Origin of the sequence: Herbaspirillum rhizosphaerae (assembly GCF_001189965.1) — a bacterium.
GTDB lineage: Bacteria > Pseudomonadota > Gammaproteobacteria > Burkholderiales > Burkholderiaceae_D > Herbaspirillum > Herbaspirillum rhizosphaerae.
The window spans coordinates 55,332-232,919 of record NZ_LFLU01000008.1 but is presented as its reverse complement, the minus strand read 5'-3'; the positions used below and the strand labels follow the sequence as shown (position 1 = coordinate 232,919).

Sequence of the window (177,588 nt, the reverse complement as noted above, 5' to 3'; positions counted from 1 at the left end):
GCGCTCGCTGATGCGTTGCGCGACCGGGATGAAGGGGTAATCGGCACGGGCATTCTCCGGTTTCCGCTCCGGGCTCAGGTGCAGCGAGCCCAGCGGCAGCATCCCGCCATGCGCAGCCAGTTGGGTGAGTATTTCGACATAGTGTCCCAGCAGGCGACGGATCACCGGCGCATCGAGGACGTCGTTGGAATAATTGAACGCCACCACCGGCACGGGAGCGTCGACCACATTGAGCACCAGGTCGAAACGCGAAGTCTCGATCGCGCCCTGCAGCCGCGACACCCGCAAGCCGGGCAAGGCCATGTCTTCGTCGCTGACCACGGAAAAATTGAACATGGCCTGGAACAAGGGGCTGTGGCTAAGGCTGCGTTCCGGCTGCAATGCATCCACCAGGCGGGCAAACGGCAGATCCTGATGCGCGTGCGCCTCCAGCACCCGCTCGCGCACATGCGCAAGCAACTGGCCGAACGTGACCATCCCCTCAAGCTCGCTGCGGATGACCAGCGTATTGACAAAAAAGCCGATCAGCGGCGCAGTCTCAAGCCGCTCGCGTCCGGCGGCAGGCACGCCGATACGGATGTCTTGCTGGCCGCTGTAGCGCGCCAGCAAGATGTCGTAAGCGGCCAGCAACAGCATGAACAGGCTGGCGTCGTGCTGCTGTGCGAGCGCGCGCAACTGCGCCAGCAATTCGGGCGCGAGCAAGCGTTCTTCGCGGCCGCCCTCGCCGGTGCGCATGCCGGTGCGCATTCGCGAGAGCGGCAATTCCAGCACCGCCTGGGTGCTGCCCAGACGTTCCCGCCAAAACCGCAATTGCTTGTCCATCGCTTCGGCGTCGACCCAGTCGCGTTGCCACAAGGTGTAGTCGCCGTACTGGATCGGCAACGACGACAGCGATGCCGCGGCGCCGCTGCGGGCGGCGCGGTAAGCCTCGCTGAACTCCTTGTTCAGCACGTCCATCGACCAGCCGTCCGAGATGATGTGATGCATGGAAAAATGCAGCACGTGCTCCTGCGCCGCGCATCGGATCAGCGTCACGCGCAACAGGGGCCCCTCAATCAGATCGAAAGGTTTTCGCGCCAGCTCCAGCAGCAAGTCTTCGATGCGCCCGCCGGCCGCCGGTTGTGCAAGCTCGCTCCAGCCGTAGCCGTAGCCGGTCTGGCCGACCGTCTGCCAGATCGCGTCATCCTCTTCCAGGAAGGTGTTTCTCAGGCTTTCATGACGCGCGACCATCTGTTCCAGCGCCAGGCGCACGTCGGCGACATCCAGTTCGCCCTCGATACGCACCGCGCCGGAAATATTGTAGGCCGCGCTGCCCGGATCCAGCCGCCACAAGAACCACAGCCGTTCCTGCGCATGCGACAGCGGCAAGCGCGTACCGCGCGCCGGAAACGGCACAATCGGCAGTCGTGAGGCATCGATGCCCTTGGCCCTGATTCTCGCGCGAAATGCCTTGCGTTTGTCCGCCGACAACGCGACGTAGGCACGCGATACCGCCAGCAGCTCATCGGGCGATTGCGTCAATACCTCACTCATTGTGTGACTCTCCTGATTCTCAAGATGTGCTGTTGCTGCCAATGTCAGGACGGATGGCCGGGCCCCGACCGTGCAGGATTTTTCACCGGCAAGAATCCGTCTATTGACGATCGGATTCGTTGAACGCGTCCTGCGCAAAATTGGGAATGATGACGGGACCGTGATGGATGTCCGACACCTGCGGAGCCGGCGCCATGCGGCTCAGGAATGGACATTTGTCGAGCGCGGGCGTGTTTTCGTCGGGCAGGAAATACTGCTTCCATTCCAGGTTGCCCGGGTCGCCGTAAAAGCCCAGATCGGGATGCGCCGGAATGTCGTCCCATTTCAGCAGGCGGCGACGCACTTCATTGCGGGCCTGGACACCGATCACGCGATTGGTGACCTTGTCGACGAACACGCTGCGCGGCTGGAACAGCAGCACCATGCCCGGCCCCAGGTTGCGGCTGTGGCGCGCCCGGAACGACGGGCAGGCGCAGACCACGAACATTTCCAGGGCAGCGAACGTGAATTCCCAGGCCGGGTCGGACGGATCCGGATGGTAGTCGGCAGAAGGATCGTTGTCCTGATCGTGCAGATATTGCAGGATGTTCCAGAAGCGCTGGTGATATTGCGCATGCGTGAGCGGCTCAGGATCCGGTTCAAAGAAGATCGCGATATTGTTTTTCTGGTACTCCGGCTGTACCGACAACTCGGCGAACTTGGCCATGGTTTGCGGCAGCAGCGCGATGTCGTCGCCGGCGACGTAGGAGTAAAACATCTCGCCACGCTTCTCCGCCTGGGTTCCGAAAAAGCAGGGATAAGCCGGATTGATCACCTGGGTGCGCAGCGTCTGGTAAGAGCTGACCAGCCAGTCGGGGAAATCCACATTGCCGATATCGCCGCCGAGAATGATGCGCCGGCGCCAGTCCAGGACCTCGTCTGCGCTCTCCGAGACATCGATGTTTTTGCTTCCGTTCAACGGCATGCTGGGCTCCGTTCTGTCCTTGATGTCGCCATGGGCGATGACTGATCGCGAAATCAGTGCGAATGATTGATGCCGGCAGCAACAGCCGGCGCCGGGTCAGGCCGTGCCGGTGGCCAGGGCCTGCTGCTCCGGCTGCCTGATGGCGGTTTCCGACAGCAGGTCGGCGATCCATTCGTTGGGGATGATCGGCTGGTGATACGTGCACTCTTCCGACACCACGGTCGATCCGTGCAAACGGCCATCGGGAATCAGCACCATGTCGCCGACGGTCATCGACAGTTGCATGCCGAGGTTGCCCCAGAAGATCATGTCGCCGCTTTCGATCACGACCAGTCGATGGTCGTTGTGCACATGCGTGGTGGAACACATCTCGCGCGGCTCGACAAAGGTTTCCCTGTCGATTTCGGGACACTCGGCCTGGATGCGCCGGTCAATCACGTGCGCCCAGTCGCAATAGCGTTCGATCGACGACAGCCAGCGCAATTGCTCGCCGAGGTCCCAGCGGCCGCGTTCGGCCAGGCGAATGCCGGCGGTCAGCCCCTGGGCCACGCGGTCCGTGCCGGCGGCACCGTAACGCTGCGTCAGCGCTGCGTGGGCCCGTCCGAAACGCTCGACCAGGCCGATCGCTGAATGCCTGGAATCGGCAGCCTTGATCCCGCCCAGGCGCGACAGATGCGGACACGCCTTGAGCAGCGCCGCGACGAAGGCGATCGATTCCGCTTCGGCAGCGAAGGCCGCGCCCAGCAGTGCGAAGGCCCGGTCGGGACGCGAGCCCAGCGCATACAGCAGATTGACCTTGGCCAGGCTGGTCGGCAGATAGAATTGCCAATACGAATGCGACCTGCGGGATACGCCGCAATGGCGCGCGACTTCGTTGAGCAAACCTTCATGCGGCGACTTGCCGTTGAAGACCGGCCAGTCTTCTTGCGGCACAGCGGAAAAATATGCCGACGAGGCGGCGCGTGCGAGCGCCGCATGTCTGGACGTGCCCAGGCTCCAGCGCTGCACCAGGATGAATTTGAGGCCTTGCTCCAGATAGTTGTTGCGGATCAGCATGGCGAACAAATCGTCCCAGTGCTCCCGCTCGACATCCAGCAATGCCTGCAGGCGCATGCTGCTCTCCACCGTTCCCTCCCCGGCGCCGTCGTCGCCGGCCAGGTAGTTGAATGCGTAGTTCTCCAGGAACGGTCGTATCCGTTGCGCCAGCACCTGATTGGCGTCGCTGTAAAACGCGGTGAAGCGCGCCATCTCTTGCGCATCGCCGCTGCGCGGCATGCGCGCAATGCCCAGTTCGTTGATGCTGAGCAGGAGGCGGTTGCTTGCCAGCGACGGCAGGCGGCTGACGGTTTCCGCAGAGACCGGTTTCTGGAACTTGAGGAAATCGAGATCTTCCGGCCGCAACGGGCGGCGGTAAAAATCTTCGTCCAGCTCCAGCTCGTCCACCACTGCGCTGCGGAAAGCATCGTGCGAAGCGAATTCCCGGATCAGGCCGAGCATTTCTTCGCGCTGCGGCTTGTGCGGCGCAAAATCAAATAAAGGCGCAAATAATGGCGCGGATAAAGGTGCTGCTGCAAATTGTTCCACAGGCAATCTCCTGGAAAATAGGGATGAATTACACGAGGGCGCAACGGTTTGCGATGCTCGCATCAGACAGCGCGGCAACGAGGCGATCCACTACCTCTTGCCGATGAGAGTTCATGAAGAAATGATCGCCGTCGAGGATCTCCGTGCGGCACACGCCGCTGACTTCGGACGACCAGGAACGCAGCAATTCCGGATCGCACAAGTGGGGCTTGTCGCGGCGTCCGGCCAGCACCAGCAACTGCGACGCCAGCGGCGCCCGTTCTCGCCGCCGATAGGTGCCGCACAGATGAAAATCGGCGCGTATCATCGGCAACACGAGCGCCATGAATTCTTCGTTCGCCAGCAAGTCGTCGAGTGTGCTGTTGAGGCTCTGCAACTCAGACAGCAAGTCGTCGCGCGAGCAACTGAGCCAGCCATCGTTCCATTGCCGATGCGACGGCGCTTCGCAGGCAGACGCGCACAACAGGATCGGCGTCTGCTGCAACCGCGCGCGGATGGCGTGCGCCAGTTCCACGGCGATCAGTGCTCCCATGCTGTGCCCGAAGATGGCAAACGGACGATCGAGATGCGGCATGACATCCGCCATCAACAAATCGATCAAAGGCGGCCATTGGTGGATCGGCGCCATCTGCTGACGTATTCCGCGTGCCGGCAGATGCAAGGGGATCGGATTGATCCAGGCCGGAAATTTCGCACGCCATTCACGAAACACCGCAGCGCCGGCGCCGGCGTAAGGCAGGCAGAAGAGATTCACGGCAGCTTCGCTCATGACGATAAATTGCCGCTCCCTGCCGCACGTCCTTGTTCCTCCATGGCCTTGCGCAAGCTGAGCGGCCGCATATCGACCCAGTGCGTGTCGATATAAGCCAGGCACTCTTCCTTGTTGCCTTCCTTCCCTGCTTCGCGCCATCCGCCAGGCAAACCGGCCTTGTACGACGGCCAGATCGAGTACTGCTCCTCGTGATTGATGACTACCTTGAATCTTGCGTTTGCATCGTCCCAGCTCATCGCATCTCCTTTTGTAACGACTACATGAATCCATGTTTGACGCGCCCATCACCACCTGCGCGGCAGCACTGAGCCGAATCAATCCTGACGCCGTAACACCAGGAAGAATCCAGCGTGATGTCTGCATGAAATGCTGTGCAGGTTTGTCTCGCCACGCAAATAAGAATCACTCTCATTACATGACGATTCAAGTGCGCACAAATTTAGTGAGATCGACGTTTTTTTATAAAATATTTTTTGTCCGCCGCACGCATCTGGCGCGGGCACGTGCAATCGTGTTGAGCCGGGTTGAGTCCGATGCCCTTACAACATGATCTCCCGACAACAATTCAAGGCGTCGCGAATCATGAAATTGACGAGCGTCGTGGAGACGCCCAATTTTTCCGCCACTTCCTTTTGCGTGCAGCCATCGAGCCGGTGCATTTCAAACGCGCTGAGAGTGCGCGCGGGCAGCGTCGCCAGCGCGGCAGCGACGCGTGCCAGGGTTTCTCGTGAAATGACGGTGGCTTCCGGTCCGGAAGCGCCGGAAGAGACTTGCATCCCCTCGTCTTCTTCGGCAAAGAAAACCGACTCCATCGACAGGCGGCGCTGCCGGTCGATGGCAAGGTTGCGAACCACCTGAAACAAAAAAGCAACCGGCTCCCGGATCTCATTCGCGGCGGACACTTCGACAATCTTGAAGTACGCATCCTGGATCACATCCTCGGCGCGCTCGCGGCTGCCCAGGATGCGTGCGGCCGCGTCCCGCAACTGGCTCCGGCAAGCGATAAATTCGGCACATAAATCCGTACCTGCACGGTCTGACGACACGGCTTATCTCCTCACAAACAATAATGAAAATAACAATTATTCTCATTACTAGGAGAGGGATAGTTGCCCAATATCATGCAAAATGCAACAAAAGTTACGTACTTTTCTTAGAATAATTTTGAATAATCTGTTTGCTGCAAATAATGGAATTACGACGGCAGCCTTTCTTTCCGTATTTGCAGTGAATCGTGCCGGGTATCTTTTGAATTTAATCAAACTTCCGAGTATGTTTTTTGCGCTGATAAACATGACCGTCCTCTGTCCCTTCCGCATGAGGACGAAAAAAAACCTCCGGGAGAGAGGTTTATATTTGCTCACGTTGACGGACAATCGCTGCTTGCGATGAATTGCCATTTTGTCGGTTTTACCAGATGAGCGCTGCGCAACAGCGAGCCTCGAGCGCCAGGACCATGAATGCGAAATAGTAAAATCCCTTGTGCTCATCTCAGCGTTACCCTTCATGAATTGTTCCACTATCCAAATGCCATCTCTCATTAATCAAAACCCCGCCGCACTAGATCACCTGGTCATCAACACCCACTACGAAATCGACGCCGCCCAAACACTATTGGAAAGCCTGGGCTTCACCATCACCCCGCGCGGCTACCACACCCTCGGATCGGTCAATCATCTGGTGGTGCTGGCCGGCGGTTATCTTGAGCTGATCGGCCAGCCGCGCGACAGCGACAAAGTGCGCCAGGAAATCCTCGACAGCCCGGTAGGCATCGACGGTCTGGTCTATGCCGTGGAGGATGTGCAAGCCTGTCACGACGATTGGATTGCCATGGGGCTGAAGGCGCAGCCGGTGCAGCATTTTTCACGGCCTGTCGATGTCGATGGCGCCGCGGTTGATGCGCGGTTTTCCACGGTCCGCCTGCTGCCCGGGCAATTTGCGGCAGGTCGCGTGTATGCCTGCCGCCATCTCACGCCTGAGCTGGTCTGGCGACCGGAATGGATGGTGCATCCGAATGGCGTCACCGGCATTGCCGGCATGGTGGTGGTGGACAAGGATCCTGTACAGGCTGCAGCGGACTATGGCCGCATGGGCCGTTGGGGGACGGATTTCGCGTTGGAGTTTGCGGATGCTGGCAGTTTGCCGGAACGGTTCGGTGAACTCGCTGCGCACGCGCCGCAACGCGATGCATTTTTTGCGGCGATTCGTTTTCGTGGCGGCGATCGTAGTTTTATTTCGACCCGGGCTCGCACGCTTGGTTTTCCGGTGCTGGAAGATAGCGACAGACTTGCATTGGCGTTGCCTGCATCTGGCGTCTTGCTTGAGTTTGCAGACTGGACGTTCGGCTAGACTACGAGCCTTCCTTCGCCGTTTTGGCTGCGGATAGAATTTCTTTATATGACATTCCTGCCTCTCTGGCCTTACGCTTTTGTGCATATTGATCGGACATCTCCTTCCAGTAATGGAGTTGTTCGAAATACGTCTTTCTGAAACAAGTCGGTTCAACCGCGTCGACTGACTGAATCGGACGAACCGGCGTTACACGTTTGTCACTCACTTTGTCATCTCCGTTTCATTGCCGGCAAATCACGTCGGTGCATTGGCCTTGCCCAATTTTAATGCTCGGAGACATAGTACTCCTCACTGCCAATCAATGCGTGAAGGCGTGTGAGCTTACAAAGATGAAACGTTGCCGATGAAACCGATGAAAGATAACTTCGTTCATGGAAACAGCTTCAATACATGAATTGAATTGTGTGCAATGGGGCGCAAGGTGGAGCCGGAAGTCACGATCTGGTCTTCGGGAGAACGCCACGCATCTTGAATACGCGGACGAAAATTGACTTGCTCCATAAGATTAATTACCTTCGCAATCCTTGCCCTGAATGTAGGGTAGAGCTCCTGCAAGCGAGCATTATTTCTTGCATTGCGTTCTTCTTCGTTCATCGAATTTCTCCAGTAGACATCTCAATTCAAGAACTGAATGCTGCGACACAGGTTTTCAAATCCGAAATAAGTGATGCGGTGTTTCCAACCTCGGACGTTCCACTCGTAAATTCCATTGCTCCCGATCTGACAAAAGTTGGCGCACTTCTGTACTGTTCCAATGCATTCTTCAAATTGCTTAAATCTGGCGACACAAGCTTAATGTCGGCTTGAAGATCCCTAAGTTTTTCTCGTATCGAATCTATCAACTCGTTTGTCGCGGCTGCAACCTCAGCACCTTTGACTTCACTATCAGAAACAACTGAGATTTTTCGCCACATGCAACGCATTGCCGTATAAGCACTTCGATAGTTCGCAGCTTGAACTTCCAAGCTATATCTTGAAGAAACTACCGATCCGCCTGCCGCAATGACACCTCCCGTTGCGGCTGTCTCTACTGATTTTGCGACTCCTCCAATAACGCCAAGAAGGCCGCCGAGGAAAGTTGTGTCGTCGATGGAATATGAAGATTGTTTTAACTCGACGAACGCTTGGTTATAAAAATCAGAATAGATTTTTACGTTTTTCTTCGCCTCCAAAAGGTCTTTGGCGGGTATCAATCCCCCTTGCAATCCATCCGGTTCTCTACGAACTTTGGTCACATGTAGCGTTTGTGGATCGATCACATCTACCGTCGGAGTCGGCTCGCGCACTGGAAGCGGCCTTAAATTCTGGCATCCGGACAATATGAAAATGATGAAAATACCTGATATCGCAAATTTATTTCTTCTCATATATTCCCCAATCTAATTTGTTTTACGTACAAATATGAGCCAAGGAAGTGTCGATGCAAGAGCTGGTATCGGGATAGCCGTCGCGCTATCTGGATGGCTCTTCGGACGAAGATTCCAGTGCTATTGGAGTATTCATGAAATATCTTGGTCAAACATCATTCAAATGGATGAGGAGAAGCCGAATCCTCCCATTATTTTTAACGACAATAAAACATCCTCCCACGCATCTTTGAATGTTGAGGCAGGAGTGCCCTGAACATGCGCCGTGCATAAAAAAAGCCCGCTAAAAGCGGGCTTTTTACTCTCAATCCGACAATTTCCAGCTTATCGTTTAACCTTGGCAAGCTTGGCTTTCGTCCTGCTCTTCCCCTTCCCTCCGCCCTTTTCTTCCTCAAACAAGGCGAAATACTCCGACGCCATCTTCCGGATCGCGCGGCCGATGTTGGCATAGTCGTATTCGTTGAGATTGGCCAGCGAGACGCGGCCGGACGGATGGGTTGCGCCGAAGCCTTTGCCGGGCAGCAGGATGACGCCGGTTTCTTCGGCCAGGCGGAACAAGGCCTCGTTGGGTTTCATCCGCTTGAGCAGCCATTTGGAAAACTCTTCGCCGTGCATCTGCGCGGCCAGCAACTCCATGTCGAGCAAATGGTAGTAGCGCACCGAGTTGGCGTCGTAGGGCATGGGCAGGCCGAGTTCGCGGTACAGGGCTTCCTTGCGGCGCAGGACGATGCGCTTCATTTCGGCCTTGTAGTTGCCGGCCTCGTCCATCAGGGAAAACAGCGAGAACAGGCTCATTTGCGCCTGCACCGGCGTCGACAGGCCGGCCGTGTGATTGAGCGCGACGGTGCGGCTGTCGGCGACCAGGCGGTCGATGAACTTGATCGTGCGCGGCGCGGTGGTGATGGAGCTGTAGCGCTCGTCGAGCTGGAGCGCGGTTTTCTCCGGCAGTTTGGCGATCAGTTCGTCGATCACGTTTTGCTTGTGCGTCGCGACCACGCCCATGCGCCAGCCGGTGGCGCCGAAGTATTTGGAGAAGGAATACACCAGGATGGTGTTGTACGGGCAGATCGCAAACAGCGAGGTGAAGTTGTCGGCGAAGGTGGCGTAGACGTCGTCGGTGAGGATGATCAGGTCCGGGCGCTTCTTGACGATCTCGGCGATGTAGGCCAGCGTCTTGTCGTCGATCTTGACCGAAGGCGGATTGCTCGGATTGACCAGGAAGAAGGCCTTGACCTTGGGGTCGAGCAGCTTGTCGAGTTCTTTCTTGGTGTATTGCCAGTTATTGGATTGCGGCGCATCGATGACGAGCTCGACCAGATTGAATTCCGCCAGGTGCGGGATCTCGATGTAAGGCGTGAAGATCGGCATGCCGAGGGCGATGGTGTCGCCTTCCTTGATGACGTGATTGGCCTTGAGGCTGCCGAACAGGTAGGTCATCGCCGCGGTGCCGCCCTCCACCGCATACATGTCGAAATGGCCGACGAAGGGATGCGTGCCGATCATCTCCTTGTGCAGGTAATTGCCGACGATGCGTTCGGTCATGCGCAACATGCGGTCCGGCACCGGATAGTTGCAGCCGAGGATGGCTTCGCACATTTCGTAGATGAAGTCGCCCGCCGACATGCCGAGCTGGTCGCGCACATAGGACACGGCGGCCTCGATGAACCGGATGCCGGGCACGCCGGCATTGCTCTTGGCGAACAGTTCAAAGCGCGCTTCGATACCGTCGCGCTTCGGAAAGCCGCCGACGCCGTCCATGTAGATGTAGGAACGCTCTGCTTCGGTCATGGCGAACAGGCCGAACTGGAAGAAACCGTGGCGCGGCGTGGTGGCGAGGAAATTGGGATTGCCGCGGCCGGCATTGAGCATGAGTTTGTTGCTTTGGAGCGCGGTCTGTATCAACGCGTCTTTGAGCTCGAATGGGCTCAACAGGGAAAGTTTTTCTGGGTCGCTAAAATCCATGGTGCTGCTCCTTTTTCTTAAAACAATGCCCTGTGCCAGCGGCGAAAAATAGGTGTGAAACTGCAATGCAAAAACGATGATCCGTCCCGGCTACACCAGCGCCACGATCAGCGGCCCCAGCAAGGTCAGGAAGACATTGGCCAGCGCATAGGTGATGGCGAAGGGAACCGTGGGGATGGCGTTCTCGGCCTTGTCCAGCACTTCGCCGAACGCCGGATTGGCGCTGCGCGAGCCGCTGAGCGCGCCGGCAAACACTGCCGTGTTGTCGTAGCGCAGGATGTAGCGGCCGATCAGCATGGTCAGGATCAGCGGCAGCACCGTGACGACCACGCCGACGCCGAACAACGTCAGCCCCTGTTCCTTGACGGTCTGCACCGCCTGCAATCCGGACGACAAGCCAACCACCACGACAAAGCCGGCCAGGCCGAGATCCTTCAGGATCTGCACCGCGCCGCTGGGCATCGCGCCGAAGGTCTGGCGCTTGGCCCGCAGCCAGCCGAACAGCAAGCCGGACAACAGCGCCCCGCCGCCGCTGCCGAGCGTCAGGGGAATCGAGCCGATGCGCGCCGTCAGCAAACCGACCAACAGGCCAACCACCAGACCGGCGCCGAGGTAGACGAAGTCGGTTTTTGCGCTGGGCACGATGACGTAACCGATCAGCGAAGACACGCGTTTGACGTCTTGCTCGGAACCGAACACCGAGACCACGTCGCCGACCTGGACGATGGTTTTTTCCTGCAGCGGCAACACCTTGCCCATGCGCATGAGCTGCACGACGTAAATACCGTGGCGCACCTGCAGCGAGGTATTGCTGCGGATGTCGCCGACCGTGCGGTTGTGATACTCCTTGTTGGAGAGCACGATGTCGCGGCGTTCCATGGTCAGCTCCATGCCTTCGACGCCATACAGCTCCTTGCTGAAAATCGGCTCCACGTTGATCATCGCCTGCCTGCGGCCTACCGCAAGCACGATGTCGCCGGCTTGCAGCGCCAGCTCCGGTGCGACTTCGATGATCTTGCCGTCGCGCTTGAGGCGCTCGATGGTGATGCCGTGGGCGGCGTGCTCCTTTTCCAGTTGCCCGATGCTGAGGTCGGTGTGGTCGCCGATCTGGTAGATCCGCCCGACCAGGTCCGGCGCGGCGGCTTGCTGGCCGGGCGCGAGGACTTGCACGCCCTCCTGCATGGCGGCTTCGGCGCGCACCGCGTCTTCCTTGATGCTGCGGCCCATCAGTTTGGGCAGCAAGTTGACGCACACCAGGATCGCGCCGAACGAGCCGAATACATAAGTCACGGCATAACCGACGGCAACGTTGCCTTGCAGCCGTTTGACTTCATCGGCGGCCAAGCCAAGTTTGGTGATGGCGTCGCCGGCGGTGCCGATGATGGCCGATTGCGTCAGTCCGCCGGCTGCGACGCCAGCGGCCAGTCCTTTGTCCAGGCCGAACAGTTTGGCCATGATGACCACGGTGGCGAGGCCGGTGATGGCGAGCACGGCGGCGAGGATGATTTCGCGTATCGATTGCTTGCCGAGCGAGTTGAAGAATTGCGGGCCGCTCTCGTAGCCGACAGCGTAAATGAAGAGCGCAAACAGCACCGACTTCACGCCGGGATCGACGCTAACGCCGACCTGGCTGACCAGCACGGCAACCAGCAAGGAACCGGCCACGCCGCCGAGCTGGAATTTGCCGAACTGGATCTTGCCGATGTAGTAGCCGACTGCCAGCGACAAGAACAATGCGATCTCGGGAGATCGGGCGAACAACTGGTGTAGCCATTCCATGATTACCACCTTTCAGTACTAAAAAATCCTGGGCCGGCCTTAATGCCGGATCATCAACCCTGCCAGACCGACAATCAGCGGTCCCATCAGCGGCAGCACGACATTGGAAATTGCATAGGTAATGGTGTAGCCGAGCAAGGGCGTGGAATTGCCCGCGGCGTTCTGGATCGCGCTCAATGCCGGCGTGCTGCATTGCTGCCCTGCGATCGCGCCGAGCAGGACCGGCGCACTCAGTCTGAAAACGAAACGGCCGATCGTCAGCGACACCAGCGCAGGGCCAAGCGCCACGGCAACGCCGATCAGCGGCAGGGTAAGGCCGTAATGAGCGATCAGCGTCAGCGCTTGCGGACCTGCCTGCAAGCCGACGCAGGCGATGAAGGTTGTCAGGCCGATGTCCTTGAGCAGGATCAGGGCGTCGTTGTTGATGGTCGGAAGATCCGGCCGTTTTGCCGCGTACCATCCGAGCACCAGCCCGGTCAGCAAGGCGCCCCCGCCCGTCCCCGCAGAAAACGGAATGCCGCCGATGCGCACGCTCAATCCGCCGATGAAGATGCCCAGCGATATCCCCAGCGCCAGCACGCCGATGTTGCTGCGGCGGTTCTCAGGAAGCGCTTTGCCGATCAGCGGGACGACCTTAGCAAATGCCGCCGTATGCGTCGGTGCAATGGCGTACAGACGGACGATGTCATTGAGCTGCAACTGGACGTCAGGCAGAACCGGCAATTGCTGATCGCCGCGCCGGATCGCGCCGACGTACAGATTGGGCGGCAAGCCGGAGATCAGTTCGTGCAGCAAGCGGCCGCGCCAGTCCTTGTTGCGGATCACGACATCCTGCGTGTGAAGGCCGGTGTTCAGCCCGGCGGCGCCGGCGAGTTCTTCGCCGAGCAAGGCGTCGGCCTCGACGTCCACCAGGTGCTTGCGGTGGCCGACGACCAGTACTTCGTCATCGGATGCGAGCTGCAATTCCGGCGTGACGGCGATGTCCTGTCCCTGCCGTCGCAGGCGCACGATACCGGCCTGATTTCGAGCTGCACCGAGCCGGGCGTTGATCTCCGCGACGCTTAGTCCGCCGGCTGCGCCGATGCGGTAGATCCGCCCGACCAGATGCGGCACGGCGACGATTGCGCTCTCCCCTTCGTCATTGCCGCCGCCCATTTCGGCCCAGAGTTTTTTCGCTTCGGCGCGCATGTCGATGCGCAGCAGCAGCGGAAAAATCTGGCTTGTAGCAATGACAATGGTGATGAGGCCGAAGATGTAGGTGATGGAATACGCGGTGACGACGTTGGCCTGCAACTGCGCGACTTGCGTCGCCGGCAGCGCCAGTTTTGAGATCGCATCGGTCGCCGTGCCGACCACCGCCGACTCGGTTGCCGCGCCTGCCATCAATCCCGCGGCCGTACCCTGATCGAGCTGCAGCACGTAGGTCGCGGCCAGCACCATGCCAAGCACCACCAGGACTTCGGCCAGGCAGAACACGCCGAGACGCATGCCCTTTGCGTTGAGGTTGGCGAAGAATTGCGGACCGCCGGCGAAGCCCAGCGCGAAGATGAACAGTGCGAAGAAAACGGTCTTGACATGGGCGTCGAGCACTACGCCCAACTGCCCGATCGCCAGCGCAGCGACGAGCGTGCCGCATACGCCGCCCAGTTGAATCGGACCGAATCTGATTTGCCCCAGGCCATAACCGATGGCCAGTGCAGCGAATAGCGCAATTTCAGGAATTGCCGTCAACAGAGCGGCAACAGCATTGAGCATAGACGACCCATAACAAGATTTTAATCACGCGATGCCGGCTCGTTGAGATACCGGTGTCGATGCTTCTACGATGATGTATGTTTTTGCTAGGGCAGAAATTCGTTATTGCCGGATGAGGTCCCCGCCTCCACCGATAAAAATTGCCGCATGGCTATGTGAAGTCGCTAGGATGCGCGATAAAAAGATCGTCGTCAATGCGCTGGATCAACGTTTAATACCTCATACGCAGCATCACGGAATTCGAGATTTTTATCACTCGTTTTACGAGACGTGTTTGCGAATCACTTGCGCCAGTTTGTCGAAGGCCGGACCGATGGCTTCATCCGGCACGCTGGCGTAACCCAGCAGCAAACCGCTGCGCGCCGTCTTCGGCGACATGTAGTAAGTCGATAGCGGACGCACGATGATGCCCTCCCTGCGCGCGTCTTCACATACCAGCTTGTCATTGCATTCGGGCGGCAGCGACACGGTGAGATGCAGGCCGGCCTCGCCGCCGGTGATATGCATCTGCTCGCCGAAATTGCGATGAATGGCCTGCTGCAACAAGCGTAGACGTTCCGCATAAAGCACGCGCATCTTGCGGATGTGCGATGAGAAATGTCCCTCCGCCATGAAGTCCGCCAGGGTCGCCTGCAGAAACACTTGTCCTGAGCGGTAAAGCTCCGCCATGCCGGTGCCGAAGGCTGAAGCCAGCGCTTCCGGCACCACCAGAAAACCGACTCGCAAGCCGGGAAACATGATCTTGCTGAAGGTGCCCATGTAGAGCACGCGATTGTGCGTATCCATGCCCTGCAGCGACGCCAGCGGACGGCCGCCGTAGCGGAACTCGCTGTCGTAATCGTCTTCGATGATCCAGACTTTGTGGGCGGCGGCGTACTCAAGCAGCATGCGGCGACGCGACAGGCTCATGACCATGCCGAGCGGATATTGATGCGACGGCGTGGTGCAGATGAAGCGCGGCGGACGGCGCAGATTGGCCAGGCGCATGCGCATGCCTTCCTGGTCGACGGGAATCGGCACCGATTGGATGCCGAGCGAATTCAATACGCTGCGCGTGCCCCAGTAACACGGGTCTTCGATCCAGGCGGAGTCGCCGTGTTCGCCGAGCAGCTTGACGACGGTGTCGAGCGATTGATGGATGCCGGTGGTGATCAGGACCTGGCTGGCGTTGCAGTTGACCGAGCGCGAGATGCGCAGGTATTCGGCGATGGCTTCGCGCAGCGGGCCGTAGCCGGCGCCCGGGCCGTAAGTCAGCATCTCTGCCTGCGAGCGACGCCAGTGCTTGTTTTGCAGGCGGCTCCAAACCTTGCTGGGAAACTGCGTGACGTCCGGAATGCCGGGCATGAAAGCGCCCCACTGCTTGTCGCTGACGCCGGCCTGGCGCGTAAGCATGGCGCCGCGCGCCGACAGTTCCGACTTGCCGGATGGGTCGGTGAGCGGCGCGTTGCGTTCGACCGTCTCGGGAATCTGGTCCGGCGCGGTGTCGGCGACGAAGGTGCCGGCGCCGGCGCGGCTTTCCAGATAACCCTCGGCCAGCAATTGTTCGTAGGCGTAGGTGACTGTGTTACGCGACATGCCGAGTTCGCCTGCGAGGTCGCGCGAGGATGGCAGTTGCAGGCCGGCCGGCAAAGTCTGGGCGAGGATGGCTTCGCGGATCAGTTGATAAATCTGACGATTGATTGGTGCACGCGGGATGCGAGCACTTCCCTGGCCTGAAGCGGCGCGATTGACGCGTAGCAGCAAATAATCCGACAAGGAGACGATGCGCAAAGTGGCTCCATCAAATATTTAGAATTGGCTCTATATTACAGGTCCATTGCAGATTTAGTATTGCTTCAACTCAGTTTCTTTCAGTTTTTCCAAAGCGGATACCGGAGCAAGCAATGACATCCAATGCACTCAAGAGCGTCGCCCCCGTCACACCAGTCACATCGGCGCAAGCCCTCTCCAATAAAGAACTGCAAGCTCGCAAGAATGCCGCCACGCCGCGCGGCGTCGGCGTGATGTGCGATTTCTACGCCGACCGCGCCCTCAATGCCGAGCTGTGGGATGTCGAAGGACGCCGCTACATCGACTTCGCCGCCGGCATCGCCGTATTGAACACCGGTCATCGCCATCCCAAACTGATGGAAGCGATCAGCGCCCAGATGGAGCGTTTCACCCATACCGCCTACCAGATCGTTCCATATGCGAGCTATGTCGAGCTGGCCGAACGCATCAACGCCGTCACGCCGGGCGAACACGCCAAGAAGACCGCTCTCTTCAGCACCGGCGCCGAGGCGGTGGAAAACGCCGTCAAGATTGCGCGCGCCGCCACCGGCCGCTCTGCCGTCATCGCCTTCTCGGGCGCCTTCCATGGCCGCACGATGATGGGCATGGCGCTGACCGGCAAGGTCGCGCCTTACAAGCTCGGCTTCGGCCCCTTCCCCGGCGAGGTGTATCACGCGCCCTTCCCGACTGCGCTGCACGGCGTCTCCAGCGACGACGCGCTGGCGGCCGTCAACGGCTTGTTCAAGAGCGATGTCGATCCCAAGCGTGTGGCCGCCATCATTATCGAACCGGTGCAAGGCGAAGGCGGCTTCTACGCAGCGCCGGCGGAATTCATGCGCGGTTTGCGCAAGATCTGCGACGAGCACGGCATCCTGCTGATCGCCGATGAAGTGCAGACCGGTTTTGCGCGTACCGGTAAATTATTTGCAATGGAACATTACGACGTCCTGCCCGACCTGATGACGATGGCCAAGAGCCTCGCGGGCGGCATGCCGCTGGCAGCGGTGTGCGGCCGCGCCGAGGTGATGGATGCGCCGGCCCCCGGCGGCCTGGGCGGCACCTATGCCGGCAATCCGCTGGCGGTTGCCTCGGCGCTGGCAGTGCTGGATGTGATCGCGGAAGAAAATCTTGTCGTGCGCGGCGCGCGTCTCGGTTCGGCACTGAAGGATTTCCTGATCGGACTGGGAGCAAACACTCCGACCATCGGCGAAGTGCGCGGACTCGGCGCGATGGTGGCGGTGGAATTCGTCCAGCCCGGCACCGACAAGCCGGATGCCGATTTCGCCAAGCGCGTGCAGACCCATGCCTTGAAAAACGGTTTGCTGCTGCTGACCTGCGGCAGCTACGGCAACGTGATTCGCTTCTTGTTTCCGCTGACGATTCCGGATACCGTCATGGACGAAGCGCTGGTCATTCTGGCGCAGGCAATCGCCGACGCAAACACCGCCAAGGCCTGAGCCTGGATACCTCCGCGTTCATTTCAAGACATCCAGAAAGAGCAAGCATGAGAACAAATGCGATGGAGACAGCGCCGGAGCAAGTCAAACCGGCCGACACGCTGGTGCAGTTCTGCGGCGTGAAAAAGACTTACGACGGTGAAAACCTGATCGTCAAGAACCTCGACCTGGAGATTCGCCGCGGCGAGTTCCTGACCTTGCTGGGGCCGTCCGGCTCGGGCAAGACCACCTGCCTGATGATGCTGGCCGGCTTCGAGTATCCGACCAGCGGCGAGATCCGCCTGGACGGGCAACTGCTCAACCGCGTGCCGCCGCACAAGCGCAACATCGGCATGGTGTTCCAGAACTACGCGCTGTTCCCGCACATGACGATTGCGCAGAACGTCGCCTATCCGCTCTCTGTGCGCAAGATGGACAGCATCACGCGCGCCGCCAAGGTCAAGCAGGCGCTGGACATGGTGCAGATGGGCAAGTTCGGCGACCGCTATCCGACGCAGTTGTCGGGCGGCCAGCAGCAGCGCGTGGCCCTGGCGCGCACGCTGGTGTTCGATCCGCAACTGGTGCTGATGGATGAGCCGCTGGGCGCGCTCGACAAGCAATTGCGCGAACACATGCAACTGGAGCTGAAGGCGCTGCACAAGCGACTCGGCGTGACCTTCGTCTACGTCACCCACGACCAGAGCGAAGCGCTGACCATGTCGGACCGCGTCGCCGTGTTCGACCAGGGCGTGATCCAGCAACTGGCGCCGGTGGAAGACCTGTACGAATTTCCGGAGAACCAGTTCGTCGCCAGCTTCATCGGCGACAACAACCGTTTCAATGCGAGCGTCGAAATGGTCGACGGCGAACGCTGCACGATCCGCTTGCCGGATGGGGCAACGCTGACCGGCCTGAACGTGCATCGCGCCGCGGTCGGCCAAAGCGTGGTCGCCTGCGTGCGTCCGGAGCGCATCCGTTTGCAGCCCTTGTCTGCGCCCGACAGCGGCAATCTGATCAAGGCCAGCGTCGCCGGCCTGATCTATTTCGGCGACCACGTGCGCGTGCGCTGCGTCGTCAGCGGCCAGGACGATTGCTTCGTCAAGCTGTCGCTGAGCGACCCGGCGCTGGCCGATCTCGCCGAAGGCAGCCATGTCGGGCTGCTCATTGCGCCGGAACGCCTGCGCGTGTTTGCCTGACTTTTTCGTCGCTTCTTCATTTTTGCTTTCATCACCAAGAACCACAACCAAAGAGGAACACATGAAACGCCACACTCTCGCTCTGCTCTCCCCGCTCGCTTTAGGTTTGCTGTTCTCGGCCGGCATCAGCCAGGCGGCTGAACTGACCGTGGTCAATTTCGGCGGCGCCAATGCCAACGCGCAAAAGGTCGCCTATGTGGAACCGTTCCAGAAGAGCACCGGCACCAAGGTCGTCACCGCCGAATTCAACGGCGAACTGGCCAAGGTCAAGGCCATGGTCGAAGCCAAGAAAGTCACCTGGGACGTGGTGGAAATCGACGGCGGCGATCTGGCGCGCGCCTGTGAAGACGGCCTGATCGAAAAGCTCGATCTGGTCAAGACCATCAAGAAAGACGATTACATCCCTGAATCGCTCAACAGCGAATGCGGCATGGGCGCCTTCGTCTGGTCGACCGTGCTGGCCTACAACGGCGACAAGCTCAAGACCGCGCCGCAAGGCTGGGCGGACTTTTGGGATGTGAAGAAATTCCCCGGCAAACGCGCCATGAAGAAAGGCGCCCAGTACACGCTGGAGTTCGCACTGATGGCCGACGGCGTGCCGACCAAAGATGTCTACAAGGTGCTCAGCGCCAAGGGCGGCGTCGATCGCGCCTTCAAGAAACTCGATCAGCTCAAGCCGAATATCCAGTGGTGGGAAGCAGGCGCGTTGCCGGCGCAGTTCCTGGTGTCCGGCGACGTCGTGATGTCGACGGCTTTCAACGGCCGCATCGACGCCGCGCAGCGTGAAGGCAAGAACCTCAAGGTGGTCTGGGCCGGCAGCGTCTATACGCTGGATTACTGGGTGATTCCGAAGGGTTCGCCGAACAAGGCGCTGGGCGAGAAGTTCATCACCTTTGCAACCAATGCCGAGAACCAGAAGGTCTATGCCAACAATATCGCTTACGGCCCGGTCAACAAGAACACGCTGAAGCTGCTGGATGCGAAGACGCTGTCGAACCTGCCAACATCGACGGCCAACGCCAAGGATGCGATCCAGCTGAGCCAGCAGTTCTGGACCGACCACGGCGAAGAACTGGAACAGCGCTTTGCAGCCTGGGTTGCCAAGTAAGATCCGGGACGCGAAGTGAATCAACCCGCCGGTTAGTCACCTAGCAAGGACGTTCCGGACGGCAGTTGCAGCGCAGTTTGCTTCGATTGCCGCCTGGACGTCCGACCATCCATTGTCAGGCAGCATTCAGAATCAAGAGTCACGATGAATACTCTCGCCACCAGCCCGAGCGCGGCCATGCCCATCACTTCAGAAGCCGGAAGCCCGGCGCAAGCCGATCCGCAGCAACAACAGCAGCAGCTCAAACGCGATTTGCGCCTTGCGGGAACGCGCAAGCGCCTCGGCGCGCTGATCCTGATTGCGCCGCTGGCGCTCTTTCTGATGATGACCTTTGTCGCGCCTATCGTGATGTTGCTGGTGCGCGCGGTCGAGAATCCCGAGATCGCTTCGACGCTACCGCGCACCGTCGCCGCACTGGCAAAATGGGATCGCAAGAGTCCGCCGCCCGATCAGGCCTATGCCGCCATGGCTGCCGATCTGCTCAAGGCAAAACAAGACAGCACCGCCGGCCCCCTGGCGCGGCGTATCAATACTGAACTTTCCGGCGCGCGTTCGCTGGTCATGGGCACCGCCCGCGCCCTGCCTTTGCATGACGCCGACGGCAAGGAATTACAGCCGTCGCAACCCGCACAGGCCGCGCAGATCAAGGAAGCCATGATCGCGCTGAACCCGCAATGGGCCGAGCTCGATAGCTGGCAAGTGATCGCCCGTAACGGTTCGATCTATTCTCCTTATTACCTGCTGGCATCGCTGGACCTAAAGCAAAACGCCGTCGGCGATATCATCCAGGCCGATCCGGAAGCCTCCATCTATCGCTCCATCTTCGGCCGCACCTTGTGGATGAGCGCGATGGTGACCCTGTTCACGCTGCTGCTGGCCTATCCGCTGGCCTACTGGCTGTCAACCATGCCGGAGCGGCGCGCCAATCTGCTGATGATCCTGGTGCTGATCCCGTTCTGGACCTCGATCCTGGTGCGCGTGGCGGCCTGGATCGTGCTGCTGCAATCGGAAGGCCTGGTCAACTCGGCGCTGATGCTCAGCGGCCTGACGCAGGCGCCGCTGGAGCTGGTGTTCAACCGCGTCGGCGTGTACATCTCGATGACGCACATCCTGCTGCCGTTCATGATCCTGCCGCTCTACAGCGTCATGAAATCGGTGCCGCCGACCTATCTCAAGGCGGCCATCTCGCTGGGCAGCCATCCGTTCGCGGCGTTCTGGCGCGTGTATGTGCCGCAGACCTATCCGGGCATCGGCGCGGGCGTGTTGCTGGTGTTCATCATGGCGGGCGGCTACTACATCACGCCGGCCTTGCTGGGCGGCCCCAACGAGCAGATGGTGAGCTACTTCATCGCCTATTTCATCAACACCACGATCAACTGGGGCATGGCCTGCGCGCTGGGCGGGCTGCTGCTGACGGGAACGCTGATCCTGTATGGCGTGTATCGCCGTTTTGCCAAAATCGATGTCGGCATTGCCTAGCCCATCTTGTCACATCGTCATGCAACTTAACGCGTTCAACAACATCACACCGGTTATCGGATAACGCCATGATCAAAATGCCATCCTTGTCGTTCGCATCATTCCTGCCGGATTTTCCGCCATACATGTCGCTGCCGGAGCGTGCGTGGTTCTTCGTCTCGCGCAGCCTGAACGTGTTGATCTTGCTGTTCCTGATCCTGCCGATACTGGTAATGATTCCGCTGTCGTTCAGCGACAGCAGTTTCCTCATGTATCCGATCAAGGGCTTTTCGCTGCGCTGGTACCAGAACCTGTTCGAGTCCGACGAGTGGATGCGCGCCGCCCGCAACAGCTTCATCGTCGCGCCCGCCGCCACCGTGATCGCGACCGTGCTCGGCACGCTGGCTGCAGTCGGTCTCAACAAGGCCGACTTCCGCGGCAAGGGTGTGCTGATGGCGATCCTGATTTCTCCGATGATCGTGCCGGTGGTGGTGGTCGGCGTCGGCGTGTATCTGTTCTTTGCACAGATCGGTCTGGCTGACAGCTATCTCGGTCTGATCCTGGCGCATGCGGCGCTGGGCGCGCCGTTTGTCGTCACCACCGTGCTGGCGACGCTGCAAGGGTTCAATCACAATCTGGTGCGCGCCAGCCTAAGCTTGGGCGCCAGTCCGGTGCACACCTTCTTTCGCATTACCTTGCCGGTGATTGCGCCGGGCCTGATCTCGGGCGCGCTGTTCGCTTTCACCACTTCATTCGACGAAGTCGTGCTGACGCTGTTCGTCGCCGGCCCCAATCAGGCCACGCTGCCGCGCCAGATGTTCGCCGGCATCAAGGACAACATCAGCCCCACCATCGCTGCGCTGGCGACCATCCTGATCATTTTTTCCACCTGCCTGTTGCTGGTGCTGGAATGGCTGCGTGGCCGCAACAAGGCTGCGGCCAAATTTTAAGGAAAGACTTTATGTTGCTATCTGATCACCTCAAAGACCCTACCCTGCTGCGCCAGCAAGCTTATATCAACGGCGCCTGGTGCAATGCCGACGACGGCAGCGCGCACGACGTGCACAACCCCGCCACCGGTGACAAGATCGGCACCATCCCCAACATGGGCGCCGCCGAAACCCGCCGCGCGATTGAAGCGGCGCAGGCGGCCTGGGCCGGCTGGCGCAAGAAGACCGCCAAGGAGCGCAGCGTCATCCTGCGCAAGTGGAACGATCTCATGCTCGCCAACACCGACGACCTGGCGCTGATCATGACCACCGAGCAAGGCAAGCCGCTGGCGGAAGCCAAGGGCGAAATCGCCTACGCCGCGTCCTTCATCGAATGGTTCGGCGAAGAGGCCAAGCGCACCTACGGCGACACCATTCCTTCGCCATCTCCGACCAGCCGCATCGTCGTCACCAAGGAGCCGATCGGCGTCTGTGCGGCGATCACGCCGTGGAATTTCCCGGCGGCGATGATCACGCGCAAGGCCGGTCCTGCGCTGGCTGCAGGCTGCCCGATGGTGCTCAAGCCTGCTGAAGCGACGCCCTTCTCGGCGCTGGCATTGGCGGTGCTGGCGGAACGTGCAGGCGTGCCGGCCGGCGTGTTCAGCGTGGTTACCGGTTCGGCCAAACTGATCGGCGGCGAGATGACCAGCAATCCGCTGGTGCGCAAGCTGAGCTTCACCGGCTCCACCGCGATCGGCAAGCTGCTGATGGAACAATGCGCCGCCACCGTCAAGAAGCTGTCGCTGGAACTGGGCGGCAATGCACCCTTCATCGTGTTCGACGACGCCGATCTGGATGCCGCCGTCGAAGGCGCGATCGCGTCCAAGTTTCGCAACGCCGGCCAGACCTGCGTGTGCGCCAACCGCATCTATGTGCAGGACGGCGTGTACGACGCCTTCGCCGAAAAACTGGTGGCGGCCGTCGGCAAGCTGAAGGTCGGCAACGGCGTCGAAAACGGTGTCACGCAAGGCCCGTTGATCGATGAGAAAGCCGTCAAGAAGGTCGAACAGCACATCGCCGATGCCCAGGCCAAGGGCGGCCGCGTGCTGACCGGCGGCAAGCGTCACGCGCTCGGCCACAGCTTCTTCGAGCCGACCGTGATCGCCGACGTGACCTCGCAGATGATCATCGCCAAGGAAGAAACCTTCGGCCCGATGGCGCCGTTGTTCCGTTTCACCACCGACGAAGACGCCATTGCGATGGCCAACGACACCGAGTTCGGACTGGCAGCTTACTTCTATTCGCGCGACATCGGCCGCATCTGGCGCGTCGCCGAAGGTCTGGAGAGCGGCATGGTCGGCATCAACACCGGCCTGATTTCCAACGAAGTCGCGCCGTTCGGCGGCGTCAAGCAATCCGGTCTGGGACGCGAAGGATCGCATTACGGCATCGACGACTATCTGGTCATCAAGTATCTCTGCATGGGCGGCATTTAAGCCGCTTGCGCCCGGCGCGGATGAGGTGCATGCATTTCGGGTATGCTTTCGGGCGTACCCGATTTTTTTGTTCTTCGCCTACACTCCGACTCCGTCATGCGCAAGGAAGCCCCCGACATCACGCTGTGGCACGCGCCCAATTTGCAGGCGGAGCTGCTGCGCGCCCGCTTCGTCGACTTCTCCTATGACGTCCATACGCACGATACCGCCTGTTTCGCCCTGCTGACGCGCGGCGCGATCCGTATCCGCATGCGCGGCGCAGAATTCGTCGCACGCGCCGGCGATCTCTACGCCATCGACGCCGATCAGCCGCACGCCGGCTGGCCGGTCGACAGCGACGGCTGGCAGCAGCGCACCTTGTATGTCGATCTGAACTACCTGCGTTCGCTGGTGCGCGATGAAGATGTGGTGCGCGGCATCTCCGTCGCCGGCCCGCTGATTCGCGACCAGGCCCTGGCGGCGCTGTTCTATGAAATGCACAACTGCTCGCAATTACAGACTGCCGATGCAGCCTCCGCCTTGTACTGCGAAGAGGTCTATCTGAAATTCGCGGCGCGTTTGTTCGACCATCACGTGCGTGACGCCGATGCTCCATCCGTGGTCGGCAAGGAAAGCCATGCAATCCGTCTGGCGCAGGAATATCTGGACCAGCACCTGGGCCGGCAAGTCCACCTGCAAGACATCGCCGAGGTGGCCGGCTTGCCCGCGTTCCAGTTGTTCCGCGCCTTTGAACGCGCCACCGGCATGACGCCGCATGCCTATCAGCGCCAGGCGCGCGTACGTGTCGCCAGGAGTCTTATCCGGCTGAATCATTCGCTGGCGGACGTCAGCGCAGCGACGGGATTCTCGGATCAGGCGCACCTGACGCGCTGGTTCCGCCGCATCATGGGCGTCACGCCCGGCGCCTACCGTAGCGCCATGGTCGCCCGATAAGACTGCCGCTATTTCAGCAAACCAATATTGGCAACGATGCGGCTGATCGGCTTTTTCTCGCCGATCAGGGCCACGCCGAGATAGCCTAGATCGCTGGTCGCCATGTTGGCGACCGCATCGCAGAAAGCCTGATAGTTGGTCGTCTCCTGCCCCTGCACGGGGAAATCCACCACATCGCAGCCGCTCTCCACGCCCTTGGCGCGGATCCCCGCAAGTTCGTCGCGACTCGCTGCCAGCACGGCGATGCCGATCGGAATCAGGCCCGGATGGGCGCAACCGTCGGCATCGACGAGCGCAGGCCCGACCAGTTCAGGATGGCGCTGGCCGATGGTCAGCGCGATGACGGCGGCGGCGTTGGCGGCTTTGCCGACCGGCAGCGCCGCATCGACGATGATGACACAGCGTTGCGGGATGGTTTGGGGAGAATCGATGGCGGTGTCGGTCACGTGCAGGTCCTTTTTTGATGAAGAAGAACCCGCATGTTCTGGCATGGCCGGCAGGAAGTCTTGAACGCTATTGCACGGGGCGAATGAAGGCCTTGCGTTCCGCCTCGACGCGATCGCGGCAGGCGCATCCCGTCAGGTGATCGTTAACCAGCCCCATGGCCTGCATGAAGGCGTAGATGGTGGTCGGCCCGACATAGCTCCAGCCGCGCTTCTTGAGGGCTTTGGAGAGGTTGATGGAAGCCGCCGAGGTCGGGTTGGCGGTCCAGTAGTCCAGCGTCACGACCTTGGGACGTTCCTTGGCCGGCGGTTCGAATTGCCAGAACCAGGCGGCCAGCGAACCGGCTTCTTCGATCAGCTCCAATGCGCGTTGAGCATTGTTGATGGTGGAAACGATCTTGGCGCGGTTGCGCACGATGCCGGCATCAGCCATCAGGCGTGCAATATCGTCGTCGCCGTAACGCGCCACGCGATGAAAGTCGAAGCCGTCGAAGGCTGCCCGGAAGTTCTCGCGTTTGCGCAGGATGGTGATCCACGCCATGCCGGACTGGAATCCTTCCAGGCAGATCTTCTCGAACAGGCGGATATCGTCGGCCACCGGCTTGCCCCATTCGTTGCCATGATACTCAGACATGGCGGCATGCCAGGCGCAGTAGACCGTGCCGTCATCGGCAGTCATCAGGCCGGGAACGTTGTCGCTATGTTGTTTTGTCATGATGGCAATAAAGATGGCATGGGCCGCAACCCGATATGATGCGTCAAAGCAAGCCGGTGCGCTTGCCGGATCTTGCTTTCGTATTCCGGCAAATAAATTTTTAAATAAATTGCATCCGGCTGGAATAAGCATCCGGGCCGTTCGTCTTACTGTGCATGAACGATATCACTACCTTTACCGGTTGATTACCCATGAGCAAAGATTTCAGCGACGACGATTTGCGCGAACTGCTGCCCCGGCTGCGGCGCTTTGCACTGTCGTTGACGCGCCACGAAAACAGCGCCGACGACCTGGTGCAGTCCTGCCTGGAGCGGGCGTTGTCACGCGCCGACCGCCGCCGCGACGACGGCGACCTGCGCGCCTGGCTGTTCCAGATCATGTATCGCCAGTTCATCGATGGCGAGCGCCGCGCCAAACGCTATGCCGGCTTGCTGTCGCTGTTCGTCCGCGCCGAAGAAGAGCTGGCGCCCTCGGCCGAAGATGTCGCCATGTCGCGCTCGGCCCTACAGGATTTCAGCAAACTGCCGGCCGAGCAACGCGCCTTGCTGCTGCTGATCTCGGTCGAAGGACTCAGTTATCAGGAAGTCGCCGACACCATGGACATCCCCATCGGCACCGTGATGTCGCGCCTGTCGCGTGCCCGCAAGGCATTGCGCGCGCTCAATGACGGCCAGGCCAATCCTTCTTTGCGGATCCTCAAATGAATACTTTCTCTCCCTCCGAACAGGACCTGCACGCCTACGTCGACGGTCAGCTGGACGAAGCGATGCGCCGCCAGGTCGATGCTTATCTGGCGAGCCATCCCCAGGCTGCGCGCGAAGTCGAGCAACTGCGCCTGGACAATCAGCGCCTGCGCGCCTCGCTGGAGAACCTGCCTGCGGCGCCGATCCCGCCGCGCCTGGATCCCTTCCGCATCCGCCGCGAACTGCGCGCCCGCTCGCAGCGCCGCATGGCGATTGCCGCCTCACTGGTGTTGACGCTGAGCCTCGGTACGCTGGGCGGCTGGCAATTGCGCGACATGGCTATGCGCAAGACCTATCTGCCGATGGCCGATGCGACGCAGGCTTACCGGATGTTTGCGACCAGCGACATGGCGCAGAAGGTCGACATGAAGACCAGCGAGCCGGAGCAGTTGCAAGGCTGGCTCAACCGGCATTTCGTCCAGGCGGCGCCGATGCCGGACTTCAGCGCCTACGGTTTCAAGCCGGTCGGCGGCCGCCTGATGGCCAGCGACAAAGGCGCGGCGGCGATGGTGCTGTACCAGAACGACGCCGGACAAGCCATCGTCTACTACGTCCGGCCGCCGGGCGAGTTGTTCAACTTCGGCGCCGGCAATCGCCAGGACGGCAATCTGCTGACGCAATACTGGCGGCAGGGACGCTACTTCTACGCGGTCGTCAGCCCGTCCGACACGCCGTCGACGCTGCCGGTGCAAAGGGCCGTCGAGCCCAACCGACCGCAGTCATGACGTGATGCGGATGTAATTCAGCCTTTCCTCCCGCTGTAAAAAATAACCGCTGATCGGAGCGGATGGAGTCGTGCGCCCTGCGCATTTGTACCTGCATGAATTCGCCGATCGCTGCATTTCCCTTTTTTCATTCACTGACTCATTGATTCACACACACAAGGAATTATCGCCATGCTCAACAAACGCTCATTCATGAAGTCCGCCGTGCAATCCACAATTGCGGGCGTCGCCGCCCTGCTCCTGAGCCACGCCGCTTTCGCCGAAGATGCCGCGAAGACCGCGCCGGTCAAGAACGTCGTGCTGGTGCACGGCGCCTATGCCGACGGTTCATGCTGGTCGGAAGTAATCGAACGCCTGCAAAAAGCCGGCCTGCACGTGACGGCCGTACAGAATCCTTTGTCCTCTCTGGCCGACGACGTTGAAGCGACGCGCCGCATCCTGGCGCTGCAAGACGGCCCGACCATCCTGGTCGGCCACTCGTGGGCAGGCACCGTCATCAGCGAAGCCGGCACCGATCCCAAGGTGGCAGGTCTGGTCTATGTCGCTGCGCGCGCACCGGATGCCGGTGAAGACTACGGCGCGCTGGCAGGAAAATTCCCGACGCCGCCGGCCAGCGCCGGCCTGGTCAAGTCGGGCGGCTTTGCTCAGTTGAGCGAAGAAGCTTTCCTGCGCGACTTCGCGGGCGACATCAATCCGGTCAAGGCCAAGGTCATGTATGCCGAACAAGGCCGCATCTCCGACACGCTGTTCGCCTCGCGCACCACGCAAGCCGCATGGCGCAGCAAGCCGACCTGGTATGCCGTTTCCACCAATGACCGCACCACGTCGCCGCAACTGGAGCGCTTCCTCGCGCAACGCATGAAGGCCAAGACCATCGAAATCGCCTCCAGCCATCTGTCGATGCTGTCGCATCCGGATGAAATCGCCAATCTGATTCTGGACGCTGCGGGACAAACGCATTGATGCCTTGATGACAGGCTGATGACATCGTGAGTTGATCGGGGGATGTCGCGCTTCTGATTGCTCATGATGTTTTCCGGCAGCGAAATATTGATCTTTTTATATCGCATTCATCGACCGGATCACATAGTCTGGAAAATACATTTTCCAGGCCTGAGATCTGTGACAGTATCCTTCCTCAGGCTGACCGGCCTGAATAACAAACGGGGTATAAAAATGCGAAAAATATTGGCGTTGCTGCTCGTACTTGCTTCACTCCATTCTTTCCCGGCGCTGGCAGCCGGCTTCTCTTTCCTATCTGGATTCAAGACACAGACGATCGCCACCAACGGCGCACGCATCCATGTCAGAGTCGGCGGCACAGGCCCGGCGGTTGTGATGCTGCACGGCTATGGCGAAACCGGCGACATGTGGGCGCCGCTGGCGGCCAAACTCGCCGCCACGCACACGGTCATCGTGCCTGATCTGCGCGGCATGGGCTTGTCGGATCACCCTGCAACCGGTTACGACAAAAAGAACCAGGCGCGCGACATCGCCGGCGTGCTCGATGCGCTCAAGATCGGCAAGGTCGACGTGGTGGCGCATGACATCGGCAATATGGTCGCCTACGCCTTCACTGCGGAGCAACCTGAGCGCGTGACCAAACTGGTGCTGATGGATGCGCCGCTGCCGGGTGTCGGCCCATGGGAAGAAATCCTCAAGAATCCCCTGCTCTGGCATTTCCGTTTCGGCGGTCCGGACATGGAACGGCTGGTGAAGGGCCGCGAGCGTATTTACCTCGATCGTTTCTGGAATGAGTTCTCCGCCGATCCCAAGCATTTCGACGAAGCCTCACGCCGCCACTATGCCAAGTTCTATGCACTGCCTGGCGCCATGCATTCCGGCTTTGAGCAGTTCCACGCCTTTGACCAGGATGCTGTAGACAACAAGGCCTACGTCGCCAAGGGACTGCTGCCGATGCCGGTCCTGGCCGTGGGCGGCGAAAAATCCTTCGGCACCACCATGGCAGCCGTTGCACGTTTTGCCGCCACCGATGTACGCGGCGCGGTGATCCCCAACGCCGGCCACTGGCTGATGGAAGAACAGCCGCAGGCGACCGTGGCGGTGATTGCAGACTTCCTGCAATAAACCGGATCTGCGCCTGTCAGACAAAACGGCTTGCAGCGTTGCAAGCCGTTTTTCTTTTGCCTGGCCGGAAAGGCGATGCAGGCGCCCATCGTATAATCCCAGCCGCATTTCGCATTTCTTCATTCATCGTCCGTCGCGTTCAGGAGAAAAATCGTGCGCCTGTCGTCCTTCCCGTTTTTCGCTGCCTCCGCTCTTGCGGTCCTGATTGCGACATCTGCGACAGCTGCTTGCGCCGATGATCTCAAGGTCTTCGCCGCCGGCGCCATTGCTCCCGTGGTGCGCAGCGTCGCCGCCGATTTCGAACAGCGCAGCGGCATCCGCGTCACGGTGGAGAACGCCACCGGTGGCGCAATGGAAAAACGCATCCGCTCCGGCGCAGCCTTCGACGTGGCGGTCGTGCCGGATGCCGTGTTGAACAGTCTCGGCAAGGATGCTTATCTGGATGCAGCCAGCGCCCGCGGGATCGCGCGCGTCGGCATCGCGGTCGCCGTCAGGCAAGGCGCACCGGCGCCGGCGATTGCCACCGTGGCGCAGTTCAGGAAGACATTGCTGGATGCGCCGTCGGTTGCAGTCATCGATCCCAGGGCCGGCGGATCCAGCGGCATCTATCTGGAACAACTGTTTGAAAAGCTGGGCATCGCGGCGCAGATGCATGCCAAGGAAGTGCTGGTGCCCGGCGGCCTGGTGGCGGAGAAGCTGGTCGACGGCTCAGCCGCACTGGCGCTGCATCAGCAAAGCGAGATCCTGCAGGTAAAAGGCGCGCACCTGGTCGGACCGCTGCCGGCCGCCATCCAGAACTACACCGTGTATGCGGGCGCCGTTTCGTCCCATGCTTCGTCATCCGCGACGGCGCGCGCCTTCCTGACGATGTTCGCCGATACCCGCGCGCGCCGGGCCATGCAGGAACACGGCTTGTCGCCGGAAGCTGATTGAGCGCGACTTTCGTGGTGAGAAGGCCGCGCAAGCCTGACGGCACTATTTTCGAAAAATAACATCGAAAACCTGTTCGCCGGCGCAAACAAATAAAAACATTAACGCGCGGGCAACATCCCTTTATTCATCCCCAATCGAGGAGACCCGCGATGCTCAGCAAAAACACCATTTGCCTCTGGTACGACGGCGCTGCACTGGATGCAGCGACGTTCTACGCCGCAACCTTTCCCGACAGCGCCGTCGGCGCCGTCCATCGCGCGCCGGGCGACTATCCCGCGGGCAAGGAAGGCAACATCCTGACGGTCGAGTTCACCGTGATGGGTATTCCCTGCCTTGGCCTCAACGGCGGCCCTGCCTTCCGCCACAACGAAGCGTTCTCGTTCCAGGTCGCGACCGACAGCCAGGAAGAAACCGACCGCCTGTGGAACGCCATCGTCGACAACGGCGGCCAGGAAAGCGCCTGCGGCTGGTGCAAGGACAAATGGGGGCTGTCCTGGCAGATCTCGCCGCGCGTGCTGATCGCCGGCGTCACCGATCCCGATCAGGCGGCCGCCAAACGCGTCTTCCAGGCCATGATGGGGATGAAGAAGATCGACATCGCCGCCATCGAGGCCGCCCGGCGCGGCTGATTCAGCAGTTGGCTTCGTGGCCAACTTCGCGGCTCGTCGGCGCGCCGGTCACACGCCGATCACACGCCGATCACACGCCGATCACACGCCGATCACACGCCGGTCACACGCCGGTCACACGCCGGTCACATGGCATCAAGCGCGGCCAATGCCGCAGCATCCAGCTGCAGCGCTCCGGCGGCGACGTTCTCGCGTAAATGCGCCACTGACGACGTGCCGGGAATCACCAGAATGTTAGGTGCGCGCTGGAGCAACCACGCCAGCGCCACCTGCATCGGCGTTGCCTGCAGGGATGCGGCGACTTGCGTCAGGGTTTCAGATTGCAGCGGCGAAAATCCGCCCAGCGGGAAAAACGGCACGTAAGCGATGCCCTGCGCCGCCAGCGTATCGATCAGGGCATCGTCGCCGCGCGCAGCCAGGTTGTACATGTTCTGCACGCAAACGATGTCGGTGATCTGCTGCGCTTCGGCGATCTGTTTTGCATCGACATTACTGAGGCCGATATGGCGGATCAGGCCCTCCTCTTTCATCCGCACCAGTGTGCCGAGCGCCTCGGCGAGCGAAGAACCGTCCGGGCCTTCCAGGCCGGGCGCACGCAGGTTGACTACGTCGAGCGCCTCCAATTGCAGGTTGCGCAAGTTGTCGTGCACGGCAGCGCGCAATTGCTCTGCCGACGCCGCCGGTATCCACGACTGATCGTCGCCGCGCACGAAGCCGATCTTGGTGACAATGGTCAGCCCGTCGCGGTAGGGATGCAGCGCTTCGCGGATGATCTGGTTGGTGACGTGCGGACCGTAGAAATCCGAGGTATCGATATGGTTGATGCCCAGCTCGATGGCTTCGCGCAAGACGGCCACCGCAGCGGCACGATCTTTCGGCGGCCCCCACACGTGCGGGCCGGCCAGCTGCATGGCGCCGTAGCCGAGGCGGTTGAAGCGGATGTCGCAGTGCGCGGGTGAAAACTGGTGGCGGGAAGGTAAATAGGCGTTCATGACAGGCTCCTGATAGTGACGAAATGGACGAGGAATTCGCTGCGCGCCAGGGGTGGCGCATGGCCGGGGTAGCGGCATGAGCACATGGTAATCAAGATGATGCCGTGTGATAATCCGGGCAATGGCGTACGGCTTGTACGAAATTCCGCACAATAAAGGCGACCAACGCAATGACGACCGACATTCATTCCATGGCAGATTTGTCGACCTTCGCCCTGGTCGTCCAGCATCATGGCTTCCGCCAGGCCGGACGCGCCAGCGGACAGTCCGCCTCGGCCTTGAGCGAGGCCGTGCGCCGGCTGGAAAACAAGCTCGGCATCCGGCTGCTGTTGCGCACCACGCGCAGCGTGACGCCGACCGAGGCCGGCGCGTTGCTGCTCAGCCGTTTGCGGCCGGCGTTGGACGAAGTCGCCAACGCGCTCGACGTGCTCAACGACCTGCGCGACCGCCCACGCGGCACCTTGCGACTGAACGTGCCGGTCAGCGCGGCGCGCTTCTTCCTGCAGCCGATGGTCAACGCCTTTATCGGCGCCTATCCGGAAATCGTGCTGGACCTGGTCGTCGACAACAATTTTGTCGATGTAGTGGCGAGCGGCTGCGACGCCGGCATCCGCTACGGCGAACGATTGGAACAGGACATGATTGCGGTGCCCATCGGGCCGCGCACGCAGCGCTTTGCCGTGGCCGCCGCGCCCGCTTACCTGGCGCGACGCGGTGTGCCGGAACATCCGCGCGACCTGTTGCAACATGCCTGCCTGCGCGGGAAATTTCTCAGCGGCGCGATCTATCCGTGGGAATTCGAGCGCGATGGACAGACGCTCACCGTCGAACCCGACGGCCCCCTGATCGTCACCCCGACCGTCGCCGACCTGACGGTGAGCGCGGCAGTGGCGGGACACGGCTTGATTTATCTTTTTGAAGAATGGCTGGAGCCGTACATGAGCTCCGGCCAGTTGCAGCCGGTGCTGCAGGACTGGTGGCCGAGTTTTCCCGGACCGTTTTTATATTATTCGGGACGCCGCCACCTGCCTGCGCCGTTGCGGGCCTTCATTGATTTCATCCAGCAGGACGATCAGTGATCCGTCGCTGCCGCCCAGCGCAGCTCGCTGAGGTAGTCGTGGGTATCGGTCGCCATCCATGAGGATCTGAATTCCACCGGTTCTCCGCGCAGGTCGTAGCCGGTGCGAATGGACAGCAAGACCGGATGACCGACAGGTAAACCGAAATCCTTCGCCACCTTCTTTGGCAGCAGACAGGCCCGCAGGCGGTCTTCCACGCGGCTCACCGAGATGCCGCACTGCTGCTCCAGGAATGAATACACCAGATGAAACGGCGCACCGTCTGCGCCCCATTCCTTGGTCCCTACCCGCGCAAAAGGAAAACTGATGGTCTCCAGCACCAGCGGCGCGCCGTCAAGAACGCGACGGCGGCGCAGGCGATAGACCAGTTCGTCGGGCGCGAGCTTGAGGGCCGCGCGTTCGTCGGCGTCGGCAGCGGCGCGCTCTTTCAGCAGCAAGGTGTCTTCCGGCAGGCGTCGCATGCCGTCGGAGCGGTCCGTCAGGCGGTAAAAACTGGTGAAGGCGCGCTCATTGGTGGCGCGCGTCACGAAGGTGCCGCGTCCCCGGTGGCGCGTGACCAGCCCTTGCCCGCTCAGTACGTCGAATGCCTTACGCACGGTACCGACGCTGACCTTCATGTCCTGTGCGAGCGCTTCTTCGCCGGGCAATACCTGGCCGGGCAGCCATTCGCCGGCAATGATGCGTTCATGGATATAGCGTGCAAGCCGGACAAACGCCGGGCTGAGATCGATAGGAGTCATTTCTCTATTCTATATAGAATAGAGAAGTAACACTATAGAATTTGATTCCAAGCTGCTCCTCCCCTCGCTATAGTCCTCCATGTCGATGTCCGGCGGCTGCCGCCCGCTACTTCAGATGCAGCTTTCTTGCGCCGCGCCGCAGATCGACATTTCTTTCATTCATTCGTTGAGATATCGCCATGACCAAGCACATCCATCGCATCGCTTCCGTCGAGGCTTTGCACGTAGGCCAATTCCTGTATGCCCGCATCCGTACCGAGGCGGGACTGACCGGCTACGGCGAAGCGGGTTCATGGGGGCACATCGAAGCCGCCAAGGCCGCGCTGGAAAAGTTCGGCAAGTACCTGGTCGGCCAGGATGCCAACCAGATCGAACTCCACTGGAACGTGATGCAGCGCTTCTCCCACTTCCGCGGCACCGCAGTCAATGCGGCCGTGTCGGCCATCGACATCGCGCTGTGGGATTTGCTGGGCAAGCGTCTGCAGGTGCCGGTCTGGCAATTGCTGGGCGGCAGCTATCGCAACAAACTGCGCGTCTATGGCCATGTGTATGCCGAGACATTGGAAGAGGTCTTGTCGGAATGCCGCCGCCTGCGCGAAGAAGGCTTCACTGCAGTCGGCCATATCAATCCTTTCCTGGATGAACCGGAAGGCCACGAATATTTCCGCTCGCATGCCGGCAAGGTGCGCGACGCCAAGGAGCGCGTCATGGCGTTCCGTGAAGCGGTAGGCCCCGATGTCGACTTGCTGATCGAAATGCACCGCCGCCTGAGTCCGGCCGAAGCGATCGCCATCGGCCAGGTGCTGGAGCCGCTGACGCCGATGTGGCTGGAAGACCCTCTGCGGCCTGAGTTCTACACACAGATGACGACGGTCGGCAACGCCATCCGGGTGCCGATCGCCACCGGCGAACGTTTCTGTACTCCGGCGGAGTTCCAGCAACAGCTGGCCGGCGGCGGCGTGCGTTATGCGCGCGCCTCGGTGTGCGTCTGCGGCGGCATTACCGGCGCCAAGAAGATTGCCGCCCTGGCCGAAGCGCAAAACGTCGATCTCGCTCCGCACAATCCGCTGTCGCCGATCAGCCTTGCCGCCTGCATGCAGGTCGCCGCCGCCGTGCCCAACTTCGCCATCCAGGAATATCCGACCGGATTTGAAAACCTGGTCCTGAAGTCCGGCCAGAAGTTGCTGGGTTCCGATCTCGTCAAAAGCCATCCGGTGCCGCAAGCCGGCTTCATCACCGTGCCGGATGCTCCCGGCATCGGCGTCGAACTGGTGGACGACGTGGAACTCAAGCGCGCCCCGCTGTATCGCCCCGTATCGATGCGCCGCACCATCGACGGCGCACCGCTCGATCAATAACCGGGAAACGCCATGCCCCATCTCATCGTCGACTATTCGCCGGGATTGTTTGCGCCGGACAGCGTGGCGCAGACGCTGCTGGAACTCAACGCTGCCGTCATCGGCAGCGGCAGCATCCAGAAAGAAAGCGATCTCAAGTCGCGCATGATTCCGCTGGAGGCGACACGGGTCGGCACGGAGGCCGGCGCGCGCGGGTTCGTCTATGCCCAGCTGCGCGTCTTGCCCGGACGCACGCCGGCCATGCGCGCCGAATTGTCGCAGCGGATCGCCGGCGTCATTCGCGCCCGCTGCGCCAGGCCGGTCGGCATGAGCGTGCAGCTCAGCGTGGAAGTGATCGAGATGGAACGCGAATCGTATGTAAAAGAAGTCCTGTAAGCCATTGCCTGAAAGCGGCAAGTCGACCGGAAGCGCAGCCCGTGAGCTGCGATCCGCCGGCACGAGACCGCTGGCGCATCTATTGCAAAGTAAGAACCGAGGAGACTGCAACATGCAAAACACCATCACCGGCGAGCTGAACAACGGGCTCGACATCGGGCGGAACAGGTGGCTGGTTATTCTGCCGACCGTGTTCATCGTCTACATGCTGTCGTATTTCGACCGCGTCAATATCGCCATGGCGCTGCCGCACATGACCAAGGAGCTGGGCCTGACGTCGACCCAGGGCGGCTGGATCGGCGGCGCCTTCGCCTGGGGCTATGCGCTGACGCAATTGCTGGCCGGCTACCTGGCAATGAAATTCGGCGCGCGCCGCCTGGTCGCTGTCTGCCTGGTGCTGTTCGGCGCTGCCGCCATGCTGACCGGGCTGGCCACGACATTCTGGCAAGTGCTGAGCGTGCGGATCCTGCTCGGCCTGGCGGAAGGTCCTGTGTATGCCGGCACCTCGATCCTGCTGGCGCAGTGGTTCATGAAGGCCGAGCGCGGCCGGGCATTCGGCATCTGGAATCTGGGCGCGCCGCTGGGAGGTTTTCTGGCGGGGCCGATCTCGGGCGCCATCATCGCCCACTACGACTGGCGCGTCATGCTGATCGCAGAGGGATTGCCCGCCTGGATCTTTTGCCTGATCTGGTTCAAGTCGATTCCCAAAAGCCTCGATACGGCAAGCTGGCTGCCGTCGAACGATCGCGATGCCATCAAGCAGACGCTGGCCGAAGAGCAGGCTGCGCACAAGGAACCGGAAGCGGATTCCTGGTGGACGATTTTCAACGAACCTGCCGTGTGGCTCATGACCCTGGGCTTCGGTCTCAACACCATTCTGCTGTACGGCATTACTTTGTGGTTGCCGACGGTGATGAAGTCGTATGGCCAACTGAGCGAAACCGCGATCGGCTTCTTCGCCGGCGCACCCTTCGTCATGTCCATGCTGGGGATCTACTACATCAGCCGCCGCTCCGACAAGCACGGCCAGGAGCGTCGTTGGCACGCGGCGATACCGACCATGATCACGGGCTTGCTGATGGCGGTGGCGGCGTTTATCCCGGCGCCCCTGTTCTATGTACAGATCGCGCTCTTCATCCTGATCGGGTTCACCCTGAAGATGCTCATGCCGCTGATCTTTTCGCGGTTGACTGAAATTCTGCCTCTGCGCAAGGCGATGCCCGCGGTGGCTTTCGTCAGCGGCGTGGGCAATCTGATCGGACAGTTCCTCGGCCCTCTCCTGGTCGGCTACGTCAGATCGATTTCGCCGGACTACAAGATGTCCTTGCTGATGCTGGGGGGCGCGGCTTTCCTGGGCGGCGTCGCGATTGCGGTATCGAAGACTACTCGCGAACGAAACTGACACTTTGCGTGCAGCGTCATAGTTCTCAATGAAATCAAGGAGATAGTTGAACTCCCCTCAGCTTGTCCACAGGTCTGTGCACAGAATGTGGGGATAACTATCGACGCCAGCGAGGCGTCGTCAGGAAGTCTGACAAACGCCGCAAATGCGTTAATGCCGTTCAGTTAAGCCTGTTTTCCTGAAGCAGTCGTCCCAGCGAACGCTGGGATCCAGTGTCGTGAAAACGGTCAATACGCCGCTGGGTCCTGACTTTCGTCAGGACGACAGTCATGCCGTGCGGATGCCTGCCATGGCGGCCGGCCCGACAATCCAGCTTCACACCGTAAGCGCAATCGCCTTTGTTTTCCTCGCCGGCGCAATCATCCGCGAGCGCTGAAGCAGTTCGCGGAAATGCGTCACCAGCGGGCGCAACGCCACTTTATGCCACGCCACCCACAGCGACGCGCGGTAGTTAAGCCACGGGATTTCATGCAGCACCACGCCCTCGGGTCCTTGCTGGTGCAAGCTCTTCTGCACCATCGTCACACCCAGGCCGGCAGCCACCAGCCCCAGTGCTGCCAGCGGTTCGCTGACTTCCAGCGTGATGCTCGGCGCGAATCCTGCCTGCGCGCAAGCGGCGATGAAGTTGTCGTGCGTGCGGACGCTTTCCTTGTGGATGACGCCGATCCACTTTTGCGCCGCCAGGTCTTGCGGCGTGAATTTCTTTGCGCGCGCCAGCGGATGGCCGACCGGCAGCGCCAGCAGCATCGGGTCGCTCAACACCTGATAGGACACCAGTTCCGGGTCGTCGGGAGGCACCGGCTCGCAGATGAGCCCGACATCCAGGCTGCGTTGGCGCAAGCCTTCGAGCTGGGCGGTGTTGGAGTAATTGTAGAGCGCGATATGGATCGACGGCCGTTCGGTCAGCAGTTCGCGCAGCGCACTGTTGAGCACTCCCGAGTGCATGGCGTTTTCCAGATAGCCGATGCACAGGCCGCCGTCGTCGCCGCTGCCGAGACGGCGCGCCATCGATTCCAGGCGTTTGGCATGCGCCAGAAACGCCTGCGTCTCCCCCAGAAAAGTCCGTCCGTCCGCCGTCAGTCTGATGCGCTGCTGGCTACGCTCGAACAGCGTGAGACCGAGCCGCTCTTCAAGTTGGGCGATCTGCCGGCTGAGCGGGGATTGCGAGATATGCAGGCGCTCGGCCGCGCGCCCGACGTGTTCTTCCTCTGCCACCGTGGCGAAATAATGTAATTGCCGAATATCCAACATATCAGACCTCCAAGGACTCAACCAGGTCATATTATGTCTTGGACAGACTCAATTAGCCACCCTAAAATCGCTCCACCTTAACCAATTTCAGGAGTTGATCATGAGCATCAAGGACAAACTTGCAGGCAGCGTTCTCGGCTTCGGCACGGCGCCGCTGGGCAACATGTTCCGTAACATCCCCGAGGCGGAAGCCGCCGCCACCGTTCGCGCAGCCTGGGAGCACGGCATCCGCTATTACGATACCGCCCCCTTCTACGGCGCCGGCCTGGCGGAAATCCGCCTGGGGCAAGCCCTGGCCGGGCACAAGCGCGACGACTACGTCATCAGCACCAAAGTCGGCCGCATCGTGCTCGATGAAATCGTGAGCGGCCCTCAGGAATTCGGCGAAAAGGGAACGGTCTTTGAGCACGGCCGCAAGAACAAGGTCATCAACGATTACTCGGCCGACGCCACCCTGCGCTCCATCGACGACAGCCTCAAGCGCATGGGCACCGACCGCCTGGACATCGTCTGGGTGCACGACATAGCGCAGGATTTCTATGGCGACGAATGGCTGGCGCGTTTCGAAGAAGCGCGCACTGGCGCATTCCGGGTGCTCACCCGCCTGCGCGACGAAGGCGTGATCAAGGCCTGGGGATTGGGTGTGAACCGGGTGGAACCGATTGAACTGACGATGGAATTGCAGGAAGCCCAGCCGGACGGTTTCCTGCTTGCCGGCCGTTACACGCTGCTGGACCACGAGCGCGCCCTGCAGCGCGTGATGCCGGACGCTGCCCGGCTGGGCATGGAAATCGTTGTCGGCGGCCCATACAGCTCCGGCATCCTGGCCGGCGGCGCCAACTTCGAATACCAGCCGGCCTCAGCTGACATCATCGCCAAGGTGGCCCGCATCAAGGCCGCGGCAGAGCGTCACGGCGTGAGTATCAAAGCGGCGGCGCTGCAATTCTCGCTGGCCAATCCCGCAGTCGCCGCGGTGATCCCCGGCGCCAGCAAACCTGAGCGCCTGGCAGAAGATCAACTGGCCTTGTCTGCGATTATTCCGCAGCAATTCTGGCATGAGCTGCGCGAACAAGGCCTGGTTGCGCCGAATGCTCCGCTGCCGGGAGATCGCCGCTAAGCGCTGCGTGGGGTGAGTGTCAGCCGGACCGGTTTATTGCAACAATATATCGGTCCGGTTCTGTTCGGTGAATGACTGTTCGCCGGCATTTGTACCTCGGTACGGGGATAGTTGAGGAAGAAATGCGCTGTGATTGACAGATATACTTATATGCCCTTATTATTGTCGCAAATCGATCGTTAAGCTGGACTTATGCCCAAAGACCTTTCACCCGGAATCTGCAACAGCACGGCCATTCGCAAAGCTGCCCGACATTTGGGGCGGTTTTATGATGGATGCATGGCGCCAACTGATTTGCGGATCACGCAGTACGCAATTTTGAATCTGATCGCTACCCGCGGCATGCTATCCATTGCCGAGCTGGCTGAGGCCCTGGTCACTGACAGAGCAACAATGGGGCATAACTTGCGCCCCCTTGAGCGAGACGGACTAATCACCATCGCGGTGGGCGCGAGCGATCGCAGAGAACGGGAAATCACCTTGACCGATGCGGGAAAGGCCAAAGAGGCTCAGGGTAGAGTAGCCTGGGAGCGCGCCCAGCAGCAGTTCGAAACAATTTTCGGCAAAGAGGATGCCTTGGCAATGCGCCGCATCATGTATCGCGTTACTACCTTGGATCTGGAAATCTCACCGTAGCAAAAATCAGGCAGCAAAACGGAAAGCATTGTGCAGCACGCCCTCGCCTCTCAATGCGTTACATATAGGGGCATATAAGGATAATTATGTTTAAGCGATTTCTTGCGACACGTTTGATTGCGACGATAGTTATAGCAGCGGCATCAAGCGCCATGGCTTACGCCCAGGAAAAAGGAGCCGGCGACGGCGAGGCTGTTCGCGCCCTGTTCTTGAAACAGGTGGATGCCGAGAACGCGCACGACCTCGGCAGACTTGACAGTATTTTGGCCGACAGCCTTGACGATCAATCGTCCCCGGTTTCCTTCGTTGCCCGCGCCTATCAGTTCTGGGGAAAAAAAGAGGTCATGAAACACTTTGAGGAGATTTTCAAGGGAACATGGCATCTGGAGCCCGATATGGCGCGTAGCCGGATAGTCACGGTGAGCACGGACACGGTGCAGATCTACGTGCCGACCAAAGTGACTTTCGGAGCACCGGGCAAAGACGCCGTTACCGCGACCTTCCTGATCAATCAATTTGCTGTGCACACATCCCAAGGTTGGCGCTTCACCGCCATTCTTCCCGTCCCCGCTCAATAAGGAAACAAAAAATGAAAATGCAATTTAAAGCGACACTGTATGTTGCAGTTGCTTGCGCAACCTTGCTGGTCTCGCATGCCGGCATCGCGGCAACCACCTTTACCGAGACCGACCGACAGCAGATAAAAGAAGTTTTTGAGCGGCAGGCCCAAGCTGCGACGGCGCACGACCTTGCGGCATTTGACGCAGTCTTTGCGGCCCCGAGCGAAGTCGGAGACCCTGTCGTGTTCGTGGCTCGGCCATACCAGTTCTGGGGAAAGTCGGAGCTCATTGATCATTTTCGGGAAACATTCAAAGGCGTGTGGAAGTTTGAGCCGGATCTGACCAAGATGCGGGTGATCCCCTTGACGCCGGACGTGGCGCAGCTCTACGCACCCACGCAGATTACGCTCGGCCATTCTGCTGCCGACGCCCGCACGGCATCGTATCTCGTCTATGAAGTTGTGGTTCGCACCCCTGCCGGTTGGCGTATCGGCGCCATCGTCCCGATCGCGGCACAGTAATCCTCACGTCAAGGAGAAATCCAATGCAAGCAGCGGTCTATTATGAGAATGGGACACCGGATGTGTTTCGCTATGAAACGGTCGATGAACCGACATGTGCACCCAATGAGGTACTGATCGAAATCAAGGCCATCTCGGTAGAGGGCGGCGATCTGATCAACCGGGAAATTCGCCCCCTGGCGCGTGTTCCCCACATTGTGGGCTACCAGTGCGCAGGGATAGTCCTGGAGGTTGGCGCGAACGTGCATGATCGTCAACCGGGCGACCGGGTTGTAGCAGTTCTTTCATGGGGGTCGCATGCGCAGCGTGTGGCGGCTCCGGCGGCCGATACCTGGCTGATTCCAGAGTCATTGGACATGGCTGTCGCCGCGGCCGTACCCGTTGCGTGGGGAACGGCGTACGAATGCCTGTTTGAAGCGGGCAGTCTGGTCAGCGGGGAATCGGTGCTGATCCACGCGGGCGCCGGTGCGCTGGGGCTGGCCGCAATACAACTGGCTCACCGCGCCGGCGCTACCGTGTACGCCACCGCGTCGGACGACACACGCTTGTCGCGCCTGACGTCTTACGGCATGACGGCTGGAATAAACTACGTCGACAGCGATTTTGTCAAAGAGATTGCGACGCTGACCGATGGTCGCGGTGTGGATCTCATTGTCGACAGCATTGCAGGGAGCACTCTGACGCGTGGTGTTCAGGCGCTTGCGTATAAGGGGCGGCTCGTTACTGTCGGCGTGTCGGGCCGTGATCAGGACCGGCTCGATCCGGTGAGCTTATGGAGGGGAAACCAGAGCTTGCATGGCGTCTTCTTTCCAACACTTCTGGACACTGAGCACCATCGTGTCCACGGCAATGTGCAGACGCTGCTGGAACGCGTTGCGGCTGGAGAGTTGCAAGTCGTCATCGACAAGACCTTTCCATTGCAGGAAGCGCGCGCCGCACACACCTACGTAAGTTCAAGGCAGGCATTTGGCCGGGTTGTCATGCTTCCTTGAGCGAAGGCAGCGCGGCGGTATCGTTGGATAAAAGGCCATGCCGCCTGCTCGCACCGATCAATCAGCAACTGGAAATGTCCCCATGTTCAAATGGCTAGCAGGATTTGTACTTACAACGTTACTGGCAAGCGGCGCATTCGCCGGGTCGCCGAATACCGATATCGTTGCAGATGGTCTTGGTTTTCCGGAGGGGACGATCGTCGTTAATGGGGCGCTCTATTTCGTGGACTATCAGGCTTCCACCGTGAATAAACTTAATGGCAGCAGCTACGCGACGGTCGCAAAATTGCCGGGATGCGGAGCCAATGGGCTTGTCGCTGCAAATGGAAGCTTGTTGGTGGCTTGTTACGATAGCGGCGCGATTGAAAAAATCTCGCTGAATGGGGCGCGCCTGGGGACGATCAAGCATTCACGTTCGGGAGAGCGATTCTCTCACCCGAATGATCTGGTTACGAACGACCGTGGCGATGTGTATTTCACGGCCTCGGGTGATCGTCCCGGTGAAGGACAGGTATTTCTTTTGCCGCACGCCAGCGATGTGCCGCAAAAAGTCGCAGATGGCATCGACAATGCAAATGGTATTGCGGTATCCCCGGACGGCAAGATTTTGTACATGGGAGAAAGCGGCGCCGACAGGATCCTCCGCTATCGGATCAACGATGACGGGACGTTGGACAGGCCGAAGATATTTGCTCAGCTCGACTCTCTTGCCCCACCCTCTTCTACTGGCCGCCATACGCCGGACGGTATTCGTGTGGGGCCTCACGGACTGATCTATGTGGCGTTATTTAACGGCGATGGATGTTGGGTCTTAAATGCAAAAGGGGAACATATCAAAACAATAGAGGTGCCTGGCGCGCACCATTCGAACCTGGCAATCTCGGTTGCTGAACAGGTCCTTTATGTGACTTCGATTTCCAGCTCGTCTGGCCGAATCTATCGCATGCCGCTTCCTGCAGAAATACACGAGAACAAAAATTAAGGGAATCCATGGCGGCTACTGTCGAATCGGGATCCCAACATATCATCGGAAGAACGAGTAAGCCGAACCATCAAGAGGCCTGGAAAACACCTTTTAGTCTGCTCGCATCTAAGAGCTTGCGTCGCCTGACGCCCTGTCCTGAAGCCTGCTTGTCTCGCTCGGTGCATAGCCGAACTGCGCCTTGAAGGCTCGGCTGAAGGCCGCATCCGACGCGTAACCGACGCGTTCCGCTGCCTGGGTGACACGCAACCCGCCGCTGGCAAGCATGTCCGCAGCCAACGTCAATTTCAGTCGTTTGACATAGTGCAACGGCGCCTCGCCGACCCGTGCCGTGAAGCGCTCTGCAAAAATCGAGCGCGACATCGCGGCGATACCGGCCAATCCCTCGACCGTCCACGGCTGATACGGCGCCGCATGGATGGCATTGAGCGCGCGGCCGATACGTTCGTCGCCCAGTGCGCCTACCCAACTGCGCGGATGCGTCTGACTGGCGGCCCAGGTACGCAGCGTACGTATCACAAGCAAATCGATCAACCGTGAGATCATCAGCGATGAACCTGGCTCGACCTCATGCGATTCCTTGACCAGGAAATGGGTGAGCGCGCGTAACCAATCCGGCGTCTTGCCATCTTCACTGGGAATATGCACCACCAGAGGGAGCGCCGCCATAACGGCTGCCAGCGATCCGCCTTCGAAATGGAACAGGCCGCCGACAAGAGAAGTCGGCGCGCCATCGCCGCCGTAATCGAGCACCGACTTATCGCGATCAAAATGTTCGTTGATGAGGCTGCCGATTTCTGCCGGCGGCGTGGCAGGATCGTCGCAAATCTGGTGGACGATGCCATGCGGCAGCAGCAACATATCGCCCTGATGTACGGCAATCGGCTCGGCACCCTGCGTCTTGATCCACATCGTACCGGTTTCGACGAAATAGAAATGCGCCGCCCGCTTAGGAAAAGCAATGGACCACGGCCCTCTCAGCCGCGCCGAATACACCAGTTCACCACGCAAACGGATCAGGGTCAGCACTTGGGACAAGACATCAGCCCGGGTAGCCGCCATGTCATAGTCCGCCATTCTTCCGGACGATCGATCATGAAGTCCGGGCTCTCGGATATGGGCTGTCATGTCATTGACTCCTATCATTCTCCCTGTGGTTTCCGATCTTATAGACCTTCTCCAGGAGTATGACATGAAAGTAGCAAACGTTTTGATATTGACTTCCGTGGCCTTGGCCAGCGTTCATGCAATGGCTGCAGAAAATCCGGCTATTGCCCTCGTCCACGGCGCATTTGAAGACGCCCATATCTGGGACGGCGTCAGCGCCAGGCTGCAGGCTGACGGCTATCGCGTGATCAACGTCAATCTGCCGGGCCGTCCGAGTGCGCCGATGGCGACCAATCTTGTCAGCGGCGACGTGTATCGCGACACGGTACTCAAGGCCATCAATGGCGAATCCAAGCCGGTAGTGCTGGTGGGTCACAGTTTTGGCGGCATCGCGATATCGGCGGTAGCAGAAGCGGCCCCGGCCAAGGTCAGGACAGCCGTGTATCTGGCGGCCTATCTGCCGCAGGACGGCGAATCGATGCTGTCACTGGCGAAGCAAGACCGGGATAGCAAAGCCGGTCCGGCACTGAAGATTGACGAAGCCAAAGGCATGGTCTCGGTCAACTACGCGGCCCGCGCCGATCTGTTTGCCAACGGTGCGCCGGAAGGTTTGCGCAAGGTGTTGCCGGACCTGATCATCGATGAGCCGCTGGCGCCTATCGTCACACCGTTGAAGCTGACCGCGCAACGCTTCGGCAAGGTCGACAAGGTCTACATCCACACCGCACAGGATCAGGTCGTCAGCCCTTACCTGCAGCAAAAAATGGTCGCCGCCACGCCGGTTCGCCTGGAGTTCACGCTCAACACCGGCCATACGCCGTTCCTGACCGACGTGCCAGGCCTGGTTTCAGCGATCGAAAAATCTGCTGAATAAGCATTCATCCGTATTGAAGGCGCGCCTGAGGCCGCCCCCCATTCTTACTTTTTAAGGAACAATCATGAGCCGTTTATTTAACCAACCAGTATCCGAATCCAGCGGACACGCCGCACAACTTTACGCCGGCATCAAGGCCGCCGTAGGTCTCGTACCCAACGCTTACGTCAATATTGGCAGCAATAGCCCGATAGCATTGGAAACGCTGCTTAATATTGACGGGGCGTTAAAAAAGGGAACGCTCGGCGCGAAAGAGGGAGAGGTCGTGAAACTCGTCGTCAGCCAGGCCGCAGCATGCGATTATTGCCTGGCAGCGCACACCTTGATCGGCAAAAAAACCGGGCTGAGCAAAGAAGACGTTCTGGCCATCCGCGAAGGAGAACCATCGAGCGATGTGCGCCTGGATACGCTGGCAAATTTCACCCGGGAAGTGATTTCGACAAAAGGAACACTGCCAGCCGCAGCATTGGAAAACATCAGAGATGCCGGCTTTAGCGATGCGCAAATTGTAGAAATCGCCCTTGCCGTTGCCAGCATCACGTTCACCAATCTGTTCAATCGGATCAACGATACCGTGGTCGATTTTCCTCCGGCGGATTAAACCTGCCAGAGCGTCCGCGTCAGCACACTTCGGTGTGCTGACGATCTCAGTGTTAATCGCCCTCATTGGGTACAGCATTTTTACAATAACTGAGCCTGCAGGCCCAACTCACCGGCCAGATCCGGCGCCTCCCGCCAGTTCAGTTTCGGGTCCAAATCGCGCAGTCATGAAGTTGATGAAACTGACCAGCTTTGCCGTCAGCTTGCGTTCCGGCAAATACACCAGATGTACGGGATTCGACGGCGAAGGCAAGTCGGGAAACAGTCTGATCAAGCTTCCTGCGGCGATATCCTGGGCGACCATCATCTCCGGCTGGAAAATGACGCCGAGGCCAGCGAGTGCGGCTTCACGCAGAGCGTTGCCGCTACCGCTGATATCGAGGCGGCCAGGTACGCGTACGATCTGTTGCGAATCATCCGCGAGGGTGAAGCGCCAGTCGCGTTTCAGTCCGCTGACGAACCCGATCGCAATGCACTGGTGTTTTTCCAGATCCTTGGGCGTTGCCGGCGTCCCATGTCGCGCAAGGTACGCCGGCGATGCGCAGGCAACGAGCGACGAGCGGGCCAAGGGGCGTGCGATCAGATTTGAATCGGGCAGATCGCCAATGCGGATTGCCGCTTCAAAGCCTTCGTCGGCAAGATCGACGAACCGGTCGTTCAGCGCCAGCTCCACTTCCACCTCGGTATTGGCATCAAGATACTCGCCGATTGCCGGCACCAGCTTCATGGTGCCGTACATCACCGGCACACTCACGCGCAGGCGACCTCGCGGCCGTTCACGTATATCGCGCGCCTCGCCTTCCGCCGCCTGAACCTGCGCCAGAATGTTGACGCACTGTTCGTAGTAATTGCGGCCCGTGTCAGTCAGGCTTTGCTGGCGCGTCGTGCGGTTAAGCAGACGCGCACCCAGCCGGTCTTCAAGCGCCCGGATGTGGTTGCCGACCATGGTTGCGGTCATCCCGCTGCCTGCCGCCGCGGCAACAAAACTTCCACGTTCGACGACCCTGGTGAAGATCGACATGCTGACAAAACGATCCATTCGCAAGCTTTGGTTATGAATGTAATAAAAGAATCATAGTTTATTAAAAAAACCGATGCAATCAGAATACTTCCTGCGCCGTCCGGTGCAATAGATAGGGAGTTAATTGATATGAATCTGCAAAACAAGAAAATCGTCATCCTGGGTGGAACATCCGGCATCGGCTTTGCGACTGCCCGGGCAGCGCGCATGCAGGGAGCGGAAGTCGTCGTGTCGTCTTCAAAAAGAGAAAAGGTCGACACGGCTGTCGCTGCACTGGGCGCGAGTGCAATTGGCGTGGTGGCGGACGTGAACAGCGCCGAATCCATGGCGCGTTTATTCAAGGACGTCGGTGATTTCGACCATCTGGTTTATACGGCCGGCGAGAGCCTGTTGTTCGGCAATCTGGATGGGCTTGAAATGAGCGCAGTACGCGATGCATTCGACGTGCGGGTGTTCGGCGCAATTGCGGCGGTCAAGGCGGCCCTGCCCCACATACGGCAAGGCGGTTCCATCGTGCTGACCAGCGGCATCGCCAGTTCCCGGGCGCCCAAAGGCTTGACGATCGGCGCCAGCATTTGCAGTGCGATGGAAGGCTTGACGCGCGCACTCGCGGTCGAACTGGCGCCGCTGCGCGTGAATATTGTCAGCCCGGGTTTTGTTCGTACGCCGCTGTGGTCAAACATGCCGGAGCAGGATCGGGAAGCGATGTACCAGCATGCCGGTTCGGCCTTGCTGGTCGGGCGTGTCGGCGAGGCCGACGAAATTGCCCAGGCCTACCTGTATTTGATGAATAACACGTTTGTTACCGGGCAGACCGTCGTGATCGACGGCGGCGGCGTTCTCGTCTGAACGCCGCCAAAAGGCTCTCCGGTCGGAGAGCCTTTTTATTGCCAACCCAATCTGTCCGATCGGATTTTTCTGCAAAAAAAAGGACCGGTCATGGCAAACCGATCCTTCAGGGCCGACTATACAAATTAGAAATCAAGCGCCGATATCTTGCGCAAAGCTTCTGCAATATTGTTCTTCGCAGCGCCTTCAGTTGCCAGGCGCAGTCGTTCAATGCCGGCAAAGGCATCGCTGGTCGTTGCCGTATGTTCAGACTTGACCGATTCCTGCCAGATGACGGCGCCGGTGTCGGCTCGCTTCAGGGTCCAGCCGGCTTCCATTTTCACTGTAAAGGAAAAACCAAACGAGGGCTGATCGATATTGAAAATGGTGACCGTCAGGACGGTGTCGCCGCCGCTGCCTTTGATCACGCTGGAGAAGACTTTCGAGCTGGTGATGGCGTTGCTGATCGCATCGGCGAAAGCGGCATCGGAGATTTGCGACTTGCCGGTCGCGCTGGTTTCCTTGCCGCCGCCGACTGTCAGCGAGACGGACTGCGCATGCTTGTTGGTTGTCTTGATGGCTGCAGGCGTCATGCCCACCGCTGTCGACGGCGAGGCGCATCCGCCCAGCATGGAAGAAGTAAGCACCACCGCGGCGACGCCGAACAGGCTGCTGGAAAAAATGGATTTCATTGAAACTTTCATTGGGTTCTCCGTAAATTTATTTAGCTTCTTTGTAAATATTGGTCATCACCTCTTCCACCATTTCCGGCGGCGACTTTCTGGTCAGCGAGGTGTGGAAAGAATTGCCGGTGGCAACAGGGAAATTGTTCGGCTGCCGGACATTGATGGTCAGTTCCAGCATGTACATGGTGATGTCCCAGAACCATTTGTCGATGTAGGTCACCACACCGTCGGCCTGATACGGCGGCGCCAGCTCCGGCCCGGTTGTCACCGAATATCCCTTTTTGACCAGGAAATCCTTGATCAGCTGATCGACATTTTTTTCATCCTTTGGCGACTTCACGACGTAGAAGGTTTTCATGGCCGTCAGGTCGGTGCCGGGCGTGAGGCTGGCGGTGGCGCGATTGACGGCACATCCTGTCAACGCTGACAAGGTCGTCAGCAGGACTGAAATGAATATGATTTTTTTAAGCATGAATAAAGCATCCGTTTTTGATTTGACGGAGCCGTTGACTACCGGCCCCATTTTTTAATCACCGCTTTTGTTCTTTCTGTTCCCTTTATTATTTATCCCCTGTTTGCGACCTCCCCCGGCTTGTGTTTTCCTGCGCCCCTCGCGGGCCCTGCTCGCGCGCTATGCGGGCGAGTTCGTCCCTATGCGGGTAGTCCCCGCTCGTGGAAAGGATATCGCCTGCCATGAAGACAATGGCTCTGCGTACCGTTCCGCTGCTGAAATCTTTGGACGGGAAATAGCGAATGCATTCCCGGAACGACGCTCCTTCGACCCACACCGCATCGTTGGTCTGCGCGCATTGCTCACGTGTAGAGTTGGAACCGGACGCTGCTCCCGTACTGGAAAAATGATCGTCGAGCCCGTAGTTCCTGACCGTCGATGCGCAACCGGAAAGAAGTCCTGCGGCAACCGCACGGACATACCCCACCCTTGTTATTTTTTTCATCGCTTGTAGTCGATTGCTTTTCTTGCAATCATTTTTTTACTTATACGGAAACAGCATCACCCCTTGCTGCCATTTTTATTGGATGTTTGCACAGGGAGCTGACAATCGACTGACGAATCTTTACCTATTTTTTCGCGGCATCCAACCTACCGAGAATGCACTTTTCCAACGATCAAAATCACGCCATCTCTTCCTCGATCCACGCAATCGCCGACGCATGCTGCGGCTGCCAGCCCAGTTCCTTGCGGGCCCGGATCCCGCGAATGCGGCTGTTGGAGCCGAGCGAATAGCGCGCCCGCCCGAGTCCCCAGACAGCGATGGCATCTTCTTCGCTAAGTCCCTCTATTTTCGCTATGCCGAGGCGCTTGCCGATCGCGGCGGCGATGTCGGCCAGCGAGGCCTCGCCGTTTTCTACGAAATAGAAAGATCCTGCCGGTGCTTTTTCCAGCGCCAGCTGGTACAGCGCGCACACGTCGTCGATATGCACCGTCGCCCAGCGGTTGAGGCCGGGGCCGACGATCTGCACGATGCCGCAGGCGCGCGCATGATCGACCAGCGCGGGAATCTGCACGCTGTCCGGATGCAGGCCCTTGCCGGTGCCATAGATCAGGGTGTTGCAGAGGATGACGGTCCTGATGTCCATCGTGCCGGCGGCATCGATAATGCGGCGGTCGAGTTCATAACGGGCTTGCTTTCCCTCGGCCACGATCAGCGGCGTGTCTTCGTCGAAGATCTTGTCGCTCAAGGACTTGCCGGCCACGGCGTCGCCGACGGTGCTGGATCCGCTGGTATGCAGCAAGGGCTTGCCGCTGCCCGCCAATCCTTCCAGCAATGCTTCGATTGCCGGACGATGGTCGCTGCTGGCGCAGTTGATGACGGCGTCGGCGTTGCCCGCCTCCTGCATCAACAGCTGTTTGTTGTCGAGGTCGCCGAGGACCGGTTCGATGCCCAGTGCGCGCAGACGTTCGGCTTTTGCCGCGTCGCGCACCAGGCCGCGGATATGGTGACCCGATTTCATCAGATGCAAGGCAATCGAGCCGCCGATGTAGCCGCTGGCGCCGGTGATGAAGATGTTCATGAGGCGTTCCTTAATTCTTAATTGTCGGCAAAGCTGTCGGTGGCGCCGATCAGCTTGTCCAGGATGCCGGGCTCGTTATAGGCATGACCTGCGGCCTCGACCAGATGGAACTGCGCGTTCGGCCAGGCCTTGTGCAACTCCCAGGCCGATCCGGCCGGTGTGGCGAGATCGTAGCGGCCTTGCACGATGACGCCGGGGATATCTTTCAGACGTCCGACATTGGCGAGCAGTTGGCCTTCTTCCATGAAACCCTTGTGCACGAAGTAGTGGTTCTCGATGCGCGCAAAGGCCAATGCAAAATGCGCGTCGCCGAACTGGTCGATCATGCCCTGGTTCGGCAGCAAAGTGATGGTCCCCGCCTCCCATTGGCTCCAGGCGCGCGCGGCTTCCAGCTTGGCGGCTTCGTCGCTGCCGGTCAGGCGCTTGTGATAGGCCGTCATGAGATCGCCGCGCTCCGCTTCCGGGATCGGCGCCAGAAATGCTTCCCAGCGGTCCGGACTCAGCCACGATGCGCCTTCCTGGTAGTACCAGTCGAGCTCGCGCTGGCGCAGCAGGAAGATGCCGCGCAAGATGATTTCCGTGACTCGCCCGGGATGGGTTTCAGCATAGGCAATGGCCAGCGTGCTGCCCCACGAGCCGCCGAAGACCTGCCATTTGTCGATGCCGAGCATGACGCGCAGGCGTTCGATGTCGGCCACCAGATCCCAGGTGGTGTTGGCGTCGAGGTTGGCATGCGGTTGCGAGCGCCCGCAACCGCGCTGATCGAACAGCACGATGCGGTATTTCTCCGGATTGAACAATTGCCGGTGCGACGGACCGCAACCGCCGCCGGGGCCGCCATGCAGGAACACCACCGGCTTGCCCTGGGGATTGCCGCAGACTTCCCAATACACCTGATGACCGTCGCCGACGTCCAGCATGCCGCTGTCGTAGGGATTGATCGGCGGGTAGAGCTTGCGCAATGCTTGAGGTGCAGCGGTCGAACTTGTCATTGGTGTGTTTCCTTAAGTTTCGGTCTTGCAGCAGGTTCTTGCAGGAGGATTTCATGCGTCGGCAAAATAGCCGGCCAGCTTCGCCAGATCGACGTTGCCGCCACTGACCACGACGCCCACGCGCTTACCCTTGAGTTGCTCCTTCATCTTGCGCACGGCGGCGTAGCTCAGGCAGCCGGTCGGTTCGACGATCATCTTCATGCGTTCGGCGTAGAAGCGCATGCAGGCGATCAGCTCGTCGTCGCTGACGGTGAGGATGTCTGCAACGTCGCGCCTGATGATTTCAAAGGTGTAATTGCCGACATGCTGGGTCTGGGCGCCGTCGGCGATGGTGCGCGGCGTGTCGATGTGGATGATCTTGCCGGCGCGCAGCGATTGCTGGGCGTCGTTGCCGGCTTCCGGCTCGACGCCGTAGGTTTTGCAGTCCGGCGCCAGCGCCCTGGCCGACAGCAGCGAACCGGACAACAGGCCGCCGCCGCCGAGGCAAACGAACAAGGCATCGAGCGGGCCGGTTTCTTCCAGCAATTCCTTGACGGCGGTGCCCTGCCCGCTGATCACATCCGGGTGGTCGTAGGGCGGGATCATGGTGAGGCCGTGCTTTTCCGCCAGGTTGGCGCAGATCTCTTCGCGATTTTCGGTGTAACGGTTAAAGCGCACCACCATGCCGCCATAGCCCTTGGTGGCGGCGACTTTGGCTTCCGGCGCGTCTTCCGGCATGACGATGGTGGCGGGCATGCCGAGCACCCGGGCCGCCAGCGCGATAGCCTGGGCATGGTTGCCCGACGAAAAAGTGACGACGCCGTCGGCATGCTGTTCGGGCGTGAAGCGCGCCAGCGCATTCATGGCGCCGCGGAACTTGAAGGCGCCCATGCGCTGGTAATTTTCACATTTGAAGAAAATCTCCGCGCCGATTTCGTCATTGGCGGTGCGCGAAGTCAGCACCGGCGTCTTGTGGGCGTGCCCTTCGATGCGTTTGGCTGCTGCGACGACGTCGCTGTAGTCGGGAAGCGTGAGCATGGATTCTCCGTTGTTGTGTCGTTGCCGGGGTGCTGCCGAATTGCTAGCGGACGGCGGCTGCCTAGTGATAGTTGCACTACAGATAGTAGATTATTTTCACCATGCAGGTGCGGCAGCGCTTCAGGCCGGCGACGATTCCTTCAGGAAATCCCCGATACAAACGCCTCGCCTCGCCGCGTATTATTTCTTCATGGCACCGACCGGCGCCGATGCGGCATGCAGCACAGCGCCGCAGCAATGAAGCGCCGGCGCCGTTCCCCAAACCGACTGCATGCAAAGGATAGCAATCCATGAAAACCAACTTATGTGAGCGTGTATCCGCGGCCCGCACTTTCGGCGGCATGCAGCACCGGCGTCCGCCCAAGCAGCGCGTCCCGCCGCTGCAACTGGTGACTGCCACGGTGTCCGACGACCGCTTCGAAGCCATCGTCAAATCTTCCGACGATGCCATCATCAGCAAGACCCTGACCGGCATCATCACCAGCTGGAACCCCGGCGCCGAGGCGATCTTCGGCTATACCGAAAGCGAAATGATCGGCCGGCCGATGCTGCGCCTGTTCCCCATCGAACGCCAGGATGAGGAGTACTACATCCTCGAAAAAATCCTCGCCGGCGAACATGTCTCCCATTTTGAAACCGTCCGCATCCACAAGAGCGGCAAGCCGGTCCATGTATCGGTCTCGATCTCGCCGGTGCGCGACAAGGACGGCAATGTCGTCGGCGCTTCCAAGATCGCCCGCGACATCACCGCCCAGGTTGAACTGGAAAGCGCCGCCGAGCAATTCCGCGCACTAGTCAGTTCCTCCGACGACGCCATCATCACCAAAGACATCAACGGCGTTATCTGCAGCTGGAACGGCGCCGCCCAGACCATCTTCGGCTACACCCAAGAAGAAATGATCGGCGAATCCATGCTGCGCCTGTTCCCGGTGGAACGCATTCAGGAAGAAACTTTCATTCTCGGCAAGATCCTTGCCGGCGAAAAGGTCGACCATTTCGAAACCGTGCGCATCCGCAAGGACGGCAAGCAGATTCATGTGTCGGTGACGATTTCGCCGATCCGCGATCGTTACGGCAATGTCGTCGGCGCGTCGAAGATCGCGCGCGACATCACCCCGCTGCGCCAGCATCAGGAAAAGCTGGAGCACATCGCCCATTACGACGGCCTCACCGACCTGCCCAACCGCCTGCTGCTGACCGATCGCCTGCGCCAGGCCATGGCGCTGTGCAAGCGCGGCAACCAGCAGTTGGCGGTGCTGTACCTGGATCTGGATGGCTTCAAGCAAATCAACGACACCCACGGCCACGATGTCGGCGACGCGTTGCTGGTCGCCCTGTCGCGCCGCATGGCCGGCAGCCTGCGCGAAGCCGACACGCTGGCGCGCATAGGCGGCGACGAGTTCGTGGCGGTCCTGATGGATATCAACAATGCCGAGAAACTCAAGCGCATCGTCGGCCGCATCCTGTGCGCTTGCGCCGAACCGGTGATGATCGACGGCAAGCGCCTGGAAGTCACCGCCAGCATCGGCGTGACCACCTATCCGCATGACGACGCCGACGAAGACCAGTTGATGCGCCATGCCGACCTGGCCATGTACGAAGCCAAGCAGTCGGGCAAGAATCGTTTTCATATCTTCGACGCCTTCCGCGAAGCCGAAGGCAAGAGCCGCCATGTCTACGTGCGCCGCCTGAGCGAAGCGCTGGAGCGCAACGAGCTGCTGCTGCACTACCAGCCGAAGATCAACATGAAGACCAACGAAGTGGTCGGTGTGGAAGCGCTGATCCGCTGGCAGCATCCGGACCGCGGACTGTTGTCGCCCTCCGCTTTCCTGCCGCTGATCGACGGCCACTCGATCAACGAAGAACTGGGCGTGTGGGTCATCGGCCGTGCGCTGGCGCAGATGGCAACCTGGCGCGGCCAGGGCATCCGCATGCCGGTCAGCGTCAACCTGGCGCCGAACCAGTTGCAGGATGAATTGTTCCCGACCATCCTCGGCAACCTGCTGTCCCGCTATCCCGAACTCGACCCCGCCGATCTTGAGCTGGAAGTGCTGGAAACCAGCGCCATGCAGGATATCGAAGCCGTCTCGCGCGTCATGCAGGCCTGCCGCAACCTGGGCGTGCAGTTTTCCATCGACGATTTCGGCACCGGCTATTCGTCGCTGACTTACCTCAAGCGCCTGCCGGCCAAGACGCTCAAGATCGACCAGAGCTTTGTGCGCGACATGCTCAGCGACCATGAAGACCTGGCCATCGTCTGCGGCGTGATCGGCCTGGCGACGGCGTTCCAGCGCAAGGTCATCGCCGAAGGCGTGGAAAGCGAAGCCCACGGCAAGAAACTCATGGAACTGGGCTGCGAGCTGGCCCAGGGCTACGGCATTTCCCGCCCGATGCCCGGCCCCAAGCTGCGCCAGTGGCTGGCGGCATGGAACCTCAACCCGGCCTGGATCTGATTCAAGCGATCACTTTTATCGGTCACGAGTGCGGACGCTTCGCCGGATTCATGCATTCCGGCGGCGTCCGCATGTTTGCGTTCCCGACAACATTCGTTGTAGGACAAACACTCATTCCCCGGTAAGAAAGCCTGCGCCGCAAGAGCCGGCCAGCACTTTTCCGCGATTCCTTCGTAAGATAGCAAGCGAAGCATTTCGCCGGAATGTTCTGCGCACTGCTGTTGCCATGTTTGCTCTCCCAGTCATCCTGAGAATTCACTCTCCACAATCTAATAATATGATTCATCCCAGTGAATGCAGAGGTTGCCCATGAATCTCGATCCCGCATCGGCCCAGTATGGTTTTCTTAAAGGTACGGGAACGCTTGGCCAGCTGATTTTCGACCATGACTGGTCGGATTCTCCGCTCGGGCCGATCAGCCAATGGCCGCAAAGCCTCAAGACCGCCGTCAGCCTGATGCTCAATTCGCGTCAGCCGATGTGGCTGGGCTGGGGCGATCAGGTCACCTTCCTCTACAACGACGCTTATATCGATGTGTTGAGCCAGGCCAAGCATCCCTGGGCGCTGGGACGGCCGGCTGCCGTAGTCTGGGCCGAGATTTGGGATATTTGCGGTCCTATCGCCGACAAGGTGTTCCAGCACGGCGAAGCCACCTTCGTCGACGATGTGCGCCTGTTCATGAGCCGTGCAAGCGGGCCGGAAGAGAATTACTTTTCTTTCTCTTATTCGCCGATCCGCGATGAGTCAGGCGAAGTCGGCGGCTTGTTCTGCCCGAACGCCGAAATGACCGCCAAACACCTCAATGCACGCCGCCTGCGCACCTTGTCCGAACTGGCTTCCGGCGCCCTGATGGAACGCACGGCCGGCGCTGCGGCGGCCACGGCGGCGACCATTCTGGCGAAGAATCCGGACGATATTCCCTTTGCCCTGCTCTACCTGAGCGACTGCAGCCAGCGCCAGGCGCTGCTGGAACAAAGCGTGCACCTGTTGCCGCTGAGCGGGATTGCTCCCGAGTGCATCTCCCTTCATACCGACGAGACTGACGACGGGCAACTCTGGCCGGTCGCGCGCGTGCTGTCGCAAGCAACGCAGGAACTGGTCGACGTGCGTCATATCGATACGCTGCCGCTCGGCCTGGCCGACCAGCATATTCGCCAGGCCATCATGTTGCCGCTGGCTTCGCCCGGCCAAGATCGGCCGATCGGCGTCCTGATCTGCGGCATCAACCCGACCAGGCCGCTGGACGACGATTACCAGACCTTCTTTAACCTCCTGGCAGGCCAGCTGACGGCAGCAATCCAGCAGGCGCGCGCCGCCGAAGCCGAAACCCGGCGCGCCAACCTGCTGGCCGAGCTGGATCAGGCCAAGACCGCGTTCTTCAGCAACGTCAGCCATGAGTTCCGCACTCCGCTGACCCTGATGATGGGACCGCTGGACGACATGCTGAGCGATCAGGAACATGAACTGGCGCCGGCCCAGCGCGAGCGCGCCCGCATGCTGCGGCGGAATACCCAGCGCCTGCAAAAGCTGGTCAACGCCCTGCTCGATTTTTCGCGGATCCAGGCCGGGCGCACCCAGGCATCCTATACGCGGGTGGATCTGGCGGCCTTCACCTCGGACCTGGCAAGCACCTTCCGCTCCACCATCGAAGGCGCCGGACTGATCTTCGAAGTCGATTGCCCGCCCTTGCAGGAAGAGACGTATATCGACGCCACCATGTGGGAAAAAATCGTCCTCAACCTGCTGTCGAACGCCTTCAAGTTCACCTTTGAGGGCAAGATCAGCCTCCAACTGAGCGGCCATGGCGACCATGTGATGCTGACCGTGAGCGACACCGGGGTGGGGATTGCCGCCGATCAGTTGCCGCTGGTGTTCAAACGTTTCCACCGCGTCGAAGGAAGCCATGCTCGCACGCATGAAGGTTCCGGCATCGGCCTCGCGCTGGTGCGCGACCTGGTCAATTTGCAGGGCGGCGCCATCAGCGTGAACAGCCAGCTGCAACGCGGTTCTTCATTCGTGCTGACCATCCCGGCCGGGCGCACGCATCTGCCGGCCGATCGCGTCAGCGACAGCGGCGAAGCCGTCAGTTCCGCCCATAGCCCATTGGCGGATGCCTATGCCGCGGAAGCCGACCGCTGGATTGCCGCCAACCGCAGCGAGGACGAAGAGCAAAAGGCGCTGCTGCCGCCCCCCAATGCCGGACGCGATCCGGCGCTGTGTTCGGGCGCCCGCATTCTGGTCGCGGACGACAACGCCGACATGCGCGACTATCTGAGCAACCTGCTGCAACCGCACTGGGAAGTGGAAAGCGTCGCCAACGGCGCCGATGCGCTGGCCGCCGCACGCGCCTATCCGCACGACCTGATCCTGTCCGACGTGATGATGCCGCAGCTGGACGGCTTCGGCCTGCTGGCGCAACTGCGCGCCGACGAGGCCACGCGCGATATTCCTTTCATCCTGCTGTCGGCCCGCGCCGGCGAAGAAGCCCGGCTGGAAGGCCTGGCGGCCGGCGCCGACGACTATCTGGTCAAACCGTTTTCCAGCCGCGAGCTGATCGCCCGCATCGAATCGATGCTGCTGCGTTCGCAGATCCGCGCCATGGAGAAGCGCCACGGCGACCGCATGAGCACCATCTTCGCGCAGGCGCCGGTAGCCATCGCCATCACCCGCGGCCCCAACCACATATTCGAGCTGGCCAATGCCCCCTACCTGGAGCTGATCGGCAATCGCCCCATCATCGGCAAGAGCGTGCGCGAGTCCCTGCCGGAGCTGGAGGGCCAGAGCGTGCTCGACCTGCTCGACGACGTCTACCGCCACGCCGAGCCGTATATCGGCCGCTCGCTCGCCGTCAGCCTGCGGCGCAGCAGCACCGGCATGCCCGAAGAACGTTTCTTCGATTTCGTCTACCAGCCGATGCTCAAGCCCGACGGCAGCATCGAAGGCATCGCCGTGGTGGCGTTCGAAGTCACCGAACTGACCCGGGCGCGCCAGGCGGCGGAAGTCGCCAATCGCACCAAGGACGAATTCCTGGCCATGCTGGGCCATGAATTGAGAAATCCGCTCACGCCGATCCTGACTGCCGTGCACCTGATGCGCTTGCGCGGCGGCGGCGGCGTGGAAAGAGAATGCAGCGTCATCGAACGCCAGGCCCGCCATCTGGTGCGGCTGGTCGACGATTTATTGGATGTATCGCGCGTAGCGCAAGGAAAGATCAACTTGCAAAAGAAAAAAATAGAAATTGCCGACGTCATCGCCAAGGCAATCGAAACCGCCAGCCCGCTGCTGGAAGAACGCCATCACCGCCTGACCGTCAATGTGCCCTCGCAAGGCCTGCCGGTGCACGCCGATCCGGAACGATTGACCCAGGTGCTCGCCAACCTGCTGACCAACGCCGGCAAGTACACCGAGAATCGCGGCCATATCCGCATCGACGCCACGCTGGACCACAGCCAGGTGGTGGTTGACGTGCGCGACAATGGTATCGGCATCAAGGCCGAAATGCTGCCGCATGTGTTTGAAATGTTCGCCCAGGAAACGCAAGCCATCGACCGCGCCGGCGGCGGCCTTGGGCTGGGGCTGGCCATCGTGCGCAGCCTGACCGAACTGCATGGCGGATCGGTGCATGTGCATAGCGCCGGCGCCGGCATGGGCAGCGTGTTCACCATCAAGCTGCCGGCCGTGATGAGCGAAACTTCGCCGCTATTGTTGCCGCGGCCGTCAGAAGACGCCATCGCCCTTGCCCCGACGGCCGAAGGCTGCGCTATCCTGGTGGTCGACGACAACCAAGACGCCGCCCAGATCCTCGCCGAATTGCTGGCCATGCAGGGGCACGAAGTCCGTGTCGCCTACGATGGTCCCTCGGCGCTGGATATCGTCCAGCATTTCACCCCGCGTATTGCCTTGCTGGATATCGGCCTGCCGATCATGGACGGCTATGAAGTCGCCGCCCATTTGCGCGCCCTGCCGCATCTGCAAGGCATAGGGCTGATCGCGCTGACCGGCTATGGCCAGGCCAGCGACCGCTTGCGTTCGGCCAACGCCGGTTTTGACCATCATCTGGTCAAGCCGGTGGACATCGATGTGGTGGAGGAATTGATCCGCACCACGCTGATCGTGCGCCCGGGCGAAACGAGCGAAACGGATATGCCGCCGGCAATACTGGCGGCGGCGTCAAACGGGGCCGACAACAGCGTCGGCGGCAGGGAATTGTCCTGAGCGGACACGTTCAGCCGCGCCGCTATTTGTGCAATCAAGTCAGCGATCAGAACAAGACGCCCTGCCGCGCTGGTTCGCGGCCGCCATCACGATCGTAAATGGTGTTGCTGCTTGCCTCGGCCGGCGGCGGCTGGCCGTCCAGCCAGCGCGCCAGCACATCGAGCACATGCTGTTGTTCCAACGTGGTGAGCGCCTCCCCTTTGCCGATGCCGTGCCATTTCTCCAGGCACGAGCGGCAGCAGGTCGCAGTAGCGTGCTGGGCGACAAATACAGGATGCCCGCGAAACGGCGTCTGCTTGCCGTCGTTGACCGGAAAAGCCGGCGTCAGGCGGGTCGCAATGAAGCCTTCGGCATGCTGCAAGACTGTCTCCAGACCATGCTCCTGCAGGTAGCGGTACTCCGTGGGCTTCAGCGTGAAGCCCACGCGAAATTGCGAATGGCGCAGTCGGTCGAAAATGAGGTCTGGTGAATACATGCATCCCTGAGGCGGCAAAGCCCGTGCGGTATCAACGCTTTCATCCTAGCGCAGGGCATGACCGGATTGCAGAAGACATCCTCCGATTGCCGTGTCGGACTTTCTCCCATCCCGATTTCCAGCCCCGATCTTACCGCCCGTCCGACAGCACCGATCACCATGCTCATGGCCGTCAACCCGCGGTTCCTGGGATGATCACGGTGATCTTCTGAGAATTTTCCTGTTTTTGAGAATCTTCTTATATAAGCCCGGTCTACAAATTCCTACACTTGCCTGCGTGCTTCGGGTTCGCTTCATTTTCTTGCCTTCCCCTGCCTTTTATCGCTCAGCCTGCTCTTTCCGCGCCATGCGGGGGCGTTTCATTGTCTTTTCCGGAATACCACATGCATTTCCTGCCTGCTCGCTTGCTCTTCGTATTCGCACTCATGTTGCCGGCCTGTGCCGTCCAAGCCGGCGAATCCCAGTCCAGGATACCGTCGATCAACCGTTTGCTGGCAGTGGAAGCGCTCAACAGCCTGTCGAGCGGCATCCGCTATCGCTTCGGCGGCACCGATCCCGACAGCGGGCTCGATTGCAGCGCCTTTGTCGCCTATCTGTTTCGCGAAGCCAGCGGCGGCTCGCTGCCGCGCACCGCGCGGGAAATTCGCGATGTCGGCGAACCGGTCAGCCTGAACGACATGAAGCCGGGCGACCTGGTCTTTTTCGGCAAGGGCAAACGCAGCGCTTCCCATGTCGGCGTCTATGTCGGCGGCAAAAAATTCATCCATGCCTCGCGCAAGCACGGCACCATCTACGAGTCGAAGCTCGACGAACCCTACTGGCATCGCCGTTTTAGCGGCGTACGCCGCCTTGCTCCGGCACTTCCCCAATCCTGATCCGTATTGCCGGCAATAAAAAAGCCGCTCCTCAGAGCGGCTTTCAGTTCATCCCCGCCAGCGCAGGGACGATACAAGAACCGTTTTTATTGGTTATACGAAAATTATTGCTTGGCGACGGCTGCCGGCAGATGACGACCGTGGAATTTCACGTAGATCGCGTCCAGCTTGCCGTTGCGGTGGTTCGACACGACCCAGTTGTTGATCCATTCCTTCAGGCGCGGCTGGTTCTGGTTGAAAGCGATGCCCAGGTCAAAGTCCTTTTGTGCGAACTTCAGTTCCAGGTTCTTGCCCGGTGCGCGCTTGATCATTTCCGACAGGTTCGACGGTGTGCTGGAGAAGATTTCGACCTGGCCGGTGACCATCGATGTGATCAGGGTGGCGTCGTCTTCATAGCGCACGATTTCCGCGCCCTTGGCTTGTGCGGTCGTCAGCGTGTCGTTGACGGTGGCGCGTGTCAGGCCGATGCGTTTGCCGTTGAGGTCGTTGTAATCCTTGATCTGGATATTCTTCGGACCGCCGACGATGATGGTGATGACAGCGTATGGCACCGAAAAGTCGACAACCTTGGCGCGTTCAGGCGTGATCGACAAGTCGGCGATGACGACGTCGGCACGGTTGGCTTGCAGTGTCGGGATACGCGCAGCGTTGGTCACCGGCACGATTTCCAGCTTCACGCCCAGGTCCTTGGCGAATTGCTCGGCGGTTTCGACGTCGGAACCGGCCGGTTGCAGGTTGGCGTCGGCGAAGCTGAACAGCGGCGTGCCCATGGCGATCGCCACGCGGACCTTGCCGGCCTTCTTGATGTCGTCGAGCTGGTCAGCCATGGCGACATGGGCCAGACCGGCGGTCAGTAATGCAGCGATGCAGGTGCGGGCGAAGAGTTGATTCAGTTTCATGCAGGTCTCCTTGGTTTGATTGTGTTGCAATGAAAAATTACGTTTGGAATTACAGGCCGTTGTTGAGGAAGGCTTGCAGTTCCGGCGTCTTGGGGTTGTCCAGCATTTCACCCGGGCCGACTTCCCATACGGTGCCCTGGTGCATGTAAATGATGCGATCGGCCACGCGCTTGGCGAAGGCCATCTCGTGCGTCACCAGCAGCATGGTCATGCCGCCGGCGGCCAGGTCTTCCATCACGCGCAGCACTTCGCCGGTCAGCTGCGGATCGAGCGCCGAGGTGACTTCATCGAACAGCATGACCTTCGGCGCCATCGCCAGCGAACGGGCAATCGCCACGCGCTGTTGCTGGCCGCCCGACAGCTGCTCGGGATAGGCGTCGGCCTTGTTGCCCAGGCCGACCTGTTCCAGCGCCGCCATCGACACGCTCAGGGCTTGCGCCTTCGGCTGCTGCTTGACGTGGCGCAGCGCCAGCATGATGTTTTCCTGCACGGTCAGGTGCGGGAACAGGTTGTAGCTCTGGAACACGATGCCGACTTCCTGGCGCAGCTTGTGCAGATCGATCGCGGGATCGTCCACACGCATGCCGCACACTTCGATGGTGCCGGAATCGACCTTTTCCAGACGGTCGATACAGCGCAGCGCAGTGCTCTTGCCGGAACCGCTGGCGCCGATGATGGCGATCATCTCGCCCTTTTGCACTTCAAAGGAAACACCCTTCAGTACCTGATTCGAGCCGAAACTCTTGTAGATCTGATCCAGCTTGACGATAGGGCTGGTAACGGCGGTATTAACGGTTGCTGACATTGAGCTTATTCTCCATCGATTCACTCCAGCGCGAGAGCGGGTAGCACAGTACAAAATAGAACACCCCTACCAGACTGAAAATCAGGAAAGGCTGAAAAATTGAGTTGTTGATAATCTGACCGGCGCGGGTCAGTTCGATAAAGCCGATCACGGACGCCAGCGAAGTCATCTTGATGACCTGCACCAGGAAACCCACGGTCGGCGGCAGCGACAAGCGGAACGCCTGCGGAATGATCACCAGGCGCAGCGTCTGCCAGCGCGTCAGCGACAGGCATTCGGCGGCTTCCCACTGCGGACGCGGCATCGCTTCCACGCAACCGCGCCAGATGTCGCCCAGATAGGCGCTGGTATAGACCATCATCGCCAGCCCGGCGGCCACCAATGCCGGCAAGGCAAAGCCGTACACCGACAGGCCGAAGTAGACGATGAACAACAGGATCAGCAGCGGAATGCCCTGGATGCACTCGATGTACACCAGCGTCGGCATCCACAGCCAGCGGCGCGGCGAAATGCGCGCCAGCATGACGGCGAAACCGCCGATGCTGCCGAGGATGAAGGCCAGCCCGGACAGGACCAGCGTCCACCAGATCGACTGCACCAGATAAAGGAAATGTCCCCAGGAGAAACTGCCGATCATGATGCGCTCCCGTTGGTGTTGGTGGTATTGGCGGCTGCAGTGGCAACTGTGGCCTGAAACGGCGGGATCGCAGGAGGACGACGGCGCGCCATTTCCAATGCGGCGCGGCGGATGACGCGGCGGCGCTTGAACAGATACTCGCCGAAACCCCATGCCAGCAGCTTGACTAGGATCGACAGCGCCAGATACATGAAGGCGACCACGATATAGGTTTCCAGCGAGCGGAAGGTATCCGACTGCACGGTGTTGGCGATCGCGGTCAGTTCTTCGGCCGAGATCTGCGACGCCATGGCCGAGGCTTGCATCATCAGCAGAAACTGGCTGGTCAGCGCCGGATACACGCGTTCGATCGATGGTTGCAGCATGACGTGCCACGCGATGCGCCAGCGCGACAGACCGAGGCATTCCGCCGCTTCGATCTGCCCCTTTGGTACCGATTCCAGCCCGGCGCGAATGATTTCCGCCGCATAGGCAGCGATATTGATGATCATCGCCAGCACCGCAGCGGCAAACGTCGGCATGTGGATGCCGAGGCTGGCCAGCCCGAAGTACAGCAGGAAGATCTGCACCAGGAAAGGCGTGTTGCGCACCGCCTCGATATAGGCGGAACAGGCTTTGGAAACGAAGCGGTTGCTGCCGCGTTTGAGAAATGCGATCAGCGTGCCGGCTGACACCCCGACCACGATGGCGACTGTGGTCATCTTCAGCGTCAGCCATGCACCGGTCAGGAAGACCGGCCAATATGGCGCAAGAGGACCGAAATTAAGTGAAAAACCCATGCCGATGATGCCCTTTATACGTGGTCTACTCTGCTCGGCGATGTAATGACAGTGGAGGACACGAGGAAACCGCCGACAATAAGGCGAACCGCCGTGAATGATACTGATCGAAAAACCGATCGATTTCCCTGAGCTTGCGGCGTCGTCAGCGGGATTACTAAGGCTCCCCTCCGATGGCGTCGCGTGCATGCGGTGTGGGCGTTATTGTTATTGGTTACTGTCGCTCACCGTCACTACTACCGTCTCGCTACTCCCCGTTCATGACCGGCAACATTGCGCTGTCTCCTGCCGGATGCTGAACCAGGTTGACTATCTTGCTATCCACCCTCGCTTGCGGCTTTTGCCACAAGCGGAGCAAAGATAGCATAGATGTACGATAACATACAATTAAAAAATGTGCGTATTCACCTATCGCCATTCAAGCGTTTATTTCGCGGCAACAGGCGCGCTTTTCCGATGCGCTTATTTCGGATCGAAAGGTCCGGTAGCCGTGAAGATGCCGCCCTGATAGACACGTACCGGATCGTCCGCCGCCGGCATCGGTTGCGCTTCGATCCGGGCGCGATACACGTCTGAGGTGTCGCGCGCCTGGAAGCCGAGATGCGCGGCGTAACGGTTGTCCCACCAGGTCGACGGATTATTGGACATCCCGTAGACGACGGTGTGACCTACGTCAGGGGTGAACAGGCAGCAACGCAGCAGTTCGGTCAGGTCGTCATAGCTCAGCCAGCTGGCTAGCGAGCGGCGATCCTTCGGCTCCGGGAAAGACCAGCCGATGCGGATACTGACGGTTTCAATACCGTAGCGATCGAAATTGAACTGCGCCATGTCTTCGCCGTAGGACTTGGACAAGCCGTAATAGCCGTCGGGACGGCGCAGGTCGCGCGCGTCGATCTTCTCATCCTGGCGATAGAAACCGGTCACATGGTTGGAGCTGGCGAAAATCACGCGTTTGACGCCATGGCGCCGCGCCGCTTCGTAGACATGGAAAATGCCCTTGATGTTGGCTTCCAGGATCTCTTCAAACGGACGCTCGACCGAGACGCCGCCCAGATGCACGATGGCGTCGCAACCGGCGATCAGCGCGTCCATTGCCGCGCGATCGGCCAGGTTGCAGGGAACGACTTCTTCATGCGCTGCAGCCTCGTCGGCCAGCGCGCCCGCCAGATCGGACACGCGCACGATATCGGCAAATGCCGCCAGCCGTGGGCGCAGCACCTTGCCCAGGCCGCCGCCGGCGCCGGTCAGCAACAGGCGACCGAATTTTTGACCAACTTGGGATGAATGCGAATCGGATGCTGCCGTGCTTGAGGTTGTTGCTTGGTCGGCCATGTTCAGTGTTTCCAGTATTGGTGGGGTATTCGGGATGCTGCTTGCACTTGCTCTGTATCTGCCGGCGGTCTTTTCTGCCTTGATAGCAGGCGGGCGACTTTTCTTCCGGACTTGCCTTGCTGCGCGTGATACGTTGTCTTATAACGCGAGCAAGGATTATCGGTCTCGCTTCATTTCCTTGTCAAACAAAGTCCGAGACAAAAATTAAATATTCTTGCGCTGCGACGCATCAAATCGGCGCTTTCACCGGCACGCGTAGCGGCTGCGGGAATGAGAAATTACTTTAAGTATTTAATTTTTAAAAATATTAATAAATTCAATTTACTAAGAATGATATTTAAAGTTATTTATGACCATTAAATCAAGCGTTCCGACGGCCTCTGAGCGCACTGCACCAAACTTTTCGGCACCGCTCGCGCCTCCCCATCTTCTTCGTAAAAAGTTACTCAGCGCCATTGGCAAATGCAGAAACTGCATTGTATGATGACTGATAACAAATAATTCCAATCCAAATCGAGACTCTCTTCAGCCACCCCTGCCACTTCTTAATGCCATCCTTAATGCCATCCTTAATGCCATCCTTAATGCCATCCTTAATGCCATCCTTAATGCCATCATGACGCCACAAGAACTTAAATCCATCATGGGCTCCGGCCTGCTTTCGTTTCCCCTGACCGACTTTGACGCCAACGGCGACTTCAACGCCCGCAGCTACGCCGAGCGCCTGGAATGGCTGGCTCCTTACGGCGCCAGCGCCCTGTTTGCAGCCGGCGGCACCGGAGAGTTTTTCTCGCTGACCGGACAGGAATATCCGACCATCATCCAGACCGCCGTCGAAACCTGTCGCGGCAAGGTGCCGATCATCGCCGGCGCCGGCGGCCCCACCCGCTATGCCATCGAATGCGCGCAAGCCGCGGAAAAAGCCGGCGCGCACGGCATCCTGCTGCTGCCCCACTACCTGACCGAAGCCGGCCAGGACGGTCTGGCGGCGCACGTGGAGGCCGTCTGCAAGAGCGTCAAGTTCGGCGTCATCGTCTACAATCGCGGCCAATGCCGCCTGACGCCGGCCACCCTGGCGCGCCTGGCCGAGCGCTGCCCCAACCTGGTCGGCTTCAAGGACGGCATCGGCGACATCGAACTGATGTCCTCTATCTACATGAAGATGGGCGATCGCTTCGCCTACCTCGGCGGCTTGCCGACGGCGGAAGTCTATGCCGCCGCCTACAAGGCGCTGGGCACGCCGGTCTACTCCTCGGCGGTGTTCAACTTCATCCCGAAAACCGCGATGGAGTTCTATCACGCCGTCGCCAACGACGACATGAGCACCCAGCATCGCCTGCTGCGCGAGTTCTTCATGCCCTACCTGGAGATCCGTAACCGCATGCAAGGCTACGCGGTCAGCATCGTCAAGGCAGGCGCCCGCCTGGTCGGCCACGACGCCGGTCCGGTGCGTCCACCGCTGACGGATCTGAACTCCGCCGAGTGCGACGCGCTGGCAGCGTTGATCGCCAAGATGGGGCCGCAATAAGAAATACAGAAATCACCGCCGTACCCACCAGGGCCTGTTAACAGTGAATTTGCGAGTGCGAACGCGCGGCAGGCGTTGGCTGCCTAGGCGCAGCGACGCGACGTAGCGGTGCTACGGCAAGGAGCTGCAACAACGGCAGGCGACGCCTGCAGCCGTTCCCGAAGGGTTGTTGCCGTATAGCGCGCTGGCTGCGTTGCATGGCTTGCAGGTGGGCCCGCCACCTGCTACGCCACGCGCCTTGCCAGCACGCTATACGGCAACAACGCATCTCACAAATTCACTGTTAACAGGCCCTATAACCTAAGGAGACTAGATGTTCAAGAAATGGATGTATCTCTGCAGCGCCATGGCATGCTCGATGGTCATTGCGCAAGGCGCCGCCGCGGCACCGACAGCCGACGAACAAGCCGTTGCGACCGCCGTTGAAAAACTGCGCGCAGCCATGACCTCGCCGATCGACCGCGCTTCGCTGGAGCAACTGGTCGACAATCATCTGAGCTACGGCCACTCGAACGGCGTGGTGCAGACCAAGGCCGAATTCATCGGCCAACTGGTCAGCGGCGAATCGACCTTTGTCAGCATCACGCTGTCCGACCAGACCGTCAACGTGCAACAAGACGTGGCGGTCGTGCGCCACACCCTGACGGCGGCGACCAACGACTCCGGCAAGCCGGGCAATGTGTCGCTGAAGATCCTGATGGTCTGGAAGAAATCCGGCGGCCACTGGCATCTGCTGGCGCGCCAGGCGGTGCGTTTTGCGGCGCCGACCTGATTCAGGTTTGCTGCCATCAAAAAAAACCGAAGCTGCGGCTTCGGTTTTTTTATGGATGCCTGAAAAAGGCCATGGAAAAATCAGCTCACAATGAACTGATAGTCGATCAGAATCTTACCCTGCTGGTCAACATGCAAGACCTCCAGCCCCGTTGCCAGCACATCGCCGGTCGCCGGCCGGATCATTTCCCAATTGAAGGTAACGACGTCGCGCAGCAATTGCGCATTGGGGACGGCGCGAAATACATTGCCATTGATGTCGACGTTCTTTTCAAAAGAGCCGGCAATACGCTCCTCCAGCTCGCGATAGCCGCGTGCTTCGCGCGTTTTCACATAATGCGCGCCATCGACAGCCCAGAGGGCCTGGATCTGCTCACGCCTGATCACCTTGTCCGGCTGGTTCCACACCGATACGTAGCGGTCCGCCAATGTTTGAGCCTGAAGAGTCATGTTCGTGTCCTTGTGGGTTGAGATAACAATCGCCAATCGGCAACGACATGGAGATGTGCTTTACCTTGATTGATACGCCAGTGTAGGCAGAGATAAATAGACGACCCATGCTCAATACGATAAATTCATTGTCCCATCGTCCATTTCGCACACATCATGGATCCTCTCGACGAAGCACTCGCCGCCATGCGCGTAGAACGCGCGCTCTACGCCCGACTCGAGGCAAGCGCTCCGTGGGGACTCAATACCCGGCGCATCGACGGCACCACGCGTTTCGGCCTGATGGTGCGCGGACGCGCCTTGCTGACCATGGCCGACAACCATGAGGTACCGCCTGTTGAGCTGGTGGCAGGCGATTGTTTTTTCATTCCGCATGGCGCGGCCTACCAACTGCAGGATGCACCCGGCTCGCCGCTGGAGAATTGCGTCGATGCGGTACGCAACAGCATCGATGGATTGGTCACGCTGGGAGCCGGCAACGGCGCGGCGGCAGCAACGATTGTCAGCGGCTGGTTTCACTACGATGAGCGCGGCGCCAGACCGCTGCTGGACGCCCTGCCGCCGCTCTTGCACATCCGTATGGACGATGCGCGCACGCAAGTCCTGCAGGCTTCCTTGCAATTGCTGGCGATGGAAACGGCGCAACGAGACCTTGGCTCAGGCCTGATCATCAGCCGCCTCGCCGATATCATCTTTGCCCAGGCGGTGCGCGCCTACATGCATGCACTGGATCCGGAAACGGAGGCCGGGTGGCTGGCCGCCCTGTCCGACCGGCGCATCGGCCTGGCGCTGCGGGCCTTGCATCGCGATGTCGCGGCCGGATGGACAGTCGATACCTTGGCCGCTGCGGCCGGCATGTCGCGCTCGGCATTTGCCCAACGCTTCAAGGAAAAGGTCGGACGGCCGCCGCTGGATTATCTGGCGCATTGGCGCATGTTTCGCGCGGGCGACATGCTGCTGCACTCAGACCGGGCGCTGGCGGCAATTGCGGAAAACGTCGGCTATGAATCCGAAGCCGCCTTCAACAAAGCCTTCAAACGCTGGAGCGGCATCGCGCCGGGCGCCTACCGCCGTCAGGCAAAGGCGATTGCCGGCGCACAGGCTGCATGAGATCGGCTAGGATGACTTGGATGTGCGCCCGCTTAGCTGCGCCGGATCCGACTGCAAGACGGCCATGCTGTTGATCGACGCCAAGGTCAGCTCCCAGCTGTAGCTGTCCTGCGCGGTGCGCTTGCTGTTGGCGGACTGTGCAGCCTTGAATTGCGTGAGGTAGTCCATCACCCATGATGACGACTGCGGCGTCGTCACATCCGACTCCAGATTTCCCATCACATATTTCTGAACGCGTTTGGACTGGCTGGCCGACTGCGTCAGCGATGCCTTGGTCAGCGCGCCCAGCTGGTAGGCGATGCTGGCCTCGCTGCTCGCGTGGTCATCGATCTGGGTGTAATAGTAGTTTTGCGAATTCTTGTCGGTCGTCAGCCGCAGTTGCAGCCCGGGCGACAGCGGTTCATGGTAGCTGGCGCTCAGGTGCGACTGCTGGCGTTGCGTGATGGCGCGGTTCAGTTGCCCGTTGCCGGTGACGCTGCTGTTTTGCGAAACGTCGTAGGCAAAGGTGTCCGATTCGTTCGAATGCATGGGATTGCTGAACTGCGTGTTCTGCGTGACCGAAGCCGTGAAATCTGCCAGGCCGGTGAGCAGGCTGTGGTCTTCGGCGTTCAGCTTGAAAACGCCCGGCATGCCCGCCTGCTGCTGCGAAGCCGGATAGTTGCTGTTCATCTGCGAGAACGCATCCTTGAACATCCCCATCAGCGACGCGTCGCCATGGCCGCGCGTCTGTTCGTAGTCGAATTGCTTGAGGTAACCGGCAATCGCCTGTGCCTGCTGCTTGGCGTTGCCGAGGATGGCGGGATTGCTCAGGTCGACGGCCACCTTCATGGCGCCCATCGGCCCGCTGGAATTGACCGAGCGCGTCTTGCTGTCGGCATGGAAATCGATGATCTGGTTGTCGCCGTTTACTTTCACGCTCGCATGCAGATCGACCGATGCCAGCACCGTGGTGTCGAACTGCGTCAGTCCCGTCAGGTCCATGTGCGGCGGATTGGCAGTCAAGCCGTCGATGGCTTTCTGGAAGGCCCCGGAAAGCTTGGACAGCGCTGCACGGTCGCCGTCGCTGAGCGTGCCCTTGGTGACCTTCACATCGACCGCCAGCCCGGTGTCGGTGCTGCCCAGCGTCAACTCCACCTGCGCTCCGCCGACGGTCTGGATGCTCAGGCTGATCTGATTGTCCGGCGTCTTGTGCAACTGCGACTGCATCGTGGTTTCCATCAGATTGCCCGGCGCCATACCAGAGGCGAACTGCATCACCGATTGCGAAAAATTGCTGGCGTCGGTGTCGAAACGCCCCAGCAAGGCCGCGCCGAGATCCTTGAATCGCAGCGCCGGCGTGGAGGCATTGTTGTTCGCCCCCATCAGCTTGCTGACGGCATCGCTGGACGCGTTCTCCCATACCGGCGGCTCCGGCGGTTTGGCGGTCGGCAAGGTATACACCTGCGCGCTGCCGCCGGACTGGCCGAGCGTCACCGTGGTGAACGACTGGGCGGTGTTCTGGCCGGAAGAACTGCTGGATGGCGTTGCTGCTTTGGCTGCCGGTATCGAAGACGATACGGCGGGGCTCGCCGCCCCCAGCGAAGACACGTTTGTCATAGTGGCAATCTAATGTACGGACCTGATGTGCGGACGGAGAGCACCTCACTCCCCGATAGGTGCTTTACGGCTATCCATGGAGAATCTTTACAATTCTTTTCAGGCAAGCGGCGTCATGCACTGCGCGCTGCGCACACACGCGACACACACGCGATGAAGGTATTTCGTCCGAATCCGGCGCCATCTCTTGATCCAGATCAAGGACCGGTCAGATACCCCGCTCTGCGGCCTCTGTCGCCCTGCTCCCTGCGCTATATTGGACAAAACAACCATCCGTGCGGGTATTCGTACGTCTCCACGCCATGAGCAATCCTCAACTGATCCAGCGATCCGCCAGTTTCCAACCCATGAAAACCAGTTGCGCCAACTGCAGCATGCACCAGCTGTGTTTGCCCATGGGGCTCGACAATGCCGACATGGACAAGCTCGACCAGATCATCGGCCGCCGTCGCCGCGTCGCCCGCGGCGACACCTTGTACCGCATGGACGATCCGTTCGGCAGCCTGTACGCGATCCGTCTCGGCCATTTCAAGACCTACCAGCTCAACCCTGCCGGCGAGCAGCAGATCACTGGGTTCCAGATGGCCGGCGAACTGATGGGCATGGACGCCATCAGCACCGACAAGCATCACTGCAACGTCGCGGCGCTAGAAGACAGCGAGGTGTGCGAGATCCCGTTTCACCGGCTGGAGGAATTGTTCGGCGTCATCCCGACGCTGCTGCGCCATTTCCACCGCATCATGAGCCAGGAAATCACGCGCGAACAAAACGCCATGCTCCTGCTGGGCAACATGCGTGCCGAGCAGCGTTTTGCGGCTTTCCTCGTCAATCTGTCCTCGCGCTATGCGGCGCGCGGCTATTCATCGACCTGCTTCCAGCTGCGCATGTCGCGCGAAGATATCGGCAACTATCTCGGCCTGACCATCGAGAGCATCAGCCGCCTGGTGTCGCGCTTCCGCAAGCTGGGCTGGCTCGGCGTCGACAAGCGCGAAATCCAGCTGCTCGATCCGGATCGCCTCAAGGCGCTGGCGGCCGGAGCGGAAACCTGCCCCGCAGCCTGACCGCACATTACTGTCGTCCTGACGAAAGTCAGGATCCGGCGTCGTGTAGGCCTTCTGTCGTATCCACCTTCTTCACGACACCGGGTCCCAGCTTGTGCTGGGACGACAGCCATAAGATGTCACGTTCTGTTCAGATAGTCCGCGAATATCGCTGCGGCTGAACCTGCTGCTGCAGCGCGCCCTGCAAGTGGCGGTCAAACACCATGCAGATATTGCGGATCAGCAAACGCCCTCTCGTCGTAACCGTGATCCATTCATCATCGATGATCACCAGACCGTCCTGCTCCAGCCGGCGCAAACTCTCCAGCTCGCTGCCGAAATAATCGCCGAAGGTAATCGGATAAGCCGTCTCGATGGAGGCAATCGACAGTTCGAAATTGCACATCAGCCGCTGGATGATCAGGCGCCGCAGCACGTCGTCCATGTTCAGGCGGATGCCGCGCACGATGGGCAGCTCGTTCTTGTCGATGGCGTCGTAGTACTCGTCCAGCGTCTTGACGTTCTGGCTGTAGGTAGAGGCGACCGCGCTGATGGCCGAGACCCCGCACGCCACCATGTCGGACTCCGCATGGGTGGAATAACCCTGGAAGTTGCGGTGCAAACGTCCCTGCTGCTGGGCGATGGCAAGGTCGTCGGTCGGCAGCGCGAAATGATCCATACCGATGTAGACATAACCCGCGTCGGTCAGGCGGCGTATGCCCAATGCCAGCATGTCCAGCCTGGCCTCTGCGCCAGGCAGCGCATCCGGATCGATGCGGCGCTGCGGCTTGAAAAGATGCGGCAGATGCGCATAGTTGTAGAGCGAGATGCGGTCCGGCGCGGCGCGAATCACCTTGTTCAGCGTCTGCGCCATGCTGATGACGTTCTGTCCCGGCAGGCCGTAGATCAGGTCGATGCTGATCGAGCGGTAATTGGATTCACGCGCGGCGCGGATGATGTCCAGCGTCAGGTGTTCGGGCTGAAGGCGATTGACGGCCTTTTGCACCACGGTATCGAAATCCTGCACGCCCAGGCTGAGCCGGTTGAAGCCCTGCTTGCGCAGACTGGCGACGCGTGCGGCGGACACGGTGCGCGGATCGACTTCGATGGAATATTCGCCCGCGTCGTCATCGGCAAAACGGAACCAGCGCTGCAAGTGCGCCATCAGGTCCGCCATCTGGGCGTCGGAGATATACGTCGGCGTGCCGCCACCCAGATGCAATTGTTCGACCTGGTTCATGCCGTCGAACAGTCTTCCCTGCATTTCGATCTCGTGCTTGAGGTAGCTCAGGTAAGTCGCCGCCTTGTCGCGATTTTTGGTGACGATCTTGTTGCAGGCGCAGTAGTAGCAGATGTTCTCGCAGAACGGAATGTGCACGTAGAGCGACAAGGGATTGCGGCTGCCGCGGGTGCGCATGCCGGCCACCGCCTGCAGGTAGTCGCGGTAGCCGAAGGCGTCGCTGAAGCGGTCGGCGGTCGGATAAGACGTATATCTCGGTCCCGACTGGCTCAGCTTGCGCACCAGTTGCGCGTCGAATTCGACCGATGGTTCGGCGACCATCGGCATTGCGGATACCACCATGTTTTTAGCTCCAGAGGCGACCGCGACGTGTTCAGTTTTGCTGGGTTGCCGTGCCGAGGCGACACGGCGAGCGGCCCGATCACGGCAAGTCTAAAGACCTCCTCCCGCCGCCATCTTGACCTACATCAAAAGGCCCGCAAACGCAGATGAAATACCCACCTGGCACGGCTTGCCGCCGGTCACCTCGCTACGCTGCAGGCTACTTCCCTTGCTTTTTTGATCGACATCAAATCGCCTGGCCGGCATCACGCGTACATTTCGCTGCGTCGCAACCTCGTTCACAACCTGGTGTTCTCATCGAGAGAAAAAACGGAGAAATCATCATGAAAAAGATCGCAATGCTGCTGGCCCTCGCCGGCGCCATGACCACCTCATCCTTAGCCGCCGCACAAGAAAGTCCGTGGCTGGTGCGCGTGCGCGCCGTCAACATCAGCCCGGACAACAAGTCCGATCCGATCGGCGGCATGGGCGCCTCGGATCGCCTGAGCGTCAGTTCCAAGACCATTCCTGAAGTCGACATCAGCTATTTCTTCACGCCCAACTGGGCTGCCGAACTGGTGCTGACCTATCCGCAAAAACACGACGTACGCCTGGACGGCCAAAACATCGGCAGCTTCAAGCACCTGCCGCCGACCTTGCTGGCGCAATACCATTTCACGCCCGCCTCGACCGTCAGCCCATATCTCGGCGCCGGCATCAACTACACGCGCATTTCCGACGTCAACCTGCTCAACGGCGGCGCCCGCCTGGAGAATCACAGCATCGGCGGCGCCTTGCAGGCCGGCGTGGACGTCAAGCTGGACAGTCACTGGCTGATCAACTTCGACGTGAAAAAAGTGCAGATCCGCAGCGACGTGCTGGCGGCCGACGGCAGCAAGCTGAGCACGGTGAAGATCGATCCCTGGCTGATCGGCGTCGGCGTGGGTTATCGGTTTTGATTCACGCACAGATTCACACAAAATAACACCACCACAAGGTTTTAAGGTTTTAAGGTTTTATCCCATGCCGCATCTCGTTTCCACATTGACGCCGCTTACTCCGGTTTCTCCGCACGCCCCCATGCCGCACCGGAAGATCATCCGTTCCTGGCTGGAACCCATCGTCGCACGCAGCACGCCGCTGGCCATTGCGCTGGTGATGCTGGATTTCTGCCTGTTCGGCTTGTCGATGGCGGCGACGGTATGGGTGTCCAATCTGATCGCCAAGCTGCTGCTGGGCATGCTGACCGGCTTCATCATCGGCCGCCTGTTCATCCTCGGGCATGACGCCTGCCACCAGAGTTTTACCGCCAATCGCCGCCTCAACACCTGGCTCGGCCGCCTGGTCTTCATGCCGTCGCTGACGCCCTACAGCCTGTGGGCGGTCGGACATAACGTGGTGCATCACGGCTATACCAATCTCAAGGGGTTCGACTTCGTCTGGCAGCCGCATTCGCTGCAGGAGTTCCAGGCGCTGCCGCGCTGGCGCCAGAAGCTGGAGCGCCTCTATCGCAGCGGCTGGGCGCCGTGGCTGTATTACACGATCGACATGTGGTGGAAGAAGATGTACTTCCCTTCGCGAAAGCAGATGCCGACACGGCGCGCGGAGTTCATGTTGGACGGCATCCTGGTGAGCGCTGCAGCGGCGATCTGGATTGCCGGACTGGGATGGGCCGCGCAGGCCTCGGACCAGTCGTTCTGGACCTTGCTGCTGACGGCGTTCGCGGTGCCGGTGCTGTTCTGGAAAGCCATGATCGGCTTCGTCGTCTACGTGCATCACACGCACGTCGACGTCGCCTGGTACCAGGACAAATCCGAATGGGCCGCGGCACAGCCCTTCGTCTCGACCACCGTGCACCTGAGCTTCCGCAACGGCATCGGCGCCGCCCTGCATCACATCATGGAGCACACCGCACATCACGTCGACATGAGCGTACCGCTGTACCGCCTGAAGAAGGCGCAACAGATGCTGGAAACCATGCTGCCCGGACGCATCGTGATCCAGAAGTTTTCCTGGCGCTGGTATTTCGACACGGCGCGGCGCTGCAAGCTGTACGACTTCGACCGCCTGTGCTGGACGGATTTCAAAGGCCGTCCGACCAGTAACCCGTTAAGAGTAGTTGTGGAAGCGGCTTAGAGTCTGTTCGTCCCATACCGAACAGACTTCGCAAGCAAGGCCTAAGCCGCCTTTGCTGCCGTCTTGCTCCTTGTTGCACGGGGCTTGGCGGCAGCTTTTTTGCCAACGAATTGCCGGATGCCAGCGTCGCGGTCCTGCCGGAAAATGTGCCGGCAAACCGCAAGGGATTGGCAACAGCCTTATTGCGCCGGGGCGACTTCCAGCGTCAGATCCAGCATCTTGCGGGCGCGCCAGACGCGCAACGGCGCGTTGAAACCAGGACGCATGGCCTCGAGGATGGCCTGCGCTTCTTCGGGTGTACGGGTTTCCTGACCAGCGATCTCGGCGATGACGTCAAACTGACGCAGCCCGGCTTTTGCCGCAGTTCCGTTCTTGGCGACGTCGCTGACCAAGGCGCCTTGAACGGATTTAAGCCCCAGTTTTTTTGCGCTGGCTTCGTCGACACTTACCAGTTGCAATCCCATGGTTTTTGCCGCACCTGTGCCCGGGTTCGCGTTTGCTCCGGAGGATGGTGCAAGTGGCATGGCGGGCTGCATTGAGGGCTGCGTTGCGACGGCGGTCTTTGTCACCGGCTTGCGTGGCGGCGGTTTGCTGACCGGTGTCCAGGCGACAGCAACGCGGCGGGAACTGAGGTTGCCAAACATCTGGCCCCATAATTTTTCACGCGCTGCATCGGCGCGCGCACGCGTATCCTCCGCCTGGCAATAGCCTGCCGCCGCTGCAGGAGAATAACGGCTCTTCAGATAGGCCACGAACTCTTTTGTTTCATGGTCGCCGCGATCGACGTACCAATCCACATACGGAAATACCGGGGAAGCGTAGAACGTGCCGGTGCCCCCGGGCTCGGCATACCAGCAGAATCCGAACATCGGCACCTCGCCGGATGCGCCGACCTTCGGCGTCCCGCCACCGGCGATGCAGCCTTGCTCGGAACGAACCTGATTGATGGCGTCAATATGCCAGCCGAAGGTTTTCCTGGTGAACGGCTCCGTGCCCGGATCGTTCTGCGACTTGGCGAATTGTTGCGCCAGGGCCGCAAGTTCGGTACAGCTCTTGCCGCGATAAGCCGAGGTCGATATGCCCATGCTCTCCGGCGTCGCGTTGGCTTCGACGGAGTTTTGCATCGCCGATTGCATCATCGGCGAGACCACGGAATGCACTGCCATGCAGCCCGACAATGCGATTGCAGCGCAGGCTGCTGCAGCCCAGGCAAGAAGCTTGGAGTATGTTGTCATGACATGTCCCGGAACATTGAGCGTCGGCTTGCGCTATTCAGCGTGGCACCCAGTACAGGGAAAGCGTATCTTTTCCTGTGGCGGCGAAGCTCTGCCTCAAGGCCGTCGTTGCCTCTTCACGCAATTTGACGATCGCCTCCCGTGTCTTGCGGCAGACGGCATATCCCGGCGCATCGCCGAAGTCGGAACCAAGCCCGCGTTCGACCATGGCGGCTCGGAACTGAGCGCCTATCGCCTGATTGATGTCATCGACGGCGTCAGCTGCCGGCACGATGAATTCATAACTGATTGCACCGTTTTTTGTCGCAGTATTTGCGTTGACCCAGGCAAAACAATAGCCCGACATCCCCGCAGGCAGTGTCAGTTGCGTCGCCTGGGGACTCAGGGTCACCTGTACGAATTCCAGCTTGCGATTGCGCCAGACGCCCAGCTTGAGCGACGTGCCGCCGGGCACGCGCCCCAGCAACTCGATCAGTTGTTGCCGATTCTCCAGCGGACGGCCATTCAGAGAAAGCAAGACGTCCAGGGTTTTGAGACCGGCCCTGTCGGCGGCGCCATTCGGGATGGCGCCGCCCATTACCACACCGCGCGTCTGCCCCAGGCCGAGCGAACTCGCCAGCCACGGCGGAACATCATCGAACAAGCCCTTGGCGCCCATCACGTATTGCATCCCCATCCAGCCATGCTCGGCCAGAACCGGACTGGCCATCGACGGCGCCGTATCCGGCTCGGGAACCACCGGGGCTGCCGCCGCAATAGCGGTTGGGACAGCGCGCTCTTCTTTGCTCACCACAACCGTGACGTTGCGTGTCTTGCCGGCGCGGAAGACGCGCAAAGGCGCCTTGTAGCCCGGGCGCATACGACCGACGATGCTGTCAAAGTCAGTCGGCGTGACCACCGGCTGGCCGTTGACTTCAAGAATCACGTCGAGCGGCTTGATGCCTGCCTTGTCAGCCGCGCTGCCCTTTTTCGCATCGACGACCAAAGCGCCTTTCAAATCGGTCATACCCAGCGATTTTGCCAATGACGACGGGACACTGTCGACGGTAAGCTCCAGCGAGCCTTGCGCGACCTTGAGGGCGGGTGAAGCGGCAACTGCCGCTGCGGGCGCAGATGCCGACCTTGCAGCCGGTGTCTTCGCCTGCAACGGTGGAGGCGTGACGGGACACGACTTCTCGCCCTGAATCTGCTTCACCACGGAAATGTTCATTTCGGCGACGGCAATATCCACGCGATCGGCTTTTGCGGTGCCTTTTTTCAGATCTTCCTGATAGATAGGCAAGACGCCGGCCAGACTCTGGCAATCAGCCGTACGCAAGGAAGTCAACGTGATGTTGCGCATTTCCGGCGAGGTCATTTCCGCCACCATGTCGTAGGACGACGCCCGCGCGGAAAGAATCATATTGACCGGATCGAGAGCTCCGCAACCCGCCAGAGAAGACAACACGACGACGCAGGTCGCCCCCTTCAAGAAATCCACCATGCTCACCCCTGTCATTATTAGAAATAAAACAAGGAGGAAACATGTCCCAGACGGAAGGACGCGTGTCGTGCATGTATTTCCGGAATGGAAAATGCAGTGAATCCCCAACGCGTGCCGACGCAACGTATCCCACCGCATTGCGCCGTTTCACGCACCCCTTGCTGTTATTTTTCTGCTTGAAATTATCTTAACATCAGCCGGACAAGAAACCTACCAAGTCTTGCGCCGGTAAGCTTTACCTACGTACGAACCGACCTGGACCTTGCAGTCAAAGACCTGCGCTGTCTATGCGACCGTCTTGCTTCTGCTTGTTCTGGGCTTGGCGGCAGCTTTTTTTACTGCTGCAGGTTTTGCTCCAACCTTGATTGTGGTCTTGACTGTTTTAGCTGCCCTGGCAGCGGTCGCCTTCACCGCTACCTTGGCCGCCGGCTTCGCTGCCGGCTTCGCTGCCGGTTTGGCGGCCGCCTTCGGCTCCGGCTTCTCCAGCGCATCGGTCAGCTTGCGCGCCAGGCCGATCACCCGTTGCGGATCGACGCCCAGCGTGCCGATCAGGAACTCGATGATTTCCGAACGTGGATTGGCCAGTGTCGGCTCGATCATCATCACCGCTGCCGACACCGCCAGCGCGCGTTCGCGTGTTGCGGTATCGGGCAGCAATTGCTCCAGCGCGTTCAATGCTTCAATCGGCGCCACGGCCGTGATGCGCGCCTGCTCCTTCAGCAGTTGCACCCAGTTGGTCTTGGTCGACACACTCGCATGCATGCTCGGCAATTGCGCCAGCAGGCGCGCCAGGCGCAGGCTGCGGCGTTCAAAGGCGCCGATGGATATCATCCCGGCGACCACGATGCGGCACACCGCTTCGGCAAAACCGCCTTCCGCGATGTGTTCCAGCGCCCGCTCGCGATAGTCGTCCAGCTCGCGCAAGGCGCGTGCATGCGCCACGTCCGCATCCGGTTCCTGCGGTTTGAGCCAGGCGCCCAGGCCTTCCGGGCCGAACACCTGACGCGTGGTCTTGACCGTGCGCGCATCGCGGCGATCGCGGTAGGCGTTGAGTTCGTCGGTAATCTGTTCCGCCATCTTTTGTTCGAACTGCTTGAGCGGATGATCCTTGCCGACCGTGACGCGATTGGCGCGCGCTTCGGCCGCCTTCTGACGGATGAACGGCGCCAGCATGAACGAATCCGAAAACATCTGGCGCTGCATGCGTAAGGGATTGAGCTTGACCATGGTGTTGGCGACTTCGCGCGTGGCGCTCATCTTTATCCATGGACGCACATAGGTCTTGTAGAGGTTGGCGTTGAATTCCGACCATTGCGCGATGGTGGAAAACATCGCTTCTTCGTCGCGGCCTTCCGGATTGATCTTGCGGATGTCGTCCATGGTGCGGTGCTGGTAGTGCACCGTATAGTCGCCCGGCTCCAGCTCGTCCCAGCGCTGTTCCTCTTTGCCGGCTTTGGCTTCCAGCTTCATCTCATACAATCCGGGCGGCAGACTCTCGATCACGTCCAGCGAGGTCACCAGCTGGTCGTGTTCCTTCAGCGCAATGGAACCGCCGACAAAGATGCCGAGGTGGCCGACGCTTTCGTGCAGCACGTAAATGATGGTGCGGCCGGCCGCGGCGATCGCGCGTTCGTCGCCCCAGGTGTCGATGATCCAGTTCAGCGCCTGCGGCGGCGGCGTGATGTTGTCGCCCCAGGAGGCGAACACCACGATGGGCGAGGTGATGTTGCGCAGGTCGATGGGCTTGTCGCCCGCCATCATGGTGCCGCGCGCAAGCTTGTTGCCGACGAACAGGTTCTCGACGATGGACTCGATCTCGCTGCCGGTCATGCGGAAATAGCCGCCCCACCAGCGTTCGAACTCGAGGAAGCGTTCGGCTTCGGTATCGACGTTGGACCAGAGGTTGTAGTACTTGCTCCACAGCGTGTTGGCGGGATTGAGCTTCTCGAAATTCTCGACCAGATATGCGCCGTCGAAACGGTCCGCGCCCAGGTCGCTGGTCATCGACGCCAGCCAGGAGCCGCCCAGCGACGCGCCGCTATAGCGCATGGGGTTGAGCGTAGAGCTGCCGGCCCAGTAAGACACCGGCGCACCGACGATCATCAGCGGGCCGAACAGGTCGGGACGGCGCGCATTCAAGGCCATCATCGCCCATCCGGCCTGGCAGTTGCCGATCACCACCGGCTTGGCCGTGCATTGCGGATGACGCTTGATGACTTCTTCCAGGAACAGCGCTTCGGTATCCATGACGGTCAGCAAGGTCTGGCCGTCCTCCGGCTCAGGGCGGAAGGTCACGAAATACACCGTGTGCCCGGCGCGCATGGCCATGCCCACTTCCGAATCGAATTTGAAACCGCCGATGCCCGGACCATGCCCGGCGCGCGGATCGACCACCATCACCGGACGTGCATCCGGCTTGACCGGCATGCTGGCCGGCGGCTGCAGGCGCAGCAAGGCGTAATTGCAGGGATTCGGCAGGTCGTGCCCATCCATCACCACCTCATGCGCGAACTTCAGCAACGGCGGCGTGCCCTGGTCGAGATGCTCCAGATAGTTATTGCCGCGATCGAGCAAGGTATCGAGGAACAGATAGGTACGCTGCATGGCGTCCGTCAGGTAGGCATTGACGTCGCCCAGTTGCGGAAAAACGGAAGCGGGAGCGGCTTGCGACGCGGGTTCCTCGGTTTGACCAGGTTTCTTGCGCGTTGCCATGGATCCACTCCTTCGATGATGGTGTGACGATTTATACAACGATCTCGAACATCATACCGAGAAAGACGCGATCAAAATGTCTGATCTCTGCGACAATAAAACCGCAATTCATTGAATTGAGTGTACGCAGAATTTATGAAACCAGAGTTACCGAATTGACAAAAAGGGGAACGCCGCATGGAACTGAAGAGCCTGGTCGATCAGCCCAACAAGCTGCCCACCGTCCCCAAAGTCGTACAGCAGCTCATTGAGAGCTTCAATTCCGAAGACATCTCCGCCAACGAAATCGCCCATCTCATCGCCAGCGACCCGGCCCTGAGCGCCAAACTGTTGCGCCTGGCCAATTCCGCCTACTTCCATGTTTCGCGCACGGTCGGCACCGTCGACGATGCGTTGCGCATGCTGGGCTTCGTGATGGTGCGCAACCTGGTGCTGGGCAACGGCATGGTCGCCGCCTTCAAGAACACCAAGGGCATGGACCTGCAGCAATTCTGGCGCTACAACCTCTACACCGCCTGCGCCGCGCGCTGGCTGGCCCACAAGGGCGGCGACAACGGCGATGCCGTTTTCACTTTGGGCATGATGCACGGCATCGGCCAGTTGCAGATGCACGCCGTCGCGCCGGCTGAGATGGCGCCGCTGGACAAACAGCTGAACGTCCTCGACGCCGGCCGCGCCGCGCTGGAAAAGGAAAAGCTCAGCTTCCACTACGGCGACGTCTCGGCCGAACTGGCCAAGATCTGGAATTTCCCCGAATCGCTGAGCGCCACGCTGCAAGACGTGCCCGATCCGCTGACACCGAGCCCGTTCAACAGATCCGCCGCCTGGGTGCACCTCGGCGCCTGGCGCGCCCGTTCCGAGGTGCTGGAACTGAGCGACGAAGAGCTGGTGGAAAGCTACCCGACCGCCGTCGCCAAGAAGCTCGGCGTCGACGCCAGCTGGGTGCCGGCCTTGGTCGCGCATGCGAAGGACCGTGCGGATCGCGCCATGCCGGCCTTGAAGGAACTGACCGAAGGCCTGGACGCCATGCTGGAGTGAGTCCGGCCGGGGCGTCGCAGTTCAACAGCGGCTCCCGGCTTCGTTCAGGATGCTCAAGCTGGTAGCGAACGGCAGCATCGCCGTTCTCCGGACGCAATTGCACCGCGCCAACCGGCTCGAACCCCGATATAGCTGCTCCGCAGCGCATACGTGTTACTGTGTGTTAACGCGTATCCGGCCTTAGCTTTCGTCGTTTTGCAACACCACATTCCCTTCCAGTCGGCGCAGTGCAGCAACAATGTGCCGCCGTGTATCCGAACACATCGCGCGAAGGGATCCCGATTTACTTTTTCATCGTCACCTGCGAACACGGGGGCAATGCCATCCCCGCGCCCTACCACGACCTGTTTCGCGACCAGCAGGCGCTGCTGGACTCCCATCGCGGCTACGACGCCGGTGCGCTGCCGATGGCGCAGAAACTGGCGACAGCCTTCGACGGCGCGCTGGTGACTGCCACCGTGAGCCGTTTGCTGGTCGATCTCAACCGGTCGATCGGTCATCCGCAGCTGTTCTCGGCAATGACGCGCCGTTTGTCGCCGGCGATGCGCGAGGAAATCCTGGCGCACTACTATCGCCCCTATCGCGAGCGGGTCGAAACGCTGGTCAGGCAAGCCGTCTCAGAGGGAAAGCGCGTGATTCACATTTCGTCGCACAGTTTTACGCCTGAACTGGACGGCAAGGTGCGGCGCGCCGATATCGGTTTGCTCTATCACCCCGCGCGCGATGGCGAGGTCAAACTTTGCGCGCATTGGCGGGCGAGCCTGGCGGCATTGGCGCCCGCGCTGCGCGTACGCCGCAATTACCCTTATGCCGGCAAAGGCGACGGCCTGACCGCCTATCTGCGCCTGCGCTTCTCCGCGTCCTCCTATATCGGGATCGAACTGGAGGTCAATCAACACATCGTGCAGTCGGACGCCGCAATGTGGACCACGCTGGGCGCCTTGCTGCCGGACAGCTTGCGCGCGGCATGCGCCGTGGCTGCCGCATGATTTACTGCAAACAAGCTTGTCACCTCCAGCAACTTAACCTCTGCCGCTTGTGCAATACGGCTGAACACCGGAACCCGTCATGAAAATCCATATCGGTTTTGAAATGATCTACGATTGCCCGAAACCCACGCCCATGATTTTCAACCTGAACGTCCACTTCACGCGGGTATCGGATCTGGTCAGCCGCGACGATCTGATGTTCGATCCGCCGGTGCCGAGAATGGCGTACCGCGACAGTTTCGGCAATTGGTGCACGCGCATCGTCGCGCCGCAAGGCCGCATCCGCATTTCCGCCGACGCCGTCGTCAACGACAGCGGCATTCCAGATGTGCTCTCGCCGCAGGCGCGGCAGCTGGCCGTGCAAGACCTGCCGGAAGAGCCCTTGCTGTTCTTGCTGGGCAGCCGCTACTGCGAAACGGACCGCTTGTCGGAAACCGCCTGGCAGCTCTTTGAACATGCACCCGCCGGCTGGGGCCGTGTGCAGGCGATCTGCGACTACGTCCACCGCCATATCGTCTTCGGTTATGAAAATGCGCGCATGACGCGCACGGCGCTGGAAGCGTTTCAGGAAAAAGTCGGCGTTTGCCGCGACTATGCCCATCTGGCGGTCGCCTTTTGCCGCTGCATGAATATCCCGGCGCGCTATTGCACCGGCTATCTGGGCGACATCGGCACGCCGCCGCCGCACGGCACGATGGATTTTGCAGCGTGGTTCGAGGTTTTCCTGGACGGCAGCTGGCACACCTTCGACGCCCGCAACAATACGCCGCGCATCGGCCGGGTGCTGATCGCCCGCGGCCGCGATGCCGCGGACGTGGCGCTCAACAACACCTTCGGACCCAATACCCTGAGCCGGTTCAAGGTGTGGACGGATGAAATCGCTTAGTGCACATTGACTCGGACGCAACAAAACCTACTGATTAGTATTTATTCAGGAATCCCCCGATAGTCTTTCTGTACGAGCGTGCCAGAATGAACTCATGAACACTCGGTAAGCGAAGCGCAATATCCGGACCGTGTTGTGCAGTCGGAGCGTTCATGGGCTCATCCACAAGATCGGGCTCTCTGCCAGGGCCCTATTTTTGTGAAGGTGATGAGCATGCAACAATCCGACATCCTGCTGGTAGACGACAGCTCGGAAGTGGCTGAACTGACCAAGTTTGCGATTCTGCGCAAGAAACTCACTGAAAAGTGGGAATGGTTCAGCGATGCCGAGCATGCCTCCGATGTGCTGTTTCGCCATGAATACACGGCGCGGCGCGATCTGCATCCCTTCCTCATTCTGCTCGACCTGCACATGCCGCGCCTGGGCGGGCATGATCTGCTGCGCATGCTCAAGGGCAACAAGGCGACTTCGCATATCCCGGTGGTGATGTTCTCCACCTCGACCGACCGCGAAGACATCCGCAAGAGCTACGAGCTGGGCGCCAACGGCTATCTGGTGAAATCGGCCGATGCCCGCACGATGATGGACACGGTGGCCGACGCGGTGTCGTACTGGACGACGCGCAATCTGCCTGTGCGTTAGATGAAAACGATTGCATCAAGGAAAAGAGCCGCTCAACCAGGTTGATGCGGCTCTTTTTTTGCTCGGATTGCGCGGTGTCTATGACAGATTACGACAGCGACGTACGCTCCCTGCCGTCCATGCCGGCGGCCGTCTTGGCCGCGGCAGCCTGGGCGCCGGAAGGCGCACCTCCCGATGTCGCGTCCTGCTCCCGCGCCTTGATTTTCTGGCGCATGCGCGCCTGGCGCTTGCGGAACCAGATGATCACGCCGGTGACGCACAGCATGGCGACCAGCGCGCCCATGAACGAGATAAAGATACGCCCCGGCAAGCCGAGAATGCGGCCGGAATGCAGCGGGAATTGCGCCTGGATGAACAGGTCGCCGGCGCTTCCCGTACCGGGAATGCGCGCGCCTTCCGGCTTGCCGGTAGCAGCGTCGAAATACAGCCAGGAATTGCCCAGGCCGACGTCGCCGTGATCGTTGCCGGGTTCGAAGAAGCCGACGCCGTACAGGCCGAACATCGAGGAATAGAACACGCCCCCGGCCGGCACATCGAAGCCGCGGCGTTTGCCTTCTTCAACCGCCAGCCGGGTGACCTGTTCGCGCGTGATCTTCGGTTCCACGACCTTGTCGGCGGCAACCGGCGTGCGCGTTTCGAAGGCGGTCGGCGTGATGGTCGAGAATATCTTGATGACCGGCTGCATGACCTGCATGTTCAGATTCATGGAAACCGAAGTGACGGCCAGCACCAGCAGCAGTCCCCAGACCCAGACCGCGCCGGACCGATGCAGGTCGAAGTTGAGCTTGTGGCCGCCGTCTTTCCAGCGGAAGGCGAAGGATTTGCGCCAGCTCTTCCAGTTGGGAAAAGACAGCCACAGCGCGATGAAACAATCCAGCGCCCAGACGATGCCGATGATGCCCATCAGCCAGATGCCGGTTTCGAAGCCGCCGATATCGGGCAGGTGCATGGTGTAGTGCAGCTTGTAGAGGAAAGGCAGCAGGTTCTCGCGGCTGACCGAGACGGCGCCCCACATGCGCTGGCCCTGGATCTCGGCGCTGACCGGATCGACGGCGATCTGGTTGTAGTCGAGCGTATATGGCTTGCCGGTGGCGGGATCGAGACGCGGCTCGACCATCATGGGGATGGTGTGGCCGGGCTCGGCTTCATTCAGGACATAGGTGACGCGCAGCTTCGGCTCCCTGGCCTCGACGATGTTGGCCAGCTCCAGCCCGGATTTCGGCGTCCCGACGACATTCTGCTGCGCACTATTGGCGTGGAACAGCGCGGGGTTGAGCGCGGCGTCGAGCTCGTGGTCCCAGGAAATGATCGCGCCGGTAGCGCCCGAGATGAACAGGAACACCGCGACGCCAAGGCCGAACCAGCGATGCAAGAGGACGAGAACTGCGCGCATAAATTCACTTCAAAAAAACGTCATGTCAAAAAAACGCCGAAGCGGTCGTGCCCGATTTCAGGCACGACCGCCGGCAGGTTCAGCTCGCAGCGAGCGATTCACATCACATTCAAACCAAATTCAGCGTCCATTCAAGGCGATCAGAAATCCACCTTGGCGCTGAGACTGAAAGTACGCGGATCGCCGGGCTTGATCCAGTTTTCGTACTGGTATTCCCAGTAATGCTTGTCGGTCAGGTTGTTGACGGCCGCACGGAACGTCGTATCGTACTTGCCGATACGGGTCGTGTAATTGGCGCCGACGTTGAACAGCGTATAACCGGCCAGCTTGATGTCGTTGGCGGCGCGCAGCATGGTCGTGCCGGTGTACTTGGTGTCGGCCGAAAGCTTCAGTCCGCTCAGCTGGGGCACCTGGTATGTCACCTGGCCGGCGGCGACAAAGTCGGGCGCACCGGCAACGCGATTGCCATTGTAAGTGAGTCCTTTGCTGTATTTGGTATCGAGGAACATCAGATTGCTCGATACCTGCCAGTCGTGGCCCAGCCTGGAGGCTGCGCCCAGTTCCAGCCCCTGGTAGGTGGAACGGCCGTCCTGCACCAGCGCCTGGGTGGTCGGATTGGTGTATTCCGACGCGCGTTCAATGCGGAACAATGCCGCCGTGGCGCTCCAGCGCTGCTGGTCGGTTTTGACGCCGAACTCGTATTGCTTGCTGGTCAGCGGATTGAGCGTGCTGCCGTAGTTGGAGTTGGTCACGGTCGGTGCGCTGCCCTGCTCCAGCGATTCGACGTAGCTGGTGTAGATGGTGGTGCCCGGTTCAGGCTTGAACATCAGCGCCACGGTCGGCGTGATCACGCCGTCTTTCTTGTATTGCGCGGTGCGCGCGCCGGTGGTGCTGTAGCTGTTCTGTTCAAAGTTGGTGTAGCGGGCGCCGGCCAGCAGCGACCATTGATCCGAGAACTTCAGCGTATCGCTGGCAAACAGCGCCTGCTGCGTGATGTCGCCGGCATGGTAGGTCTTCAGGTAGGTCGCGCTGTAATAGTTGTTCGGATTTTGCTGATACAGGTTGCCGCTGCCCAGCGACTGGTAAAAACTCGCCACGCTGTAGTCGTTGACCTGCTTTTGCCAGGAAGCGCCGAACACCAGTTGATGGCCGATGAAGCCGGTCTTCGCCTTGCCTTCCACGATGGCTTGCCATTGATCGAAAGTATGGCCTTCACGCGTGTCCGAACGGTAATCGTTGGCGTAGTCGCCGGCCGGATTGCTCAGGTAGAGCGAGGACTCGTTGCGGCTGCGTTTGGAGGTGCTGTGGCTGTAGTAGGCGCTGGCTTTCCAGTCAGGATTGATGACGTAGTTCAGCCCGGTGGAATACATCTGGAAATTGGTGTTCAGATGCTGGCCTTGCCCCAGCAGCTTCTGGTCGTCGCTGCTCGGTACGCGCGGCAATTGCGACAGCGTGTAGCTGCCGGTATAGATCGACGGCGTCTGGTTTTCGGACTTGCGGTTCTGGTAGAAGGCCTGGAAATCCCAGGTCAGATCGCGCGTCAGGCGCGCATCCAGCGCCAGCGATACCGAGTCGCGCGTGATGTGGCCGTCGTTGAAGGTCTGGCCTTGCTCGTGCGTGGCGTTCAAGCGGTAGCCGAACATCTTGTCGTTGCCGAAACGTCCGCCCAGATCGACATGCTCGCTCCAGATGTTGTTGGACTTGTAGCCGACTTCGATGCTGCGCACCGGCTCTTCGGTCGGACGCTTGGTGACGTAGTTGATCAGGCCGCCCGGCGAGCCGAAACCGTACATGTAGCCGGAAGATCCCTTCAGCAATTCGATCTGTTCGAAATGCTCGTACGGCAAAGTGATGGCATAAGTCAGAAAAGGCTTGCCGTCGATGCGGTAGGCGTTTTGCCAGTCCAGCGCCAGGCCGCGCACGGTGACGTAGCTGGCCCAGCTGCTGTAGCCGCCGCTGTTGTCGGTGACCGAAGCGTCGAGGGCAAATACATCGCCCAGCTTGGTGACCTGGCGTTCGGCCAGGTCTTCGGACTTGATCACCGCCATGGAAAACGGCGTGTCCAGTTGCGAACGGGTGCCGAGCGCGCCGCTGGCGACGCGCTCGCTCAGGTGCAGGGTGTTGTCGGCGGCGGCCGTGACGCTCACCGCAGGCAAGCTGCTCGCATCGCTGCGGCTGTCGCGCTGATCGGGCGCGACGAGCACGTAGCCGGCATCAGTCTTGCGCATGTCGAATCCCGTATCGCGCAACAGCGTGCGGAAACCGTCGTCCACGCTGTACGCGCCCTGCAGGCCTTGCGTGCGCTTGCCCTGCACCTTGTTCGCGTCGATCGCGATGGAAATTCCCGATTGCTGCGCATAACGGTTCAGCGCCTCGCCCAGCGGGCCGGCGGGGATATCGTAAGAGACGGCTTGCGCGGCAACTTGCGCATGGGCCTGGCTGCCGATGCCGCCCAGCAAGGCGGCGGACAGCGCCAGCCGGACGGCAAACGCCAGCGGCTTCAGGTTGAGACGCGCGGAAGACGCCGAGGAAGCCGGCGAAGTGGAATGCGTGAAACGTCGGGACTGCATGCTGGAGACTCTCTTTTCGTTGGTCATACTTCCTTGACGCACGGCGAACGAAAAGTGGAACCGGTTTGTGTAAATATTGTTGCGGCATGGCGCGCATTTCGCTTTGGATCCCGCATTGGATTCCACCGAAAATCACGGCTGCGCCGGCGCATCGACGCGCACCAGATACGGCGACAGCGTGCGGATGCGCAGCATCGGGAAGCTGCTGCCGAGCAATTGCAAGGCGCGGCCGGTGTCGTCCAGCGGCAGTACGGCCGACACCCGGATGCCTTCCAGCGCGGCGCGGTCGTAGCTGATCGCGCCCGGGCGGTGACGTTCAAGCGCGTCCAGCACATCCGGCAAGCTTTGCTCCTGCACCACCAATTGATGGAATTTCCAGGCGTCGGCGATGCTGCGCGCGTCGATTTGCTCGATGGCGCCGATGCCGGCGGCGGTCATGCGCACACGCTGGCCGGCGCTGACGACCACGGGTTCCTCCGCCTCCATTGACCCGATCGCCATGCTTGCCGTCCGTTTCGCCGGACGGACTTCCACACGCGACTCAAGCATGCTGAGGACGGTGGCGTCCGGCTCGCGGCTGACCACGAAGCGCGTGCCGAGCGCACGGATGCTGCCCTGCGCCGTTTCCACAATGAAAGGACGGGCTCGATCCCTGGCGACATCGACCAGGATCTCGCCCTGCACCAGTTCCAGCGCGCGCCGTCCGGCGTCGTAATGCAGGTTGACCGCGCTGGCGCTGTTGAGGGTGATGCGTGTGCCGTCTTCCAGCACCTGCGTTTCCCATTTTCCGGTGGCGGTATGCATGTCGGCCATCAGATAGCGCGGCGAATATGCCTTGGTCGCAACCCAGCCCGGCACGGCGACGCACAGCGCCACGAGCATGCTTGCGATGATGCGTTTGGCGCGGCGCTTTTGGCCGGCTTTTCCACTCAGGGCGAACACCGCATCCAGGGCGGCGCGTGCAGGCCGGGCATTGCTCTTGCCGCCATCGGCGCCGCGGATGCGTTGCACCCGTCCAATGAAATCCTGCAGGCGTTCCGCCATGGCGGCATGGCGCGGGTCGGCCTGCTTCCATGCATCGTAGCCGCGCTGTGCCGCGTTGCGCGTATCGATGTCATCCGCCGTCAGCTGGACGATCCACTGCGCCGCCTGTTCGGCGATGCTGTCTTCATCCTTCGCTTCCTCTGCGGCGCCCGCCGTTGCCGGATGCAGTTTCATGATTCGGCAAGCCGGCATTTGACCAGCGCCTGCACCAGGTATTTTTGCACCATGCGCGTCGACACGCCGAGCTGCGCAGCGACTTCCGCATGGCTCTGGCCGTCCAGATAGTGCAGCAGGAAAGCATTGCGCGCGTTGCCGGAAACCGCTTGCAAGGCGCAGCCGATCTGTTCCAGCGCCTGGACTGCGAGCAGGACTTCTTCCGGACTGGGATAGCTGGCGACGGTCTCGGCCAGCAAGGCGAGCTCTGCCAGATAGGCTTGTTCTATCAATTGCCGGCGCGCGCGGTCCAGCATCAGGCGTTTGGCCGTGGTGGTCAGGTAGGCGCGCGGCTCCTGCATGCCGATCAGGGCGTCACGGGAAGCGATGATGCGCAGGAAAGTGTCTTGCGCCACATCCGCCGCATTGTGGGTACATCCCAATTTTTTACGCAGCCAGCCGAACAGCCAGCCGTGATGGCTGCTGTAGAGTTCGTGCATGTCTTGCTGCAGTGCGGGTTGGGCCACGGCGGGGATAATCAGTCAAATAAACATCAAATAAGAATGCTTATCATTTTAATTCACATGAGGCCGGCGACACAATCCCTTGCAGTGTAAAGAGCCGCCACCAGAGCCGCTTTGCGGGTCGTTATTGCTTGCCGGATTGCCATTCGACCTGTTGCTGAAAATGAAATTCTTACGCTTACGTCGCCCTTCAAGCAGCAATTCACCTCCATCATCATGGATTTAATTAGTTTTTGTCTTAGAACAATTTCCGACAATGATACGAATTACTTTTATTTTCCCTCGCCTCGGCAGCCACGTCATCTGACGCGAACTGACACCAATCGCCGTCATCCTGGGCGTGCCGATGATCGTTGTTACGCGCCAGATCCGGCATCAGTGGCGCGCGATCAGCGCTTCTTAATTCGGCCGGGCGCCGAACAGGTGCAACTGCGCATATTGCAGCAGCATGATGGTCTTGCCGTCGGCGATCTCGCCCTCGGCGATCATCATCAAGGCCTGCTGGATCGGCACTTCCATCACTTCGATGTCTTCGCCTTCAGCGATGTTGCCGCCGCCCTCGCCTGCGCGTTCGTCGCTGGCATATTCGCCGACAAAGAAATGCAGCTTCTCGGTCACTGAGCCGGGGCTCATGAATACTTCAAACACCTTGCGCACGTCGCCGACGCGATAGCCGGTTTCTTCTTCCACCTCTTCCCGGATGCGTTGCTCCGGGCTGGCGTTGTCGAGCAGCCCGGCCGGCGTCTCCACCAGGAAGCCGTCATGGCCGTCGCGATACGTCGGGAAGCGGAATTGCCGGATCAGGATCACGGTGCGCTTTTGCAGGTTGTAGAGCAGGATGGTGGCGCCGTTGCCGCGATCGTAGGTTTCGCGGTTGAGTGTCTGCCAGACGCCGTCGGCGCGACGATAGTCGAAGGTGGTTTTCTTCAGCAGATACCAATCGTCGGACAAGACCTCGACGTTGCGGATGCGAACGCGCTCGTTTTCCATCTGTTTGCTCCTGTGCAGTGAATACATGAATGCAGGCCGGTTTCCACATGCACCGATGCATGCGCGAACATGCCTGCTTTATTTAAATTATCATGCAATATCGTGAAATATCAAGAATATTCGTGCAATAATTAATGAATAAATTCACGATACTGCACGAATTTGCACGTTCTCTTGTACACTGACGCCGGTTTCAATCGGAAATGAAGCGGGAAAATACATGCTGACCAGCCAACGAAAAAAACATTTGCTCGACCTGCTGAGCCAGGACGGCCGCATCGTCGCCAAGCCCGTGAGCGAGCAACTGGAGGTGTCCGAGGACACCATCCGGCGAGATTTGCGGGAACTGGCGAAAGAAGGCCTGTTGCGGCGCGTGCATGGCGGCGCGCTGCCGCTCACGCCGCCGATGGTGATGTTCGCCAACCGCCAGAGCATCGAACCCGGCGCCAAGGCCGACATCGGCCGTGCCGCAGCAGCGCTGGTGCAATCCGGCCAGGTGGTGTTCATCGACGGCGGCACAACCTGCGTGCAGCTGGCGCGCCATCTCGCCCCCGATCTGCATGCGACCGTGGTCACGCACAGCCCCTCCATTGCAGTGGAACTGTCCACGCACGCCCACATCGAGGTCATCATCATCGGCGGCAAGCTGTTCAAGCATTCGGTGGTGGCGATGGGCAGCAGCACCATCGACGACATCGCCAGGGTGCGCGCCGATCAATATTTCATGGGCGTATGCAGCCTGCATCCGCGCACCGGCATCACCTCGCTGGATTTTGAAGAAGCCGCCATCAAGCGCGCCTTCAGCCGCGCCGCCGCCGAAACCGTGGTGCTGGCCTCACCCGACAAGCTGGAAACGACCTCCCCCTTCGAAATCGTCCCCTTGGCCGAAGTCGGCCGCATCGTGGTCAATCGCGATACCGCGCCCGAGCTGATCGCACCGTATCAGGCGCAAGGCATCGATATCACGCTGGCTTAACGCTCTCAGCCAGTCTTGGCCTCACGTAGAACCTGTTTGCGATCTTTAGCGAGAGGCCCAGAAGCTGCGCTGCAACTCCACGATCTCCTCCACCATATCCGGCATCGGTCCGATCAGCTCGACCGGTTTCTGGCAATGGTCGAACACATAGCGGGAATCCACGCTCATGGTCGGATTTTCCTTGTGCGCGCCGGTCACGTCGAGCAACTGGCGCTCCGTCATGCCATACACCACCCGCCCGATGTTGGCCCAATACGCGGTGCCGGCGCACATGCAGCACGGCTCGACCGAGGTGTACAAGGTACAGCTCCACAGAAATGCCGGTGGATAGTTCAACGCAGCCGTGCGCGCCAGCACGGCTTCAGCGTGATTGACCGTATCCACATTGCATTGCTCCATCAGCACGGTCTCCTGATCGGGGCCGACCAGGATGGCGCCGAACGGATGATGGCCGATACTCACCGCACGCTTGGCAACCTCGTTCGAGCGATGCAAATGGCGGCGAATCTGGTCCCGGTTCGGGCTCAAACCTTGTTCCGGAAAATCCGATGCTTGCTGCATGACTCGCTCCCTTTTTCATGTTTTTGAATAACGCTTCATTGATGCGAAGCAACTGCTATGCCACCTGCAAATCAGCGAGAAATTGCAAGATACAAATTAGCAAAAAAGATAGAAAAAATATTCACATTCGTTTGAATAAAGTTAATTTTTATGCAATTCTAGAAACGCACATTCCTCCGGGAATGTAATGGGCATCTGCGATCCTACAGCGAGGAGATAATAATGAAATGGTTTTATAACTTGAAAATCGCTACCAAACTGATCGCGACCTTTTTATCCGTGATCGTGCTGGTCGTTGCGCTGGGTATTTTCGCCATCGTCCAACTGGACAAGGTCAACACGGCCTCTACCGACATCTCGACCAACTGGCTGCCGACCATCCGCACGCTGGCGCAGCTGAAATTCACCGCCGCCCGCGTGCGCAGCTTCGAGCAGCAGCACATCATGGCGTCGGAACCCAAGGAATTCGACGAGATCGAGCAAAGCGTCAACAAGCAGATCGACGCACTGCTTGCCTTGCGCAAGAAGTATGAAGCAGAGATTACCGAACCGGAAGAGCGCGCCATCTATCCGGACGTTGCCAAAGCCATCGACATTTTCGTCGGCGAGCATCCCAAGATCATCGCCCTGTCGCGCCAGAACAAGGATCAGGAGGCGCGCACCCTGTTCAGGGGCGACTCCACCAAGAATTATCGCCAGATGATCGAGCTGATCGACAAGCTGGTCGACGTCAACGACCACGGCGCCGACGTCTCCAGCCGGACGGCCGACAGCACCTACGCCAGCTCGCGCATGTGGATCATCGGCATGCTGGCAGTGTGCGTGGTGGCGGCGCTGGCGCTGGCGATCTGGATTGCCCGCCTGATCTCGCAGCCGCTGGGCGAAGCTGTCAAGGTGGCGCGTCAGGTCGCCGACGGCGACCTGACAGCGGACATCCGCCAGGACAGCAATGACGAAACCGGCCAGCTGCTGGGTGCGCTCAAGCTGATGAACGACAATCTGTTGCGCATCGTCAGCAGCGTGCGCACCGGCACCGACACCATCTCGACCGCATCGAGCGAAATCGCCACCGGCAACATGGACCTGTCCTCGCGCACCGAGCAGCAAGCCGGTTCGCTGGAGGAGACCGCCTCGGCCATGGAAGAGCTGACCGCCACCGTCAAACAGAATGCCGACAATGCACGCCAGGCCAACCAGCTCGCCGTGTCGGCCTCGGCCGTCGCCGTCCAGGGCGGCAATGTGGTCGGTCAGGTGGTCGACACCATGGGCTCGATCAACGCATCGTCGCGCAAGATCGTCGACATCATCAGCGTGATCGACAGCATCGCCTTCCAGACCAACATCCTGGCGTTGAATGCGGCCGTGGAAGCGGCCCGCGCCGGTGAACAGGGCCGCGGCTTCGCGGTTGTGGCCAGCGAAGTGCGTACGCTGGCGCAGCGAAGTGCGGCAGCCGCCAAGGAAATCAAGACCCTGATCGACGATTCCGTCTCCAAGGTCGACGTCGGCAGCAAGCTGGTCGAACAGGCCGGCTCGACCATGGATGAGGTCGTCAGCAGCGTCAAGCGCGTGACCGACATCGTCGGCGAAATCACCGCCGCCAGCCACGAGCAAAGCGTCGGCCTCGACGAGATCAATCGCGCGATTACGCAGATGGATGAAGTGACGCAGCAAAACGCCGCCTTGGTGGAACAAGCCGCTGCTGCCGCGCAGTCCTTGCAGGAACAGGCGAGCAACCTGTCGCACACGGTCAGCGTGTTCAAGCTGGATCGCAATGCCTTGTCCCCTGCGTCTTCCTACGCGCACGCCGGCGCGACGCCCAAGCGCACCGTCAACATCACGCCGAAACCTGCACCGTTGCCGGCCAAGCCCACACCACCAGCCAGGAAAGCGATTTCAACTACCGCTCCGGCCGCGGATGACACCGGTTCGTGGGAGCAGTTTTAATTCGGATAGCTTGAAACCGAATCTGTCGTCCTGACGAAAGTCAGGACCCAGCGTCGTGGACTTCGGTCACGACGCTGGGACGACGGCTCTATGTTCAGTCGGCTTATTTCAATCCCAAACGCTTGGCCATGCGGTTGAGGTTGGCGCGATCTATCCCCAGCTCGCGTGCGGTGGAAGCGACATTGCCGCCATTGCGCGCCAGGCTGGCGCCGATCAGACGACGTTCGTAAGCGCTGACGGCATCGCGCAGGCTGCTGCCGTTTTGCAGGTCCAGCTCGGTCTGGACCTGCTCTTCCAGCTCCGAGATCAGGGGCTTGCGTTCATTGACGAGATCAAAATCTTCCGCCGCCAGCGTCAGGATGCGCGGGCGTTCCGGATGTTTCGCCAGCGCCTTGAGCGCGGTGCGGGCGATGACATGCTCCAGCTCGCGCACATTGCCCGGCCAGCGGTAACCGAGCAGCACTTCCTGCGCATCGGTGGCCAGACGCAGGCTCAGCAAACCCAGCCGGAAACGGTTTTCTTCCAGGAAAAATCCGCTGATCAGCAGAATATCGTGCCCCCGCTCGCGCAAGGGCGGTGCTGCCAGCGGGTAGACGCTCAGCCGATGATAGAAGTCGGAACGGTAGCGGCCCTGGCGCACCTCTTCTTCCAGATTGCGGTTGGTGGCGGCGATGACGCGTACATCGACCTTGTGCTCTTCGTCCGACCCGACGCGCTGGATTTGCCCGCTCTGCAGCACGCGCAGCAGCTTGGCCTGCACCGCCAGCGACAATTCCCCCACTTCATCGAGAAACAGGGTGCCGCCGTCGGCCAGCTCGAACTTGCCGCGGCGGTCGCTGACTGCCCCGGAAAACGCGCCGCGCACGTGGCCGAACAATTCGCTTTCGACCAGGGTTTCCGGCAAGGCGGCGCAATTGAGGCTGATGATGGGTTTGCGCGCACGCGGCGAGGCGGCGTGGATGGCGTTGGCGACCAGTTCCTTGCCGACGCCGGTTTCGCCGGTGATCAGCACCGTCATGTTGCTTGGCCCCGCCAGGCGGATCTCCTTCATCATTTTCTTGTGCGCCGGACTCTGGCCGATCAGCTCGCGCCGGCTCTGGTTGGCCGCCAGCCGGTAGGCTTCGGCGCGCTGACGCTCCTGCTCGCTGGTGGTGGCCAGATCGTGGATGCGTTCGGCGACGTTGACGGTGGCCGCCGCCAGGCTGGCGAAAGCCTGCAAGGACGCCGTATCGACCGAGTCGAAACGCCCCGGCCCCAGTGCGTCGAGCGTCAGCAAACCCCACGGCCGGCCGTTCATCGTGATCTGGCAACCCATGCAGTCGTGCACATGCAGCTCGCCCGAATGCGCCTCGACCAGGCCGTCGTAAGGATCCGGCAACGAGGAGTTCGCCGGGAAGCGCGTCGGCGGCACGTTGGATAACAGGATGCGAAAGCGCGGATGCTCGCTCACGCGAAAACGCCGGCCCAGGGTGTCGCTGCTCAAACCATTGATCGCCAGCGGCACCAGCAGGTCGCCGTCGAGCCGCAACAAGGCGGCGGCGTCGCACGGAAACAGCATGCGCAAGGTGTCGAGCAGACGACGGTAGCGTTCGCTGTCGTGCATCTCGCGCGACAGGTCGGCCATCAGGGGAATCAGCGCGTCCAGCAAGAGCTTTGGAGTCATTTTTACTCTTTTCGTGTCGATTTGACTCGGGTCAATTTGACTCGTCAAATTTCTAAGCAACTGATTGTAAAGGATTTTTCTTCTGGCATGGAGATTGTATAGAGAACAGGGACGAAATGATTTCTTGCAGCGACATTTCGATGTTTTTGCCGGTTTTACCCGGCTAACCCACACAAAAAGAGGTTCTCCATGCTATCCGATGCTCACCGCGCCATCGTCAAATCCACCGTCCCTCTGCTGGAAAGCGGCGGCGAAGCACTGACCACGCATTTCTACAAAATGCTGATGCGCGATTATCCGCAGGTCATCCCCTACTTCAACAAAGCGCACCAGGGCAGCGGCGACCAGCAGCGCGCGCTGGCCAACGGCGTGCTGATGTATGCGCGCCATATCGATCAGCTGGAACAACTGGGCGGCCTGGTCAGCACCATCGTCAACAAGCACGTCGCGCTGCAGATCCTGCCGGAACATTATCCGATGGTCGGCGACTGCCTGCTGCGCGCCATCCGCGAAGTACTGGGCGCCGAGATCGCCACCGACCAGGTGATCGAAGCCTGGGGCGCTGCCTACGGACAACTGGCCGACATCCTGATCGGCGCCGAAGAAGGCATCTATACCGCCAAGGAAACCGCCGACGGCGGCTGGCGCGGCGTACGCAAGTTCGTGGTGGTGCGCCGGGTCGACGAAAGCGACGAAATCACGTCCTTCTATTTCGCGCCGGAAGACGGCAAGGCGATCCTGGCTTACCAGCCGGGCCAGTACATCGGCCTGCGCGTCGATGTCGACGGCGAAGAAATGCGTCGCCAATACTCGCTCTCGGCCGCGCCCAACAGCAAGATGTATCGCATCAGCGTCAAGCGCGAGCCGAACGGCAAGGTATCGAACTATCTGCACGACCACATGACGGTCGGCAAAACCATAGCCCTGATGCCGCCCTCCGGCGAGTTCACGCTGACGCCCGGCGACAAGCCGCTGGTGCTGATCAGCGGCGGCGTCGGCATCACGCCAATGCTGGCGATGCTGGATGCGGCGCTGCCGACCGGGCGTCCGGTGGTGTTCATTCACGCCGCGCGCCACGGCGGCGTGCATGCCTTCGGCAAGAAAATTGCAGACCTGGCGCAAGCGCATCCGCAACTGCAGCACTACTTCTGCTACGAGCAGCAGCGCGAGCAGGACCCGGCCCCGCACGCGATCGGCTACCTCGACCGCGACAAGCTGGGCAACTGGCTGCCGCCCTCGATGGATGTGGACGCCTATTTCGTCGGCCCCAAGTCCTTCATGAAAGCAATCAAGCGCCATCTCAGCGATCTCGGCGTGCCGGCGGCGCAGAGCCGTTACGAGTTCTTCGGTCCGGCGGCTTCACTGGATTGACGAAGCGCGTCGTGTCAACAATAGCGACAACAGCGTTGTGAGGTTTGCGCCGGATCGGGCTGCATGCAAAAAGCATGATCCGGCGTTTTTTTTAATCATTTTTCATTTCCGGCCAGAAATGGTCAAACGGTCATCGCCATGAACATCGACAAATACAAACATCAACATACCGCCATCTTCAACAGCATCCGCAAGCTCAAGGAACTGTCTCACGAAGGCATTCCCCAGAACGCCGCCGACATCGCGGCGCTGGTGATCAAGATGAGTTCGGTCATCAAGCTGCATCTGTCCATCGAGGACAAATTCCTCTATCCCGCGCTGCAGGAGGCCAATAATCCGCGTCTGGCAATGCTGGGCAAGCAGTATCAGCACGAGATGACGCACATTGCCGAGACGTACGGCGAATTTGCGCGCAAATGGAACGATGCCGGCCACCTGAGCGCCGATCCGGAAGGATTCCGCGCCGAGGCTAACCGCGTGCTGAAGATCTTGTTTGAGCGCATGCAGCGCGAGGACCGCGATTTCTATCCGATGATCGAGACTGCCTAGGAAGTCAGCTCATTGAGAATCGTCGCCACCCGCCCCAGCGCCACCTCGATGTCGAGCGACTCGATGGCGCCATAGCCGAAGAACAGGGCCGGCTTCGCTTTGGCCTCGTAGTAGAACTCGTCCAGCGTATACAGGGCGACGTCCACGCGCCGCGCCAGCCGGACCAGTTGCACCATGTCGACGTCAGCCGTCATCTCTGCCGCCAGATGGAAGCCGGCATTCGTCGGCACCGCGCGCATCCACGGCTTGAGGTCGCCGTTGAACGCCGCATGCAGCTTCTCGCGCCGGGCGACGTAGATGCCGTGACAGCGGCGGATATGCTTTTGCAGATAGCCTTCGTCGATGAATTTGGTCATGGCCCACTGCGTCATGGTCGGCGTATGCCAATCCGAAAGTCCCTTGACGATGGTCATGGCGCGCCGGATGGCCGGCGGCGCAATCACGTAGCCCACGCGCAGTTCAGGATTGATGGTCTTTGAAAAGGTACCGACGAAGGCCACCAGGCCGTCCTGGTCCATGCTCTGCAGGGAATCCAGCGGCCGTCCTTCGTAGCGGAACTCGCTGTCGTAATCGTCTTCGATGACGATGGCCCGCAAGGCGCGCGCGCGTTCCAGCAATGCCTCGCGGCGCGCCGGGCTCATCGGCATGCCGAGCGGAAACTGATGCGCCGGCGTCACGTAGATCAGGCGCGTGCCCTCCGGAATGCGATCGACCAGAATCCCTTCCGCATCCACAGGCATGCCGACGACTTTTGCTCCCTGTGCGCCGAACAGCATGCGCGCAGGCGGATAGCCAGGATCTTCCACCGCGACGATGCTGCCGGGTTCAACCAGCACGCGCGCCATCAGGTCCAGCGCCTGCTGCGCGCCGTTGGTGACCAGCACGTCGGCAGCCGTGCATTGGACTCCGCGCGAAAACGACACGTGGCGCGCAATCGCTTCGCGCAGCGCCGGCAAGCCCTCCGTCTCGGCATAAAACCCGCTGGATTCGCTACTCTGGCGCAAGCCGTACAGCACGCATTGCCGCCATTCGTCCTGCGGAAACTGCCGCCGTACCGGAATACCGCCGAGAAAATCATACTGCGACCGCATCTCAGGGCCGACATGCCGCATGGACAAGGGGAAGCTCTGATTAAGCCAGTGCGAGATGAGCTTGCCGGCTGCGAGATCCTGGCTTTCAAAACGTTTCGTCTTCGGTTTGGACTCAGCCGGCGCATTGACGAAGGTGCCGCTGCCGATCTGGCCGACCAGCAATTTGTCCAGGGTCAGGCGGCTGTAGGCTTCGGAGACCGTCTTGCGCGACAAGCCGAGCTGCGTCGCCAGCAAGCGCGACGGCGGCACCTGCTCGCCCGGCGCCAGGCGGCCGGTCAGGATGGCGTCGCGCAACTGGCGATAGACCTGCCCGGCGAGGTCCTTGCTTCCTTCGATGACGATGTGCAGCTCCATGAGTCTTCCCGGTGTTTGTTGTTGCTTGTGCTTGTGCTTGTGCTTGTGCTTGTGCTCGTGCTTGTTCTTTTTCTTGTCACCGCTGATTCTAGCCTCCGCGCCGGAAGTGGTCTCCTCATTTTTCAGGAAATTGGTTATTCGCCCAGGGTATTGGACTCCTTAAGATGACATCACTGGCTCAGCAAAACGGCAACCGAAAGCGGATAGCAGCTGCCGCAAACGCCAAACGATTTTTAAGTAACTTTTACACTGACTCAACTCACTCTCAAGGAGCATTACCATGGAACAACGCGTCGATTTCTACAAAGCTTCCCCTGAAGTCCTGAAGGGCATGATCGCCCTCGAAAACGTGGTCGGCAAACTCGGCCTCGAAACCTCCCTGCTGGAACTGGTCCGCCTGCGCGTCTCGCTGATCAACGGCTGCGCCTTCTGCGTCGACATGCACACCGCCGACGCCCGCAAAGCCGGCGAAACCGAACGCCGTCTCTACGCCGTGCCGGTCTGGCGCGAAACCCCGTTCTTCACCGAACGCGAACGCGCCGCCCTGGCCTGGGCCGAATCGCTGACCCTGATCTCGCAAACCGGCGCGCCGGATGAAGACTACGCCCTGGTGCGCGCACAGTTCAACGACGCCGAACTGGTCAACCTGACCCTGGCGATCAACACCATCAACGCCTGGAACCGTTTCGCCATCGGTTTCCGCAAGATGCCGGTCGCCTGAGGCGACAAGGAACAAGGAGCCTGACATGCGATTGATCTCTACTGCCAAGAGCGCCCTGCTGGCAGCCTTGCTGGCTCTGGCTGCCGGCGCCGGCGCCCACGAACACGGCGATGAAGTCGTCACGCCCTTGCAGCATCAGGCCCTTCCCGATGCGCCCGGCAAAAGCGGCGTGATGGCCGTGGTGGCCTACGGCCCGGGCCAAAGCTCGGTCGCGCACCGCCATCCCGGTTCGATCTTCGCCTATGTGCTTGAAGGCGAAGTGGTGTCGCAGCTGCAAGGCGGTGCGACTGTGACTTACAAGGCCGGCGAGTCCTGGTACGAAGCACCGAATACGCCGCACCTGGTCTCGCGCAATGCCAGCAGCACCAAACCGGCAAAGTTGCTGGTCTGGTCGCTGGTGCAGGATGGTCAGCAACTGACCGTGCCGCTGCAAAAGTAAGCGGCGAAAACCAGCCTCCTCCAGCCCGCTTCCGCCAGACCAATGCCTCGGCATCCCGGGAAGCGGGCTTTTTTCTGCCTGCCGTTTTCTGATTTTTTGTTTTTCCCCGTCGGAAATTTCAGTTTGCGTCCCGGCTTCCTGTAAACTTAGCGGATGCGCTTATTTTTACTTGATTGGTTCGGCTGGTCGTTTTTGTGGATACTGCCCCTGCTCGGCAGAGTACTGGTGTCGTTGCTGTCCGGCAAAGGCCTGCGCGGACGCGGCTCCATCCGCATCTGGCTGGGCACGCTGATTGTCCTGTGCGCCAGCAGCGCCATCGAAGCCATGCTCAGGAGCCAGGGCGACGGCGTACTGGAAAGCGATTTCGTCGGCCAGGCCTTGGCGCGCAGCGTCTCCGCCGGTCTCGGCAAGCTGGTCGGCGTACTTGCCTTATTGGCAAGCGGATTGCTGGGTTTGTTCTGGCTGTTCGGACGCAGCCGTAAAGTTGTCGTCGACGACGAGTCGGATATCGCAGGTTTGCCGGCGCAGGCCTCGGTGCCGCGCCGCACGCAGGCCAACATCCCGCCGACTGTGCGCAACCTGCCTGCCAGCCAGGCGCCCAAACCCGTCAAGCCATCAACTGCGCCGCAGCCTTTCGGCAACTTGACCCGCAAACGCGATCCCTGGCCGCTGCCCAATGAAATGCCGCGCAGCGCCAATCCATCGCAAACACCCGCCGGCAACTGGCCGTCGGCGCCGCGTTCGAGCGAACCGCTCAAGCGCCCGGCGCGTCCCGCCTCCGAATGGGCGCCGTTCGAAGCCTTGCGCCCGACGCAAGCCATGCTGGCGCGCTCCACCGCGACGCCGGCAGCCGAACCGGCTCCGGCTCATCAGGCTGCGCCCAAGCCGTCGCTTGCCACCAGCATCATCAGCAAACCGCGCATTACACCGATTCCCGGCAGCAGCACCAAGGTGCGCATCAGCACCGCCAGCGATCGCAGCCAGTCGATTCCGACGTCGCTGAGCGCTACGCTGGGGACACGCTTTCCTTCGCACGCGGCTGCTTCTCCGGTGGTGCAAGCCCTGCCTCAGGCCGCTGCCGGTATGGTTGCTGCGGCAGCCGTGCCCGTAACGCCGCTGCCGTCGCCGACACAAGTAGCGCCGGTAGCGCCCTCAGCTGCGACAGTGACGCCGCAGACCCCGGTCGACATCCTGACGGCGCCGGCATCGCTGCCGTTTGATCTGCCGGAGCCGGAGGCGGTCATCGCACCGGAGCCGTTCAGCATCGTCGACGCACGGGTTGAGCCCGTCTGGGAACCGGTCGCTGCGCCTGCCGCCGCCATTGCGCCGACGGCTCCTTTTGCCGATACGCCGCCGCTGTTCGAAATGCCCGAAGAGTCTTACCTTGCCCCTGCAGCGCCGACGCCTTCAGCACCCATGCAAATCCGCACATGGACGCAAGCTCCGGCTGCAGCTGCGCAGCAGGCAGCGCAAGCTGCGGCAGAAACATTGACGTCTTATCACCCGTCCGACGTCCCCCTGCCCGGCATCGAGCTGCTCGACCAGGGCAGCGACATGCCGGTGGAGATGGACGAAGCGCAGCTAATGGAAATCGGCCAGCTGATCGAGCAGCGCCTGAAGGAATTCAAAGTCCCGGTCACCGTGCTGGGCGCCTACGCCGGGCCGGTGATCACCCGTTTCGAGATCGAACCGGCATTGGGCGTGCGCGGTGCGCAGATCGTCAACCTGATGAAGGATCTGGCGCGTGCGCTCGGCCTGACCTCGATTCGCGTGGTGGAAACCATCCCCGGCAAAACCTGCATGGGCCTGGAGCTGCCGAATCCCAAGCGGCAAATGATCCGCCTGGCCGAAATCATCCAGTCCGAAGCCTATGCGCGCTCGGCCTCGCACCTGACCCTGGCCATGGGCAAGGACATCACCGGCGTGCCGGTGGCGACCGATCTGGCGCGCGCGCCGCATATGCTGGTGGCGGGCACGACCGGTTCCGGCAAGTCGGTGGCGATCAACGCCATGATCCTGTCGCTGCTCTACAAGGCCACGCCGGATGAAGTTCGCCTGATCATGATCGACCCCAAGATGCTGGAATTATCCGTTTATGACGGCATCCCCCACCTGCTGGCGCCGGTCGTCACCGACATGAAACTGGCGGCGCACGCGCTATCGTGGTGTGTGGCGGAAATGGACAAGCGCTATCGCCTGATGTCGGCGCTGGGTGTGCGTAACCTGGCCGGTTACAACCAGAAGATCGCCGACGGCGTCGCCGCCGAGAAATACGTCAAGAATCCGTTCTCGCTGACGCCGGATGCGCCGGAGCCGCTGGATCGCCTGCCGATGATCGTGGTGGTCATCGACGAGCTGGCCGACCTGATGATGGTGGCGGGCAAGAAGATCGAAGAACTGATTGCGCGCCTGGCGCAAAAAGCGCGCGCCGCCGGCATCCACCTGATCCTGGCAACCCAGCGGCCGTCGGTCGACGTCATCACCGGCCTGATCAAGGCCAACATCCCGACGCGCGTGGCGTTCCAGGTGTCCTCCAAGATCGACTCGCGCACGGTGCTGGACCAGATGGGCGCAGAAACCTTGCTCGGCCACGGCGACATGCTGTTCCTGCCGCCGGGCTCGGGTTACCCGCAGCGCGTGCATGGCGCTTTTGTATCGGATGAAGAAGTGCACCGCGTGGTGGAACATCTGAAGGCCCACGGCGAGCCGCAATACGTGGAAGCGATCCTGGCCGGCCCGGCCTCGGAAGAGCCGCAGCAAGGCGACATGTTCGGCGAGGCGGGCGGCGACGAAAGCGATCCGCTGTACGACGAAGCCGTGGCCTACGTCACCCGCAGCCGCCGCGCCTCGATCTCGTCGGTGCAGCGCCAGTTCCGCATCGGCTACAACCGCGCGGCGCGGCTGGTGGAACAGATGGAGGCGGCAGGCATCCTGTCTTCCATGTCCAAGAGCGGCGCGCGCGATGTGCTTGCGCCGCCGCCTCCTGACTTGTAAGCAAACCTGCATCGCCGTCGTCTTGACGAAAGTCAGGACCCAGTGTGGTAACAACCGTTGTACGACACTGGGTCCCAGCGTTCGCTGGGACGACGATCACAGATCTTGAATCGTTTCTATTTTTCTGACTTGACCGTCTTGCTGATAAAGGCAAAGATCATCACCGTCGCCATGAATTCGACGATCGCGATGGTCGTCAGGCCCTTGCCGTATTGCCCCGTGGTGGTCTTCAGGTATCCCAGCAACTGCGGCGAAAAATAGCCCGACAGATTCGCCACCGAGTTGATCACCGCCAGCCCCACGACAATCGCGGTGCCGGACAGGAAGCGCCCCGGCAACTGCCAGAACACCGGAATCGCGCCCATGGTGCCGGCCGACGACAACGCCAGCGCAAAGATCACGCCGGCCGCACTCTTCTGCCCCAGAAAATACGCCGCCAGCAGCAAGCCGGTGGCGCCGATGGCCGCCGCGACTGCCGTGTGGATGCGCACTTCCTTGTTGCGATCCGACAAGTAGCCGTTGAGCAGCATGCCGAACCATCCGCAGCAATAGATCCCGCCCATGACCCAGCCCAGGGTCTTGATGTCGGTAAAGCCAACCTCCTTCACCAGACTCGGCCCGTAATAGACCAGCGTGGCGTTGCCGGCGATGATGCAGAAAAACACCGCGATCAGCGCCCACATGCGCGCGCTGCGCAACGAGGCGAAGAAGCTGTGCTCACGCGGCCCCAGCGTCTGGTCTTCAGTCGACAATTCGGTTTCGACATGCGCCTTTTCACGCTCGCTCAGCCATTTCGCATCGCGCGGACGGTCGGTCAGCAAGAAATAGGCGGCCAGCCCGGCCAGGATCGATGGAATCCCTTCGATGATGAACAGCCATTGCCAGCCCTTGAAACCGCCCAGACCTTGCGACAATTCCATGATGTACGCCGCCAGCGGACTGCCCAGCACCAGCGACACTGCCGAGGCCGACACGAACACGCCCAGCGCCTTGCCGCGCCGGTGCGTCGGCAGCCAGTAGGTCAGATACAGGATTACGCCCGGTTGCAGCCCGGCTTCGAAGGCGCCCATCAGAAAACGCAGGATGTAGAACTGCGTGGAGGTCTGCACCCAGGCCATCAGCACACAGGTGATGCCCCAGCCGATGGTGATGCGCATGATGGTCTTGCGCGCGCCGAACTTTTGCAGCGCCAGATTGCTCGGCACTTCAAAGATGAAATAGCCGATGAAGAAAATCCCGGCGCCGGCGCCGTAAACGGCATCCGACCAGGCCAGGTCGCTCATCATGGTCAGCTTGGCGAAGCCGACGTTGACGCGGTCCACCCAGGCCAGGAACCAGATCAGGGTAACAAATGGAATGATGCGCCAGACGATGCGGCGGAATGTGACGTCGCGTTCCTCGACGCTGCCGACGGTCGCTAGCGGCGCGCTTGCTGCAATGGTATTCATGTGTCCCCCCAGACGGAATCAAGGCTATTGCGCACCAGACCTGTGCACACTTAGCCGTCCTCTTCCGGCAAGCAGCATCCATGCCACTGCCGGAAAAGACATCCGCAACATGTCGGGGAGAATTGTTGAGAGAAAACGTTACAAGGAACTGTCGGCCTTGGGAAAGCGCAGCGCAAAACCGCGCTGGGCCTTGCTGATATTGCTCGGCTCCAGGCTGATGACCTGTCTCAGCGTGCGTGAAAACGCCAGCAAGGCATCGGTCTGGCCGGACTTGAGCTCCAGCTCGATCTCGCACAGCGGCACGCAATCGTCACCCGCCGACACGAAGCCCTGATCCAGCGCCAGCTCGACCACCGTATCCTGCGGCAGATGCAGCATCCAGACGGTGCGCTGGAAGCTGGTGGTGAAGACTTCGCGCAACTGCTCCGCCAGGCCGGCGATCTCAAGCGCCGCGCGTGCGGACGGGTTATCGATCAGCGGCAGCAGGCGATCCAGGTCGACTTCCGGTCCGGAAACCTCGCACTCCCACTCATGGCGCTGATGCAGCCCGGCTTCGACACTGCCGCCGCCTTTGTAGGTCTGCAGCCACATGTCGCCGACCTTGCGCACACGCAAGGCCGAACGGTGTTGCTTCAGATGCAGGCCGGGGGTGTCGACGTAAATGCTAAACAGTTCCTGCACCTCCGGGGCGCCGGATGAATATTCTTTCAGCAGCGGCAATTGATGAAAGGCGTCGACATCGCGCGGAGCGATGGATAGTTTGAGTTCGATTTCCATGGCGCGAGTTTAACCGCAATTGCGGCCGGATTTCATGACACACCTGTTACATGAATGGCAATTTTTCATCGTTTTGTATCGTCCCGGACATGCGCGGAGTGCTTTGCGGATGAGCGCCGCCCGGCATATTCCACTATGATGGCGGACCTTGTTCCACCTTTATTGCCATCCATGTCCGCCCTCTCCCCCGATACGCCAGATACCTCCGACACCGACGCTCAGACCACCGACGCTTCCGACGTCATCCACGAACCGCGCCTGTGGCGCGACGAAGGCTGGACCGCGCGCATCATCAAGAACGACGACGATGACGGCTGGGCCGTCGAGATGACGCGTGAAGGCGAGCGCGAACCGACGCTGATCGGTCCCTGGACCATGGGCCGCGACAAGAAGAATCCCAAGCCGATGGACAAGCCGGCCTTCAATACGCTGGTCAAGACGGCATCCGAATTCCGCCGCCGCAGCGAACAGCAATTGCACGCGCAATTGCACAAGAACATCACCGTCGACAGCGCCGAAGGCAGCATCAGGGTGACGCTGGATATCGTGCCGGACGACGATTTCCCCTATGCCGATCTGAAAGCATGGGACGAAGCCGGCGAATTGCTGGCCAAGGTGCAGGTCGCGCCGAATTTCAAGCTGAGCGCGGCCAGCGCCGAACGCTGGGTGGAAGGCGGCTATCGCAAGCCGAGCGGCGGCGGTTGATCGAAGGTTGATCGAAGCCTGATGGAAACGATATAAATAAAAACGGCAGACGCGATGTCTGCCGTTTGAGTTTGTGCGTTGCTGACTTGGATATCGTCACACGCGATAGATTTTTTCTCCGGTCTGGACGATCTTGAATTTGGCGTCCGATAAAGGATCGAGCGCCCGTCCGTCGTTCAGCTTGTAGGTCTTGAGACCTTCCGGCGCACTCTTGTCCGCCTCTTCAATGGGCGTCTGGTACACCTCTACGTGGTAGGCAGCTCCGGTCTTGCCTTTAGCGTCGAATTTCTCAACCAAATCCATACGTGTCTCCTTTGTGTTCAGGTCAGTACCGGATATAAAGATAGCAGATTTATTTTTGAGCGGGACAAAGATTTCGGCTTGTTTTGCACTTCCGCATGAAAACATGGAAAACTAGCGCATCTCATCATCGGCATTTCCCTCTTCCATGCCCCATCTCAGCATCCACCCAGCGGTCGGCGGACCTCACCAGATCTACTACGAATTGATCGATGGACAAGCTGAAAAGCCCTGTCTGGTCTTCCTCCACGAAGGTTTAGGTTGCACTGCAATGTGGAAGGATTTTCCGCGACGTTTGTGTGAGATAACAGGCTGTCCGGGACTGCTGTATGACCGCCTCGGCTATGGCCTCTCTGATGCATTGCAGCAGAGTCGTAAGACAGATTATCTTCATCGCTATGCACTCGAAGAATTGCCTCTGGTTCTGACGCACGCATTGCCGTCCGGGCAACCCTACATCGTCATCGGCCACTCGGACGGCGGCAGCATCGCCTTGTTGCACGCCGCACAACAACCGCCAGGTCTACGCGCAATCGTCACCGAAGCCGCGCATGTCTTTGTCGAAACCCTCACCCTCGACGGCATCCGCGTCGCTGAGCAAGCCTATGCCGACGGCAAATTGCGCGGCCTGACCCGATATCACGGCGACAAGACCGAACAGATTTTCAAAGCCTGGTCGGACACCTGGCTGACGCCGGATTTTGCAAAGTGGAATATCGAAGAGGTGCTGCCGTCCATCGCTTGTCCGGCGCTGATATTGCAAGGCATAGACGACCAGTACGGCACGCGCCGCCAGGTCGACGCCATCGTCGCAGGCGTTCCCGGTGCGCGCATGCAGTTACTGGAACAATGCGGCCATACGCCGCATCAGGAACAGGCCGCTGCCATCCTGGAACTGATGGACACCTTCATTCGGTCGCCGGCATAGCAGAAACCTGCTGCAGGAACGAGGCCACCAGCCGGCTGTCCTTGCGATCCGCCAGGCAGTAAATATAGGTATGCGTGCTGACCGGATTGCCCTCGATCGGCAACAGCTTGAAACGCGGATCCGGCACGAACTCCGCCTCCGACACCGTGCCCAGTCCGATGCCGCGCGCCACGGCTTCGCGCAGGGCTTCGCGGCTGCCGATTTCCATCACCACGCGCGGCATGACGTCGGCTTCCTTCAATACCTTCTCCAGCGCCAGCCGCGTGGTCGAACCCTGTTCGCGCATCACCATCGGCTGGCCGTGCAAATCCTGCAAACTGATCGAGTCGCGTTTGGCAAATGGATGATCGACGTGGGCGAACACCACGATGGCGTGATCGGCATACGGCACCGCGATAAAACGCGGATCGTCATTGAAGCTGGCCAGTACGGCGACGTCGGTGACGTAATTTTCCAGATCAGCCATGGTTTCCGCCGAATTACCCATGCGGATCGACAGCTCCACATTGGGAAACTTGCGGCGATAGGCGTCGACCATTTCGATCACGTGGAAAGGACCGACCGCGCCGATCTTCAGGTGGCCGATGTTAAGCACGCCAGAGTTGTACAGCAGGTTGTAGGCGTCCAGCTCCAGCTCGGCGATCTTTTGTGCAATCGGCAACAGGCGCTGGCCGGTGTCGGTCAGGTCGAGACGGCGGCCGCGCCGGTAGAACAGCTCGACATTGTGCTGACGCTCCAGCGCCTGCACCTGCGAAGTCAGGGTCGGCTGGCTCACGCCGAGTGTGCGCGCAGCGGCGCTAAAGCCGCGATTGCGGGCGACGGCGAGAAAGGCGCGGAGTTGCGAAGGCGTCATCTATAGATTCCATCAATAGGTAAGCGTCAATCTCCTGATTATATCGATAATAAAGCGGTCACAATAGCTCCCTATTCTGTCGGTCATGAACACAAGCCCGTCCCGGTTACCCCAGCCGGAGCGGACCTCACTCACCACCGACAGGAGCATCATGAAACGCCTCTCCGCCCTTTTCCGTCCTTTGGCCTTGTGCCTTAGCCTGATTTCCGCAACGTCCGCATTCGCCGCTCAGCCCCAACAGCTGACCGTCGGCCTGATCCCGGCTGAAGATTCGCAAGCCATGCTGGAAAACAGCAAAAAAGTCATCGACAGCCTGCAAGAACAGCTCGGCATGCCGGTCAAGCCCTTCATCGCCACCGACTACAACGGCATCATCGAAGCGCTGCGCTCGAAGAAGCTGGACGTCGCCTATCTCGGCCCGTTCTCCTATGTGCTGGCGACCTCGATCGCCAACGTCGAAGCCTTCTCCGTAGCTGAAACCAAGAAGACCGGCAAGAGCTCCTACAAGAGCCTGATCATCGTGCGCAAGGACAGCGGCATCGAAACCGTGCCGCAACTGAAGGGCCACACCATGGCCTTCGTCGATCCATCGTCGGCATCGGGCCATCTGTTCCCCACCGCCGGCCTGCAAAAGCAAGGCATTGAACCGAGCAAGTATTTCTCGCGCGTGATCTTCTCCGGCTCGCATGACGCCAGCATCCTGGCCGTCGCCAACAAGAAGGTCGACGCCGCCGCCGTGGCCGACCGCATCTTCGCCGCCGCCGTCGCCAAGGGCGTGGTCAAGCAAGCCGACTTCAACATCGTCTGGACCTCGCCGGACATCCCTGAGTCGCCGATGGTCTGGCGCAAGGATCTCGATCCTGAGCTGAAGAAGAAAATCGCCGCCGCCTTCGCCAACGTCAAGAACGTCGAATGGGGCGACCAGGGCGTGCTCAACGGCTTCGTGCCGACCAACGACGCCGCTTACAACGTCGTGCGCGACACCGCCAAGATCCTCAATCTCGACCTCAAGGCAATGAAATGATCAGGATCCGTTCGCTCACCAAGCAATACGGCAGCAATGCCGTGCTGCGCGGCATCGATCTCGATGTCGCTCCCGGAGAATTCCTGGTCGTGCTGGGACCGTCCGGCGCCGGCAAGTCGACCTTGCTGCGCTGTATCAACGGTCTGGCGACACCGACTTCCGGCGAGCTGGTGGCGGCCGGATTCGATGCCACCGATGCACGCAACGGCAACGTCCGCAAGTTGCGCCAGCAAGTGGCAATGATTTTTCAGCATCACAACGTCGTGCCGCGCCTGTCGGTACTGAAGAACGTACTGACCGGCCGGCTCGGCCAGACCTCGACGCTCAGTTCGATCCTGCAATTGTTCAGCCGCCAGGATGTGGCGCTGGCGATGGATTGCCTGCGCCGCGTCGAGCTGGAACACAAGGCGGAGCAGCGCACCGATGCGCTCTCCGGCGGCCAGCGTCAGCGCGTGGGCATCGCCCGCGCCCTGGCGCAGCGTCCGCAAGTCATCCTGGCCGACGAACCGGTCGCCAGCCTCGACCCCAAAACCTCGCGCCTGGTGCTGCAATACCTGCGCGCCGCCTGCCGCGAACTCGGCATCACCGTGGTCTGCAACCTGCATCAGGTCGACTACGCCCGCGAATTCGGCGACCGCATCGTCGGTCTGTCGGGCGGCAAGCTGGTATTCGACGGCCGCGGCGACGAATTGCGCGATTCCCACCTCAACCTGATCTACTCCGGCCTCGACCAGGTCAAGGCGCAGGACGAATTGCATCACGCCCGTCAACCTGCCGCGCCCACTGAAATGGTGCTGGAAGGAGCCCTGTCATGAGCATCCCCCTGCAAACCGACATGGACCGCGCCAGTTATCACGACTACGTCTGGACCGGCGCCCGCCCGCTGACCCTGCGCTCCTGGTTGCTGTGCATCGCCGCCGTCGCCGCCGTCGCTTTCGTCCTGACGTGGAGCGCGCAAGGCACACAACTGAGCTGGAGCGAACTGGCCAACGGCTTGCCGCAGATCGGCGACTTCCTGAGCCGCTCGTTCCCGCCGAACTGGAAAATCCTCGGCAATCTCGTCGGCCCCGCCATCGAAACCGTCCAGATCGCCATCTGGGGCACGCTGCTCGGCGTCATCGTCGCGATTCCGGTGTCCTTCCTCGCGGCGCGCAATCTCAACCGCAACCGGGTCGTCTATCAGGCCGTGCGCCAGATGCTCAACGTCACGCGCAGCATCAATGAACTGATCCTGGCGCTGGTGTTCGTCTCCGCCGTCGGTCTCGGCCCCTTCCCCGGCGTGCTGGCGCTGGCGCTGCATGGCGTCGGCATGGTCGGCAAGTTCTTCGCCGAAAGCATCGAGGAAATCGACGACGGCCCGCTGGAAGCCTTGCGCGCCACCGGCGCCCGTCCGTTGCAGGTGATCGTCTTCGGCGTCTTGCCGCAAGTCATCACGGCCTGGATCGCCACCGTGCTGTATCGCTTCGAGGTCAACCTGCGCCAGGCCACCGTACTCGGCATGGTCGGCGCCGGCGGTCTCGGTTTCGAACTGGTCAACAGTCTCAAGCTGTTCAAGTACCAGGACACTGCGACCTGCATCGTGGTCGTCACGCTGATGGTGGTGATCGCCGACACCATCTCCAGCCGTTTGCGCCAGATGATCCAGGACGGCAAGGTACATTAATTTAACTGCATTAATTTTCAGTCACATTTTTTAGTAAAGAACTCCATGTGGAATTATCACAACCCGGTCGCCGTACAGGCCGGCAGCGGCAGTCTGGCGCAGTTGCCGACCTTGCTGAACGGCCGGCGCGCCCTGCTGATCACCTTCCCCCAGGCCGCCGCGCTCGGGATGGAAGCGCGCATCACCGCATTGCTCGGCGACCAACTGGCTGGCATCGAAAACGCCGTGCAACCGAATCCGGACGTCAGCTGGCTTGCCGCGATGTATGAGCGCGTCTGGCGCGATCATGCCGACGTCGACTGCATCGTCGCCTTCGGCGGCGGCAGCGTGATCGATTGCGCCAAGGCCATGCTGGGCAAGACGCCTTCCGGCCGCTTCGATGAATTGCTTTCTCATTTGCACGACAATGCGCCGCTGTCCGGCGACGGCGCCAAGACCCTGATCGCCATCCCGACCACGGCCGGCACCGGCAGCGAAGTCACGCCATGGGCCACCATCTGGGACGCTGCCGCAGGCAACAAGTATTCCCTGCATCAGGACTGGACCTGGCCGCAGGCCGCCATCATCGATCCGCAACTGATGCTGAGCCTGCCGCAGGACATGACGCTGGCCAGCGGACTCGATGCGCTTTCGCATGCGCTGGAGTCGATCTGGAACGTCAACCGCAATCCGGTCTCCGCCAGCCTGGCAGCGACGGCTGCGCGCAGCATCGTCGACACGCTGCCCGCCTTGCTGCAACATCCGCGCGACCTGCCGCTGCGCGAACGCATGGCGGTGGCCGCACTGCAAGCCGGCCTGGCGTTTTCCAATACCAAGACGGCGCTGGCCCATTCGCTATCCTATGACATCACGCTGCACCACGGCGTCACCCACGGCATCGCCTGCTCGTTTTCGCTGCCGCATGTGATGGCGCTGGCCTTCGGCAATGCTGACGATGTGGATGCCCTGCTGCTGGATATTTTCGGCGCCGCCGATGCACAGGAAGCCATCGATAATTTATCCGGCTTCCTCGAAGGCCTGGGCGTAAGCACCGACCCGGCGCATTACGGCGTCGCCGACGCCTGGGAGGCGCTGGTGCAGCGTGCGTTGCAAGGGCCGCGCGGACGCAATTTCATTGCTGCAGCAAAAGACACCAAAGACACCGGCGCCGTACTCCACGCCATCCATCCGTGAACCAGAAAGGAATATCCATGCCCCGTACAAGCACCGCTCCCAAAGAGCTCCAGGCCGTCATCTTCGACTGGGCCGGCACGCTGGTCGACTTCGGCTCGCTGGCGCCGACGCAGATCTTCGTCGACGCCTTCAAGAGCTTCGACATGAACATCTCGCTCAAGCAGGCGCGCGGACCGATGGGCCTGTCCAAGTGGCAGCACATCCGCACCCTGCTCGACAATCCCGACATCGCGCGCCAATGGAAAGAACATCACGGCCAGTTGCCGACCGACGCCGATGTCGACGCCATCTATGCACGCTTCATGCCGATGCAGATCGCCAAGGTCGGTGAATATTCCCAGCCTATCGACGGCGTGCAGCAGACGCTGGCCTGGCTGCGCCAACGCGGCCTGAAAATCGGCTCCTGCTCCGGCTATCCGCGCCAGGTGCTGGACGTGCTGCTGCCCCTGGCCGCAGCCGAAGGCATCCAGCCCGACCACGTCATCGCCGGCGATGAACTGCCGGCAGGCGGCCGTCCAGGCCCCTACATGGCGCTGGCCAACATGCTGGCGCTGAAGATCGGCAACGTCGCCGCCTGCATCAAGGTCGACGACACCACGCCCGGCATCGAAGAAGGCATCAACGCCGGCATGTGGACCGTCGGCCTGTCCCTGTCCGGCAACGAAGTCGGCTGCACCCGGGCGGAACTGGCGCAACTGTCGCCGGAAGAAATCACCGCGCTCAAGACCCTGGCCGAAATGCGCCTGCGCGACGCCGGCGCACACTACGTGATCGACTCCGTCGCCGATCTGCCTGGCGTGGTGGAACAGATTGCGGAACGACTGAAGGCCGGCGAACGTCCTTGATCCTAAACTTCATGCAATTGCCCGGCCCCTGAAAGCAGGGCAATTGCATGCAAGGGAAATACCGTCGAGCCAAGGCATAAAATCCGCGCCGACTGGCTCAAACGACGGTTAAGAACACAAAGCCGACATTTGAAAACGGCAATTCACCGTATATAAAATGCAATTATTTGCAATTTAAAACAATTATTTTCCAAGCATTAATATCAATTATTTTTGAGACTTTTCTTATATAAACGACGTCCCCGAATCGCGACAATGGCTTCACTGAAACACGAAACCATTTTCAACAAACCGATTAAGGACGACGATCATGAACAAGCTCATCACCTTCGCTGCACTGACTTCCACCCTGCTGGTTTCCGCCCTGGCCCACGCAGCCACCACCACCGAACTCAAAGTCACCGGCGTCATTCGCCCCGCTGCCTGCACGCCAAGTTTCACCGGCGGCGGCACCGTCGACTTCGGCGTGATTCCTCCCAATACGCTGAGCGATACGGCGGCAACCCCCTTGGCAGGCAAACATATCCCCTTCACCATCACCTGCGATGCAAGCACCAAGGTCGCCATTCGTGCTCTCGATAATCGCAAAACTTCTATTGCCCCAGGCGTCGCAGCAGTATTGCCGACCACCCCCGGCGACAATCTGGCATTCGGCCTGGGCACCGTGGCCGGCAAAAAAGTAGGCGCCTATATCATCCGCATCAGTACGACTGCGCTCCTGGCCGACGGGGCCGCACCCTCTATTTTGTCTGACAACACCAGCAATGCAGGTGTCTGGGCGAACTCTGGTTCCACCGTCAGTTATTTCGCCAATGACGGCAGCCTGCGTAAATCCTTTGCCCCTCTGGGTACAACGGCCCCTGGCTCTTACAAGTCCGTCAGCGGCAACCTCTACATCCACCCCGTCATCGACAAAAAAGCCAATCTCGATCTGACCGGCGATGTCCCTCTGGATGGCTCGGCAACTATCGAAGTGCAATACCTGTAACCGGTTTGACTGCCGCACAACACCATTTCAAACTGATTGCAGGAACACTCCATGAAAAAGCGCACCATCGTCGCCACGGTAACTTGTTCGCTGCTGGCTTCCGGGCTGACTCACGCGGCGGCCACCACGGAGCTCAAAGTCACCGGCGTCATCCGCCCGGCCGCCTGTACGCCGAGCTTCGCAGGCGGCAGCACGGTCGACTACGGGGTACTTCCGCCCAAATCCCTGAATCCGTCTGCACCAACCCCGCTGGCGCAAAAGACTGTGCCATTCAGCGTCACCTGCGATGCTGCAACCAGAATCGCGATCCGCGCAACCGACAACCGCAAAACCTCGGTCGTTGCCGGCCTGGCCGCCGATGCAAACTCGGGCGGCGCAGCCTTTGACGATAACCATGCATTCGGTTTGGGCACCGTCGGCGGCAAAAAAATCGGTACCCACGTCGTTCGATTGATACAGGGCAGCGTGACTGCCGACGGCGCCCTGGTCGACGTCATCCAGGAAACCGCTGCTGCAGGCGTGTGGACCCGTTCAAACCGCGGCGCTTTCCTCAACAACTGGTCTTCCCGCAAATCGTTTGCCGCCGTCGGCACGACAACCCCAGGCGCCTATAAAACCATCGCAGGCACCTTGAGCATCCAGGCGGTCATCGACAAGGCATCGAACCTGGACCTGACCGGCGACATGCCTCTGGACGGCTCAATTACCCTCGAAGTGCAATACCTTTGATTGTGGATCCCGCCCGGGAAACCCGCCTTGTGTGGGTGGCGGGCTTTAGAGATAGAGCAGCTCCAGCGTCACCGATCCATCCAGATCAGCCGAGCCTTTGTCAGCCCGGTTCTGCTCGCCCTGGACTACCGTTTGCAAACTCAGGTCGGCCTGAAAGCTTTTGCTTCCTGTTGTCGCGACTGCGCCATGCTGTGCCCAGGTATACAGCGTATTTTTCTTGATGAAGTTGTCTTTCATCAACTCCCAACGAGGGGATGGGTTCTTTGGGTTCGACTCAAGGAAGGTGGCCGCACCACGCTCCGCTCCCGAAGATTCAAACGCCATCAGATAGCCGCCGCTGTCCTCCGTCGGTCGCCCCAGTCCAAAATGATAAGCGTCGCTGTAACTCCTGTTGGCCACCACCAGCCGGCGGACCGGTGCCGTTTTGCGGCGATTGTCGATGATCCTGATCGCCAGATTGGCATTGAAACTGCAGGATACCGAGAGCGTCATGGTCTTTTTACCCAGAACGGTGGTGCTGTCGGGCAGGCGTGCGTCTTCCGGGAAATTGCCATAGCGCACGATGCCGCCGTCGGAAACCGCCGGCACGCAGGCCTCCGGAACAATGCGGCCGACGACTCGCAACTCCATGAGGTCTCCCGCCCATACCACCGGCGAAAAACTTCCCAGCAACAACAGACACGCAATCCAACTCTTGAACATTACTCCCTCTCAGAGGCGCGACCAGCGTGCGTGAATCGGACGCTGGTCGTGTTTATTCTCACCCTTGCATGCTAACGGAATATAAAAATATTTATATGAAAAATACAATTCAATTAATAAATATTATCGAAATAAGTCTACATCGCGAGCGGCGCCGACACGACGCCAAGCCCTGATTGTCGCCACGATAGCGACATTGGCAGGCGTTGCGCTGATGACATGATGTTTCTCGATTCACCAGAGCGTGCTGCCATCACCACGTAATTTATTGATGAAATCCATGGAATTATTTTAGAAATAAACAACAAAAATCCATTCAGTCACGACTATTTTTGAGAGTTTTCTCATATAAACGCCGAGCTCAAATCGCGACAATGGCTTCACTGAAACACGAAACCATTTCAAACAAACCGATTAAAGACGACGACCATGAACAAGCTCATCACCCTCGCTGCACTGACTTCCACCCTGCTGGCTTCCGCCCTGACCCACGCAGCCACCACCACCGAACTCAAAGTCACCGGCGTCATTCGTCCCGCTGCCTGCACGCCAAGCTTCACCGGCGGCGGCACCGTCGACTACGGCGTGATTCCCCCAACCTCTCTGAGCGCAACAGCGCCAACCGTTCTGGCTGAGAAAAGCGTCCCCTTCAGCGTCACTTGCGATGCAGCAACCAAAGTTGCGGTCCGCGCAATCGATAATCGTAGCGCGTCTGTCGCTCCCGGCGTACTGGCAGCAGCTGGTGCTGGGTTTGTAGATAACTATGCGTACGGTCTCGGCACTGTCGGCGGCAAGAAAGTTGGCGCATACAAGATTCGCATGCCTCAAGGCTCTTTCACTGCAGATGGCACAACTCCCGATTTGATCTATGACCTGTTGAATGACAACACCTGGAAAAGGTCAGGTGGTGGTAATTTGTACAGCAATGGAACAGGTCGCCTCTCTTTTGCCACCGCCGGCACCATCGTTCCAAGCGCTTATAAGACAATGACCGGCACCATCGCTGTACAAGCCGTCATCGACAAGACTTCCAACCTGGATCTGACAGGTGACGTTCCTCTGGATGGTTCGGCGACCATCGAAGTGCAATACCTGTAATCGTTTCACTCCGCCCCTGAAAGCCCGCCTGTCGTCAATGGCGGGCTTCGCAATCCGGCTGTGCCGATGCCGTTACGGCGACCAAGCCGGCGCCGAACTGCTTCCGGCGGCATCCTCCCCGCCTTATCGTTGCCCTTATCGGAAAAAGACCCGTATAAGCAGTGTATTTCGCGGCATCGGCAGGAAACCAAGCTCGTATGATGATTCCAGCTCCCGATAACAATTCATAAACAAATGCGCGCGCGGCAGGCAACGCTGCCGTTGCATGACGAAGGGAAGGACCAAGTGAAGATGATCGCCGACATCATGATCACCTGTGGCGCTACGCCAGGCTCTGGCTGGCTTGTGCGACTGAGTGCTGCCACGGCAGCCGTATCCTGCACACCCCTCAGCCGACCAAAAATGCAATGACAAAGATCGCTTCCATCCGCATTCGATATATCGCCGCCGGCATCGCCTGCTTGTTCTGCCTGTCGGATGCTCAATTGCAGGCGGCCACGGTCGACCTGACCGTCGTCAGCACCGTGACGCCGGTGGCCTGCACGCCTATCCTGTCGGGCGGCGGCGTTGCCGACTACGGCGCGATGCCCGCCGGCATCCTGAAATCAGGCGGCATTACCGCGCTGCCGACACGCTCGCTGTCCCTGAGCATCGGATGCGACGCTTCGGCAAAAATCAGTTTGAAGGTCATCGACAATCGCGGCGGATCAATTGTCGCCGGCATCGTTGCCGCAGGCTCCGGAGACGGCAACCTGAACGATGCATTCAACTACGGGCTTGGCGTCGCTTCGGGCAAGAAAATCGGCGGCTACACGATTACCTTGCGGCCGGGTTCATATACGGGCGACTACGCAGCGGTACAGCTGTTTGCTTCCTCGGACAATGGTGCCACCTGGCAAACCACAAGCAGCGGCGTGGTGGCCAAGGGACGAAGCTTTTCCTGGGGAGCGGCAGGCGCGGGCACCATCGGCGCATATCAGAACATCGTCGGCACCATCACCGTACAGCCTTATATCGACAGACCGGAAAATCTCGCGCTCTCGCAAGAAGTCGTACTGGACGGATCGGCGACGCTGGAACTGAGCTATCTGTAAAAATTTGCCATCGCGCGTCGCTCATTTCCAAGAAAATCCAAAAAAATTTTACTGAGCTATCAAGGGAGTAATTTCATGTTCCTCAATCAAAAAAAAGCCGCAGCTATCCTGGTTACCGCAAGCCTCTTTGCGACCGGCGCAGCACACGCCAGCGGCATGTTGCCGGAAACCTCGGTGGTGATCCTCAATGAGGCAGACGGCGAAACGAGCATGAACGTCAAAAACACGGACAGCACGCCCACACTGCTCTATACGTCGCTGCAAAACCTCCCGGAAGACAAAGAACCCCTGCTGGTGGTATCGCCCCCGGTGGCGCGCGTGGAGCCGGATGAAACACAGCTGGTGCGATTTATCCTGCAAAGCAAGGTCCCGCTGAAAACGCAGCGTCTGAAACGCGTGATTTTTGAAGGCATTCCTCAAAAATCGGGAGAAGGCGGCGTCAAGGTCACGATGAATGTCCGACAAAACCTGCCGGTGATCATTCACCCCAAGAATCTGGCGATCAACCGCGAGCCATGGAAACTGCTGGAATGGTCGCTGCAAGGCAATTCCCTGGTCATCAAAAACAGCAGCGCCTATGTCGTCCGGCTGGCGCAGGCCGTGGAGCTGCAACCCGGCAAGGTGGCGGTAGATATCGGCAAGACCTACATCTTGCCGGGAGAGGTGCTCAATGCCGCGGTAACGCTTGGCGCCGGACCGGCTCCGACCACCGTCAAGCTGTCGCCGGCCACGGTCTACGGTTTTTCGGTCGACACCTACGATGCTCCGCTCGCACGCAGCGCCCCGTAACGGATTGCGCACCAGTGCAGGCTTGGGGGTAAGCCCGATGCATGCAGCACGCCGGTCACTGGCTGTCCGTGATCGGTACGTTTAATATCATGACAATAACAACTACCGATGCGCGTCTGTCGCACCGCAAGACGCGAAGACTATTGCCGCTGCGCACGCTGGCATGCTCGCTTCTGTTGGGCAATATCGTCTCGCCTTTGGCATATGCCGCCACGCCGACAGCGCCCGATTTGCCGCCGGGATTCGATCTCGACTATCTCAAAGACCGGGGGCTCGATCCTGCGGTAGCTGACTTTTTTCGCGAAGCGGCGCGCTTCCGGCCGGGTGTGAATGTCGTGAGCCTGTTCGTCAACGGCAACAAGCGCGGCAGAGCCGACGCCCACTTCAATGCGCAAGGAGAATTGTGTTTCGACAAAGAGTTGCTGGACAAGGCTGGCCTGGTCGTGCCAAAGCAGACCCTGGGTACGCCGGCGTCGCCGTCCGCCTCTTCCTCCGCAGTTGTCCGCGCAGCAGCCGGCCCGGTTTGCTACGACCTGAAAGCGGCTTTTCCTGAAATGCAGATCGAACTGCGTCCCGGCAAGGAGGAAGTTTCCCTGGTGGTGCCTACCGACGCCTTGCGTCCCAGCGAACAGGACGTGAGCGGTTACGGCCGCGGCGGCACTGCCGCCATCCTCAACTACGAACTGCTGGGCCTCAGCAGCCGCTTTGCGACCAGTTCCAGCCGGTTCATGTCCGCCAATGCTGAGCTCGGATTCAATTTCGAAGACTGGATTGTACGAAGCCGGGAAGTCTATACCGCTCAAGATGCCAGCTCGCAGCGCCAGCATCTTTATGCTTACGCTCAACATACGCTGGTCGATTACAAGTCGATTTTTCAGGGCGGACAAATCAACATCGCCAACTCGGCATTCTCCGGCGGCGCCATCACGGGGGTGCAGCTTATTCCGGAGTCTGCCCTGATGGGCCTGAACCGCAACAATGTCATGGTGGAAGGCATTGCTCAATCGCAGGCCCGCGTGGAAGTCCGCCAGGCCGGGGCGCTCATCTATTCGACGGTGGTGCCGGCCGGCCCCTTCGGCCTGGCCGATCTGCCGCTGCTGAACGGCAACAGCGACCTGGAGGTCACGATCGTCGAGGCCAACAACGCACAGCGCAAATTCATCGTGCCGGCTGCTTCGCTGCACAGCGGCTCGCTGGGCAACCAGCGCGGCTACTCCTTTGCGCTCGGCAAGCTGCGCAGTGTCGGCAACAGCAACGCACGGCAACCGTGGGTAATCACCGGCACCGGCGGCTGGAAGCTCGGCAAAGACGGCAATCTCAGCGCCGGCCTCATGAGCGCAACCGGCTATCAGGCCGCGAGCTGGGGCGCCGATACGCGGGTGCTGGACAACACCAGCGTCAGCCTGCAACAGCGGCTGGCCCATGCATCACGCGAAGGCGTCCGCGGCACGCAGCTGACGCTGTCGGGCAGCAGCATCCTGACGGCGCGGCTATCGGGCAGCCTGTCGGCCACCCAGCAGACGCTGGGCTACCGCGACCTGTCGGATACCACGATCGACAATACGGCGCCGGATTGGCAAAGCACGCGCTATCGCGGTCAATATACGGCCTCATTGAGTTGGACCGACGTGGCGTTCGGCGGCTTCAACCTGTCGTATTCGCGTTCCACGCAATTTACCGGGGCCAGCACGCAACGCCTGTTCGGCGCCTGGGGCAAAACCTTCGAATTCGGCACGGTGTCGCTCAATGTTGACCACAGCATGGGCGGGTCGAATCAGGGGCCCACCGCCAACACCTATTACCTGACACTGTCGATCCCGCTGGGCAAGCGCAGCGTACGCACCTACGTCAACAACAGCAGCGGGTACGCCCGCATGGGCGCATCGGTCAACGAGCAAGTCAACGACTACGCCACCTACATGGTCTCGGCAGAACGCAATACCCAAAACCAGGAAACCGACTATTCCGGCCAACTGGCCTTGTTGCCGCGCTATGCGCAGGTCAATCTCGGCTATGCACATACCGGCGCCGGCGCCGACACCTACAGCGGCGGTTTGCGCGGCGGCGTCGTCATGCATCAGGGAGGCCTCACCTTCTCTCCTTATCCGGTGCAAGATACGTTCGGCATCCTGTCCGTGGGCGACGTCTCCGGCGTCAAGGTCGATACGCCGTACGGCCCGGTCTGGACCGATCCATGGGGACAGGCCGTCATCTCGCAACTGCCGCCCTATGTCAGCAGCCGGGTTGAAATCAACACCAAGAGCCTGCCGCGCAACGTGGATATCAAGAACGGCTACAAGGTGGTGGAGCCCGGACGCGGTTCCGTCAATATGGTCAACTTTGACGTCATCAAGGTCCGCCGCATTTTGCTCAACACCAAAGGTCCTAACGGCGAGCCCTTGCCGAAAGGCGCTTTCGTCCTGGATGCCGACAACCAGTTCGTCACCACGGTCGTGGACGACGGCCAGATTTTTCTGAACGGCAGCGGTCCGTCGGTTCAGCTGCACGTCGCGCTCCCCGGCAATCAGCACTGCACGCTGCGTTATACCCTGCCGGAAAAACCCGATCTCGACATGTTCTATGAAACCACAGACGCCGTCTGCCAGCCGGACGTACAAGCCAACAGCAAAGGCAGGTCTTATGCACGCTCTTAACCCCATCCCTTGCCTATCGGCGTGGACCGTCGCTCTGGCCTTGTTGCTGCCGCTCTCTCCTGCGCCGGCCTTCGCCGCCGCTTCGGACAATTGCCGTCTGCAGATCAGCAACCCCGTGGTGGACTACGGCAATGTCACGCGTCCGGAATTGATGAAGCGCCAGATTTCTCCGTTGCAAATGTCGGTCGGCAAACAAAGCGTGACCCTGACCGCCGTCTGTCGCCAGCCGGTATTCATGTCGCTCTTTTTCAGAGGAAACGCCGCGGACAACATGAGCTATCGCTTCGGAAATGCCGGCAGTTTTTTGCTGACGGTTTCCAGTGCCCAACTCGACGGCAAAGCAATCAACCTCGGCCGGATCAAGGTGGCGGGACAAAACCCTGAATCGGTCAGTTCCAGCGCCCCGCTTTTCCCTAACGAAGGCGTCATTGCGGTCATCAACGAACTCCCGGCCCGGGGCAGCAATCTGTCGCTTCAAGTCCATATTGAAGCACGCATACCGACCACCACCAACCGTATCACCGACCAAACCATCTGGCGGGGAAACGGGACTTTTGAGTTGATGGAAAACTAAGGCAAGCCTGACGGCAAGCGCACCCGATATCGAACATTCGGTTGACTCGGCGCAGTCGGCTGCGAGGCTTGCAGATCCCGGTTCTTCAACTACTGCGCCGTTAAATTTTTTCTTTATTTATGGAATTGTTTTAACAATAATCAGCAATAAACATCTATTAAATCCAGACTGTTTTTGAGAGTTTTCTCATATAAACGCCGCCCCCGAATCGCGACAATGGCTTCACTGAAACACGAAACCATTTCAAACAAACCGATCAAGGACGACGACCATGAACAAGCTCATCACCCTCGCTGCACTGACTTCCACACTGCTGGCTTCCGCCCTGACCCACGCAGCCACCACCACCGAACTCAAAGTCACCGGCGTCATTCGCCCCGCTGCCTGCACGCCAAGCTTCACCGGCGGCGGTACAATCGATTACGGCGTGATTCCTCCCAATACCCTAAGCGCTACTGCACCAACTGTCTTGGCGGCAAAGACGGTACCATTCAACATCACTTGCGATGCAGCAACTAAAATCGCTGTACGAGCAATTGACAATCGCAAAGCATCTATGGTCCCTGGTATTTTGGCTACCATAAATAGTAGGTACGTTGATGCATGGGCATTTGGTCTTGGTACCGCTGCTGGAAAAAATGTGGGATCCTATCGCGTTTTCGTCTCCTCTCCTACTGCAGATGGGACCACTCCAGATATTCTTAGTGATCATGGCGGTACGTGGGGGTACAGGCCCGGCGCACATGTGCGCAACGATGGAACAGCACGCATCTCATTTGCGCCAACCGGGTCGACAACTCCTGGTAGCTATAAAGTTTTCAATGCCAGCCTGACAGTCCAGGCTGTCATTGACCAAACCTCCAATCTGAATCTGACCAGCGACGTCACACTGGACGGCTCGGCCACCATTGAAGTCCAGTACCTGTAACGTTTCACTCCGCTCCCGAAAGCCCGCCCTGTCATCCACGGCGGGCTTTTATTTTGATCCTGTTTTTAGTCAAGCTGCCGGGCTCCCGGACCAATCACAGGCGTCTTTTCCCTACGGGGCGCACGACCACTCAACAGCCCCCGAGGAACACCCATCAAAGAAATCAACGCCAACAAGATTTGGTTGCAATGAAATCTCCCCTACAATGCAAGGATCACGTTGAAAACATCGTATTGCCAAAGGAAAGATCATGCCCAAGAAAGAAGAGAAGCTGGATCCGGAAACCGAAGCGCTGATCCAGTGGTGCACCGAAGTCGAGAAATTCCTGGTCAAAGGCGGCGCCACGCTGCAGCAGGCGCAAGAGCATATCGAAGAAGAAGTGGAATGGTTTACCGATCTGTTCTACGACGGCCTGACGCCAGAGGAAGCCGCCAAGGAAGCGTTGAACTGAATCAATTCCTGACAGCACGCCGGGGCTGTAACAAAGCTTTTCCGGCAAGTAATGAACTGTAGGACAGGTGTAACAAATGGATTCGGCAGATGGCTTTCGGCGGCGATAGGACTACAGTGCACCATCGTCCTACCGAAAGACCATCATGCTGACGTTCCGACTCTGCGTCTCCTCCATCCTTGCCGGCAAGAAACCGGCCGCCATCCCCGCTGCATCCGAAGACTCCTTCCTCGTTGCCACCATGCCGCCGCCTCCGCCGAAAAACGAAGCCGCGCCGAGCGAACGCGACGGCGTCATCTGGAGTCCGGGCTACTGGAAATTCGTCAACAACTGGTTTGTCTGGTGCGCCGGACATTGGGAATTGTCTCGCCCCGGGCAAAGCTATTCTGCTCCTAGCTGGGAGCGCTACGCCGACGGCTGGCACTTCCAGCCCGGCGCATGGCGCGAAGACGGCTCCGCGAGCAAATCACCGAAAAAGCCGGGCGACGCCGGCAACAATGTCGGCTACGACGTCCTCGGCGCCTTCCGCTAAAAGCGGTAGTTCACTTTCAGCAAGGCATCGAACAAAGGCTGGGTAGCGTCGGCAACACGCTCCAGGCTCTGCTCACGCAACTGATCCAGATCGACCGCCTCGACGCCGTCCAGCCCGGCCCATGCCAGCAAGGCGGAGAAAGCCTGCGGCGTGTCGAACATGCCGTGCAGGTAACTTCCCAGAATCTGGTCGTCCGCGGAGCGTGCGCCTTCAGGACGACCGTCGATATGGAACGCGGGATGCCGCATGGCCTCGCCCGCCGACACGCCCATGTGGATTTCATAACCGGCGACGCCGGCTTCCTCTTCGCTGAACGCGCATCGCCCTGAGACTTGCAGCAACTGTTTCTGCTGCGTCAGCTCGGTACGCATCGCCAGCAGATCCAATCCGTCCATGCTGCCCGGCGCGCCTTCCACGCCGTGCGGATCGTCCACGCTCTGGCCCAGCATCTGAAAGCCGCCGCAAATTCCGATCAGCTTGCCGCCGTAGCGCAGGTGCTTCCTGATGGCGTCCGGCCAGCCTTGCTGCTTGAGCCAGGCCAGATCGTTGCGCGTGTTCTTGCTGCCCGGCAAGATGATCAGGTCGCCCGACGGGATCGGCTGGCCCGTCCCGATGAATTGCAGATCGATATCGGGATGTGCACGCAAGGCGTCGAAGTCGGTGTGGTTGCTGATGCGCGGCAAGACCGGCACCAGCACGCGGAATTTTCCTCTGACGCTCTGTGCCGAGGCGACGGCGTCTTCGGCATCCAGATGCAGGCCGTGCAGGTAAGGCAGTACCGCCAGCACCGGTTTGCCGGTGCGTTCTTCCAGCCAGTCCAACCCCGGTTGCAACAGGCTGATGTCGCCGCGAAAACGATTGATGACGAAGCCGACGATACGCTTGCGCTCGCTCTCCGACAGGCAATCGAGCGTGCCGGTCAGATGCGCGAACACGCCGCCGCGGTCGATGTCGGCAACCAGGATCACCGGGCAGCCGACGGCTTCGGCAAAGCCCATGTTGGCGATGTCGCGCGCGCGCAGGTTGATTTCCGCCGGGCTGCCGGCGCCTTCCACCAGCACCGCGTCGTATTGGCCGCGCAGGCGATGATAGGACTCCAGCACGGCTTCCATGGCGCTGGTCTTGTAACGATGGTAGTCGCGCGCATTCATGTCGGCGCGCACCTTGCCGTGCACGATCACTTGCGCGCCGGTATCGCTGGAAGGCTTGAGCAGCACCGGGTTCATGTCTGTGTGCGGCGCGATGCGCGCAGCCTGCGCCTGCAAAGCCTGGGCCCGGCCGATCTCGCCGCCGTCGCTGGTGACGGCGCTGTTCAAGGCCATGTTCTGCGGCTTGAACGGCGCGACCTTGACGCCGTGGCGCACCAGCAGGCGGCACAGGGCGGCAACCACCGTGCTTTTGCCGGCGTCCGAGGTGGTTCCCTGCACCATCAATGTATGAAAAGGCAGCTGGCTCATGCCGCTTGCTCCGTTCTCCGGCCCCAGGTTTGCAACGCCGCCTGCAAACGCTGCCAGCCGGCTTCATCCGGCGGCAGGCCCAGCCGTATGCCGCCGGCGCCGCGTGTAAACAGGCGCACCCAGATCCCCTGCCGCGCCATCCAGTCGTGAAATCGGGCGGCGTCTCGCTCCGGCCACCACTGATACATCGCGCTGCCGCTGGCCGCTATGCCGATGTCGGCCAGCAAGCTGCGCAGCCGCTCGCCATCGGCCAGCAGACGCGCGCGCGTGGCGCGTTGCCAGTCGCCGTCGCACAAAGCCGCGATGCCGATCTCTTGCGCCGGACCGCTGACCGACCACGGTCCCAGCCACTCCTGCAGGCGCGCCAGCAGCGCATCTTGTGCGGCGACAAAGCCGAGTCGTACGCCGGCAAGGCCGAAGAATTTTCCGACCGAACGCAGCACGATCAGTCCGGGCTGCACGCCCGTTTGTCCGGCCACGCTCAGCTGCGGCGTGGTGTCGCCGAAGGCTTCATCGACCACCAGCCAGCCGTCGCGCGACGCCAGTTGCTGCGCCCAGCCGAGCAGGATTTCAGGCGCGACGCGCGCACCGGTCGGGTTGTTGGGATTGCAAACCACCATCACGTCGCAGGCGTCCAGTTCCTTCGACAAATTCGCATAATCGACTTCGCGCATCGCATGTCCGGCCTGCTGCCAGCGATGCGCATGCTCGGCGTACGCCGGCGCAGCCACGATCACACGCGACACGCCTTGCTCGCGCAGCCTGAGCTGCGGCAAAGCCTGTATCGCCGCCTGCGTGCCGGCCACCGCCAGCATGCGCGGCGCGCCGTAATAGGCGCATGCCGCCGCGACCAGCGCATCGCAGGATTCCGGCAGGCGATGCCAGGCATCGGCGCGCAGCACCGGCGCCGGATAAGCATTGGGATTGATCCCGGTCGACAGATCCAGCCAGTCGGCACGGGCGATGCCGTAGCGCGTTACCGCGTCGTTGAGGTTGCCGCCATGTTCAAGCATGCGGGCCTCCCGTTGTGGAAATCGTAAAAAGCATTGTCATCAGCATCGATATCGTCAACATCACCGTCAGCCACAGCATCGCCGTGCGCGACACCAGTTTCCACGCGCGCACGATGTCGCCGGCAACGGCGTCGCGGCCCATGCCCAGCGGCGGCCGCTGTTCCACTTCGCCGTCGTAGATCGCCGCACCGCCCAGGGCCAGCCCCAGGGCGCCGGCGCCGGACGACATGACCGGCCCGGCGTTGGGACTACTCCACGCCGGCGCCTGGGTGCGCCAGCACGTGCGTGCCTGACGCCAGTTGCCCAGCAGCGCATACGACCAGGCGGTAAGGCGCGCGGGAATCCAGTTCAGGCCGTCATCGATGCGCGCCGCCACGCAACCGAAGGCGAGGAAGCGCGGCGTGCGATAGCCCCACATGGCGTCCAGGGTATTGGCCAGCCGAAACAGCAAGGCGCCCGGCCCGCCGGCCACCGCAAACCAGAACAAGGTGCCGAACACGGCGTCGTTGCCGTTTTCCAGCAAGGACTCGACTGCGGCCTTGGCCAGGTCGGTCTCCTGCGATTGCGTAGTGTCGCGGCTGACGATGCGTCCGGTCAGGCTGCGCGCCGCCGCCAGGTCGCCGGCTTTGAGGGCCTGTGCAATCGGCATCACATGGTCGCGCAGGCTGCGCAAGCCGATGCAGAAATACAGCAGGACGACATGCCAGGCCGCCGCCAGCCAGAATGATTGCCGCGCCAGCAAGATCGTCATCAAAACAGACAGCGCCGCCAGCGGCAACACCGCCAGCGACCATGCCAGCGCGCCGCGCGCATGACTTCCGGGCAGGCGATTGAGACGGCGTTCCAGCCACTGCGCGTAACGTCCGAAACCGACCAGCGGATGCCAACGCGATACCTCGCCGAGCAGCCAGTCCAGCGCCACGCCGGCCACCATCAGCAACGCCAGCAGCGTCATGTCCAGACCGATCATGCCTTATGTCCCTTATGCCCTTTGAGTTCCAGCGGCAAGCCGGCGGCGACAAACTGCACGCGATCGCAGATCGCCGCGACGGCCTGGTTCAGCCGTCCCGCTTCGTCCACGAACCAGCGCGAGACGGCGCCCTGCGGCACGATGCCCATGCCGACTTCGTTGGAGACCAGCACGACTTCGCCTTTGGCCTGCGACAAGACGTCCAGAAAGCGCTCACGCTCGGCAACAAAACGCGCCGGCGCTTCAATCCGGCCGATCTCGGGATAGTCCCTCTGTTCGCTGAACAGCAGATTCGACAGCCACACCGTCAGGCAATCGACCAGCAGCACATTGTCCGGCGTGCTGTGATGCGCAATGGCATCGCCCAGCGCCAGCTGTTCTTCCACGGTTTCCCAATCGGCGTAGTGCGCGCTGCGCTGTTGCCGATGCAAGGCGATGCGCGCCGCCATCTCGTCGTCGCCGACCGCGGCCGTGGCGATGTAGACCACCGGCTTGCCGCCGGCCGCCGCCAGCCGTTCCGCCTGCGCGCTCTTGCCTGAGCGCGCGCCGCCGAATACCAAGGTTCTCTGATTCATTTTTCTTTTTCCTTCATGCCCCATGTGTCGCGATAGACCAGATCGTCCAGCGACCGGCGCGCCGCCCAGCCTTCCTGCTCCAGCATCGGGCGCGCATAAAATTCCTTGACGTGACCGAGGCAGAGCACCGCCACCGGCTTCGCACCCGCGGGCATTGCCAGCAAGGCCGCCAGCTGGTCCGCATCGAACAGCGACACCCAGCCCATGCCGATGCCTTCGGCGCGCGCCGCCAGCCACATGTTCTGGATGGCGCAGGCGACCGACGCCAGGTCCATCTCCGGCAAGGTGCGGCGGCCGAACACATGGCGCTCGCGACCGTCCATCAGGGCCGCCACCAGCACTTCGCCGCACTCGCGGATGCCTTCCACTTTCAGGCGCATGAATTCGTCTTCGCGCTCCTCAAGCGCCTGCGCGGTCAGGATGCGTTCCTGCTCCACCAGCGCGTGAATCGCGTCCCGCTTGCTGCGATCGGCGATGCGGATGAAACGCCACGGCTGCATGAAGCCGACGCTGGGGCCGAGATGCGCCGCCTGCAGCAGGCGTTGCAGCAAGTCGGCATCCAGCGGATCCGGCAGAAAATGCCGGATGTCGCGGCGCTCGGCGATGACGCGATAGACGGCGTCGATGTCGCCCTGGCTGTAGCGATGGCTCATGCCGGCGCGCCCTCTTCATGCGCTTGTTCCGGCATCGCAATTTTTCCGGTAAACAACGCCGCAGTCGCTTGCGGCGACGAGGCGAAACAGGCATGCAGATAAGTCGCCGTAACGCCGCGCGAACGATAAACACGCTCGCCCGCCGAGGTGTCGTACAGGCGCTCGCCGGTAAAGGCCGCCGCCATCGCCGTCACGGTGGTCGAATAATGGAAGGTGTGGCAGCGCAAGGCGCCCTCGGCAAACGGGATGGTCTGGTAGCCCAGGCCCTGCAAGCGGCGCTGCATCACCGCCCGCCCGGACAGGATGCCCAGCATGCGTGCGCGGGCGCCGTTCTTGTCGGTCAGGCTCTCAAGCAGATACAGCAGGCCGCCGCATTCGGCATACAAAGGCTTGCCGGCGGCGCAATGGTCGCGCAGCGCCTGCTTCATGGCGGCATTGTTTTGCAGCTCCTGCAGATGCAACTCCGGATAGCCGCCCGGCAGATAGACGCTGTCCGCCGGCGGCAGACGCGCATCGCGCAACGGTGAAAAATAAGTCAGCTGCGCGCCCAGCTGCCGCAGCAAATCCAGATTGCCGGGATAGAGGAAAGAGAATGCCGCGTCGCGCGCAATCGCAATGCGTTGTCCTTGCAATAAGCGTGGCACCGGCGGATGTTCCTGCGGATCGATGGCGGCGAACTCCACCGGCGCCGGCAGGCGCGACAGCTCGGTCTGGCCGATGACTGCGGCCGCAGCGGCGATTCGTTGATCCAGATCGGCGACTTCCGCCGCCGGCACCAGGCCGAGGTGGCGTTCCGGCAATTTGAATTGCAGGTTGCGCGGCATGCTGCCGAGATAGTCGACGCCATGCGGCATACCCTGGCGCAGCATTTCTTCATGGCGAGGACTGGCAACGCCGTTGGCCAATACGCCGATCAGGGGAAAGCCGGGCCGGTAATGCGCCAGACCGTAGGCAATCGCCCCCAGCGTCTGCGCCACGCCGGCGACGTCGACCACCGCGACCACCGGCAGTTTGAACAGCTCCGCCAGGTCGGCGCTGCACGGCTCGCCGTCGAACAGGCCCATCACACCCTCGATCAGGATCAGGTCGGCATCCTGCGCAGCTTCATGCAACAGGCGACGGCACTCTGCCGCGCCCATCAGCCACAAGTCGAGCTGGTACACGGTGTTGCCGCTGGCGCGCTCAAGGATGGTCGGATCGAGGAAATCCGGTCCGGTCTTGAACACCCTCACCTTGCGTCCCTGATCGCGATGCCAGCGCGCCAGCGCTGCCGTCACGGTGGTCTTGCCGTGATTGGAGCCGGGCGCGCTAATGAACAGCGCCGGACAGTTAAAGGAAGGCAAGGCCGACATGATCAGAACTCCACACCCTTTTGCGCCTTGATGCCTTGTTCCTTGTAGGGATGCTTGAGCGGCCGCATCTCGCTGACCAGATCGGCCTGCTCGATCAGCGCATCCGGCGCGTGGCGACCGGTGATGACGATATGCAGCATCTCCCGGCGCGCGGCAAAGACGTCGAGCACTTCCTGCAGATCGAGGTATTGATACTTGAGCACGATGTTCATCTCGTCGAGGATCACCATGTCGTAGGACGGGTCCCGGATCATGCGCACCGCTTCGGCCCAGCCGTGGGCGGCGGTTTTCATGTCGGCATCGCGGTCTTGCGTATCCCAGGTGTAGCCGGAGCCGACCACGTGGAAATCGCAATTGGCGTGGCCGCCCAGAAAATCGCGCTCGGCGCTGTACAAGGCGCCCTTGATGAACTGCACCACGCCCAGCTTCATGCCGTGGCCGAGGATGCGCATGCCCATGCCGAACGCGGCGCTGGACTTGCCCTTGCCGGTGCCGGTATTGACGATCAGCAAGCCTTTTTCCTTTTGCGCGGCGGCCTTCTTTTTCTCGAAGCCTTCCTTGTGGCGCTGGGTCATGCGCTTGTGCGATTCGGGATCGGTTTTCATATGTTCTCTCTTTGCTTTACTTCCAGTGTGTACCGGTCAGTTCGGAAAGCAAGGCGGCGACCTTGCTGCGGCTCGGGTGATAGCCGATAAAAACCAGTTCGGATTTTTCGGTCTCCACGGTTTCGTTTGCCGCATCGGTATTGATCGTCACGCGCGTGCGCACGCCTTGCACCAACTGCGCATGCTTGCCTTCCAGCGTGCGCACGAAACCTTTGGTGCGCAGGATGGGCTCCGATTTTGCGGCTTCGGCGATCGCCTGCTTCAGCTTGTCCGCCGGCTGCGGCGACTGGCTGCGCAGCGTAAACGACAGCCAGCCCGGATCCTGTTCGTGAAAATGCTTGTGCGTCGCCAAGCCGTGGCTATGCGCTCCCAGACCGGAATGCGCATGACCGTTGAGCCGTCCCTGGTCGGCCAGCACGCTGGCGTCGACGCCGGGCATGCGCACGTGCGTGTAGGTGTGCTGATGCGCCTGCAAGGTCGGCTGATGCAGTCGCAGGCCGAGCGCCAGGCGGATGTCGAGCTGTGCCTTGTACGCCAGTTCCAAGAAACGCACATTCGGCGCGCATGAGCGCACGCGTTGTTCGGCATCGAGCAATTGTTCTTCGCCGAGATCGTCGATCTTGTTGAGCACGACCACGTCAGCATATTCCAGTTGCCGCCCGAACATGTCGGCGACGGCGTTGTCCGTGTTGTTTCCTTGTGCAAAACGGTCGTCCAGCAGCAAAGGCGTATCCACCACCGCCAGCGTGGCATCGAGGATGAAATGCGCCGCCAGCTCGGGCGTCTGCAGGCTTTCCATGACCGCCGTCGGCAAGGCCAGACCGGAAGTTTCGATCAGCACATGATCGACCTGCGCGCGCCGCGCCGCCAGTGCCAGCATGGTCGGCACAAAACGTTCGTCGTCGCCGTAAGCGATCAGGCCGTAAGAAAAATCATGGATGCGCACCTGTTCCGCGTCATCGCCGCTGTTGCTCGCCGCCCGCATCAGATCGCCATCTATCGTCGCCTCGCCGAACTCATTGATCAGCAACGCCAGCCGGCGCGTCTGGCGACGTTGCACCAGGCTGCGCAGCAAGGTCGTCTTGCCTGCGCCGAGGAAGCCGGTGACGATGGTGACGGGGATCGGTTGCGCCGGCGTCATGCGTGTTTGCCTTTTTGCAACCACGCCTGCACCTTCGCCGAGGCTTCATCCAGATTGCCCGCCTGCACCGGATAATCCAGCGCCGGACGGCGCACCGTCAGCAGCGGAATATTCAAGGCCTTCGCCGCATCCGCCTTGGCGCGATAACCGCCGGCGTCGCCCGAATCCTTGGTCACCACGCAATCGATGTTCCAGTCGCGCCACAATGCCTCATTGAAGCCCTGCGAAAACGGCCCTTGCATGGCGCAGATGCGGCTGCGCGGGATGCCGAGATCGATGGCGCGCTGGATGAATTCCGGCTCCGCGGTGACGCGCACAAACCATTGTTTTTTATCCGCGCCCGGCGCTTGCAGGAAAGAAGCGAGGTCCTTGGAGCCGGTGGCGAGGAAAATACGTTCGTTCTTTGCCATCGCCTGCACGGCCGCCTGCTCCATCGAGTCGCAGACAAGCGCATCGTCGCCGACGATACTGCCCGGACGCTCATAACGCAGATAAGGGATATCCAGGCTCTGCGACAAGCCCATCAGTTGCTGCGACATCAGCGTTGCATAGGGATGCGTGGCATCGACCAGCACGCGCGCTTCATGGCGCAGCAAGGCCTGCTTGCGCGCTTCCACGCCCTGGCGGCCGGCCCAGACAGTGACGCCGGGACAATCCTGCAAGGCCAATTCGCCGCCGTATTCGGTGGCGGTCGAGACGACCACCTGATGACCTTGCGCAGCGAGTTGCCGGGCCAGCGCGTTGCCGTCGCTGGTGCCGGCAAAGACCCACACCGCCTGCGACGGCAATACCGGTTCTTCCGCCGCGGCTTTCGATTCGTCATGCCAGTCGTTGTAACCGCGCGGCGTGAAGATGTAACCGCGCTTGCGCTGGGTGAAACGATTGCCGATGACGATGCTGGTGAGCATGTCGAATTGCAAGGACGGCAATTCGTCGAGCCTGTGGATGCTGACTTCCTGCCCAGGACGATAGGCGTTCTTCACCACGCCGCACAGGGTATGCGGCGCCTTCGACTCCAGCATCAGCTTGAGGATGCGATAGACACCTTCCTGGCGTCCGGCGCTTTGCACGTTGTACAGCACGCAGGCGAGATCGGCCTGGGCGATGTGGCGCGCGCGGTTTTCGATCCACTCCCACGGGCACAGCAGATTCGACAGGCTCAGCGTGGCGAAGTCGTGCGACAGCGGCGAACCCAGCAAGGAGGCGCAGGCGTTGGCCGAGGTCACGCCGGGGATGACGTTGACCTGATAGTCGTCGTCCTCCTTCATCTCATCGAAGGCCAGCGCCGCCATGGCGTAGATGCCGATGTCGCCGCTGGAAATCAGCGCGACCTTTTCGCCGCTGCGTGCTTTGTCGATCGCCAGCAAGGCGCGTTCGCGCTCCTGCGTCAGCGGCGGCGTAAAAATTTGCTTGCCTTCGATGTGCGACGCAATCCAGCGCAGATACAACTCGTATGCCACGATGACGTTGCTGTCGCGCAAGGCGGCGATGGCACGCGGCACGATCAGATCCTCGAAGCCGGGGCCGACCGATACCAGGTTTAAAACTCCACTCATAAAACTGCTTTCTCTTTGATTCTTGCTTATTTGTTTACGTTACTTATTCCATGCGCGTCGGAGCATCCGTATCCGGTAGTCCGATATCTTCCACCACCGCCACGGTGACGCCGTCGAGCGCCGTCTTCGGCAAGGCCAGCACGCCGCGCGGGCTGGCGATCAACGCACAGGGTTCGCATACGCCGTCGACGCCGACATTCTTTTGCACCCATTCCGACGGCGCCGTCACCCAGCCGCGCGCGGCGACATCGGACGCCGCGATCACGCGCAAAGGCAATTCATTGGCGGCGCAAAAGGTCAGCAAGCCGGGTTCTTCCGCCTTCAGATCGATCGTCGCCACTTCGCGCACGTCGCTCAGCGGGCGTCCCAGCAAAGCCAGTGCACGCGTGACGGCGGCGGAGATCTTTTCCACCGGCACGTTCTTGCGGCAACCGATGCCCAGCACCAGCGGTTTCAAGGCTTCGGTTGCGGTCGTCACCACCGGCACCGCGCCGACGACATTGGCGACGCGATAGGCCAGACGATTGCCGCCGCCTTCATGGCCGCCCAGCAGCGACACCGCAAAACGTCCTGCTTCATCAAGCAGCACCACGGCCGGATCGGTCAGCTTGTCTTGCGGCAAGCCTTCCAGAAAACGCACCGCCACGCCGCTCGCCGCCAGCATCACCCACTGCCCTTGATTACGGTAGGAGGCGCGGAATTGCTGCTTCTGCGGGATACCCGCGTTCAGCCAAGGCCGGTACAGCGTCCCGCCCAGTTGTCCCTGCAAGCGTGCTGCAAGCGCCTCGCTCTCCGCTCGCACCAACCAGATGCCGAGAGAAGTTGATGGCGTGTTTTGCAGGGAATTGCTCATGATCAGACCTCGTCTCCGTTGGCGGAAATTTCCTCTGGTTCTGCTGCGGCATCGTCTTTTTTGTTCTTCTTCACGACGCGGAACAGATGCGTGAAATCCTTGGAATACAAACTCGATTCGACCTGCTGCCCCTTATCCAGCGCCGCGCCGACCAGCATCATCGTGGTCAGGTTCCAGGCGCCCCGCTTGGTTTCTTCCAGCACCGTCGCCAGCGTGCCCTGATACACGCGCTGGTCGGGCCAGGTGGCGCGGTAGACCAGCGTCACCGGCGTGGTATCGGGATAATGCAGGCGCAGGTCGGCGACGATCTTTTTCAGATGCGGACCGGACAGGAAGATGCACATGGTGGCCTGATGCTCGGCCAGGCGCGCAATCGACTCCAGCTCCGGCACCGCCGAAGCGCGCCCCGAGACGCGCGTGAGGATCACGGTCTGCGACACTTCCGGCTTGGTCAGCTCGGCCGTCACCGCCGATGCGGCAGCGGTGAACGACGACACGCCCGGCACGACTTCATAGGCAATATCCAGCGCTTCCAGCCGACGCATCTGCTCGGCGGTCGCGCCGTAGATGGCCGGATCGCCGGAGTGCAGACGGACCACGTCGATGTCCTGTGCTTTTGCGCGCTGGTAGCAGGTTTGCTGCTGTTCCAGATCGAGCTGCGCGGTGTCGATCAGTTCAGCATCGGGACGGCAATGCTGCAGCATCTCGGTCGGCACCAGCGAACCGGCGTACAACACCATCTGCACGCTGCCCAGCAGCCTGGCGCCGCGCAAGGTGATCAGATCGGGAGCGCCGGGGCCGGCGCCTACAAAGTAGACCTTCATAAATTTGCCTTCATGTCTGATGTCTTTTTTCCAATGGCGTCTTGCGAATAAGCATGGTCGCCAGGTAGCCGCTCACGGCATGGTCCCGGTCGCCTGCTTCCAGTTCGCGCAAATCGTTTGCCAATACCTCGCCGTCCAGCCCGATGCGCCGGGCGAAGGCGCAGTGTTCGGCGATGTCCATTTCCTTGAGCAAGGCCAGCACCCACGGCAGGCGCGCGCCGACCTTCATGAGTACCACGATGTCGTGCGTCTCGATCTCGTGCTGCAGACTGGCCGGATCGTCCGGGCAAGGCAGGATCAGCGTGCGCTCCTTGCCCACGCCCAGCGGCCAGTCCAGCGCAGCGGCAGCCGACGCATAACTGGTGATGCCGGGAAAGGTCCGGTGCGGAAACGCCGGCAGCAAATCCTTCAGCGCCGCCAGGATGTAGCCGTAGGTGGAATACGTCAGCGTGTCGCCGATGGTGAGATAGGCGACGCTGCGGCCGGCCTGCAATTCGACGGCGATGTCCTGCGCCAGTTGCGCATAGTGTTCGCGCAGCACATTGCGGTCGGGATCCATGTTGAATTCGACTTCGCGCAGCCGCTCCGGCGCGACGGCCACGCCTTCCAGGCATTGCAGGGCGACCGAGGTGTCGGCGCTTCTGGCGCGCGGCACGTAGATCAGATCGGCCTGCTGCAAGGCCTGCATCGCCGCCAGCGGCAGATAGCCTGCCGGGCCGGGGCCGACGCCGATGCCCCAGAACATTCCCATGTTCATCAATGGCCTCCCAGCAAATTGCCGTCGAGATCGAACAGGCGCACCTCGACGCGCTTCACCGAAGGCACGCGCGCCTGCGCCAGCACGGCGATGCGTGCTTCGATGTCGCGCCACAAGCCAACTGATCCCGGCTCATCCTTCAAACGTTCGATTGCTGCTTCCACTGTGTTTGCACTTTCTATGTCGGCGATCAGTGCGGCGGAAAATCCCAGCGTCGCCGCCAGTTCCGACGCCACGCGGGCCACGCCGCCCATCGCCATGTTGCTCTTGCTCGAATGCGTATCCCATACGCCGTCGAGCACTTTGGCCAGCTTGCCGGGATGACCCGCCAGCCACAATACCTCCAGTTCCACCCCCTGCTCGGCCAGGGCCATCTGGGTGAAGTCCAGCGCGTCGCCGAGGAAATTGGCGATCTGCACCGAACGCGCTTCCGGCAAGCCCAGCGCATCGCGCGCAAAAGTGCGGCCGATCTTGCCGGGCAGATACGCCACGCAGGCAGCGACGCCGCCGGGCCTGCTGTCATCCGCCAGCGCCACACGGATATACACTTCAATCGAGGCGATCCACGAGGCCAGCGACATCGGTTCCACGATGCCGGACGTCCCCAGGATCGAGATGCCGCCGACGATGCCCAGGCGCGGATTGAAGGTCTTCTGTGCAATCTTCTGCCCGTCCTCGCAACCGATGGCGAGATCGAAACCCGAGACTATCCTGCCCTGCAGGCCCAGTTCTTCCAGCACTTCCTTCACCGCCAGCCGCATCATCTGGCGCGGCACCGGATTGATGGCCGGTTCGCCGACCGCCACGCGCAAGCCGGGCTGCGTCGCGGTGCCGACGCCGTTCGCCGCCAGGAAGCGGATCTCGCCGATGTCGTTGCGCGCCACTTCGGCAAAAATCGTCGCGCCGTGCGTATTGTCGGGATCGTCGCCGCCGTCTTTCAGGACTTCGGCGCGCACGCGCTTGTCATCGATTTTCCGTACGTCCTGTATCGGCACCAGCAGGTAGTGCTTGCCGTCCGGCAGACTGACTTCCGCCTTGTCGATCTTCTCGTCGCGCAACAGCATCGTCAATGCGGCCTTGACGGCCGCAGTGGCGCAACTGCCGGTCGTCCTGCCGCGCCGCAGGCCGTTGGGGGCCGGCACGGTCAGGTCGAATTCGGCGCGTTCAAGCTCCTGCATTTATCTGCAACTCCGCTTGCTGTGCAGCGATGACTTGCCCGATGGCGTCGATCATCAGGGCGTTCACCACCGTCGCCGCCCACGGCGACCCGCCGCGCGTGCCGCTGTTGGTGATGCGCGGCACTTGCAGGCAGCGGCGCAGGTCGTCCTTGCTTTCACGCGTGCCGACGAAACCGACCGGCAAGCCGATAACCAGTTGCGGACGCCAGCCATGCTCGCGGATCAGCCGCGTAGTCTCGACAATCGCAGTCGGCGCATCGCCGATGGCGAGGATGATGTCGTTGCCGAATTTTTCCCACGCGCGGCGCATGCCTGCAGCCGAGCGCGTGATGCCTTGCGCCTGCGCCATCAGATGCGTTTCGCGATCGTGCACGCCGCACCAGGTTTCAACGCCCAGCTGCTCGACCAGTGCGCGTTTCAATCCGGTCTGCACCATGGTCACGTCGGTCACCACGCGCTTGCAGCGCAGGATGGCGCGAATGCCGGCCTCGATGGCGCCGGCGGAAAAGTAAATGTCGTCGACCGCATTGAAGTCGCCGCTGGTATGCACCAGCCGTTGCAAGGCCGTCAGATGCGCCGGCGGGAACATCGACCAGTCGCGACCGGCGGCAATGATCTCGAAACTTTCTTTCTCGATGGGATGCGGTACATACGGCGGAAAATCTGTCTTCGGTTCAGCGGCCAGCGTCTCGCGATGGAGCAAACCGCGCACCTGCAAATGATGCGCGCGCTGCGGTTCGCCGATCTGTTCTTCGAAACCGACGATCTGCACGCGGTATTTGCACAGACTGCAATTCATGGCCGCGCGCCCTTCGACCGCTTCGCGTGCGCGTTCCAGCATGACGTCGGCAACGTGCCGGTGCACCCCGAGATAACCGGCCTTCAGCACTTCCAGACCTGGTTCGCGCTGCTGCAGGTCGTCTGCTGCGGCGTAGATGCGCTTGACCAGCACGCCGTCGAACAGGAAGAACGGCAACACCACGATGCGCGCAAAACCGAGCAAGGCCGCCGCGCGCAAGCCGTCGGCAACCAGCGGTTTGGCCGTGCCGGAATAGCAGACATAGACGCCGCCGAAGCCCATGCCTTCTTCCAGCATGCGGGCCAGTTTCGAGACCTCGCCGTTGGCATCCGGATCGGTGGTGCCGCGTCCGACCAGCACCAGGCAGGTATCGTCGCGGCGGATGGTTTGCGCGGATTGCGCTTCGGCGGCGAGCACACGTTCCTGCGCCAGCTGCAGCAGTTGCGGATGCAAATTCATTGCCGCGCCGAAGTGGAAATCGATGCCGGGATGCTGGCGCGCCAGCTCCAGCACTTCGGCCGGCATGTCGTTTTTGGCGTGGCGTGCAGCCAGCAGGACGCCGGGCACCACCGCGACCTGTTTGCTGCCGGCGGCGAGATTGGCTTCCACCGCTTCGCCGATGGTCGGGCTGGAGAATTCGAGATAGCCGTGCGTCACCACGCGGCCGGGCGCACGGGCGCGCACGATCTCGACCAGCGCTTCGAACTCGCGCACGGCGTCGGCGTCGCGGCTGCCGTGACCGGCGATCACGATGCCATAGCTTGTCTTGTCGTCAACTACGTTGGCAATGTCGGCAGCCGTGTTCACGCCGCCTCCACGGATTTTTCCGGCGGCGGCTCGATCTGGCTGTCCATGGGCGTGTGGGTGCGAATCAGCATGATGCTCATGTCGGTGAACTCCTTGTCCACGCAGTCGGCCAGTGAGCCATGCCACTCGGCGTCGCCACGCGTGAGGTTTTCCCAGACTTCGGTCGGGTGGTCGGGCCGCACGCCGTTTTCCAGCAGATAGGCCGCGATATGGCGCGGCATGAAGGAGCGCGCCGCATCCCAGGGACACGGTATCACAATCGCATTGCGGCCGTCATTGAGCACATGCACCAAATGGCGCTTGAACGGCGTCAGGTCGCCGCGGCGGTGGAAGGTGATGAAGGTTGTTTCGTCGAAACACACCTTGGCGCGCGAGGCGAGGATTTGCGCCGAGGAAATACCCGGCAAAGTCTCGACCGGATGGCCGCAGGCGCGCTCGACGCGTTCCAGATACTGGAAGCCGCTGAAATGGATGTCGCCCATGAACACCACCACGCAGCGCTTGCCGGCATGGTGCGCAGCGGCAACCAGATCGAGCTGGGCCACCTGGTCGCGATAACCCATGAGGATGACTTCCGCCGTCGGCGGGATAATGCTTTGCACCACGTCGACGACGGCGTTGAAACCCGCCACCACGTCGGCATTGCGAATCAGCTCGGCGCCGCGTTGGGTGAGGTAGCCGATGTCGCCGGGACCTGCGCCTATGCAAATGATCATTTCTTGTTCCTTGATTAATTCTCTATTGAGTCATACGGGCGCGAATCGTCAGCGCCAGGTTGTCGGCAGTTAATTCTTCCAGCGTCATGCATTCCGCACCGAGCGCCTGCGCCAGTTGCGCGGCGCGACCGAGTCTGACGTAGCCGGTTTCGGTATCGAGCACCAGCGCCGGCGTGCCGCGTGCGGCCAGTTGCTCGGCCAGCGCCAGTGTTTCGCGCCAGGGATCGCCGCCGTTTTCCAGCGCGACGTTGCCTTTGCCGTCGCTCAGCAACACCAGCAATGGCGGTGCTATCCCGTTGGATTGTTCCAGCGTCTGCAAGGCCAGTTGCAAGGCGTGCGGCAGCGGCGTGCGGCCGCCGGTCGGCAGTTCGCGCAGGCCTTGTTCCGCCAGATCGACGCTGCGCGTCGGCGCCAGCAACAGCGATGCCTTGTCACCGCGAAAACCGATCACCGCCACCTGGTCGCGGCGCTGATAGACATCCGTGAGCAAGGCCAGCACCGCGCCCTTCACTGCTTCCATGCGCCGTTGGGCAGCCATGGAGCCGGAAGCATCGACCACGAACAGGATCAGGTTGGCGTTCTTGCCGGCCTTGACCTTGCCGTGCAGGTCGCCCGCCTGCAATTGCACGGCGGCGCCCTCTTCCAGTCCTTCGGCGGCGCTGCGCAACACGGCGGAGCGCAGCGTTGCACCGACGGCGAGGCTGGCCGGATTGCTGTCCGGCACGGCGCGTATCATGCGGCCGCGTGTGGCGTCTCCCGAATCGCTGCGGCGGCCGGCGAGCGTGGCGACGTTGTTCGCCGGCGCATCGACTTTGAGCTGGCGCGCGTTGCCGGCGGCGGCAGCAGTAAACACTTGTTGATTGTCGCCGCCTTCGGATTGCTTCTCGCTATCGGATGAAGAATCCGATTGATCCTGGCCGTTGCCGTCTTGCTGTTCCGGCGGCTGCATTGCTTCCTGCATCAGATCATCCAGCTTCTCCTGATCCAGCCCCGGTTGCTCAAACGGTTTGCGGCGGCGACGATGCGGCAACACCAGTTCCGCCGCGGCGCGCACGTCGTCGGGGGTGACCTGCAAACGGCCGTCCAGGGCAGCAAAAGCGCGCGCCGTCTTGTGCATGACGATGTCGGCGCGCAGACTGGCGACTTCGAATTCGCAGCACAAGTGACTGATCAGATCGAGCAAGGCGTCGCTCAGCACGACTTGCGGCAGCAAGGTCTGCGCGGCGGCGATGCGGGCGCGCAAGACGTCCTGTTCGTCGTTCCATTGCGCGGCATAGGCGAGTGGATCGGCTTCGTAGGCAAGACGGCGGCGCACGACGTCGGCGCGCAGTGTCTTGTCGCGCGGCGCGACAACTTCCACCATCAGGCCGAAACGATCCAGCAGTTGCGGACGCAAGTCGCCCTCTTCCAGGTTCATCGTGCCGATCAGCGTGAAGCGCGCCGGATGCGATACCGACAAGCCTTCGCGCTGGACCGAGTTGACGCCCATGGCGGCAACATCGAGCAGCACGTCGACCAGATGGTCCGGCAGCAAATTGACTTCATCGATGTACAAGATGCCGCGATGCGCGGCGGCCAGCAGGCCCGGTTGCAAGGCGTTTTTTTCGCCCTTCAATGCGCGCTGCAGGTCCAGCGTGCCCAGCACGCGATCTTCCGTCGCGCCCAGCGGCAAGGTGACGAACGGCACGCCTGCCGAGATTGTTTCGGCTTCGCCCCGGCACACCGCACATTGCTCCGCAGGCTGGCCCGGCAGGCAATTGAAGGCGCAGCCGGCGATACGTTCCACCGGCGGCAACACCGCCGTCAGGGCGCGTGCAGCGGTACTCTTGGCGGTGCCTTTGTCGCCGCGGATCAGGACGCCCCCCAGGGTCGTATCGACCGCGCACAGCAGCAAGGCATTTTTCAGCTGCGGCTGGCCGACGATGGCAGAAAATGGAAACAAGGGAAGACTCATATCAGACTCCGCGCGGGGTTTCGCCACGCGCCTCCAGCAAGGTTTCGCTCTTGAGATAAAGCTGGCGCAGGTCTTCCAGCGTCTGCGCCTGCGGCTCGGCCCACATGCCGCGGCTGGCCGCTTCCAGCAGGCGTTCGGCGATGGCGTTCTGGGCCCAGGGATTGGCTTCTTCGAGGAAGCGCTGCATGCCGGGATCGAAAGCGTAAGTCTGCGCCAGTTGTTCGTACATCCAGTCATCCATGACTTGCGCCGTGGCGTCGTAGCCGAACAGATAGTCGACCGTCGCGGTCAGCTCCAGTCCGCCCTTGTAACCATGGCGCTGGATGCTGTCCAGCCATTTCGGATTGACCACGCGCGAGCGGAACACGCGCAGCGTTTCCTGCTTCAGGTCGCGCACCTGCGCGCGCGCCGGGTCGTGGCTGTCGCCGAAATAGTGGCGCGGCTGCTGGCCTGTCAGCGCGCGGATGGTCGCGATCATGCCGCCGTGATATTGCAGGTAATCGTCGCTGTCGAAGATGTCGTGCTCGCGGTTGTCCTGGTTATGCAAGGCCACCTGCACGCCCGACAGGCGCGTACGGAAGGCATCGCGCTGGTCGCTGCCCTGCTTGTCGCCCAGCTTGCGCGCATAGGCGTAGCCGCCCCAGTTGATGTAGGCCTCGGCAAAATCGGCATCGGCCTGCCAGTTCTTTTCCTGGATCAATGGCAGGATGCCGGCGCCGTAGCTGCCCGGCTTGGCGCCGAAGATGCGATAGGCGGCGCGCTCCTCGGCTTCGTCCTTGTCCAGGCCCTTTCCAATCCACTCGCCCAGCTCTTGCAGGTAATGCTTGCGCACGAAGTTCTGCTCGGGCGGCTCGTCCAGTGCGATGACGGCGTTGACGGCATCGTCGATCAGATCGATCAGCTGCGGGAAGGCGTCGCGGAAGAAGCCGCTGATGCGCGTGGTGACGTCGATACGCGGCCGCTGCAACTCTTGCAGCGGCACCACTTCGATGCCGGAGACCTGGCGATTGCCGGGACGCCAGAGCGGACGCACGCCGAGCAGGCACAGAATCTGCGCGACATCGTCGCCGTGCGTGCGCATGGCGCTGGTGCCCCAGATGCTGATGGCGACGCTTTCCGGATACGTGCCGGTTTCACGCACATGCCGCTCCAGCACTTCGCGCGCCAGTTGCTGGCCGACGCGCCAGGCCGACTGCGACGGCACGCTGCGCGGATCGACCGAATAGAAATTGCGGCCGGTCGGCAGGATATGCGCCATGCCGCGTGTGGGCGATCCGCTGGGACCGGCCGGCACGTAACCGCCTGCGAGACCGAGCAAGAGATTGCCGATTTCGTCGCCGGCGCGGTGCAGATTGGGCAGCAACTGGCGGCAGGTGAAATCGAGGACGCGGCGCAGGGATGCGAATTTGTCCGCAGCTGATTGCGTTGCCGGTTTTGCGATGACAACCGGCGCCGCAGCAACCGAAGGCTTGACGCGCGCCTGCATTTTCATCTGCCCCAGCATGCTGCCGGGCTGACGCACGGAAGCAGTTTGCAAACGCGGCTTATCGATGCTCAGGTCGCCGAACAAGGATTGCAGGATGCCGTCGATGGCGTCGACTTTGTAACCGCTATTTTGCAGCGTCTGCATCAACCGCACGCACAAGGCGTCGATGGCTTCGATGGCGTCGGCGCGCGTGACCACGGCGCGACCGGCGATGCGCGCCAACGCGCTGTCGACGTTGAGACGCTGCCCCTTGTTCTCCAGCAGCATGTCGAGCTTGAGTCCGAACAGGCGCGCCATTTCTTCCTGCAAGCCGGGGATGTCCTGATTCGGCAGGCGCGTGAGCGACACCAGCATGTCGGGCATCTGCGCTTCATCGGGCGCGCGGCCGAGGATATGCAAGCCGTCGCGGATCTGCGCAGCGCCGAGTTCGCACAGGTAGCCGTCTAGGTCTTCGATCAGGTGGGCGACGTCGGAACCGCCCATGCCGCTCAGGGCCTCGGGCAGCTCGCCCTCGAGGCTGTGATCGTGCGGGTGGTCATGATCGTGGTCGCCGTGATCGTGGTGGTGGTGTCCGTGATGATGGTGATGTCCATGCTCGTCATCATGATCGTGATCATGATGAAGCAGCTTCATCTGCAGATCGCTGTCGAGATTGGTCTGCTTGACCAGTTCCCAGATCTGCTGCTGCAGCAGCGGCAGTTTGGACGGATCGAGCACTTCGACCTGGTAGTACTCGTCGACCAGTTGCGTCAGTTGCGCCAGTGCGCCGTAGCTGTCGGCGGTGGTCATCGGCGGCGTCAGGTGATCGACCACGACCGCGTGGCCGCGCCGCTTGGCTTGCGAGCCTTCGCCCGGATCGTTGATGATGAAGGGATAGAACAGCGGCATGTCGCCCAGCAACGCATCCGGGAAACAATTCTCGGACAGGCCGACGCCCTTGCCCGGCAGCCATTCCAGGGTGCCGTGCTTGCCGACGTGGACGATAGCGTCTGCACCCCACTCGTCGCTGAGCCAGCGATACAGGCCGTAGTAGTGATGCGTCGGCGGCAGATCGGGCTGGTGGTAGATCGCATCCGGATCCATGCCATAGCCGCGCGGCGGTTGCAAGGCGACGAAGGCGTTGCCGAGCTCGACGCCGGCGAACGCCAGTTGATTGTCATGGACGTAGGCGACGCCGGGCGCTGCGCCCCATTGCGCTTCTATCTTTTGTTGCAGCGCCTGCGGCAGTTCCGCGAACCATTCGGCGTAACGCTCTGCCGACACGCGGCCGACGGCGTGCTGCAACTGCTCGCTGGTCAGATAGGTGTTGTCGTAGGAACAGCGATCGACCAGCGTATGGATCAGCGCGCTGCCGCTCTCCGGCAAGTCGCCGATGGCGTAGCCGGCGTCGCGCATGGACTCCAGGATGCGCATCAGCGAAGCCGGCGCATCGAGGCCGACGGCGTTGCCGATCTGCGAAGCCTTACTGTTGGAATTGGTGAAGATGAAAGCGATGCGTTTGTCGGCGTTATCGAGCGCGCGCAGACGGGCGAAACGCGCCGCCAGACCGGCGATGCGTTCGACGCGGTCGGCCACCGGATGAAACTCCACCACGTCGCCCGACAAGCCCGCCGCTTGCGCCTTGAACGACAACGGCACGCTGATGATGCGGCCGTCGAATTCGGGCAGCACCACGTTCATGGCGGCGTCGAGCGGATTCATGCCGCGTGTGGAAATTTCCCACTGATCCTGCGTCATGCCGCTGGTCATGGCCTGCAACACGGGTACATTGAGTTTTTCCAGCACCGACACCGACCAGCCGGCAGGCGTCGGGCCGCCCGGCGTGATCTCGCCCATGGCGAAGGAGGTGGTGTTGATCAGCACATCGACGTGCGCTCCCTTTTCACCCGCAAAATAAGCCAGCGCCGCCGGCAAATCCGAATCCGCAGAGGAGGTGCGCAACGATGCCGTGAAGACCGGCAGCACGTCCATGCCGCGCTGCTCCAGCGCCGTCACCAGCGCGTCGACGAAGCGCGTGTTGCCGCTCATCCAGTGTGCGCGATAGAAGATGATGCCGACCGCCGGTTTGCGGCGACCCGCTACGTCAATCCGCAAACGCAACCAGTCCGCAATGCCTGCATCCTGTTCCAGATCCGGATGATAGATGCCGTGGTCCGGCAGGGCCACTGCGGGGTCGTAAGCAAAGCCGGTCAGCAACAGGCGGTCCGATACGAAACGCAGAAACTGCGCCAGGTTGACGCTGCCGCCGCCATGGAAATACGCCAGCGCTTCGCGCAGCACGTCGGCCGGTACGGTCGAGACCGCCGCCAGTTCCGCATCCGGCTCGCCGGCGCCGCTGAGCGCAATGAGGTGACGTCCCCGGCGTTGCGCGTGGCGCAGCAACTCGGCAAAGCCGGCGACGCTGCCGAGGCGGCCCAGAATGCGCAGCACGATGATGTCGGCGTCGGCAAGCTCGGCTTGCAGCAGCTCGCTCATGCGCGCTTCGTTTTCCACGCCTTGCAGGTTGATGCCTATCGTCGCAGGGAAATCTCCCGGCAATTGCGTCAGGGCATGATTGAGAATCGCGAGATCGGTGGATGCATGCGTCAGCAGAGCGATGCGTGCCGACGGTGCAGATGGCGCAGCGATAGATTGTGTTGCACGGTCAGACATTTTCCGGTTCCTCGGGATTGACGTCGCCGCTGCCGAGGCGGTGAAAAATCAGGTCGGTGACTTCTTGCCCGCCTTCGAGATGTTCGACCACCACGCGCTCAATCGCGGCGGCATCTTCGCAGCGGTACCACACGCCTTCGGGATACACCACCACGACCGGCGCCTGCGCCTTGCAGGCCACCATGCAGTGCGTGCGGGTGCGCTTGACGCGCAGCTCGGGACGCGCATCGATCTGCTCGCCGAGGACGGCGAACATGGCTTCGGCCAGCACGCCGTTTTCGGTGCAGCGTGGGCCGGTGCACATCAGGACGTGCCGGTGGTGGGTTCTCATGAGTTCTGTTCTTTAATGGCACAAATGCCGATCTGACCTGTGACGGCCGGATCGGCATTTGCGCTTAGCGTTAAAAGCCTTAGGCGAATTTCTTGTAAAAGTATCCAATCAGTCCGCCCAGCGTCAGCCAGAACAAGCCGTTGGCCAAGGCTGTCGCGTGGATGAAGGCCTGCGCCAGCTCTTCCGGCGCGGCGCTGCCATGCACCGCCGGATGCGGCGCGCCGATGAGGTGCGGCACGATCAGCAAGACCACGCCCAGCAGCTTCAGCGCCCAGTGGCGCGCATACACGCCCAGGCCCAGGCCGGCGGCGGTCATGCCTGCCGTCATTACCCACCACAGTTGACGCGCATGCAGCGGCGCGGCCATGGTGCCCGGCACTTCAGGCGGCAAGCCCAGCGACGGCGCGACGAAGAACACCAGATAACCGGCCACGCCCCACAGCAAACCGGAACGCCATGTCACCTGCCTGCCGCTGATCACGATCGCAGCAGCGAGGAACAAGCCGAAACCGATCGCCATGCTGATGTTGGCCAGCACGGTGTAGGCAGTGCGTTCGAAACCGTTGGCCGGTTCCCACTCTTCGCCTTCATGTTCGTGCTCATGGGCTTGTGCCGGCGCGCCCGGCGCGGTTGCTGCGGCATGGGCCTGTTCGTGCGCCTGCTCATGCGCCTTGGCCGCCGCAGCTTCTTCGTAGACTTCCGCCTGCAGGATGATTTTGGAGACTTGCAACTGCTGCACGCCGGTCAGCAAGACGCCGGCGCAAGCGCCCGCCAACAGGACGGTGGAGGCGATCCGCCGCAATACTGCGAGATTCATCATTCAATTGTTCCGCTGGATATTTTTCTTAGTGGCAGGGAAAGCCGGCCGAATGGCGGCCGTCATGCGCGGCGTTGTGCAGCTCTACCGCGGAGGCGAAACCGGCCGCGTAGATCAGGCCTGCGCCCAGCACGACGGCGGCAATGCCGGGCAAAATGCGGTCGCGCCACAGGCTGGAACCGGTAGTGGAATCGATGGTGCTGGTGTCGTTGGCGGATGCGCCGGTGATGAGAGCCATGTGTGTTCCTTCGAATGAGCGTTGAAACCAAACCGCCGATGACGCCGACAAAACTGCCGCAGCCCATATAACGGAAATAACGGAAACGTCACGAAGGAAAATGAGGAAACGACGCGGGGCGCAGGACAATCACGCAATCCGGGAAGCAGTCCGTCGATCGCCCTCCGCGATGCAAAACAAGTCGTGTACCGAGGGCCGGTCTCCGGGCTTGCGAAGGGTTCGCGGCGAGAGTGATCTGACCGGAACCGGAATTTGCGCCTTCCCATGCCGTGTTGTTAACACGTTTGCTAACACTTCATGCACAGTGGCTGGATGCAGATTCGCTGATTCGCTTACCGTTGCGGGGGCAGCGCCGGAATGGTTTCCAGATGGATGATCTGGATGAACGCACCGGCTTCCCGATTAAATCCGGCGAAAGAAAATACGCCGGATACCCAAGGCAATGCTACCCCGGCAGTATAGGTGCGCGGAGGGATTCTGGCAACCGGAAGAGGCGCTGAAACCATGTTTAAACCAGCCTGCAGCCGGCTTGAAAGCGGCATAAAAGCGGCATAAAACCTGGCTTCGGGGACGGGATGCGCAAGACCCGCAGCGGGGTCAAGGCGCAGTCCCGGAGGATTCCATGGCAATCAAATAGTGATGAGCGATGGATTTAGCGGCAAGATCAGTTGGAGTTAGGGCCTTTTGCGACCTTTTTAGGCGGTTCCGGCGTCAGGTTGATTGGATCGCTGGCCGGAAAGGTGTCTTCCAGCGCATCGTCCAGATCGCGGTCGCGCCTGGTTTTTTTGGCGTCCTTGACGCTGTCGGTCTGTTTTTCAAGCTCGCGTTCGTCGGCGGCGACGATATCTTCGCCGCTTTCGTTGTCGCTCGCCACCTGCTCGACCGATTCCGGTGTTTCCGGTGCGCGGTCGCGACCTCCGCGCTCAACCGAGGCGCGTTCGCCGGTGCCGGTGGAATCGCTGTCGGCTTCGGTGGCGATGTTGGTCATGTCGCTGCCGCTGTCGGAGGTGTCGCTGGGTCCGAGGGCGTGGTTGTCGTGACCTTTGTTGAGCTGGCGATCCGAGATCGGCAAGACATCAAGATCGAGAGTGCTGGTAGCCATGATTACTCCTGGTTATATCGGGTAAGACACAAGTTTCAGTTTCAAGATCGAGGACCGGCCATCTTCAACGGAGGCTCGGCGGGATCCGTGTCGGGAATGCCCGGCTCGGTCGGATTGAGCGGCGGGTCCTGCACCGGGTTGTACTCATCCGGCGGGATATCCTTGGGCGGCGGTGGCGCGGTCGGCGGGATCTCTTGCGGGGTATGCATGCGTGCGGCTCCTCAATGCAGATTCATTGCGGATTCTGGTGGGGAATCGGATCCTGCTGAGGAGTCGGATCGAGCGGCGGCACTTCGACCGGCGGGATGTCTTGTGGCTTGTGCATGGGATGTCCTTTCTGATGCATTGGCGCAATGAAGCGCAGGCAACGCCGGCGAAACCGTCGGCGCGGCGACACAAGATCAGGCTACGCGCTCAACCGCGTGCTGCGTATAGGACAAACACTTTTTCGGGCTTCATCAACTCTTACGCCGGCCCAGGGCCGACGCAAGAGCGACAAGCAACTGTTGAAAGGGACAATCAGGCCGGAGCGCCCGCGATCATCGGAGATTCCCGGCGAGGCAGCATCGCTGCAGGATTGGCCGCCGGCAAGACATTCAGGCCGGCGGACAGCTGATGTAAATTTTCATGCAAATCGGCCGGCTCTTCGCCAACACGAAAAGCGCTGACCGCATCCCACAATTTATGCGCCTGCTCCTGCATGTCGGCCGTCGCCACCGCCGCCTGCGCCACCAGCGTCGCATTGGTGCGCGTGACGGCATCGATTTGCGTAATGGCCTGATTCAGGTCGGCGATGCCGTGGCTTTGCGCATCGCTGGCAGCGGCGATTTCATCCATGATGCCGACTACGTGCTCGGCGGAGTCGACGATCTCGCGCATGGTCTGGCCGGCGTCGTCGACCTGGCGGCTGCCGGCGTCGATGCGTTCGACAGAGTCGCCGATCAGCACTTTGATCTCCTTGGCCGCGGCGGCGCTGCGCATGGCCAGATGACGCACTTCGGTCGCCACCACCGCAAAGCCGCGCCCTGTCTCGCCCGCCCTCGCCGCCTCCACCGCGGCATTCAGCGCCAGGATGTTGGTCTGGAAAGCAATGCCGTCGATCACCGAAATGATATCCACCACCTTGCGCGAGCTATCCTTGATCGCCGTCATGGTGCCGACCACGGACGACACGATGTCGCCGCCGCGCGAGGCCACGCCGGCGGCCGATTGCGCGAGGCGATTGGCTTCGCCGATCTGCTGCGCATTGCGGCTGACGATGCCGGTCAGTTCGGCCATGGCGCCGGCGGTCTGCTGCAGCGAACCGGCTTGCGCTTCGGTGCGCGCCGCCAGGTCCGTATTGCCGGCGGCATTTTGCTGCGAGACCCGGAAGATGCTTTGCGTGCCGTTGCGCACTTCGCTGACAGTTTGCAGCAAGCTCTGGTTCATGCGCCCGAGGGCCGCAAGCAACTGCCCGGTTTCGTCCCTGCCGCCTTCTGCGATATGCGCAGTGAGATCGCCTGCAGCGACGCGGCTGGCAAGATCCACGGCGTCATTGAGCGGACGCGTGATGCTGCGATTGAGGCGCCATGCCACCAGCACCGCCAACAGCATGGCGACGCCGCAGATGACGATGGTCGCCATGGTGGTTTGCCTGCCGCTGGCGGCGAAGTCGTCGAGATCGCGCTGGATCTGACTTTGCTCCAGCTTGACCAGCTTGTCGATCGCTTCCAGCCATTGGTTTTGCAACGGCGCGACTTCGGCATTGAGCAATTTGGTGGCCTGGCCGGCATTGAAGCCGGCGACGAATTCTTCCGCCTGTTTGATGAAAGGCTCGCTGCGGCGATCGAGGCCGTCCATGTCGCTGATGATGGCCTGCTCTTCCGCGCTCACACCGCGCTGGAGCAAGGCAGTCTGATTGACGCGATAGGCCTTGCGCTCCACGCCGATGCGCGCCATCTCTTTTTGCATGGCGTTGAGGTCGGTCAGCGTCGCCACGTTGCGCGCGGCCTGGCCCTGGCGGAACAGGCTCTGACGCATCAGCGCAGCGATCTCGGACTTGCCGTTGGTATGGCTGAGCGCGGCCGCCAACTGCTGCTGGGCGCGATGCGCCGAAAAGCCGGCCAATGCGGTCACCGCCGCCATCAACACCAAAATGATGCCGAAGCAAAGCGACAAGCGCTGCCCGATCCGAAGGCGGGAAAAAGTCATGAAGTCTCCTGTTCTGTGCAGAGCCGAATTGTGCGCAAGGCAATTCAACCGGCTTTATTTTATGTAGTTTTACTATATTTTTTGATTATTCTGGCACAGAGACGGCTTTGCCTCTAGTTTTTTCCGCTGGAAATCAGCAATTTATTGCGTTTAACGAGCATCGCAAAGTAAAAAATGTCGATGTAGTAAATGTAGTTTTGTTACTTCACCTGCCGGATTTGGCACGTTTGCGCCAATACAAATGCATCAGCGGCGCCGACGACATTCCATGCAACAGCACCGACAAGGCGAGCACGGTGAGCACATCTTGCGCGATGCGGACGTTGAGCTTGTCGTGCCAGAACTGCAGCACGAAACACAGGTAATACAGCGAACCGACGCCGCGGATGCCGAACCAGGCGATCAGCCAGCGGTGCGAGGTTTCGGTATCGGAACCAAGCAAGCCGAGCCCGACGGCAATCGGCCTGATCACAAAAAACAGCAAACCGGCGATCAGGACACCCTCGCCCGAGATGCCGAATTCGGACAACAGGATCCCCATCAACAGCACCATGAAGAATTCGGCGAAATGCTCGAGCTGCTGATTGAAGCCGAGCACGGTCTCGGTCAGGTAGACCGGCGCCTGTTCGGGATGCACGGCAGCGGCGGATTTGCCGCTATCCTCTGCTGCCGCGATCAACTCTCCGGCGGGCTTGTTGCCGCTGCTGGCCGACTCCACCTGGCGCATCGCCAGGCCGGCGGCAAACACCGACAGGAAGCCGATGCCGTGCACCAGCTCGGCGACGCCATACGACAGCATGATGATGCCGATGGCCATGAATTCTTCCATACCCAGCGCCAGGCCGAAGCGCTGCCGTGCAAACAGCACCAGGCGCGACATCGCCCAGCCAAACAATGCTCCGCATCCGATGCCTGCGGCGACGCCCCAGGCAACGAACCAGCCGAAATGATGGACTTGCGCAATCTCGTCGGTCACGCCGAGCAATATCAGCGCCAGGATCACGAAGGGAAACGCGCTGCCGTCATTCAGACCGCCCTCGCCGCTGAGGCTGAAGCGCAACTGGTCGGGGTCATCGACATTCTTGACCTGCACGTCGGAGGCCAGCACCGGATCGGTCGGTGCAAGGATGGCGCTCAACAGCATCGCCACCGCAAACGGCATACCGAACAGGAAGCTGATGCTGATCGCCAGCAAGGGCACCGTGATCAGCATCGACAGCACGCCCAGGCGCAAGGGCAGCCACCACAAACGACTGCCCTCGCCGCGAAACGCCACGCGCAATTTCAATCCGACCGTAAACAGGGACAACAGCAAGGCCACGCGCGTGATGACCGTCAGCACGTCGGCGTGTGCGCGCAGATCGATATGGATCAGGCCGACGCCGGACGAGCCCAGCAGCCAGCCTATCGGCAGATACAACATGGCGGCATTGAACGGCAGCCGTTCCAGCACCGATTCAAGAAACACCATGAAGGTCAGCAATACGCCGGCGATCAGAAAATAGACGGTAGGAATGTCGATGAGAGTCTCCGGCAGATAGGGCGATGCGGCGCGGACGTCGGAAATCGAAGACAAAAGCAAAACGGCAGCTGACACGTGCGGGTATCAGCTGCCGGAATGACATGCAACAACAGGAACAAAGGCGTCAAATAATGTCCGCCGTCAAGGAAACATCCATCCTGACGAAATGACGCGACGCTGTGGCGAGCGCGGCTCAGTGCTGCTCGGATGCACTCCCGTCTCTCTTTCCCGGCATCAATCCGTCGTCGACGTTGGCGCCCGGATCTTCGGTGCCGTCAGGTTCCGGCGTTTCCGGAACAGTTGCGGCCTGCTGCGCTACCGCCGGCAAACCGCTCTTCTCTTTGACTCCAGAAGACGCGGAAGGAACTGCGATCGACCGCAGCAATTCCTGAGACGCTGCCGGCAATCTGTCGGCATGGGCAGAAACGTCGCGCGTGTTCTGGCCGCTACCTGTTGCGACGTAATTGTCATCGCGTGCATCGGATTCGTCGCCGGTCAGATCACCGCCTGCCTGCTGATCGGTAAAGCGCGGCGTCCCTTGATACAGCGGACGCCCGAGAGGATCCGTATATGGTTTGGCGGGCGCGGTTTCCTGCACATCTTTCTGTACGTGCGGGGCTTGTTGTCCCTGTTGCTGACTTTGCGACATCTCTTGTTGCATCTGCTTTTGCGTAGGCATCTTCATTTCCTCGTCTGGATTCCCGGCGCCTGTTGTCGACGCCGGGGCCGGGCCGTTCATGGCGCCGGATTGTTCGCTCTGCGCCTCTGCCATGGCGTGCAAAATCATGCTGTCGACAAACATATCCGCCGCCTTTGTATGGGTCAGCAGCTCAGTGCTTGCGGCCGGAGCCGGATTTGCGGCCGCCTCCGGAGATCTTGTTTTCGGTCGCCCAGGCGCGTCGTTCAGCCTCCTTATGGCTGACGCCGCGCTTCTCGTAACCCGCTTCGATGTGGGCTACCTGACGCTTCTGCTTGTCGGTGTAGGAAGATTTATCGCCTCTTGGCATGATGCTCTCCTGTGAAATTGCCTGAAAAACAAAGCACAGCTTCATCTTAGGCAAACCTGCCCCATATGCCAGCAGGACAGGCACTTATTCGGCTGTAGGAGGAGCAGGAATAAGAACGGCGGCAAAGACAATGAAGTCTCGCGCCGCCGTGGAGTCTGCCGGCACCGGCAGATCAGATTGGACCGGACGAAATCAGATCAGGCAGCACCGCCCGCCAGCGCATCGCTCACGATCTGCTGCGCTTCGGCAAAAATGCTGTTGAGATGCGACTCGTCGCGGAAGCTCTCGGCATAGATCTTGTAAATATTTTCCGTGCCGGAGGGACGCGCGGCAAACCAGCCGTTGTCGCTGATGATTTTGACGCCGCCGAAAGCCTTGTCGTTGGCCGGCGCGGTGGTCAGGATCTGGCGGATTTTTTCACCCGCCAGCTCGGTCGAGCGCACGTTGTCGGACGACAAGCCCGATAGCAATTTTTTCTGCTCAGGCGTGGCTGCAGCTTCGATGCGTCCGTTGCATGGCAGCCCCAGCTGTTCCGTCAGGCTTTGATAGATTTCGCCGGGATCGCGGCCGGTGCGCGCCGTCATTTCCGCCGCCAGCAGCGCCGCGGTGATGCCGTCCTTGTCGGTGCTCCATGGCGTGCCGTCGAAACGCAGGAACGAAGCGCCGGCGCTTTCTTCGCAACCGAAGCCGAGGCTGCCGTCCTGCAGGCCGGCCACGAACCATTTGAAGCCGATCGGCATTTCCTGCAGCGGCCGCTGCAATTGCGCAGCAACGCGGTCGATCATCTGGCTGCTCACCAGGGTCTTGCCGACGCCGGTCTCCGCCCGCCATTCAGGACGATGCTGAAACAGATAGGAAACCGCCGCCGACAGATAATGATTCGACGGCATCAGGCCGACGCTCCTGGTGACGATGCCGTGGCGATCGTGGTCGGTGTCGCAGGCAAAGGCGATATCGAATTTGTCCTTGAGCGAAATCAGCTCGCGCATCGCATATTGCGAAGACGGATCCATGCGGATCTGCCCGTCCCAATCCTGCGGCACGAAACGGAAGGTCGGATCGACTTCGCGATTGACGACTTCCAGCTTGAGATCGTAGCGATCTGCAATCGCGCCCCAGTAATGCACGCCCGCGCCGCCGAGCGGATCGACGCCGATGCTGATGCCGGCGTCGCGTATCGCGGCGAGGTCGATGATGCTGGGCAGATCGTCGACGTAGGTTTCCAGGTAGTCGTAGCGATGCGTGCTCGATGCGCGCAAGGCGCGATCGAACGGAATGCGTTTGACGTTGCGCACGACATCGCGCAGGAATACATTCGCGCGCTTCTCGATCCAGCTGGTGACGTTGGTATCGGCAGGTCCGCCGTTGGGGGTGTTGTATTTGAAACCGCCGTTGTCCGGCGGATTGTGCGACGGCGTGATCACGATGCCGTCTGCCAATGCCGAAGGATGGGCGCGGTTGTGCATCAGGATTGCATGCGACACCGCCGGCGTCGGGGTGTACGGCGAGCCGCGCGCAATCATGGTCTGCACGCCGTTGGCCGCGAGCACTTCAAGCGCGCTGGAAAAAGCCGGCGCCGACAAGGCGTGCGTATCGATGCCCAGAAACAAGGGGCCGGTGATGCCGTTTTCCGTGCGGTATTCGCAGATGGCTTGCGTGATCGCCAGCACATGCCACTCGTTGAAGCTGCAGGTCAGCGAACTGCCGCGATGGCCGGATGTGCCGAAAGCCACCTGATGCGCGGCGATGCCGGCATCGGGATGCAAGCTGTAGTAGCTGCTCACCAGCACAGGCAAATTGACCAGGGAAGATGTATCGGCGCGTTGACCGGCCAGAGGACTGATGCTGCTCATGTTTTATCGTTTGCCTGCTGTTTCTGGAATTGCCTGGTTGTAAAAGATAAGGAGACGGCGCGACAGTCATCACGCACACGCATGCACTGTCTCGCCGTCGGGGCGCCATCGATGAACGGTATTGTAAGCGCGCGCGGCAATGAAGGCTATGCCATCTCCGGCACAGACACCGCATAACCGGCTTCACGCAGCCTGTTGCGTCTCGCCTTGTTGGCGGCGGCCAGCTCCTGCAAGGACATGGCGCGCTGTTCCGAATAGCTTTGGGGTGCGCTGCTCGGCTCTATGGTCGCCAGCGTCTGCGCCAGCCGGGGGTAAAGATTGGCGCGCCGGCGCTGGTTCTCTGCCGCCAGTTGCGCTTTGAGATCGTCCGTCAATACATGCGGCTGGCTGGGCTGATACGGCTGCGGCACGCTGCTTGCCGCACGCGCAGCTTGCGCCGAGTCTATCGACTGCGCCGATACACCGGAGGAATGGACGGACCTGAGTCTGTCGGTATGTGCTGTGGTCTGCATGATCTTCACTCCCGCAATGAAGGAATCTTCTGCATAAATCCCAATGTACACGAGATCGTGAAAACGGACGATAGATGAGTGACAACGTTCGTTTTTCGTTTGCTGTACGTGCTTTTTAAAATGTGGTAACGCACCGTTTTTTAAAGGGGGCAGATGGCCGTGAAGAAACACCCTTCCGCCCGCACTTCATGTGGACGGCTACGCTCGCCGGATGAGCCGCAAGATCAGGAGCAGGACGACTGCGCCGATGGTGGCGGTCACGATGGAGGCCGCAATGCCGCCGCCGACGCCGATACCGAACAGACCTGCCAGCCAACCGCCGATGAATGCGCCGATGATGCCGACCAGAATGTCGACCAGCAGGCCGAAGCCGCCGCCCTTGACGAGTACGCCGGCCAGCCAGCCAGCGATGGCGCCGATGACCAGCCAGGCAATGATTCCGTGAGACATGATGATGTTCCTTTCAGTTTATTTTTTTCGAACACCGCCGGATTGAGCGGTTGGAAGAATCTTATTTGCCGCCGCCGGTCCGACATATCGGACAGCGGCCAATTCCCTTGTAGGACAAGCGGCAAGCCGTGCCCTCATGCGCCTTTGCGACGAGTGCCCCGCTTTGCAAGCAGCTTCCCCGATTCCTACAAATCAAAAGGAATGTTTCCTATAGCCAAAGACCTGCCGGTTTTTTAAGCTGGCAGCAACTAATCTGACTGGGGGAACAACATGCAAGAGCAAAACGAACGGATACAGGGGCGAACGCACACCGTCACCGACAGCGTCGACAAGAGCGCATCCTGGCCGCTGCTCGCTGCGGGGTTTCTCAGTCAGGCCTGTCCCAGCGCGGCGCCCCTGTTTCATTCCTGCGCCATGCTGGTGTCTTTGCGCAAATCGCGACACGGCAAGAATTCCGCCAACGCGAAATAGCGAAAAATGCCTGGCTGCGTTGCGCGTCGCAAGACAGTTGGACAAAGCAAAAGACCACAGAACGACGCCGATTTTTTCTTCCGGTCCGACCCGGTATTTACCAAGGAACAAACATCATGAAAAAAATTACCAAAGCCGTCTTCCCCGTTGCAGGGCTCGGCAGCCGCTTTTTGCCGGCGACCAAAGCACAACCGAAAGAGATGCTCCCCATCGTCGACAAGCCGCTGATTCAATACGCCGTAGAAGAAGCCGTCGAGGCCGGCATTACCGAAATGATCTTCATCACCGGCCGCAACAAGCGCGCCATTGAAGACCATTTCGATAAAGCCTACGAGCTGGAGACCGAACTGGAAGCCGCCGGTAAAACCAAGCTGCTGGAATTTGCCCGCAACGTCATTCCCAAACATATCAATTGCGTCTACATCCGCCAGTCCTCGCCGCTGGGCCTCGGCCATGCCGTGCTGTGCGCGAAATCGCTGGTCGGCGACGAGCCGTTTGCGGTGGTCCTGGCCGATGACTTCATGGATGCGCCGGAACACGGCAAGAATGTGCTCGGACAAATGATCGATGTCTTCGAGCAAGAACAGAAGAGCCTGCTCGCGGTGCAGGACGTGCCGCGCAGCGAAACCAAACAATACGGCATCGTCAGCACCGACGCCGACAGCCCGCGCAGCGATCGCCTGGACGTCATCAGCGGCATCGTCGAAAAACCGGCGCCGGACGTCGCCCCGTCGACGCTGGCCGTAGTCGGCCGCTATGTGCTGACGCCGGCGATTTTCGAGCGCCTGGAAAACATCGGCAAAGGCGCCGGCGGCGAGATCCAGCTGACCGACGGCATCGCCGACCTGATGCAAAGCGAAACCGTGCTGGCCTATCGCTACGAAGGCCAGCGCTACGACTGCGGCTCCAAGCTGGGTTACCTCAAGGCGACGGTCGCCATGGGCGCCAAACATCCCGAGGTCGGCGAGGAATTCTCTGAATATCTGCGCGAAGTGCATGCCGCCGATGAAGAAGCCGCGCAAGAACCGGTGCAAATGCCGGTGCGCCTGGCCAAGATTGCGTGATGCCGCGCGGAGCGCCTTGAAGAATTCGCCCCCGATGAATTCCCCTCGCCGCTCCTGCCGGTCCCGTTACCGTGTTGTGTAGTGCAGTCCCCGTGCAGTAGAAGTTTTTCATTTCACCTTCCCCCTCTTGGCCTGTCCGCCGTCGCCGCAAAGGTGACGGGGACAGGTCCTTTTTTTTCGCATCTCCTGGGCCTCTTCGACGCATTCCGTCTTCGCGCGTCTCCCCGACTGACAAATAAAACAATACTGTCATTTTGCTGCGACAATTCTGTGCAAGAATAGGCCGCATCCCGTTGAGCGCATGGAGCCGGCAAACCGCATGGATCTGAAGCTACCCGAACTGACCGAACTGGAACGCATCATTCAGGCTGGCTCGCCGTGGCTGGAGGCGCGTTCCGCCTGCAACGTCGAATTTCAGGGGCGGCATTTCCCGGTCTATGTGCTGAGCATCGGCAGCAAGGATCCCGCCGCGCCGGCAGTCGGCTTCTTCGGCGGCGTGCACGGGCTGGAGCGCATCGGCACGCGCATCCTGCTGGCCTTCCTGCGCAGCCTGATCGGCCGCCTCAAGTGGGACAAGGTCCTGCATCACCAGCTGGAATCGGTGCGCCTGATCTTCATGCCGCTGGTCAATCCGGCCGGCATGTGGAACAACACCCGCTGCAATGCCAGCGGCGTCGACCTGATGCGCAACGCGCCTGTCGATTCCCTTGAAAAAGTCCCCTTCATGCTCGGCGGTCAGCGCTTCAGCGCGCGCCTGCCCTGGTATCGCGGCGCTGCCGACGCGCCGATGGAAGCCGAGGCGCAGGCGCTGTGCGACATCGTGCGCGGGGAACTCAGCAGCCGCCCGTTCAGCGTCGCGCTGGATTGCCATTCCGGCTTCGGTTTGCAGGACCGGATCTGGTTTCCCTTTGCGCACAGCTCGAAACCGATACGCCACATGCCGCAGATCGAAGCGCTCAAGGATCTGTTCAGCCAGACCTACGCCGACCACAACTATCTGTTCGAGCCGCAAAGCCTGCAATACTTGACCCACGGCGACCTGTGGGATTACCTCTACATGCAGACGGCGGCCGAAACCGACAATGTCTTCCTGCCGCTGACGCTGGAGATGGGATCGTGGCGCTGGGTGAAGAAAAATCCGCGCCAATTGTTTTCGCGCACCGGCATGTTCAACCCCAATGCTCCGCATCGCTTGCAGCGCGTGCTGCGCAGCCATCTGGTCTGGTTCGATTTCCTGACCCGCGCCGCATGCGCGCACCAGCACTGGCTGCCCGGCGAGGACGGCGGCGCACCCGTCAGGATGACGAGCGCATGAGCCCTTGGATTCTGTTGCGCGGCCTGATGCGCGAAACCCGCCATTGGGGCGAGTTTCCGCAGATGCTATCAGAGCACTTCCCCGGCGCCGGCATCGTCATGCTGGACCTGCCCGGCAACGGCAGCCTGCATCGCCAGCGCAGTCCGTCGCACGTGCAGGAAATGACGGAAGCCTGCCGCCGCCAGCTGGCCGGACGCGGCGTCGCGCCGCCGTTCAATCTGCTGGCGCTGTCATTGGGCGCGATGGTCGCCTGCGACTGGAGCACGCGCTATCCGGAAGAGATCGGCAGAGCCGTGCTGATCAACACCAGCCTGCGCCCATTCAGCCCGTTCTATCAGCGCCTGCGGCCGCGCAACTATCCGGCGCTGCTGAAACTGGCGCTGGGTAATTCCGATGCAGCCGCGCGCGAACGCACGATACTCAGGCTCACCAGCAACCGTCACACGCCCGCCAGCCTGCTCAGCGAGTGGATGCGCTACGCGCGCGAGCATCCCGTCGCACCGGAGAACGCCTTGCGCCAGCTGCTTGCGGCAATGCGGTATCACGCGCCGCGACAAGCGCCCCGTGCACCGGTACTGATCCTTTCCGGCAAGGCAGACCGGCTGGTCAATACGCGCTGCTCAGCGGCGCTGGCGAGCCGCTGGCAAGCCCCGCTGCGCGTGCACGACACGGCAGGCCACGACCTCACGCTCGACGAACCGGCCTGGGTCGCGCAGCAAATTCACGCGTGGGCAGATGCAGCAAAAGAGGAGACATAGCGAACATGTTCATATGTCGATGACAACGTTTACATTTGTTTTCACTTGAAAGAAAAAACAGAAATCTCTTTGAAATCAGACCAGTAGTGCGTTTTATGATTGCGTAACAAGCAAAATATATATATATTGTTTATATTATTTATTCGGGAGCAACCATGGCAACACAAAATCCTCAAGCAAAAACCGCTGTGCGCGCAACACCGGCGAAGACGGCAAAACCGGCAGTCAAGCCAGCCGCAATCGCTGCAAAGACACCTGCAAAACCGGCTGCAAAAGTCGTCGCAAAGAAAACAGCCGCTCCTGCCAAGGCAAAAATCGTCAAGAAGCCTGCAGTGAAAGCCGCAACCAAAGCCATCGCACCGGCATTGAAGAAACCACTGGCGCCAGTGGCAAAGACTGCAGTCAAGGCGATTGCCAAGACCGAGAAAAAAGCAGAAGTAAAGATCAAGAAGATCAAGCAAGTCCGCGACAGCTTCACCATGCCGGAAACTGAATACGAAGTGCTGAGCCAGGTGAAGAAGGCATGCCTGAAGGCCGGCTTTGAAATCAAGAAGAGCGACCTGCTGCGCATCGGCGTATCGCTGATCAAGAACCTGGAAACCGGCAAGCTGAAGACGCTGCTGGCTGGCCTGACGCCGCTGAAGGTCGGCCGTCCGAAGAAATAATTCTTCCCGCCTTCCGTTCCTCCCTCCGAAGATGCCGCCGGCGTTTTCGGAGGCGATCCCTGCACTACACCTCGTCCCGCAGTTCCTCTCGCCTTACCGCCCTCCTCGCAACACCCAATCTCAATAGTTCTTCCAGACGCGATTCATTGACGCCGGACGGCATCCGGCAATACGATCGTTTGCGTTGCAGCGTCTCGTCGTTGTTGAACCTGATGTTGACGCTCAATGATGCCGGCTGATGCAGGCCCTGCTCAGAACACCGCCATGCGCTCCAGCGTATGCTTCGGCTCTTCGCCTTCCGGATGCATCAGCGCGATTGTTTTCAGTCCCGGCTGGATCTTGACGACCTGCACGCGCGGGCCCGGCACGATCTTGTCGCCTTCCGCAAATACGGTCCAGACCTCTTCGCCGTACTTGAGCGCTTCGAGCACGTGAATCACATGGCTCTCGCTCGGCGCGACCTTCCAGCGATTGGTGTCCGTGTTTGCCAATCCCCAGCGCACGTATTGCACTTGGCCTTGTTTGTTGTAGTTGACGGCGGTGATGACGCGGATGATAGGCATGGATTCAGGCAAGCAAAAAGTGGAACCCCGATTATGTCACCGTATCTTTCCGGCGCGGTATATCGGATGCTTCATTTTTTCCCGCCGATGACTTTCAGCGGCACCCATTTCTGGTCTTTTACCTGGAAGATAGTGAAGACCGGATTGGCCAGATTGCCTTCGGCATCGAAGGCGATTGTGCCGGTCAATCCGTTGTGACGCACCTGATGCATCGCAGCAATGATCCGTTGACGATCCAGTGAGTTGGCCTGCCTGATCGCCGCCACCAGGACCTGCACTGCATCATAGGAGAACGGCGCATACAAGCCCATCTCACCGCCGAACCTGCTCTTGTATGTCTTCTCAAACTGCTGCCATGGCGCGCCTTTGTAGGAAGGCTGTCCCGGCTCCAGCGCAACGGTGCCATTGCCCGCCTCGCCGGCGATCTTCAGGTATTGCGCCCCGACCGTGCCGCCCACGCTGACCAGCGGCGCGTTGATGTCGAAACGTTTCAGCTCTTTCGCCAGCTGCCCTGCCTGGGCGTCAAGTCCGCCGAAAAAGACGACATCGGGATTCTGCTTCTGAACGTTCCGCAGCACCGCATTGAAATCCGAAGTGCGGCTGCTCACGCCGAACTGGCTGACGATATTGCCTTTGAGCGACGTCACCATTTGCGCAAAGTGTTTGGCATACCCGGCGCCGAACGGCGTCTGGTCGTCGATGATGGCGATGCGCTGCGACTTCATCTGGCGCACCACATATTCTGCGGTGTAGCCGGCGCCTTCATCGTCATGCGGAACGATGCGAAACGTGGTCGGGAAGGATTGTTCCGTATAGGCATGCGCGGTGGTCGCCTGGGCGATCTGCACGATGTCGGCATTCTTGTAAATCAGCGACGCCGGAATGCCGACGCCGGAGTTCCAATGGCCGATGACGCCGACCACGCCGCTCTTGACGAAGTATTCGGCGACCAGCAAGCCGGTGCGCGGATCCGAGCGGTCATCCTGCGTCAGCAATTTGAATACCAGCTTGTCGCCATCGATGTGGATGGCTTGCCGGTTGGCGTCGTCGACGGCGATTTCCGCCGCATGCACCAGACTGGCGCCGATGGAGCCCGACGCGCCGGTCAACGGCGCCGCGTAGCCGATCAATACTGTCCTGTCTGCCGCCATCGCCTGCGATGACAACAGCATCGCCGCACCGAGGCCGAACAACTTCAAAGAATCCAGCAGTTTCATTCTTGCATTCCCCAGATTCTTAATCTCGTCTGTATCTTGATCGGAGGAGCCGATCGTCAGAAAAACATCGCAAGTTCCATGCCTGCGCGATCACAGACAGCGGTAAAGAATGTACAGGAAAGAGACGAAAATGAGAACGACGGGAATGTTTCAGAATCGTGACAAACGATGACGTTCCCCGCATGAAACAAGAACGGGCGATGCCTGTCAGAAATTCAATTCAACCTGCGCTTCCTGCCCGACACGCAGCAGATTGCCTTGGCCCCGGACCACAATAGCATTCTGTCCGAAGGTCAGGCCGCCGTCGACGCGGTCGTTGGCGCGATAGGTCGCCATCGTGTCGAGCGGCTCGCCGGGCCATTCCGCGCTGCTGCGGCCCGTCTCCTGGTCGATCCCCGGCACCGGGCAACGCGCACAGGGCTTGATCATGCGGAGAACGATTTCACTGCCCGGCTCGCCCAGCGTCAGCGTGTCGACGTAATCTTCTTCGTAGGCGTCCAGCCCCGACAGGACCACATTGGGACGGAAGCGATTCATCGGAATCGCGGGCGCACCCTTCTTTTTCATGCGCTGGTTGAGATCTTCAAGCGAGGCCTCATTGGCCACCAGCAACGGAAAACCATCCGCAAACTGCGTCGCGACAAGCGCATCGCCGGTCCATTTCTGACTGCAGATGCGCCGCTCGGCGGGATTGAATTGCACCAGACGCGCATCGGCGCCGAAATAGGAAGAGAACCATTCATGCGCCTGCTTGCCGCAGTCGAGCGGCTGCACGGCATAGTCCCAAATGCTTGCAGACACGGCGGCGGCGGCGGCTGCCGGCGCCAGCGGCAGACTGAGTTGCGGCATGCCGCGCGCGCGCACGATCAGGGCCTCGCCGGTCAACGCCGTCTTCACGGTCGCCATCAGCGGATGTTCGCGCTGCGACAAGAAGCGGCCATCGCGGTCGATCAGCATCCAGTGCCGGTCCATGAACAGCCCCTGCTCGCTGATGCCCGCTTCGGCCAGGTCGATGCCGCCGCAGGATTTGATCGGGTAGATATGCAATGCGCTTAAGCTGACCATGAAATACGATCCTTACCGTTTTTTACTTTTGTCTGTTGCAAAGATAGTAGCGTATCGCATCGTCCCGGACATGCGACAATCCGGATTCGCCGGTGCGATGAATTGTAGAAAGTGCGAAAAAAGTGCGAAGAAGCCAGAATGAAGCGCTTTGACAACGCTAACAATTTCAACAAAACCGCCCTCTCCATCCACCGTTCTTCCTTTACTCTTTTACTTCCTCTGCCATGATGATCTTTGCCAAGTACTTGCACATCCTCGGTTTCACGGTCTGGGTCGGCGGCATGTTTTTCGCCTACCAGTGCCTGCGCCCCGTCGCCGGCGCCGTGTTGCAAGCGCCCCAGCGGCTGACGCTGTGGGCCGGCGTATTCGCTAAGTTTTTCACCTGGGTATGGCTGTCCATCCTGCTGATCCTGGCAAGCGGCCTGCTCATGATGGCGCAGATGGGCAAGCCGCCGCTGCATGTTTCGGCCATGGCCGGTCTCGGCATCCTGATGATGCTGATCTTTGCCCACGTGTTCTTCGCGCCGTTCAAGCGCCTCAAGCGCGCCGTCGCAGCGGAAGACTGGAGCGCCGGCGGTGCGGCGCTCGCGCAGATTCGCCGCATCGTCGGCATCAACCTGATCCTCGGCCTGGTCGTGATTACCCTTGGTGCGCTGGGCCCGGCCTTTTTGGCTTGACCGTCACGGTCGGCGCGGGTTTTTCTTCCGCGTCCGTCTTGTCCATTTTCTCGCCGCGCAGCATCGCCTTGATGCCGCGGATGGCCTGGCGGATGCGTGATTCGTTTTCGATCAGGGCAAAGCGCACGTATTCGTCGCCGTACTCGCCGAAGCCGATACCCGGCGATACGCAGACCTTGGCTTTGTCGAGCAGCTGGCGCGAGAACTCCAGCGAACCGAGGTGGCGGTAGGCTTCGGGAATACGCGCCCAGATATACATCGACGCCTTCGGCACATCCACCATCCAGCCGGCTTCGTGCAAGCCTTTCACCAGCACGTTGCGGCGGCTTTCGTAATTGGCGCGGATCTCTTCCACGCAACTCTGGTCGCCTTCCAATGCCGCAATCGCCGCCACCTGTACCGGCGTAAAGCTGCCGTAATCGTGGTAACTCTTGATGCGCGCCAGCGCCGCCACCAGTTCCTTGTTGCCGACCATGAAACCGATGCGCCAGCCGGCCATGTTGTAGCTCTTGGACATCGTGAAGAATTCCACGGCGACGTCGCGCGCACCTTCCACCTGCATGATCGACGGCGCCTTCCAGCCGTCGAAGGTGATGTCGGCGTAAGCCAGGTCATGCACGACGAGGATATTGTGTTCGCGCGCCAGCTTGACCACGCGCTCAAAGAATTCCAGCTCCACGCACTGCGCCGTCGGATTGGACGGAAAGCCCAGCACCATCATCTTCGGTTTGGGATAGCTCTCGCGGATCGCGCGCTCCAGCTCGGAGAAGAAATCGACATCCGGACTCATGCGCACAGAGCGGATGTCCGCGCCCGCAATCACGGCGCCGTAGATATGAATCGGGTAGCTCGGATTGGGCACCAGCACCGTGTCGCCCTTGTCCAGCGTCGCCAGCATCAGATGGGCGAGACCTTCCTTGGAACCGATGGTGACGATGGCTTCGCTGTCGGGATTGAAGTCGACGTCGTAGCGGCTCTTGTACCAGTGCGTGATGGCCCGGCGCAGGCGCGGGATGCCCTTGGACGCCGAATAACCATGGGTGTCGGGACGCTGCGCCACTTCGACCAGCTTCTCGACGATATGTTTGGGTGTGGCGCCGTCGGGATTACCCATCGACATGTCGATGATATCCTCGCCGCGACGGCGCGCAGCCATCTTGAGCTCGGCGGTGATATTGAAAACGTAGGGAGGAAGACGATCGATGCGCGCAAAGCTGCGCGGACTGCGGGATTGAGTCATGTTGTACTTTCACGTGAGCGCCCGGAACCGTCCGAGCGACGTTGGATCGATGAGATCCGTCAACGATACTACGTCAATTCTTTTGCGCTTGTGAAGTGATTTTTTGCAAAAATGTTGCGCCGTATTTTGTCCTGAAAACCTCAACAATCAGATTACGTCGTAATCCTTACTTTGCGCTTTCTGCACTTTCCTGCACCAGGAAGGTAATCAGGCTGCGCACCCGCGCCGGCAACAAACGCCCCGGCAAATGCAAGGCATAGACTTGCTCGCCGAAACCGACATCGACGCGCGCCTCCGGACAGAGATCCACCAGCCGCCCCGCAGCCATATCGTCGTTGACGAAATAATCGGGCATCACCGCCATGCACAATGAGCTGCGCGCCGATTCGCGCACCACGTCGAGATCGTTCGACAGCAACACCGGTTCCGCAGGACATTGCAGTTTCTTGCCGGCCTGCTGAATCAGCGGCTGCACGAATTGCCTGCTGCGCGCGAATCCGGCCAGCGGGATCGCCTGCAGATCGCCGCTCGCCAGTTCGGCCGCATAGCGCCCTGCCAGGTCGGGACTGGCGCACAGCCGCCACGAAATGCCGAACAGCTTGCGCGCCACGACGTTCTCCGGCAACTGCGACGCCACGCGGATCGCCAGGTCGACCGGATCGCTGGTGATGTCGACCGCCTGTTCGCTGAAACGCAAATCGACCTGCACGCGCGGATTGGCCTTCATGTAGGACATCAGCAAAGGCTTGAGCCAGACCGCGCCCAGCGCCAGCGGCGCCGAGATGCGCACTAGCCCCGTGGTGTCTTCGTTGAGCCCGTGCGCCAGCATGTTGGCATCCTTGAGGATGTCGGCCATGCGGTCGGCGTGCGCCGCCAGCCGGTAGCCGGCCTCCGTCAGGCCGACCCGGCGCGTGGTGCGCATCAGCAACTGGCAGCCCAGCCGGGTCTCGATCGCCTTGATGCGATGGCTCAGCGCCGAACGCGACAAGTCCAGCGCCTTGGCGGCTTTGCTCAGACTGCCGGCCTTGGCGACATGGCAAAAGATGATCAGGGAGTTGGCATCGAGGTTCATGGTGATGTTTGCTTACTTATTGGTGAATCAAACTCAACAAACTGATGAAGTCAGCATAGCTTATGCGAAACAATTTCGCTTCCTACAATGAGGGCAAGACAAATCTTTTGCATCCCGACGGCTTCCTTACCGCTTCCCGAGACCTCATGCACATCGAATCCAGCATTCAGATCGCCGCCACCGACGGCTATCCGCTCGGCGCCACGCTGTTCTACGCCGACGACTCGCCGCATCCTGAACGGCTGGCCATCGTCAACTGCGCCACCGGCGTCAAGGCCGTGTATTACGCCCGTTATGCGCGCTTTCTGGCGGACCACGGCTACCTGGCACTGACCTGGGACTATCGCGGCATCGGCGCCTCGCGCCCGGCATCATTGCGTGGCTTCAAGGCCGGCAAGTTCGACTGGGGCAGCAAGGACTTCGAAGGCGTCCTGCAATGGGCCGCCAACAATTTCCCCGATAGCGAGATCCACGTCGTCGGCCACAGCATCGGCGGCGTCATGCCGGGTTATGCCGCGTCGTGCTGGCGCATCGACCGGCTGCTGGCGGTCGGCGCGCAATACGCTTACTGGCGCGATTACGCACAGGCTGTGCGGCGGCGCATGTTCCTGAAATGGCATGTGGCGATGCCTTTGCTGAGCAAGCTGCTCGGCTATTTTCCCGGCCGCGCGCTGGGATGGCTGGAAGATCTGCCGGCCGGCGTCGCCTGCGAATGGGCGTTTCGCCGCGCCCGGCTGGAACATCCTGAGCCTGCCCGCGCCGATCATTTTGCGTTGCTGGGTTGCCCCACGCTGGCCTATACGATCAGCGACGATCCCTTCGGCACACCGGCAGCGGTGACGCGCCTGCTCGACTATTACGTCAACAGCAAACGCACGCTGGTCAGCCTGACGCCGCACGATTTGCACCTGAAACAGATCGGCCATTTCGCCTTCTTCCACGACCGCTTCCGCGGCAGCCTCTGGCCGGAGACCCTGCAATGGCTGACCACCGGCATCCATCGCCGCCGCATACTCGGCGAATGGCCGTCAGCACGCATCGTGAACGAAGAAGCCGAGGATCTGGAGGACGCGGCCTAGCTCGTGGTGGCCGTAGTAGCGGCTGCACGACGCTCCGGCAAGGCGCCGATGGCGATGCCGATGATGATCAGCACCATCGACGCCACCAGGCTCAATTCCAGCGGTTCGCCCAGGGCCAGCGACGAACACACGATGCCGAACACCGGCACGCCCAGCAGGCCGAGCGAGGTCGTCATCGCCGGCAACGCCTGATTGACCTTGTTGATCGCCCAGTAGGCAATCGCGATGCCGAAGGTGGCGCTGTACAACTGCAGGCCGATCACCTGCGCATTCAGGTCGACTTGCGGCGGTCCTTCAAACAGCCAGGCGCACGGCACCAGCACGCAGCTTGCCGTCAATGCCTGCCATACCAGCAGATCGAAAGGCTGGCCGATCCAGCGGTGGCCGCGCACATACAAAATGCTCGCCGCCCAGAACATCGCGCCCAGCAGGATCAGGCCGTTGCCGAGCACCGAGGCATGGTTGCTCCAGTCAAACGCCAGCGGATTGAAGATCAGCACCAGCCCCAGCAAGCCGAACACCGTGCCGATGGCGCGCCGCAGGGTAAACGCCTCGCCGAGGAACAGGCGCGCGCAAGGCGCCACCCACATCGGCGTGGTATACGCCAGCACCACGGACCGGCCGGCCGCCACGTGCTGCATGCCGACGTTGCCGAGGATGGAATACGCCGTCATGTGCAGCAAACCGACGCTGAACACCACCGGCAAATCGCCGCGCTGCGGCAGGATCAGCCGGCCGCGCGCCAGGCAGATGACCAGCAGCACGACCGTACCGATGCATGAGCGGATCGCCGTCGACCAGATCGGCGACATGTAATGCAGGATGGCCTTGTTGACCGGCCAGGTGGTGCCCCAGATGATGACCACCACGCCCAGCAAGAGGATCGCCTGGCGGGAGGACAAACTTGATTCGCGCATATTTTCTTTGTTATCTCGTTGTGAGTGATGACGGAAGGCGCAACTATGCAGCGCTTTTCTCGCCGTCGTTGCCGGCCTCGCGATGACGCGCCATCAAGGCGCCGAGACTGTCGCGCTGGCGGCCCTGCGCATCGAAATTATCCGGATCGAGCCAGTGTTCGAACGCGCTCTTGATCTGCGGCCACTCACTGTCGGTGATCGAAAACCACGCCGTATCGCGACTGCGGTTCTTGTACACCACGGCCTTGCGGAAGATGCCTTCGAAGGTGAAGCCGTAGCGCAGCGCCGCGGCGCGCGAAGGCGCGTTGAGGCTGTCGCACTTCCACTCATAACGGCGATATCCCAGCTCATCGAAGGCGCGGCGCATCATCAGGAACATGGCCTCGGTGGCGGCGCGCGTGCGCTGCAGGCGCGGCGAGAAATTGATGTTGCCGACTTCGATGGCGCCGAAGTTCGGATCCATGCGCATGAAGGACGCCACGCCGACGGCGCGGTCGCTGTCCAGATCGACGATGGCGTGCATCATCGGATCCTTGCTGACGCTCATCTTCTCGACCCAGTCGCGATACTCCGCAAAAGTGGCCGGCGGATTGGCGAACAGATAGGTGAAATTGCGGCCCCCGGCATCGTCGCCGTTGGCGTCGAACAGTTGCTCTGCATGCAGCCCGGCCTTGATCGGCTCGACACGGCAATAGCGGCCGTACATGGCGACCGGCGGCGGCAACTGGCGCGGCGTCCAGTCGGCCAGCGGCAGGCCTATCGGTTGGCCGAATTCGTTTTGGGCGTGAAGAGCGGTAGAGGTTGTCATGTCAGGAAGAGAGAAGTAAAGGATCGAATGAAGCATCGAATTGTTGAATGAATCTGCACGAATCCGTGCCATGGAACATAGATTAATGATAAATTTGGTCCTTCAAAAGAGCCAATATTCAGTATTTTCATCAAACCAATGCAAAACAATCTGAGTACCTCGCCCTCTCCTTTTCCGTTCGACCTGACGGGAATGCATCTCGCGCCCGGCAAAGGCCTGGCGGTGCAGCTGTACCAGAGCCTGCGCGACCGCATCCTCGGCGGCCAGATCGATCGCCAGGTCAAACTGCCGACCACGCGCGAGCTGGCGCAGGCGCTCAAGGTATCGCGCACGACCGTGGTCCGCGCCTACGATCAGTTGTATGCCGAGGGCTACATCAGCGCGCGCGTCGGCGACGGCACCTACGTGTCGGCGCCGGCCAGCGATATTCCCAAAGCACCATTGCCGGCCAAGGTCGTCGCCAAGCCGCGCCTGTCGGCGCTGGGGCAACGCGTCGCCACCCACGCCAAGCTCATGCCGCAGCCCGGCAAGCCGCGCGCCTTCCGTCTCGGCGTACCGGCGCTGGACTTGTTTCCGGGCGACGTGTGGGCGCGGCTGCAGGCGGACTTCTGGCGACGCGCGCCGGAGAACTGCATCGGCTACAGCGATCCGGCCGGCGATCCGCAATTGCGCGCGATGCTGGCAGGCTATCTGCGCAATGCGCGCGGCCTGGTGTGCGATCCGGACCAGATCATCATCACCGCCGGCACCCAGCAGGCGCTGTTCATGTGCGCCCAGTTGCTGCTCAACCCCGGCGATCTGGCCGCCATGGAAAACCCCGGCTATCCGCGTGCGGCGTCGGCACTGACGCTGACCGGCGGCAAGGTGGTCGGCATCGGCGTCGACGGCGAAGGCTTGATCGCGCAAGAGCTGCATGCGCATCGCGACATCCGCCTGACCTACGTCACGCCCTCGCATCAATACCCCAGCGGCGTCACGCTGTCGCTGGCGCGCCGGCTGGAATTGCTGGCCTGGGCCGAAGCCAATCAGAGCTATATCCTCGAAGACGACTACGACGGCGAGTATCGCTACAGCGGCACGCCGCTGGCCTTGCTGGCGTCGCTGGACCGCAGCGGACGGGTGCTGTACATGGGGACGTTTTCCAAGATCGCCTTTCCCGGCCTGCGCCTCGGTTACATCGTCGCGCCGCCGGCGCTGGCCACTACCCTGGTCAATCTGCGCATGCAATATGATCGCCACTCTTCCGTACCGGAACAGGCGGTGATGGCGGAATTCATCGCCCAGGGCCATTTCCAGCGCCATGTACGCCGCATGCGCCGCGCCAGCCGTGCGCGCCGCGACGCCATGACCGAGGTGTGGGACCGTATCCGTCCGGGCGGCATCGTGTTGCCGCAGATCGACGCCGGGCTGCACTGCACCGTGCGCCTGCCGACGGTCAGGCAGCAGGACGACATGATCGAAAAGGCCCTGGCGGCCGGCGTGGAAATCGACGCACTGACGCGCTTCTGGCTGCAGGATCAACTCGGCAACGGCAACGAAGGCGCCGGCCTGGTCATGGGCTTCGGCGGAGCGAACGAGACGGAAATCGCAGCATCGATCAAGACGCTTGCCAAAGTCTGGCGCTGAACCAAAAAAACACTGAAGAAAAGCAAAGGGATAGCGACAACAATATGGATTCATCGATTCTTATCATCGTCATCGGCGCCATGGCAGCCGGTTTCGTCCAAGGCTTGTCGGGATTTGCATTTGCCCTGGTGGCGATGTCGTTCTGGGTATGGACCGTCGATCCTGTCGTGGCAGCTGCCTTGGTCGTATTTGGCTCGCTGATCGGTCAACTGCTGGCGGTCTTTTCCGTGCGGCGCGGTTTCAAGCCGAGACTGTTGCTGCCCTTTATTTTTGGCGGCTTGCTTGGCATTCCGCTCGGCGTATTGATTTTGCCAGCGCTCAACCCCGACATCTTCAAAGCTTTTCTCGGCGTCTTGCTGGCGGTCTGGTGTCCGGTCATGCTGCTGGCGCCGAAATTGCCGCCGCTGCGATTCGGCGGCAGGATTGCCGACGGCATGGTCGGTATCGTCGGCGGCGTCATGGGTGGAATTGGCGGCTTCAGCGGTGTGATTCCGACGCTGTGGTGCAATTTGCGCCGTTTCGAGAAAGACGAGCAGCGCTCCGTGATTCAGAATTTCAACCTGAGCATGCAGGCAGTGACGCTCGCGATCTACATTTTCAGCGGCATCATCACCCGCAAAATGCTGCCGCTCTTCGGCATCGTCGCACCGGCCATGCTGATTCCCACCTTGCTTGGCGCCCGTCTCTATGTGGGCATCAGCGAAGCAGCATTCCGCAGGATTGTGCTGAGCCTGTTGACCTTGTCGGGCATCGCCTTGCTCGCCTCGTCCTTGCCGAAACTCCTCGCTTAGCAGTTCTCTTCCGAGGCCCCTTAAAGCAAGCGTTAGCGCGCCAGCAGCCCCGCAAAGACCGGAATCAGCCACGGCGCCAGGAAAGCCGTCAGCACGCCGTTCAGACCCATGCCGAGGCCGGCGAAGGCGCCCATCTCGGGACTGACCTGGAAGGCGCGCGCCGTGCCGATGCCGTGCGAAGTCACGCCGAGCGCAAAGCCGCGCACTTCCGCCGAATCGATGCGCATGCGATTGAACAGGAAGCGCGCCGCAATCGCGCCGAAGATGCCGGTGCTGATCACCAGCACCGCCGTCAGCGCAGGCAGGCCGCCGAGCTTTTCCGCCACGCCCATGGCGATCGGCGTGGTGGCGGATTTGGGGCCGATCGACACCGCCAGTTGGTAGGATCCGCCGAGCAGCACGGTCAAGGTCACCGCCGACACGATCGCCGTGGCCGAGCCGGCCAGCAAGCCGCACAGCAAAGGCAAAAAGGAGCTGCGCAAACGCGGCAGCTGGCGCGCCAGCGGAATCGCCAGCGCCACTGTCGCCGGTCCCAGCAGAAAGTGGACGAACTGGGCGCCGGCGAAGTATTCGCTGTACGGCATCCCAGTCACCAGCAACGCGGTACTGACCAGCGCGATGGCGATCGCCACCGGATTGGCCAGCGGCGAGAATTTGCAACGGCCATAGATCCAATAGGCCACGACATAGGCGCACAAGGTCAGCGTCAGGCCCAGCAGCGGCGACGCCGAGAGATAGACCCAGATCAGGCCGAACGGCGGCAACTCACGCATGGCCATCCTCCTTGCCGTCTTTCTTGGCTTCGTCCGGCTCGCCGAGCGTAGCTTCGCGCCGCTTCTGCCAGTTCATGACTGCGCGCGTGACGGTCGCTGTGACGGCCAGCGTCAGCAAGGTGCTGACTGCGACCGCCAGGATAACCGTCATCCAGTGCCCTTTGACCTGGCCTGCCGCGGCGACGATGCCGACGCCTGCCGGCACAAACAGCAGCGACAGATGCCGCAGCAATTCGGAAGCCGTCGCTTCGACTTTTTCCAGCAAAGGCGGATACGCCACCAGGCTGAAAAACAGCAGCAGCATGCCGACGACGGGACCGGGAATCGGAAGTTTCAGGGCGAAGGTGATGCCTTCGCCGAGACATTGGAACACCAGCAGGGTCGCGAAACTGGCAAGCATTTCACTCCCCTTGGCTAGATGTGATCAATCAGGACAGCTTGGCTTCTTCAAAACGCTGCGACAGTTCGGCGCGCAGTTTCTTGCGCAGCTTGGCCGCTTCGAAACGGCGCTTTTCTTCCCCCGTGAACGGGCGCAGCGAGGGCACCGCCACCGGCTTGCGCTCGCCGTCGACGGCCACCATGGTGAAGAAGCAGCTGTTGACGTGGCGCACTTCCTGGGTGCGGATGTTCTCGGCCACCACCTTGATGCCGACTTCCATCGACGAGGTGCCGGTGTGATTGACACTGGCCAGGAAGCTCACCAGTTCGCCGACGTGGATGGGCTGGCGAAACATCACCTGGTCCACGCTCAGCGTCACCACGTATTGGCCGGCATACCGGCTGGCGCACGCGTAAGCGACCTGGTCGAGGAATTTGAGAATGGTGCCGCCGTCACGTTGCCGGAAAAATTGGCCATGTCGGGCGTCATCAGGACGGTCATGGTGAGTTGGTGAGATGGCATGTCCATGGTGCGCGGCTTTCTCTTTTTCGATGAATTCAGGTTGTATGCGTTATTTACGTCGCGCCGCCGGCTAACTTGAAGCAGCCCCCCTGCAAAAAGCGGGCGCCCCTGCATCTCCCGACGCAGCGCAACAAAGCGGCAAGCCTAACTGGAATCATCCTGCCAGGCAAGTCAAAAGCTAAGCAAGTTCCCTGCCCAGCCGCTCCGCTATGCCCCTTGGCCTGTACTCAGACGGTGCTGGAGAAATGCGCCTCGGCGTTGCGCAAGAACTTGTCGACCGATGCCGTAATGGCTTCCGGCGACCAGCCTGCCATATGCGGCGTCAGCACCACGTTCTTGAATTCCAGCAATTCCAGCGGCGGATTCGGTTCGCTCTCATAGACATCCAGACCGGCGCCGCCGATTTCGCCTTTGCGCAAGGCCTCGGCCAGCGCCGCGGTATCGACCACGCTGCCGCGTGAGATATTGACCAGAAAGCCCTTGGGGCCCAGCGCCTGCAATTCGCGCGCACCAATCAGATGCCGCGTCGCAGCGCCGCCGGGCGTGGCCATCACGATCACGTCGCACCAGCTTGCCAGTTGCGGCACGCTTTCAAAATACTGGTGATCGACGTCGTCGCGGCGCGAACGGTTGAAATAGCCGATCTGCATATCGAAGGCGGCGGCGCGGCGTGCGATTTTCTTGCCGATAGTGCCCAGGCCGACCACACCCAGACGTTTGCCGGCCAGTTGCGGCGGCAAGACCAGGGTGTCGCGCCAGATGCCGCTTCTGCAGGCAATATCGAGCTGCGGAATATTGCGCATCACCGCCAGCACCAGCCCCATCGCATGATCGGCGACGCAATCGTCGTTGGTGCCGGCGCCGGTGGCGATCTTGATGCCGCGCTTTTCGGCATGGGCGCTGTCGATATTCTCGAAACCGGCGCCGAGCGCGCACACCAGCTCCAGTTTGCCCAAGGTATCCATCTCGGCGGCAGTCAACCCTGTCGAGCCGTTGGTCAGCACCACTTTGACGTCTTTGGCGGCGCCGGGAATGGCGGCGTCGCGCGACTGCCTGTCGGGTGCGTAAAGGATTTCAAAAGCGCTGCCGATGGTGGCCTTGCTTTGTTCGGAAAGATGGATAAGGACCAGGAGTTGAGGTTTCATTGTCGGATTGAAATGGAAGAGAAAGGCGTAATCTGCAGACATACAATTTTATGGCGAATTGCGTTGCGACGCTCAGCGCTGCATCGATGCCCTGAAAGCAACACCGGCGGCGCTTGCGCTTGACGCGTTATTTCTCATCCTTTATATTGCGCCCATCTTAATTTTTTGGTGTTAACACGAAGTGGACAGTTGCTCTAGCTATTTAACGCAGACGGGTCGATAACCCGGACACGCTTCCTCTCGCAGCACCATCATTGCTGCAGCCGAAGTTGTTCCGGCTGCAGTGTCGCGGTGAATTCTCACCCTTCCCTCTTCTTCCCGTCTTTTCATTTTTAATGCTTGCGCAGGCGCGCTGTTGTTCGCGCCGGCAAGCACGATGTGCACGCCCATGGCCTTGCAGGATCATGCGGTGTGCGCATCCGGATGTGGAAGGATTTTGCCCATGGATGCACACGTTTTCGCGCTGCGGATTTTGCTGGCGCTGGTTCTCGGTTCCATCATCGGTGCCGAGCGCCAGATGCGTCAGCGCATGGCCGGCTTGCGCACCAACGCGCTGGTGGCGACCGGCGCAGCGCTGTTTGTCATGGTCTCGGCATTCGAGACCGACCCGCAAGGCGCCACGCGCATTGCCTCTTATGTCGTGTCCGGCATCGGTTTCCTCGGCGCCGGCGTGATCATGCGCGAAGGCGCCAACGTACGCGGGCTCAACACCGCCGCCACCTTGTGGTGTTCCGCCGCCATCGGCGTGCTCTCCGGCCTCGGCCACCCGCTGGAAGCCAGCATCGGCGCCGGCGCCATCCTGGGCGCCAACGTGCTGTTGCGCAGCGTCGCCCACCTGATCAACAAGCAGGACCTGCAGCGCGCCACCGAAGTCGAGCAGGTCTACCGTCTCTCCATCGTCTGCCGTCCCGACGATGAAGTCCAGGTCCGCACGCTGATGCTGCATATGCTCAACGGCATGCCGCACCTGGTCGTGCAATCGCTGCACAGCGAAGACCTGCCTTCCGGCAATCAGCTGGAAGTGCGCGCCGACCTGATCACCTCGCCCAGCAATCATTTGCAGCTGGAACAGATCGTCAGCCGGGTCAGCCTGGAAAAAGGCGTCAGCGCGGCGCGCTGGGCCGTGCTCAATGTCGTCGAAGTATAGGCGCCGGGCGTTACAGTAAAAACAGCAGCACCGCAGTTACACAGAAGTCACACATAAAAAGGAACATTCCGCGCCCCGAGGGCAACGCGGAATGTTCCGGGGAAGGGAGCAAAGCCATGCGCATCACCAAACTGGAAACCAAACTCGATACCTTTTTCAACGGCAACTATTTCCTGAGCAATACGTCGCAGGCGCCGCTGCAACGCTTGCCTTACGAGGTGATTGCGTCGTGCCGCAACGAGCAGGCCCAGCACATCGAAGAGCTGATCCTGCTGCAATTGCAGGACGGTTTCGATCAGGGCTATGAACTGGAAATCAAACCGCGCGCGCGTCAGCAACTGGTGGATTACACCATCTCGCTGACCTGCACCACGACCGAACGCGCCGCTTTGGTGCGCCTGGTCAGCCGCCTCGGGCTGGAAAAATGCGTACGCAGCGTGCGCTGGCAAAGCGTTCCCGGCGCGCGGGACTGAGCCTTGCGGTGTGCCGCTGCTGTCGGGGACATAAGTCTCCGGCAAACAGCGAATGCCAATCCACAAGCAAGAGAAATGAGCGGGATTAATTCGTCTTCTCTTTGCGCACATTCCCTGCCATTGCTGCTATCGTGTAAATACTTCGTTGCTATTCTCAATGCCGCTAAAACAAGTAAATTGCACAGGCAGTAGAAACTCTTAGCCCGTAGTTATGTTTCACCGATATCCGTTCACAGAACGAAAATGGAATCGATATAGATGACTACCCCTGAAGAGGCTCCGGCCTCCTCCAGCGCCAAGCGCGTCAACATCCGCATTTTTGCTACCGTCTTTGTCGGGCTGGTCTGCATTTCCATCCTTGCGCTGCACATCTTCTTTTCCTGGAGTGTCCGCAACAAGGACGTCGACGACGCCCAGGTCGCCACCGCCAACCTGTCGCGTGCGCTGGCCGAACATGCGGAAGCGACGCTGACCTCGGCCGATTCGGTGCTGTTCGGCATCGTGCAGCGGCTGGAAGTGGAAGGCAACGATCGCGAAGCGCTGGCGCGCCTGTATCCCTTGCTGGCTTCCTACGTCAAGGAACTGCCGCAGTTGCAGGGCCTGTTCATTTACGACCAGACCGGCAAATGGCTGGTCAATTCGCTCGATGACTCTCCCTGGATGTTGAATAACGCCGATCGCGAGTATTTCATCTTCCACATGACCCACACCGACCGCAACGCGCACATCGGCGTGCCGGTCAAAAGCCGCTCCACCGGCGACTGGATCATCCCTGTATCGCGCCGCATCAACCGCCCCGACGGCAGTTTTGCGGGCGTCGCCCTGGCGACGGTGCCGGTTGCGTATTTCCTGAAGTTTTACACCAGCCTCGATACCGGAAAAAAAGGGGAAATCCTGCTGGCGTCGCAAGCCGGCATCATGCTGGCCGAGCATCCTTTGCAAGTGGATTCCATCGGCAAGAACATCAGCAACGGCAATCTGGTCAGCGAACACGCCCGCCGCAACAAGCGCGGCGTGGCCATGATCCAATCGTCGCGCGACGGCCTGCTGCGCATCTACAGCTACAAGCGGCTGGAGAAATACCCGCTGTTCGTCACTGCCGGCGTGTCTTACGACGAAGTCCTCGCCGGCTGGCGCACCGAGACGCTACTGCAATCGATAGGCGTGCTGATCCTGGTGGCGATGCTGGCCTGGCTGGGAAAACGTCTGGTCGATCAGATCAAACTGCGCGCCCAGGCCCAGCAAAAGCTGCTGTCCGCACGTGAAAAGCTGGTGGAAATGAACAAGGCCTTGCAGAAGATGGCGCTGGAAGACAGTCTCACCGGCGTCGCCAACCGGCGCCAGTTCGATGTCACGCTGGCCAATGAATTCAACCGCGCCAAACGCGAGAGCCAGCCGCTGGCGCTGCTGATGATCGATGTCGACCATTTCAAGAAATACAACGATACCTACGGCCATCCGGCCGGCGACGTGTGCCTGCAGAAGATCGGCAAGGTGATACAGATGAACCGTCCCGGCGACCTGTCGGCCCGTTACGGCGGCGAAGAGTTCGCCATCCTGCTGCCCAATACCGACCTCAGGGGGGCGATCGTTGTTGCGGAAAAAATCTGCGCCGACGTGCGCAATCTGAATATTCCGCACGGCAAGAACCCGACCGGCATCGTCACCATCAGCGTCGGCGTCCAGTCCATCGTGCCGAACAAGAACTGCAACCTGATGGATCTCGTCAGCGCGTCCGACAAGGCGCTCTACACCGCCAAGGCGCGCGGACGCGACCAGGTGTGCAGCAGCGACGACGAGATTCCTCCTGCCTGCGGCCCCTGATCGCAGCTAGGCGCTGCGGATATGTTCCGGCCAGCCCTGTGGCTAGTGGTGCGGCAGCATCTCCACCGCCGCCTTGCGGGCTTCCTGCTCGGCCGACTTTTCATCTTCAAAAGTGGTATCCAGCAAGACCCGCTGCGACGGGAAAATGGCGTTGCGATGCATGGGATTGGTCGACGGGCCGAAAATCGCTACCGTCGCCGCCCAGTTATTGCAGTCCGAAACCAGCTTCACGCCCGAATACTCGATTTCATAATCGCCTACGTGTTCTATCGGCATGGTATGTCTCCTCGTTTGCGTGCGGTTTGCCATGGGCTTGCCACGGGTTTTCCATCTGTTGGCGGAAGCGATGGCTTCCTTACATTACGCTCTTTTCCTGTTGTTTTGTTCTTTCACTGAGTTGAAGCGGCGATCAATGTGCGTCGGTATCGGTAGTGCGGTCGCCCAGATGGCTGATCGCATAACCCTTTTCACCGATCTGGTGAAAGGCGTCATCGGGATTGAGCGTGAAATGTTTCTTGCCGTCGCGCTCAAAATCCACGTTCAGTTCGTGTACCAGCCAATCGGTACTGGCAACTTCCTGAGGCAAAGGCTTTTCGGTCGGAACAACGAGATAAGAACAGAGATTGCTGTCTTCAGACCTTTTGTACACATCCACTTTCATCATTTCTCCCTTGCCGGTTTGTCAATCATTGCTACGTTCGGAAATACGTGCTTTTCAGCATGATCTTCAAGTGGGACTAGGGTAAAAATCATTAGTTCAACCGGATTTCCGCGGCATTCCGGGACCGTCATCGAGCTGCGCTTTTGCCTTGCTTTCGGTATGCGCAACGGCTTTTCTGGCCTCTCCGCCACTCCTCTCTTCACCATAGACCATTCGCGCCGGATTGCAGGAATTGCCTCGTTCGCATCCAAAATTCCCGTTTGTGGAATAATGCCTGACGCGCAAAATGCTCCCTCAAGCGGGCATAAAAACGCTGCAACAGGGAGAGCAAGCTGAACCGCATCGAGCAATTACGGATTTTTTGCATGGCCGCAGAAAGCACCAACTTTCGCGAGGCTGCCGTGCGCATGGGCATCTCGCCGCAAGTGGTCACCCGCGCCGTCAAGGAGCTGGAAGCAGCCTTCGGCGAGCTGCTGTTTCACCGCAATACGCGCCAGGTGCGCATCACGGCGTTCGGCGAGCGCCTCATGCATCGCGCCAAGATGTCGATCAACGCACTCGACGACTTGTTCCTCGACAACAACCACCGCAACGACAACGAGTTGCGCGGCCTGGTCCGCATCACCGCGCCCAGCACGCTGACACGCACTCATTTGCTGCCGCTGCTGAACAAGATTGCGCTCGCGCATCCCAACATCACTCTGGATCTGCGCCTGTCGGAAGTCATCACCGATGCGGTCGACGACAAGATCGACATCGGCATCCGCGTCGGTTTCCTGCGCGACAGCCGTTATGTCGCGCGTCCGGTCGCCAAGGTGGCTTTTTTCGTCTGCGCCAGCCCGGCGCTGATCGCGCGCTGCGGCGTCCCCACCACGCTGGAACAACTGGTGGAA

At 60.7% G+C, this 177,588-nt stretch carries 168 protein-coding genes, 1 pseudogene and 1 riboswitch (1 of these 170 cut by a window edge); of the genes and pseudogenes, 76 read left to right on the top strand and 93 right to left on the bottom strand.

All coding sequences use genetic code 11. The features are described 5' to 3' along the window. The 6 genes from AKL25_RS13585 to AKL25_RS13560 form a co-directional block, all read right to left on the bottom strand. Nucleotides 1–1,533: condensation domain-containing protein (locus tag AKL25_RS13585; protein ID WP_240475736.1), on the bottom strand; the 1,533-nt coding region annotated here is incomplete at its 3' end. Between the two features lie 100 nt (nt 1,534–1,633). Then, on the bottom strand, nt 1,634–2,497 hold the full coding sequence (locus AKL25_RS13580) for a YqcI/YcgG family protein (RefSeq protein WP_050478196.1): 864 nt from the start codon (nt 2,495–2,497) through the stop codon (nt 1,634–1,636). Between the two features lie 96 nt (nt 2,498–2,593). Next, nucleotides 2,594–4,081, bottom strand: coding sequence for a cupin domain-containing protein (locus tag AKL25_RS13575; protein ID WP_050478195.1), 1,488 nt, complete (start codon nt 4,079–4,081; stop codon nt 2,594–2,596). 28 nt (nt 4,082–4,109) lie between these two features. Further along, entirely contained in the window at nt 4,110–4,850 is a 741-nt protein-coding gene (locus tag AKL25_RS13570; protein ID WP_050478194.1) for a thioesterase II family protein, read from the bottom strand. After that, nucleotides 4,847–5,089: an MbtH family protein gene (locus AKL25_RS13565; protein WP_050478193.1), complete on the bottom strand. Its 243-nt coding sequence runs from the start codon at nt 5,087–5,089 to the stop codon at nt 4,847–4,849. Before AKL25_RS13565 ends, AKL25_RS13570 begins: the two co-directional genes overlap by 4 nt. A gap of 303 nt (nt 5,090–5,392) precedes the next feature. Continuing rightward, nucleotides 5,393–5,899, bottom strand: coding sequence for an RNA polymerase factor sigma-70 (locus AKL25_RS13560; RefSeq protein WP_050478192.1), 507 nt, complete (start codon nt 5,897–5,899; stop codon nt 5,393–5,395). A 460-nt stretch (nt 5,900–6,359) separates the two neighbouring features. Here AKL25_RS13560 and AKL25_RS13555 point away from each other — a divergent pair, with 460 nt between their 5' ends. After that, nucleotides 6,360–7,202 carry a VOC family protein gene (locus tag AKL25_RS13555; RefSeq protein WP_050478191.1) on the top strand — a complete coding sequence of 281 codons (843 nt, stop codon included), beginning with the start codon at nt 6,360–6,362 and terminating at the stop codon, nt 7,200–7,202. Between the two features lie 372 nt (nt 7,203–7,574). On the opposite strand, the gene AKL25_RS24230 is transcribed toward AKL25_RS13555, so the two are convergent. From AKL25_RS24230 to pdxR (AKL25_RS13535), 6 genes are all read right to left on the bottom strand, one after another. Continuing rightward, nucleotides 7,575–7,799 (bottom strand): M15 family metallopeptidase domain-containing protein, encoded by a 225-nt coding sequence (locus AKL25_RS24230; protein WP_157050640.1) that lies wholly within the window; start codon nt 7,797–7,799, stop codon nt 7,575–7,577. A 26-nt stretch (nt 7,800–7,825) separates the two neighbouring features. Further along, the gene (locus tag AKL25_RS24225; protein WP_157050639.1) at nt 7,826–8,572 is read right to left on the bottom strand and encodes a hypothetical protein; all 747 of its coding nucleotides are present in this window, start codon (nt 8,570–8,572) and stop codon (nt 7,826–7,828) included. 324 nt (nt 8,573–8,896) lie between these two features. Beyond that, on the bottom strand, nt 8,897–10,534 hold the full coding sequence (locus AKL25_RS13550; protein ID WP_050478190.1) for a bifunctional aspartate transaminase/aspartate 4-decarboxylase: 1,638 nt from the start codon (nt 10,532–10,534) through the stop codon (nt 8,897–8,899). 90 nt (nt 10,535–10,624) lie between these two features. Beyond that, the gene (aspT, locus tag AKL25_RS13545) at nt 10,625–12,313 is read right to left on the bottom strand and encodes an aspartate-alanine antiporter (protein ID WP_050478189.1); all 1,689 of its coding nucleotides are present in this window, start codon (nt 12,311–12,313) and stop codon (nt 10,625–10,627) included. 39 nt (nt 12,314–12,352) lie between these two features. Then, nucleotides 12,353–14,068 (bottom strand): aspartate-alanine antiporter, encoded by a 1,716-nt coding sequence (aspT, locus tag AKL25_RS13540; protein ID WP_050478187.1) that lies wholly within the window; start codon nt 14,066–14,068, stop codon nt 12,353–12,355. A 261-nt stretch (nt 14,069–14,329) separates the two neighbouring features. Further along, nucleotides 14,330–15,838, bottom strand: a complete 1,509-nt coding sequence (pdxR, locus tag AKL25_RS13535; RefSeq protein ID WP_050478186.1) for a MocR-like pyridoxine biosynthesis transcription factor PdxR — start codon at nt 15,836–15,838, stop codon at nt 14,330–14,332. 113 nt (nt 15,839–15,951) lie between these two features. Between pdxR (AKL25_RS13535) and gabT the strand changes: the two genes are divergently transcribed. From gabT to AKL25_RS13500, 7 genes are all read left to right on the top strand, one after another. After that, nucleotides 15,952–17,295, top strand: a complete 1,344-nt coding sequence (gene gabT / locus AKL25_RS13530) for a 4-aminobutyrate--2-oxoglutarate transaminase (protein WP_050478185.1) — start codon at nt 15,952–15,954, stop codon at nt 17,293–17,295. Nucleotides 17,296–17,342: 47 nt separating this feature from the next. Next, nucleotides 17,343–18,470 (top strand): ABC transporter ATP-binding protein, encoded by a 1,128-nt coding sequence (locus AKL25_RS13525; RefSeq protein WP_050478184.1) that lies wholly within the window; start codon nt 17,343–17,345, stop codon nt 18,468–18,470. A gap of 61 nt (nt 18,471–18,531) precedes the next feature. Continuing rightward, entirely contained in the window at nt 18,532–19,578 is a 1,047-nt protein-coding gene (locus tag AKL25_RS13520; protein WP_050478183.1) for an ABC transporter substrate-binding protein, read from the top strand. A 144-nt stretch (nt 19,579–19,722) separates the two neighbouring features. Further along, entirely contained in the window at nt 19,723–21,057 is a 1,335-nt protein-coding gene (locus AKL25_RS13515) for an ABC transporter permease (RefSeq protein ID WP_050478182.1), read from the top strand. A 68-nt stretch (nt 21,058–21,125) separates the two neighbouring features. Then, on the top strand, nt 21,126–21,986 hold the full coding sequence (locus AKL25_RS13510) for an ABC transporter permease (protein WP_205627247.1): 861 nt from the start codon (nt 21,126–21,128) through the stop codon (nt 21,984–21,986). 11 nt (nt 21,987–21,997) lie between these two features. Beyond that, nucleotides 21,998–23,461, top strand: coding sequence for an NADP-dependent succinate-semialdehyde dehydrogenase (gene gabD, locus AKL25_RS13505; RefSeq protein WP_050478181.1), 1,464 nt, complete (start codon nt 21,998–22,000; stop codon nt 23,459–23,461). Between the two features lie 96 nt (nt 23,462–23,557). Beyond that, nucleotides 23,558–24,394, top strand: coding sequence for an AraC family transcriptional regulator (locus AKL25_RS13500; RefSeq protein WP_050478180.1), 837 nt, complete (start codon nt 23,558–23,560; stop codon nt 24,392–24,394). Between the two features lie 8 nt (nt 24,395–24,402). Here AKL25_RS13500 and AKL25_RS13495 read toward each other — a convergent pair whose 3' ends face one another. Together AKL25_RS13495 and AKL25_RS13490 are read right to left on the bottom strand one after the other, a co-directional pair. After that, nucleotides 24,403–24,840, bottom strand: a complete 438-nt coding sequence (locus AKL25_RS13495; protein WP_240475735.1) for a DUF2000 domain-containing protein — start codon at nt 24,838–24,840, stop codon at nt 24,403–24,405. A gap of 67 nt (nt 24,841–24,907) precedes the next feature. After that, nucleotides 24,908–25,552 (bottom strand): DNA-3-methyladenine glycosylase I, encoded by a 645-nt coding sequence (locus AKL25_RS13490; protein ID WP_083444699.1) that lies wholly within the window; start codon nt 25,550–25,552, stop codon nt 24,908–24,910. 191 nt (nt 25,553–25,743) lie between these two features. On the opposite strand from AKL25_RS13490, the gene AKL25_RS13485 reads away from it, so the two are divergent. From AKL25_RS13485 to AKL25_RS13460, 6 genes are all read left to right on the top strand, one after another. After that, nucleotides 25,744–26,256, top strand: a complete 513-nt coding sequence (locus AKL25_RS13485; protein ID WP_050478178.1) for a sigma-70 family RNA polymerase sigma factor — start codon at nt 25,744–25,746, stop codon at nt 26,254–26,256. After that, nucleotides 26,253–27,020, top strand: a complete 768-nt coding sequence (locus AKL25_RS13480) for an anti-sigma factor family protein (RefSeq protein WP_050478177.1) — start codon at nt 26,253–26,255, stop codon at nt 27,018–27,020. The genes AKL25_RS13485 and AKL25_RS13480 overlap by 4 nt, the downstream gene beginning before the upstream one ends. A 171-nt stretch (nt 27,021–27,191) precedes the next feature. Further along, complete coding sequence (locus AKL25_RS13475; RefSeq protein WP_205627246.1) at nt 27,192–27,983, top strand: alpha/beta fold hydrolase; 792 nt, start codon at nt 27,192–27,194, stop codon at nt 27,981–27,983. A gap of 213 nt (nt 27,984–28,196) precedes the next feature. Further along, nucleotides 28,197–29,108 carry an alpha/beta fold hydrolase gene (locus tag AKL25_RS13470; protein ID WP_157050638.1) on the top strand — a complete coding sequence of 304 codons (912 nt, stop codon included), beginning with the start codon at nt 28,197–28,199 and terminating at the stop codon, nt 29,106–29,108. Nucleotides 29,109–29,261: 153 nt separating this feature from the next. Continuing rightward, nucleotides 29,262–30,041, top strand: coding sequence for a molybdate ABC transporter substrate-binding protein (locus tag AKL25_RS13465; protein ID WP_240475734.1), 780 nt, complete (start codon nt 29,262–29,264; stop codon nt 30,039–30,041). A 149-nt stretch (nt 30,042–30,190) separates the two neighbouring features. Next, a complete protein-coding gene (locus tag AKL25_RS13460; protein ID WP_050478175.1) occupies nt 30,191–30,670 on the top strand; it encodes a VOC family protein in 480 nt (159 codons plus the stop codon). A 125-nt stretch (nt 30,671–30,795) separates the two neighbouring features. On the opposite strand, the gene AKL25_RS13455 is transcribed toward AKL25_RS13460, so the two are convergent. Further along, nucleotides 30,796–31,662 (bottom strand): oxidoreductase, encoded by an 867-nt coding sequence (locus tag AKL25_RS13455; RefSeq protein WP_083444698.1) that lies wholly within the window; start codon nt 31,660–31,662, stop codon nt 30,796–30,798. A 170-nt stretch (nt 31,663–31,832) separates the two neighbouring features. Here AKL25_RS13455 and AKL25_RS13450 point away from each other — a divergent pair, with 170 nt between their 5' ends. After that, complete coding sequence (locus AKL25_RS13450) at nt 31,833–32,741, top strand: LysR substrate-binding domain-containing protein (RefSeq protein ID WP_050478174.1); 909 nt, start codon at nt 31,833–31,835, stop codon at nt 32,739–32,741. On the opposite strand, the gene AKL25_RS13445 is transcribed toward AKL25_RS13450, so the two are convergent. Next, a complete protein-coding gene (locus AKL25_RS13445; protein ID WP_050478173.1) occupies nt 32,735–33,481 on the bottom strand; it encodes a GntR family transcriptional regulator in 747 nt (248 codons plus the stop codon). The two genes, AKL25_RS13450 and AKL25_RS13445, sit on opposite strands and share 7 nt — an antisense overlap. A 179-nt stretch (nt 33,482–33,660) precedes the next feature. Here AKL25_RS13445 and AKL25_RS13440 point away from each other — a divergent pair, with 179 nt between their 5' ends. The 3 genes from AKL25_RS13440 (at nt 33,661) to AKL25_RS13430 (ending at nt 36,616) form a co-directional block, all read left to right on the top strand. Continuing rightward, complete coding sequence (locus AKL25_RS13440) at nt 33,661–34,839, top strand: mandelate racemase/muconate lactonizing enzyme family protein (protein ID WP_050478172.1); 1,179 nt, start codon at nt 33,661–33,663, stop codon at nt 34,837–34,839. Between the two features lie 12 nt (nt 34,840–34,851). After that, the gene (locus AKL25_RS13435) at nt 34,852–35,214 is read left to right on the top strand and encodes a 5-carboxymethyl-2-hydroxymuconate Delta-isomerase (RefSeq protein WP_050478171.1); all 363 of its coding nucleotides are present in this window, start codon (nt 34,852–34,854) and stop codon (nt 35,212–35,214) included. Between the two features lie 112 nt (nt 35,215–35,326). After that, nucleotides 35,327–36,616 (top strand): MFS transporter, encoded by a 1,290-nt coding sequence (locus AKL25_RS13430; RefSeq protein ID WP_050478170.1) that lies wholly within the window; start codon nt 35,327–35,329, stop codon nt 36,614–36,616. A 315-nt stretch (nt 36,617–36,931) separates the two neighbouring features. Here AKL25_RS13430 and AKL25_RS13425 read toward each other — a convergent pair whose 3' ends face one another. Continuing rightward, on the bottom strand, nt 36,932–37,867 hold the full coding sequence (locus AKL25_RS13425) for a LysR family transcriptional regulator (RefSeq protein WP_050478169.1): 936 nt from the start codon (nt 37,865–37,867) through the stop codon (nt 36,932–36,934). Between the two features lie 100 nt (nt 37,868–37,967). Between AKL25_RS13425 and AKL25_RS13420 the strand changes: the two genes are divergently transcribed. The 6 genes from AKL25_RS13420 to AKL25_RS13395 all read left to right on the top strand — a co-directional run bounded on the left by AKL25_RS13420 (nt 37,968) and on the right by AKL25_RS13395 (nt 42,675). Then, a complete protein-coding gene (locus AKL25_RS13420) occupies nt 37,968–38,984 on the top strand; it encodes an aldo/keto reductase (protein ID WP_050478168.1) in 1,017 nt (338 codons plus the stop codon). Nucleotides 38,985–39,176: 192 nt separating this feature from the next. After that, on the top strand, nt 39,177–39,620 hold the full coding sequence (locus AKL25_RS13415; RefSeq protein ID WP_050478167.1) for a MarR family winged helix-turn-helix transcriptional regulator: 444 nt from the start codon (nt 39,177–39,179) through the stop codon (nt 39,618–39,620). 152 nt (nt 39,621–39,772) lie between these two features. Beyond that, a complete protein-coding gene (locus AKL25_RS13410; protein ID WP_050478216.1) occupies nt 39,773–40,198 on the top strand; it encodes a Cif family virulence factor in 426 nt (141 codons plus the stop codon). An 11-nt stretch (nt 40,199–40,209) separates the two neighbouring features. Continuing rightward, a complete protein-coding gene (locus tag AKL25_RS13405) occupies nt 40,210–40,701 on the top strand; it encodes a YybH family protein (RefSeq protein WP_157050637.1) in 492 nt (163 codons plus the stop codon). 23 nt (nt 40,702–40,724) lie between these two features. After that, a complete protein-coding gene (locus tag AKL25_RS13400) occupies nt 40,725–41,693 on the top strand; it encodes a quinone oxidoreductase family protein (protein ID WP_050478166.1) in 969 nt (322 codons plus the stop codon). A gap of 82 nt (nt 41,694–41,775) precedes the next feature. After that, nucleotides 41,776–42,675, top strand: a complete 900-nt coding sequence (locus tag AKL25_RS13395) for an SMP-30/gluconolactonase/LRE family protein (RefSeq protein ID WP_050478165.1) — start codon at nt 41,776–41,778, stop codon at nt 42,673–42,675. A 108-nt stretch (nt 42,676–42,783) separates the two neighbouring features. Here AKL25_RS13395 and AKL25_RS13390 read toward each other — a convergent pair whose 3' ends face one another. Then, entirely contained in the window at nt 42,784–43,803 is a 1,020-nt protein-coding gene (locus AKL25_RS13390) for an AraC family transcriptional regulator (protein WP_167541884.1), read from the bottom strand. A gap of 64 nt (nt 43,804–43,867) precedes the next feature. On the opposite strand from AKL25_RS13390, the gene AKL25_RS13385 reads away from it, so the two are divergent. Both AKL25_RS13385 and AKL25_RS13380 read left to right on the top strand, forming a co-directional pair. Then, nucleotides 43,868–44,656 carry an alpha/beta fold hydrolase gene (locus tag AKL25_RS13385; RefSeq protein ID WP_050478163.1) on the top strand — a complete coding sequence of 263 codons (789 nt, stop codon included), beginning with the start codon at nt 43,868–43,870 and terminating at the stop codon, nt 44,654–44,656. A gap of 64 nt (nt 44,657–44,720) precedes the next feature. Beyond that, nucleotides 44,721–45,257, top strand: coding sequence for a carboxymuconolactone decarboxylase family protein (locus AKL25_RS13380; RefSeq protein WP_050478162.1), 537 nt, complete (start codon nt 44,721–44,723; stop codon nt 45,255–45,257). A 108-nt stretch (nt 45,258–45,365) separates the two neighbouring features. On the opposite strand, the gene AKL25_RS13375 is transcribed toward AKL25_RS13380, so the two are convergent. Next, nucleotides 45,366–46,277, bottom strand: coding sequence for a LysR family transcriptional regulator (locus AKL25_RS13375; protein WP_240475733.1), 912 nt, complete (start codon nt 46,275–46,277; stop codon nt 45,366–45,368). A gap of 129 nt (nt 46,278–46,406) precedes the next feature. Here AKL25_RS13375 and AKL25_RS13370 point away from each other — a divergent pair, with 129 nt between their 5' ends. Then, nucleotides 46,407–47,126: an SDR family oxidoreductase gene (locus AKL25_RS13370; protein WP_050478160.1), complete on the top strand. Its 720-nt coding sequence runs from the start codon at nt 46,407–46,409 to the stop codon at nt 47,124–47,126. A gap of 125 nt (nt 47,127–47,251) precedes the next feature. On the opposite strand, the gene AKL25_RS13365 is transcribed toward AKL25_RS13370, so the two are convergent. The 5 genes from AKL25_RS13365 to AKL25_RS13340 form a co-directional block, all read right to left on the bottom strand. Then, on the bottom strand, nt 47,252–47,797 hold the full coding sequence (locus AKL25_RS13365) for a hypothetical protein (RefSeq protein ID WP_050478159.1): 546 nt from the start codon (nt 47,795–47,797) through the stop codon (nt 47,252–47,254). 28 nt (nt 47,798–47,825) lie between these two features. Continuing rightward, nucleotides 47,826–48,263 carry a hypothetical protein gene (locus AKL25_RS13360; RefSeq protein ID WP_050478158.1) on the bottom strand — a complete coding sequence of 146 codons (438 nt, stop codon included), beginning with the start codon at nt 48,261–48,263 and terminating at the stop codon, nt 47,826–47,828. A 662-nt stretch (nt 48,264–48,925) separates the two neighbouring features. After that, nucleotides 48,926–49,825 carry an NAD-dependent epimerase/dehydratase family protein gene (locus AKL25_RS13350; protein WP_050478156.1) on the bottom strand — a complete coding sequence of 300 codons (900 nt, stop codon included), beginning with the start codon at nt 49,823–49,825 and terminating at the stop codon, nt 48,926–48,928. A 17-nt stretch (nt 49,826–49,842) separates the two neighbouring features. Then, complete coding sequence (pip, locus tag AKL25_RS13345) at nt 49,843–50,817, bottom strand: prolyl aminopeptidase (RefSeq protein ID WP_050478155.1); 975 nt, start codon at nt 50,815–50,817, stop codon at nt 49,843–49,845. 51 nt (nt 50,818–50,868) lie between these two features. Next, nucleotides 50,869–51,834 (bottom strand): threo-3-hydroxy-L-aspartate ammonia-lyase, encoded by a 966-nt coding sequence (locus AKL25_RS13340; RefSeq protein WP_050478154.1) that lies wholly within the window; start codon nt 51,832–51,834, stop codon nt 50,869–50,871. A gap of 290 nt (nt 51,835–52,124) precedes the next feature. On the opposite strand from AKL25_RS13340, the gene AKL25_RS13335 reads away from it, so the two are divergent. Together AKL25_RS13335 and AKL25_RS13330 are read left to right on the top strand one after the other, a co-directional pair. Beyond that, the gene (locus tag AKL25_RS13335) at nt 52,125–54,287 is read left to right on the top strand and encodes an EAL domain-containing protein (RefSeq protein ID WP_157050636.1); all 2,163 of its coding nucleotides are present in this window, start codon (nt 52,125–52,127) and stop codon (nt 54,285–54,287) included. 309 nt (nt 54,288–54,596) lie between these two features. Next, entirely contained in the window at nt 54,597–58,502 is a 3,906-nt protein-coding gene (locus AKL25_RS13330; protein ID WP_205627245.1) for an ATP-binding protein, read from the top strand. Nucleotides 58,503–58,548: 46 nt separating this feature from the next. On the opposite strand, the gene AKL25_RS13325 is transcribed toward AKL25_RS13330, so the two are convergent. Then, nucleotides 58,549–58,977 carry a DUF4186 domain-containing protein gene (locus AKL25_RS13325; RefSeq protein ID WP_050478153.1) on the bottom strand — a complete coding sequence of 143 codons (429 nt, stop codon included), beginning with the start codon at nt 58,975–58,977 and terminating at the stop codon, nt 58,549–58,551. A gap of 383 nt (nt 58,978–59,360) precedes the next feature. Here AKL25_RS13325 and AKL25_RS13320 point away from each other — a divergent pair, with 383 nt between their 5' ends. After that, nucleotides 59,361–59,852 (top strand): C40 family peptidase, encoded by a 492-nt coding sequence (locus tag AKL25_RS13320; protein ID WP_050478152.1) that lies wholly within the window; start codon nt 59,361–59,363, stop codon nt 59,850–59,852. Nucleotides 59,853–59,956: 104 nt separating this feature from the next. Here AKL25_RS13320 and AKL25_RS13315 read toward each other — a convergent pair whose 3' ends face one another. The 5 genes from AKL25_RS13315 to AKL25_RS13295 all read right to left on the bottom strand — a co-directional run bounded on the left by AKL25_RS13315 (nt 59,957) and on the right by AKL25_RS13295 (nt 64,304). Further along, nucleotides 59,957–60,751, bottom strand: a complete 795-nt coding sequence (locus AKL25_RS13315; RefSeq protein WP_050478151.1) for a transporter substrate-binding domain-containing protein — start codon at nt 60,749–60,751, stop codon at nt 59,957–59,959. Between the two features lie 49 nt (nt 60,752–60,800). Then, nucleotides 60,801–61,556 (bottom strand): amino acid ABC transporter ATP-binding protein, encoded by a 756-nt coding sequence (locus tag AKL25_RS13310; RefSeq protein WP_050478150.1) that lies wholly within the window; start codon nt 61,554–61,556, stop codon nt 60,801–60,803. Next, nucleotides 61,540–62,193: an amino acid ABC transporter permease gene (locus AKL25_RS13305; RefSeq protein ID WP_050478149.1), complete on the bottom strand. Its 654-nt coding sequence runs from the start codon at nt 62,191–62,193 to the stop codon at nt 61,540–61,542. The genes AKL25_RS13310 and AKL25_RS13305 overlap by 17 nt, the downstream gene beginning before the upstream one ends. Continuing rightward, on the bottom strand, nt 62,190–62,972 hold the full coding sequence (locus AKL25_RS13300; RefSeq protein WP_050478148.1) for an amino acid ABC transporter permease: 783 nt from the start codon (nt 62,970–62,972) through the stop codon (nt 62,190–62,192). Before AKL25_RS13300 ends, AKL25_RS13305 begins: the two co-directional genes overlap by 4 nt. Nucleotides 62,973–63,434: 462 nt before the next feature. Further along, nucleotides 63,435–64,304: an NAD-dependent epimerase/dehydratase family protein gene (locus AKL25_RS13295; RefSeq protein WP_050478147.1), complete on the bottom strand. Its 870-nt coding sequence runs from the start codon at nt 64,302–64,304 to the stop codon at nt 63,435–63,437. 616 nt (nt 64,305–64,920) lie between these two features. Between AKL25_RS13295 and kdgD the strand changes: the two genes are divergently transcribed. Together kdgD and AKL25_RS13280 are read left to right on the top strand one after the other, a co-directional pair. Continuing rightward, nucleotides 64,921–65,832: a 5-dehydro-4-deoxyglucarate dehydratase gene (gene kdgD, locus AKL25_RS13285; protein ID WP_050478145.1), complete on the top strand. Its 912-nt coding sequence runs from the start codon at nt 64,921–64,923 to the stop codon at nt 65,830–65,832. Nucleotides 65,833–66,145: 313 nt separating this feature from the next. After that, a complete protein-coding gene (locus AKL25_RS13280) occupies nt 66,146–66,604 on the top strand; it encodes a nuclear transport factor 2 family protein (RefSeq protein WP_050478144.1) in 459 nt (152 codons plus the stop codon). 80 nt (nt 66,605–66,684) lie between these two features. Here AKL25_RS13280 and AKL25_RS13275 read toward each other — a convergent pair whose 3' ends face one another. After that, a complete protein-coding gene (locus tag AKL25_RS13275; protein ID WP_050478143.1) occupies nt 66,685–67,053 on the bottom strand; it encodes a hypothetical protein in 369 nt (122 codons plus the stop codon). Nucleotides 67,054–67,209: 156 nt separating this feature from the next. On the opposite strand from AKL25_RS13275, the gene AKL25_RS13270 reads away from it, so the two are divergent. Continuing rightward, nucleotides 67,210–68,163, top strand: a complete 954-nt coding sequence (locus tag AKL25_RS13270) for an AraC family transcriptional regulator (RefSeq protein ID WP_050478142.1) — start codon at nt 67,210–67,212, stop codon at nt 68,161–68,163. A 6-nt stretch (nt 68,164–68,169) separates the two neighbouring features. Here AKL25_RS13270 and AKL25_RS13265 read toward each other — a convergent pair whose 3' ends face one another. After that, on the bottom strand, nt 68,170–69,759 hold the full coding sequence (locus AKL25_RS13265; protein ID WP_083444694.1) for a hypothetical protein: 1,590 nt from the start codon (nt 69,757–69,759) through the stop codon (nt 68,170–68,172). Between the two features lie 302 nt (nt 69,760–70,061). Between AKL25_RS13265 and fnr the strand changes: the two genes are divergently transcribed. Further along, on the top strand, nt 70,062–70,820 hold the full coding sequence (gene fnr, locus AKL25_RS13255; RefSeq protein ID WP_050478140.1) for a fumarate/nitrate reduction transcriptional regulator Fnr: 759 nt from the start codon (nt 70,062–70,064) through the stop codon (nt 70,818–70,820). Between the two features lie 130 nt (nt 70,821–70,950). Here fnr and hemN read toward each other — a convergent pair whose 3' ends face one another. Next, nucleotides 70,951–72,381, bottom strand: a complete 1,431-nt coding sequence (gene hemN, locus AKL25_RS13250; RefSeq protein ID WP_050478139.1) for an oxygen-independent coproporphyrinogen III oxidase — start codon at nt 72,379–72,381, stop codon at nt 70,951–70,953. Nucleotides 72,382–72,704: 323 nt separating this feature from the next. Between hemN and AKL25_RS13245 the strand changes: the two genes are divergently transcribed. Next, the gene (locus tag AKL25_RS13245) at nt 72,705–73,319 is read left to right on the top strand and encodes an OmpW/AlkL family protein (RefSeq protein ID WP_050478138.1); all 615 of its coding nucleotides are present in this window, start codon (nt 72,705–72,707) and stop codon (nt 73,317–73,319) included. Nucleotides 73,320–73,383: 64 nt separating this feature from the next. Then, entirely contained in the window at nt 73,384–74,496 is a 1,113-nt protein-coding gene (locus AKL25_RS13240) for a fatty acid desaturase (RefSeq protein ID WP_205627244.1), read from the top strand. A gap of 179 nt (nt 74,497–74,675) precedes the next feature. On the opposite strand, the gene AKL25_RS13235 is transcribed toward AKL25_RS13240, so the two are convergent. The 3 genes from AKL25_RS13235 to AKL25_RS13225 form a co-directional block, all read right to left on the bottom strand. Next, nucleotides 74,676–75,731, bottom strand: coding sequence for a S1C family serine protease (locus AKL25_RS13235; protein ID WP_083444692.1), 1,056 nt, complete (start codon nt 75,729–75,731; stop codon nt 74,676–74,678). 37 nt (nt 75,732–75,768) lie between these two features. Next, a complete protein-coding gene (locus AKL25_RS13230; protein ID WP_167541883.1) occupies nt 75,769–77,214 on the bottom strand; it encodes a PDZ domain-containing protein in 1,446 nt (481 codons plus the stop codon). A 285-nt stretch (nt 77,215–77,499) separates the two neighbouring features. Further along, on the bottom strand, nt 77,500–79,926 hold the full coding sequence (locus AKL25_RS13225; RefSeq protein WP_050478134.1) for a DUF3141 domain-containing protein: 2,427 nt from the start codon (nt 79,924–79,926) through the stop codon (nt 77,500–77,502). A gap of 177 nt (nt 79,927–80,103) precedes the next feature. Here AKL25_RS13225 and AKL25_RS13220 point away from each other — a divergent pair, with 177 nt between their 5' ends. From AKL25_RS13220 to AKL25_RS13205, 4 genes are all read left to right on the top strand, one after another. After that, complete coding sequence (locus AKL25_RS13220) at nt 80,104–80,964, top strand: HDOD domain-containing protein (protein ID WP_050478133.1); 861 nt, start codon at nt 80,104–80,106, stop codon at nt 80,962–80,964. A gap of 248 nt (nt 80,965–81,212) precedes the next feature. After that, nucleotides 81,213–81,953, top strand: a complete 741-nt coding sequence (locus tag AKL25_RS13215) for an N-formylglutamate amidohydrolase (protein WP_240475732.1) — start codon at nt 81,213–81,215, stop codon at nt 81,951–81,953. 79 nt (nt 81,954–82,032) lie between these two features. Then, a complete protein-coding gene (locus tag AKL25_RS13210) occupies nt 82,033–82,839 on the top strand; it encodes a transglutaminase-like domain-containing protein (RefSeq protein ID WP_050478132.1) in 807 nt (268 codons plus the stop codon). Nucleotides 82,840–83,052: 213 nt separating this feature from the next. After that, the gene (locus AKL25_RS13205; RefSeq protein ID WP_205627243.1) at nt 83,053–83,481 is read left to right on the top strand and encodes a response regulator; all 429 of its coding nucleotides are present in this window, start codon (nt 83,053–83,055) and stop codon (nt 83,479–83,481) included. 88 nt (nt 83,482–83,569) lie between these two features. On the opposite strand, the gene AKL25_RS13200 is transcribed toward AKL25_RS13205, so the two are convergent. From AKL25_RS13200 to AKL25_RS13180, 5 genes are all read right to left on the bottom strand, one after another. After that, nucleotides 83,570–84,874, bottom strand: a complete 1,305-nt coding sequence (locus AKL25_RS13200; RefSeq protein WP_050478131.1) for a PepSY-associated TM helix domain-containing protein — start codon at nt 84,872–84,874, stop codon at nt 83,570–83,572. Between the two features lie 140 nt (nt 84,875–85,014). After that, nucleotides 85,015–87,471, bottom strand: a complete 2,457-nt coding sequence (locus AKL25_RS13195; RefSeq protein WP_050478130.1) for a TonB-dependent siderophore receptor — start codon at nt 87,469–87,471, stop codon at nt 85,015–85,017. Between the two features lie 105 nt (nt 87,472–87,576). After that, nucleotides 87,577–88,662 (bottom strand): FecR family protein, encoded by a 1,086-nt coding sequence (locus AKL25_RS13190; protein ID WP_050478129.1) that lies wholly within the window; start codon nt 88,660–88,662, stop codon nt 87,577–87,579. Then, nucleotides 88,659–89,141, bottom strand: coding sequence for a sigma-70 family RNA polymerase sigma factor (locus AKL25_RS13185; protein WP_050478128.1), 483 nt, complete (start codon nt 89,139–89,141; stop codon nt 88,659–88,661). Before AKL25_RS13185 ends, AKL25_RS13190 begins: the two co-directional genes overlap by 4 nt. A 423-nt stretch (nt 89,142–89,564) precedes the next feature. Further along, a complete protein-coding gene (locus tag AKL25_RS13180; RefSeq protein WP_050478127.1) occupies nt 89,565–90,155 on the bottom strand; it encodes an NUDIX domain-containing protein in 591 nt (196 codons plus the stop codon). A gap of 220 nt (nt 90,156–90,375) precedes the next feature. On the opposite strand from AKL25_RS13180, the gene AKL25_RS13175 reads away from it, so the two are divergent. Next, nucleotides 90,376–91,131 (top strand): DeoR/GlpR family DNA-binding transcription regulator, encoded by a 756-nt coding sequence (locus tag AKL25_RS13175; RefSeq protein ID WP_050478126.1) that lies wholly within the window; start codon nt 90,376–90,378, stop codon nt 91,129–91,131. Between the two features lie 45 nt (nt 91,132–91,176). Here the strand turns inward: AKL25_RS13175 and AKL25_RS13170 are convergent, their stop codons facing one another. Continuing rightward, nucleotides 91,177–91,692, bottom strand: coding sequence for a nucleoside deaminase (locus AKL25_RS13170; RefSeq protein ID WP_050478125.1), 516 nt, complete (start codon nt 91,690–91,692; stop codon nt 91,177–91,179). Nucleotides 91,693–91,914: 222 nt separating this feature from the next. Here AKL25_RS13170 and AKL25_RS13165 point away from each other — a divergent pair, with 222 nt between their 5' ends. Continuing rightward, nucleotides 91,915–93,636 (top strand): methyl-accepting chemotaxis protein, encoded by a 1,722-nt coding sequence (locus AKL25_RS13165; protein WP_050478124.1) that lies wholly within the window; start codon nt 91,915–91,917, stop codon nt 93,634–93,636. A 103-nt stretch (nt 93,637–93,739) separates the two neighbouring features. On the opposite strand, the gene norR is transcribed toward AKL25_RS13165, so the two are convergent. Further along, the gene (gene norR, locus AKL25_RS13160; RefSeq protein ID WP_050478123.1) at nt 93,740–95,299 is read right to left on the bottom strand and encodes a nitric oxide reductase transcriptional regulator NorR; all 1,560 of its coding nucleotides are present in this window, start codon (nt 95,297–95,299) and stop codon (nt 93,740–93,742) included. A 189-nt stretch (nt 95,300–95,488) separates the two neighbouring features. Between norR and hmpA the strand changes: the two genes are divergently transcribed. Both hmpA and AKL25_RS13150 read left to right on the top strand, forming a co-directional pair. After that, nucleotides 95,489–96,670, top strand: a complete 1,182-nt coding sequence (gene hmpA / locus AKL25_RS13155) for an NO-inducible flavohemoprotein (protein WP_050478122.1) — start codon at nt 95,489–95,491, stop codon at nt 96,668–96,670. Nucleotides 96,671–96,808: 138 nt separating this feature from the next. Then, complete coding sequence (locus AKL25_RS13150; protein ID WP_050478121.1) at nt 96,809–97,219, top strand: hemerythrin domain-containing protein; 411 nt, start codon at nt 96,809–96,811, stop codon at nt 97,217–97,219. On the opposite strand, the gene pdxR (AKL25_RS13145) is transcribed toward AKL25_RS13150, so the two are convergent. Beyond that, nucleotides 97,216–98,664, bottom strand: coding sequence for a MocR-like pyridoxine biosynthesis transcription factor PdxR (gene pdxR, locus AKL25_RS13145; protein ID WP_050478120.1), 1,449 nt, complete (start codon nt 98,662–98,664; stop codon nt 97,216–97,218). The two genes, AKL25_RS13150 and pdxR (AKL25_RS13145), sit on opposite strands and share 4 nt — an antisense overlap. Nucleotides 98,665–98,944: 280 nt before the next feature. On the opposite strand from pdxR (AKL25_RS13145), the gene AKL25_RS13140 reads away from it, so the two are divergent. The 3 genes from AKL25_RS13140 (at nt 98,945) to AKL25_RS13130 (ending at nt 102,818) form a co-directional block, all read left to right on the top strand. Beyond that, nucleotides 98,945–99,385, top strand: coding sequence for a carboxymuconolactone decarboxylase family protein (locus AKL25_RS13140; RefSeq protein ID WP_050478119.1), 441 nt, complete (start codon nt 98,945–98,947; stop codon nt 99,383–99,385). 25 nt (nt 99,386–99,410) lie between these two features. Then, nucleotides 99,411–99,824, top strand: coding sequence for a cupin domain-containing protein (locus AKL25_RS13135; RefSeq protein WP_050478118.1), 414 nt, complete (start codon nt 99,411–99,413; stop codon nt 99,822–99,824). 153 nt (nt 99,825–99,977) lie between these two features. Further along, a complete protein-coding gene (locus AKL25_RS13130; protein ID WP_050478117.1) occupies nt 99,978–102,818 on the top strand; it encodes a DNA translocase FtsK in 2,841 nt (946 codons plus the stop codon). A gap of 116 nt (nt 102,819–102,934) precedes the next feature. Here the strand turns inward: AKL25_RS13130 and AKL25_RS13125 are convergent, their stop codons facing one another. Further along, nucleotides 102,935–104,266, bottom strand: a complete 1,332-nt coding sequence (locus AKL25_RS13125) for an MFS transporter (protein WP_050478116.1) — start codon at nt 104,264–104,266, stop codon at nt 102,935–102,937. 138 nt (nt 104,267–104,404) lie between these two features. Further along, nucleotides 104,405–105,043, bottom strand: a complete 639-nt coding sequence (locus AKL25_RS13120; protein WP_050478115.1) for a CYTH domain-containing protein — start codon at nt 105,041–105,043, stop codon at nt 104,405–104,407. Nucleotides 105,044–105,214: 171 nt separating this feature from the next. Here AKL25_RS13120 and AKL25_RS13115 point away from each other — a divergent pair, with 171 nt between their 5' ends. Further along, on the top strand, nt 105,215–105,748 hold the full coding sequence (locus AKL25_RS13115; protein WP_050478114.1) for a hypothetical protein: 534 nt from the start codon (nt 105,215–105,217) through the stop codon (nt 105,746–105,748). Between the two features lie 96 nt (nt 105,749–105,844). On the opposite strand, the gene AKL25_RS13110 is transcribed toward AKL25_RS13115, so the two are convergent. Further along, complete coding sequence (locus tag AKL25_RS13110; RefSeq protein ID WP_050478113.1) at nt 105,845–106,051, bottom strand: hypothetical protein; 207 nt, start codon at nt 106,049–106,051, stop codon at nt 105,845–105,847. Nucleotides 106,052–106,196: 145 nt separating this feature from the next. On the opposite strand from AKL25_RS13110, the gene AKL25_RS13105 reads away from it, so the two are divergent. Beyond that, a complete protein-coding gene (locus AKL25_RS13105; RefSeq protein ID WP_050478112.1) occupies nt 106,197–106,976 on the top strand; it encodes an alpha/beta fold hydrolase in 780 nt (259 codons plus the stop codon). Here AKL25_RS13105 and AKL25_RS13100 read toward each other — a convergent pair. Further along, nucleotides 106,957–107,829 (bottom strand): LysR substrate-binding domain-containing protein, encoded by an 873-nt coding sequence (locus AKL25_RS13100; protein WP_050478111.1) that lies wholly within the window; start codon nt 107,827–107,829, stop codon nt 106,957–106,959. The two genes, AKL25_RS13105 and AKL25_RS13100, sit on opposite strands and share 20 nt — an antisense overlap. A 151-nt stretch (nt 107,830–107,980) precedes the next feature. On the opposite strand from AKL25_RS13100, the gene phnD reads away from it, so the two are divergent. The 7 genes from phnD (at nt 107,981) to AKL25_RS13065 (ending at nt 114,251) form a co-directional block, all read left to right on the top strand. Next, entirely contained in the window at nt 107,981–108,853 is an 873-nt protein-coding gene (phnD, locus tag AKL25_RS13095; RefSeq protein WP_050478110.1) for a phosphonate ABC transporter substrate-binding protein, read from the top strand. Then, nucleotides 108,850–109,668: a phosphonate ABC transporter ATP-binding protein gene (gene phnC / locus AKL25_RS13090; protein WP_050478109.1), complete on the top strand. Its 819-nt coding sequence runs from the start codon at nt 108,850–108,852 to the stop codon at nt 109,666–109,668. The genes phnD and phnC overlap by 4 nt, the downstream gene beginning before the upstream one ends. After that, nucleotides 109,665–110,516, top strand: a complete 852-nt coding sequence (gene phnE, locus AKL25_RS13085) for a phosphonate ABC transporter, permease protein PhnE (RefSeq protein WP_083444690.1) — start codon at nt 109,665–109,667, stop codon at nt 110,514–110,516. The genes phnC and phnE overlap by 4 nt, the downstream gene beginning before the upstream one ends. A 45-nt stretch (nt 110,517–110,561) precedes the next feature. Further along, nucleotides 110,562–111,689 (top strand): iron-containing alcohol dehydrogenase PsrA, encoded by a 1,128-nt coding sequence (gene psrA, locus AKL25_RS13080; protein WP_050478108.1) that lies wholly within the window; start codon nt 110,562–110,564, stop codon nt 111,687–111,689. 17 nt (nt 111,690–111,706) lie between these two features. Next, the gene (gene phnX, locus AKL25_RS13075; protein ID WP_050478107.1) at nt 111,707–112,534 is read left to right on the top strand and encodes a phosphonoacetaldehyde hydrolase; all 828 of its coding nucleotides are present in this window, start codon (nt 111,707–111,709) and stop codon (nt 112,532–112,534) included. Between the two features lie 310 nt (nt 112,535–112,844). Then, nucleotides 112,845–113,522 carry a DUF1120 domain-containing protein gene (locus AKL25_RS13070; RefSeq protein ID WP_050478106.1) on the top strand — a complete coding sequence of 226 codons (678 nt, stop codon included), beginning with the start codon at nt 112,845–112,847 and terminating at the stop codon, nt 113,520–113,522. A 51-nt stretch (nt 113,523–113,573) separates the two neighbouring features. Continuing rightward, nucleotides 113,574–114,251 (top strand): DUF1120 domain-containing protein, encoded by a 678-nt coding sequence (locus tag AKL25_RS13065; RefSeq protein ID WP_050478105.1) that lies wholly within the window; start codon nt 113,574–113,576, stop codon nt 114,249–114,251. A 45-nt stretch (nt 114,252–114,296) separates the two neighbouring features. On the opposite strand, the gene AKL25_RS13060 is transcribed toward AKL25_RS13065, so the two are convergent. Then, complete coding sequence (locus AKL25_RS13060; protein ID WP_167541882.1) at nt 114,297–114,881, bottom strand: DUF1120 domain-containing protein; 585 nt, start codon at nt 114,879–114,881, stop codon at nt 114,297–114,299. Nucleotides 114,882–115,382: 501 nt separating this feature from the next. Between AKL25_RS13060 and AKL25_RS13055 the strand changes: the two genes are divergently transcribed. From AKL25_RS13055 to AKL25_RS13025, 8 genes are all read left to right on the top strand, one after another. Beyond that, on the top strand, nt 115,383–116,051 hold the full coding sequence (locus tag AKL25_RS13055; protein WP_050478103.1) for a DUF1120 domain-containing protein: 669 nt from the start codon (nt 115,383–115,385) through the stop codon (nt 116,049–116,051). Between the two features lie 407 nt (nt 116,052–116,458). Next, the gene (locus AKL25_RS13050) at nt 116,459–117,145 is read left to right on the top strand and encodes a DUF1120 domain-containing protein (protein WP_050478102.1); all 687 of its coding nucleotides are present in this window, start codon (nt 116,459–116,461) and stop codon (nt 117,143–117,145) included. Between the two features lie 75 nt (nt 117,146–117,220). After that, nucleotides 117,221–117,934, top strand: coding sequence for a fimbria/pilus chaperone family protein (locus tag AKL25_RS13045; RefSeq protein ID WP_083444689.1), 714 nt, complete (start codon nt 117,221–117,223; stop codon nt 117,932–117,934). 89 nt (nt 117,935–118,023) lie between these two features. Next, complete coding sequence (locus tag AKL25_RS13040; protein ID WP_167541881.1) at nt 118,024–120,588, top strand: fimbrial biogenesis usher protein; 2,565 nt, start codon at nt 118,024–118,026, stop codon at nt 120,586–120,588. Next, nucleotides 120,575–121,162, top strand: a complete 588-nt coding sequence (locus AKL25_RS13035) for a DUF1120 domain-containing protein (protein WP_157050635.1) — start codon at nt 120,575–120,577, stop codon at nt 121,160–121,162. The genes AKL25_RS13040 and AKL25_RS13035 overlap by 14 nt, the downstream gene beginning before the upstream one ends. A gap of 271 nt (nt 121,163–121,433) precedes the next feature. Next, nucleotides 121,434–122,090 (top strand): DUF1120 domain-containing protein, encoded by a 657-nt coding sequence (locus tag AKL25_RS23755; protein WP_083444687.1) that lies wholly within the window; start codon nt 121,434–121,436, stop codon nt 122,088–122,090. A 250-nt stretch (nt 122,091–122,340) separates the two neighbouring features. Then, entirely contained in the window at nt 122,341–122,541 is a 201-nt protein-coding gene (locus AKL25_RS13030; protein WP_050478100.1) for a globin family protein, read from the top strand. A gap of 145 nt (nt 122,542–122,686) precedes the next feature. Continuing rightward, the gene (locus tag AKL25_RS13025; protein WP_050478099.1) at nt 122,687–123,073 is read left to right on the top strand and encodes a hypothetical protein; all 387 of its coding nucleotides are present in this window, start codon (nt 122,687–122,689) and stop codon (nt 123,071–123,073) included. On the opposite strand, the gene AKL25_RS13020 is transcribed toward AKL25_RS13025, so the two are convergent. The 29 genes from AKL25_RS13020 to AKL25_RS12885 form a co-directional block, all read right to left on the bottom strand. Beyond that, entirely contained in the window at nt 123,070–124,530 is a 1,461-nt protein-coding gene (locus AKL25_RS13020) for a cobyric acid synthase (protein WP_050478098.1), read from the bottom strand. The genes AKL25_RS13025 and AKL25_RS13020 overlap by 4 nt on opposite strands. Next, complete coding sequence (gene cobD / locus AKL25_RS13015) at nt 124,527–125,543, bottom strand: threonine-phosphate decarboxylase CobD (protein WP_050478097.1); 1,017 nt, start codon at nt 125,541–125,543, stop codon at nt 124,527–124,529. Before cobD ends, AKL25_RS13020 begins: the two co-directional genes overlap by 4 nt. Continuing rightward, a complete protein-coding gene (cbiB, locus tag AKL25_RS13010; RefSeq protein ID WP_050478096.1) occupies nt 125,536–126,513 on the bottom strand; it encodes an adenosylcobinamide-phosphate synthase CbiB in 978 nt (325 codons plus the stop codon). Before cbiB ends, cobD begins: the two co-directional genes overlap by 8 nt. Then, entirely contained in the window at nt 126,510–127,088 is a 579-nt protein-coding gene (gene cobU / locus AKL25_RS13005; protein WP_050478095.1) for a bifunctional adenosylcobinamide kinase/adenosylcobinamide-phosphate guanylyltransferase, read from the bottom strand. The genes cbiB and cobU overlap by 4 nt, the downstream gene beginning before the upstream one ends. Further along, complete coding sequence (gene bluB, locus AKL25_RS13000; RefSeq protein WP_050478094.1) at nt 127,085–127,741, bottom strand: 5,6-dimethylbenzimidazole synthase; 657 nt, start codon at nt 127,739–127,741, stop codon at nt 127,085–127,087. Before bluB ends, cobU begins: the two co-directional genes overlap by 4 nt. After that, entirely contained in the window at nt 127,738–129,093 is a 1,356-nt protein-coding gene (locus AKL25_RS12995) for a cobyrinic acid a,c-diamide synthase CobB (RefSeq protein ID WP_050478093.1), read from the bottom strand. Before AKL25_RS12995 ends, bluB begins: the two co-directional genes overlap by 4 nt. 2 nt (nt 129,094–129,095) lie before the next feature. Beyond that, on the bottom strand, nt 129,096–129,698 hold the full coding sequence (gene cobO / locus AKL25_RS12990) for a cob(I)yrinic acid a,c-diamide adenosyltransferase (RefSeq protein ID WP_050478092.1): 603 nt from the start codon (nt 129,696–129,698) through the stop codon (nt 129,096–129,098). A gap of 16 nt (nt 129,699–129,714) precedes the next feature. Beyond that, nucleotides 129,715–130,839 (bottom strand): CobW family GTP-binding protein, encoded by a 1,125-nt coding sequence (locus AKL25_RS12985; RefSeq protein WP_050478091.1) that lies wholly within the window; start codon nt 130,837–130,839, stop codon nt 129,715–129,717. Next, the gene (gene cobJ / locus AKL25_RS12980) at nt 130,836–132,395 is read right to left on the bottom strand and encodes a precorrin-3B C(17)-methyltransferase (RefSeq protein WP_050478090.1); all 1,560 of its coding nucleotides are present in this window, start codon (nt 132,393–132,395) and stop codon (nt 130,836–130,838) included. Before cobJ ends, AKL25_RS12985 begins: the two co-directional genes overlap by 4 nt. Before the next feature lie 43 nt (nt 132,396–132,438). Next, on the bottom strand, nt 132,439–133,248 hold the full coding sequence (locus tag AKL25_RS12975) for a cobalamin biosynthesis protein (protein WP_050478089.1): 810 nt from the start codon (nt 133,246–133,248) through the stop codon (nt 132,439–132,441). A 2-nt stretch (nt 133,249–133,250) separates the two neighbouring features. Then, nucleotides 133,251–134,072 carry a precorrin-4 C(11)-methyltransferase gene (gene cobM, locus AKL25_RS12970; RefSeq protein WP_050478088.1) on the bottom strand — a complete coding sequence of 274 codons (822 nt, stop codon included), beginning with the start codon at nt 134,070–134,072 and terminating at the stop codon, nt 133,251–133,253. 10 nt (nt 134,073–134,082) lie between these two features. Beyond that, complete coding sequence (gene cobI, locus AKL25_RS12965; protein WP_050478087.1) at nt 134,083–134,829, bottom strand: precorrin-2 C(20)-methyltransferase; 747 nt, start codon at nt 134,827–134,829, stop codon at nt 134,083–134,085. Next, nucleotides 134,829–136,007 (bottom strand): cobalt-precorrin-5B (C(1))-methyltransferase CbiD, encoded by a 1,179-nt coding sequence (cbiD, locus tag AKL25_RS12960; RefSeq protein WP_050478086.1) that lies wholly within the window; start codon nt 136,005–136,007, stop codon nt 134,829–134,831. The genes cobI and cbiD overlap by 1 nt, the downstream gene beginning before the upstream one ends. Continuing rightward, nucleotides 135,994–137,613, bottom strand: coding sequence for a precorrin-8X methylmutase (locus AKL25_RS12955; RefSeq protein WP_240475731.1), 1,620 nt, complete (start codon nt 137,611–137,613; stop codon nt 135,994–135,996). The genes cbiD and AKL25_RS12955 overlap by 14 nt, the downstream gene beginning before the upstream one ends. Then, nucleotides 137,610–138,329 carry a cobalt-precorrin-7 (C(5))-methyltransferase gene (locus AKL25_RS12950; RefSeq protein ID WP_050478085.1) on the bottom strand — a complete coding sequence of 240 codons (720 nt, stop codon included), beginning with the start codon at nt 138,327–138,329 and terminating at the stop codon, nt 137,610–137,612. Before AKL25_RS12950 ends, AKL25_RS12955 begins: the two co-directional genes overlap by 4 nt. A gap of 22 nt (nt 138,330–138,351) precedes the next feature. After that, nucleotides 138,352–140,283, bottom strand: coding sequence for a putative cobaltochelatase (locus AKL25_RS12945; RefSeq protein ID WP_050478084.1), 1,932 nt, complete (start codon nt 140,281–140,283; stop codon nt 138,352–138,354). Nucleotide 140,284: 1 nt separating this feature from the next. Continuing rightward, nucleotides 140,285–144,421 carry a cobaltochelatase subunit CobN gene (locus tag AKL25_RS12940; protein WP_050478083.1) on the bottom strand — a complete coding sequence of 1,379 codons (4,137 nt, stop codon included), beginning with the start codon at nt 144,419–144,421 and terminating at the stop codon, nt 140,285–140,287. Further along, a complete protein-coding gene (locus AKL25_RS12935) occupies nt 144,414–144,752 on the bottom strand; it encodes a (2Fe-2S) ferredoxin domain-containing protein (RefSeq protein WP_050478082.1) in 339 nt (112 codons plus the stop codon). Before AKL25_RS12935 ends, AKL25_RS12940 begins: the two co-directional genes overlap by 8 nt. Nucleotides 144,753–144,831: 79 nt before the next feature. Continuing rightward, on the bottom strand, nt 144,832–145,569 hold the full coding sequence (locus AKL25_RS12930) for a CbtA family protein (protein ID WP_050478207.1): 738 nt from the start codon (nt 145,567–145,569) through the stop codon (nt 144,832–144,834). 28 nt (nt 145,570–145,597) lie between these two features. After that, nucleotides 145,598–145,807 (bottom strand): CbtB domain-containing protein, encoded by a 210-nt coding sequence (locus AKL25_RS12925; RefSeq protein WP_050478081.1) that lies wholly within the window; start codon nt 145,805–145,807, stop codon nt 145,598–145,600. Nucleotides 145,808–145,983: 176 nt separating this feature from the next. Then, a riboswitch (cobalamin riboswitch) is annotated at nt 145,984–146,260 on the bottom strand. A 211-nt stretch (nt 146,261–146,471) separates the two neighbouring features. Next, nucleotides 146,472–146,909, bottom strand: coding sequence for a hypothetical protein (locus AKL25_RS12920; RefSeq protein WP_050478080.1), 438 nt, complete (start codon nt 146,907–146,909; stop codon nt 146,472–146,474). 41 nt (nt 146,910–146,950) lie between these two features. Continuing rightward, nucleotides 146,951–147,118, bottom strand: a complete 168-nt coding sequence (locus tag AKL25_RS24450) for a hypothetical protein (RefSeq protein ID WP_167541880.1) — start codon at nt 147,116–147,118, stop codon at nt 146,951–146,953. Nucleotides 147,119–147,428: 310 nt separating this feature from the next. After that, entirely contained in the window at nt 147,429–149,099 is a 1,671-nt protein-coding gene (locus tag AKL25_RS12915; protein WP_050478079.1) for a methyl-accepting chemotaxis protein, read from the bottom strand. A gap of 205 nt (nt 149,100–149,304) precedes the next feature. Continuing rightward, the gene (locus tag AKL25_RS12910) at nt 149,305–150,675 is read right to left on the bottom strand and encodes a cation:proton antiporter (RefSeq protein WP_240475730.1); all 1,371 of its coding nucleotides are present in this window, start codon (nt 150,673–150,675) and stop codon (nt 149,305–149,307) included. Between the two features lie 139 nt (nt 150,676–150,814). Then, nucleotides 150,815–151,423: a hypothetical protein gene (locus AKL25_RS12905; protein ID WP_050478078.1), complete on the bottom strand. Its 609-nt coding sequence runs from the start codon at nt 151,421–151,423 to the stop codon at nt 150,815–150,817. A gap of 28 nt (nt 151,424–151,451) precedes the next feature. Beyond that, nucleotides 151,452–151,628, bottom strand: coding sequence for a hypothetical protein (locus AKL25_RS24445; protein WP_050478077.1), 177 nt, complete (start codon nt 151,626–151,628; stop codon nt 151,452–151,454). A 197-nt stretch (nt 151,629–151,825) separates the two neighbouring features. Next, complete coding sequence (pgm, locus tag AKL25_RS12895; RefSeq protein ID WP_050478076.1) at nt 151,826–153,481, bottom strand: phosphoglucomutase (alpha-D-glucose-1,6-bisphosphate-dependent); 1,656 nt, start codon at nt 153,479–153,481, stop codon at nt 151,826–151,828. Between the two features lie 146 nt (nt 153,482–153,627). Continuing rightward, the gene (locus AKL25_RS12890) at nt 153,628–153,993 is read right to left on the bottom strand and encodes a hypothetical protein (RefSeq protein ID WP_050478205.1); all 366 of its coding nucleotides are present in this window, start codon (nt 153,991–153,993) and stop codon (nt 153,628–153,630) included. A 198-nt stretch (nt 153,994–154,191) separates the two neighbouring features. Then, on the bottom strand, nt 154,192–154,443 hold the full coding sequence (locus AKL25_RS12885) for a GlsB/YeaQ/YmgE family stress response membrane protein (protein WP_050478075.1): 252 nt from the start codon (nt 154,441–154,443) through the stop codon (nt 154,192–154,194). A gap of 587 nt (nt 154,444–155,030) precedes the next feature. Between AKL25_RS12885 and galU the strand changes: the two genes are divergently transcribed. The 3 genes from galU to AKL25_RS12865 all read left to right on the top strand — a co-directional run bounded on the left by galU (nt 155,031) and on the right by AKL25_RS12865 (nt 158,051). Continuing rightward, nucleotides 155,031–155,978 (top strand): UTP--glucose-1-phosphate uridylyltransferase GalU, encoded by a 948-nt coding sequence (gene galU, locus AKL25_RS12875; protein WP_050478073.1) that lies wholly within the window; start codon nt 155,031–155,033, stop codon nt 155,976–155,978. Between the two features lie 319 nt (nt 155,979–156,297). Next, nucleotides 156,298–157,293, top strand: a complete 996-nt coding sequence (locus AKL25_RS12870) for a M14 family zinc carboxypeptidase (RefSeq protein ID WP_050478072.1) — start codon at nt 156,298–156,300, stop codon at nt 157,291–157,293. Continuing rightward, nucleotides 157,290–158,051, top strand: a complete 762-nt coding sequence (locus AKL25_RS12865; protein WP_050478071.1) for an alpha/beta fold hydrolase — start codon at nt 157,290–157,292, stop codon at nt 158,049–158,051. The genes AKL25_RS12870 and AKL25_RS12865 overlap by 4 nt, the downstream gene beginning before the upstream one ends. Before the next feature lie 172 nt (nt 158,052–158,223). On the opposite strand, the gene AKL25_RS24670 is transcribed toward AKL25_RS12865, so the two are convergent. Next, the gene (locus AKL25_RS24670; RefSeq protein WP_240475729.1) at nt 158,224–158,373 is read right to left on the bottom strand and encodes a hypothetical protein; all 150 of its coding nucleotides are present in this window, start codon (nt 158,371–158,373) and stop codon (nt 158,224–158,226) included. Between the two features lie 10 nt (nt 158,374–158,383). Between AKL25_RS24670 and AKL25_RS12860 the strand changes: the two genes are divergently transcribed. After that, on the top strand, nt 158,384–158,716 hold the full coding sequence (locus tag AKL25_RS12860) for a hypothetical protein (RefSeq protein ID WP_240475728.1): 333 nt from the start codon (nt 158,384–158,386) through the stop codon (nt 158,714–158,716). 251 nt (nt 158,717–158,967) lie between these two features. Here the strand turns inward: AKL25_RS12860 and AKL25_RS12855 are convergent, their stop codons facing one another. The 3 genes from AKL25_RS12855 to AKL25_RS12845 form a co-directional block, all read right to left on the bottom strand. Beyond that, the gene (locus tag AKL25_RS12855) at nt 158,968–159,279 is read right to left on the bottom strand and encodes a hypothetical protein (RefSeq protein ID WP_050478069.1); all 312 of its coding nucleotides are present in this window, start codon (nt 159,277–159,279) and stop codon (nt 158,968–158,970) included. A gap of 71 nt (nt 159,280–159,350) precedes the next feature. Continuing rightward, nucleotides 159,351–160,496 carry a branched-chain amino acid ABC transporter substrate-binding protein gene (locus AKL25_RS12850; protein WP_050478068.1) on the bottom strand — a complete coding sequence of 382 codons (1,146 nt, stop codon included), beginning with the start codon at nt 160,494–160,496 and terminating at the stop codon, nt 159,351–159,353. Between the two features lie 207 nt (nt 160,497–160,703). After that, nucleotides 160,704–161,561: an MOSC domain-containing protein gene (locus tag AKL25_RS12845; protein ID WP_050478067.1), complete on the bottom strand. Its 858-nt coding sequence runs from the start codon at nt 161,559–161,561 to the stop codon at nt 160,704–160,706. A 227-nt stretch (nt 161,562–161,788) separates the two neighbouring features. Here AKL25_RS12845 and AKL25_RS12840 point away from each other — a divergent pair, with 227 nt between their 5' ends. After that, a complete protein-coding gene (locus AKL25_RS12840) occupies nt 161,789–162,238 on the top strand; it encodes a CopD family protein (protein WP_050478204.1) in 450 nt (149 codons plus the stop codon). Here AKL25_RS12840 and alaC read toward each other — a convergent pair. Both alaC and AKL25_RS12830 read right to left on the bottom strand, forming a co-directional pair. Continuing rightward, entirely contained in the window at nt 162,201–163,478 is a 1,278-nt protein-coding gene (alaC, locus tag AKL25_RS12835) for an alanine transaminase (protein ID WP_050478066.1), read from the bottom strand. The two genes, AKL25_RS12840 and alaC, sit on opposite strands and share 38 nt — an antisense overlap. A 166-nt stretch (nt 163,479–163,644) precedes the next feature. Next, entirely contained in the window at nt 163,645–164,550 is a 906-nt protein-coding gene (locus AKL25_RS12830) for a LysR family transcriptional regulator (RefSeq protein WP_050478065.1), read from the bottom strand. A 146-nt stretch (nt 164,551–164,696) separates the two neighbouring features. On the opposite strand from AKL25_RS12830, the gene AKL25_RS12825 reads away from it, so the two are divergent. Beyond that, on the top strand, nt 164,697–165,629 hold the full coding sequence (locus tag AKL25_RS12825) for an alpha/beta hydrolase family protein (RefSeq protein ID WP_050478064.1): 933 nt from the start codon (nt 164,697–164,699) through the stop codon (nt 165,627–165,629). Here the strand turns inward: AKL25_RS12825 and AKL25_RS12820 are convergent. Both AKL25_RS12820 and AKL25_RS12815 read right to left on the bottom strand, forming a co-directional pair. Beyond that, the gene (locus AKL25_RS12820; protein ID WP_050478063.1) at nt 165,626–166,546 is read right to left on the bottom strand and encodes a DMT family transporter; all 921 of its coding nucleotides are present in this window, start codon (nt 166,544–166,546) and stop codon (nt 165,626–165,628) included. The two genes, AKL25_RS12825 and AKL25_RS12820, sit on opposite strands and share 4 nt — an antisense overlap. A 43-nt stretch (nt 166,547–166,589) precedes the next feature. Continuing rightward, on the bottom strand, nt 166,590–167,354 hold the full coding sequence (locus AKL25_RS12815; protein WP_050478062.1) for a GNAT family N-acetyltransferase: 765 nt from the start codon (nt 167,352–167,354) through the stop codon (nt 166,590–166,592). 138 nt (nt 167,355–167,492) lie between these two features. On the opposite strand from AKL25_RS12815, the gene pdxR (AKL25_RS12810) reads away from it, so the two are divergent. Then, nucleotides 167,493–168,980, top strand: a complete 1,488-nt coding sequence (gene pdxR / locus AKL25_RS12810; RefSeq protein WP_050478061.1) for a MocR-like pyridoxine biosynthesis transcription factor PdxR — start codon at nt 167,493–167,495, stop codon at nt 168,978–168,980. A gap of 44 nt (nt 168,981–169,024) precedes the next feature. Further along, a complete protein-coding gene (locus AKL25_RS12805) occupies nt 169,025–169,771 on the top strand; it encodes a sulfite exporter TauE/SafE family protein (protein WP_050478060.1) in 747 nt (248 codons plus the stop codon). Nucleotides 169,772–169,803: 32 nt separating this feature from the next. Here the strand turns inward: AKL25_RS12805 and AKL25_RS12800 are convergent, their stop codons facing one another. The 4 genes and pseudogenes from AKL25_RS12800 to AKL25_RS12785 all read right to left on the bottom strand — a co-directional run bounded on the left by AKL25_RS12800 (nt 169,804) and on the right by AKL25_RS12785 (nt 172,590). Further along, a complete protein-coding gene (locus AKL25_RS12800) occupies nt 169,804–170,544 on the bottom strand; it encodes an LrgB family protein (RefSeq protein ID WP_050478203.1) in 741 nt (246 codons plus the stop codon). Then, on the bottom strand, nt 170,537–170,944 hold the full coding sequence (locus AKL25_RS12795; RefSeq protein WP_050478059.1) for a CidA/LrgA family protein: 408 nt from the start codon (nt 170,942–170,944) through the stop codon (nt 170,537–170,539). Before AKL25_RS12795 ends, AKL25_RS12800 begins: the two co-directional genes overlap by 8 nt. A 28-nt stretch (nt 170,945–170,972) precedes the next feature. After that, a pseudogene (locus tag AKL25_RS12790) lies at nt 170,973–171,451 on the bottom strand (acyl-CoA thioesterase). 221 nt (nt 171,452–171,672) lie between these two features. After that, on the bottom strand, nt 171,673–172,590 hold the full coding sequence (locus tag AKL25_RS12785) for a 2-hydroxyacid dehydrogenase (RefSeq protein WP_050478202.1): 918 nt from the start codon (nt 172,588–172,590) through the stop codon (nt 171,673–171,675). A gap of 442 nt (nt 172,591–173,032) precedes the next feature. On the opposite strand from AKL25_RS12785, the gene AKL25_RS12780 reads away from it, so the two are divergent. The 3 genes from AKL25_RS12780 (at nt 173,033) to AKL25_RS12770 (ending at nt 176,034) form a co-directional block, all read left to right on the top strand. Next, a complete protein-coding gene (locus AKL25_RS12780; RefSeq protein WP_050478058.1) occupies nt 173,033–173,737 on the top strand; it encodes an MgtC/SapB family protein in 705 nt (234 codons plus the stop codon). A gap of 116 nt (nt 173,738–173,853) precedes the next feature. Beyond that, entirely contained in the window at nt 173,854–174,210 is a 357-nt protein-coding gene (locus AKL25_RS12775; RefSeq protein ID WP_050478057.1) for a hypothetical protein, read from the top strand. A gap of 258 nt (nt 174,211–174,468) precedes the next feature. Next, nucleotides 174,469–176,034: a sensor domain-containing diguanylate cyclase gene (locus AKL25_RS12770; protein ID WP_050478056.1), complete on the top strand. Its 1,566-nt coding sequence runs from the start codon at nt 174,469–174,471 to the stop codon at nt 176,032–176,034. Nucleotides 176,035–176,076: 42 nt separating this feature from the next. On the opposite strand, the gene AKL25_RS12765 is transcribed toward AKL25_RS12770, so the two are convergent. The 3 genes from AKL25_RS12765 to AKL25_RS24220 form a co-directional block, all read right to left on the bottom strand. Further along, the gene (locus AKL25_RS12765; RefSeq protein ID WP_050478055.1) at nt 176,077–176,310 is read right to left on the bottom strand and encodes a hypothetical protein; all 234 of its coding nucleotides are present in this window, start codon (nt 176,308–176,310) and stop codon (nt 176,077–176,079) included. A gap of 133 nt (nt 176,311–176,443) precedes the next feature. Further along, nucleotides 176,444–176,695: a DUF6139 family protein gene (locus AKL25_RS12760; RefSeq protein ID WP_050478201.1), complete on the bottom strand. Its 252-nt coding sequence runs from the start codon at nt 176,693–176,695 to the stop codon at nt 176,444–176,446. Continuing rightward, nucleotides 176,695–177,045 carry a hypothetical protein gene (locus AKL25_RS24220; RefSeq protein ID WP_157050633.1) on the bottom strand — a complete coding sequence of 117 codons (351 nt, stop codon included), beginning with the start codon at nt 177,043–177,045 and terminating at the stop codon, nt 176,695–176,697. The genes AKL25_RS12760 and AKL25_RS24220 overlap by 1 nt, the downstream gene beginning before the upstream one ends. Before the next feature lie 15 nt (nt 177,046–177,060). Here AKL25_RS24220 and AKL25_RS12755 point away from each other — a divergent pair, with 15 nt between their 5' ends. Continuing rightward, nucleotides 177,061–177,588, top strand: the 5' portion of a protein-coding gene (locus tag AKL25_RS12755) for a LysR family transcriptional regulator (protein ID WP_050478054.1). It continues 363 nt past the right edge of the window; the window shows 528 of its 891 coding nt (coding positions 1–528); it begins with the start codon at nt 177,061–177,063; its stop codon lies off the right edge, out of view.

Bases quoted from the DNA above. Each gene is read 5' to 3' on its own strand.
- pdxR (WP_050478061.1), top strand. From the start codon at position 167,493: ATGCAAAACAATCTGAGTACCTCGCCCTCTCCTTTTCCGTTCGACCTG.
- AKL25_RS13040 (WP_167541881.1), top strand. From the start codon at position 118,024: ATGACAATAACAACTACCGATGCGCGTCTGTCGCACCGCAAGACGCGA.
- AKL25_RS12760 (WP_050478201.1), bottom strand. From the start codon at position 176,695: ATGAAAGTGGATGTGTACAAAAGGTCTGAAGACAGCAATCTCTGTTCT.
- AKL25_RS13335 (WP_157050636.1), top strand. From the start codon at position 52,125: ATGAAAACCAACTTATGTGAGCGTGTATCCGCGGCCCGCACTTTCGGC.
- pip (WP_050478155.1), bottom strand. From the start codon at position 50,817: ATGACAAGTTCGACCGCTGCACCTCAAGCATTGCGCAAGCTCTACCCG.
- aspT (WP_050478187.1), bottom strand. From the start codon at position 14,068: ATGCTCAATGCTGTTGCCGCTCTGTTGACGGCAATTCCTGAAATTGCG.
- AKL25_RS13020 (WP_050478098.1), bottom strand. From the start codon at position 124,530: ATGAGCCAGCTGCCTTTTCATACATTGATGGTGCAGGGAACCACCTCG.
- AKL25_RS13300 (WP_050478148.1), bottom strand. From the start codon at position 62,972: ATGGGTTTTTCACTTAATTTCGGTCCTCTTGCGCCATATTGGCCGGTC.
- AKL25_RS12985 (WP_050478091.1), bottom strand. From the start codon at position 130,839: ATGACGCCGGCGCAACCGATCCCCGTCACCATCGTCACCGGCTTCCTC.
- AKL25_RS13230 (WP_167541883.1), bottom strand. From the start codon at position 77,214: ATGGTGGATTTCTTGAAGGGGGCGACCTGCGTCGTCGTGTTGTCTTCT.
- AKL25_RS24230 (WP_157050640.1), bottom strand. From the start codon at position 7,799: ATGAACGAAGAAGAACGCAATGCAAGAAATAATGCTCGCTTGCAGGAG.
- pgm (WP_050478076.1), bottom strand. From the start codon at position 153,481: ATGAGCAGCATCAGTCCTCTGGCCGGTCAACGCGCCGATACATCTTCC.
- AKL25_RS12975 (WP_050478089.1), bottom strand. From the start codon at position 133,248: ATGAGCAATTCCCTGCAAAACACGCCATCAACTTCTCTCGGCATCTGG.
- cobM (WP_050478088.1), bottom strand. From the start codon at position 134,072: ATGAAGGTCTACTTTGTAGGCGCCGGCCCCGGCGCTCCCGATCTGATC.
- norR (WP_050478123.1), bottom strand. From the start codon at position 95,299: ATGACTCCAAAGCTCTTGCTGGACGCGCTGATTCCCCTGATGGCCGAC.
- AKL25_RS13415 (WP_050478167.1), top strand. From the start codon at position 39,177: ATGCCCAAAGACCTTTCACCCGGAATCTGCAACAGCACGGCCATTCGC.
- AKL25_RS13365 (WP_050478159.1), bottom strand. From the start codon at position 47,797: ATGAAATCCATTTTTTCCAGCAGCCTGTTCGGCGTCGCCGCGGTGGTG.
- AKL25_RS13245 (WP_050478138.1), top strand. From the start codon at position 72,705: ATGAAAAAGATCGCAATGCTGCTGGCCCTCGCCGGCGCCATGACCACC.
- AKL25_RS13210 (WP_050478132.1), top strand. From the start codon at position 82,033: ATGAAAATCCATATCGGTTTTGAAATGATCTACGATTGCCCGAAACCC.
- AKL25_RS13445 (WP_050478173.1), bottom strand. From the start codon at position 33,481: ATGACTCCTATCGATCTCAGCCCGGCGTTTGTCCGGCTTGCACGCTAT.
- AKL25_RS13295 (WP_050478147.1), bottom strand. From the start codon at position 64,304: ATGGCCGACCAAGCAACAACCTCAAGCACGGCAGCATCCGATTCGCAT.
- AKL25_RS12935 (WP_050478082.1), bottom strand. From the start codon at position 144,752: ATGAGAACCCACCACCGGCACGTCCTGATGTGCACCGGCCCACGCTGC.
- AKL25_RS13475 (WP_205627246.1), top strand. From the start codon at position 27,192: ATGCTCAACAAACGCTCATTCATGAAGTCCGCCGTGCAATCCACAATT.
- AKL25_RS13380 (WP_050478162.1), top strand. From the start codon at position 44,721: ATGAGCCGTTTATTTAACCAACCAGTATCCGAATCCAGCGGACACGCC.
- AKL25_RS13195 (WP_050478130.1), bottom strand. From the start codon at position 87,471: ATGACCAACGAAAAGAGAGTCTCCAGCATGCAGTCCCGACGTTTCACG.
- AKL25_RS13035 (WP_157050635.1), top strand. From the start codon at position 120,575: ATGCACGCTCTTAACCCCATCCCTTGCCTATCGGCGTGGACCGTCGCT.
- gabT (WP_050478185.1), top strand. From the start codon at position 15,952: ATGACATCCAATGCACTCAAGAGCGTCGCCCCCGTCACACCAGTCACA.
- AKL25_RS13180 (WP_050478127.1), bottom strand. From the start codon at position 90,155: ATGGAAAACGAGCGCGTTCGCATCCGCAACGTCGAGGTCTTGTCCGAC.
- AKL25_RS13270 (WP_050478142.1), top strand. From the start codon at position 67,210: ATGGATCCTCTCGACGAAGCACTCGCCGCCATGCGCGTAGAACGCGCG.
- AKL25_RS13525 (WP_050478184.1), top strand. From the start codon at position 17,343: ATGAGAACAAATGCGATGGAGACAGCGCCGGAGCAAGTCAAACCGGCC.
- AKL25_RS13175 (WP_050478126.1), top strand. From the start codon at position 90,376: ATGCTGACCAGCCAACGAAAAAAACATTTGCTCGACCTGCTGAGCCAG.
- AKL25_RS13320 (WP_050478152.1), top strand. From the start codon at position 59,361: ATGCATTTCCTGCCTGCTCGCTTGCTCTTCGTATTCGCACTCATGTTG.
- AKL25_RS13165 (WP_050478124.1), top strand. From the start codon at position 91,915: ATGAAATGGTTTTATAACTTGAAAATCGCTACCAAACTGATCGCGACC.
- AKL25_RS13135 (WP_050478118.1), top strand. From the start codon at position 99,411: ATGCGATTGATCTCTACTGCCAAGAGCGCCCTGCTGGCAGCCTTGCTG.
- cobO (WP_050478092.1), bottom strand. From the start codon at position 129,698: ATGAAAACCGATCCCGAATCGCACAAGCGCATGACCCAGCGCCACAAG.
- AKL25_RS12945 (WP_050478084.1), bottom strand. From the start codon at position 140,283: ATGAGTCTTCCCTTGTTTCCATTTTCTGCCATCGTCGGCCAGCCGCAG.
- AKL25_RS13400 (WP_050478166.1), top strand. From the start codon at position 40,725: ATGCAAGCAGCGGTCTATTATGAGAATGGGACACCGGATGTGTTTCGC.
- AKL25_RS12950 (WP_050478085.1), bottom strand. From the start codon at position 138,329: ATGATCATTTGCATAGGCGCAGGTCCCGGCGACATCGGCTACCTCACC.
- AKL25_RS13265 (WP_083444694.1), bottom strand. From the start codon at position 69,759: ATGACAAACGTGTCTTCGCTGGGGGCGGCGAGCCCCGCCGTATCGTCT.
- AKL25_RS13515 (WP_050478182.1), top strand. From the start codon at position 19,723: ATGAATACTCTCGCCACCAGCCCGAGCGCGGCCATGCCCATCACTTCA.
- phnC (WP_050478109.1), top strand. From the start codon at position 108,850: ATGATCAGGATCCGTTCGCTCACCAAGCAATACGGCAGCAATGCCGTG.
- AKL25_RS12845 (WP_050478067.1), bottom strand. From the start codon at position 161,561: ATGGTCAGCTTAAGCGCATTGCATATCTACCCGATCAAATCCTGCGGC.
- AKL25_RS13060 (WP_167541882.1), bottom strand. From the start codon at position 114,881: ATGGAGTTGCGAGTCGTCGGCCGCATTGTTCCGGAGGCCTGCGTGCCG.
- AKL25_RS13410 (WP_050478216.1), top strand. From the start codon at position 39,773: ATGGCTTACGCCCAGGAAAAAGGAGCCGGCGACGGCGAGGCTGTTCGC.
- AKL25_RS13425 (WP_050478169.1), bottom strand. From the start codon at position 37,867: ATGTTGGATATTCGGCAATTACATTATTTCGCCACGGTGGCAGAGGAA.
- AKL25_RS12825 (WP_050478064.1), top strand. From the start codon at position 164,697: ATGCACATCGAATCCAGCATTCAGATCGCCGCCACCGACGGCTATCCG.
- AKL25_RS13045 (WP_083444689.1), top strand. From the start codon at position 117,221: ATGTTCCTCAATCAAAAAAAAGCCGCAGCTATCCTGGTTACCGCAAGC.
- AKL25_RS13520 (WP_050478183.1), top strand. From the start codon at position 18,532: ATGAAACGCCACACTCTCGCTCTGCTCTCCCCGCTCGCTTTAGGTTTG.
- cobJ (WP_050478090.1), bottom strand. From the start codon at position 132,395: ATGAGTGGAGTTTTAAACCTGGTATCGGTCGGCCCCGGCTTCGAGGAT.
- AKL25_RS13205 (WP_205627243.1), top strand. From the start codon at position 83,053: ATGCAACAATCCGACATCCTGCTGGTAGACGACAGCTCGGAAGTGGCT.
- AKL25_RS12770 (WP_050478056.1), top strand. From the start codon at position 174,469: ATGACTACCCCTGAAGAGGCTCCGGCCTCCTCCAGCGCCAAGCGCGTC.
- AKL25_RS12930 (WP_050478207.1), bottom strand. From the start codon at position 145,569: ATGAATCTCGCAGTATTGCGGCGGATCGCCTCCACCGTCCTGTTGGCG.
- AKL25_RS23755 (WP_083444687.1), top strand. From the start codon at position 121,434: ATGAACAAGCTCATCACCCTCGCTGCACTGACTTCCACACTGCTGGCT.
- AKL25_RS12805 (WP_050478060.1), top strand. From the start codon at position 169,025: ATGGATTCATCGATTCTTATCATCGTCATCGGCGCCATGGCAGCCGGT.
- phnE (WP_083444690.1), top strand. From the start codon at position 109,665: ATGAGCATCCCCCTGCAAACCGACATGGACCGCGCCAGTTATCACGAC.
- AKL25_RS12940 (WP_050478083.1), bottom strand. From the start codon at position 144,421: ATGTCTGACCGTGCAACACAATCTATCGCTGCGCCATCTGCACCGTCG.
- AKL25_RS13550 (WP_050478190.1), bottom strand. From the start codon at position 10,534: ATGGATTTTAGCGACCCAGAAAAACTTTCCCTGTTGAGCCCATTCGAG.
- AKL25_RS13360 (WP_050478158.1), bottom strand. From the start codon at position 48,263: ATGCTTAAAAAAATCATATTCATTTCAGTCCTGCTGACGACCTTGTCA.
- AKL25_RS13470 (WP_157050638.1), top strand. From the start codon at position 28,197: ATGCGAAAAATATTGGCGTTGCTGCTCGTACTTGCTTCACTCCATTCT.
- AKL25_RS12780 (WP_050478058.1), top strand. From the start codon at position 173,033: ATGGATGCACACGTTTTCGCGCTGCGGATTTTGCTGGCGCTGGTTCTC.
- AKL25_RS13100 (WP_050478111.1), bottom strand. From the start codon at position 107,829: ATGACGCCTTCGCAACTCCGCGCCTTTCTCGCCGTCGCCCGCAATCGC.
- psrA (WP_050478108.1), top strand. From the start codon at position 110,562: ATGTGGAATTATCACAACCCGGTCGCCGTACAGGCCGGCAGCGGCAGT.
- AKL25_RS13420 (WP_050478168.1), top strand. From the start codon at position 37,968: ATGAGCATCAAGGACAAACTTGCAGGCAGCGTTCTCGGCTTCGGCACG.
- AKL25_RS13510 (WP_205627247.1), top strand. From the start codon at position 21,126: ATGATCAAAATGCCATCCTTGTCGTTCGCATCATTCCTGCCGGATTTT.
- AKL25_RS12785 (WP_050478202.1), bottom strand. From the start codon at position 172,590: ATGAAACCTCAACTCCTGGTCCTTATCCATCTTTCCGAACAAAGCAAG.
- AKL25_RS12815 (WP_050478062.1), bottom strand. From the start codon at position 167,354: ATGACAACCTCTACCGCTCTTCACGCCCAAAACGAATTCGGCCAACCG.
- AKL25_RS12920 (WP_050478080.1), bottom strand. From the start codon at position 146,909: ATGGCTACCAGCACTCTCGATCTTGATGTCTTGCCGATCTCGGATCGC.
- AKL25_RS13050 (WP_050478102.1), top strand. From the start codon at position 116,459: ATGACAAAGATCGCTTCCATCCGCATTCGATATATCGCCGCCGGCATC.
- AKL25_RS13340 (WP_050478154.1), bottom strand. From the start codon at position 51,834: ATGCTCACGCTTCCCGACTACAGCGACGTCGTCGCAGCAGCCAAACGC.
- AKL25_RS13330 (WP_205627245.1), top strand. From the start codon at position 54,597: ATGAATCTCGATCCCGCATCGGCCCAGTATGGTTTTCTTAAAGGTACG.
- AKL25_RS13310 (WP_050478150.1), bottom strand. From the start codon at position 61,556: ATGTCAGCAACCGTTAATACCGCCGTTACCAGCCCTATCGTCAAGCTG.
- AKL25_RS13440 (WP_050478172.1), top strand. From the start codon at position 33,661: ATGACCAAGCACATCCATCGCATCGCTTCCGTCGAGGCTTTGCACGTA.
- AKL25_RS13325 (WP_050478153.1), bottom strand. From the start codon at position 58,977: ATGTATTCACCAGACCTCATTTTCGACCGACTGCGCCATTCGCAATTT.
- AKL25_RS12820 (WP_050478063.1), bottom strand. From the start codon at position 166,546: ATGCGCGAATCAAGTTTGTCCTCCCGCCAGGCGATCCTCTTGCTGGGC.
- hmpA (WP_050478122.1), top strand. From the start codon at position 95,489: ATGCTATCCGATGCTCACCGCGCCATCGTCAAATCCACCGTCCCTCTG.
- AKL25_RS13140 (WP_050478119.1), top strand. From the start codon at position 98,945: ATGGAACAACGCGTCGATTTCTACAAAGCTTCCCCTGAAGTCCTGAAG.
- AKL25_RS13130 (WP_050478117.1), top strand. From the start codon at position 99,978: ATGCGCTTATTTTTACTTGATTGGTTCGGCTGGTCGTTTTTGTGGATA.
- AKL25_RS13030 (WP_050478100.1), top strand. From the start codon at position 122,341: ATGCCCAAGAAAGAAGAGAAGCTGGATCCGGAAACCGAAGCGCTGATC.
- AKL25_RS12890 (WP_050478205.1), bottom strand. From the start codon at position 153,993: ATGCAGACCACAGCACATACCGACAGACTCAGGTCCGTCCATTCCTCC.
- AKL25_RS13220 (WP_050478133.1), top strand. From the start codon at position 80,104: ATGGAACTGAAGAGCCTGGTCGATCAGCCCAACAAGCTGCCCACCGTC.
- AKL25_RS12865 (WP_050478071.1), top strand. From the start codon at position 157,290: ATGAGCCCTTGGATTCTGTTGCGCGGCCTGATGCGCGAAACCCGCCAT.
- phnD (WP_050478110.1), top strand. From the start codon at position 107,981: ATGAAACGCCTCTCCGCCCTTTTCCGTCCTTTGGCCTTGTGCCTTAGC.
- AKL25_RS13170 (WP_050478125.1), bottom strand. From the start codon at position 91,692: ATGCAGCAAGCATCGGATTTTCCGGAACAAGGTTTGAGCCCGAACCGG.
- AKL25_RS12905 (WP_050478078.1), bottom strand. From the start codon at position 151,423: ATGTTTGTCGACAGCATGATTTTGCACGCCATGGCAGAGGCGCAGAGC.
- AKL25_RS24445 (WP_050478077.1), bottom strand. From the start codon at position 151,628: ATGCCAAGAGGCGATAAATCTTCCTACACCGACAAGCAGAAGCGTCAG.
- cobD (WP_050478097.1), bottom strand. From the start codon at position 125,543: ATGCTTGAACATGGCGGCAACCTCAACGACGCGGTAACGCGCTACGGC.
- AKL25_RS12870 (WP_050478072.1), top strand. From the start codon at position 156,298: ATGGATCTGAAGCTACCCGAACTGACCGAACTGGAACGCATCATTCAG.
- AKL25_RS13490 (WP_083444699.1), bottom strand. From the start codon at position 25,552: ATGACAAAACAACATAGCGACAACGTTCCCGGCCTGATGACTGCCGAT.
- AKL25_RS13555 (WP_050478191.1), top strand. From the start codon at position 6,360: ATGAATTGTTCCACTATCCAAATGCCATCTCTCATTAATCAAAACCCC.
- AKL25_RS13125 (WP_050478116.1), bottom strand. From the start codon at position 104,266: ATGAATACCATTGCAGCAAGCGCGCCGCTAGCGACCGTCGGCAGCGTC.
- AKL25_RS13370 (WP_050478160.1), top strand. From the start codon at position 46,407: ATGAATCTGCAAAACAAGAAAATCGTCATCCTGGGTGGAACATCCGGC.
- AKL25_RS13055 (WP_050478103.1), top strand. From the start codon at position 115,383: ATGAACAAGCTCATCACCCTCGCTGCACTGACTTCCACCCTGCTGGCT.
- AKL25_RS12915 (WP_050478079.1), bottom strand. From the start codon at position 149,099: ATGACTTTTTCCCGCCTTCGGATCGGGCAGCGCTTGTCGCTTTGCTTC.
- AKL25_RS13405 (WP_157050637.1), top strand. From the start codon at position 40,210: ATGAAAATGCAATTTAAAGCGACACTGTATGTTGCAGTTGCTTGCGCA.
- AKL25_RS13565 (WP_050478193.1), bottom strand. From the start codon at position 5,089: ATGAGCTGGGACGATGCAAACGCAAGATTCAAGGTAGTCATCAATCAC.
- cbiB (WP_050478096.1), bottom strand. From the start codon at position 126,513: ATGATCGGTCTGGACATGACGCTGCTGGCGTTGCTGATGGTGGCCGGC.
- phnX (WP_050478107.1), top strand. From the start codon at position 111,707: ATGCCCCGTACAAGCACCGCTCCCAAAGAGCTCCAGGCCGTCATCTTC.
- AKL25_RS13105 (WP_050478112.1), top strand. From the start codon at position 106,197: ATGCCCCATCTCAGCATCCACCCAGCGGTCGGCGGACCTCACCAGATC.
- AKL25_RS13570 (WP_050478194.1), bottom strand. From the start codon at position 4,850: ATGAGCGAAGCTGCCGTGAATCTCTTCTGCCTGCCTTACGCCGGCGCC.
- AKL25_RS12855 (WP_050478069.1), bottom strand. From the start codon at position 159,279: ATGCCTATCATCCGCGTCATCACCGCCGTCAACTACAACAAACAAGGC.
- gabD (WP_050478181.1), top strand. From the start codon at position 21,998: ATGTTGCTATCTGATCACCTCAAAGACCCTACCCTGCTGCGCCAGCAA.
- hemN (WP_050478139.1), bottom strand. From the start codon at position 72,381: ATGGTGGTATCCGCAATGCCGATGGTCGCCGAACCATCGGTCGAATTC.
- AKL25_RS12840 (WP_050478204.1), top strand. From the start codon at position 161,789: ATGATCTTTGCCAAGTACTTGCACATCCTCGGTTTCACGGTCTGGGTC.
- AKL25_RS13120 (WP_050478115.1), bottom strand. From the start codon at position 105,043: ATGGAAATCGAACTCAAACTATCCATCGCTCCGCGCGATGTCGACGCC.
- AKL25_RS13235 (WP_083444692.1), bottom strand. From the start codon at position 75,731: ATGACAACATACTCCAAGCTTCTTGCCTGGGCTGCAGCAGCCTGCGCT.
- AKL25_RS13305 (WP_050478149.1), bottom strand. From the start codon at position 62,193: ATGATCGGCAGTTTCTCCTGGGGACATTTCCTTTATCTGGTGCAGTCG.
- AKL25_RS13025 (WP_050478099.1), top strand. From the start codon at position 122,687: ATGCTGACGTTCCGACTCTGCGTCTCCTCCATCCTTGCCGGCAAGAAA.
- AKL25_RS13450 (WP_050478174.1), top strand. From the start codon at position 31,833: ATGACGACCGACATTCATTCCATGGCAGATTTGTCGACCTTCGCCCTG.
- AKL25_RS13455 (WP_083444698.1), bottom strand. From the start codon at position 31,662: ATGAACGCCTATTTACCTTCCCGCCACCAGTTTTCACCCGCGCACTGC.
- AKL25_RS12830 (WP_050478065.1), bottom strand. From the start codon at position 164,550: ATGAACCTCGATGCCAACTCCCTGATCATCTTTTGCCATGTCGCCAAG.
- AKL25_RS24225 (WP_157050639.1), bottom strand. From the start codon at position 8,572: ATGAGAAGAAATAAATTTGCGATATCAGGTATTTTCATCATTTTCATA.
- AKL25_RS13460 (WP_050478175.1), top strand. From the start codon at position 30,191: ATGCTCAGCAAAAACACCATTTGCCTCTGGTACGACGGCGCTGCACTG.
- AKL25_RS13580 (WP_050478196.1), bottom strand. From the start codon at position 2,497: ATGCCGTTGAACGGAAGCAAAAACATCGATGTCTCGGAGAGCGCAGAC.
- AKL25_RS13485 (WP_050478178.1), top strand. From the start codon at position 25,744: ATGAGCAAAGATTTCAGCGACGACGATTTGCGCGAACTGCTGCCCCGG.
- AKL25_RS13350 (WP_050478156.1), bottom strand. From the start codon at position 49,825: ATGAACATCTTCATCACCGGCGCCAGCGGCTACATCGGCGGCTCGATT.
- fnr (WP_050478140.1), top strand. From the start codon at position 70,062: ATGAGCAATCCTCAACTGATCCAGCGATCCGCCAGTTTCCAACCCATG.
- AKL25_RS13390 (WP_167541884.1), bottom strand. From the start codon at position 43,803: ATGACAGCCCATATCCGAGAGCCCGGACTTCATGATCGATCGTCCGGA.
- AKL25_RS13240 (WP_205627244.1), top strand. From the start codon at position 73,384: ATGCCGCATCTCGTTTCCACATTGACGCCGCTTACTCCGGTTTCTCCG.
- AKL25_RS13110 (WP_050478113.1), bottom strand. From the start codon at position 106,051: ATGGATTTGGTTGAGAAATTCGACGCTAAAGGCAAGACCGGAGCTGCC.
- AKL25_RS12800 (WP_050478203.1), bottom strand. From the start codon at position 170,544: ATGCGTGAGTTGCCGCCGTTCGGCCTGATCTGGGTCTATCTCTCGGCG.
- AKL25_RS12885 (WP_050478075.1), bottom strand. From the start codon at position 154,443: ATGTCTCACGGAATCATTGCCTGGCTGGTCATCGGCGCCATCGCTGGC.
- AKL25_RS13070 (WP_050478106.1), top strand. From the start codon at position 112,845: ATGAACAAGCTCATCACCTTCGCTGCACTGACTTCCACCCTGCTGGTT.
- cobU (WP_050478095.1), bottom strand. From the start codon at position 127,088: ATGAATCAGAGAACCTTGGTATTCGGCGGCGCGCGCTCAGGCAAGAGC.
- AKL25_RS12925 (WP_050478081.1), bottom strand. From the start codon at position 145,807: ATGGCTCTCATCACCGGCGCATCCGCCAACGACACCAGCACCATCGAT.
- AKL25_RS13480 (WP_050478177.1), top strand. From the start codon at position 26,253: ATGAATACTTTCTCTCCCTCCGAACAGGACCTGCACGCCTACGTCGAC.
- AKL25_RS12995 (WP_050478093.1), bottom strand. From the start codon at position 129,093: ATGTCGGCCTTGCCTTCCTTTAACTGTCCGGCGCTGTTCATTAGCGCG.
- AKL25_RS12850 (WP_050478068.1), bottom strand. From the start codon at position 160,496: ATGAAACTGCTGGATTCTTTGAAGTTGTTCGGCCTCGGTGCGGCGATG.
- AKL25_RS13275 (WP_050478143.1), bottom strand. From the start codon at position 67,053: ATGACTCTTCAGGCTCAAACATTGGCGGACCGCTACGTATCGGTGTGG.
- bluB (WP_050478094.1), bottom strand. From the start codon at position 127,741: ATGAGCCATCGCTACAGCCAGGGCGACATCGACGCCGTCTATCGCGTC.
- AKL25_RS13280 (WP_050478144.1), top strand. From the start codon at position 66,146: ATGTTCAAGAAATGGATGTATCTCTGCAGCGCCATGGCATGCTCGATG.
- AKL25_RS13435 (WP_050478171.1), top strand. From the start codon at position 34,852: ATGCCCCATCTCATCGTCGACTATTCGCCGGGATTGTTTGCGCCGGAC.
- AKL25_RS13200 (WP_050478131.1), bottom strand. From the start codon at position 84,874: ATGCGCGCAGTTCTCGTCCTCTTGCATCGCTGGTTCGGCCTTGGCGTC.
- AKL25_RS13430 (WP_050478170.1), top strand. From the start codon at position 35,327: ATGCAAAACACCATCACCGGCGAGCTGAACAACGGGCTCGACATCGGG.
- AKL25_RS13375 (WP_240475733.1), bottom strand. From the start codon at position 46,277: ATGTCGATCTTCACCAGGGTCGTCGAACGTGGAAGTTTTGTTGCCGCG.
- AKL25_RS13190 (WP_050478129.1), bottom strand. From the start codon at position 88,662: ATGAAACTGCATCCGGCAACGGCGGGCGCCGCAGAGGAAGCGAAGGAT.
- kdgD (WP_050478145.1), top strand. From the start codon at position 64,921: ATGACGCCACAAGAACTTAAATCCATCATGGGCTCCGGCCTGCTTTCG.
- AKL25_RS12765 (WP_050478055.1), bottom strand. From the start codon at position 176,310: ATGCCGATAGAACACGTAGGCGATTATGAAATCGAGTATTCGGGCGTG.
- AKL25_RS13115 (WP_050478114.1), top strand. From the start codon at position 105,215: ATGTCCGCCCTCTCCCCCGATACGCCAGATACCTCCGACACCGACGCT.
- AKL25_RS13385 (WP_050478163.1), top strand. From the start codon at position 43,868: ATGAAAGTAGCAAACGTTTTGATATTGACTTCCGTGGCCTTGGCCAGC.
- galU (WP_050478073.1), top strand. From the start codon at position 155,031: ATGAAAAAAATTACCAAAGCCGTCTTCCCCGTTGCAGGGCTCGGCAGC.
- AKL25_RS24450 (WP_167541880.1), bottom strand. From the start codon at position 147,118: ATGCATACCCCGCAAGAGATCCCGCCGACCGCGCCACCGCCGCCCAAG.
- AKL25_RS12775 (WP_050478057.1), top strand. From the start codon at position 173,854: ATGCGCATCACCAAACTGGAAACCAAACTCGATACCTTTTTCAACGGC.
- alaC (WP_050478066.1), bottom strand. From the start codon at position 163,478: ATGACTCAATCCCGCAGTCCGCGCAGCTTTGCGCGCATCGATCGTCTT.
- AKL25_RS12795 (WP_050478059.1), bottom strand. From the start codon at position 170,944: ATGCTTGCCAGTTTCGCGACCCTGCTGGTGTTCCAATGTCTCGGCGAA.
- AKL25_RS13500 (WP_050478180.1), top strand. From the start codon at position 23,558: ATGCGCAAGGAAGCCCCCGACATCACGCTGTGGCACGCGCCCAATTTG.
- AKL25_RS13315 (WP_050478151.1), bottom strand. From the start codon at position 60,751: ATGAAACTGAATCAACTCTTCGCCCGCACCTGCATCGCTGCATTACTG.
- AKL25_RS13150 (WP_050478121.1), top strand. From the start codon at position 96,809: ATGAACATCGACAAATACAAACATCAACATACCGCCATCTTCAACAGC.
- AKL25_RS13225 (WP_050478134.1), bottom strand. From the start codon at position 79,926: ATGGCAACGCGCAAGAAACCTGGTCAAACCGAGGAACCCGCGTCGCAA.
- aspT (WP_050478189.1), bottom strand. From the start codon at position 12,313: ATGGAATGGCTACACCAGTTGTTCGCCCGATCTCCCGAGATCGCATTG.
- cbiD (WP_050478086.1), bottom strand. From the start codon at position 136,007: ATGCAGGAGCTTGAACGCGCCGAATTCGACCTGACCGTGCCGGCCCCC.
- AKL25_RS13185 (WP_050478128.1), bottom strand. From the start codon at position 89,141: ATGCACGAACTCTACAGCAGCCATCACGGCTGGCTGTTCGGCTGGCTG.
- AKL25_RS13395 (WP_050478165.1), top strand. From the start codon at position 41,776: ATGTTCAAATGGCTAGCAGGATTTGTACTTACAACGTTACTGGCAAGC.
- AKL25_RS13065 (WP_050478105.1), top strand. From the start codon at position 113,574: ATGAAAAAGCGCACCATCGTCGCCACGGTAACTTGTTCGCTGCTGGCT.
- pdxR (WP_050478120.1), bottom strand. From the start codon at position 98,664: ATGGAGCTGCACATCGTCATCGAAGGAAGCAAGGACCTCGCCGGGCAG.
- cobI (WP_050478087.1), bottom strand. From the start codon at position 134,829: ATGAACATGGGAATGTTCTGGGGCATCGGCGTCGGCCCCGGCCCGGCA.